183 protein-coding genes, 1 tRNA gene and 2 pseudogenes (1 of these 186 cut by a window edge) are annotated in these 230,686 nt (G+C 70.2%); 88 read left to right on the top strand and 98 right to left on the bottom strand.

What is annotated here, in order from left to right:
• From CLV67_RS28005 to CLV67_RS27995, 3 genes and pseudogenes are all read right to left on the bottom strand, one after another.
• Positions 1-2,968, bottom strand: a pseudogene (locus CLV67_RS28005) (DNA gyrase subunit A) (its annotated part extends 761 nt beyond the left edge of the window); the annotation flags it as partial.
• 92 nt (positions 2,969-3,060) lie between these two features.
• Positions 3,061-5,118 (bottom strand): DNA gyrase/topoisomerase IV subunit B, encoded by a 2,058-nt coding sequence (locus CLV67_RS28000; RefSeq protein ID WP_106323555.1) that lies wholly within the window; start codon positions 5,116-5,118, stop codon positions 3,061-3,063.
• Between the two features lie 138 nt (positions 5,119-5,256).
• On the bottom strand, positions 5,257-5,865 hold the full coding sequence (locus CLV67_RS27995) for an adenylate/guanylate cyclase domain-containing protein (protein WP_106323553.1): 609 nt from the start codon (positions 5,863-5,865) through the stop codon (positions 5,257-5,259).
• Between the two features lie 175 nt (positions 5,866-6,040).
• Here CLV67_RS27995 and CLV67_RS27990 point away from each other — a divergent pair, with 175 nt between their 5' ends.
• Entirely contained in the window at positions 6,041-8,851 is a 2,811-nt protein-coding gene (locus CLV67_RS27990) for an ATP-binding protein (RefSeq protein ID WP_106323551.1), read from the top strand.
• Positions 8,852-9,028: 177 nt separating this feature from the next.
• Positions 9,029-9,799, top strand: a complete 771-nt coding sequence (locus tag CLV67_RS27985; protein ID WP_106323549.1) for a DUF5995 family protein — start codon at positions 9,029-9,031, stop codon at positions 9,797-9,799.
• Between the two features lie 7 nt (positions 9,800-9,806).
• On the opposite strand, the gene CLV67_RS27980 is transcribed toward CLV67_RS27985, so the two are convergent.
• The 3 genes from CLV67_RS27980 to CLV67_RS27970 are packed head-to-tail and all read right to left on the bottom strand — an operon-like array spanning position 9,807 to position 12,347.
• Entirely contained in the window at positions 9,807-10,277 is a 471-nt protein-coding gene (locus CLV67_RS27980) for a hypothetical protein (protein ID WP_106323547.1), read from the bottom strand.
• A gap of 35 nt (positions 10,278-10,312) precedes the next feature.
• Positions 10,313-11,668 (bottom strand): sensor histidine kinase, encoded by a 1,356-nt coding sequence (locus CLV67_RS27975; RefSeq protein WP_106323545.1) that lies wholly within the window; start codon positions 11,666-11,668, stop codon positions 10,313-10,315.
• Positions 11,661-12,347, bottom strand: a complete 687-nt coding sequence (locus CLV67_RS27970) for a response regulator transcription factor (RefSeq protein WP_106323543.1) — start codon at positions 12,345-12,347, stop codon at positions 11,661-11,663. The genes CLV67_RS27975 and CLV67_RS27970 overlap by 8 nt, the downstream gene beginning before the upstream one ends.
• Before the next feature lie 499 nt (positions 12,348-12,846).
• On the opposite strand from CLV67_RS27970, the gene CLV67_RS27965 reads away from it, so the two are divergent.
• A complete protein-coding gene (locus CLV67_RS27965; RefSeq protein WP_146169313.1) occupies positions 12,847-13,560 on the top strand; it encodes an SMI1/KNR4 family protein in 714 nt (237 codons plus the stop codon).
• A gap of 575 nt (positions 13,561-14,135) precedes the next feature.
• A complete protein-coding gene (locus tag CLV67_RS27960; protein ID WP_106323540.1) occupies positions 14,136-15,149 on the top strand; it encodes a glutathione S-transferase family protein in 1,014 nt (337 codons plus the stop codon).
• Here the strand turns inward: CLV67_RS27960 and CLV67_RS27955 are convergent.
• The gene (locus tag CLV67_RS27955) at positions 15,146-15,631 is read right to left on the bottom strand and encodes a MarR family winged helix-turn-helix transcriptional regulator (RefSeq protein ID WP_106323538.1); all 486 of its coding nucleotides are present in this window, start codon (positions 15,629-15,631) and stop codon (positions 15,146-15,148) included. The genes CLV67_RS27960 and CLV67_RS27955 overlap by 4 nt on opposite strands.
• 8 nt (positions 15,632-15,639) lie before the next feature.
• Here CLV67_RS27955 and CLV67_RS27950 point away from each other — a divergent pair.
• A pseudogene (locus CLV67_RS27950) lies at positions 15,640-16,509 on the top strand (EamA family transporter); the annotation flags it as partial.
• 33 nt (positions 16,510-16,542) lie between these two features.
• Here the strand turns inward: CLV67_RS27950 and CLV67_RS54330 are convergent.
• Positions 16,543-17,187 carry an NAD-dependent epimerase/dehydratase family protein gene (locus CLV67_RS54330; RefSeq protein ID WP_282958715.1) on the bottom strand — a complete coding sequence of 215 codons (645 nt, stop codon included), beginning with the start codon at positions 17,185-17,187 and terminating at the stop codon, positions 16,543-16,545.
• A gap of 62 nt (positions 17,188-17,249) precedes the next feature.
• On the opposite strand from CLV67_RS54330, the gene CLV67_RS27945 reads away from it, so the two are divergent.
• Genes CLV67_RS27945 through CLV67_RS27925 form a run of 5 tightly spaced genes read left to right on the top strand, consistent with a single transcriptional unit; the run spans position 17,250 to position 25,518 of the window.
• Complete coding sequence (locus CLV67_RS27945; protein WP_106323534.1) at positions 17,250-20,120, top strand: SWIM zinc finger family protein; 2,871 nt, start codon at positions 17,250-17,252, stop codon at positions 20,118-20,120.
• On the top strand, positions 20,117-21,178 hold the full coding sequence (locus tag CLV67_RS27940) for an ATP-binding protein (RefSeq protein ID WP_106323532.1): 1,062 nt from the start codon (positions 20,117-20,119) through the stop codon (positions 21,176-21,178). Before CLV67_RS27945 ends, CLV67_RS27940 begins: the two co-directional genes overlap by 4 nt.
• Entirely contained in the window at positions 21,171-23,546 is a 2,376-nt protein-coding gene (locus CLV67_RS27935; protein ID WP_106323530.1) for a DUF5682 family protein, read from the top strand. Before CLV67_RS27940 ends, CLV67_RS27935 begins: the two co-directional genes overlap by 8 nt.
• The gene (locus tag CLV67_RS27930) at positions 23,543-24,724 is read left to right on the top strand and encodes a VWA domain-containing protein (RefSeq protein WP_106323528.1); all 1,182 of its coding nucleotides are present in this window, start codon (positions 23,543-23,545) and stop codon (positions 24,722-24,724) included. Before CLV67_RS27935 ends, CLV67_RS27930 begins: the two co-directional genes overlap by 4 nt.
• Before the next feature lie 32 nt (positions 24,725-24,756).
• Positions 24,757-25,518, top strand: coding sequence for a class I SAM-dependent methyltransferase (locus CLV67_RS27925; protein ID WP_106323526.1), 762 nt, complete (start codon positions 24,757-24,759; stop codon positions 25,516-25,518).
• A 23-nt stretch (positions 25,519-25,541) separates the two neighbouring features.
• Here the strand turns inward: CLV67_RS27925 and CLV67_RS27920 are convergent, their stop codons facing one another.
• Positions 25,542-25,772 (bottom strand): hypothetical protein, encoded by a 231-nt coding sequence (locus CLV67_RS27920; protein WP_106323524.1) that lies wholly within the window; start codon positions 25,770-25,772, stop codon positions 25,542-25,544.
• Positions 25,773-26,333: 561 nt separating this feature from the next.
• Here CLV67_RS27920 and CLV67_RS27915 point away from each other — a divergent pair.
• Complete coding sequence (locus tag CLV67_RS27915) at positions 26,334-27,089, top strand: hypothetical protein (protein WP_106323522.1); 756 nt, start codon at positions 26,334-26,336, stop codon at positions 27,087-27,089.
• A gap of 9 nt (positions 27,090-27,098) precedes the next feature.
• Here the strand turns inward: CLV67_RS27915 and CLV67_RS27910 are convergent, their stop codons facing one another.
• The 3 genes from CLV67_RS27910 to CLV67_RS27900 all read right to left on the bottom strand — a co-directional run bounded on the left by CLV67_RS27910 (position 27,099) and on the right by CLV67_RS27900 (position 32,307).
• A complete protein-coding gene (locus CLV67_RS27910) occupies positions 27,099-28,994 on the bottom strand; it encodes a S8 family peptidase (protein ID WP_106323520.1) in 1,896 nt (631 codons plus the stop codon).
• Between the two features lie 115 nt (positions 28,995-29,109).
• Positions 29,110-30,966 carry a S8 family peptidase gene (locus CLV67_RS27905; protein ID WP_106323518.1) on the bottom strand — a complete coding sequence of 619 codons (1,857 nt, stop codon included), beginning with the start codon at positions 30,964-30,966 and terminating at the stop codon, positions 29,110-29,112.
• A 111-nt stretch (positions 30,967-31,077) separates the two neighbouring features.
• A complete protein-coding gene (locus tag CLV67_RS27900; RefSeq protein ID WP_170154025.1) occupies positions 31,078-32,307 on the bottom strand; it encodes an IPT/TIG domain-containing protein in 1,230 nt (409 codons plus the stop codon).
• A gap of 271 nt (positions 32,308-32,578) precedes the next feature.
• Here CLV67_RS27900 and CLV67_RS27895 point away from each other — a divergent pair, with 271 nt between their 5' ends.
• Together CLV67_RS27895 and CLV67_RS27890 are read left to right on the top strand one after the other, a co-directional pair.
• Positions 32,579-33,304: a hypothetical protein gene (locus CLV67_RS27895; protein WP_106323514.1), complete on the top strand. Its 726-nt coding sequence runs from the start codon at positions 32,579-32,581 to the stop codon at positions 33,302-33,304.
• A gap of 155 nt (positions 33,305-33,459) precedes the next feature.
• Positions 33,460-34,035 carry a hypothetical protein gene (locus tag CLV67_RS27890; RefSeq protein WP_146169312.1) on the top strand — a complete coding sequence of 192 codons (576 nt, stop codon included), beginning with the start codon at positions 33,460-33,462 and terminating at the stop codon, positions 34,033-34,035.
• Positions 34,036-34,123: 88 nt separating this feature from the next.
• Here the strand turns inward: CLV67_RS27890 and CLV67_RS27885 are convergent, their stop codons facing one another.
• Both CLV67_RS27885 and CLV67_RS27880 read right to left on the bottom strand, forming a co-directional pair.
• On the bottom strand, positions 34,124-35,338 hold the full coding sequence (locus CLV67_RS27885) for a hypothetical protein (protein WP_146169311.1): 1,215 nt from the start codon (positions 35,336-35,338) through the stop codon (positions 34,124-34,126).
• Positions 35,339-35,593: 255 nt separating this feature from the next.
• Complete coding sequence (locus CLV67_RS27880; RefSeq protein ID WP_170154024.1) at positions 35,594-37,330, bottom strand: IPT/TIG domain-containing protein; 1,737 nt, start codon at positions 37,328-37,330, stop codon at positions 35,594-35,596.
• Positions 37,331-37,715: 385 nt separating this feature from the next.
• Between CLV67_RS27880 and CLV67_RS27875 the strand changes: the two genes are divergently transcribed.
• The 6 genes from CLV67_RS27875 (at position 37,716) to CLV67_RS27850 (ending at position 44,526) form a co-directional block, all read left to right on the top strand.
• Positions 37,716-38,006 (top strand): DUF1540 domain-containing protein, encoded by a 291-nt coding sequence (locus tag CLV67_RS27875; protein WP_106323506.1) that lies wholly within the window; start codon positions 37,716-37,718, stop codon positions 38,004-38,006.
• A gap of 145 nt (positions 38,007-38,151) precedes the next feature.
• Positions 38,152-38,901, top strand: a complete 750-nt coding sequence (locus CLV67_RS27870) for an NUDIX hydrolase (RefSeq protein ID WP_106323504.1) — start codon at positions 38,152-38,154, stop codon at positions 38,899-38,901.
• Positions 38,902-39,058: 157 nt separating this feature from the next.
• The gene (locus tag CLV67_RS27865; protein ID WP_203737394.1) at positions 39,059-40,636 is read left to right on the top strand and encodes a plasmid pRiA4b ORF-3 family protein; all 1,578 of its coding nucleotides are present in this window, start codon (positions 39,059-39,061) and stop codon (positions 40,634-40,636) included.
• Positions 40,637-41,422: 786 nt separating this feature from the next.
• On the top strand, positions 41,423-42,382 hold the full coding sequence (locus tag CLV67_RS27860; RefSeq protein WP_106323715.1) for a molecular chaperone DnaJ: 960 nt from the start codon (positions 41,423-41,425) through the stop codon (positions 42,380-42,382).
• A 9-nt stretch (positions 42,383-42,391) separates the two neighbouring features.
• The gene (locus tag CLV67_RS27855; protein ID WP_106323500.1) at positions 42,392-43,348 is read left to right on the top strand and encodes a hypothetical protein; all 957 of its coding nucleotides are present in this window, start codon (positions 42,392-42,394) and stop codon (positions 43,346-43,348) included.
• On the top strand, positions 43,345-44,526 hold the full coding sequence (locus CLV67_RS27850; RefSeq protein ID WP_106323498.1) for an adenylosuccinate synthetase: 1,182 nt from the start codon (positions 43,345-43,347) through the stop codon (positions 44,524-44,526). The genes CLV67_RS27855 and CLV67_RS27850 overlap by 4 nt, the downstream gene beginning before the upstream one ends.
• On the opposite strand, the gene CLV67_RS27845 is transcribed toward CLV67_RS27850, so the two are convergent.
• Entirely contained in the window at positions 44,523-44,957 is a 435-nt protein-coding gene (locus CLV67_RS27845) for a nitroreductase family deazaflavin-dependent oxidoreductase (protein WP_106323496.1), read from the bottom strand. The genes CLV67_RS27850 and CLV67_RS27845 overlap by 4 nt on opposite strands.
• Before the next feature lie 125 nt (positions 44,958-45,082).
• Between CLV67_RS27845 and CLV67_RS27840 the strand changes: the two genes are divergently transcribed.
• From CLV67_RS27840 to CLV67_RS27830, 3 genes are read left to right on the top strand one after another with little or no spacing between them, the layout of a single operon-like run.
• A complete protein-coding gene (locus CLV67_RS27840; protein ID WP_106323494.1) occupies positions 45,083-46,831 on the top strand; it encodes a S8 family serine peptidase in 1,749 nt (582 codons plus the stop codon).
• Between the two features lie 37 nt (positions 46,832-46,868).
• Positions 46,869-47,468 carry a sulfite oxidase-like oxidoreductase gene (locus CLV67_RS27835; protein ID WP_106323492.1) on the top strand — a complete coding sequence of 200 codons (600 nt, stop codon included), beginning with the start codon at positions 46,869-46,871 and terminating at the stop codon, positions 47,466-47,468.
• Positions 47,438-48,181 (top strand): ferredoxin reductase, encoded by a 744-nt coding sequence (locus CLV67_RS27830; protein ID WP_106323490.1) that lies wholly within the window; start codon positions 47,438-47,440, stop codon positions 48,179-48,181. Before CLV67_RS27835 ends, CLV67_RS27830 begins: the two co-directional genes overlap by 31 nt.
• Before the next feature lie 49 nt (positions 48,182-48,230).
• On the opposite strand, the gene CLV67_RS27825 is transcribed toward CLV67_RS27830, so the two are convergent.
• From CLV67_RS27825 to CLV67_RS27805, 5 genes are read right to left on the bottom strand one after another with little or no spacing between them, the layout of a single operon-like run.
• Entirely contained in the window at positions 48,231-50,294 is a 2,064-nt protein-coding gene (locus CLV67_RS27825; protein ID WP_106323488.1) for an alpha-galactosidase, read from the bottom strand.
• Positions 50,291-51,613, bottom strand: a complete 1,323-nt coding sequence (locus CLV67_RS27820; protein WP_106323486.1) for an ABC transporter substrate-binding protein — start codon at positions 51,611-51,613, stop codon at positions 50,291-50,293. The genes CLV67_RS27825 and CLV67_RS27820 overlap by 4 nt, the downstream gene beginning before the upstream one ends.
• Before the next feature lie 29 nt (positions 51,614-51,642).
• Positions 51,643-52,476, bottom strand: coding sequence for a carbohydrate ABC transporter permease (locus tag CLV67_RS27815; protein ID WP_307833884.1), 834 nt, complete (start codon positions 52,474-52,476; stop codon positions 51,643-51,645).
• Complete coding sequence (locus tag CLV67_RS27810; protein ID WP_106323484.1) at positions 52,473-53,336, bottom strand: carbohydrate ABC transporter permease; 864 nt, start codon at positions 53,334-53,336, stop codon at positions 52,473-52,475. Before CLV67_RS27810 ends, CLV67_RS27815 begins: the two co-directional genes overlap by 4 nt.
• Positions 53,333-55,303: a beta-galactosidase gene (locus tag CLV67_RS27805; RefSeq protein WP_170154023.1), complete on the bottom strand. Its 1,971-nt coding sequence runs from the start codon at positions 55,301-55,303 to the stop codon at positions 53,333-53,335. The genes CLV67_RS27810 and CLV67_RS27805 overlap by 4 nt, the downstream gene beginning before the upstream one ends.
• Positions 55,304-55,438: 135 nt before the next feature.
• Here CLV67_RS27805 and CLV67_RS27800 point away from each other — a divergent pair, with 135 nt between their 5' ends.
• Positions 55,439-56,458: a LacI family DNA-binding transcriptional regulator gene (locus tag CLV67_RS27800; RefSeq protein WP_106323479.1), complete on the top strand. Its 1,020-nt coding sequence runs from the start codon at positions 55,439-55,441 to the stop codon at positions 56,456-56,458.
• Positions 56,459-56,876: 418 nt separating this feature from the next.
• On the opposite strand, the gene CLV67_RS27795 is transcribed toward CLV67_RS27800, so the two are convergent.
• A complete protein-coding gene (locus CLV67_RS27795; protein WP_106323477.1) occupies positions 56,877-57,251 on the bottom strand; it encodes a hypothetical protein in 375 nt (124 codons plus the stop codon).
• 244 nt (positions 57,252-57,495) lie between these two features.
• Here CLV67_RS27795 and CLV67_RS27790 point away from each other — a divergent pair, with 244 nt between their 5' ends.
• Both CLV67_RS27790 and CLV67_RS27785 read left to right on the top strand, forming a co-directional pair.
• Positions 57,496-58,269, top strand: coding sequence for an SGNH/GDSL hydrolase family protein (locus CLV67_RS27790; protein ID WP_106323475.1), 774 nt, complete (start codon positions 57,496-57,498; stop codon positions 58,267-58,269).
• Positions 58,270-58,332: 63 nt separating this feature from the next.
• On the top strand, positions 58,333-58,614 hold the full coding sequence (locus CLV67_RS27785) for a PLD nuclease N-terminal domain-containing protein (protein ID WP_106323473.1): 282 nt from the start codon (positions 58,333-58,335) through the stop codon (positions 58,612-58,614).
• Positions 58,615-58,623: 9 nt separating this feature from the next.
• On the opposite strand, the gene CLV67_RS27780 is transcribed toward CLV67_RS27785, so the two are convergent.
• From CLV67_RS27780 to CLV67_RS27770, 3 genes are all read right to left on the bottom strand, one after another.
• Positions 58,624-60,291, bottom strand: coding sequence for a serine/threonine protein kinase (locus CLV67_RS27780; RefSeq protein WP_106323471.1), 1,668 nt, complete (start codon positions 60,289-60,291; stop codon positions 58,624-58,626).
• A gap of 136 nt (positions 60,292-60,427) precedes the next feature.
• Positions 60,428-62,449, bottom strand: a complete 2,022-nt coding sequence (locus CLV67_RS27775; protein ID WP_239166593.1) for a hybrid sensor histidine kinase/response regulator — start codon at positions 62,447-62,449, stop codon at positions 60,428-60,430.
• A 124-nt stretch (positions 62,450-62,573) separates the two neighbouring features.
• Positions 62,574-63,512: a ribose-phosphate diphosphokinase gene (locus CLV67_RS27770; protein ID WP_106323467.1), complete on the bottom strand. Its 939-nt coding sequence runs from the start codon at positions 63,510-63,512 to the stop codon at positions 62,574-62,576.
• Positions 63,513-63,577: 65 nt separating this feature from the next.
• Between CLV67_RS27770 and CLV67_RS27765 the strand changes: the two genes are divergently transcribed.
• Positions 63,578-64,420, top strand: coding sequence for an ABC transporter ATP-binding protein (locus CLV67_RS27765; protein ID WP_106323465.1), 843 nt, complete (start codon positions 63,578-63,580; stop codon positions 64,418-64,420).
• 4 nt (positions 64,421-64,424) lie between these two features.
• Here the strand turns inward: CLV67_RS27765 and CLV67_RS27760 are convergent, their stop codons facing one another.
• The 4 genes from CLV67_RS27760 to CLV67_RS27745 form a co-directional block, all read right to left on the bottom strand.
• Entirely contained in the window at positions 64,425-65,081 is a 657-nt protein-coding gene (locus CLV67_RS27760; protein ID WP_106323711.1) for an ABC transporter ATP-binding protein, read from the bottom strand.
• A 47-nt stretch (positions 65,082-65,128) separates the two neighbouring features.
• Positions 65,129-68,122, bottom strand: a complete 2,994-nt coding sequence (locus tag CLV67_RS27755; RefSeq protein ID WP_106323463.1) for an FtsX-like permease family protein — start codon at positions 68,120-68,122, stop codon at positions 65,129-65,131.
• Positions 68,119-71,211 (bottom strand): FtsX-like permease family protein, encoded by a 3,093-nt coding sequence (locus CLV67_RS27750; protein WP_203737389.1) that lies wholly within the window; start codon positions 71,209-71,211, stop codon positions 68,119-68,121. Before CLV67_RS27750 ends, CLV67_RS27755 begins: the two co-directional genes overlap by 4 nt.
• A gap of 71 nt (positions 71,212-71,282) precedes the next feature.
• Positions 71,283-72,164 carry a magnesium transporter CorA family protein gene (locus tag CLV67_RS27745; protein WP_106323461.1) on the bottom strand — a complete coding sequence of 294 codons (882 nt, stop codon included), beginning with the start codon at positions 72,162-72,164 and terminating at the stop codon, positions 71,283-71,285.
• Between the two features lie 15 nt (positions 72,165-72,179).
• Here CLV67_RS27745 and pnuC point away from each other — a divergent pair, with 15 nt between their 5' ends.
• Positions 72,180-72,875, top strand: coding sequence for a nicotinamide riboside transporter PnuC (gene pnuC, locus CLV67_RS27740; RefSeq protein ID WP_106323459.1), 696 nt, complete (start codon positions 72,180-72,182; stop codon positions 72,873-72,875).
• Here pnuC and CLV67_RS27735 read toward each other — a convergent pair.
• Positions 72,794-74,233: a DHA2 family efflux MFS transporter permease subunit gene (locus CLV67_RS27735; protein ID WP_106323457.1), complete on the bottom strand. Its 1,440-nt coding sequence runs from the start codon at positions 74,231-74,233 to the stop codon at positions 72,794-72,796. The genes pnuC and CLV67_RS27735 overlap by 82 nt on opposite strands.
• 79 nt (positions 74,234-74,312) lie before the next feature.
• Between CLV67_RS27735 and CLV67_RS27730 the strand changes: the two genes are divergently transcribed.
• A complete protein-coding gene (locus CLV67_RS27730) occupies positions 74,313-74,975 on the top strand; it encodes a TetR/AcrR family transcriptional regulator (protein WP_239166592.1) in 663 nt (220 codons plus the stop codon).
• Positions 74,976-75,203: 228 nt separating this feature from the next.
• Positions 75,204-78,152: a carbohydrate binding domain-containing protein gene (locus CLV67_RS54325; RefSeq protein ID WP_106323453.1), complete on the top strand. Its 2,949-nt coding sequence runs from the start codon at positions 75,204-75,206 to the stop codon at positions 78,150-78,152.
• Positions 78,153-78,407: 255 nt separating this feature from the next.
• Here CLV67_RS54325 and CLV67_RS27720 read toward each other — a convergent pair whose 3' ends face one another.
• The 7 genes from CLV67_RS27720 to CLV67_RS27690 form a co-directional block, all read right to left on the bottom strand.
• On the bottom strand, positions 78,408-81,218 hold the full coding sequence (locus tag CLV67_RS27720; RefSeq protein ID WP_106323451.1) for a DUF5682 family protein: 2,811 nt from the start codon (positions 81,216-81,218) through the stop codon (positions 78,408-78,410).
• Complete coding sequence (locus CLV67_RS27715) at positions 81,215-82,327, bottom strand: ATP-binding protein (RefSeq protein ID WP_106323449.1); 1,113 nt, start codon at positions 82,325-82,327, stop codon at positions 81,215-81,217. Before CLV67_RS27715 ends, CLV67_RS27720 begins: the two co-directional genes overlap by 4 nt.
• A gap of 23 nt (positions 82,328-82,350) precedes the next feature.
• Positions 82,351-83,664 (bottom strand): vWA domain-containing protein, encoded by a 1,314-nt coding sequence (locus CLV67_RS27710; RefSeq protein ID WP_106323447.1) that lies wholly within the window; start codon positions 83,662-83,664, stop codon positions 82,351-82,353.
• Positions 83,661-85,028: a hypothetical protein gene (locus tag CLV67_RS27705; RefSeq protein ID WP_106323709.1), complete on the bottom strand. Its 1,368-nt coding sequence runs from the start codon at positions 85,026-85,028 to the stop codon at positions 83,661-83,663. The genes CLV67_RS27710 and CLV67_RS27705 overlap by 4 nt, the downstream gene beginning before the upstream one ends.
• Positions 85,028-85,528, bottom strand: a complete 501-nt coding sequence (locus tag CLV67_RS27700; protein WP_106323445.1) for a hypothetical protein — start codon at positions 85,526-85,528, stop codon at positions 85,028-85,030. Before CLV67_RS27700 ends, CLV67_RS27705 begins: the two co-directional genes overlap by 1 nt.
• 101 nt (positions 85,529-85,629) lie before the next feature.
• Positions 85,630-86,310 (bottom strand): RDD family protein, encoded by a 681-nt coding sequence (locus CLV67_RS27695; protein WP_146169310.1) that lies wholly within the window; start codon positions 86,308-86,310, stop codon positions 85,630-85,632.
• Positions 86,303-88,621 carry an SDR family NAD(P)-dependent oxidoreductase gene (locus CLV67_RS27690; RefSeq protein ID WP_106323441.1) on the bottom strand — a complete coding sequence of 773 codons (2,319 nt, stop codon included), beginning with the start codon at positions 88,619-88,621 and terminating at the stop codon, positions 86,303-86,305. Before CLV67_RS27690 ends, CLV67_RS27695 begins: the two co-directional genes overlap by 8 nt.
• A 340-nt stretch (positions 88,622-88,961) precedes the next feature.
• Between CLV67_RS27690 and CLV67_RS27685 the strand changes: the two genes are divergently transcribed.
• The 5 genes from CLV67_RS27685 to CLV67_RS27665 all read left to right on the top strand — a co-directional run bounded on the left by CLV67_RS27685 (position 88,962) and on the right by CLV67_RS27665 (position 106,775).
• The gene (locus CLV67_RS27685) at positions 88,962-95,006 is read left to right on the top strand and encodes a LamG-like jellyroll fold domain-containing protein (protein WP_146169309.1); all 6,045 of its coding nucleotides are present in this window, start codon (positions 88,962-88,964) and stop codon (positions 95,004-95,006) included.
• Positions 95,007-95,314: 308 nt separating this feature from the next.
• On the top strand, positions 95,315-101,968 hold the full coding sequence (locus CLV67_RS27680; protein ID WP_170154022.1) for an RHS repeat-associated core domain-containing protein: 6,654 nt from the start codon (positions 95,315-95,317) through the stop codon (positions 101,966-101,968).
• Positions 101,969-101,996: 28 nt separating this feature from the next.
• The gene (locus CLV67_RS27675; RefSeq protein WP_106323434.1) at positions 101,997-102,764 is read left to right on the top strand and encodes a hypothetical protein; all 768 of its coding nucleotides are present in this window, start codon (positions 101,997-101,999) and stop codon (positions 102,762-102,764) included.
• 129 nt (positions 102,765-102,893) lie between these two features.
• Positions 102,894-106,238, top strand: a complete 3,345-nt coding sequence (locus CLV67_RS27670; protein WP_106323432.1) for a TIR domain-containing protein — start codon at positions 102,894-102,896, stop codon at positions 106,236-106,238.
• A 63-nt stretch (positions 106,239-106,301) separates the two neighbouring features.
• On the top strand, positions 106,302-106,775 hold the full coding sequence (locus tag CLV67_RS27665; RefSeq protein ID WP_106323430.1) for a hypothetical protein: 474 nt from the start codon (positions 106,302-106,304) through the stop codon (positions 106,773-106,775).
• Here CLV67_RS27665 and CLV67_RS27660 read toward each other — a convergent pair.
• The 5 genes from CLV67_RS27660 to CLV67_RS27640 all read right to left on the bottom strand — a co-directional run bounded on the left by CLV67_RS27660 (position 106,738) and on the right by CLV67_RS27640 (position 112,159).
• The gene (locus CLV67_RS27660) at positions 106,738-109,722 is read right to left on the bottom strand and encodes an AfsR/SARP family transcriptional regulator (protein ID WP_239166591.1); all 2,985 of its coding nucleotides are present in this window, start codon (positions 109,720-109,722) and stop codon (positions 106,738-106,740) included. The genes CLV67_RS27665 and CLV67_RS27660 overlap by 38 nt on opposite strands.
• A 225-nt stretch (positions 109,723-109,947) precedes the next feature.
• Entirely contained in the window at positions 109,948-110,910 is a 963-nt protein-coding gene (locus CLV67_RS27655; RefSeq protein WP_106323426.1) for a LacI family DNA-binding transcriptional regulator, read from the bottom strand.
• A gap of 31 nt (positions 110,911-110,941) precedes the next feature.
• The gene (locus CLV67_RS27650) at positions 110,942-111,121 is read right to left on the bottom strand and encodes a response regulator transcription factor (RefSeq protein ID WP_106323424.1); all 180 of its coding nucleotides are present in this window, start codon (positions 111,119-111,121) and stop codon (positions 110,942-110,944) included.
• Complete coding sequence (locus CLV67_RS27645) at positions 111,091-111,405, bottom strand: hypothetical protein (protein WP_106323422.1); 315 nt, start codon at positions 111,403-111,405, stop codon at positions 111,091-111,093. The genes CLV67_RS27650 and CLV67_RS27645 overlap by 31 nt, the downstream gene beginning before the upstream one ends.
• A 100-nt stretch (positions 111,406-111,505) precedes the next feature.
• Positions 111,506-112,159 (bottom strand): VanZ family protein, encoded by a 654-nt coding sequence (locus CLV67_RS27640; protein ID WP_170154021.1) that lies wholly within the window; start codon positions 112,157-112,159, stop codon positions 111,506-111,508.
• A gap of 188 nt (positions 112,160-112,347) precedes the next feature.
• On the opposite strand from CLV67_RS27640, the gene CLV67_RS27635 reads away from it, so the two are divergent.
• A complete protein-coding gene (locus tag CLV67_RS27635) occupies positions 112,348-113,517 on the top strand; it encodes a sensor histidine kinase (protein WP_146169307.1) in 1,170 nt (389 codons plus the stop codon).
• Positions 113,514-114,164, top strand: coding sequence for a response regulator (locus CLV67_RS27630; RefSeq protein ID WP_106323416.1), 651 nt, complete (start codon positions 113,514-113,516; stop codon positions 114,162-114,164). The genes CLV67_RS27635 and CLV67_RS27630 overlap by 4 nt, the downstream gene beginning before the upstream one ends.
• A gap of 71 nt (positions 114,165-114,235) precedes the next feature.
• Here the strand turns inward: CLV67_RS27630 and CLV67_RS27625 are convergent, their stop codons facing one another.
• Positions 114,236-114,931: a hypothetical protein gene (locus CLV67_RS27625; protein WP_106323414.1), complete on the bottom strand. Its 696-nt coding sequence runs from the start codon at positions 114,929-114,931 to the stop codon at positions 114,236-114,238.
• Between the two features lie 649 nt (positions 114,932-115,580).
• Between CLV67_RS27625 and CLV67_RS27620 the strand changes: the two genes are divergently transcribed.
• Positions 115,581-115,826 carry a transposase family protein gene (locus CLV67_RS27620; RefSeq protein ID WP_106323412.1) on the top strand — a complete coding sequence of 82 codons (246 nt, stop codon included), beginning with the start codon at positions 115,581-115,583 and terminating at the stop codon, positions 115,824-115,826.
• Positions 115,827-116,006: 180 nt separating this feature from the next.
• Here the strand turns inward: CLV67_RS27620 and CLV67_RS51215 are convergent, their stop codons facing one another.
• Both CLV67_RS51215 and CLV67_RS51210 read right to left on the bottom strand, forming a co-directional pair.
• Positions 116,007-116,360, bottom strand: a complete 354-nt coding sequence (locus CLV67_RS51215) for a hypothetical protein (protein WP_146169306.1) — start codon at positions 116,358-116,360, stop codon at positions 116,007-116,009.
• 128 nt (positions 116,361-116,488) lie between these two features.
• Positions 116,489-116,842, bottom strand: a complete 354-nt coding sequence (locus CLV67_RS51210; RefSeq protein ID WP_146169305.1) for a hypothetical protein — start codon at positions 116,840-116,842, stop codon at positions 116,489-116,491.
• Here CLV67_RS51210 and CLV67_RS27615 point away from each other — a divergent pair.
• Both CLV67_RS27615 and CLV67_RS27610 read left to right on the top strand, forming a co-directional pair.
• The gene (locus CLV67_RS27615) at positions 116,841-117,938 is read left to right on the top strand and encodes an integrase core domain-containing protein (RefSeq protein ID WP_106323410.1); all 1,098 of its coding nucleotides are present in this window, start codon (positions 116,841-116,843) and stop codon (positions 117,936-117,938) included. The genes CLV67_RS51210 and CLV67_RS27615 overlap by 2 nt on opposite strands.
• Positions 117,928-118,428 carry a tyrosine-type recombinase/integrase gene (locus tag CLV67_RS27610; RefSeq protein ID WP_239166590.1) on the top strand — a complete coding sequence of 167 codons (501 nt, stop codon included), beginning with the start codon at positions 117,928-117,930 and terminating at the stop codon, positions 118,426-118,428. Before CLV67_RS27615 ends, CLV67_RS27610 begins: the two co-directional genes overlap by 11 nt.
• A 165-nt stretch (positions 118,429-118,593) precedes the next feature.
• Here the strand turns inward: CLV67_RS27610 and CLV67_RS27605 are convergent.
• Both CLV67_RS27605 and CLV67_RS27600 read right to left on the bottom strand, forming a co-directional pair.
• Positions 118,594-118,665, bottom strand: a tRNA-Val gene (locus tag CLV67_RS27605).
• A gap of 51 nt (positions 118,666-118,716) precedes the next feature.
• The gene (locus CLV67_RS27600; protein ID WP_106323408.1) at positions 118,717-119,091 is read right to left on the bottom strand and encodes a TIGR02611 family protein; all 375 of its coding nucleotides are present in this window, start codon (positions 119,089-119,091) and stop codon (positions 118,717-118,719) included.
• A gap of 309 nt (positions 119,092-119,400) precedes the next feature.
• On the opposite strand from CLV67_RS27600, the gene CLV67_RS27595 reads away from it, so the two are divergent.
• The 4 genes from CLV67_RS27595 to CLV67_RS27580 all read left to right on the top strand — a co-directional run bounded on the left by CLV67_RS27595 (position 119,401) and on the right by CLV67_RS27580 (position 121,702).
• Positions 119,401-119,832: an SsgA family sporulation/cell division regulator gene (locus CLV67_RS27595; protein WP_014446635.1), complete on the top strand. Its 432-nt coding sequence runs from the start codon at positions 119,401-119,403 to the stop codon at positions 119,830-119,832.
• A gap of 204 nt (positions 119,833-120,036) precedes the next feature.
• A complete protein-coding gene (locus CLV67_RS27590) occupies positions 120,037-120,915 on the top strand; it encodes an AraC family transcriptional regulator (protein WP_106323406.1) in 879 nt (292 codons plus the stop codon).
• Positions 120,916-120,933: 18 nt separating this feature from the next.
• The gene (locus CLV67_RS27585; RefSeq protein WP_307833883.1) at positions 120,934-121,458 is read left to right on the top strand and encodes an RrF2 family transcriptional regulator; all 525 of its coding nucleotides are present in this window, start codon (positions 120,934-120,936) and stop codon (positions 121,456-121,458) included.
• A gap of 64 nt (positions 121,459-121,522) precedes the next feature.
• The gene (locus CLV67_RS27580; RefSeq protein ID WP_106323402.1) at positions 121,523-121,702 is read left to right on the top strand and encodes a DUF4236 domain-containing protein; all 180 of its coding nucleotides are present in this window, start codon (positions 121,523-121,525) and stop codon (positions 121,700-121,702) included.
• On the opposite strand, the gene CLV67_RS27575 is transcribed toward CLV67_RS27580, so the two are convergent.
• Positions 121,697-122,578 (bottom strand): hypothetical protein, encoded by an 882-nt coding sequence (locus CLV67_RS27575; protein WP_239166588.1) that lies wholly within the window; start codon positions 122,576-122,578, stop codon positions 121,697-121,699. The two genes, CLV67_RS27580 and CLV67_RS27575, sit on opposite strands and share 6 nt — an antisense overlap.
• 94 nt (positions 122,579-122,672) lie before the next feature.
• Here CLV67_RS27575 and CLV67_RS27570 point away from each other — a divergent pair, with 94 nt between their 5' ends.
• Positions 122,673-124,250 carry a fibronectin type III domain-containing protein gene (locus CLV67_RS27570; protein ID WP_239166587.1) on the top strand — a complete coding sequence of 526 codons (1,578 nt, stop codon included), beginning with the start codon at positions 122,673-122,675 and terminating at the stop codon, positions 124,248-124,250.
• Positions 124,251-124,377: 127 nt separating this feature from the next.
• On the top strand, positions 124,378-125,952 hold the full coding sequence (locus CLV67_RS27565; protein WP_249037970.1) for a GGDEF domain-containing protein: 1,575 nt from the start codon (positions 124,378-124,380) through the stop codon (positions 125,950-125,952).
• A gap of 58 nt (positions 125,953-126,010) precedes the next feature.
• Here CLV67_RS27565 and CLV67_RS27560 read toward each other — a convergent pair whose 3' ends face one another.
• From CLV67_RS27560 to CLV67_RS27540, 5 genes are all read right to left on the bottom strand, one after another.
• Entirely contained in the window at positions 126,011-126,520 is a 510-nt protein-coding gene (locus tag CLV67_RS27560) for a mycothiol transferase (RefSeq protein WP_106323394.1), read from the bottom strand.
• A gap of 77 nt (positions 126,521-126,597) precedes the next feature.
• Positions 126,598-127,374, bottom strand: coding sequence for an endonuclease/exonuclease/phosphatase family protein (locus CLV67_RS27555; RefSeq protein ID WP_106323392.1), 777 nt, complete (start codon positions 127,372-127,374; stop codon positions 126,598-126,600).
• Positions 127,371-128,831, bottom strand: a complete 1,461-nt coding sequence (locus tag CLV67_RS27550) for a phosphatase PAP2 family protein (RefSeq protein ID WP_106323390.1) — start codon at positions 128,829-128,831, stop codon at positions 127,371-127,373. The genes CLV67_RS27555 and CLV67_RS27550 overlap by 4 nt, the downstream gene beginning before the upstream one ends.
• 35 nt (positions 128,832-128,866) lie before the next feature.
• On the bottom strand, positions 128,867-129,868 hold the full coding sequence (locus CLV67_RS27545) for a YihY/virulence factor BrkB family protein (RefSeq protein WP_106323388.1): 1,002 nt from the start codon (positions 129,866-129,868) through the stop codon (positions 128,867-128,869).
• Positions 129,865-130,836, bottom strand: coding sequence for a diacylglycerol/lipid kinase family protein (locus tag CLV67_RS27540; RefSeq protein ID WP_106323386.1), 972 nt, complete (start codon positions 130,834-130,836; stop codon positions 129,865-129,867). The genes CLV67_RS27545 and CLV67_RS27540 overlap by 4 nt, the downstream gene beginning before the upstream one ends.
• A gap of 79 nt (positions 130,837-130,915) precedes the next feature.
• Between CLV67_RS27540 and CLV67_RS27535 the strand changes: the two genes are divergently transcribed.
• The 5 genes from CLV67_RS27535 to CLV67_RS27515 are packed head-to-tail and all read left to right on the top strand — an operon-like array spanning position 130,916 to position 135,309.
• Positions 130,916-131,416 (top strand): DUF1990 domain-containing protein, encoded by a 501-nt coding sequence (locus CLV67_RS27535; protein ID WP_106323384.1) that lies wholly within the window; start codon positions 130,916-130,918, stop codon positions 131,414-131,416.
• Entirely contained in the window at positions 131,413-132,186 is a 774-nt protein-coding gene (locus CLV67_RS27530; RefSeq protein ID WP_106323382.1) for an MBL fold metallo-hydrolase, read from the top strand. Before CLV67_RS27535 ends, CLV67_RS27530 begins: the two co-directional genes overlap by 4 nt.
• On the top strand, positions 132,183-132,755 hold the full coding sequence (locus CLV67_RS27525; RefSeq protein ID WP_239166585.1) for a DedA family protein: 573 nt from the start codon (positions 132,183-132,185) through the stop codon (positions 132,753-132,755). Before CLV67_RS27530 ends, CLV67_RS27525 begins: the two co-directional genes overlap by 4 nt.
• 57 nt (positions 132,756-132,812) lie before the next feature.
• Positions 132,813-134,063 (top strand): DUF1800 domain-containing protein, encoded by a 1,251-nt coding sequence (locus tag CLV67_RS27520; RefSeq protein WP_106323380.1) that lies wholly within the window; start codon positions 132,813-132,815, stop codon positions 134,061-134,063.
• Positions 134,064-134,076: 13 nt separating this feature from the next.
• Positions 134,077-135,309: a DUF1501 domain-containing protein gene (locus tag CLV67_RS27515; RefSeq protein WP_106323378.1), complete on the top strand. Its 1,233-nt coding sequence runs from the start codon at positions 134,077-134,079 to the stop codon at positions 135,307-135,309.
• On the opposite strand, the gene CLV67_RS27510 is transcribed toward CLV67_RS27515, so the two are convergent.
• On the bottom strand, positions 135,299-136,219 hold the full coding sequence (locus tag CLV67_RS27510) for a serine hydrolase (protein WP_239166584.1): 921 nt from the start codon (positions 136,217-136,219) through the stop codon (positions 135,299-135,301). The two genes, CLV67_RS27515 and CLV67_RS27510, sit on opposite strands and share 11 nt — an antisense overlap.
• A 134-nt stretch (positions 136,220-136,353) precedes the next feature.
• Here CLV67_RS27510 and CLV67_RS27505 point away from each other — a divergent pair, with 134 nt between their 5' ends.
• On the top strand, positions 136,354-137,070 hold the full coding sequence (locus CLV67_RS27505) for a hypothetical protein (RefSeq protein ID WP_106323376.1): 717 nt from the start codon (positions 136,354-136,356) through the stop codon (positions 137,068-137,070).
• 14 nt (positions 137,071-137,084) lie between these two features.
• Here the strand turns inward: CLV67_RS27505 and CLV67_RS27500 are convergent, their stop codons facing one another.
• The 3 genes from CLV67_RS27500 to CLV67_RS27490 all read right to left on the bottom strand — a co-directional run bounded on the left by CLV67_RS27500 (position 137,085) and on the right by CLV67_RS27490 (position 140,198).
• Positions 137,085-138,233: a cytochrome P450 gene (locus CLV67_RS27500; protein ID WP_106323702.1), complete on the bottom strand. Its 1,149-nt coding sequence runs from the start codon at positions 138,231-138,233 to the stop codon at positions 137,085-137,087.
• A gap of 118 nt (positions 138,234-138,351) precedes the next feature.
• Positions 138,352-139,383, bottom strand: a complete 1,032-nt coding sequence (locus tag CLV67_RS27495; RefSeq protein WP_106323374.1) for a S1 family peptidase — start codon at positions 139,381-139,383, stop codon at positions 138,352-138,354.
• 266 nt (positions 139,384-139,649) lie between these two features.
• A complete protein-coding gene (locus CLV67_RS27490; RefSeq protein ID WP_106323372.1) occupies positions 139,650-140,198 on the bottom strand; it encodes a winged helix-turn-helix domain-containing protein in 549 nt (182 codons plus the stop codon).
• A 119-nt stretch (positions 140,199-140,317) separates the two neighbouring features.
• Here CLV67_RS27490 and CLV67_RS52065 point away from each other — a divergent pair, with 119 nt between their 5' ends.
• Positions 140,318-140,467, top strand: coding sequence for a hypothetical protein (locus tag CLV67_RS52065; protein ID WP_170154020.1), 150 nt, complete (start codon positions 140,318-140,320; stop codon positions 140,465-140,467).
• An 85-nt stretch (positions 140,468-140,552) separates the two neighbouring features.
• The gene (locus CLV67_RS27485) at positions 140,553-141,035 is read left to right on the top strand and encodes an NADPH-dependent FMN reductase (protein WP_106323370.1); all 483 of its coding nucleotides are present in this window, start codon (positions 140,553-140,555) and stop codon (positions 141,033-141,035) included.
• A gap of 6 nt (positions 141,036-141,041) precedes the next feature.
• Here the strand turns inward: CLV67_RS27485 and CLV67_RS27480 are convergent, their stop codons facing one another.
• The 5 genes from CLV67_RS27480 to CLV67_RS27460 are packed head-to-tail and all read right to left on the bottom strand — an operon-like array spanning position 141,042 to position 145,822.
• Entirely contained in the window at positions 141,042-142,664 is a 1,623-nt protein-coding gene (locus tag CLV67_RS27480) for a S8 family peptidase (protein WP_106323368.1), read from the bottom strand.
• Between the two features lie 38 nt (positions 142,665-142,702).
• A complete protein-coding gene (locus tag CLV67_RS27475; protein WP_106323366.1) occupies positions 142,703-143,329 on the bottom strand; it encodes a response regulator transcription factor in 627 nt (208 codons plus the stop codon).
• On the bottom strand, positions 143,326-144,474 hold the full coding sequence (locus CLV67_RS27470; RefSeq protein WP_106323364.1) for a sensor histidine kinase: 1,149 nt from the start codon (positions 144,472-144,474) through the stop codon (positions 143,326-143,328). The genes CLV67_RS27475 and CLV67_RS27470 overlap by 4 nt, the downstream gene beginning before the upstream one ends.
• A gap of 5 nt (positions 144,475-144,479) precedes the next feature.
• Positions 144,480-144,905, bottom strand: coding sequence for an ABA4-like family protein (locus tag CLV67_RS27465; RefSeq protein WP_106323362.1), 426 nt, complete (start codon positions 144,903-144,905; stop codon positions 144,480-144,482).
• A complete protein-coding gene (locus CLV67_RS27460) occupies positions 144,902-145,822 on the bottom strand; it encodes a hypothetical protein (protein ID WP_239166583.1) in 921 nt (306 codons plus the stop codon). Before CLV67_RS27460 ends, CLV67_RS27465 begins: the two co-directional genes overlap by 4 nt.
• A 202-nt stretch (positions 145,823-146,024) precedes the next feature.
• Here CLV67_RS27460 and CLV67_RS27455 point away from each other — a divergent pair, with 202 nt between their 5' ends.
• The 3 genes from CLV67_RS27455 to CLV67_RS27440 all read left to right on the top strand — a co-directional run bounded on the left by CLV67_RS27455 (position 146,025) and on the right by CLV67_RS27440 (position 149,289).
• Positions 146,025-147,758: a hypothetical protein gene (locus tag CLV67_RS27455; RefSeq protein ID WP_249037969.1), complete on the top strand. Its 1,734-nt coding sequence runs from the start codon at positions 146,025-146,027 to the stop codon at positions 147,756-147,758.
• Positions 147,755-148,306, top strand: a complete 552-nt coding sequence (locus tag CLV67_RS27445) for a nucleotidyltransferase family protein (protein WP_373873173.1) — start codon at positions 147,755-147,757, stop codon at positions 148,304-148,306. Before CLV67_RS27455 ends, CLV67_RS27445 begins: the two co-directional genes overlap by 4 nt.
• 218 nt (positions 148,307-148,524) lie before the next feature.
• Positions 148,525-149,289, top strand: a complete 765-nt coding sequence (locus tag CLV67_RS27440; protein ID WP_239166581.1) for a pectate lyase — start codon at positions 148,525-148,527, stop codon at positions 149,287-149,289.
• A gap of 578 nt (positions 149,290-149,867) precedes the next feature.
• On the opposite strand, the gene CLV67_RS27435 is transcribed toward CLV67_RS27440, so the two are convergent.
• From CLV67_RS27435 to CLV67_RS27425, 3 genes are all read right to left on the bottom strand, one after another.
• A complete protein-coding gene (locus CLV67_RS27435; RefSeq protein ID WP_106323358.1) occupies positions 149,868-150,746 on the bottom strand; it encodes a GlxA family transcriptional regulator in 879 nt (292 codons plus the stop codon).
• Positions 150,747-150,820: 74 nt separating this feature from the next.
• Positions 150,821-151,402 (bottom strand): isochorismatase family protein, encoded by a 582-nt coding sequence (locus CLV67_RS27430; RefSeq protein ID WP_106323356.1) that lies wholly within the window; start codon positions 151,400-151,402, stop codon positions 150,821-150,823.
• Positions 151,403-151,470: 68 nt separating this feature from the next.
• Complete coding sequence (locus tag CLV67_RS27425) at positions 151,471-153,102, bottom strand: DUF6194 family protein (RefSeq protein WP_106323354.1); 1,632 nt, start codon at positions 153,100-153,102, stop codon at positions 151,471-151,473.
• Positions 153,103-153,167: 65 nt separating this feature from the next.
• On the opposite strand from CLV67_RS27425, the gene CLV67_RS27420 reads away from it, so the two are divergent.
• Positions 153,168-153,962 carry a TioE family transcriptional regulator gene (locus CLV67_RS27420; protein WP_239166580.1) on the top strand — a complete coding sequence of 265 codons (795 nt, stop codon included), beginning with the start codon at positions 153,168-153,170 and terminating at the stop codon, positions 153,960-153,962.
• Here the strand turns inward: CLV67_RS27420 and CLV67_RS27415 are convergent.
• The 4 genes from CLV67_RS27415 to CLV67_RS27400 form a co-directional block, all read right to left on the bottom strand.
• Complete coding sequence (locus tag CLV67_RS27415; RefSeq protein ID WP_106323349.1) at positions 153,941-154,351, bottom strand: PRC-barrel domain-containing protein; 411 nt, start codon at positions 154,349-154,351, stop codon at positions 153,941-153,943. The two genes, CLV67_RS27420 and CLV67_RS27415, sit on opposite strands and share 22 nt — an antisense overlap.
• Before the next feature lie 74 nt (positions 154,352-154,425).
• Positions 154,426-155,352, bottom strand: a complete 927-nt coding sequence (locus CLV67_RS27410; RefSeq protein WP_239166579.1) for a sugar kinase — start codon at positions 155,350-155,352, stop codon at positions 154,426-154,428.
• Between the two features lie 52 nt (positions 155,353-155,404).
• Positions 155,405-156,043 carry a bifunctional 4-hydroxy-2-oxoglutarate aldolase/2-dehydro-3-deoxy-phosphogluconate aldolase gene (locus CLV67_RS27405; protein WP_106323348.1) on the bottom strand — a complete coding sequence of 213 codons (639 nt, stop codon included), beginning with the start codon at positions 156,041-156,043 and terminating at the stop codon, positions 155,405-155,407.
• A gap of 40 nt (positions 156,044-156,083) precedes the next feature.
• Positions 156,084-156,947 (bottom strand): hypothetical protein, encoded by an 864-nt coding sequence (locus CLV67_RS27400; protein WP_106323346.1) that lies wholly within the window; start codon positions 156,945-156,947, stop codon positions 156,084-156,086.
• 51 nt (positions 156,948-156,998) lie between these two features.
• Between CLV67_RS27400 and CLV67_RS27395 the strand changes: the two genes are divergently transcribed.
• Complete coding sequence (locus CLV67_RS27395) at positions 156,999-157,295, top strand: DUF1707 SHOCT-like domain-containing protein (protein ID WP_249037968.1); 297 nt, start codon at positions 156,999-157,001, stop codon at positions 157,293-157,295.
• On the opposite strand, the gene CLV67_RS27390 is transcribed toward CLV67_RS27395, so the two are convergent.
• Positions 157,251-157,838 (bottom strand): hypothetical protein, encoded by a 588-nt coding sequence (locus CLV67_RS27390; RefSeq protein WP_239166578.1) that lies wholly within the window; start codon positions 157,836-157,838, stop codon positions 157,251-157,253. The two genes, CLV67_RS27395 and CLV67_RS27390, sit on opposite strands and share 45 nt — an antisense overlap.
• A gap of 254 nt (positions 157,839-158,092) precedes the next feature.
• Here CLV67_RS27390 and CLV67_RS27385 point away from each other — a divergent pair, with 254 nt between their 5' ends.
• Positions 158,093-158,995: an NADP-dependent oxidoreductase gene (locus CLV67_RS27385; RefSeq protein ID WP_106323342.1), complete on the top strand. Its 903-nt coding sequence runs from the start codon at positions 158,093-158,095 to the stop codon at positions 158,993-158,995.
• Here CLV67_RS27385 and CLV67_RS27380 read toward each other — a convergent pair.
• From CLV67_RS27380 to CLV67_RS27365, 4 genes are all read right to left on the bottom strand, one after another.
• Entirely contained in the window at positions 158,988-161,072 is a 2,085-nt protein-coding gene (locus CLV67_RS27380; protein WP_106323340.1) for a peptidoglycan recognition protein family protein, read from the bottom strand. The genes CLV67_RS27385 and CLV67_RS27380 overlap by 8 nt on opposite strands.
• Before the next feature lie 107 nt (positions 161,073-161,179).
• On the bottom strand, positions 161,180-161,674 hold the full coding sequence (locus tag CLV67_RS27375) for a TspO/MBR family protein (protein ID WP_106323338.1): 495 nt from the start codon (positions 161,672-161,674) through the stop codon (positions 161,180-161,182).
• 83 nt (positions 161,675-161,757) lie between these two features.
• A complete protein-coding gene (locus CLV67_RS27370; protein WP_170154019.1) occupies positions 161,758-162,165 on the bottom strand; it encodes a DUF4345 family protein in 408 nt (135 codons plus the stop codon).
• Complete coding sequence (locus CLV67_RS27365) at positions 162,162-162,968, bottom strand: NmrA family NAD(P)-binding protein (RefSeq protein ID WP_203737387.1); 807 nt, start codon at positions 162,966-162,968, stop codon at positions 162,162-162,164. Before CLV67_RS27365 ends, CLV67_RS27370 begins: the two co-directional genes overlap by 4 nt.
• Before the next feature lie 113 nt (positions 162,969-163,081).
• Here CLV67_RS27365 and CLV67_RS27360 point away from each other — a divergent pair, with 113 nt between their 5' ends.
• A complete protein-coding gene (locus CLV67_RS27360) occupies positions 163,082-164,002 on the top strand; it encodes an AraC family transcriptional regulator (RefSeq protein WP_106323334.1) in 921 nt (306 codons plus the stop codon).
• Positions 164,003-164,098: 96 nt separating this feature from the next.
• Here the strand turns inward: CLV67_RS27360 and CLV67_RS27355 are convergent, their stop codons facing one another.
• The gene (locus CLV67_RS27355; protein WP_239166577.1) at positions 164,099-164,686 is read right to left on the bottom strand and encodes a TetR family transcriptional regulator; all 588 of its coding nucleotides are present in this window, start codon (positions 164,684-164,686) and stop codon (positions 164,099-164,101) included.
• Positions 164,687-164,750: 64 nt separating this feature from the next.
• On the opposite strand from CLV67_RS27355, the gene CLV67_RS27350 reads away from it, so the two are divergent.
• A complete protein-coding gene (locus CLV67_RS27350; RefSeq protein ID WP_106323330.1) occupies positions 164,751-165,542 on the top strand; it encodes an SDR family NAD(P)-dependent oxidoreductase in 792 nt (263 codons plus the stop codon).
• Here CLV67_RS27350 and CLV67_RS27345 read toward each other — a convergent pair.
• Positions 165,524-167,206 (bottom strand): alpha-glucosidase, encoded by a 1,683-nt coding sequence (locus CLV67_RS27345; RefSeq protein ID WP_106323328.1) that lies wholly within the window; start codon positions 167,204-167,206, stop codon positions 165,524-165,526. The genes CLV67_RS27350 and CLV67_RS27345 overlap by 19 nt on opposite strands.
• Positions 167,207-167,288: 82 nt before the next feature.
• Between CLV67_RS27345 and CLV67_RS27340 the strand changes: the two genes are divergently transcribed.
• From CLV67_RS27340 to CLV67_RS27325, 4 genes are all read left to right on the top strand, one after another.
• Positions 167,289-168,290: a glycosyltransferase family 4 protein gene (locus CLV67_RS27340; protein WP_106323326.1), complete on the top strand. Its 1,002-nt coding sequence runs from the start codon at positions 167,289-167,291 to the stop codon at positions 168,288-168,290.
• Between the two features lie 161 nt (positions 168,291-168,451).
• On the top strand, positions 168,452-169,606 hold the full coding sequence (locus CLV67_RS27335) for a glycosyltransferase (protein WP_106323324.1): 1,155 nt from the start codon (positions 168,452-168,454) through the stop codon (positions 169,604-169,606).
• A 2-nt stretch (positions 169,607-169,608) separates the two neighbouring features.
• A complete protein-coding gene (locus CLV67_RS27330) occupies positions 169,609-170,700 on the top strand; it encodes a glycosyltransferase (protein WP_106323322.1) in 1,092 nt (363 codons plus the stop codon).
• Positions 170,697-172,181 carry a glycoside hydrolase family 130 protein gene (locus CLV67_RS27325; protein WP_106323320.1) on the top strand — a complete coding sequence of 495 codons (1,485 nt, stop codon included), beginning with the start codon at positions 170,697-170,699 and terminating at the stop codon, positions 172,179-172,181. Before CLV67_RS27330 ends, CLV67_RS27325 begins: the two co-directional genes overlap by 4 nt.
• A 15-nt stretch (positions 172,182-172,196) precedes the next feature.
• On the opposite strand, the gene CLV67_RS27320 is transcribed toward CLV67_RS27325, so the two are convergent.
• On the bottom strand, positions 172,197-173,021 hold the full coding sequence (locus tag CLV67_RS27320; protein ID WP_106323317.1) for a methyltransferase domain-containing protein: 825 nt from the start codon (positions 173,019-173,021) through the stop codon (positions 172,197-172,199).
• 220 nt (positions 173,022-173,241) lie between these two features.
• On the opposite strand from CLV67_RS27320, the gene CLV67_RS27315 reads away from it, so the two are divergent.
• Positions 173,242-174,267 (top strand): Gfo/Idh/MocA family protein, encoded by a 1,026-nt coding sequence (locus tag CLV67_RS27315; RefSeq protein ID WP_106323315.1) that lies wholly within the window; start codon positions 173,242-173,244, stop codon positions 174,265-174,267.
• 6 nt (positions 174,268-174,273) lie between these two features.
• Here the strand turns inward: CLV67_RS27315 and CLV67_RS27310 are convergent, their stop codons facing one another.
• From CLV67_RS27310 to CLV67_RS54320, 8 genes are all read right to left on the bottom strand, one after another.
• Positions 174,274-174,918, bottom strand: a complete 645-nt coding sequence (locus CLV67_RS27310; protein WP_170154018.1) for a MarR family winged helix-turn-helix transcriptional regulator — start codon at positions 174,916-174,918, stop codon at positions 174,274-174,276.
• 592 nt (positions 174,919-175,510) lie between these two features.
• Positions 175,511-176,512, bottom strand: a complete 1,002-nt coding sequence (locus tag CLV67_RS27305; protein ID WP_203737382.1) for a hypothetical protein — start codon at positions 176,510-176,512, stop codon at positions 175,511-175,513.
• 53 nt (positions 176,513-176,565) lie between these two features.
• Entirely contained in the window at positions 176,566-177,114 is a 549-nt protein-coding gene (locus CLV67_RS27300; RefSeq protein WP_106323311.1) for a carboxymuconolactone decarboxylase family protein, read from the bottom strand.
• 488 nt (positions 177,115-177,602) lie between these two features.
• Positions 177,603-179,198: an amidohydrolase family protein gene (locus tag CLV67_RS53590; RefSeq protein ID WP_249037967.1), complete on the bottom strand. Its 1,596-nt coding sequence runs from the start codon at positions 179,196-179,198 to the stop codon at positions 177,603-177,605.
• Positions 179,195-180,427, bottom strand: coding sequence for a kynureninase (kynU, locus tag CLV67_RS27290; protein WP_307833881.1), 1,233 nt, complete (start codon positions 180,425-180,427; stop codon positions 179,195-179,197). The genes CLV67_RS53590 and kynU overlap by 4 nt, the downstream gene beginning before the upstream one ends.
• Positions 180,424-181,275, bottom strand: a complete 852-nt coding sequence (locus CLV67_RS27285; RefSeq protein ID WP_106323309.1) for a tryptophan 2,3-dioxygenase — start codon at positions 181,273-181,275, stop codon at positions 180,424-180,426. Before CLV67_RS27285 ends, kynU begins: the two co-directional genes overlap by 4 nt.
• A 27-nt stretch (positions 181,276-181,302) precedes the next feature.
• Entirely contained in the window at positions 181,303-181,617 is a 315-nt protein-coding gene (locus tag CLV67_RS27280; protein WP_428839490.1) for a YchJ family protein, read from the bottom strand.
• A gap of 204 nt (positions 181,618-181,821) precedes the next feature.
• A complete protein-coding gene (locus tag CLV67_RS54320; protein ID WP_106323304.1) occupies positions 181,822-182,352 on the bottom strand; it encodes a methyl-accepting chemotaxis protein in 531 nt (176 codons plus the stop codon).
• A gap of 750 nt (positions 182,353-183,102) precedes the next feature.
• Between CLV67_RS54320 and CLV67_RS27270 the strand changes: the two genes are divergently transcribed.
• Both CLV67_RS27270 and CLV67_RS27265 read left to right on the top strand, forming a co-directional pair.
• On the top strand, positions 183,103-184,344 hold the full coding sequence (locus CLV67_RS27270; RefSeq protein ID WP_239166575.1) for an RNA polymerase sigma factor: 1,242 nt from the start codon (positions 183,103-183,105) through the stop codon (positions 184,342-184,344).
• 298 nt (positions 184,345-184,642) lie between these two features.
• Positions 184,643-186,118, top strand: coding sequence for a phospholipid carrier-dependent glycosyltransferase (locus tag CLV67_RS27265; protein WP_106323300.1), 1,476 nt, complete (start codon positions 184,643-184,645; stop codon positions 186,116-186,118).
• A 9-nt stretch (positions 186,119-186,127) separates the two neighbouring features.
• Here the strand turns inward: CLV67_RS27265 and CLV67_RS27260 are convergent, their stop codons facing one another.
• Positions 186,128-186,481 (bottom strand): YciI family protein, encoded by a 354-nt coding sequence (locus CLV67_RS27260; protein WP_106323298.1) that lies wholly within the window; start codon positions 186,479-186,481, stop codon positions 186,128-186,130.
• 278 nt (positions 186,482-186,759) lie between these two features.
• On the opposite strand from CLV67_RS27260, the gene CLV67_RS27255 reads away from it, so the two are divergent.
• From CLV67_RS27255 to CLV67_RS27215, 9 genes are all read left to right on the top strand, one after another.
• Positions 186,760-187,761 carry a LacI family DNA-binding transcriptional regulator gene (locus CLV67_RS27255; protein ID WP_106323688.1) on the top strand — a complete coding sequence of 334 codons (1,002 nt, stop codon included), beginning with the start codon at positions 186,760-186,762 and terminating at the stop codon, positions 187,759-187,761.
• Between the two features lie 268 nt (positions 187,762-188,029).
• On the top strand, positions 188,030-189,409 hold the full coding sequence (locus tag CLV67_RS27250) for an ABC transporter substrate-binding protein (RefSeq protein ID WP_106323296.1): 1,380 nt from the start codon (positions 188,030-188,032) through the stop codon (positions 189,407-189,409).
• A gap of 2 nt (positions 189,410-189,411) precedes the next feature.
• Positions 189,412-190,356, top strand: a complete 945-nt coding sequence (locus CLV67_RS27245; RefSeq protein ID WP_106323294.1) for a carbohydrate ABC transporter permease — start codon at positions 189,412-189,414, stop codon at positions 190,354-190,356.
• A gap of 5 nt (positions 190,357-190,361) precedes the next feature.
• Positions 190,362-191,234 (top strand): carbohydrate ABC transporter permease, encoded by an 873-nt coding sequence (locus CLV67_RS27240; RefSeq protein WP_106323292.1) that lies wholly within the window; start codon positions 190,362-190,364, stop codon positions 191,232-191,234.
• Positions 191,235-191,238: 4 nt separating this feature from the next.
• On the top strand, positions 191,239-192,774 hold the full coding sequence (locus tag CLV67_RS27235; protein WP_106323290.1) for a glycoside hydrolase family 13 protein: 1,536 nt from the start codon (positions 191,239-191,241) through the stop codon (positions 192,772-192,774).
• 76 nt (positions 192,775-192,850) lie between these two features.
• A complete protein-coding gene (locus CLV67_RS27230) occupies positions 192,851-195,574 on the top strand; it encodes a galactose-binding domain-containing protein (protein WP_106323288.1) in 2,724 nt (907 codons plus the stop codon).
• A gap of 81 nt (positions 195,575-195,655) precedes the next feature.
• Positions 195,656-199,480, top strand: coding sequence for a discoidin domain-containing protein (locus tag CLV67_RS27225; RefSeq protein ID WP_170154017.1), 3,825 nt, complete (start codon positions 195,656-195,658; stop codon positions 199,478-199,480).
• Positions 199,481-199,557: 77 nt separating this feature from the next.
• Positions 199,558-200,025 carry a YcxB family protein gene (locus CLV67_RS27220; protein ID WP_106323286.1) on the top strand — a complete coding sequence of 156 codons (468 nt, stop codon included), beginning with the start codon at positions 199,558-199,560 and terminating at the stop codon, positions 200,023-200,025.
• Between the two features lie 22 nt (positions 200,026-200,047).
• Complete coding sequence (locus CLV67_RS27215) at positions 200,048-200,797, top strand: ComEA family DNA-binding protein (RefSeq protein ID WP_106323284.1); 750 nt, start codon at positions 200,048-200,050, stop codon at positions 200,795-200,797.
• An 8-nt stretch (positions 200,798-200,805) separates the two neighbouring features.
• On the opposite strand, the gene CLV67_RS27210 is transcribed toward CLV67_RS27215, so the two are convergent.
• From CLV67_RS27210 to CLV67_RS27195, 4 genes are all read right to left on the bottom strand, one after another.
• Positions 200,806-201,078, bottom strand: coding sequence for a helix-turn-helix domain-containing protein (locus CLV67_RS27210; protein ID WP_106323282.1), 273 nt, complete (start codon positions 201,076-201,078; stop codon positions 200,806-200,808).
• A 238-nt stretch (positions 201,079-201,316) separates the two neighbouring features.
• Positions 201,317-203,443, bottom strand: coding sequence for a SulP family inorganic anion transporter (locus CLV67_RS27205; RefSeq protein WP_106323280.1), 2,127 nt, complete (start codon positions 203,441-203,443; stop codon positions 201,317-201,319).
• Between the two features lie 88 nt (positions 203,444-203,531).
• Positions 203,532-203,732, bottom strand: a complete 201-nt coding sequence (locus CLV67_RS27200) for a hypothetical protein (RefSeq protein ID WP_106323278.1) — start codon at positions 203,730-203,732, stop codon at positions 203,532-203,534.
• A 52-nt stretch (positions 203,733-203,784) separates the two neighbouring features.
• Positions 203,785-204,855, bottom strand: a complete 1,071-nt coding sequence (locus tag CLV67_RS27195; RefSeq protein WP_106323276.1) for an NAD-dependent epimerase/dehydratase family protein — start codon at positions 204,853-204,855, stop codon at positions 203,785-203,787.
• A 191-nt stretch (positions 204,856-205,046) separates the two neighbouring features.
• Between CLV67_RS27195 and CLV67_RS27190 the strand changes: the two genes are divergently transcribed.
• Genes CLV67_RS27190 through CLV67_RS27180 form a run of 3 tightly spaced genes read left to right on the top strand, consistent with a single transcriptional unit; the run spans position 205,047 to position 211,467 of the window.
• Positions 205,047-207,623, top strand: a complete 2,577-nt coding sequence (locus CLV67_RS27190) for a carboxylate--amine ligase/circularly permuted type 2 ATP-grasp protein (protein WP_106323274.1) — start codon at positions 205,047-205,049, stop codon at positions 207,621-207,623.
• Positions 207,624-207,639: 16 nt separating this feature from the next.
• Positions 207,640-209,406: an N-acetylglutaminylglutamine amidotransferase gene (locus CLV67_RS27185; protein WP_106323272.1), complete on the top strand. Its 1,767-nt coding sequence runs from the start codon at positions 207,640-207,642 to the stop codon at positions 209,404-209,406.
• 15 nt (positions 209,407-209,421) lie between these two features.
• Positions 209,422-211,467 (top strand): prolyl oligopeptidase family serine peptidase, encoded by a 2,046-nt coding sequence (locus CLV67_RS27180; protein ID WP_170154016.1) that lies wholly within the window; start codon positions 209,422-209,424, stop codon positions 211,465-211,467.
• Between the two features lie 542 nt (positions 211,468-212,009).
• On the opposite strand, the gene CLV67_RS27175 is transcribed toward CLV67_RS27180, so the two are convergent.
• Positions 212,010-212,954 (bottom strand): PDDEXK family nuclease, encoded by a 945-nt coding sequence (locus CLV67_RS27175; protein ID WP_106323270.1) that lies wholly within the window; start codon positions 212,952-212,954, stop codon positions 212,010-212,012.
• Positions 212,955-213,263: 309 nt separating this feature from the next.
• Between CLV67_RS27175 and CLV67_RS27170 the strand changes: the two genes are divergently transcribed.
• From CLV67_RS27170 to CLV67_RS27160, 3 genes are read left to right on the top strand one after another with little or no spacing between them, the layout of a single operon-like run.
• Positions 213,264-214,544, top strand: coding sequence for an MFS transporter (locus CLV67_RS27170; protein ID WP_106323268.1), 1,281 nt, complete (start codon positions 213,264-213,266; stop codon positions 214,542-214,544).
• Positions 214,545-214,578: 34 nt separating this feature from the next.
• Complete coding sequence (locus tag CLV67_RS51205; RefSeq protein WP_146169303.1) at positions 214,579-215,292, top strand: hypothetical protein; 714 nt, start codon at positions 214,579-214,581, stop codon at positions 215,290-215,292.
• Positions 215,293-215,294: 2 nt separating this feature from the next.
• Positions 215,295-215,801: a mycothiol transferase gene (locus tag CLV67_RS27160; RefSeq protein ID WP_106323266.1), complete on the top strand. Its 507-nt coding sequence runs from the start codon at positions 215,295-215,297 to the stop codon at positions 215,799-215,801.
• Here CLV67_RS27160 and CLV67_RS27155 read toward each other — a convergent pair.
• From CLV67_RS27155 to CLV67_RS27140, 4 genes are all read right to left on the bottom strand, one after another.
• Positions 215,793-217,259: an ATP-binding protein gene (locus CLV67_RS27155; protein WP_106323264.1), complete on the bottom strand. Its 1,467-nt coding sequence runs from the start codon at positions 217,257-217,259 to the stop codon at positions 215,793-215,795. The two genes, CLV67_RS27160 and CLV67_RS27155, sit on opposite strands and share 9 nt — an antisense overlap.
• Positions 217,259-218,917, bottom strand: a complete 1,659-nt coding sequence (locus tag CLV67_RS27150) for an NAD(P)/FAD-dependent oxidoreductase (RefSeq protein WP_106323262.1) — start codon at positions 218,915-218,917, stop codon at positions 217,259-217,261. The genes CLV67_RS27155 and CLV67_RS27150 overlap by 1 nt, the downstream gene beginning before the upstream one ends.
• Before the next feature lie 13 nt (positions 218,918-218,930).
• Positions 218,931-220,070 (bottom strand): NAD(+)/NADH kinase, encoded by a 1,140-nt coding sequence (locus CLV67_RS27145; RefSeq protein WP_106323260.1) that lies wholly within the window; start codon positions 220,068-220,070, stop codon positions 218,931-218,933.
• A gap of 85 nt (positions 220,071-220,155) precedes the next feature.
• Positions 220,156-221,133, bottom strand: coding sequence for a class I SAM-dependent methyltransferase (locus CLV67_RS27140; RefSeq protein ID WP_106323259.1), 978 nt, complete (start codon positions 221,131-221,133; stop codon positions 220,156-220,158).
• A gap of 243 nt (positions 221,134-221,376) precedes the next feature.
• On the opposite strand from CLV67_RS27140, the gene CLV67_RS27135 reads away from it, so the two are divergent.
• The gene (locus CLV67_RS27135) at positions 221,377-221,916 is read left to right on the top strand and encodes a substrate-binding domain-containing protein (RefSeq protein ID WP_106323257.1); all 540 of its coding nucleotides are present in this window, start codon (positions 221,377-221,379) and stop codon (positions 221,914-221,916) included.
• Between the two features lie 34 nt (positions 221,917-221,950).
• Here the strand turns inward: CLV67_RS27135 and CLV67_RS27130 are convergent, their stop codons facing one another.
• Positions 221,951-222,667, bottom strand: coding sequence for an adenosylcobinamide amidohydrolase (locus tag CLV67_RS27130; RefSeq protein WP_106323255.1), 717 nt, complete (start codon positions 222,665-222,667; stop codon positions 221,951-221,953).
• A gap of 11 nt (positions 222,668-222,678) precedes the next feature.
• Positions 222,679-223,218 (bottom strand): GNAT family N-acetyltransferase, encoded by a 540-nt coding sequence (locus CLV67_RS27125; RefSeq protein WP_106323253.1) that lies wholly within the window; start codon positions 223,216-223,218, stop codon positions 222,679-222,681.
• Positions 223,219-223,292: 74 nt separating this feature from the next.
• On the opposite strand from CLV67_RS27125, the gene CLV67_RS27120 reads away from it, so the two are divergent.
• A complete protein-coding gene (locus CLV67_RS27120; RefSeq protein ID WP_106323251.1) occupies positions 223,293-224,264 on the top strand; it encodes an Acg family FMN-binding oxidoreductase in 972 nt (323 codons plus the stop codon).
• A 16-nt stretch (positions 224,265-224,280) separates the two neighbouring features.
• Here CLV67_RS27120 and CLV67_RS27115 read toward each other — a convergent pair whose 3' ends face one another.
• On the bottom strand, positions 224,281-225,951 hold the full coding sequence (locus CLV67_RS27115) for an alkaline phosphatase family protein (RefSeq protein ID WP_106323249.1): 1,671 nt from the start codon (positions 225,949-225,951) through the stop codon (positions 224,281-224,283).
• Positions 225,952-226,039: 88 nt separating this feature from the next.
• On the opposite strand from CLV67_RS27115, the gene CLV67_RS27110 reads away from it, so the two are divergent.
• Genes CLV67_RS27110 through CLV67_RS27100 form a run of 3 tightly spaced genes read left to right on the top strand, consistent with a single transcriptional unit; the run spans position 226,040 to position 230,345 of the window.
• Positions 226,040-226,648, top strand: coding sequence for a TetR/AcrR family transcriptional regulator (locus tag CLV67_RS27110; protein WP_170154015.1), 609 nt, complete (start codon positions 226,040-226,042; stop codon positions 226,646-226,648).
• Positions 226,642-228,381 (top strand): ABC transporter ATP-binding protein, encoded by a 1,740-nt coding sequence (locus CLV67_RS27105; protein ID WP_106323245.1) that lies wholly within the window; start codon positions 226,642-226,644, stop codon positions 228,379-228,381. The genes CLV67_RS27110 and CLV67_RS27105 overlap by 7 nt, the downstream gene beginning before the upstream one ends.
• The gene (locus tag CLV67_RS27100; RefSeq protein ID WP_106323243.1) at positions 228,378-230,345 is read left to right on the top strand and encodes an ABC transporter ATP-binding protein; all 1,968 of its coding nucleotides are present in this window, start codon (positions 228,378-228,380) and stop codon (positions 230,343-230,345) included. The genes CLV67_RS27105 and CLV67_RS27100 overlap by 4 nt, the downstream gene beginning before the upstream one ends.
• A 118-nt stretch (positions 230,346-230,463) precedes the next feature.
• On the opposite strand, the gene CLV67_RS52750 is transcribed toward CLV67_RS27100, so the two are convergent.
• The coding region (locus tag CLV67_RS52750) for a hypothetical protein (protein ID WP_211304162.1) at positions 230,464-230,686 on the bottom strand (223 nt) is incomplete at its 5' end.

Raw genomic sequence — 230,686 nt, 5'->3', positions numbered from 1 at the left:
GACCACGGGCCGTGGAGTGGATGATCGCGCGGACCGCGTCGTGCTTGACGCGTCCGCTGCGGCTGCGGGCCTCGGTGGACTCCTCGCTCTCGGCCGCGGTCCGGGCGATCAGCCCGGTGGCGGAGAGGATCACCTGGCACGGGTCGTCGGCGACCTCGAGCGGGCCGGCCGGGACGGAGGCGGCGAGCACCTCTTTCAGGTCACCGTCGATCAGGGTGGTACGCCGGGCCGCGCCGAACTCCTTGGCGACGGCGGCGAGCTCGTCGGCGACGACCTTCTTGAGCACCGCCTCGTCGTCGAGGATGAGGCTGAGCTCGGCGATCTCGTTGCGCAGCCGCTCCTGTTCGGCTTCCAGCTCGATCCGGTCGAACCGGGTGAGCCGCCGCAGCGGTGTGTCGAGGATGTACGTGGCCTGGATGTCGGAGAGCCCGAACTCGCTCATCAGGCCGGTCTTGGCCGCGGCCGCGTCGTCGCTGGCGCGGATCAGCGCGACCACCCGGTCGATGTCGATCAGCGCGATGAGCAGGCCGTCGACGAGGTGCAGCCGGTCCTCGCGCTTGGTGCGGCGATAAAGGGTCCGCCGGGTGACCACGTCGTAGCGGTGCTGGACGAACACCTCGAGCAGAGCCTTGAGCCCGAGCGTGCGCGGCTGCCCGTCGACGAGCACCAGGTTGTTGATGCCGAACGAGCTCTCCAGCGGGGTGAGCCGGTACAGGTCGGCGAGCAGGGCCTGCGGGTTGACGCCGATCTTGCACTCGATGACGAGGCGGGTGCCGTGCTCGCGGTCGGTGAGGTCCTTGACGTCGGCGATGCCGGTGAGGCGGGCCGCCTGTCGCTGGCCACGCCGCGGGCCGGAGGTGATGACCTTGCCCTTCACCTCGTCGGTGATCGCCTCGATGATCTTCTCGGACCCGACACCGTAGGGCAGCTCGGTGATCGTGATGGCCTGCCGCCCGCGACCGCCCTCGAGCAGGCCGGTCTCGGCACGGGCGCGGATGCGCACGACGCCACGGCCGGTCTCGTACGCCCGGCGCACCTCGTCGAGGCCGAGAAGCTGGCCACCGGTCGGCAGGTCGGGACCGGGGACGTACCGCATCAGCTCGTCGAGGCTCGCGCCGGGCTTGCGGATCAGCAGCCGCGCGGCCGCCACCACCTCGCCGAGGTTGTGCGGGATCATGTTGGTCGCCATACCGACGGCGATGCCCGACGTGCCGTTGACCAGCAGGTTCGGGAAGGCGGCGGGCAGCACCTTGGGCTCCTGCTCGGAGCCGTCGTAGGTGGGCTTGAAGTCGACCGTGCCCTCGCCGAGCTCACCGACGAGCAGCATGGCCTCGCGCGACATGCGGGCCTCGGTGTTGTGGTTGACAAAGCCGCCCGCAAGGAAGGAGTGGTCCTCGGAAACCATGCGAACCGAGTAGACCTCTGCCGGCTCAGCGAACTCAACAGCTGTGACCGCTTCGAATCGGTATCCCGAGTCCATGATCGGAAGGATCGTCGCCAGGATCTCGGTGTCCTTGATCCGGTCGATGATCCGGAGCCGCTCGGTCTCCCAGCGCTCGACTCGGTCGAAATCGTGCTGGGTCAGCCATTTACGCCCACTGCCACGCTTGTCGAAGGCGAGTGCTGATCGCACATAGTCGGCCACGAACGGCACATGATCCTGGCTCAGGCGATGGTTGTACAGCGGAGAGTGGCTGAGCAACTCGGCCAACCGGCGCTGCTTCGTCCGTAGGAACCCCACTCTTTCCGCGAAGGACCGAACATTGCGCCGACCGGAGACCACGAGACGGTGTTCAATCGATCCGTTGGGCCGTGTGTAATGACGATGCACCGCGATGACGCCGAACTCCGCGAGCAGTTCCTGCAGGCCACGGGCGAGTTCGGGGCTGCACGTCGAATACTGGACGGTGAATCCGTCCTTCGCCTCACGGCAACCCCCGTCACCTTCGAAGGCGGCCATCAGGAAGGCGCGCTTGATTCCCGCTCCGCCTTTCCAGACGAACTCGGGAACCACCTTCTCGGCAGCTTTCTGCCCGATGAACTCGCCGAGCGGTGAGACGCGGAAGGAGTCCATACCTCCGCGGTACTCCTGAACGTCGATCTCCCGAATGAGCTTGCGGTCAACCCTCGTCGTACGTTCCGCCACGTAGCGCACACCACCGACAACCTGGTCGTAGGCGTGCAGCACCTCGTTGAAGAAATGCTCGTCCGTGTTGTTGAAACCGGCTCGGGTGCTGCTTGCCCAGCCCTCGGACACCCAGGCGCCGCCAAGCACACCCAGCATGTATTCGCGAGCGGTCGGGACGACGTGGGTCCAGGCGTTCCGGGCGATGCAAACGACTGTTCCCGGTTCGATCTCATCCAACTGCCGCCACTGGAACAACGGAACGCCCAGCGGCGCCTCCAGGCAAAGGACGGGATGATTCTCTGTTCCGCGAAGCGTGAACCCGGACTTCGTCGTGATGCGGCGAGTCGGGTGGACACCCGAGTTGAAGACTTTGTCGGCCCGAACTGCCTTGCCGTCCTTGTCGAGCACCTCGAGGTCGACATCCGCCTCGCTGTCCGGAGCCAGCGGTACGAGATCGGCGATACGCGGACTCGTGCCGTCGGCAAGGCGGATCCGCGAATCACCGGTGATGCAATAGCGCGCGGCAGCCGGTCCATCGTCCGGGGACCCGAAGTTTCCATGCCCGTCGATCAGCGGAGTATTGAGAGAGAAGTCCTGGGCCAGTCGCACCAGAGCGTCGTAAATTGCGACATCTCCATGCGGATGATACTTACCCATAACGTCGCCGACAACTCGGGCGGATTTGACATATGGGCGATCTGGGCGCTGGCCCTGTTCGGACATCGACCAGAGGATGCGCCGGTGCACCGGCTTGAGACCGTCACGCGCGTCGGGAAGGGCGCGCGAGTGGATGACCGAGTAGGCGTACTCCAGATAGGAGTCCTCGACCTCGGTGGTGAGCGGGTTGTCGATGACCCGGGCGCCGGCCTGGTCGAACGCGGAAAGGTCGACGCGCTTGTCGGATTTACGGCGTGCCATTGGTAGCGGACCTCTCAGGCGTCGATCGTCTCTTGGTCGATGCGGCCGGCGGCCTCGATCAACCAGTTCTTCCGGGGCTCGACCCGTTCACCCATCAGCAGCTCGAGGGTGGCTTCGGCCTTGTCGGCGTCCTCGATGGTGATCCGCCGGACGGTCCGCTCGGACGGGTTCATCGTGGTGTCCCACAGCTCGTCGGCGTCCATCTCACCGAGGCCCTTGAACCGGGGCACCGGTTTCTGCACCTGCCGGCCGGAGCGCTCGATGCGGGAGACGGTGCTCTCCATCTCCTGCTGGGTGTAGGTGTAGAGGGTCTCCGAGTTGCGGCCCTTGGTGACCACCTTGTGCAGGGGTGGCATCGCGGCGAAGAGCCGGCCGTTCTCGATGACCGGCCGCATGTACTTCGCGAAGAGCGTGATCAGCAGGGTCCGGATGTGCGAGCCGTCGACGTCGGCGTCCGCCATGATCATGACGCGGCCGTACCGCATCGAGCCGATGTCGAACGTCCGGCCCGAGCCGGCGCCGAGCACCTGGACGATCGCCGAGCACTCGGCGTTGTCGAGGACCTGCTGCAGGCTCGCCTTCTGCACGTTGAGGATCTTGCCGCGGATCGGCAGCAACGCCTGATACTCGGAGCTGCGGGCCATCCGGGCGGTGCCGAGCGCCGAGTCACCCTCGACGATGAACAGCTCGGAGCGGTCGATGCCGATGGCGCGGCAGTCGACCAGCTTGGCCGGCATCGACGCGCCCTCGAGGGCCGTCTTGCGGCGGGCCGCGTCCTTCTGCTGTTTCTGGGTCAGGCGCACGCGCGCCGCGTCCACGACCTTCTGCAGGACGGTCCGGGCCTCGGTCTTGGTGCGGCGGCCGTCGATCCATTCCTTCAGATAGGTCTCGACGAGCCCCTGCATCACCCGGGCGACACCGGCCGTGGACAGCTCGTCCTTGGTCTGCGAGGTGAACTGCGGCTCCGGCACGCGGACGTGGATGACCGCGGTCATGCCCTCCAGGAAGTCGTCCAGGACGGGCGGCTCCTCCTTGGGCTTGAGCAGTCCGCGGGCGTTGCGGATGGCCTCGGTCAACGCGCGGACGAGAGCTCGCTCGTAGCCCTTGCGGTGGGTGCCGCCGTGCACGTTGCGGATGGTGTTGGTGAAGCACTCGACGGTGCGCTCGTAACCGGTGCCCCAGCGGAACGCGACCTCGATCTGCGCGGTCCGGACGACGTTGGACTGCATGACACCGTTGGCGTCGGCCGCGTTCTCCTTGTAGGTGCCCTCGCCGGTGACCATCAGGATGCCGGAGACCGGCTTGTCCGAGGCCGGGGTGAGGAACTCGACCATGTCGGTGAGGCCGTTGGGGTAATGGAACGACTCGGTGGCCGGCTCCTCGGCCGTCGCGTCGAAGAGCGAATACTGCACACCGGGGACCAGGAACGCGGTGTTGCGCAGCTTGGTGCGGACCGAGTCGACGTCGAGCCGGGCGCCGGTCTCGAAGTAGCGGGCGTCGTACCAGTACCGGATCGAGGTACCGGTCGGCTCGCCGCGCTTCATCCGCCGGGCCACCCGCAGGCCGGGCGCGGCGGTGAACGGCGCGTCCGGCCCGGGACCGTCGAAGACGCCGGGGACGCCGCGCTGGAACGAGATCTCGTGCACCTTGCCGTCACGCTTGACGGTGACGTCGAAGCGCAGCGACAGGGCGTTGACGGCGGACGCGCCCACACCGTGCAGACCGCCGGAGGTCTTGTAGCCGGAACCGCCGAACTTGCCGCCCGCGTGCAGGCGGGTCAGCACCAGCTCGACGCCGCTGATGCCGGACTTGGCGTGCACGTCGGTCGGGATGCCCCGGCCGTCGTCGTCGACCTGGACCGAGCCGTCGCTGTGCAACGTGATGGCGATCCGGGTGGCGTGGCCGCCGACGCCCTCGTCGGTGCAGTTGTCGATGATCTCGTTGGCGAGGTGGTTGATCCCTCGGCTGTCCGTGGACCCGATGTACATGCCCGGGCGTTTCCGGACAGCATCCAGCCCTTCCAGGTGCGTGAGGTCGTCAGCCCCGTACAAGGTCTCTGGTTGCGCGGTCACGAGGCGGCACTCCCGGTCGGGCCATGGTGGTCAAGGACGGCGCGAGCCTACCCGGCGCCTACGACACTTCTGCCCCAGGCGAGGCAGGTCTAGACCAGTCCGTGGCCAAAACCGGGATGATCCACCCCAAGAAGTGCGCTACGCCACACTAGCCAACGGCACGGTCTGCCTCTGCAGGGCCCGGAAGAGGTCCAGCGGGTACGACTTGCCCGGAACCGACACCGGCGGCAGCTCCTGGTAGGCGATGAGCGCGTCGGTCACGTCCCGGGTCGCCGAGCAGACCACCACGGTGTCGTGCGGCGCGTACGCCTGCAGCCGGGCCGCCGTGCTCACCACGCTGCCGCTGATCATCCCGTGCCCGCCGTCGAAGGCGGCCATCGGGTCGACGATCACCTCGCCGGTTGCCAGCCCCACCCGGGTCCGGACGGGGAACCTGCCGGCCAGGAGTCGCCCCCTCAACGCCTCCTGAACCGACAGGCCCGCCTGTACCGCGGAGGCGGCAGCCTCCGGGCCGAATCCACCCTCCGCGGCGCCGAACACCGCCATCACCGCGTCGCCCACGTACTTCTCGACGATCCCGCCGCGGTCGCGGACCACGGCGGACACCGCCGAGAAGTAGTCGCGCTGCAGCGCCCGAACCTCCGCGCAGTCCAGCCGGTCCACCAGTGAGGTGAAGCCGACTATGTCGATGAACAGCACGGTCACGATCTGCCGCCGCTCCAGAACGGCGCTGGTGATGGTGGTCATGTCTTCGCTCCCCCAGGATCACTGCGTTGACCGGGAGTACGGTGCCAGTCCTGAACAAGACGCGGATCCGCAGAACTACGTATCTCTGCTCGCATCGAATTCCGTCGTTTTTGTGACGCAGAACAGTCCGAACCGACGACATAGTGATAGGCGGATACGGATTAGGCTGCCGTGCATGGCCAGACAGGGGGACGACGGGCCGCTTGTCGGGCGCACCGGCACGCTGACCGATATCCAGTCAAACCTGCGCAACGTCGGCACGGGCGGAACCGCCGCCGTGTTCGTGACCGGGGAGAGCGGCGTCGGCAAGAGCCGGCTGCTGCGGGAGACCGCCGACGCCCTGCGCGGGTCGGGCTTCTCCGTGCTGTTCGGCACGTGTCTCGACATCGGTGACGCCTCGCCGCTGCACCCGGTGCTGCAGGCGCTGCGCCGCCACGACGGCGCCGGATCGACGAGTGCGGCCGACGACGCCGGGGCGCTGCTCGAGCGGGTCTCGCGCGATCTGCGGACGATCGCGGGCGACCAGCAGCTCCTGCTCGTGCTCGACGACCTGCAGTGGGCCGACCGCAGCACCCGGCAGCTGCTGCTCTACCTGCTCGCCGGCCTGGGCGACGTCCGGGTCTCGGTGCTCGCCGCGATCCGGGCCGAGGCGCTGCACGGCACCCACCCGCTGCGCCGGGTGCTGGCCGAGCTGCGGCGCCTGCGCACGGTCCGGGTGGTCGACCTGGCTCCGCTGAGCCAGGATCAGACCCGCGAGCTGGTGACCGCGATCGTCGGCGGGACGGTGGCCCTGGAGGACGCCGACCGGGTCTTCAAGCGCAGCGGCGGCAACCCGTTCGTCGTCGAGGAGCTCTCCCGCGACCTGCGCGACGGCCGGGTCGAGCTCTCCGACACGCTGCGCGAGATCTTCCTGTCCAGGGTGGACGAACTCCCGCCGAACGCACACACCGTGGTGCATGCCATCGCCGCGGGTGTCGAGCCGATCGACCACGCCGTGCTGGCCGGAGTGGTGCCACTGCCCGAGGACCAGCTGATCGAGGCGGTCCGGGCGGCCGTCACGCATCGCTTCGTGGCCAGTGACCGGGACGGTTACAAGCTGCGCCACCGCCTGGTCGCCGAGGTGCTGGAGCAGGAGGTGCTACCGGCCGAGGCGGCGTCCCTGCACCGCCGGTACGCCGAGACCCTCGAGTCGCTGGACGGCGAGCCGGACAACGCTCGCCTGGCCTTCCACTGGCAGCGTGCCGGCGAGCCGGACCGGGCCCTGCCGCCCGTGGTGTCCGCGGCCCGCGCCGCCGAGCGGCTGTACGGCTTCGCCGAGGCCCACCGCTACTGGACCATCGCGCTGCAGCTGTCCACCGAATCCGACCACCGCCGCACCGAGCTGCTCGGGCACGCCGCCGAGTCGGCCCACCAGTGCGGCGAGCACCTGCTCGCGCTGGCCCGGCTGGAGGAGCTGGCCGGTCGCCCGGACGCGCCCGGCCAGTCCGAGCTGCACCTTCGGCGTGCCCGCTACCTGGCCGCGGCCGGCCGGTCGGCGACCGCCGAGGTGGAGTACCAGCGTGCTCTGGAGGCACCGGACTGCACCCCGCGCCGGCGGGCGTCCGCCGCGGCGTACCTGGCTGAACTGCTGTTGCATCTCGGTCGTTATGCCGACGCCAATCAGCACGCCCGCGAGGCCCTGGAACTGGCGGCGGTCAACGGCGCCACCACCGATCTGGTACGCGCGAGCGCCGCGCTGGGCTTCAGTGCCGCGTTCCGTGAGGACCCCGACGCCGGCCTGGCCGTCATCCGGCACGCCGTGGAGATCGCCGAGCGGTCCGGCCACCCGGACGACCTGGGCGTGGCCTACCTTCACCTGGCCGAGCTGCTGGCCGGCCCGCTGAACAGCATCGAGGAGGGCGTGCTGGTGGCACGCCGCGGCGCCGATCTGCTGGCCGCCCGCGGGGTGGGCCGCACGTATCAGACCCGGCTGCTGGCGATCGCCGCGAAGGGGCTGTTCCGCAACGGCCAATGGTCCGAGGCGTACGCGGTGCTGGAGACCGCGATGCGCAATCACCCGTCCGGCGCCGACGCGGTGGAGCTGCTGCTCGCCCGCTCACAGCTCTGGGTCGGTTTCGGTGAGGTGGACAACGCCCGCCGCGACCTGGACGCGGTGGCGACGCTGCTGGCCGGTGGCGGTGCCCGGCACGTGCTGCCGATGCTGACGCTGCGGGCCGGTCTGGCCATGTGGCAGGGCGAGCACGCCGAGGCCCGCACGGCGGTGCAGCGCGGGCTCACCGAGACCCGCTCCGACGACCTGGTCCTGCTCGGTGTGCTGGCCTGGCACGGCCTGCGCGCCGAGGCCGAGGCGTACGTGGCCGGCCAGCCGAACGACCACGGCGCGATCCGCCGGCTGCGGACCGTCATGGATCGCCTGGTCAAGGGGGTCGGTGACGCGCCGCCCGCGGTGCGCGCGGTGGTCGACGGCTACCTCGACCTGTGCACGGCCGAGCTGAGCCGGATCGAGGACCGGCCGGATCCCGAGCCGTGGGCGCGGGCGGCCGCCACCTGGGACCGGCGCCAGCAGCCGTACCCGGCGGCGTATTCGCGTCTGCGCCATGCCGAGGCCTCCCTGCAGCGCCGGATCCGCCGGCCCGCGGCGATCACGGGGCTACGCCAGGCGTACGCGGCGGCGACCGCGATGGGCGCCCGCCCGTTCGCCAACGAGATCGTCGGGGTGGCCCAGCGCTTCAAGGTCACCCTCGGCGAAGACGTGCAGGTCCTGGCGCCGGCCGGTCCGGAGCGGGCCGCTGACGAGCTGTCCGCCCTGACCGGACGGGAGCGGGAGGTCCTGGCCGCGGTGGCCGAGGGCTTGACCAATCGCGAGATCGGTGAGTTGCTGTTCATCAGCGAACGCACCGTCGGCGTGCATCTGGGGCACATCTTCGACAAACTGCAGGTGCGCACTCGTGTACAGGCCAGTCGCGTCTACCTGACAGCAGCGTGACCAGGTAAACGTTATCTCGCCGTGACATACGTACACGGAATACGTAGATCTACCGATCCGATGACGGACCCCCGGTGGAAGGGTGGGTGCCACGGGGGAGCACCGCCCGGCGGCTGAAGCTTCGCCGGGCGGTGCTGGGGGCCCTCCGTTGCCTTTGCATCACCCACGGAGGAACCCATGACCCAGCCCATCTGGGGCCCCGTTCAGCAGGAGATGTCCGAACTCCTGCAACGGCACCCCGACGACGTGCCCGGAGTTGTCGACCTACTAGCACAGATCCAGGTCGTTCTGTGCCGAGTGCCACCGTTGCTCGATAGCAACCCGCTGGCCGACTTCAACAAGCTCTACCTCACGATCACCGAGAACGTGCTCGAGCGTCTCTACGCCGGCAAGTTCAAGGACCCCGCCTTCCTCGCCCGGCTCGATGTCGAATTCGCCGCTCGTTACTTCGACGCGCTGCGGTATTGGACCGAGGGCAGCCCGGCGTGCCCCGGCGTGTGGGCCGGCCTGTTCTGCCGGATCCCCGGCCCGGACGCGCGCGCGCTTCCGTCGGCCGTCGCCGGCGTCAACGCGCACATCAACTTCGACCTGCCGTTCGCGCTCGTCACCACGTTCGACCACCTGGGCAGCGACCCGGTCGACGGCAGCGACCAGCACCACGACTACCTGCAGGTCAACGACATCTTCGCCGAGGAGATCCCGGGCCTGCGCCGCGGCTACCTGGACCGCTGGCAACTGCTCATCGACACGATGAACGGCGATCTGGACGACTGGTGGCAGGGCGAGATGGTGGAATACACCCGCAATGTCGCCTGGCGCAACGCCCAGAAGATCTGGGCGATACGGCATGATCTGGGCGCGCTCGACAAGGAACGCCGCCGCCTCGACAACACCGCTACCGGCCTCGGCAAACTGCTGCTGTCGCCGTTCGGCGGCTTCCTGCAGTAACGGCGCGTCAACCGACGATGATCAGGCGGGCCGTGGTGGCCGAGCCGTCACGGACCCCGCCGACGCCGATCTTCACACCGGTGCGCACCGCGTCGCGCCCGGCCTTCTCCCGATTGTCGACGACACGCGCCTTCTCACCGTAGGTCCAGGTCAGCTCGAAACCGTCGGCCGACCTGACGGTGAAACCCTTGTCGTCGGCGGCGGTCACATCACCGCGCTGCACCACGATCGTGCTGTCCTGGCCCTCGCGGTTGCGCACCACCACCTCGCCGTGCAGCGTGTTCTTCCGCAACAACTTGCGCACGGCACGGGGCCGCGTGCCCGGCGAGTCCCCGCCCGCGTCGGCGGTGTACCCGACCTCCTGCAACGCCACCATCTCGGCCGCGGCGCCGGCGACATCGGCGGCCGGAGCCCCACATCCGGTCAGGGCAAGGGCAACGGCAACGGCAAAACCTGCGATCTTTGCTGTACGGGTCATACGAGCGATTCTCGAGCCGTGCCGAACGGCCCCGATCAGGGAAGTGTTCGAGTTCGGTAAGGAAGCTCGACGGTGAACATCGCCCCGCCCTCCGGCGCGTGACCCGCGGCGATCCGCCCGCCGAGACGGCTCACCAGGCGGGCGGCCAGGGCCAGCCCGAGCCCGCTGCCCACCTTGCGCACGCCACGGTACCGCCGGTTCAGCTCGCCCCGGTCGAAGGCGACCGCGAGATCGTCGTCGGTGAAACCGGGACCCGCGTCGCGTACCTCCAGAATCCCCGCATGTTCGCCCGCCCGGACCGCCAGGACCAGCGGTGCCCCGGCCGGCACCACCCGCAGAGCGTTCTCGCAGAGACCGTCGAGCACCTGACGGATCCGCCCCGGATCGGTGTCGACGAGGACCGGCCCGGCCGGTGCGTCCACGGTGAGGTCCGGCCCGCCGTCGGCGCAGCGGGCCGCCCACGCACGGCCCGCCTCCCGTACGAGCTCCGCCAGATCGACCTCGACCACGTCGAGCGGCAGGTCGGCGGCCTCCAGCCGGGCCAGCACCAGCAGGTCGGAGATCAACCGGTCCAGGCGCTGAGCCTCGGCCAGCATCGTCGAGGCGGCCGGAGCCGTGCCGTCCCCGCTGATCACACCGTCGGCGAGGGCCTCGGCATAACCCCGGATCGTCGCCAGTGGCGTACGCAACTCGTGCGACACCGACAGCAGGAAGTCCCGCTCCCGGCCCTCGCTGGTCTGCAACGCGGACGCGAGCTGGTTGAACGCGTCAGCGAGCCGGATCGCCTCGGCCGGCCCCTGACGGGCGATCCGCACCGAACGGTCCCCCGCGGACAGGCGCCCCGCAGCCGCGGCGGCCAACCCGATCGGCCGGGCCACGAACCGGGCCAGCAGCGCACCGGCCAGCACCCCGCCGAGCAGGCCGGCGAGCAGCGCGACCCAGACGCCCCGCACCACGCGCCAGGCGATGCCGGAGGCCACCCGGCGGGTGAGAACCACACCGCTGGAGACGCCGGGCAACGGCCGGCCGGCGATGAACGACGGCCGTCCCCCGACCAGCGCGCGAACGGTGACGGTCTCCCCCGCGATGACCCGGCGGACCACCTTCGGCGGCAGCCCTTCACGATCGACTCGACCGTTTCTGATCAGATAGATCTCGACGTCCTCGGCGCGCAGCCGGTCGGCGATCCGCTTCCTGGCCGCCGGACGCTCGTCGGTGAGCAGTTCCACCGCGAGAACCGTCTTGTCCATCAGCTCGGTCCGGATCTGGGTGTTCACCGACCGGACCGCGATCGGCACGGCCACCATGGCGGTGACGATCACCGCGACCACCGCGGTCGCCGCGGTCACCAGGACGGCGCGGCCGGTCAGCGTACGGAAGAAGTCACGCATCAGCGGTGTACCCGACCCCACGCACGGTACGGATGAGGCCGGCGGCCGGGCCGAGCTTGGCGCGCACCTGCGCCACGTGGACGTCGACGGTGCGGGTGCCGGCGTGTGAGGCGTACCCCCAGACGGCCGCGAGCAACTCCTCCCGCGTGAAGACCCGGCCCGGGCGGCCCAGAAGGTGCGCGAGCAGGTCGAACTCGGTAGCCGTCAGAGTCAGCGCCCGGCCGTCGGCGGTGACGGTCCGGCGGCCCGGGTCGAGAACCAGGGTGCCCAGGGTGCGTACCCGATCGGTCTCGGAGACGACGGCCGCCCGGCGCAGCAGGGCTTTGACACGCGTCACCAGTTCGCGCGGGCTGAACGGCTTGGTCACGTAGTCGTCGCCACCCAGCTCCAGCCCGACGATCCGGTCGACCTCGTCGTCCCGCGCGGTCAGGAAGATCACCGGCGTCCAGTCACCGTCGGCCCGCAGCCGCCGGCAGATCTCGGTGCCGTCCATACCCGGCAGGGCGATGTCCAGGATGCACGCGACCGGATGAAGGCGGCGGGCCGCGGCCAGACCGGCCGTGCCGTCGTGTTCGACCTGGACCCCGTACCCCTCACGGCTCAGATAGAGCCGGACCAGGTCAGCGATCGGCCGTTCGTCCTCGACCACGAGAACGAGCCCTTTGCCCGTGTCCGTCACCGCGTCATCCTGCCGTCGCCGCTTTCCTCTCACCGCGCCCCGCCACGCCGATCGTGGGCCGTGTCGCGTCCGCACTCATCATGCCGCCGACCGGCCGCCCGGATTGTTCGAGGAAGGTAAGGTTCGCCGCCCGCCGATTCGCCCCTTTCCGTTCACCGGGGCCACCCGACCGGGTGATGTGTCCGCGTCGCAATCGACCTGGACGACATCGACGTCCTCGGTGGTGACCAGCGATCGATCCAAGGTGGGCACGCTCCCATAATCGGTCGGGAAGCGCTTTCCCTCCGTGCTATAAAAGCGACAGCCAGGGCGACCGGGCCGTACGAGCCCTCCGGGCCGAACCATGCCCGCATGGCCGCCCCCTTGAGCGGGGCGAGGCGTCGCACACGGGGGGATGCCTCGCCCCATCCTTCCGCACCCGCCGGCCACCGCATCCCGGCGGCCGTCCCTGCTCCCGCCGCCGCGTCCGGTGGCCGGCGCACACGTCTACAGTGCGCTGATGAATCTTCACGAGGCGCTGGCCGGGGCGATGCGGGACGCCGCGGGAGCCCGCCGGTTCGTCGAGGAGTTCGCCGCCCACCACTCCGGGCCGATCACACCCGGCGACGGGTACGACGAGGCGGAGGTCTCCGCCACCGAGGACCGTCTCGGATTCGCCCTGCCGGCGGCACTACGCGAGGCCTACATTCACTACGGCCGCCGGGACGACCTGGTCGCGTGCCAGGACTACCTGCTGGCACCGGGCGAGCTGAAGCCCGACCGCACCGGCACCGTTCTGGTGTTCCGCTCGGAGAACCAGAGCGTCACCCACTGGGGCGTCCCTCTGGCTCGCATCGGTGAGCCGGACCCACCGGTCGTCTACCACGACGACACCGTGGGCTGGCGCCCGTGGATGGACCGGTTGTCGTCGGCCTGCATGGAGATGGTGCTGTCCGAGTGGATCCTCGGCGGCGACCGCGACGCTCCCGGCCGGGCCGACAACCGGACACTCACCGAAGAGGCGGTCGCCGTCCTGGAGGCTCGGGCCCAGCGCCTGCCGCTCCCCGGATATCCGCAGTGGGCCGCACCGGACGACCCACCGGTCCGGTGGTTCACGATGCCCGGCACGGTACTGCGCGACGACGGCACGACCTGGCTGTGGGCCCGCACCGAGACGAAGAAGCAGCTCCGGCAGCTCCGCCGCCTCCTGCCGGGCGACTGGCTCCTGAGCTGAGCCCGCCCCTCCCGGCTGCGTGACGATCTGCGGTCCACCTACGGGCACAGATCACCACGCCGGCACGGGCAACGGCATGCGTGACGATCTGCGGTCCGTAGGTGGGCACAGATCACCACGCCACCCACGGCAACGGCATGCGTGACGATCTGCGGTCCGTAGATGGGCACAGATCACCACGCCACCCACGGCAACAACTTGCGTGGTGACCAGCGGTCCGCAGACGGGCACAGATCACCACGCCACCCAGGGCAACGACATGCGTGACGATCTGCGGTCCGTAGATGGGCACAGATCACCACGCCACCCACGGCAACGACATGCGTGGTGACCAGCGGTCCACATACGGGCACAGATCACCACGCCACCCACGGCAACGACATGCGTGACGATCTGCGGTCCGTAGGTGGACACAGATCACCACGCTGCGGGTGTGGTGGTGGCTCCGGGGAGCGCGACAGCCGAAGCCGGCAGGCGGGCGGTCGGAGGCGCCGCGTCTTCTCCCGTATCCGGATCAACCGGGTACCTGGTCGATTCCGGGGTGAGGCCACGCCAAAGCTGGGAAGGATGAGGGTATGGCCTATGTGAATCCGGCGGGTGAGTTCACCCGCGACCAGCGGTACATCGCCACCCGGATCACCGCCGACGGGCGGGACGGATTCCCGGTGGAGACGGGGCGCTACCGCCTGGTGGCGGCGCGGGCTTGCCCGTGGGCGAACCGCGCGATCATCGTGCGGCGGCTGCTCGGCCTGGAGGACGCTCTGTCGATGGGTGTCGCCGGGCCGACCCATGACGAGCGGAGCTGGACGTTCGACCTGGATCCGGGCGGCCGCGACCCGGTGCTGGGCATCGAGCGGCTGCGGGACGCGTTCCTGGCACGGTATCCCGACTACGACAAGGGGATCACCGTCCCGGCGATCGTGGACGTGCCCACCGGCAAGGTGGTGACCAACGACTTCGCGCAGATCACGATCGACCTGTCCACCGAGTGGCGCGAGTTCCACCGCCCCGGCGCGCCCGAACTGTACCCGGAGAAGCTGCGCGAGCAGATCGACGAGGTGAACGAGGGCGTCTTCAGGGACGTGAACAACGGCGTCTACCGGGCCGGGTTCGCGGGCACGCAGGAGGCCTACGAGCAGGCGTATCAGCGGTTGTTCGCCCGGCTGGACGAGCTGTCGGAGCGGCTGGAGGGCCGGCGTTACCTGGTCGGTGACACGATCACCGAGGCGGACGTGCGGTTGTTCACGACGCTGGTCCGGTTCGACGCCGTCTACCACGGTCACTTCAAGTGCAACCGGAACAAGCTGACCGAGATGCCGGTGCTGTGGGCGTACGCACGGGACCTGTTCCAGACGCCGGGATTCGGCGACACGATCGACTTCGTGCACATCAAACGGCACTACTACGAGGTGCACCGGGACATCAACCCGCGCGGGATCGTTCCGGCCGGGCCGGATCTCGCCGGCTGGCTGAGCCCGCACGGGCGTGACCGGCTCGGGGGACGACCTTTCGGGGACGGCACTCCGCCGCCCCCGCCGCGCCCGGCCGAGCGGGTCCCGGCCGCGCACTCCGCCGAGCCGTCGCGTTAGGAGAGCAGTTCTCTCAGCAGACCGGTCAGCTGGGTGGCCTTCTCCGGGGAGAGGCGGGAGAGCAGGCGCTGCTGTTCGGCCAGACCGGCGGTCACGGCCTCGTCGGCGAGGGAGTGACCCTTCGGGGTGAGGCGGACCAGGATCCCGCGGCGGTCGTCGGGGTCCGGTGAGCGGGCGACGAGTCCCGCCTTCTCCAGGCGGTCCAGCCGCGCCGTCGTGCCGCCGGTGCTGAGCATCATCGAGGCGGCCAGCGCTCCGGGTGACAGCTGGAACGGGGGGCCGGAGCGCCGGAGGGTCGCTATGACGTCGAAGTCGGCGCGGGCGATGCCGAACGTGGCGTAGGCACGCTCGGTGGCGTCGCCGGCGAGCTTGGAGAGCCGGAAGATCCGGCCGAAAACGCCCATGGCCTCGGTGTCGAGGTCGGGACGTTCGTGCGCCCACTGGGCGAGGATCCGGTCGATGTCGTCGGTCACGCTCGCCATTTTTCTTGATGACAAGCTTCTCGACAAGGATTATCTTGATGTCGAGATACTTTCCGTCGAGGGAGTTGGTTCCGATGCGGGTTCTACTGGTCACGGCGATCACGCCGGTGCTGTGGGGAACGACCTATGCGGTGACGACCGAGTTCCTTCCGCCGGAGCGGCCGCTGCTCAGCGGTCTGCTGCGGGCTCTGCCGGCCGGGCTGGCACTCCTCGCGATCACCCGGCAACTGCCGCGCGGCGCCTGGTGGTGGCGGTCCGCGGTGCTCGGGGCACTCAACATCGGCATCTTCTTCGCGCTGCTGTTCGTCGCGGCCTACCGGCTTCCGGGCGGCATGGCGGCGGTCCTCGGCGCGGTGCAACCGCTGCTGGTGGCCGGGCTGAGTGTGCTGCTGCTGAGTGAGCGCGTGTCCTTGCGTACGCTCATCGCGGGTTTGATGGGTGTCGCGGGCGTCTCCCTCGCCGTGCTGACCGCCGCCGCGGACCTCGACCCCGTCGGGGTTCTCGCCGGTCTTGCCGGCGCCGGATCGATGGCGTTCGGACTCGTCCTCACCAAGCGCTGGGGGCGGCCCGCGGTCTCGCTGCTCACCATGACCGGCTGGCAGCTCACCATGGGAGGCCTGCTGCTGGTCCCGGTCACCCTCCTGGCGGAGGGACTCCCGCCGGCCCTGTCACTGACCAACATCTCCGGGTACGCCTATCTGTCCCTGATCGGGACGGCGCTCGCGTACACGCTCTGGTTCCGCGGACTGGAACTCCTGCCGGCCGCCCGGGTCTCGCTGCTCAGCCTGCTCGCCCCGCTCACCGCGACGGTGGTCGGCTGGGCCGCGCTCGGCCAGTCGCTGACCCCGGTGCAGCTGGCCGGGATGACGCTCGCGTTCGGCGCGGTCGTCTGGGGACAGACCGCCCGCCGGTCAGTGCATGTCAGCCGTGCTTACCACTCGGTCCGGATAACCGCCGCGAGCGGCCCGGAGCATGGCCCGGCCGACCTCGTCGGTCGTGGTGATGTAACGGGGAGCGATCCGGCGGATCGCCGGGACGAGCGGCGCGATGACCGTGTACGCGGTGTTGTACCAGCCGGTCTTTGACCGGACGCCGTGCGTGGGCTGGATGAAGCCGGGGCGGAACGCGTAGCCGTTGCGGAACATCTCCATGATCTCCCGCTCGGTGCGCGCCTTGACCCGTGACCACATCAGACGGCTGTTCGCGTCGGTGCCCTCACCGGAGACGTAGACGAAGGTCAGCTCCGGGTTGAGCGGGGCGAGGGCCCGCGCGGCGGCCATCGGGAGGTCATAGGACACCCGGGTGTACGCGGCCTCGTCCATCCCCACCGACGACACGCCCAGACAGTAGAAACAGGCGTCGTGACCGGCGAGGTCGTCGGCGATCGGGGTGAGGTCGGCGAGGTCGGCGAGCAGCACCTCGCGGAGCTTCGGATGCTCGACGCCCGTCGGTGTGCGGGTCACCACCAGCACATCCGTCACATCCGGAGCGAGCAGACACTCGCGCAACACACCCTGACCGACCATCCCGGTCGCCCCGAACACGATCACCCGCATGTCCCCCAGTGTGCCGCCTGCGGGAACGGGAAAACGTCGTACCCGGGGCCTAGGGTCGTTCCGTGCCCGTTGAACGATGGTCCGCCGCTCAGGTCGAGGCGCTCGCGCCCGACCCCGCCTCGCTGCGCAACGCGCGCGGTGTCGCCGGCCAGTTCGCCGCCACCGGCCTGACCGGCGAGGTCCTCTGGGGACTCTGCCGGAGCTACCAGGTCGCCGCCGACCTGGCCGGGCCCGCGTTCAAATGCTCCTGCCCAAGCCGCAAGATCCCCTGCAAGCACGTGCTCGGCCTGCTGCTGCACTGGTCCGATTCCGGTGCCGGCTCTTCTCCCCCACCCGAGTGGGCCACGGCGTGGCAGTCCGCCCGCGTGGCGCGCGCGAAGCCCACGACCCCCGACCCGGTGGCGGCCGCCAAACGGGCCCAGGGCCGCGCCGACCGGGTCGCCGGTGGCATGGCCGAGCTGCGGCGCTGGCTCGACGACCAGGTCGAGCAGGGTCTGGCGGCGGCCGCACGGTCCGGGCCGCAGCCGTTCGAGGCGATGGCGGCCCGGCTAGTCGACGCACAGGCGCCCGGTGCCGCGAACGCGGTCCGGCGGCTCGGCGGGTTCGCAGGTGTCGGACCGCAGTGGGCCGACCGGCTCCTCGGCGAGCTGGCCCTTCTGCGCCTGCTCGTCGCCGGCCACTCGCGTCTCGACACGCTCGACCCGGCGCTGGCGGCGACCGTCCGTTCCCGCATCGGCTTCCCGACCTCGGCCGAGGATGTGCTGGCCGGGCCGCGAGTCGCCGACCGGTGGCAGGTCCTCGGGCAGGTGGAGACCGACGAGGGGACGCTGACCAGCCGCCGCACGTGGCTGCACGGTTCCGGGACGGGCCGGTTCGCGCTGGTCCTGTCGTTCGCGGCACCCGGCCAGCCACTCGCCGCCGACCTGGTGCCGGGCACGGAGTTCCGCGGCGACCTCTGCTTCTATCCGGGCGCGGCACCGCTGCGGGCCCTCGTCGCCGAGCGTGTCTCGGCCACCGAGCCGTTCGGCTCGCCGGACGGCGCCGGGCCGATCACGGCGAGTCTGTCCCGGTGGGCGTCACTTCTGGCCGGAGAGCCTTGGCGGTACGACTCTCCGATGCTCCTTTCCGATGTCCGGCCGACGTCCGGTGGTCACCTGGTCGATCGCGAGGGTTCCGCCCTGCCGCTCGCGCCCGGGCACCGGGAGCCGTGGTGGCTGCTCGCGGCGGCGGGGGCGGCGCCCGCGACCGTCGCGGCGGAGTGGTCGCCGCGCGGGCTGAGGCCACTCGCGGCCTGGGTGGACGGCACGTTCGTGCCGACCGCGCCACCGGTGCCTGATCCCTCGGGCCGCCGGGTGGCCGAGCTGCCGCCCGAGTTGCTGACGGCCGCCCTGGTCGGCACCGGCCGACGGCCGTGGTCGGGCCACACCGTGCGGGTGGGATCGCTGGCCGTCGACCTCGGCGGCACCCGATCCACCGCCGCCGAGCCCTCCGCGACCGCCGAGTCCTCCGCAACCGCCGACCAGGGCAAACCGGCGGCTCCACCCGCCGGAAGTGACGAACCTGCGGCTGTTCTGCTCGAGGCTGCGGCGGTCGCTCTCATCTGCCGGCGGGCCGGGGTGGAGCCGGAGATCGGACACGTTCCGATGGCTCCCGCGCCCGCGGAGACCGACGCTCCCCTACCGGCGGCCGCTTCGGTGCGGCTGGCACGGATTCTCGGGGGCGGAGCGCCCGGCGGCGGTCACCACGAGCAGGAACTACTCGCACAGTGGCTGACCGCGGCGGCGTCGCGGGGCGGGATCGTGCCGCCGGCGATACTGCCCGATCTGCTGGAGGCGGGTCGCCGCAACACGTCGATCCGGGCCGGGATGGCCCGCGTCTCCGGGCGGCGGGGCGCCTGGCTGGCCGGGCAGCGGGCCGACTGGCGCTGGCTGCTCGAGGAGGCGGCGCCGGTGCTCGCCGGCGACTGGACGACCGCGAGCACGACCGAGCGCCTGGGCCATCTGTCGGCGCTGCGCGGCGTCGACCCCGATCGGGCCCGTGAGCTGCTGGAAAGCACATGGACAGAGGAGTCCTCGGAGAATCGTGCCCGGTTCCTGGCCACGTTCGGGCCGGGTCTGTCGCTGCGCGACGAACCGCTGCTGGAGCGAGCTCTCGACGACCGCCGCAAGGAGGTCCGTGAGGCCGCCCTCGACCTGCTGCGCCATCTGCCCGGGGCGGCGCTGGGGCGTCGGATGGCCGCCCGGGCCCGGGCCGCGGTGCGCCTCGACGACGACCGGCTGACCGTCGAGCCGCCCGCCGAACTCGACCGTGACCTGCGACGTGACGGTGTCGGGGCGACGCCGGTGCGCGGGATCGGCGCCGGTGCGTGGCTGCTGGAGGAGGTGGTCGCCGGCACTCCACTCGACACGTGGGCCGGCCTCGACCCGGCCGGTTGGCTCGCCGTGGCCCGCGGGCACGACTGGGCCAACCCGCTGCTGCACGGCTGGGCCAAGGCCGCGGTGGCGCAGCGCGACGCCGGGTGGGCGACTGCGCTGCTGGCCGGGAGCTCCGGGACGCTGCGTGAGGCGGTCCGGTGGGACCTGCACCTGGTGCTGCCACCGGACCGGCTGGCCCGGCTCGCCGCCGAGGCACTGCGCTCCGAGGACGGGTCGGCGCAGCGGTTGTTGTCGCTGCATCCGGGCCCGTGGCCGGACGAGCTGTCGGTGGCGGTCCTGGAGACGGTGGAACACCGCGCCCGTACCGATCGGCACACCTGGCAGCTCGGCGAGCTGTGCCGGGCGGCCGGGCTGGCCATGCCACCGGAGTATGCCGACCTGGCCGGGCGCCTCGCCGCCCGGCTGGACCAGATCGTCGATCCGTCGCGGGTGCGGCCGGTGGCCGAGCTGGCCCGCACTCTCACCTTCCGCCTAGAGATGCTTCAGGAGCTTCAGTGACCACACTGCGCCCGCACGCCGAGGACCAGTACGCCGAGGAGCTGGCCCTGCTCGCCGCCGCCGACGATCGTCCGCGGCCGCCGGGCTGGCGGCTGTCGCCACAGGCCGTGGTCACCTATCTGCTCGGGGACGGCGCGAAGATCACCCCGAAGTACGTGGGGCCGCGCCGCCTCATGGAGGTGGCCGTCTCCACGCTGGCCACCGACCGAGCGCTGCTGCTGCTCGGCGTCCCCGGCACCGCCAAGACGTGGGTGTCGGAGCATCTCGCGGCCGCGATCTCGGGTGACTCGACCCTGCTGATCCAGGGCACAGCCGGCACCGCCGAGGAGGCCATCCGCTACGGGTGGAACTACGCCCGTCTGCTCGCCGAGGGCCCGACCGACGCGGCTCTGGTGCCGAGCCCGGTGATGCGTGCCATGCGGACCGGGGCGATCGCCCGCCTCGAGGAGCTGACCCGCGTGCCGTCCGACGTGCAGGACGCGCTGATCACCATCCTGTCCGAGAAGACGCTGCCGGTTCCCGAGCTGAACACCGAGGTTCAGGCGCAGCGCGGGTTCAATTTGATCGCCACCGCCAACGACCGTGACCGCGGGGTCAACGAGCTGTCCAGCGCGCTGCGCCGCCGGTTCAACACCGTCGTGCTGCCGATGCCGGCCAGCGCCGACGACGAGGTGGAGATCGTCGCGCGGCGGGTGGCTCAGCTCGGCAAGGCGCTGGAGCTACCGGAGGTGCCGGCCGCGCTGGAGGAGATCCGCCGCGTGGTGACGGTCTTCCGGGAGCTGCGGTCGGGGATGACCGAGGACGGGCGTACCAAACTGAAATCGCCGACCGGGACCCTGTCGACCGCCGAGGCGATCTCGGTGGTCACGAACGGGATGGCGCTCGCCGCCCACTTCGGCGACGGCACCCTGCACCCCGGTGACGTGGCGGCCGGCATCACCGGTGCGGTGATCAAGGATCCGGTGTCCGACGGCGTCGTCTGGCGGGAGTACCTCGAGACGGTCGTGCGGGAGCGGTCCGGGTGGCTCGACTTCTACCGGGCCGCCCGCGATGCCTGAACGGATCTACGGCATCCGGCACCACGGGCCGGGCTCGGCCCGTGCGGTGGTGCGCGAGCTGACGGCGAATCCGCCGGAGGTCCTGCTGATCGAGGGGCCGCCGGAGGCCGACGACCTGGTCAGGTGGGTGGCCGACGGGGGTCTCGAGCCGCCGGTCGCACTGCTCGGCTACGCCGTCGACGATCCGGGAAGGGCCGCCTTCTGGCCGTTCGCGGTCTTCTCACCGGAATGGCAGGCGATCAGGTGGGCGGTCCGGCACGGCGTCCGTGTGCGTTTCTTCGATCTTCCGTACGCCTACCGTGTCGCGCCGGGTGCCGGGACCGGTCCGGTCGCCCCCTCACCCACCGCCGGTGACCTGGGCGGGGCCGCGCTGAACAGGACCGTACTCGGCAGGAGCGCACTGAGCGGGTCCGCGCTGAACAGAGCCGCACTGAACAAAGCCGCCCTGAGCGGGGCCACACCGGCCGCCATGATTGAGCCGGACCCGGACGAGCAGGTGGAGCCCGCGCTGGACGAGCCACCGCTGCGGCCCGTCGACCCGATCGGGGAACTGGCCGCGGCGGCCGGCTACGACGATCCGGAGCGCTGGTGGGAGGACGTGGTCGAGCACCGTGGCGTGCCGGTGTTCGAGGCGATCGCGGAGGCGATGACGGCGATCCGGGAGACGTCGCCGGAGGATCCGGACGATCTGCTGCGTGAGGCGTACATGCGGTCGGTGCTGCGCGAGGAGCGGCGGCGGCACGAGGAGATCGCAGTGGTCTGCGGGGCCTGGCACGTGCCGGCGCTGACCCGGAAGGTGGCGGTCAAGGACGACACCGCGCTGCTCAAGGGACGTCCGAAGGGCAAGGTGGCGTTCACCTGGGTGCCGTGGACGTACGGGAGGCTGGCGTCCTGGTCCGGGTACGGCGCCGGGGTCCGGTCGCCGGGCTGGTACCACCATCTGTTCACGACGGGCGACGACGTCGTGGTCCGCTGGCTGGTGGACGCGGCGGGGGTGCTGCGCGCGGAGGGCGTACCCACGTCGTCGGCGCATGTGATCGAGGCCGCGCGCCTCGCCGAGGCCCTGGCGACGCTGCGCGGACGTCCGCTCGCCGGGCTGGCCGAGGTGACCGAGGCCGCCGAGGCGGTGATGTGCGACGGTGAGCCGCTACGGGCGGAGCTGATCGCCCGCCGTCTGGTCGTCGGCGAGCGTCTCGGTTCCGTTCCGGACGACATGCCGGCCATGCCGCTGGTCCGTGATCTGACCGCTCAGCAGCGGTCGCTGCGCCTCAAGCCCGCCGCCACGGAACGCGATCTCGACCTGGACCTGCGTCAGGACAACGATCTGCGGCGCAGCCGGCTGCTGCACCGTCTCGGTGTCCTGGCCGTGCCGTGGGGTCAGCGGGCCGCGACCCGTCGCGGGGCCGGGACGTTCCGGGAGGAGTGGCGGCTGCTGTGGCAGCCGGAGTTCGCGGTCCGGCTGGTCGAGGGCAGCATGTGGGGCACGACCGTCGCGTCGGCCGCGACCGCCCGGGTCGCCCGCCGCGCCCGGGACGCGACGACGCTGGCCGAGGTCACCGAGCTGGTGGAGCTGTGCCTGCTCGCCGATCTGGCGGACGCGTACCCACCGGTGCTGGCCGCGCTCGACACCCGCGCCGCGCTCGACGCCGACGTGCATCATCTGATGGCGGCGATCCCGGCGCTGGCGCGCACGCTGCGGTACGGCGATGTGCGCAGGACCGACGTGGCCGGCCTGGCGACGGTGACCGCCAGCCTGCTCGGCCGGGTGTGTGCGGCGCTGCCGTCGGCGGCCGGTTCGCTCTCCGACGAGGCCGCCCGGCAGCTGCGGGACGGCATGGACGGGGTGCACCGGGCGGTCGGCCTGCTCGCCGACGATTCGCTGCGGGAACGCTGGCTCGGCACGATCGCGTCGCTGGCCGCCCGGCCCGGGCTGCACGGTCTGCCGGCCGGGCGGCTGACCCGGCTGCTGCTGGACGCCGGACGGCTGGACGGCGCCGAGGTCCGCCGCCGGCTCCGGCTGCCGCTGACCGTTGGCACCCCGCCGGCGCACGCGGCGGCCTGGGTGGAGGGCTTCCTTTCCGGTGGCGGGCTGCTGCTGGTCCACGACGAGGCGCTGCTGTCGCTGGTCGACGACTGGCTGGCGGACATTCCGGCGGACGCGTTCGACAGCGTGCTGCCGCTGTTGCGGCGCACGTTCGGCGGGTTCGACTCCGGGGAGCGGCGGGCCGTCGGCGAACGGGTGGCCGGCGGCCGGGCCGCATCCGCGGACACCGCCGCGGCGATCGACGCGGAACGGGCCGCCGCACCTCTGACCACGCTCGGCGCCCTGCTCGGCCGCCGCCTGACAGGCACGAAGGGGACAGCATGAGCGACGGGGACGAGGCGGCCCGGGAGCGGCTCCGGCGGTGGCGGCTGGTACTCGGCGGGGCCGCGGACGAGTCCCTCGGCAAGGCCGAGGGGCGTGACGGGGCGATGGACGCCGCGATGGCCGCGCTCTACGACGCCGGACCGGCCGAGGAACGGCCGGCGAAACGGTCGGCCGGGCTCGGCGGCTCGGCGCCGAAGGTGGCGCGTTGGCTCGGCGACATCCGCGAGTACTTCCCCAGCACGGTGGTCCAGGTGATGCAGGCCGACGCGATCGAGCGCCTCGATCTGACCCGCCTTCTGCTCGAACCCGAGATGCTCGCCGCCGTGGAGCCCGACGTCCACCTGGTCGGCACGCTGCTCTCGCTGAACCGGGTCATGCCGGACGCCACCCGTGAGGCGGCGCGGCAGGTGGTCCGTACCGTCGTGGAGGAGCTGGAGCGACGCATCACGCAACAGACCCGCGCCGCGGTGACCGGCGCGTTGAACCGGGCCGCCCGGATCAGCCGGCCACGGCACGCCGACATCGACTGGGATCGCACCATCCGGGCCAACCTCAAGCACTACCTGGCCGAACACCGCACGGTGATCCCGGAACGCCTGATCGGGTACGGCCGGCGCAGCTCCGCGGTGCAGCGGGACGTGGTGCTCTGCGTCGACCAGTCCGGTTCGATGGCCGCCTCGGTGGTGTTCTCCGGGGTGTTCGCGGCGGTGCTGGCGTCGATGCGGTCGCTGCGCACGTCGCTGGTGGTCTTCGACACCGCGGTGGTGGATCTGACCGATGAGCTGGCCGACCCGGTCGAGGTGCTGTTCGGTACCCAGCTCGGCGGCGGCACCGACATCAACCGGGCGATCGCCTACTCCCAGCAGCTGATCACCCGGCCACGGGACAGCATCTTCGTGCTCATCAGCGATCTTTACGAGGGCGGCGTACGGGAGGAGATGCTGCGCCGGGTGGCCGAGATGACGGCCGCCGGTGTGCAGGTGGTGGTGCTGCTGGCGCTCTCCGACGAGGGTGCGCCGGCCTACGACCACGAGAACGCGGCGGCGCTCGCGGCACTCGGTGTCCCGGCTTTCGCCTGCACTCCGGACGCGTTCCCGGACCTGATGGCCGCGGCGATCGAACGGCGTGATCTGCGAGCGTTCGCCGAGCGCCTGACCGAGAAGAGCACGACGGCTTGAGCGAGCCGTGAAATGTAAGTAGCGTAAGGAATATGAGTGCTTACCTGAAGAACCATCAGGCATGGCAGGAAAGCTGGGATCGCCAGCAGGAGGCGTTCATGCCGGACCGCGAGCACCGGTTCGCGGCGATGCTCGACGCCGTCGCCGCGGTCACCGGGGGCGAGCCACCACGGCTGCTCGACCTGGCCGGCGGTACGGGCACGATCTCGCTGCGGACACTGGCCCGGTTCCCCGGCGCGCGGCTCACGGTGCTCGATCAGGACCCGGTGCTGCTCACGATCGCCGAGTCGTCACTGCGGGACCGGGCGACGATCGTCGACGCGGACCTGGGCGATCCGGGCTGGCGGGCCAAGCTGCCGGACGAGCCGTTCGACGCGGTGCTGACCGCGACGGCACTGCACTGGCTGCCCGCCGAGCGGGTGAGCGCGCTCTATGCCGAGATCCTCCAGGTGCTGCGCCCGGGCGGGATCTTCGCGAACGCCGACCACATGGAGGAGGAGGGCCTGCCGGAACTCTCCCGCAAGCTGCTCGATCACGGGCGGGTCCGGCGGGAGGCGGCGTACACGTCCGGCGCCGCCACCTCCTGGCCACATTGGTGGGCGCTCGCCGCCGCCGACGGGCAGCTCGCACCGAAGGCCGCCGAGCGGGAGCGGATCTATCCGTCCGAACGGCACGGTCAGGAATGGCTGCCACCCGCGTCGTGGCACGTCGAGGCACTGCGGGCGGCCGGATTCCGCGAGGCGGGGATCATCTGGCGCGGTGGCACCGACGCTGCGGTCGCGGGCCTCCACTGACCCACCGAAGGGAAGGCAGCCGGTCAGTCGGTCCAGCGGAGGAAGCGGTCGAAGAGCTCGGAGGCGGGCGCCTGGGGCATGTCCCGGGCGGCCTCCTCGAGGTAGTCCCACATGCGCACGGCCAGGTCCACCCGGCCGTTGCCGCGGGCCAGTTCCTCGCGGGCCGGGTCGCAGGGCCACGGCCGGCCGCATGACAGGCAGTCCCAGGACGGCCGGGCCGGGCTGTGTTCCGTCTGATCACCGATCCCGGTCATCGCACGTGGCCGCTCTCTTCCTGGCGCGGGCACGATGAACGGCTGCATACGGGTCCGCCCGCCATCGCACCCGCGTTTCACCACACCTTGCGCGCGCATCGTGCGGCGGTCAACCACTCGGCGGCCTCGCTCGCTTGTCCGGGTGACGCCCGTCCGAGCCATCGGCACCGGTCGTTCCGGGCCGGTCACGCAGGGTCTCCGGCGGCGGCTCGGGCGACCGGGCTCCGGCGCGACCTGCGGCAGTACGCGGCTCAAGGTCGACCCCGGGAAGAGGCGGCGGTACGACGCAAGCGGCGTTCCTGTCGCCCCGACGGCCCCCGCGATGACGGCATGCCGACACCACCGCTCCGGCCGAGAAAGGGATTCCCGCCCGATATGTACCGTTCTTTGGGACCATGGGACGGGCAGACCAGCGGAAGCAGGGCCGGGCGGACCGGCGGGGCGCAGCCCGGGAGCGCCGAGCCACGCCGGCCGAGGGAACAGGCGGCGAAGAGCCCGGGTGGCGCAGCCCGGGGAGCGCCGAAGCACGCCGGCCGAGGGAACAGGCGGCGAAGAGCCCGGGTGGGCGAGGACGGTGAGATGGCCTACGACGAGCACGAACAGCAGGAACCGCAGGAAACCGAGGGCGGCCTGTACGCGTCCACGGCCGCGGCCACCCCGCAGCGATCGGCACTGCGACGTAAGCAGGTCGCGGTCGGGATCGCCGGCGCCGCCGCGGTGCTGGCCGGCGCCGGGTTCCTGGCGACGCAGCTGATGGACGAGGGGCAGCCGAGTCTCCCCGAGCCGGCCGCGCTGGCCCCGCAGTCCCCGGCCTCGGACGAGATCGCCTCGGAGGAGCCGGAGCCGTCGGTCACCCGTACACCGAGATTGACCAAGAATGCCGCACCCGTTGAACGCAGCCCGATGGTCTCGCCCGAGGCTAGCCGTCAGGCGAGCCCGGATCCGCATGACGAGTCCCGCGCCGCGGACGCTGTCGAGGACCTGCGCGAACGACTCGGGATCAGCCAGCGCACCTACGTCGCGGACCGGGCGTTCGGCGACGGCACCATCCGGGTGGTGACCGCCCGCCGCGACCTGTCCGGCGAGCGTGAGATGCAGCTCGCCGGGGATGCGGGCGAACCGGCCGGGGACGGGACGCGGTGCACCTCCGACATCACCTCGCAGCCGGAGGTGCCGCTGGGCGGGCCGGCCACCATGCTGTGCTGGCGGATGTCGGCGACCCGCAGCGTGATCACCATGACTTCGGCGGCGAGGGACGAGTCCCTCGCCGCCGAGTGCGCCGATGTGATCAGCCAGGAGTGGGCCCGGCTGGAGTGAGCGGGATCGTCAGGCGACGATCGACGCGCTGGTGACACCCATGATCGTGGTGTTTTCCGGAACGACGACGCGGTAGGTCTGGCCGGGCCGCAGGCCGGTCAGCGTGACCTTCATCGGCGAGACCGGCGCGGTGTAGGCACCGACGGTCCGCCACTCGCCGTTGACCGACTGCTGAATCTGGGTGGCCCGGCCGATCGCACCGACCAGGGTCGCCTGCACCTGACCGAAAGCGTTCTTGGCCAGCGTCGCCGTGGCCCAGACCCGGTAGCCGACCGCCGTCGAGGTGACGGCCTCGCTCTCCGTGGTGGCCGCGGCGGTCACGACGACCCGGAAGTACGCCTTGGCCGTCCGGTTCACCTGCACGGTGCCCAGGTCGGTGGTCGTGGTGATGGTGCAGGAGTGCGCGGTGCCGCCCTCGGTGACACAGACCTGCACCGGCTTGCGCGCCCACGCCTGTCCGCCGGCCGTGATCGTGAAGGTGGTGCCGACGTTCGTCCCGTAGGTCACCTCACCGCCGGCGGTGTTCGCGGTGATCACCGGCTTGACCTTGGTCCCGGGCACGGTCGGGGCCGTGGTCGGCGGGGTCGTCACGGGAGCGCTGGTGATCGGCGCCTTCGTCGGAGGCGTGGTCGGAGCCTTGGTGGGAGGCGTCGTCGGCGCGCTGGTCGGGGCCTTCGTGGGCGGGGTCGTCGGCGCGGTGGTGGCCGGGGCGACCGCGTTCAGGGCGGCCACCGCGTCGATGCGGCCGTTGCCGAAGTCGTTGTCGAAACCGGGCTGACCCAGGTCGACCGCCGACTTCTCGAGGGCGGCCTCGATCTGGTCCGGTGTCAGCGACGGCTGGTAGCTCTTGAGCAGCGCGGCCACCGCGGCGACGTGCGGTGTCGCCATCGAGGTGCCCATCATCGACTTGTACTGGCCACCCGGGTAGGTGCTCAGGATGTTGGTGCCGGGCGCGGCGACGTCGACGTAGTTGCCGGCCGTCGAGTAGTGGCCGATCCGGTCGCCGGAGTCGGTCGCGGCGACACCGATGACACCGGCGTCCGCGCCCGGGTACGACGTCGGGCTGCCCTTCTCACGGTCGTTGCCGACGGCGGCGATGACCGTGACACCCTTGCTGCGGGCGTACGAGATCGCGTTGGTCACCGCGGCGACCTTGGAGGTCGAGCCGAGCGACATGTTGAGGATCTGCGCGCCGTTGTCGGCCGCCCAGATGATGCCCTCGGCGGTGTCGGACATGTTGCCGGAGCCGCTGTCGGACAGCACCTTCACCGGGATGATCTTGACGTCCGGCGCGACCGCCGCGACACCGATGTCATTGCCGGTCACGGCCGCGATGGTGCCGGCCACGTGGGTGCCGTGCCCGTGCCGGTCGGTGGTGCTGCCGGCCCGGTCGGTGATCGCGTCGAAACCGCTGAGCACGTTGCCCTGCAGGTCCGGGTGCGTGGCGTCGACGCCGCTGTCGATGACGGCGACCTTCACGCCGGCACCGGTCGAGCGCTGCCAGGCCTCGTTCGTACGGATCTTGTCGAGCCCCCACTGCTGGGAGCGGCTCGGGTCCGAACCGGTGGGCACGCCGAGCGCGTACACCTTGGCGTCCATCTCGACGCCGATCGCGTTCTCCGCCTTCTGGGCGTCCTCGACCAGCTTGATCGCGGACGCCTTGTCGGTGGCCTCCTTGACGGTGACGACCGGCCGGCCGTCGGAGTCGATCGTCGTCGACACGACCCGTGCCGGCGCGGCCTCGGAGACCGTCGCGGGAACCATACGCTCCGGCGACGTGGTCAGCCCGTAGCTCACCGGCGCCCAGTCCGCGCTGCCCGACGGGAGAGCGAACACACCGACGGCGGCGAGCGCCCCCGCGGCAACGGCACCGAACGCGAACTTGCGGATCTGGACCTTCTTCAAAACTGTTTCCTCCCCCTCGAACGACCTGCAATCAGATTCGAGGGGGAGGGTTGTACGAGCCGGTGTCAGACCGTTGCCGATCCGGAGCAGCGGATCCCGACTTCTCAAGCGGCTTTCAAGCGGTTATCGGCGTGCTCGCCACCCCCAGGATCGCGATGGTGTCCGGCACGACCACGCGGTACTGCTTGCCGGGAATCAGCCCGCTCACCGTGGTCATCGCGGCCGCGGGGAACTCGCCGACGTTCGACCAGACGCGGTTCACGTACTGCTGGACCTGCACGGTCTGCCCGTCGACGCCGAGCATCGCCACCGACATCACCCCCTTGGCGGTGCGCTTGGCGACGACCTTGGCCCGGACCGTGAACGTCGCGGCCGGCGACGTCGCGGCCGCGGTCGTCGCGGTCTCGGGGACCTCGATGTGGACCTTGAACCCGGCCGTGGCGGTGCGTGTCACCGCGACGGTGCCGGAGGTGGTGGTCGTCGTGTCGGTGCAGACGGGCTCGCCGCCGCTTTCGGCGACGCTTTCGGAGACGCACAGCCGTACCGGCATACGGGTGATGGTCTTGCCCGCGACCCGGATGGTGAACGTGACCGACGCCTTCGACCCGTGCACCACCTCACGGGTGGTGACGTTCGTGGTGATGAGCGGGGTGCTCTTCGGCGCGGCCGGGGTGCTGGCGCTCGGCGTCGGAGTCGGACCGGACGTCGGCGCGGACGTCGGGGTGGTGGTCGGGGCCGTCGTGGGCGCGGTGGTCGGCGGCTTCGTCGGCGTGACCGCGTTCAGTGCCGCGACGGCGTCGACGCGCCCGTTCCCGTAGTCCCTGTCGAAGCCCCTCGTGCCCAGGTCCACGGCGGACTTCTCCAGCGCCGACTCGATCTGGTCCGGCGTCAGCTGCGGCTGGTGGGCCTTGAGCAGCGCGGCCACCGCCGCGACGTGCGGCGAGGCCATCGAGGTTCCGTTCAGCGAGGCATAGGCTTGGCCGAGCTTCTGGGGGTACGTGCTGATGATGGCGCTGCCCGGCGCCGCGACGTCGACGTAGCTCCCGGCGTTCGAGTAGGGCGCGAAGGTGTCGGCCGAGGTCGTCGCCGCGACCGCGATCACGCCCTCGTCGGCACCCGGGTATGAGGTCGGGCTGCCGTCCTGACGCTCGTTGCCGGCCGCCGCCACCACGGTGACACCCTTGCTGCGCGCATAGGCGACCGCGTTGGTCACCGCCGGACTCCGCGACGGCCCGCCCAGCGACATGTTGATCACCTTGGCGCCGTTGTCGGCGGCCCAGACGATGCCCTCCGCGGTGTCCGACGAGTAGCCGCTGCCGTCGTCGGCGAGCACCTTGACCGGCAGGATCTTCGCGTGCGGCGCGACCGCCGAGATGCCGAGCCCGTTGCCGGTCACCGCCGCGATGGTGCCCGCCACGTGGGTGCCGTGCCCGTTGCCGTCGGTGACGGTTCCGGCCCTGTTCGTGACCGCGTCGTAGCCGCGGAGCACGTTCGCCCCCAGATCCGGGTGCGTCGAGTCCACCCCCGTGTCGATGACGGCGACGACGACGCCACTTCCGGTCGACTTCTGCCAGGCCTCCGCCACGCGCATCTTGGCGAAGTCCCACTGCTGAGACCGATAAGGATCCGATCCGGTGGGTACGCCCAGCGCGTGCACGGGGGTGTCGATCTCGACACTCACCACACCGTCCGCCAGCTGCCGGTCCTTGATCAGCTTGACGGCACCCGCCCGGTCGGTGGCCTGCCCGACCTTGACCACCGGCTTCCCGTCCACGCCGACGGTGGTGCTGACCACCCGGGCGGGCTTCGCCACCGAGACGATCGCCGGAACCAGCTCGTCCGCGCTCTGCGTCAGCCCGTAGGTGACCGGCTGCCACCTGACCGTGCCGGTCGGCAGCGCGTAGACCCCCACCGCGGCGAACGCCCCCGCCGCAACGGCACCGGCGGCATACCTGAGCAGCTGAACCCTCATCCTTGAAGCCCCTCCCGTTGCGGTCGGGAAGGAGCATCGGCTCGCCGGATTCAGCGGTGATTCTTTTGTCGGTTGCGGCTCGGTTGCAGGCCCAGCGGCAGGAGGTCCCCGTCAGTAGGGCGAGACGGCGAAGACGGCCCCGCTGCTGACGATCGTGGGCTTCGCGACGGAGTCACTGACCGCCAGGTCGCCGTTCGCGACGACGGTCAGGACGTAGGCGCCTTCGGCGATCGGCGTGTTCGGCACCGTCAAGCTGGTGACAGGGCTCAACTGGTCGGCACCCAGGTCCAGAGTGCAGACCAGCTCGGTGTCGTTCACGATCACCACGTCGGTGCATTCCGCCACGCCCCGGTTGCTACCCGGCACGTAGACGTCCTTGACCAGGAACACATGCGCATTGCTGTCCGTCGGCGAGCCACCTTCGACGAAGGTCAGGTCGGAGAAGCCGGCGCCGATGACATCCACATCGACCTTCGCGCCTACGGGAGCGGTGTTCGGCAGTATCCGGATGCCGTTGCTGTAGGTGAAGGGGATCGGCGCATCGATGGTGGCGGGGTCGCCGTCCTCCGGCTGCCCGTTGTTGTCCGGGTCGAGGCTGCTCACGGTGCCGCCGGGAGTGTTCACCGTCAAAGCGAGTCCACTGTCCGCGGCCCGAGGCCCGGTCATCGCGGTGAAACTGTTTCCGTTCGGCGCCACGGTGATGCTCGTCAGGTCCGCACCACCGATCGAGCCGGACACCCCGGACCCGGTCGAGCTGAACCCGGTGCCGGTGACAGTGATCAACTGACCACCCACCGCGGAACCGCTCGCCGGGACGACACCGGTGATCGATGGCCGCGGCACCACCGTGTAGGTGCTCATGGCCAGTAGATTCCCGCTGTCCAGGGAGTCACTGTCGTAGACGCAGACGTTCCACCTCGCTGAGGTCTGCGTGCCCGCCAGGACCAGACCGGTGGGATTGATCTGGCTGGGGTTCCCGTCACCGTCCAGATCCGGGTAGGCGCTGGACGGAACCTCGAAAGCGATCTTCGTGGTGGAGAGGCGTTTCACCGCCTCGGGCCGGACCGTCAGCACACCGGCCGTCGCGGTCGTGTCGGTGACGGCGATCTGGGCTATCTCCTTGGGCCTCGCGGCGCATGTCGAGGAGCCGGTCCCGATGTATTGGAACTGGACCGTCGGCATACTGCCGGGCACGAAGGGACCACCCGCGGAGACCGTGCCGGTGATGGTGGCGCCGCCTCCGCTGGGACCGGTCGTGCTGCTCAGCGTCATACCTGACGCTGCCATGGCCGGTGCGCTGGTACCGGACAGCACGACGACGGCCGCAGCGGCGGTCACCATTCCGATCCGGCCGCATCCTCGAACCATTGCGCGGTACCTCCCACGGGCGTGGCGGCCGGCTCACGGCCACTTCCCAGGCAGCGTAACGACCGATTACACCGTATTCGCGTAGAACGCGAGATGATCTCGACAGCTCAGGGGCACGCCCGAAACCGGCTTGCCACAATCAACGTTTCTGGCACGAATTGTCCGCTGTATTGGAAACATGGGAGTGCGGGGTCCGCCGTCAGGCGGCGGTGGGCCGACAGCCGAACCCGAAAGGCAACACATCATGACCAGCGAAGACGACCATCCCGGCGACGACGGTCACCGTGCGGCGCCGGCGCGGCTCGGAAAGTCCGGCCGTACCCGATCCCGCGCCGTCGCCGGTGCGGCCGGTCTAGCCGCGGTCCTCGGCATCGGCGCCTATCTGACAACCTCAGCGATCATCAGCGACGACGTACCGATGGCCGAGGATGTCCGGCCGATCGCGCCCGTCTCCACACCCTCGACCGCAGTCCTCTCACCCACGCCGTCGGCAGCCGTATCCCCTTCCGATCAGCAGACGAGCGGGGCGGGCGCCCAAGCGGCCCAGCAGGAGAGAGATCCCGGGGAGGTACGCAAGGAGGTGACGACCGCGCGCCAGAAGGCAGCGGAACACGGCTTCCCGCTCCAGCGGCCGCTGGAGCCCGACGCAGATTCGGCACCCGGAACGGAGACCACCCGGAATCTGCCGGGCGGGGGCACCATGCGGATCACCACGGCCGAAGGAGACCTCACCGGGCAGCGCCCGCTCCTGTGGGCCGGCGATGAGGGCAGGACTGTCGGCCCCAACAGGTGCACCCAGAGCTTCCGCTTCAGCCAGGGCGATCTCGGTGTCGAACGCCCCACCATGCTGCTCTGCTGGCGTACCTCGGCCAGCCGCAGCGTGGCCGTGTTGTCCGTGGATCCGGACGGAACTCCCTCCGTCGAGGAAAGCGCCAAGGTCATCGATCGCGAATGGGAAAAGCTGAGTTGACTCCGCCCTCCCGTCACGGCGAAATCCTGAAGAGGACAGATCAGATGAGAAACATCGACCATGAACGAGCGAGAGTACGGCGTGGGCGGACACTCCTGGGAGCCGCCGGACTGGCGTCCATAATCGGCACCGGCGCATTCCTGGCGTCCGGTCCGATGGCGCCGGAACGCGACTCCGAAAGCGCACCGCCCGCATCACGATCGGTGGCGCAGCAGGCGATGTCGGGCGCCGAGGTGGCTGCCGGCGCCGCGGCGAGGGCTCAGCCGATGGGGCCGGTGGCCCCCGATGCGGCCGCCACGGACAAACCCAAGAGCACGGCGGAGAGACTCGACGACGCCCGGAACGCGAACAAGCGCATGGGTACGGAAGTGCGCCGGCAACGGCTTCGGGAGCCCTCCAAAGCCGACCCCGGCAAGGTGCGAACCGTGGAGAACGGCACTCTCAAGGACAACCGGCGGATGATGCGGATCGTCTCCAGCCGCCAGGACCTCACCAATTTCCGGGAACTGGCCTGGATAGCCGATGAGGGGAAGCCGTTCCGCAACGCCCGGTGTTCCCGCACGGTCCAGGTGAGCGAGAACGTGGAGCCCAAGGAGAAGCCGACCATGTTGATGTGCTGGCGACTGACTCCGAAGAAGAGCGTCTACACGATCACCGTGGACCTCAAGAAGAACCCCACTCCCCAGGAAGGCGTCGCCGCCCTGGAAAGGGAATGGAAGCGGATGGGCTGATCAGCGATTCCGTCCTGAGGATGAATGCCCGGCCCCTGAGGGACCGGGCATTCTGGGATCTAGCTGTAGCTCAGACGAGAGTGCCAGCTCAGACGAGAGTGCTGTAGAGCACGATCCCGCCGGCCGTAGGAACCAGGGCCGCCGCGGCGCTGGAGCCAACCGCGGTCGGTGTGAAGGTCACCGGGGCAACCCCGGAAGGCGGCGGTGTCGTCACCGAGATGTGGCAGTAGACCGTCGTGTCGGACGCGACCAGGCAGGTTTCCGTCACTGTGCCGCCGGTGCCATCGAAGCTCCACGTACCCGCAGAACTGGTCAGCCCTTTACCTGTGATCTTGAAGGCTGCGGCGCCCGATGTCGGCGCGTTCGCCGTTCCGGTACAGGTGGGGAAGGTGGTAGTAGGTGCTCCGATCCAGGTGCTCGTCGCAGCCGCATCGGCACAACTTTGAATACCGGTGATGACAGACGGGAACTTGAGATCATCACTGTCGGCAGTCCCGGCGACCCCGTCATGGACCAGCATGACACTGACGTAGTCGCCGGTGGCACTCTGCGGAGGCAGCGCGACATTGACCTCGTCGGCATCCTTCCAGGTGACGTTTGCCGGTGCCACCGTCGGCGACCCTCCGACCGTGCTCGACAGATAGGCGGTGATCTTCTCCGCGGTGAACAACGCCGACGTCGTCATGGGAGCGACACCCGCGGTGATCTGGACGGGAAGCGTTCCACCTCCGAGCGGATTCGCGTTCACATCGGTACCCCCGAGCGATGCGGTGAGCGGGGCACGGTAGAAGATCTCGCTCTGGCTGGAGACACTCACACCGCTTGAAGTGCCGGTAGCCGTGGTGTTCACCACCTGCACACGAATTGAGCCCGTTCCCGCAGCCGGTGAGCCCGCGGTCGTACCGTCGACCGGCGTAATCGTGGGCACCGTGGCGTACATCTGAGTGTCGGAAATGACGTTGTACCTGGTCGCCAAGGTATAGCCGGTGGTGGCGTTCGCGGACACACCAACGAATCGGACCTGGGAGCAGCCCGAGTTCGCGGTCGGCCAGGCGATCGGAGCGATGCTGCACCCGCCGGCAGCAGCGTTGTCCGTCATACCGCTGAAACCGGTGCCCGTGATCAGAACCGTGGTTCCACTGGTGACCACCTTGTTGGTGGTGCCCGCCACGACGACGCTGCTGACCGTCGGCACCGCCGCATACGCCGGAGCGGCAACCGCAGCAAGCCCGCCGGCGGCCACGGTGGCCACCACCAGCGCCCGGGTGCCGCAGCGCGCGACGACCCTACGTCCTTTTCCCATTGAGTCCTCCAAATTACGCAGGGTTCACGACCCCGACTTGTGAACGATTTCGCACGCGCGGATCCGGACATACGCGACCGCGCGTCGATCCAGGAATTGGAGCGCAACCAGAAGGCGCTCATTCAGAATTCTTTCAGAGAAAGCATGATCATCAGCGGTTTCGCCGGCATGCCGGGAATCTCCGAAAGAATTGCGCCGGAAATGCCGGTGGACCCGGAACGCTGCTCCGGGTCCACCGATCAGGTTTCCTCAGAATCAGTAGTCCGCGACGGTGAAGGTCGAACCACTGGAGATGATCGACTGCGAGTAGGTGGCTGAAAGCTGTGCACCGACGGCGCCGTCGTTCACGACCGTGATCGTGTAGGTGCCGTTGGCGACCGGGACGGACTGCTGGACGCTGATGTCAGCGGCCAGCGGGCTGCCGGGAAGCGTGCCGGTGATCGGGGCACTCAGTGTCGCGGTGGTGCCACCGGTGCCGATCGCGATGATGGTGGTGTTGTCCGCAAGCTTCGGGTCTGTGGTGAGAGCCGAAGCGGAGACGACCGTGCGCCCGATGTCAGCCTGGGTGAAGCTACCGCTCGCGGCGGTCAGCGTGGTCGAGTTGGTGACCGTGACGTTGGCGATCGGCCGGGCGTTGGTGAGACCAGCGCCCGTTCCGGCAACCAGGTTACCCTTCGCGTTGTTCGACACGGTCGCGCTGGTCGGGCTGGCAACGGCGGTGATCAGCGTGCCCGCGTCGAAGGTCGTCGTGCCGTCACCCGCGTCGAGCACCATGCCGACGTCGGCCTGAGTGAAGCCCATGGCGGTGCCACCCGACGCCGGCGAGGTGATCTGGTTCGATCCGCTCGTCGCCGTGATGACCTTCCCCGTCTTCGCGGTCGCGGCGGTCAGGACGCCCGTTGTGCCGCTCGTCGGGTTGGTGAACGTGTGGTTGAGCGGGAGGCTGCACAGCAGCTCCTCGTCAGTGATCACCAGAACGTTGATGCACTCGGTCAGTTCCGGGTTGGTCTTCGCCCCACTGTTGCTAAGCGGGTTGTAACCGCCTGCCGTGAGGTAGACGTGACCGTTCGCCGAGCGGGTCGTGCCGCCCTTCGTGGCCTCGAAGGAGTAGTTCGAGAAGCCGACACCGAGGACGTCAAGGTCCACCGATCCGTTGTGGTTCGGCGCGGTGTTCGGCGAAACCACGATGCCGTTCGAGTAGTTGAACAGGCTCGCCTTCCCCGTGGTGTCACCCAAGGTGTTCACTGAACCGCCAGGCGTGGTGACCGCCAGCAGGAAGGGACCACCAGCCGCGTGCGGCGGCGTCTTGGCCGTGAAGCTGTTGCCGTTGCCGGCCACCACGATGTCCGTCAGCGGCTCACCGTCGATGGTCGCGGTCGTGTTGGTGGGCTGGGCCGTGGTGTTGGCCACGAATCCGGTGCCCTTGACCGTGATGGTGGTGCCACCGAGTGCCGGCCCGCTCATCGGCGACACGGCGCCGACAGCATCGATCTTGGGCTTGGTTCCGACGGTGTACTGCCCGCTCGCGATCAGCGCCGCACCTGATGTGTTGGCGGAGTAGGTGCAGAGGCCGTAGCGGTTGATGCTGTTGTTCACTGCCACGCCGGCCGGGACCACCACGGCGATCTTGTTGGGCGCCAGGACCTTCAGCGCCGGCGAACCGGTCGCCACCAGGTTCGTGGCCGGCGCCGAGCTCGGGTACGTGGTGGGGCAGGTCACGGAGGTGGCTGTCGCGGTGGTGGCAGCGACGAAGTATGCGGCTGTCGTCGACCCGAACGACGTCGGGTTGGGTGACGTCGGGTTGGTCGCGAAGGTAGCCACGATCGTGTTGCCACCGCCGGTCGGGCCACCGGTCGAGCTGAGAGTAAGCGTGCCGGCTGCCGCGAAGGCCGGAGCAGCGCTCAACGCGGTCAGGAGCGTCGTGGCGGCTCCTGTCGCAAGCCCGGCGCGGCCGAGACGACGCCGGGTGATGCTGGACTTGGACTTGCTCATGCGAGGTCCTCCTACGGGTCCTGAGGGACCGCGTCGCTGGATTTGTCGGGCCCATGCGCTCGGTGAACCGTCGCGGGCCATCTCGCCGGAAGCGTAACTATTGGATGCGGTTCGGCATGGGAAAGTCGGAAACATACTCATATGTCAGACGAAGGTCACGGTACGGGCTAGGCTGCCACCTCCGGCCAACAAGTCGACGATGACCGATAAGACCCCGGGCGGCCATAGGAATTGCGTCAGGTTTGCCTTGCCTAAATCGAGGAAAGTAAGCCTCTCCTAACCATTCTTGATTTTCGAGAATGTAACCGCGGAAAGGTGTCATTCCACTGAAGAATGGATACCTTGATAGCGAGTCGCATCGAACTGCCGGCAAAGGAGAAGCGTCGTGACCCAGATGATGAACATGCCCCGCGTCCAGACGTGCACCGTCACGGACTGTGGCTACAACCACGACGGCTGCACCGCGTTCGCCATCACGATCGGTGAGGTGAACTCGGAGTGCGGCACGTTCGTGGGGTCGGGGCTCTCGGGCGGGATGGGCATCGCCACCGCTCAGGTGGGCGCCTGCAAGCGGGCCGACTGCAAGTACAACAAGGACCTCGAGTGTCAGGCTCCGGCCATTACCGTGGGGGCCTCCGCGGACAAGGCGGACTGCCTCACCTACGAGCACAGCTGACCGATTCCGTCCAATAGCCCGTCGCCTCGCCAGCCGCGAGACGACGGGTTTTTCGCGCCCGGGGACGGTCGGCGCCAAGTAAGACTCGTGCTAAGAATAACTCCGGCCGAGGCGGACGACGGACGACGAGCGCGAGGACGAAGCGATGGATGAGACCAGCTTCCTGGCGGGATACGACCCCCGGAAATACGCGGCGGTGGCGGTGACCGTCGACGTGGTGGCGCTGACCATCCGCGACGGGCGGCTCTGCGTGCTCCTCGTCGAGCGCGGCGCTCAGCCCTTCGCCGGGCGGCGGGCCCTACCCGGCGGATTCGTCAAAGACGAGCCCCTGGGGGCGGCAGCGCTGCGGGAACTGGCCGAGGAGACCGGACTGACCCCCGGCGCGGGGGAACTGGACCGGGTTCATCTGGAACAACTCGGGTCGTACGGGGATCCCGGCCGTGATCCCCGGATGCGCGTCGTCTCGGTGGCCTACCTGGCGTTCGCGCCGAGTCTGCCCGAACCGACCGCGGGCAGCGACGCCGCCCGTGCCTACTGGGTTCCGGTCGACGAGGCGAAGGATCTGGCATTCGACCACGACACGATCCTCGCCGACGCGCTGGAGCGGGCCCGGGGCAAGCTCGAGTACACGCCTCTGGCGACCGCGTTCACCGGGCCCGAGTTCACGATCGGCGAGCTGCGGCAGGTCTACGCCGCCGTGTGGGGCGAAGACCTGCACGCCGGCAACTTCCACCGGAAGGTGTTGTCGGTGCCCGGGTTCGTGGAGAGCACCGGCACGACGACGGCGCGCGGCGGGGATCGGGGCGGGCCGAAGGCCAAGCTCTACCGGGCCGGCGACGCCCGGCTGCTACACCCGGCACTGCTCCGCCCGGTCAGGGATGACCGGGTGGGATGAACCGGCGAGGGAGGACCGGGTGGGATGAACCGCCCAGGGAGAACCGGGTGCGATGGGCCGGCCAGGGAGAACCGGGTGCGATGAACCGCCCTGGAAGGACCGGGTCAGATGAGGGGGGCGGTCATCTGATCGACACCGCCTTCGGCAGACTGGCGCGATGAGTCCTCGAAGCCGACGCCCCGCCAAGCGTCGCGACAGCCGCTCCCGCCGCCCGGATCTCACCGTCGTGCCCGGCCCGGAGCAGGCCTGCGGCTGTCCCGAGTGCGCGGGCGGCGGCGTGGATCCCGAACAGATGCTGGCCGACCTGGTCGATGACGCATCAGCCCTTGCCGAGATCGACGATCCGCTCGATGCGGAGCTGGCCGGTGCGATGTTCGTGGCGATGAGCCGGGCCGACGGCGACGAGTGGATGGCGGGGTTCGCCGGTGCTTTCCTCCCCGCGGTCGAGGCGCGCGGCAGCCAGGCCGCGTTGACGCTGCTCACCGCGATCGGTGCGATGGGCGGTGACGCGGCGAACCCGGTGACCGAGACTGCTCGGGCGGCCGCCGCCCGCCTGCGCGCCGCTGGTGTCGCGGAGCCGGTCTGGGCCGGCGACCTGGCACAGCCGCTGACCGCGGGACCGTTCACCCGGATGCATGACGACCAGGACAACCTGTCGGTGCTGATCGGTGTCTTTCAGCGGGCCGGCCGTGACCACGCGCTGATGATCACGGTCGATCACCTGCACTGCGGTGCCGCGGAGGACATCTACCTGCTCGACACGGAGGGGCTGTCGGCCGCGATCGCCGCCATCCACCGGGGCGCCCGGCAGGACAGGGTGACGATACGAACCAAGAAGCTCGGCGCACCGGAGTTCCGCTGGTATGTCGAGCAGGCCTTGGAGGTACGCGACGTCCACGACGAGGAGGAGGGGATGGTCGACGACGGCGTCCCGGAAGGTCCGGAGCCGATCGACGACGGACCGGGATTCGCACCGCTCGCCGTGCTCACCCGTAGTCGCCTGGAGACCCTGCCGCCCGCTCGCCGACCGCGCGGCGCGTCCGCGTCCGCCCACACCGCCGACCGGACCACGCTGGACGTGCTCCAGCAGTTCGCCGCCCTGGTCGGCGACTCCGGCGGCCCGGCGTTCGGCCTGCCCGCCGCTCGTCGACCGCTGCCGCAGAAACTGCCGGCCAAGCGCAAGAAGTCCGACGGGCCGGCGCCGACCTACCAGATCAAGGTCGGTCTGCGCGGCGCGAAGCCACCGATCTGGCGTCGCCTGCTGGTGCCCGGCGACATCACTCTCCACCGGCTTCACCAGGCGATCCTCGGCGCGTTCGGCTGGGACGGCGATCACCTGCACGTTTTCGACACCGCCTACGGTCAGTTCGGTCAGGCCGATCGCGACCTCGGGCACCGGTCCGACAACGCCGTCACCCTCGAACAGGTCACCCCCGCGGTCAAGGACAAGATCCGATACACGTACGACTTCGGCGACGACTGGGAACACGACATCCTGGTCGAGAAGACCACACCCGCCGACCCGGCCGTCAAACTTCCGGTCTGCGTCGGCGGGCGGCGCGCGGCACCACCCGACGACTGCGGCGGTGTCTGGGGATACCAGGAGCTGATCGAGGTTCTCGCCGATCCCGGCCATCCCGAGCATCAGGAACGGCTGGAATGGCTCGGCCTCGATGACGCCGGCCAGTTCAATCCGGACGAGTTCGATCGCGACAGGATCAACCAACGGCTCTAGAGAGCTTTCGTAGTCGGGGTGTGAATCGGCGAGCCGTACCGGGGTTTCGGGTACGGCTCGCCGGCTTCCCGGGACGGTTGTCCGGCTGGGGCGTCGGCGGTGCTCGGCCGACGGCCGGCTCGGTGATACCGGCCGCTTCGCCACCCACCCGCCGCCCCGCAGGCCCCGCACATCCCGGGCCGCCCAACGACCGCAACGGACGGTTCCCGCGTACCGCCGCCACCCGCCGACAAACCGCAGAACACACGCACGGGCTTCGCGTGTGTTCCTGGCGTCGCCGGCAACGACGGCCCGGTCCCACACAGCCAAGCCGTGGACGCCCACCGTCGCCACCGCGACGTCAAGGTCACCCGCTACAGCTATGTGTGACCTCACTGCCGCCACACCGGCCCACCACAACACCGCTCTCCCGAGCACAACCCCGCCAGGGCGGGCCGGCGCGCATCGCTCTCTCCTGTCTGGATTTCTGATCTGCGCCCGCGGCGCTGTCGGTGGGCTGACCGTCCTGCCTGACGACAACGACTTCGTCACTGCCGCCCGCCACCTTCCCGACCTGTCCGAGCGCCGCGTTCTCGACCGTCATTGAGATGTGGGCCTGAGAAGCCGACGACGAAGGGCGTTGACGAGGGCTCACGACTGCGCTAGGTTGTTCTCAAGTCGAGTAATACTCAGTTGGAGAAACACTCCATACGAGAAGAACTAGGGAGGGCCGGCGACATGAGCGGATTCCGCGAGGCGACGGCCAGGACCGAAAACCACAGATCCCCCGGCGGTACGGCCGGAGTGATGACGTTCGAGCAGGCGGTGGCCCGGATCCGCGCGGCGCGGAGTTTCGCGGACCTGACCGGCGGCGGGGCGGCCGGAGGCTCCTCGTACCGCAGATGGGCGAAGCTGGTCCACCCCGACGCCGTGAGCCCTTCGCAGCACGGGGCCGCGACGGACGCCTTCGCGAAGCTCTCGGCACTGTACAAAGCCCGAGCCGCGGAGAAGACCGACCCGGTGATCCAGGGGCGCCGCAGGGCGTACCGCATGGGAAAGGTCTTCAAGAAAGGCGACATCGCCGAGCTGTACGTCGACGGTGACGCGGTGATCAAGGTGCCGCGGAGCCCCGGCGACAGCGACCTCATGGAGACCGAGGCGAACGCGCTGCGGAAGCTGTGGGCGAACGGCGACCCGAAGTTCCGCCCCTATGTGCCCCGCCTCATCGAGTCCTTCGTCCACGAGGACGACCAGCGACGCCGGCGCCGGGTCAACGTCGTGGAACACCAGCGCGGCATGATCAGCCTGGCCGAGATCGACCGCGAGATAGACCCGCGGGACGCGGCCTGGATGTGGCGGCGGCTGCTGACCGCGATCGGCTGGGCGCACCGGGCCGGAGTGATCCACGGGGCGATCCTGCCCGAGCACGTATTGATCCATCCGGAGCAGCACGGCCTGGTTCTCGTCGATTGGTGCTATTCAGGGCATCGACCGGAGGCGATAGTGAAGGCGAGGCTCGCCTGCTATCCGCCGGAGGTGCTCCACGATCACACTGCCGGACCCGCCACTGACATCTACATGGCAACGGTGCTGATGACGCGGCTGATCGGGTCGCGTATCCCCGCCTCGCTGCGGCGGTTCGCCGCGGGTTGCACGTATGACGCGCCGCGGATGCGGCCGCAGGACGCCTGGGTTCTGCTCGGCGAGTTCGACGACCTCATCCACCAGCTTTACGGCCCCCGCAAATTCCGGCCGTTCGTTCCTTAGGAGGACAAAATGGGAAGCGGACACTGGTCCACCGACGTCTACTCGGCGGCCGCCAACTACCGCGCGGCGAGCGGGAAGAGCGCCTTCGCGTACAGCGACTCCGGCGCCCGTACGGTTCACCCGGATCTGGACCCGGACGGCGTGTTCATGCGGGAGAGCCGGGACAGCGACGAGCACCCGTTCACCACGCCGATCGCGGTGCTGTTCGACGTGACCGGGTCGATGGGGAACGTGCCGCGGGTGCTGCAGACCAAGCTGCCGCAACTGCTGGGCCTGCTGACCCGGAAGAACTACGCGGTCGACCCGCAGATCATGTTCGGGGCGATCGGCGACGCCACCTGTGACCGGGCGCCGCTGCAGATCGGGCAGTTCGAGTCGGACAACCGGATGGACGACGACCTCGCCAAGATCGTCCTGGAGGGCGGCGGCGGAGGGCAGAAGCACGAGTCGTACGAGCTGGCGCTGTACTTCATGGCCCGGCACACGATCCTCGACTCGATGGTGAACCGGGGCCGGCGCGGTTACCTGTTCATCATCGGTGACGAGATGCCCTACCCGCGGGTGAAGCCGCGCGAGGTCAAGGCCGTGATCGGTGACGACCTGAGCGAGCCGATCAGCACCGAGGCGATCCTTGCCGAGCTCAAGCGCAAGTACGAGGTCTACTACATCCTGCCGACGGCGGCGCACCACAGCGGCGACAAGGAGGTGCTGTCCCGCTGGCGCAAGCTGCTCGGTCAGAACGTCCTGGAGCTCGACGATCTGGACGCGGTCTGCGAGACGATCGCGCTGACGGTCGGCCTCGGCGAGGACGCGATCGACCTGGAGGAGGGCATCGCGGACCTGACCGACGTGGGCTCGCGGGCCGGCGGGTCGGTCGGCCGGGCGCTGGCCCCGCTGCAGCGGCCCTCAGTGGTGCGGTCGGCTCTGGAGATCGCGGGCGGACCGAGCGGGAACCAGCGGCTGTGAACGGGCACGTGGGGGTCGTCGACCTCGGTTACGGCGACGCGGGCAAGGGCACCGTGGTCGACTTCCTCTGCGCGTCCGGGCAGGTCGACGCGGTGCTGCGCTTCAACGGGGGGGCGCAGGCGGCACACAACGTGATCACCGAGGACGGGCGGCACCACACGTTCGCGCAGTTCGGGTCGGGCACGCTGCGGGGCGTCCCGACACACCTGACCCGGTTCATGGTGGTCGACCCGCTGGCCCTGGCGGGCGAGGCGAAGGCCTTGGGTAACCCGTTTCACCTGCTCACGGTGGATGGCGACGCACTGCTCGCCACTCCGTGGCATCGCGCCGCGAACCGGCGGCGAGAGACGGGACGTGGTGCGGAACGGCACGGTTCGTGCGGCATGGGCGTCGGAGAGACGATGTCGTACGCGGAGACGCACCCCGATGCTCCCCGAGTGAGGGACGTGCTCTCACCGTCGCGGCTGCGGCAACGGCTCGCGGCGGTGAGGGACGCGCTCGGCGACTGCGGTGTTCCGGTCCAGGACGTGGTGGACGCGTTCACGGCGTTCGGCGAGACGGTCCGGATCGTGGGCGACTCCTACACGGACTCCCTGCTGGCGAAAGGACCCTGCGTCTTCGAGGGCGCGCAGGGCGTCCTGCTCGACGAGTGGCGCGGCTGGCACCCGCACACGACGTGGTCGACGACGACGTTCGACAACGCGCTCGCGCTCTGTCCCTCCCTGCAGCGGCTCGGTGTCGTCCGGACCTACACCACCCGGCACGGGGCGGGGCCGTTCGTCACCGAGGACCCGGCGCTGGACCTGCCCGAGGCGCACAACGGCCGGGACCCCTGGCAGGGCGCTTTCCGGACCGGCCACTTCGACGCGGTGGCCCACCGTTACGCCGTGGAGGTGGCCGGCGGCGTCGACGCCCTGGCGATCACCCACCTGGACGTCCCCGAACGCTGCCCGGACCTGCGGATCTGCACCTCGTACGAGGGCGGCTGGGACCGGATCGAACCGGGTCCGCCGCAGGATCTCGGCTACCAGGAGCACCTGGGAGCGAGGCTGCGGGAGACCCGGCCCGAACGGATGTACCGGCCGGACGACTGGGCCGAGGCGATCTCCACACACCTGGACGCGCCGGTGCTGCTGGAGTCGTACGGCCCTCAATCCTCGGACAAGAAGCTCCGCTAGGCCGGGCTCAGGAGGAAGACCGGGATGACGCGGTCGGTCTTCTTCGTGTACTCGATGTACTGCGGGAAGGCGGCCGCGGACCGCTCCCACCACACCTCCCGCTCCTCGCCCTCGAGCTCCCGGGCGACGTAGTCCTGCTTGAGCGGACCGTCCTGGAGCTCGACGCGTGGGTTCTTGCGCAGGTTGTGCACCCACACCGGGTGCTTCGGTGCGCCGCCGAGCGAACCGACGACCGCGTACTCACCCTCGTGCTCGACCCGCATCAACGCGGTCTTGCGCAACAGACCGGTCTTCGCACCGACACTCGTCAGCACGATGATCGGCTTGCCCATGATGTCGTTGGCCTCGGCACCGCCGGTGGCCTCATACTTCTCCGCCTGCTTGCGCGCCCAGTCCGAAGTGCTGGGAGCGTACTCACCCGTCAACGGCATAATCCCGACCCTACTCGCCGCACCCGGCTTGCACCCGCCCCGAGCCCGGTTCGCACTTCAGCGGCCCCACCTTTATCGCAACAGGGCCGCCACGGACGGCGGTCCACTACGAAGGGCGGGACCACATGCGGATGCCGGTGCGGCGGAACTTCCTCGTCGGTGGGATCGCGGCGATCACCGCCGCTGCTCTGGGCGCGTTCGCGCTGCCCGCGGGGAGCCAGGCGTTCAGCCCGGTGTCGTACAACCTGGCGCTGCCGGCCACCGTCTCCGCGACCGCCCCGGTCCGGATCGTGACGACCACCCTGGACGCGAGCGGCCGCCCGGTCTTCTCGGTGCAGGAGGCCACCGGCAACGCGCAGGCCAGCCGGATCGCGCAGGCCGCCCGCGCCAAGAAGAACACCCTCGCCGTCGAGGTCGACGTCCCGGTTCGGGCGCTCGGCGTCTCCGCTGACGACGAGTACCGCGACCTGCAGTGGGACCTCGACAAGATCAACACACCGGCCGCCTGGGAGACCAGCACCGGCGCCGACGTGGTGGTCGCCGTCATCGACACCGGTGTGGAGGGTGACCACCCCGACCTGGACGGCCAGATCCTCAAGGGCTACAACGCCATCGAGAACGGCGGAGGCGGTGACTTCGACGACAACGGGCACGGCACCCATGTGGCCGGCACCGTGGCCGCGCTCACCGGCAACGGCGTGGGCGTGGCAGGTTTCGCCCCCGACGCGAAGGTCCTGCCGATCAAGGTGCTCGACGCCGACGGCAGCGGGTACGTGTCGGACACCGCCGAGGGCATCGTGTGGGCCACCGACAACGGCGCCCAGATCATCAACATGTCGCTCGGCTCGGACACCCCCACGCAGGCCGAGAAGTCCGCCGTCGCCTACGCGCTGAAGAACGGTGTCACGGTCGTCGCGGCGGCCGGCAACGAGCGCGAGGAAGGCAGCCCGACCAGTTACCCGGCCGCGTACGACGGTGTCATCGCGGTCGCCGCCACCGATGACCAGGACGAGATCGCCGAGTACTCCAACCGTGGTGAGTACGTGGACGTGGCCGCACCCGGCAGCGGCATTCTCAGCACCTACCCACTCGCGCTGTCCGAGGACGGCAGCGGGTTCGCCGAGCTCAACGGCACGTCGATGGCCGCGCCGCACGTCGCGGCGGTGGCCGCGCTGATCAAGGGCGTCCAGCCGGACATCACGCCGGACGGCATCCAGAAGGCTCTCGAGAGCTCGGCCGTCGACCTCGGTGATGACGGCTTCGATGAGGACTTCGGGTACGGGCGGATCGACGCCGCGGCCGCGATCGAGGCCGCCGGCGGTGGTGGTGACGGCGGTGACGGTGACGGCGAGCGGATCACGCCGGAGCTCTTCGCCGGTGAGGGCGGACTCGTCGGCTACGGCAGCGAGACCAGCACCGAGTTCCAGGTCATGGCCGACGGCGAGGGTCTCGCGGAGCTGCCCGCCGAGGCCTGCGTCTCGGTCGGCGGCGCCAAGTGGGACTGCGAGGACGTCGAGAGCGACGAGGACGGCGTCTACGTCGTCGAGCACGTCGCGAAGGGCGCCTTCGAGGTCCGGCTGACCGTCTCCGAGACCGAGACCGTCGAGTCCGCGTCCGAGACCGTCGGCTACACCGTACGGGCGCAGGTCTCGGCCAAGAAGTCGGCCAAGGGCACGATCACGGTGAAGGCCGCCGGCGCCGCGGGGCAGAAGATGACGCTCCAGCGGAAGGCCGGCAGCGGCTGGAAGACCGTCAAGACCCTCCCGGTCAAGGCCAGCACCAAGATTACCGGCCTGGCGGCGGGCAGTTACCGGGTGGTCGTGGCCGGCACCAAGACGGTTCAGGGCGTGACCAGCGGCACGGTCAAGCTCTGACAGCTTTTCCGGCGGCCGTGAGGTTTACTCCTATCTCATGAGCATCATCTCCCGGGGTTTCGGCGGGCGGCGGCGAGAGCCGTCGCCCGACCTGCCACCCGGTCAGTACCTGGCCCACGACTTCCCGGTCCTCTCCGCCGGTCCGACCCCGCGGATCCCGCTGGACCGGTGGAAGTTCACCATCGTCACCGAGGTCGGTGAGAAGCACACGTGGGACTGGGCGGAGTTCACCGCCCTGCCGGCCGAAGAGGTCACGGTCGACATCCACTGCGTCACCAAGTGGTCGAAGCTCGGCACCTCCTGGAAGGGCGTCTCGCTCGACACGCTCTTCGAGGACGTGGAGACCGCCGGCGACTTCGTGATGGCGCACAGCTACGGCGGCTACACGACGAACGTGCCGCTGGAGGACCTGCTCGACGGCAAAGCGTGGATCGCCTACGAGTACGACGGCGAGCCCCTGCATCCCGAGCACGGCGGCCCGGCCCGGCTGCTGATCCCGCACCTGTACTTCTGGAAGTCGGCGAAGTGGGTCGACGGGCTGCGGATGATGCACGAGGACGAACCGGGGTTCTGGGAGGACGCCGGCTACCACATGTACGGAGACCCGTGGCGCGAGCAGCGGTATCACGGCGACTGAACTGGCAGGTGGCCACGGTCCTCGCCGTGCGGCAGGAGACGGGCTCGGCCCGCACCCTCGTGCTGGACGTCCCCGGGTGGGTGGGTCACCTTCCAGGTCAGCATCTCGACGTCCGGCTCACCGCCGAGGACGGCTATCAGGCTCAGCGCAGCTACTCCATCGCGTCGGCCGGGCCGGGCCCGGTCGAGATCTCGGTGCAGCGTCTCTCCGACGGTGAGGTCTCGCCGTACCTCACCGACGTCGTGGAGGCCGGCGACCAGATCGAGGTCCGCGGGCCGATCGGTGGCTGGTTCGTGTGGCGTTCCGCGTCGACGGCTCCCGTGGTGCTGGTGGCGGGCGGCTCCGGGATAGTGCCGCTGATGGCGATGATCCGGGCTCGCGGTCAGGCGGCGGGTCGTCAGCCGTTCCGGTTGATCTATTCGGTACGGACACCCGCGGACGCCCTCTACGCCGACGAACTTCGCCGCCGTGCCGTGTCCGACCCGGGGCTCGACGTGCACTTCGTCTACACGCGCAGCGCTCCGGACGGGTGGCCGCACCCGGTGAAGCGTCTGGACGTGGCGGTGGTGAACACCCACGGCTGGCCGCCCGACTTCCAGCCGGACTGTTTCGTCTGCGGCCCGAACACGTTCGTCGAAGTGGTCGCCGACATCCTGGTGGCCCTCGGCCACGACCCGAAGCGCATCCGCACCGAACGCTTCGGCGGCGCTTGATCCTGGCTGTGTCATACCGCTGTCTCGGCGGTATGACACCGCCAGGGATTCAGGACAGTTCCAGCAGGAGGGCCTGTTCGGGGGTCAGGAGCGGGGACGGCAGGCCGGCCTCGGTGAGGAAGCGGCCGGGGAGCGTTACCGAACCGGCGGTCGTCCACGGGGGCGGGGCGTCCTGCATGTAGCGGGGTGGGGTGCCGATCGGGCGGACCGTGTAGTGGCGGTCGGGGTCGAGCCCGGGGAAACGAATCGGCGGGGGCAGAGCGGCGGCCGGGGTGCCGACCGTGACCAGGGCGAACACCGCGTGCGAGCGGTCCTGGGCGATGACACCGTGCAGCAGCTGGGCCGGATCCGGGGTGTCGGCGCGGACCACCCGGCCGGAGTGCAGCAGTGGGCGCAGGCGCTTGTGCTCGGCGATCCACGCGGCGATGCCGGCACGCTCGGCCGGTGATGCCGTGGTCAGGTTCCATTCGATTCCGGCGCTGCCGAACAGGGCCGTGGCCAGGCGGAACCCGAGCGCGGACGTGCGGCCGGTGACGTGGGCCGTGCCGGCGCCCAGGTGGCCGCCGAGGTATTCCGGTGGGATCAGGATGCCGGTCCAGCGCTGGATCGACTGGCGGTCCAGCGGGTCGTTGGTGTCGGAGGTCCAGAACCGGTCGACCAGCGGCAGGATGCCCAGGTCGATGCGGGCGCCGCCGGAGGCGCAGCTCTCGATCTCGACGTGCGGGAACGACTCCTTCAGCGTGGCGAGCAGCCGGTAGAGGGCCCGGGTCTGCCGGTGCGCGGCACCCGGAGTGAGCAGGTCGCGGTTGTGGTCCCACTTGAGGAATGCGATCGGATACTCGGTGAGCAGCGCGGTCAGGCGCTCCAGCAGGTAGTCGTAGGCCTTGGTGAGGTCGAGGACCCGCTGCCAGCGCCAGGTCGGCTCCACGTCGGCAGCGGCGGCGACGCCGGGGACCGGGCGGGCGCCGAGAATCCAGTCGGGATGGGCGGCGGCCAGGGCCGAGTCGGGGCTGATCATCTCGGGTTCGACCCACAGGCCGAACTCCATGCCGCGCTCGTGCACGTGGGAGATCAGCGGGTGCAGGCCGTCCGGCCAGACGGCCGGGTCGACATACCAGTCGCCCAGGGCCCGCTTGTCGTCGCGGCGGCCGGTGAACCAGCCGTCATCGAGAACGAAACGTTCGACACCGGCCTCGGCGGCCGCGTCGGCCAGGCGTTGCAGCGTCGGGAGGTCGTGGTTGAAGTAGACGGCCTCCCAGGTGTTCAGGACGACCGGGCGCGGCAGCCGCAACGAAGCCGCCGATCGGATCCACGGGTGCAGCCGGTCCGACAGGCCGTCGAGACCCGCGTCGGAGAAGGCGGCGATCAACCAGGGTGTCTCGTACGACTCTCCGGGCGCGAGGCGGATCTCGCCGGGTGCCAGGAGTTCACCGGCACCGAGGACGTTGCAGCCGAGGGCGCTGCGTTCGGCCCAGATCCGCTTGTCGCCGCTCCAGGCCAGGTGGGTGGCCCACACCCGGCCCCGGCGGAAGCCGAACCCGGGCTCACCGGCGATCATCAGGAAGGCGTCGTCGTGGCCGGGGCGGCCGTGCCGGCTCTCGCGGCTCCAGACGCCGTGGCGCAGTGGGGCCCGCTGCGGCTGCCGCTCGTGTGACCACAGTCCGGTGAAGTCGAGCAGTTCGGACGCCTCGGCCGGGATCGGGAGCAGGGCGTCGAGTCCGGGAATGATCAGCTCGGCGTCGCCACGGTTCACCAGGCGGTGCCTCAGTCGCAGGACGCCCTGCACGGACATCCCCAGCTCCGTGAAGACCTCCTGCAGACCATCGATGCTCGTAGACCGTACAAAAATAGTTTGATCTTGAAGTTTTGCCTCGGTCAGCCGGAATCCGGCACCGTCCATGGCCGGTCGTCCGGTCCATCCCTCCAGAACCGAGGGCAACAGCGACAACCGCAGCGGTACGTCGATCGAGCTCGGCGGCACAGCCGGGATGAAGAGATCGGCGGCGATGTCGCAATCGCCGAGGTCGGGACCCCAGTGGACGATGAACGCGGCAGCGCCGCGGGCGTCCAGCACAAGGCTGGTGCCCGCGGCGCGCAGGTGGAACACGGTCACTCGGCGACCGGGATGGACTGGGACTTCAGGTTCTCGATGGTCTTGGTCTGGGTGGTCTTGAGCGCGTCGAGCAGGGTGCCGTTACCGGAGACGGCGCCCTTGAAGCCGTCCGAGGCGGTGGCGTACGTGCTGGTCATCGTCGGTCCCCAGACGAAGTCGGCGGCGACCTGGGTGGAAGCGGTCGCGAAGACATCGTAGATCTTCTGGCCGCCGTAGAACTCGACTCCCTCGGACAACGCCGGGAGCGACGCTCCGGCCTTGGTCGCCGGGTAGAGCTGCGCCTCCTTGTTGAGCAGGGTCAGCGCCTCCTCGGAAGTGTTCAGCCACAGGGCGAACTTCGCGGCCTCGTACGGGTGCTTCGAGCCCTTGAACACGGCGGTCGACGAGCCGCCCCAGTTACCGGCGACGGTGCCACCGGCGGTCCACTGCGGCATCGGGGCGACCGCCCACTTGCCCTTGGTGGCCGGCGCGCCCGACATGATCGAGTTGGCGCCCCACACCGCGGAGGTCCAGGTCCACGCCTGGCCGGTGTTGTAGGCGTTGTCCCACTCGGTGGTCCACGGCGGAACGGCCGAGACGAGCTTCTTGTCGATCAGGCCCTGCCAGTAGTTGGCGACCTTGGTGGTGTTCTCGTCCTGCAGGTTCACGGTCCACTTGCTGCCGTCGTTGGCGAACCAGCGGCCGCCCGCCTGCCAGGCCAGACCGGCGAACTGGTTGATGTCGCTCTGCGAGAAGTTGGTGATGTAACCACCGGCGGCCTTCACCTTCTCGGCGGCCGCGGCGTACTCGTCCCAGGTGGCCGGGACCGGGATGTTGTTCTTCTCGAACAGGTCCTTGCGGTAGAACAGCGCCATGGGGCCGGCGTCCTGCGGGATGCCGTAGACGGAGTTCTGCTCACCGAACGTGACCTGACCCCAGGTCCAGTCGACGAACTGGTCCTTGGCGGCGGTCACCTCGGCGCAGTCGGCCAGGTTGGTGAGGCCGTCCTGGACGCGGAAGCTGGGCAGCGCGTCGTACTCGATGTGGCCCAGGTCGGGGGCGTTGCCGGCCTTGAGCTGGTTGAAGAAGTTGGCGTAGGTGCCGCCGTTGCCGTTCGGGCCGGTCTGCACCTTGACCTGGATGTTCGGGTTCTTCTCGTTCCAGACCTTCACCACGTTCTCGATCCCGGGGATCCAGGTGGTGTAGGTCAGGGTGACGTTGCCTTCCGAAGGAGCGCAGCTTGCCTTGGTGTCGCCGCCTTCGGCGGAGGTGTCGCCGCCCGAGGAACAGGCGCCGAGCGCGAGGGCGGAAACCAAGACGAGGCCGAGTGCTGCTCGCATGATGATCCTTTTCTTCTGGGAGGGAGGGATTACTTGATGGCGCCGGAGCCGAGGCCGTTGCGCCAGAAGCGCTGCAGAAGCAGGAAGGCGATCACCAGCGGGACGATCGAGACGAGAGCGCCGGTGAGCACGAGCATCCGCAGCTCAGGAATCTGGTTCACCTGGGTGTTCCAGGAGTAGAGACCGAGCGTGACCGGGAACAGCTTCTCCTCGCCGAGCATGATCAGCGGGAGCAGGAAGTTGTTCCAGACGGCCACGAAGTGGAACAGGAAGATCGTCACCAGGGCCGGGAACATCAGCTTGGTGGAGATCGTGAAGAACGTGCGGACCTCGCCCGAGCCGTCGAGGCGGGCGGCTTCGAGAAGCTCGTCCGGGACGCTCGCGCTGGCGTAGATCCGGGCCAGGTAGACGCCGAACGGGTTCACCAGGCTGGGCAGGAAGACCGACCAGAAGGTGTTCGTCGCCTCGAACTGGCTGAAGATCAGAAACAACGGCAGGGCGAGTGCCGTGGCCGGCACAAGGACCCCGCTCAGGACGATGTTGAAGATCGCCTCGCGGCCCGGGAAACGGTACTTGGCCAGGGCGTATCCGCACATGGCGGCCAGCAGGGTGCCGAGCAGGGCGGCACCGCCGGTGTAGACGACGCTGTTCAGCATCCAGCGCAGGAACACGCCGTCGCCGTAGGCGAACAGCTCCTTCAGGTTGTCGGCGAGCGAGAAGTCGGCGAACCAGAGCGGGGTGGTGGAGGTGAACTGGTCACGGCTCTTGGAGGCCGCGACCAGCAGCCACCAGATCGGGACCAGGAAGTAGAGCGTCGCGGCGCCCATGACGAGCATGGGGGCCAGGCGGTTGACGTTCTTCACTTGTCGCCTCCCCGCTGGGTGACCTTCAGGAAGGCGAAGGAAAGGACGCACGTCGCCAGGGCCAGGACCACCGAGAACGCCGCGGCCAGGTTGAAGTTCGGGATCGACGAGGTGGAGTACACGGTCAGGTTCGGCGTGTACGTGCTGGTCACCGCGGAGCTGAAGGTACGGAACACGGCCGGCTCGGCGAGCAGCTGCAACGTGCCGATGATCGAGAACACCGTGGTCAGCACGATCGCGGGCATGACCAGAGGGATCTTGATGGACCAGGCGGTACGCAACGCGCCCGCGCCGTCGATCTTGGCGGCCTCGTACACCTCCTGCGGGATGGCCAGCAGCGAGGAGTAGATGATCAGCATGTTGTAGCCGACGTAGACCCAGGTCACGACGTTCGCCATGGACCAGAGCACGAAGTCGGCCGACAGCAGGTCGACGTTGCTGGTGACCGCGGTGAACGGGGACAGGTTCGGGGAGTAGAGGAAGCCCCACATGATCGCGGCGACGACACCGGGCACGGCGTACGGCACGAAGAACGCCAGCCGGAAGAAGCGCCGCCCCTTGACCAGGCCCGAGTCGAGCAGCAGGGCGAAGATCAGGGCCAGGCCCAGCATCACCGGCACCTGCACGATCCCGAACAGCAGCACCCGGCCGATCGACTCCCAGAACGGGCCGTCGGAGAAGACCCGTTCGTACTGGGCCAGACCGCCGAACACCTCGGTGGCCTTGCCGAACGTGCCCTGGCGCTCGACCTTGTAGAGGGACTGCTTGATCGCGTACCCGATCGGGGCCAGGTAGAACGCGGCGAACAGCAGGGCGAACGGGAGGATGAAGAAGGTTACGGCCTTCCACTTGCCCTTCATGACACCTCCTCCCGGACGACCGCTACGCCGCCGGCCTCGACTGTCAGCACGCCGTCGACCCTCTTTCCGGAGACGAGGTCCTCTCCCCGCGCCGGGTGGTCGACGGGTGTCGTGCCGTGGTTGATGACGAAGAGATAGCTGCGGTCGGTGCCACGTCGGCGTACGACCTCTTTGTCAGATTTTGTGTTTTCCAGACCCGCCGCCTCGGCCAAGATTCCCGACATGTCGGTTTTAGTGGCGATGTACCAGGCGATGCCTTCGCCGTGTTCGTTGCGGGTGATCGCCGGAATACCGGCCATCGGGCCGTCCTCGAACGTCGCTACGACTGATGCCGTCGTGGTGCGCAGCCGCTCCGTCCACAGCGTCGCTTTTTGATCACTGCTCAGGGTGACGGCGTCGCCGGGCTTCAACGGCGCGAACTCCTCGGACAGCACCCCGAGCACATCCCGGAACGCGCCCGGATAGCCGCCGAGCCGGATCCGGTCCCGCTCGTCGACGATGCCGCTGAAGTAGGTGACCACCAGACGGCCACCAGCGGCCACGTAGTCGGCGATCCCCTGCGCGTCGGTGTCACTGATCATGTAGAGACCCGGCACCACGACGAGCTTGTAGCGGCTCAGGTCGGCGTCCGGAGGGACCACGTCGGTGGTCACACCGAGCTCCCGGAGCGCCGCGTGCGCCGAGTGCACCTGGTCGAGATAGGTGACCGCCTGCGATGGGCGGGCCTCCCCCTCGGCCGACCACCACGACTCCCAGCTGAACAGCAGGGCGACGTCGGCCTCGACCTCGGTGCCGGCCACCTCGCCGATCCGGTCCAGGGTCTCGGACAGTTTGAGCACCTCACGCCAGGCGACCGTGTCGGTGCCGGCATGCGGCAGGAGCGCCGAGTGGAACTTCTCCGCACCCTGGGCCGAGGCCCGCCACTGAAAGAAGCAGATCGAGTCGGCGCCGCGGGCCACGTGGGTCAGCGAGTTGCGGATCATCTCGCCCGGCGCCTTGGTGAGGTTGTGCGGCTGCCAGTTGACCGCGCCGGCCGACTGCTCCATCAGCATCCAGGGCCGCCCGCCGGCCAGACCGCGGGTCAGGTCGGCGGCGAAGGACAGCTCGGCCACCGGGTCGCCGAGGCGGTGGTCCAGGTAGTGGTCGTTGGCGACGATGTCCATCTCCGGCGCCCACGACCAGTAGTCGAGGTTGCGGATGTGCGCGGTGACCATGAAGTTCGTGGTCACCGGGATCTCCGAGTGCTTGCGCAGCAGCGCCGCCTCGGCCCGGTAGTAGCCGAGCAGCTCGTCGGAGCTGAACCGCTGGAAGTCGACCAGCTGGGCCGGGTTGCGCAGGGACAGCGCGAGCCGCGGAACCTGGATCTCGCTCCAGTCGCCGTAGCGCTGACTCCAGAAGGAGGTGCCCCACGCTTCGTTCAGCGTCTCGATCTTGCGGTAGCGGCCCTGCAGCCAGCTCCGGAACGCCGCGGCGCTGGTCTCGCAGTAGCAGAGCGCGTTGTGGCAGCCCAGCTCGTTGGAGACGTGCCAGAGAGCGACGGCCGGGTGGTTGCCGTACCGCCGGGCTACCCGTCCGACCAGGTCGAGCGCGCGGTCCCGGAAGACCGGCGAACTCGGGCACCAGGCCTGCCGGCCGCCCGGGAAGCGGGTCGTGCCGTCGTCGGCGACCGGCAGCACCTCCGGGTAGAGGGTGGTCAGCCACGGTGGCGGCGACGAGGTGCCGGTACCCAGGTTGATCCGGATGCCGTGCGCGTGCATCAGCTCGATGACCTCGTCGAGGTCGTCGAACCGGTACTCGCCCGGGCTCGGCTCGAGGTTGGACCAGCCGAAGATGTTGACGGCGACCAGGTCGACCCCGGCCCGCCGCATCAGGGCGGCGTCCTCGCGCCAGACGTCCGGCGACCACTGTTCGGGGTTGTAGTCGCAGCCCAGGCTGACGCCCGGAACCGGCATGCGCACGCTTTTCATAGAACTCCTGGTCAAGGAATGTGTGCACGTGCACACATTTCCGTGAGCCTAAACGGCGGTTACGGATGTGTGAACGTGCACACAGTAGGACTGGCCTGCGAAGAGGTCAAGAGCCCGGCGGTTACTGTTGAGCGCATGTCCCGGCCTCAGCCCCAGAAACGCGCCACGGTGCACGACATCGCGGCCGCGGCCGGCGTGTCCCGGGGCACCGTGAGCCGCGTCCTGAACGGCGGGTACGTCTCCGCCGAGGCACGAGCCGCCATCGAGGCGGCGATGAGCGATCTTGGCTACGTACCGAACAACGCGGCACGAGCCCTGAAGATGCGCAGGTCACAGGCGGTCGCGTTCGTCGCCCTCGAGCCGCACTCGCTCTTCCTCGACGACCCGAACATCGGCTCGATCATGCTGGGCGCCAACGCCGCCCTGTCACTCGCCGACCACCAGATGGTCAGCCTCGTCGTCGAGTCGGCCCGCGACACCGAGCGCGTCTCCCGCTACCTGAGCGGCGGTTTCGTCGACGGCGCCATCGTCGTCTCGGCCCGCGCCCACGACCCGATCATCAAGGTGATCCGCGATCTGGCCCTGCCCGCCGCGTTCGTCGGCCACCCACCCGACCTCGACCAGCACATCCCCTTCGTCGGGATAGACAACGTCGGTTCGGCCCGGGCGATCACCGAACACCTGGTCACGAGCGGCCGCCGCCGCATCGGCATGATCGCCGCCGCCCTCGACCGCGACTCCGGCATCGACCGGCTGGCCGGCTTCCGCGCCGCCCTGGGCCCGCTGTTCGACTCCGACCTGGTCGCCGACGTTCCGCACTACGACTACGGCTCCGGCGTCAAGGGCATGCGTGACCTGCTCGAACGCGACCCGTCCATCGACGGCGTCTTCGCCGCGTCGGACGCCATCGCGGCCGGCGCCCTCGAGGCCCTCCGCGAGGCGGGCCGCAGCGTCCCCGGCAACGTCGGCGTGGTCGGTTTCGACGACAGCACGTGGGCGGTCCGCTGCCAGCCGCAGCTCACGACGGTCCACCAGCCGGCCAAGGAGATCGGCTCGTGCGCGGCTCAGCTCGTCCTGCGCCAGCTGCGCGGCGAGCATCCCGATGCGGGGGGCCAGCTTCTGCCCACGCCCCTGATCCTGCGGGATTCGGCCTGACCTTTGGGGTACGCGCTCCGCAGCCGCCCACCATCCCGCCTTGCGTGGTGACCTGCGCCCACCCGCGAGCCGCACGTCACCACACGACGTGCCCCACCCCGCAACGTGGCCACCTGCGCCCACCCGCGAGCCGCAAGTCACCACGCGAACCGCTGCCGGCCGCAACGTGGTGACCTGCGCCCACCCGCGAGCCACAAGTCACCACGCGAACAGCTGCCGGCCGCAACGCGGTGACCCGCGCCCACCCGCAAGCCGCACGTCACCACACGACGTGCCCCACCCCGCAACGTGGCCACCTGCGCCCACCCGCGAGCCACACATCACCACGCGAACCGCTGCCGGCCGCAACGTGGTTACCTGCGCCCACTCATGAGCCGCGAGTCACCACCGGAAGTGTCGACGGCGGCGCGTGGCCGGGTCAGCCCCGGCGGCCGCGAAAGCGCTGCGTGATGCTCGGCGGCGGAGGTGGTGGGACGTGGCGGCGCACAGCCGGCGGCGTCGAGCGGCCGACGGGCCGGTCGTAGTCGGCCGCGGCGATGGCCTCGACGGCCTGGTCCTCGGTGAAGTCCTCGGAGCCCGGGATGGAGTCGACGAAGCCGACCAGAACGCCGTCGCGCATGACCTGGGCCTTGAGCGCGGCACTGCCGTCATCACCCCAGAGCGCCTCGCGGCCGTCGGGCAGCACGATGCGGACGGCGTAGCCGGAGCGGCCCGCGCTCGGCAGTTTCAGATGGGCGAACACGTCACGTGCCCGCAGTCTGTCCACCAGTCGGCGTGCCCGGCTCTCCTGCATGATCCGACGCTAGCTCGCGCGTCTGGACGCACGCTGAAGATCCGCTTGACACGCCTGGAGAGCCCTGGCGCACCCAGCGCACACGAAATATGACCTTGTGCGATAACCCCTGGTCACATCGATGCATGTTACTACTTCGTAACAGGAATTTCACCGGATTCCTTTTCCCGGATGTCCGGCTTACTGTGCGGTAACCGAAGCGCTTCGGTCCCCGGATCCCCACGTGGAGCATCGGAGGCCATCGATGAGAATCGTCAGCGTTCTCGTCACCTCGTCCGTCCTGAGCCTCGCCCTCGCCGCACCCGCCCAGGCGGCGAGCACCATCGACTACGTCGCCCTCGGCGACTCGTACTCCTCCGGCGTCGGCGCACCCGGCCAGTCCGGCACGTGCCTGCGCAGCAACAACAGCTACGGACCCCGATGGGCCGCGGCCAACAGTCCCGCCTCCTTCCAGTTCCTGGCGTGCGGCGGCGCCGTCACCGACGACGTCCGCAACAGCCAGGTGCCGGCCATGCGCGCCGGCGCCGACCTGGTGAGCATCACCATCGGCGGCAACGACGCCGGCTTCGCGCCGACTGTCCTGACCTGCCTCACCTCGAGCGACTCGGCATGCGCCGCCAAGGTCGATCAGGGCAAGACGTACGTGGCGAACACGCTCCCCGGCAAACTGGACGCCACCTACGCCGCCATCCGGGCGAAGGCGCCGGACGCCCGGGTCGTGGTCCTCGGGTACCCGCTGATCTTCGACACCTCGTCGCCGATCTGTGAGATGAGCACGGCCAAACGGCGATCCCTCAACGACGGCGCCCGCGTCCTCGACGAGATGATCAAGCAGCGTGCCGAGGCGGCCGGATTCGTCTTCTCCGACGTGCGCGACGAGTTCACCGGCCACGGGGTCTGCTCGTCCCGGCCGTGGATCAACGGGCTGACCATCATCCCGCCGCAGAACTCCTATCACCCCAACAACAGCGGGTACGCCAGCGGCTATCTGCCGGCGCTGAGCGGCTCCGCGTCCTGAAGCAACCGACCGGCACCGTGGGCGGACCGGTACCGCCGCCCACGGACGCCAGGATTCCTCACCATGGCCCGACTGAACACGCTGCTCTTCCTGATCGTCGTCGCGCTCAGCGTGGTGGCCGTGATCGACTGCTTGCGCACCGAGCGGTCCCGGCTGCAGTCGTTCCCGCGCGGGGCATGGGTCGTGCTCATCCTGCTCTGCCCGGTCTTCGGGGCGTTCGCATGGTTCCGCGCCGGGCGCATCGCACCGGGCCGCCCGGCTTCCCCGCTCGCGGCGGGCCCGATCGGCCCCGAGGACGACCCCGAGTTCGTACGGCAGCTCGCCGAGTCCCTTCGCAGGCGGTGAGGGCTGTGTTCACCAGGTGAAGGCTGAGCCCTTCGTGGTGCTGGTGGTCGTGCGGCCGTCGCGGACGTAGCGGTAGGACATCACCACCGTGTAGCTACGGCCGCGACGCGGGACGGCATCGGACGGACCGCACGCACGGGTGTAGGTCTGCTTCGAGAACGTCAGATCGCAGCGCTTGGGGCCGGCCACCGTGCGACCGGTGGCGGCGTCCTGCAGGGTCACCTCGACGCGGGCGCTGCCACCCGCGGCGGCGGTCAGGTACCCCTGGAAGCGGACGTCACGGCCGATCGAGTGGCACGGCTTCGGTCCCAGCGCGGTACGACTGGGCAGGTCGAAGACGAGCCGCTGGGAACACTGCCACGGGCCGCGGGGCTTCGCCTCCGGCAGGGGCGACCGGGCGGGGGTCCGGTGAGAGGCGGCTCGCGTCGTCCGTACGCCCGCGGGTTTGGGCTTTGGCGCGGGGAGCGCGACATTCCGGACCGGCTTGCGTTGCCGGAGCTGCTGGTTCGACGGCTGGCGCGAAGCGCCGCCCGGAGCCGAGGCCGCCGTGGTGAGCCGCGGGACGCTCGGAGCCACCACGATCGTCGAGAAGTCGCCGGGGTCGCTGCCCGCGCGGCCCAGATGCCAGGCGGTGGTGGCGATGCCGGAGGCGATCATGGCGCCCACGGTGAGCGCGGCGATACCGCCGAGCCGGGACCAGCGACCGGCCGGGGCGTCGTTGCGGGGACGTCGGCGGCGGGGCGGCGGGATCGAGGGGACACGCTCGGGTTTCGGCGGCGCCGAGGAGCGCAGCGGTTCGGAGTCGGCGTCCGGCGGCGAAGAGGCCGGGGGTGGCAGCGCCGGCATCGAGGCGAGGTTGGTGGCCAGCGCGGTGAGATCGGTGACCAGGTCGGCGGCGGTGGGACGCTGCGGCGGCTTGGTGGACAGGCACTGCTTGACGACACGCCAGAGCTGGTCGGGGACGCCGCCGGGGCGGTCCGGGTCACCTTCCGCGTGCAGGCGCATGAGTTCGGGGATGCTGTCCGAGCGGTACGGCGGACGCCCGCACACCAGCTCGTAGAGCAGAACCCCGAGCGCGTAGACGTCGGTGGCCGCGCTCGGTGTGGTCCCGTGGAAGGCCTCCGGCGCCATGTAGTGCGGGGTGCCGACGACCGCGTTCGGCGTGGTCATGCTCGGCAACGTGAGGATGCGGGCGATGCCGAAGTCGGTGAGCCGGGTCTGACCGTCGGAGTCGAGCAGGACGTTGTCGGGTTTCAGGTCGCGGTGGATGATGCCGAGCTCGTGCGCCTCGGCCAGAGCGGCGGCTATCTGCGCGGCGAGGCGGGCTGCCTCGCCGGGTGCGACCGTACGGCTGCGGTGCAGATGATCGCGCAGGTTGCCGCCGTCGACGAGGTCCATGACCAGGCCGAGGGTCTCGCCGACGCTGAAGAGATCACGGACCCGGACCACGTTGGGGTGCCGCAGCATCAGCAGGATGGTCCGCTCCTGGACGAACCGGGTCACCAGCCGAGGCTGCCGCAGCAGGCTGTCGTGCAGGAGCTTGACCGCGACGGGCTCACCACTGGCGGCGTCCTCGCCGCGCCACACGGTCCCGGTCGCGCCCTGGCCGATCGGGCGGATCAGGCGGTAGGAGTTCCCGACGCAGCGCCCGGCAAAGCCCGTGGGATCCTGAGTCACTCCGGGGTCCTTCCGCCGACGGCAATGCCCCGGAATACTGCTTTTTATCCAGTTATTCGGCAAGTCGGCGGGCCCAGATTCGCACCCTTTGAGTGGAGTCTGTGGCCCGCCGTCACTTCACCGCCGCAGCGGTCGTTCAGCCCTGTGAAACCGGTGGCTGCGGACCGCAGAGGGACCGGATCGCGCCCAGCAGGGTCGACCGGGTGAACGGTTTCTCCAGCAGCATGCTGTTGTCGTCCAGGTGCAGCTGCGGGCCCAGGGAGGCCGCCGTGTAGCCGGACATGTACAGCACCGGCAGGTCCGGCTGATGGGTACGCAACGCCCCGGCCAGCTCCGGCCCGGTCATCGTCGGCATCACCACGTCGGTGATCAGCAGGTCCGGCCGGGCACCCGAGGCGACCTGGGTGACCGCCATCAGCGCGTCGGTGGCCACCGCGATCTCGTACCCTGCCGGTTCGATCAGCCGCCGCACCAGCTGCGCCACGTCGGGCTGGTCCTCGACGATCAGCACCCGGCCGATCACCGCGGTCTTCTGCTGCCGCTCCCCCGACGTGCCGGCCTTCTGCTCCGCGGCCGGCAGGTAGATGTGCACGGTCGTGCCCATCCGCGGCTGCGACTCCAGCTCGATGTGGCCGCCCAGGTTGTGCACGATGCCGGCGGTGGTGGCCAGGCCCAGACCGGCCGCGGTCGGACGGGTGGTGAAGAACGGCTCCAGCGCGCGGCGGCGTACCTCGTCCTCCATCCCGACGCCGGTGTCGGTGACCACCAGGTGCACCAGCTTGCCGGTCGGCGCGCCCTCGGCCAGTTGCCCCGGCTCGATCGTCTCGTTCGTGGCGGTGACCCGGACCATGCCGCCGTGCAGCATCGCGTCCCGGGCGTTCGCCGCCAGGTTGACCAGCGCCTGCTCCAGCGGACCGCGCTCGGCCTTCACCGGCCACACGTCCGGGCCGAACGCCAGGTCCAGGCCGATGCGCTCGCCCAGCGTCCTGCTGAACAGCGCCTGCACGTCGGTGAGCAGGTCCGGGATCGGGATCACCTCGGGCCGGTGGCCCTCGCTGCGCCCGAACGCCAGCAGCTGGTGGGTCAGTGTGCGCCCGGTGCCGACCGCGTCCAGGATGTCCTTGGCCAGCTGGGCGTGCGGCGAGCCCTCCTCGCTGCTGCCCATGATCATGTCGGCCGAGCCGGCAACCACGGTCATCAGGTTGTTGAAGTCGTGCGACAGTCCGCCGATCAGGTGGCCCAGGCTGTCCAGCCGGCGCAGGTGGTCGAGCTGCCGCTTCAGACCACGCGCGTCGATGTGGTCGGTGGTGTCGGTGATCATGCACAGAACGCCGGTGAACTCGTGGTTCTCGTCCTGGACCGGCATCATGCTCACCCGTACGCTGCGCCGCGAACCGTCCGCCCGCATGAGCCGGGTCGCGCCGACCGTGGACTTGCCGCCACGGCAGTCGTTGATCCGCCGGTCCAGGTCCTTCTGTCCCACGTTGTCGAGGAAGCCGCGCAGCGACACCCCGATCAGCTCGGCCCGCGGCATGCCCAGGACCACGCCGATCGGTTCGTTCGCGTAGGTGGCCACGCCGTTCGGGTCGAGCTGAAGGACGCCTTCCGGGATCGTCTCCAGCACCCGCCGGTAACGCTCCTCGGAGGCTCGCAGCCGTTCCTGCGCCCGCGCCGACGAGACGGCCAGGGAGAGTTCACCGGCGATGTCCCGGGCCAGTTCCACCTCCGGGGTGGAGTAGAAGGCGTCCGGGGTGTGCCGGGTCAGAATCAGATAGCCGGCGTACGTGTTGTCGACGATCACCGGGCTCATCACGGCAGCCGTGATCCCCAGCTCGGGGGCGGCGAGGCCGGCAGCCGCATCGCCGGCCAGCACGATCGGACGCCGGCTCGCCGCCAGGGTGGTCGAGTATTCGTCGTCCGGGGCGTGACCGAACCGGGACAGGTCCCGGGACAGTGGCGCCGAACGTTCGTTGTCGAGGTGGTGGTACGAGATCTCCTCGTACCGGCCGTCGTCGCGAAGCAGTTGCACGCCCGCGCCGTCACCGATCATGTCGGCGGCGGCGCGGGCGGCCGTGTTGCGAACCTCGGCCGGATCCGCCGCCGCTCGACTGAGTGCGAGGGCGAGGTCGGCCAGCGCGTACCGGAGGGGGTAAGCCATGACACCCATGCGGCAATGATTCGCGTTTGGTGAGGCCCGTGAGGCCGATTTGCCAGAATTAGGTCTGTTTCGAAGTGGGGTCGGAGCGAGGCGAGGTCAGCCCGTCTCCCACTTCGATGCAGACCTAACTGAACAGGGCGCTCACTGACTCCCCGTTGTGTATCCGCCGCATCGCCTCCGCCAGCGCCGGGGCCACCGAGATGACGGTCAGCTTGTCGGTGGCCTTCTGCTCCGGGATCGGCACCGTGTTGGTGCAGACGATCTCCTCGATCTCCTTCTCCGCGGAAAGCCGCCGCACCGCGTCGTTGGTGAACAGGCCGTGCGTGCAGGCCACCCGGACGCTGCGGACGTTGCGCTCGCGCAGCCGGGCCAGCAGCTCGAAGACCGTGCTGCCCTTGGCGATCTCGTCGTCCAGCACGATCACGTCCCGGTCGGCGACCTCACCGATCACCGAGCTGATCACCACCTTGTCATCGGCGAACCGCTGCTTGGCGCCGGCCGCCACCTCGATGCCGAGCATCCGGGCGAACGCGGCGGCCTCCTTGGCGTTACCCAGGTCGGGTGACACCACCACGGTGTTGCTCAGGTCGTACCCCCGGAAGTGGCGGGCCAGCTCCCGCAGTGCGTGCAGGTGGTCCACCGGGATGCTGAAGAAGCCGTGCACCTGCGGCGAGTGCAGGGTCATCGCCAGCACCCGGTCGGCGCCGGCCGTGCTCAGCAGATCGGCGACCAGACGTCCCCCTATCGAGATCCGCGGAGCGTCCTTCTTGTCGCTGCGGGCGTAGGCGTAGTGCGGCAGCACCACGGTGATCCGGGCGGCCGAGGCGCCCCGGGCCGCGTCGAGCATGAACAGCAGTTCGGCGAGATGTTCCTGGGTCGGCGGAACCAGCGGCTGGATCAGGAAGACGTCCCGTTCCCGGCAGTTTCCCTGCAGCTGCACCTCGATGCAGTCGTTGGCGAATCGGGAGATCCGGGTGGGCAGCAGTGGCACACCGAGGTGCTCGCAGATCTCCTTCGCAAGATCAGGATGGGCAGATCCGGTGAAAACGGCGATGTCGCGCACGGCCCGAGGATAAGAGCCACCCGACGGGGTCGAAACACCGGTCCGGCTCGGCTAGCTTGACCGTTGTGAATGGTCTCGCCGTTGCCTGCCGCCGCGTGGTCCATATCTACCGCGCCGAGGCCGGGGACGTGGTCGCCCTGGCCGGTGTCGACCTGTCGATCGCGCCCGGCGAGACCCTCGCGCTGGTCGGCCCGTCCGGCTCCGGCAAGTCCACCCTCATCGCGCTGCTCGCCGGCCTGATGCGGCCGTCCGCCGGACGGATCAACATCGGCACGTACGACATGGGCAAGCTCTCCGACGGTGAAATCTCCCGGCTGCGTGGCACCGAGATCGGCGTGGTCCTGCAGGGCGCCTCCCGCAACCTGCTGCCGTACGCCACGCTGCACCGCAACATCTGGCTCGCCCAGCGCCGGGCCGCACACACCCGCGGCATCGAGCTCGACGACCCGGACCGCATCCTCGACCTGGTCGGGCTGCCCGGGCAGGGACGCCGCAAGCTGGACGACCTCACCCCCGGCGGCCGGCAGCGCGCCGCCCTGGCCGTCGGCATCGCCACCGGCCCCGGCCTGCTCCTCGTCGACGAGCCGACCAGCCGCCTCGACACGGCCGGCCGGGACGAGGTCCTCGACGCCCTGGAGACGGTCAACACCGAGCGCCAGACCACGATCGTGGTGGTCACCCACGACAACGAGGTCGGCGCCCGCCTCGGCCGTGCCGTCACCATCCGCGACGGCCGCGTCGGCGCCGAGGGACGCGACGGCCAGGACTTCGCGGTGGTCGCGGGCGACGGCACGGTTCAGCTGCCGCCGGAGGTGCTGGGCTCCTATCCGCCGGGCACGCTGTTCACCGTGCAGCATGTCGAGGGGGAGGTCACGCTGCTTCCCTCCGGACACGAGAACCCCATCTGAGGGCTCAGGGACGGGCCCAGGTGGCGGCTCCGTCCGCCAGGTGCAGTTCGCGGTCGCAGGCCGCGGCGGCCTCCGGGTCGTGGGTGGCGAAGACGACCGCCGCACCCCGGGCCGCCTCGGCCCGGAGCAGGTCGAGCACGCGCTGCCGGTTGGCCGCGTCCAGTTCGCTGGTCACCTCGTCGGCGAGGACGACGTCGCCGTGCAGGGCGAGACCGCGGGCCAGGGCGGTGCGCTGCTGCTGGCCGCCGGAGAGCTCGTCGATCAACTGGTTCGCCTGGCCGGACAGCCCCAGCGCCTCCAGCGACTCAGCCGTCCGGCGGCGGGCGTCCGCGGGGGTGCCACCGGTCGCGAGGACGGCCACCGAGATGTTCTCGGCCGCGGTCAGGATCGCCGCGAGGCCGTTCTCCTGCGGGATCAGCACCACCTTGAGTGACACGGCGTGGTCCCGCCCGGTCAGCGGCGTCCCGTCGACCGCCACCGAACCGGCGCGCGGCTGCAGCACGCCGGCCATGGCGTTGAGCAGCGTCGTTTTGCCGGCGCCCGAGGTTCCGGTGACGGCGAGCACCTCGCCGGGGCGCGCTGTCACGGTGACCCCGCTGAGCACCGGGTCGCCGTCGCCGTACCGGAGCTCGGCGTCCTCGACCGTCAGCGTCCCCTTCATCGTCTCCCCCTCGGCTTCTGTGCTGTTCACCGGCGGCGCGGCGCCGCTCATCGTGACTCGATCCGGCGGCGCAGGTTGCGGCCGCTCAGTATCGCGACCAGGAACTGGACCGCGAGCACCGCACCGGCCGCGGCCAGCAGGGCGGACGGTCGCGGCCAGCCCGGCAGCGGCAGGTCGGGCGGATCCACGCCGGCCAGCGGCAGCCCCCACCCGGTCAGCCGCCACGCCGCGACCGCGACCAGCAGCCCCACAGCCGTCGCGATCACGACCAGCACCGGGTACGTCCAGAGGGTCGCCAGCCCGGCCGGCCGTGGCCGGAGCCCCTGCACGCGCAGGGCGGCCAGGTCCTCGGTGCGGCGGGTCCGGTCGACCGCGACGGTCAGGCCCAGCGCACCGGCGCCGAGCAGGCCGGCCAGGATCGCGGCGATCACGTGGAACCAGAGAGCGACTGCCGGGCCCTGCCGGTCGAGGCCTGCCTTCACCTGGCCGGCAGCGGTCTCGGAGACGACGGTCAGCCCCTGCTCGGAGAGCCGGTCGACGATGTCGGCGGGAGCCTCGGCGCTCAACCACACCTGGGGTTCGGGGGCCAGTTTCGGTTCGATGGATACCGCGTCGGCGTACTCCAGGTCGACCAGTACCGCGTTCCTGCCGAGCCCGGGCACGACCGGCAGGCCGGCGACCGGGGTGACCGGGATGGCGGCGGGACCGGAGTCGGCGATCGTGCCGGAGGCGGGAGGCGCTCCGGCGTACCCGATGGGTAGTGGCAGTGGGGTGCCGGCGGGCTGGACCCAGGCGGTGTCGGCGACCGCGCCGGAGACGGCGACCTCGGCCCGGAGACCGTCGCCGGTGGCCGAGAGGCTGGCGTGCGGGTTGCCACGCCATCGGCGCGGGTCGGTGAGCGGGGCCGGCGTGGCGGTGTTGAGGGCGCGGATCATCACCTCGCCGGTGACATCGGTGCTGGTGCCGACACCGGCGATCTTGATGCCCTGGAGACGGCAGCCGCCGTCGCAGACCGGCGTGCTCGCGCGGTACGTATGGGTGCCCGGCCGCAGATCGCCGAGATCCACCACCTCCCCGGCGGGGCCGGTCGGCGCCGCCACCGAGACGGCCAGCCGCAGCAGTCCCTTGCTGGTGGTCGCGACTTCCAGGACGATCTCCGGTCCGGTGAAGGTGAGCGGCTCGGGAGGGACCGGGTGCAGCAGCTCCCGCAGTCCGTCCCGGCCGCCGGTGCCCTCCGGCCAGGCGGCGACCGCGGGCAGTGCCCGGCTGTCGACAGCGATGCCGGGGGGCGCGCCGGCACCCGCCGGAATGCGTACGGCGGCCATCGCGAAGTCACCGTCCGGGTCGACGGCGCGGACCGCGGCGAGCAGCTGCTGGCGGCTGACGGCCTGGACGGTGAGGACCTGGTCGGCGCCGGTGCCGACCCGGGCCTCGACGTCGCGCCCGCGGGCCGCGGTGTCGACCGTGCAGGCCGCGTAGCCGGCGACCGCGACCGACGCCACCAACAGGGCGAACAGCCGGCCGCCGCCGGGGCGGCGGGACAGCTGGAGACCGGCCAGGGCGATGCCGAGGCGGCCACGGCCCAGGGCGCGGACCGCGTACCGGTTGACCAGCGGCAGCAGCAGCCGGGCCGACAGCAGGGCCAGGGCCAGCACGATCAGTGCCGGAGCGAACAGGCCGACGCCGGTGAGCGCCTGGTCGGACAGGTAGTACTGGACGCCGGCGGCCACGGCCAGCGCCGCCAGGACGGCCTCGGTCACGGTCAGCCACCGCCGGTCCGCGGCCGGGGTGCGCCGGAGCAGCTTCGCGACCGGGCTGACCAGTTGCCGTCGCTGGGCCGCAACCGCCGCGAGCAGGGCCGCCGCCGCGGCGAGGGGCGCGTACCGCAGCGAGGAGAGGGCGGGTGCCGACCCGACACCGGGGTAGAGCAGCGCCGCCGCGGCGTTGACCAGCAGCTGCCCGGCCAGGCACCCCGCGACGGCTCCGGCCAGCACCGCGACGAGGCTCTCCCCGGTCGCCAGCCACCATCGCGTCCACCAGCGGGATCCGCGCAGTGCCACCACGGCCAGCTCGCTCTGCCGGCCCTCGGCGCCGTAGCCGACGACCAGGTAGATGGTGAAGCAGGCGAGCAGCACGAGCGGCACCGACAGCACCGGCACCAGCAGCCGGGCACCGGACTGTCCCTCGTCGATCCGGTCGAGCAGGCGCGGGATGCCGCTGTCGAACTGGAGCGACTCCTCGAGTTCTTCGGAGGTGGCTCTGAGCCGGTCCATGTCGGCCCGCAGGACGTCGAGCCGGTCGGCGTCGAGGGTGCCGGGCTGGGCGATGCCGTCGATCGCCATCGCGGTGATGGTCCGGTTCATCGCGTCGAGCGTGCCGGCGTTGGTGAAGACCGGCTCGCCCGGACCGACCTCGAAGCCGGGCACCGAGACGAAGTACCCGTGCAGTCCCCAGTACGCCTCGCCCGTGTCGATCGCCCGGTAGGTCCCGGCGACGGTCAGTCTCTTGGGTGCGCCGTCCGGTTCGTAGGTCGGTGGCCGCGCCAGCCCGTTCATCCGCGCCGCGGTCAGCGTGATGGTGTCGCCGGCCCGCAGTTCGAGCCGCTCGGCGGTGCGTTCGCCGAGCAGCACATCGCCCTCGCCGGCCAGGCAGCGACCGGTGAGGATGCGCACGTGGGCGCAGATCTCCTGGCGGAAGACGAGCCGGGTCGGGAAGAAGTCGACCTTCTCGAGGCCGACCGTCGGCACCTCGGCGGAGTGATAGAACGTGAAGCCGTTGAGGCCGAGCAGCAACACCCGTCCGACGTCCGGGAACTTGATCCCGGCGGACGGGTCCTCCTGGACGTCGGTGGTGCGACGGGCCGCCAGGCTCAGCTCGCTCGGTGTCGCGGTGGCTATCTGTCCCTCGGCGACCGCGCGTTCGGCCGCGATGAGATAGGCCGGTGCGGCGACCGCCGAGGCGACCGCGAGCATGGCCAGCAGCGCCAGCGTCACGGCCTGGCCGCGCCGGTTCCAGACCATCGCCAGGACCAGGGAGATCATCGGCCGGCCTCCCGGTCGCGCGGATTTCTCGCCGACGGTTGCTGGGCGGTCCGGTCGCGCAGGCTTCTCATCAGGGGTTGCTGGGCGGTCCGGTCGCGCAGGCTTCTCATCAGGGGTTGCAGGGCGATCCGGCCGGTCAGACCGAGCACCGCCAGGGCCGTGGCGACGGCCAGGGCGGTAGCCACCGGATTCAGCGGGCCGGGTGGCGGCAGGACCGCCCAGCCGTCGGTGAACGGCGGGACGGTCCGGCCGGTCACCTCCACGGCGAGCAGCGCGGCCAGCACACCGCCGGACAGGCCCGCCAGGATCAGCGTGGCGGTGCCGGCCCGGCCGGTGCCGATCGCGGCTCGGCGGGACAGGCCCTGCAGGCGCAGGGCGGCGGACTGCTCGGCGAGCGATCGCCGGTCCACGGTGGCCGCGACCGCGACCGCGGCGGCCGCGAGCAGCAGCGCGGCGACTCCGGCCAGCAGCTCGAACCGGACCAGGACGGCCGGGCCCTGGGTGCCGAGGCGGGTGGCCTGAGCGTCCAGGTCGGCGTCGGCGCTCACCGACAGTCCGGCAGCGGTCAGGTCGGCGACGATGCCGGGACGGGCGTCCGGGCTCAGCCACACCTGGAACTGCCCGCCGGGGTCGGAGTCGGCGGCCAGCCGCCGGGTGGTGTCGAGATCGACGATCACGCCGGCGCCGCCGATACCGGGCAGCGCCGTCACCGTGCCCGCCACCTGCACCGGCACGGGTTCCCCGTACGCCGGAAGAAGTGCCTCGTCGCCGCGCCACCGGTCCGGGACCGGCCCGGCGAGCAGGGCCGGCAGCGGCAGCAGGCGGTCGGAGGCCCACGCCTCGATGCCCAGCCGGTCCTCCTTGGTGGCGTTGTCGTCGATGCTCAGCCGGAGGCCGCCGTCGGCCGCGACCAGGTCGAGCGCGGCGCCGACGGTGCCGACCCGCCAGCGGGTGATGTCGCCGAGCGTGACGGCGTCCAGGATGGTGCGCGCAGGGCCGCTCTGCGCGAGGCCGGTCACGACGACGGCGGCCCCGGCCTCCGCCGGTTTCGGCCGTCCGGCGCCCGTCTGCGGCGCGGTCAGCTCCCAGCGCGCGAGCCGGCAGCCGGGGGCGGTGGCGCAGCCGGTCACCGGCGCGGAGAGGGTCTGCTCCCCGGGCCGGAGGGAGCCGAAGCCGACGGTCACCGGCGCTCCGGTCGCCTCGTGTTGCAGGTGCAGAGTGAGCGCCGAGGCGGGGGCCCCGTCGCGCCGGGCGGTCACGGTCAGCCGGTCGCCGGTGACCAGCGGCAGCGGTGTGAGCGAGGCGGCGGCCACGGCGTCGGGCAGGGTGGCGGCCGGGCCGTACTCGGGCCGCCAGACGGCGACGGTCCGGAGTCGCGCGGTGTCGACCTCGAGGACCTGCACGGTGTCGGTCCTGTTGCGTACGACGGCCATCGCCTCCCGGCCGTCCGGGTCGACGCCGCGGACCGCGCTCAGCAGGACGGTCCGGTTGGGTGCCGACACCGTCAGCACCCGGCTCGCGCCCAGGTCGGTGCCGCTGCGGACGGTCCGCGCCTCGCTCTCCGCGGCCCAGCCGCCGGCCGCCGAGACGAACAGCGCCACGGCCACGACGACCAGCACGAACAGCCGGTCGGTGCCGGGTGAGCGGGAGATCCGCAGGGCGGTCAGCCCGGCCCGTAGCCGCCCGGACCGCAGCGCCGCAGCGCCGCCGCGGTCGGCGGCGGCACTCAGCATGCGAGCGGCGATCAGGCCGACCGCGAGCGCGACCAGGGCGAGCGCGGCACGGGCCAGACCGTCGGCCGGTCCGTCGGCCCGGACCTGGTAGAGCGCCGCGGCGGCGAGGGCGAGCAGGACCACGTCGACGAGGGCGGGCCGCAGGCCACCGCGCCCGGGCGCGGCGCGCTGGAGCAGGGCGGCGACCGGACGGCCGAGCACGGTCGCCTCGACGGCGGCCAGCACCGCGAGGCCAACGAGCAGGACGGCGCCGATCGCGGCGGCGCTGTAGGTGAGGGCGGCCTGCCGGTCCACCGCGACCGGGACCGGCCCGGCCAGGGCCCACGCGAGCAGGTATCCGAGCGGTGCGCCGATCAGGGCGCCGCCGAGCAGCGGGACAAGGTGCTGGCCCAGGGCCAGGCGCAGCCGTCCGGAGCGGCTCACCCCGCGCAGTTTGAGCAGGGCCGCGTCGGCGCGCCGGTCACGCAACGTGTACCAACCGGCGAGTCCGAGGGCGAACCAGGTGAGGATCAGCAGCTGTGCGCCGGACGCGGAGATCCCGTCCAGGATGGTGCCGCGGTCCCGGACGATCGCGTCGTGCAGCGGGGCCGCCTGGCTGATCAGCCGCAGCTGGGACTGGCCGAGCGCGCGGTCCGACGTGAGGATGGCGGCGGCCAGGTCGAAGCCGCCGTCACCGCGTAGCAGCGAGTTCGGCAGGACCGCGTCGAACCCCAGGGTCGGGCTGTCCAGGTGGGCGTGGGTGAAGGTGTCCACCACGGTGAACATCGGGTCCAGGCCGGACTCCGACCGGTACAGCCGGTTCGCCCAATACGTCCCGGTGGGCTCGGCGAGCGCGTAGAGCCCGACCACCTCGAGGTCCAGCGGCACGCCGGACGTCGTGGTGATGACCGGGACGCGCTCACCGGCCTGGACGCCGAGCAGCCGGGCCGCGTCATGGCTGAGGGCGACCTCGCCACGGTTCGCCGGGCAGGCCCCGTCCAGCCGGACGTGTTCGCAGAACGCCTCCCGATAATCCAGGTCGACCGGGGCGCTGTTGCCGGCCGCCGACACGTTGATCGAGGCGGACAGACCGACGACCCCGGCCGGGACGCCGCGCGGCAGCCCGGCCCGGACCTGCTCGGTGAACTCTGCCAGAGCGCTCTCCGGCTCGCCGCCGGTGTCGACCCGGGTGCTCACCGCGATGATCCGCTGACTCGCCGGCGCCGCATCCAGATAGGCGTCGGCGGCCTTGCCGACAGCGGCGAATCCATACCACGGCCCGGCCGCGGCGACGGCCGCCGCGAGCGCGGTCAGCACGAGAATCGTCAGCACCTGCGCGGCACGGGTCCGCACAGCGCCGAAGACGAGCGCGAACATCCACCCTCCCCCGGTTTGGGGCGACGTTACGCGATCAGAGGGTCACGCGTGGACCCCTGTGGACAACGGGTTCACAGCCACCCACGGCGCTTGAGGTAGAGGTAGAGACCGGAGGCCGAGAACACGATCAGAACCGTGCTGACGACGTAGCCCCACCACTGGTCGTAACCCGGATAGGGCACGTTCTGCCCGAAGTATCCGGTCAGCGCGGTGGGGATCGCGATGATCGCGGCCCAGGCGGCCAGCTTCCGGGTGACCACGTTGAGTTCGTTGCTCTGCTCGGCCAGGTCGTCGTCGAGCAGTTCGGTGATCCGGATCCGGGAGTGCTCGATCAGGTCCAGAGCATGTCTCGCGTGGTCCTCGACGTCCCGGTAGTAAGGCTCGAGATGGGCGTCACCGGAGAACGATCGGGTCACCTCGGGCATCGGCGCCACGGCCCGGCGCAGCGCGGCCAGGTGCCGGCGCAGGGTGAAACCGTGGCGCCGTACGTCGCGTGGTGCCGGCCCGTCGCCGAGCATCCGGTCCTCGACGGAGTCCATCGCCTCGTCGATCCGCTGGGCGATGCGGTACTGGGTGTCGACCACCAGGTCGAGGAGCGCGTACACCAGGAAGTCGACACCGCCGGGCGGCCGGCCGGCGTCGGACCATCGATCCAGTACGGGCCGCATGTCGAACGGTGTGCGGTGCACGGTGATCAGCGCCTGCGGGGTGATGAACGCGCTGATCTCGGTCTTGCGCGGCCCGTCGTCGAACTCGACGGCGTAGACGTTGAGGAACAGGTGTTTCTCGTAACGGTCCAGTTTGGGCCGCTCGTGCTCCTGGAGGGCGTCCTCGACCGCCAGCGGGTGCAGGCCGAACCGGTCGGCGAGAGTCCGCAACTCGTCTTCGGAGGGATCGTCGAGGTCGTACCAGAGCACCGTGCCCGGCTCGTCGACGTAAAGGCGGGTGGTCACGGCCTAGGATAAGCCGTGACCTGGATCGATCAGTTGCTGACAGCCTTCTACGACGCCAGATGGCAGGTGACGGACAGCCAGGCCATCTACTGGCGGGAGATCGTCGGCAACGCGTTCGGGCTGGGCTCGGCGCTGTTCGGGCTGCGTCGCAACGCGTGGGCGTGGCCGGTCGGCATCGTCGGCAACGTCCTTCTCTTCACGGTCTTCCTGGGTCAGGCTCTCGGCAACGACCAGGGCACCCCGCTGTACGGCCAGGCCGCTCGGCAGGTGTTCTTCCTGGTCACCAGCATCTACGGCTGGTGGGCCTGGCAGCGCAACCGGCGGCGGGACCACGGCACCGCCGTGGTCCCGCACTGGGCGAGCCCACGGCAGCGCATGATCTTCATCCCGCTCGCACTGGCCGCGGTGGGCGTCTGCTTCGTGGTGTTCCGCGAGATCGGCGCGGGGTTCCCGGTGCCGTGGTGGTATTACCTGGCCGACTCGTGGATCTTCGTGGGCTCGATGCTGGCCACCTATGCGATGGCCCGCGGCTGGGTCGAGTTCTGGCTGTGCTGGATCGCCGTGGATCTGGTGGGCGTGCCGGAGCTGCTCCACTTCGGCTACTACCCGTCGGCGATCCTCTACGCCGTCTACGCCGTCTTCGTCATCTGGGGATTCGTGGTCTGGCTGCGGATCTCCCGGTCGTCCGAGGCGTCGCTGGTCCGGGCCTGAGGGCGGCGCAGCATCCACAGACTCACCGGGACACCGGCTCCCACCAGGACCGCGGCGACCACCAGCGAGTCCTGGTAGCCGCTCAGGAAGCCGGCCGTCTCCGACCGGTTGGTCAGGATCGCGCCGAGCACGGTCACGCCGAGCAGCCCGAAGACCTCGCGGGACACGTTGAGCATGCCGGAGGCGATGCCGGCCCGCTGCGGCGGGAGCGCGTCGACCACCACGGTGTTCAGCGGGATGAGCAGGCCGCCGCCGACGCCGTAGAGCGCGAACCAGGGCAGCAGGTCGACATAGGTGGTGTCGGCGCCGTACTGCGCGATGCCACCGATGGCGGCGGCCATGACGGCCAGGCCGAAAGCGGTCACCCGGGCGACTCCGAAGCGGATCTCGAACCGGGGCGCCAGAACCGCGCCGACCGCCGTGATGATCGCCATCGGGATGAACGCGGCACCGGCCTCGGTGGGGGTGAAGCCGAGCACGTTCTGCAGGTAGATGGCCATGTAGAAGTAGATGCCGAAGACCCCGAAGGCCCACAGGCCCATCGCGAGCAGGCCGCCGGTGAACATCCGGGACCGGAAGAAGCGCAGGTCGACCATGGCGTCGGCGTTGCGGTTCTGCAGGATCACGAAGGCCACGCCCGCCACGGCGGCGATGCCGAAGGACGCCAGGATGAGCGGCGAGGTCCAGCCCTCCGCATCCCCTTCGATCAGGGCGTACGTCAGCGCGAACAGCGAGAGCGACGACGCCACGAGCCCGGCCGGGTCGAGGCGGCGCAGACTCCACTCCGCGGCGACCCGGCGGGCCGGCACACTGACCAGGGTCAGCGCCAGGGTGGCGATGCCGATCGGCAGGTTGATCAGGAAGATCCAGCCCCACGAGACGTGCTCGCTGAGCACACCGCCGGTGAACGGGCCGACCGCGAGGGCGAGCGCGCCGACCCCGCCCCAGACGCCGATGGCGGTGGCGCGTTCCCTCGGGTCTGGGAACAGCTGCTGCAGCAGGGCCAGTGACGCCGGGGCCAGCAGCGCCGCACCGATGCCCTGGACCGCCCGCGCCCCGATCAGCAGTTCCTGACTGTCGGCCAAACCGGCCGCGACCGAGGCGGCGGTGAACACGACGAGCCCGGACAGGAACGCGAGGCGGGTGCCGACGACGTCCGAGATGCGGCCGCCGGCCAGCAGCAGACCGGCGAAGACCAGGATGTACGCGCTGGTGATCCACTCGAGTCCGGCGATGCTCAGACCCAGATCCCGCTGAATGCTCGGCAGAGCGACGTTGACGACGTTGTTGTCGAGGTAGGTCATGAAGGTGCCGAGCGCTACCGCGACCAGCGCCCACCACCGTCGGTTCTTCTCCATCAGCTCTCCCCCTGTACGGCGTACTTGTACGTTGTACATGTACCTCGTACATGAGACCCGTACGTTGTACAGTTGTCAAGTGACGCAAGAACGACTCACCAAGGCGACCGTGGCCGAGTGCGCGCTGCGGCTGGCCGACGCCGAAGGCCTCGATGCGGTGACGATCCGTCGCGTCGCCAAGGAGAACGGCGTCACGCCGATGGCGCTCTACTGGCACTTCAAGAACAAGGACGAGCTGCTGCTCGGCATGATCGACTACGCCCTCTCCGGGGTCCGCGCGGATCCGGAGGCCGGCGATCCCTGGCAGAAACGGCTACGGAAAGTCATCGAGACCGTGGTCGGCGTGATGCGGGCGCACCCCTCGCTGACCGGCCTGTTCCACGCCGTCGACAAGATGCAGACCGAGAGTTTCACGCGCGCGACGAACGACACGCTGGCCCTTCTGACCGACGCCGGGTTCACCGTCGAGGAGGGCTACTGGGTCGCGACGTACCTGCTGAACGGATGCATCGGTGTGGTGAGCGGCCAGCCGGGATGCCCGCCGGGCGTGGCGGCCGAGCAGGAGCCGGAGTGGCGGCGGCAGAAGCGGGTGAACCTGGAGGCCCTGCCTGCCGACCGGTTCCCGATGATGATCGAGCTCGCGGCGACCTATCGCGACGAGCCCGACATGGACCGCTACTACGCCTTCTCCGTTGATCTGCTGGTCTCCGGCGTGGAGTCGATGGCCGCCGCCAAGCGATAGATCCACCCCCTCCGGGACGTGCCGCCACTGCGCGCCACGTCCCTTCGTCGTGCTCCGACCCGTACAAATCGAAAGATCTCAGTGCATCTTTTTGCAAGCGGACAGCAGGCACTTCCAGAAATTGAAAGAAGTTGCTAGCTTCCACCTCATGTGAACGCCGGATTACCGGCTCACTACACCCGCATCTCCCCCGCAACACCGCCCGTCCCCGAGGTGGTTGGAGGCCCCATGTCCCGAACACTCCGCAGGGTGCTGGCCGCACTCTGCGCCATACCGCTGCTTCTCATGTCCGATCTGCCGGCCGCGCACGCGGCGACCACGGTGACCGTCTACTACCAGGCACCCACCTCCTGGTCGGCCGTGAACATCCACTACGCGCCGACCGGCGGCTCCTGGACGACCGCCCCCGGCGTCGCGATGAGCGCCTACACCGGCTGCGCCGGCTGGTACTCCAAGGAGCTCGACCTCGGCAGCGCCCCCGGCATGCAGGTCGTCTTCAACAACGGCTCCGGGACCTGGGACAACAACTCAGGGGCCAACTACGGCGTCGGTACGGGCACCGTCACGATCTCCGGTGGCGCGGTCAGCTCGTCCGTCCCGTGCAGCACGGCGAGCAACTCGGCCACCGTCTACTACAAGACGCCCTGGACGACGACGTACCTGCACTACGCGCCGACCGGCGGCTCCTGGACCACGACGCCCGGCGTCGTCATGAACGAGGAGGCGTGCACCGGCTGGGTCCGCAAGACCGTCAGCCTCGGCACCGCCACCACCTGGGCCGCCACGTTCAACAACGGTTCCGGGACCTGGGACAACAACTCCAGCCGCAACTACACCCTGGGCATCGGGACCATCACCGTCAGCGGCGGCGTGGTCACCGCCAACGCGACGAGCCCGTGCGTGGCCGCCCCGGTCGACACGACGGCCCCGTCCGCGCCGACCGGCCTGACCGCCACGGCGGCGGGCACCACCGTGACGCTCGGCTGGACCGCCTCGACCGACAACGTGGGCGTGATCGGTTACCGGATCACCCGCGGCAGCACCGTGCTGAGCAGCGACACCACCGGATACACCGACCGCGGCCTGGCCGCGAACACCCGCTACACCTACCAGGTGCAGGCGCTCGACGCGGCCGGCAATCTCTCCACCGCCGCCGCGGCGTCCGTCACCACCGGCGCGGCAGCCCCCGCCCCGGCCGGCGGCGAGATGCTCGGCGGCGACCCGCGCAAGGACAGCATCTACTTCATCCTCACGGCGCGCTTCAACGACGGCGACGCGAGCAACAACCGCGGCGGCAGCCAGCACACCAAGTCCGGCAACGCCGCCAACGACGACCCGATGTTCCGCGGCGACTTCAAGGGCCTGGTCGACAAGCTCGACTACATCAAGGGCCTCGGCTTCTCCGCCATCTGGATCACGCCGGTCGTGCTGAACCGCTCCGACTACGACTTCCACGGCTACCACGGATACGACTTCTACGAGGTCGACCCGCGCCTGGAGTCGAACGGCGCCTCGTACCAGAACTTGATCGACGCGGCCCACGCCAAGGGCCTCAAGATCTACCAGGACATCGTGCTCAACCACACGTCGCGGTGGGGCGCCAACGGCCTCTACACCACAACGACCTATGGCGTACGGGACGACGAGTGGAAGTGGTATTACCAGCAGAAGGTCGTCGGCAAGACCTACAACCCGCTCGATGAGCACGCCGGCAACGACCCGGCGCTGACCACCGCGCAGAACGCGCTCGCCAAGGGCCGTCCCTACAACGGCGACCTGTGGAGCAGCACCGCACCGGCCGGCAACACGTGCCCCAACTTCGGCACCGCGACCGGCGGCCGGAGCGCCGAAGGCTACAAGCTCTACAACTGCCAGTGGCCGTCGGCGACCGCCAAGATGTTCCCGTCCAACCTGTTCCACCAGTGCTGGATCGGCAACTGGGAGGGTGAGGACGCCCGCTCCTGCTGGCTGCACGAGGACCTGGCCGACCTCAACACCGAGAACGCCGTCGTCCAGGACTACCTGATCGGCGCGTACAAGAAGTACATCGACATGGGCGTGGACGGGTTCCGCATCGACACCGCCGTGCACATCCCGCGCGTCACCTGGAACCGGCGCTTCCTGCCGGCCTTCCAGGAGATCCTCACAAGGAAGTACGGCGCCACGAAGGCCAAGGACTTCTACATCTTCGGTGAGGTCGCGGCGTTCGTGAACGACAAGTGGAACCGCGGCTCGGTCAACCACTCGGCCCAGTTCTTCACGTGGAAGGAGCGGGCGACCTACTCCTCCGACGACGTCGCCGCGGCTCTCGAACAGTTCAACTACGAGAACAACCTGGGTACGGGCAACCAGCCGACCAGCACCAACGCGTTCCTGCAGGGCAACAACTACCACGCGCCCGACTACTCGAAGTTCTCCGGCATGAACATCATCGACATGCGCATGCACATGAACTTCGGTGATGCGAACAACGCGTACCACAACGGCAAGGACTCGGACGACTCGGTGAACGACGCCACCTACAACGTCGTCTACGTCGACTCGCACGACTACGGGCCGAACAAGTCGTCGGTCCGCTACGCCGAGGGCACCGACGCGTGGGCCGAGAACATGACGCTCATGTGGACGTTCCGCGGCATCCCGACCCTGTACTACGGCTCGGAGATCGAGTTCAAGGCCGGCCAGCGAATCGACTGCGGCCCGACCTGCCCCCTCGAGACCACCGGCCGCGCCTACTACGGCAACCAGATAGCCGGCAGCGTCACCGCCAGCGATTTCGGCGTCGTGTCGTCGGCCAGCGGTCAGGTCGCCACCACCCTGTCCAAGCCGCTGGTCAAGCACCTGCAGCGGCTCAACCAGATCCGCCGGGCGGTCCCCGCCCTGCAGATGGGCCAGTACTCGACCGAGGGCGTCAGCGGCAACATGGCCTACAAACGCCGCTACACCGCCAACGGCGTCGACAGCTTCGCGCTGATCGCGGTCTCGAACGGTGCCACCTTCAGCGGCATCCCGAACGGCACCTACGTCGACGCGGTCACCGGCGACACCAAGACCGTCACCGGCGGTTCCCTGACCGTCAGCCTGAACGCCAAGGGCAACCTGCGCGTCTACGTCCTCTCGACGAGCGCCACCCCGGCGCCCGGCAAGATCGGATCCGCCACCACCTACCTCAAGTAATCGCCTCCTCCCGCACCGGTGTGGCGACGCCACACCGGAGTGACAATCGCACCCGCTACCGCCGTGCCGACCGGGCTCCCCGGTCGGCACGGCCGTTCCCCCGACAAGCCGCAACTCACCACACTCAGCGTCTGGGCACCGCCGCGTGGAGACCTGCGCCCGCCGGCAAGCCGCAACTCACCACACAACCCACCGCCCACCGCCGCGTGGAGACCTGCGCCCGCCGGCAAGCCGCAAGTCACCACGGGGTTCTGGTCAGGTGGTGATCAAGGTCGCTACCGCCTGCGCGGACTCGGGATGCGCCTTGAGCAGCGTCGCGGCAGCGACTTCGCCGCCGGGGCTGTCCGGCACCGGGGCCGCGTGCAGCGCCCACTCGCCCTCGCAGCCGAGCAGCGCCGCCACGGCGTCGGCCGCCGGACGGTGTGCCGCCAGCAACGCCGCGGCCGCGGCCGCCGGGCCGGACGGGCCCGCGGAACCGGCGCCGGACGGGCCGCCGGGCAGCCGCCGGGCACGGGCCGGCGCCTTCCACGGCGGGGTCCACGAGTCCAGGCCGGCCAGCGTTCCCGGGAACGTGCGACCGGCCTCCCTGGTCAGCACCGGCACCAGCTCGGCGGCGTGCTGCTTCAGCGTGGTGATCAGGTTCGGCAGCCAGGGCAGCAAGACCGGGTCGGGGAGCCGCCCGAACGCCTCGGACAGCGTCTCGACGACGAACGGCGCCAGCCTCGGCACGGGTTCGAGGGCCTGGACGAAGCCGCTCACGTACTGCGGGAACGACGGCACCACGAGCGGGTTGCCGAGCAGGTCACCGACGCGAACCCGCAGGTCGGCCAACGGGAGCGAACCGAGCTGGTGCAGCGCCGCCCAGAGCAGCGCGACCTTGGCCGGGCTCTCCGGATGTGACTGCCGGACGGCGATCTCCAGCTGAAGACGGTCACAGCCGAGCGACAGGGCCAGGCTCTCCATGCTGAACAGGAAGCCGAGCATCGCCCCGACCTGCCGGACTCCGGTCTCCTCCTCGACGAAGGCGGTCGGCAGCAGGGTGCAGTAGTGGGCGTATCCCTCGGTGACGAACCGCTCGCACCAGGACGGCAGCACCGGTGTGGTGGCACGGTAGTGGCCGAGCAACCGCCGGATCCGCCGCAGCACATCGGGTGCCTCGTCGACGGTGCGTTCGGCCGACAGCAGCTCGATCGCCCGGACGCCCAGCTCCTCGGTGAGCCGGGGACTCTCCAGGAACAGCAGCGAGTTCTCCACCGCCTTGAGCGCGCGGGCCGCGGTCGCTTTCGGGTCCCATGCGTCCCGGCGCAGCCGCTGTTCCAGGACCTGTTCGACGGTGACACCCTCGTAGCCCAGCTCGATGATCGCCCGCTGGTGCCGGCCCAGGTCGAGGTCCCAGCTCTCCTGGATGTGCTTCTCACCGAGGCGGCGACTGCCCATGATCGGGCGGACCGCCTGGTCGGGCAGCAGGTAGCGCAGCATCCAGAGCAACTGCGAGCAGGCGCCCAGCTCGGGTCGCGCGGCCAGGTCGAGCAGCGCCCGCTGGATGCTGCGCTGCTCGAGGTTGAGCCCGAGCGGGGCGAGCCGGTCGTAGACGTCGCGGGCCAGCGGCGGCAGGGCCTCGTAGCCGACCTGGCCGATCCGGTCCCCGCCGAGCAGGATCTCGCACAGGCGCCGCACGTCGCGGCGGCCGGGCACGGTGTCCTTCTCGATGCAGGTGACCGCAGCGTCCTGGAAGTCGTACGGCGTGGGCCGCACCCGCCCCCGCATCCCGGCCAGCAGGACCGACGTCTCGAAGACCGCGATCGCGTCGGCGGTGCTCGCGAGGTAACCGTTGCGGCGGGCGAGCCGGACGATGTCGACGCACCAGCCGCGCAGTTCCTCCTCGTCGAGCCCGTCGAGCGCGGGCGGCCCGGCGAGATAGCCGGTCAGGTGGTCGGTGACCGCGCCGCTCGCGGCGACCGGTGCCGGCAGCGCCTTCTTCGGCTTGCGACCGGCGCCTTTCTGCCCCTGGAGCCGGAACGGGGTGAGCCGTGACGCGGTCAGCTGTTTCTGCCAGGTGGCCGCGGCGATCGACACCGATCCCGGCGCCAGCCCGAACTGGGACTCGATCGCCGAGTGGCTGGACGGGATCAGGCCGTAGAGCCAGGTGGTCGCGGTGCGCGGGGTGATCACGAAGTCGGGGGTGGCCGGGTCGGAACCGGCCTCGGCCACCCGGCTCGCGGCGTGGAAGGCGCCGCAGATGTAGAGGCAGTCGGCCGGGTCGGCGCCGGTGGCCGCCTGGTGCTCGCGGATCCGGGTCCACATGTAGCGTTCCCGGTCCTCGTCGCTCGCGAACCGCCGGCTGTCGTGCGGGGCGAGCCTCCGGAACAGGCTGCCGATCAGCACCATGACCTGCCGGTACGTTTCGTGGTCGGCGCCGGCCAGGGGTTGTTCGACGTACTGGTCCCACCACTCGGACCAGTGCCGGACCCGCCCATGGTGCAGCAGGTGCTCCTCGAGCTCGGCGAACCGCGGACGCAGGTCGCCGATCTCGACACCGACGGCGTCGCCGTGGAGGTCCTCCTCCGGCTCGGGCGTGCCGGCCGGTGTCGACACGTCGGGCTGCCACTGGAAGACGTGGTCGGTGGATCGGTCGACCAGGACCAGCTCGACGCCGGGCGTGTCCAGGGCGTACGAGATGGCCTGATACTCCGCGGAGGCCTCGGTGATCGGCGCGATGACCGAGAGCGGCGCCGATTCCTTGGGAAATCCGTCCAGTTCGGAGGCGAAGGCCTGCAGCGCCACCGGAAGCCGGCAGTTGCGCAGCTCGGTCAGCAGCGGTTGCAGGTCCTCGCAGAGCTCCAGGTAGATCACCTTCGGCTGTCTCTCGCGCAGCCGGCGCAGCATCGCCACTGCCGAGGCCGGCGAATGGTGACAGACCGGGAAGATCTCCAGCGGTTCCCGCAACGCGTGGTCGACGTCGTCGACGATCCCGGCGAGGATCTCCGGCAACGCAGCCGGGCCGTCCGCCAGCGCCTCGGCGGCGCCCAGCAGCTGTGCGCGGAGCGGATCGAACGGACCGGTCACGACAGGGTCGCAATCGCCTCGCGGCCACCCTCCAGGAACCCGGTCCACTCGCCGCTCTGCTCCTGACTGCGCGGCTCGACCACCCCGTGCCAGTACTTGTTGAGGATCGCGAGGTCCTCGGGACTGCGCCGGGCGAGCGAGCCGACCAACGACGACGCCAGGGTCTGCGAGGTCAGAGCGCGGGCACCGAAGAAGTTGCTGTGCAGGATCGCGTCCTCCAGCACACCGATCTGCTCAGCGGTGGAGAGCGCCGACTCCAGCCGCTCGTCGTCGCTGCCGGCCGACGCCGCGGCGGCCCGCAGGTCGGCGAAGCTCTGCAGCAGCACGTCGAGCAGGGTGGGCGGCACCTCGAGCTCGATGTTGTGCCGGCGCAGCAGCTCCTCGGTGCGGAACCGGACGATCTCGGCCTCGCTCTTCTTGTTCGTCACGACCGGGATGCGGACGAAGTTGAACCGCCGCTTGAGCGCCGAGGACAGGTCGTTGACGCCACGGTCGCGGCTGTTGGCGGTGGCGATGATGCTGAAGCCGGGCTTGGCGAAGACGATGTTGTCGTCGTCGAGCTCGGGGATCGACACGTACTTCTCGGAGAGGATCGAGATCAGCGCGTCCTGGACGTCGCTGGTGGAACGGGTCAGCTCCTCGAAGCGGCCGATCACCCCGTTCTCCATCGCCGTCATGATCGGCGACGGGATCATCGAGGCCCGGGACTGGCCCTTGGCGATGACCATCGAGACGTTCCACGAATACTTGATGTGGTCCTCGGTGGTGCCGGCGGTGCCCTGCACGACCAGGGTGGAGTTGCGGCTGATCGCGGCGGAGAGCAGTTCGGCCAGCCAGCTCTTGCCGGTGCCCGGGTCGCCGATCAGGAGCAGGCCGCGGTCGGAGGCGAGGGTGACGATGGCCCGCTCGACGAAACTGCGGTCACCGAACCACTTCTGCGGGATCTCGCGGTCGAGGCCGTCGGCGCGCTCGGAGCCGAGGATGAACAGGCGGACCATCTTGGGGCTGAGCCGCCAGGAGAACGGCTTGGGGCCGTCGTCGACCGACTCCAGCCAGTCGAGCTCCTCGGCGTACTTGACCTCGGCGGGGGCGCGCAGCATGTCACTCATTGCGGACGGTCTCCTTGGGTGTCTCAGACGAGGAAGTTCTTGAGCTCGGTGACGAGCTTCTTGATGTGACCGGAGAGCACGGGGGTGCCCTGGTCCTTGAAGCGCTGGCGGAACCACGGGTTGACGCTCTGGTGGCCGCCGCTGCTGACCGACCCGACCGGGATGAACTTGACGCCGGACCGGTGCACGGCCTGCATGCCGTCCCAGACGGCCTGCTCACGCCACTCGTAGAAGTCGGAGATCCAGACGACCACGGTGTTCCGCGGATCAACGATCTTGGGCCGGGCCAGGTCGAGCGCGACCGTGCCGTCGGTGCCGCCGCCGAGGTGGGTGTGCAGCAGCACCTCGAACGGGTCGTGCACCCACGGGGTGAGGTCGAGAGCCCTGGTGTCGTAGGCCACGAGGTGCACGTCGACCTTGGGCAGGCCCGCGAAGATCGAGGCCAGGATGGTGCAGTTGACCATCGCGTCGACCATCGACCCGGACTGGTCGACCACCACGATGAGCCGGGCCGGCTCGATCCGTTTGGCGGTCTGCTTGAAGTAGAGCCGGTCGACGTAGAGGCGCTCGTCCTCGGGGCTCCAGTTGGGCAGGTTCTTCCAGATCGTGCGGTCGAGGTCGAGGTTGCGGTAGATGCGTTTCGGCGGGACCGACCGGTCGATCGTGCCGGTGCTGGCCTGGGCGACCTGGGTGCGCAGCACCTCGGCCACCTCGTCGACGAACCGCTTGATCAGCGCCTTGGCGTTGGCCAGAGCGACACCGTCCAGATTGTCCTTGTCGCGCAGCAGCTGCTCGATCAGCGACATGCTGGGGGTGAGCTGCCGGGCGAGCCGGTTGTCGGCGAGCACCTCCCGTAGCCGCATCCGGCTGACCAGGTCACCCTCGATACCGGCCAATGTCGTCCCCAGACCGGGGGTGTTGCCGGCCGCACGACCGCGCAGCTGGCCCGGCTGGCAGCCCATCGCGCGCTCGAACCAGCCCGCGTCGGCCTGCCAGCGCTGCAACTGCTCGGCGGTCACGTTGCCGGTGCCGGTGGCGAAGACGTTCAGCAGTAGTTTCGACACCAGCGCGGCCCGGCGCACCTCGCCGTCGCGGTCGTCGCCGGGATCGCTCATCAGACCGTCGAACTCGGTTTCCAGCTGGGGGAACCGCTGCACCACGGTGTCCACCGAGACGGACGGGTCGAGCAGCGCGGCGGGCAGGCCGAGGTCACCCACGACCGCCATGCTCGCCGACTCGAGGGCCGCCTGCTCCTCGGGGTCGAAGAGGCGGGCCAGCAGCCGCCAGTAGAGGACCTGCCGGCGAGTCTGGGCGGCGCTCGTCTCGTCGGCGCTCATTTGCGCAGCAGCCTTCCCGCGCGCTCGCGCAGCACGTCGACCGCCGTGCCCGCGGCCGCCTCGGCCTTCGCCGCCTTGGCGTCGGTGGGTCCGAGAGCCCAGTCACCGGTGTGCGCGACGACAGGCTTCTTACGCACCACCGACTGCACGGCGAGCGGCTGCACCGCCCAGCGACCGGCATCCCACCGGAGCAGGCCGATGCAGGCCGTCGCGGCGGCGACCAGGGCGGGGGTCAGCGGACCGGCCTCGGGCAGCCGGTCGGTGTCGACGGCGAGCGTCACGCCGCCCAGCTCGAACGACTCCGGCCCGGCCGTCCAGCCCTCCAGGAGCACCGGCTCGGCGATCACGGCGGGGTGCCGGTCCAGCGGGGCGGTGGACGCGGCGGTCACGCCGCCGAGCCGGACCCGGGCCACCGCGAACGGGTCGACCGGCTCGCCCGGCACTGCCCGGGTCTCATCCCAGAGCAGGTCGCCGGTGGAGGTCAGCGGCATGCCGGTGACCTCCACCGCCCGCTTCTCGGCCAGCGCGGCCCGGAACACCGGGAACGCCGCGAGCATCCGCCACGCGGACGGACCGCTGATCGTGTCGACCTTGGCGGCGGCCACCCCGGCACGGACCAGCCGTACCTGCCCGCCGGGTGTCTCCAGGAGCCCGTGCGCCTGTGCCCGGAAGACGGTCGGGTGCTCGTGCAGGTCGACCCCGAGCAGCAGGAGACGGCCGTCGGCCGGGGTGGTCTCCGGCGCGGGGAAGGTGTCCTGGGTGAGCAGGACGGCCCGCGACCAGAGGTCGGCCCAGCGCCGGACCGGGACGCGGTCGAGCGTGGCGACCGGGGCGGCGCTGCGCAGCTCGGCACCGAACCCGTCGAGCAGCACGGCCGCGCGGCGCCCGGCCGGGTCGGCGAGCAGCGCCTGAACCGCCTGGGCGCCGCCTCCGGCCAGCTCGTGGTCCACGCCGCGCCAGCCGGCGATCGCCAGCTCGCGCAACCAGGACCGGCCGCCGGCCAGCAACTGCCCGGCGGGCGGCGGCGCGGCCGGGGCGGCCCAGGGCTCGCGGACGCGGCCGAGGGCCTCGTCGAGGGGGGTGAGCAGCGCGTCGTGCAGGGCGCCGGTCAGCGCGGAGCGGGCGCCGGCCAGGACGGCCAGGTGCTCGTCGGTCACCGTCCCGGCGACGATCTTGCCGATCGAGTCGGCGACCCGGCCGGCGAGCGGTGAGCCGGTGAACGCGGCGGCGATCGACTCCAGAGCCGCGGCGCGCTCCTCGTCGATGCGGGCCAGGCCGTGGATCAGGGCGTCGTCGAGGCCGTCGATCAGGGCGAACGTCTCGTCGAAGCCGGACGGGCGGGCGCGCAGGGCATCGGCCAGCATCATCGCACCGCCCCGGCGGCGGGGAACCAGTGCAGCTCCGGCAGCGGGTCGGAGGTGGGCGGCACCTCCAGGTAGGCGAGGTGGCGCAGGAACCCGCTGAACACCTCGGCGGCCCGGTTGGGGGCGGTCGTGGTGTGCAGGCCGGCCCAGAGGTTGTCGGAGTCGTCGGGCAGGGTCGCCTTCAGATACCGGGAGACGCGGTCCAGGCCGTACTGCGCGACGGCGGCATCGGCCAGCGCGCGCAGGTGGTTGCAGGCGTAGGTGCCGCCGCCGAGCCCGCCGCACGGCCGGTTGTTGTTGGTGTTGCAACTCAGGCCGTGGTCGCCGGAGGTGATCGACGAGACGTAGACCCGCTCCACGTCGGAGCCGCTCGAGACCACCCCCTGCAACCGGCCCTCGGCAAGCTCCACGAACGGCACCTTGGCCAGCTTTCGCGGCCGCACCGGAGCGATGACGGGCGCTGCGCTGCGTCGCTCATAGGCGACGCCTTCGCTGGTCACAACCAGACCTCCTCACGAACAGGTGCGCATGTTCTATCCCACCGGTACGACAAAACCGCGTCGCCCGAGGTGAGGAGGTGTGTTCTGCGAGAACGGGGCCGCTACCCGGGACGCCGGTGCACGATGAGCGACGACGCCATCATGTCGTGCAGGGTCTGCCGCCGGTCGTTGAAGATCATCAGCGAGTCGACGAGGAAGTACACGTAGCAGGTGAACGTGGTGGCGAAGTAGCCGACGAGTCCCTTGAGCACCAGTTCGCGCAGCGCCGTACGCCCCCAGCTCAGCGGTTGCCCGGTCGTCGAGTCGACGGCGACGTGCCCGAGCAGCTGACGGGCCGGCGTCTGGCCACGGTCGTAGACGGCCAGCGACCAGATCAGCCAGCCGATACCGAGCGTCACGAGGAACAGCAGGTTGTCGAGCAGGGCCGCGCCCAGCCGCCCGCCCCGCGAGACCAGGTCGAACGCGACCGGCCCCGCCTGGGGAACCGGGCTGTACGCGGCGTAGGGCACCGGCAGAGGCTGATACGGATCGACCTTGAAGGGCTGCGGCGAGTAAGGCTGCGGTGAGTACTGCTCCGGTGAGTACTGCTCCGGCGAGTAGGGCTGCGGCGGGTACGGCTGCGGCGGGTACGGCTGCGGCGAGGCCGGCCGGGGCTGGTACGGCGGGTTCCCGTCCGGGGTGGGGTGGCTCATCTGGGCCCGTGCCTCCAGGGCGTGCAGGGGACGCGACCGGGGAACGGCCACGTCGGAGGAGGCACGGTAACCCACGTACCAGCTAGTCATCAGCCCCGCGGATCGGTTTGCCGGCCGCGTTGCGACGTAGCTCGGTGACGACGGTGATGTCACGTGGCCGCTCCGCCCGGGAGAGCTTCGGCTCCAGCCACTCCCGCAGCCGCTCGGCGGTGAGTTCCCCGCCGGGACGCACCTCCACGGTGGCCCGCAGCCGCTGCCCGAACTCGGTGTCGGGAACCGGCTCCAGCAGCACGTCGGCCACGTCGGGATGGCCGGTCAGGACGGCCGCGACCGGCCCCGGGTACACGTTCTCGCCACCCGAGACGATCATGTCGTCGAGCCGTCCGTCGACGAACAGCCGCCCTGCTGGATCGAGGTGCCCGAGGTCGCCGGTCGCGAACCAGCGCCCGTCCGGATGCCAGCCCCGGACCCGGATCTCCCCGATCCGTCCCGGTGGCAGCGTCGTGCCGCCCGGTCCGGTGATCCGGACGCGCACTCCGCGCGGGGGACGTCCGACAGTGCCGGGCGCCGCCCGCAGATCGGCCGGGCCGGCCATCGCCGCCCAGCCGGCCTCGGTGGTGGCGTACATGTTGAAGATCCGGTCACCGAACCGCTCCCGCAGCCGTTCGCACAGGTCGGCGGGGAGTGGGGCGGCCCCGCTGATCACGGCGCGCAGCGAGTCGAGAGCAGGCCACCGTTCGGGGAGCAGGTCACAGATCCGGCGCAGCTGGATCGGCAGTGCGAAAAGCAGACCGGCGCGATGCTCGGCGACCGCGTGGAGGATCCGCTCCGGGTCACCGCCGGACGTCAGGACCACCGGCGCGCCCAGGACCAGCCCGGCGGAGAGATAGGTCAGGCCGTATCCGTGGTGCGGCGGGGTCGCCACCACGATCGGCTCGCCGCGGCGCACCGGGGTCAGGCGCAGGTGGGTGGTGACCGGGCCGAGCAGCATGCGTGCGGTCAGCGGCCGGGAGACACTGCGCGGCACGCCGGTCGTGCCCGAGGTCATCACGAACGTGCGCCCGGGGCGCGGCGGGCGAGGGGGTGCGGGATGCGACGCGTTTACGGCGAGCAGCTCGGGCAGGGTCATCGACGGTACGTCGCCGCCCACCCCGGCGGGCTCGTGCACGAGTGCGGCGGCCCGCTCCCCCGACAGCACCTCGGCGGCCCGTCCGGCGGGCAGGTCCGGGGCCAGCAGGATCACGTCGGCGCCGAGCCGGGCCAGACCGGCCGCCGCCGCCACGAAGCCCCGGTGCCCGGCCGCCGCGAGCGCGACCCGGTCCCCGGCCCGCAGGCCGAGTCCGGCGGCCGCGTTCGCCGCGCAGGTTCCGGCCAGGGTGTCCAGCTCCCGGTAGGTGACCGGCCCGGAGCCGTCGATCAGCGCGATCCCGTCGGGCGGTCCCGCGGCGACGGCCGTGGCGAGGCTGCGCCCGTGCCGGTGGCTCGCGAGCATCAGCCGGGTCAGCCGTCCGGGCTGCCACAGGCCGGTCGGCGCGAGCGCCCGTACCGGCTCGATCGTCTCGAGCATCCGGGCGCCGAGCACGAGAACCCGTTCGACGGTGCGGGGCGCCGCCGCGGACACGACCGCGCCGATCCGAGCCCACCAGGGCCACCACGAGCGTCGGTACGCGACGGCGCGGCAGACGACACCCGCGGCCTCGTCCGCCGACATCGCCGGAGCCCGGCGGTACTGCCGGGTCGGCGCGATCATCCGGGTGCGGACCAGACCGAGGTACGTCGTACCGACCGTGATCCCGTCCCGCCGCAACTCCACGGCGGCGCCACGCAGCCAGGTGTCGAACGCCGCCTTGGAGGAGTGGTACGCCGACCAGTTCGGCGTGTGTGTCGCCAGCCCCGCCGTGGACACGTTGACGACGTGCCCGCCGCCCTCGGCACGCATCGCCGGCAGAAGGCCGAGCAGCAGGCGGACCGGGCCGAGGTGGTTGAGGTTCATGGTCCGCTCGATGTCGTGGAACCGGTCGAAGGTGTCGGCGACCGGCCGCCGGATGGACCGGCCGGCGTTGTTCACCACGACGTCGATCCGGCGGTGCTTCGCCAGCAGGCCGGCGGCGAGCGCGGCCGCCGCGTCCGGGGAGGACAGATCGGCCGGATGTACGAAGGCACGCCCGCCGGCGGCGACGATGTCGTCACGGACGCGCTCCAGCCGGTCGACGGTGCGCGCCACGAGCAGCACGGTGGCGCCGGCCGCCGCGAGCCGGCGCGCGGTGGCTTCCCCGATCCCCTCGGAGGCACCGGTGACCAGCACGTTCCGCCCGTCCACGGCGGCTCGCAGCCGCCGCTCGCGCGGTCCGCGACCGGTGATCCCCGCCACGATCCGCGCCCAGTGCCCGATGTGATCCACGGCGCCATTGTGCGGCTCGCGCTCCGTCGATCAGTGCCGGCCGAGCCGCATGGACAGAAGTTGATTTGTCGGTTTTAGATCACAGCGCCGAATCGCATGATCCACATCCGTGCTGCTCACCCGAGTGCGCAGGCCAACGGGACCGGGGCCATCGATCGATGTGACGGCGATCCGACTCCGGAACGGGGCAGCGCGATCTTCGCGAGGGCGGCAGAGTGTCCGGATCGGACCAACACATCGCTCGATCGGTCCGGCCTTACGATGTCCCCCGCGCGCTTCAAGATCGCGCTTCTCTCGTACTCCCCATTTCTCTTTTGACAGAAGGGTCTTCCGAGGCACCATGTCGTCTCGACTGACGCATCGGCGCCGCCTGCCTCTGGTCACGGCGGTCGCCACATTGCTCACAGCGGGAGCGGTCGCCGTGTCGCCACCGGCGCAGGCGCAAGCTCCCCACCAGCCCGCACTCACCCCACAGGCTCCGGCCGACCCGGTCGCCACGGCGATCGGCGAGGCCCGCTCCGGCGGCGAGCCGACCCCGGTCCCGTCGCTGACCGACGAGTACTCGACAACGTCGGCCAACCCGGACGGCTCGCTCACGGCGATCTTCTCCTCCACCCCGCAGCGGGTGAAGCAGAACGGCGCCTGGGTGCCCGTCGACACCACCCTCGTCAAGCAGAAGGACGGCAGCTTCGCCCCGAAGGCGGCGAACACCAGGCTGTCGATCTCGGCGGGTGGCAGCAAGAACCTGCTGTCCATGAACGAGAACGGCAAGACGCTCAAGTTCTCCTGGGACTCCGAGCTGCCGCCGGCGGTCGTCTCGGGTGACACGGCCACGTACCGGAACGTGCTGCCGGACGTCGATCTGCAGGTCATCGCGGACGCGACCGGTTACTCCTCGATGCTCGTGGTGAAGACGCCCGAGGCAGCGAGGAACCCCGAGCTCAAGACGATCGATTTCGGTCTGACCGGCACCGGCGTCAAGCTCGGCGAGACCAGCAACGGCGGCGCCGAGGCGGTCGACACCAAGTCCGGGGAGCGGATCTTCCACACCGACACCGCGCTGATGTGGGACAGCACCCCGGCGGACGGCAGCACCGAGCCGGCGCCCGGTCCGGACCTCACCCCCCAGGAAGCCCGGATCGCCGCCGGCGAGATGGGGCGCAACCGCGCCAAGGTCAAGGTCGACATCGAGGGCGGCAAGCAGATCCTGGTCCCGGACCAGCAGCTGCTGACCGCCAAGTCGACCAAGTACCCGGTCTACATCGACCCGTACTGGTCGGGCTCCCCCGGCAAGTCGCAGCTGAAGTGGGCCCGGATCTCCAGCAACGGCTGGAACGTCTACAACTCGACGTCGACGACCGGCTCGACCAGCGCCCGGATCGGCTACGACAACTGGCCGGGTGGCGACGCCGAGCGGGCCCGCACCTACTACCAGATGAACACCTCCGGCATCCGTGGCGCCGAGATCTTCGAAGCCAACATGTACGTGGTGCACCGCTGGTCGGCGTCCTGCTACAACACCGCGGCCGTGATCTACGGCATGGGCAGCATCGCCAGCTGGAACTCCTCCGGCCTGAACTGGGGCAAGCAGCCGGGCAAGCGCACCGGCGTGCTCTCCACGATCAACGGCCAGGAGCTCGACTGCGGCACCAAGAAGGTGCGGCCCAGCCCCGCCAGCTTCAAGTTCAACGTGCTGAGCCACATCAAGACCGTCGCCCAGACGGACAAGGCCAGCAACGCCACGTTCATGGTCGAGGCCAAGAACATGGACGACAAGTACAACTGGAAGCAGCTGGGTTACGGCGGCGGCGCGACGCTGTCGGTGCGCTACAGCTACAAGCCGAAGTTCACCAACGGCACCGGCAACCCGAAGATCGCCCCGTCGGTGCTGGACCAGGGCCGGATCCTGACCACGTCGAAGACGCCGACGATCACGGCGCACGGCTACAGCCCGAAGATGAACGGGCTGCAGGAGAACGTCCAGATCGCCTACCAGGTGTTCGACAAGGCCGGGACCAAGATCCGATCCGGGTACGGGCCGGCGTCCGGCTACAACCTCAACGGCAGCTCGTGGACGATCACCCCGGCGCTGGCGGACGGCACCTACACCTGGAAGGCCGCGATCAAGAACGCGTCCGGGGTGTGGGGCGGCGTCTGGTCGCAGACCCAGACGTTCACCGTCGACACCACGGCCCCGAAGGCCCCGACGGTCGTCTCGGCCCAGTTCCCGCCGGACGCGATGGGCGGCTCCTACACCGACAAGGGCCTGTTCCAGCTCGGCAACGACAAGACCAACAACGTCATCGGTTACCTGTTCTCGCTCGACGGTGACCTGGCCAACGTCACCTACGCGGCGAACAAGGGCACCGCGTGGACGTCGACGACCGTGCCCACGCCGGGCACGATCTACTTCGCCAAGGCCGACAACGGATGGGGCTACGGCACCACCGTCATCAACGGCACCGCCGGGCTCTCCTTCGCCCCGGGCACCGCGGGGGCGCACCGGGTATTCGCCAAGGCGGTCGACCAGGCCGGATCGACCTCCCCGCAGACCACGTACAGCTTCTACGCCGGCACGTCGACGCCGTTCTACGCGCCGGGCAACAACATGATCGACGGGTGGTCGGCCTGGAACACCGACGGCACCTACACCACGGTGCCGAAGGCGACCACGACCAGCACCGGCGGCCAGCTGGTCAGCCAGATCCACTTCACCGGCTGGTACTTCTACAGCGGCTACCAGGCCATGCTCGGCAACAAGAGCACGACCAGCAAGGTGGCCGTCGGTGACAGCGCGACGTTCTACTTCAACGTCCCCCAGCAGGGTTTGTGGGAGCTCGGCGCGAGCCTGATGACCGCGCCCGACTACGGCACCTACAACCTCACCCTGGACAAGGGGTGGGCGTCCGAGACGACGCTGGTGACCGGCTTCGACGCGTACAACGTCCGGGGTGCCACGAAGTTCAAGGGCTTCGGGGTCATCCGGGACGGCAACGGCACCGCCCGGGTGCTGGACAAGGGCGTGCACACCATCACCCTCACGGTGACCGGCAAGAACGCCTCGTCCACCGCCTACCAGGCCGGCATCGACGTACTGCGGCTCGCCCCGGTGCCGACGTGCCCGATCAACAACACCACGGGCTGCCTGAACAACGCCGCGATCAGCACGCTGACCGAGGGCACCACGCCGACCGTCACCGCGGCGAACGCCGACGGTGTCGGTTACAGCTTCGAGGCCGCGCACCTGAAGGCCGCGGGCTGGAACCCGGGTGGCACGGTCACCGTGAACGGCGCCCCGATCAAGCTGCCGGCCACGTTCGGCGACGGCAAGAACGACAACATGCTCTCCTCCGGGCAGGTCGTCACCGTGCCGAGCACCGGTGTGGTGAACCGGGGCAACGCCCTGGTACTGGTCGGCTTCACGACGAACGGCCCGGCCCGCAACGCCAGTGGCACGATCAACTACGCCACGACCAGCTGCGGGATGAAGAGCCAGTCGTACACCCTGCAGTCGCTCGCCGACTGGGCGGCGACACCGGCCAACGAGGCGGTGTTCACGGCGCCGACGTACAACAAGAGCAACGCGACGCGGGGCGCCCTGCCGATCAGCATGTTCGCGACAAGTGTGCCGCTGGCCTGCCCGGGCGCGCAGGTCTCCAGCATCACGCTGCCGGTGGTCACCAACGTGGCCCAGAGCGGCCGTCCGACGCTGCACTTCCTCGGCCTGGGCATCCGCCCGACGTCGGCCACCGGCAGCGGCACCTCCGCGCTGCGCTGGGTGGGCAGCTGGGCCGCGGCGCAGGACTCGGCCAACGTCCAGTCGTACCCGACCCCGGGCGCCGCGACCGTCAACGCGACGCTCAACAACCAGACCGTCCGCATCCCCGCGCACCTGAGCATCGGTACCCGCGGTGACGACCAGCGGGTCCGGGTGCGCCTGGCGAACAGCCTCGGCAAGACCCCGGTCACCCTGGACGCGGTGTCGATCGCGTTGCGGAACACCACCACGGGCGAGGCGAACGCCGCGGCCGCGCCGGTGTCGCTGACCTTCGGCGGATCGAAATCGGTCACAATCGCGGCCGGCGCCGATGTTCTCAGCGATCCGGTCGCGTTCAGTGCCCCGGACCGTGCCATGGTGCTGATCAGTGCCAAGGTCCGCGGCAACATCACCACGGTGCCAGGTCACCAGGACGGCAAGACGCCGATCTACGTGACCGCCGCGGACAACGTCGACCACACCGGTGAGCAGGCGGGCACCAGTTTCACCAAGTCGACGATCATCGGTGTCCCGTTCGTGGCGGGCATCGACGTCACCACCCCGGCGGCGAACCCGTCCGGTGCGCTGGTGCTGTTCGGTGACCAGACGATCAACGGTGACACCGCGGGCGGCAACGGCGAGAGCCAGCTCAACAGCCGGATCACCGAGCAACTGGTGAACGAGCCGAACGGCAGCGGAACCGTGCCGTTCGGTGTGCTCAACCTCGGCAGCGCCTCCTGGGGCAACCGGGGCGGCCTGCCGGTCGGTGGAGCCGTGACGCCGGAGAACGCCATCGCCGTCGTCGACCGGGCGATCCTCAGCCAGAGCAACGTCCGGACCGTGCTCGTCTCGGCGGGTTCCAGCGATCTGCTGGCCTGCACCGCCACCACCGCGGAGGCCTGTGCCGCGCCGGTCAGGAACAGGCTCATCGCGCTCACCTCGCAGTTGCGGAAGTTCAAGACCGACGACGCGTCGAACCCGGCCGTCACCCTGCAGAACAAGACCGGTGGGCTGCAGGTCTACGTGGCCACGCTGCCGCCGTTCGCCAAGACGCCGACGGCAGTACAGGAGGCGGCCCGGGAGATCGTCAACGAGTTCATCCTCGGCAGCGACCCCTCCTCGGATCAGCTGCAGGGTTACGCCGACGGCGTGATCAACTTCGCGGCGGCGGTGTCGGTCGACGGCGACCACCTGTCCGACAAGATCCACGACGACTACCTGTGGGTCGACGGCGCCAACACCTACCCGAGCGACTACTACTACGTGACGCTCGCCCAGCAGTACGTCATCGACGCGGATCCGTCGGACTGGATCGTCGACGACCCGACCCCGGTCCAGGAGGCCGTGGCCGAGTGGAAGTTCGACGACGGCACCGGCACCACGGCCCGCGACACCGGCTGGGGCGTCGGCTCGGACCGCACGCTCAACCCCGCGACGCTCACCGACGTTGCCTGGACGGACGGTCCACTGACCACCCGTAAGGCCGCGAAGTTCAACGGCGTGAGCAGCTACGCGAGTACGGACCTGATGCTCAACACCACACGCAGCTTCACGGTGAGCTCCTGGGTCCGGCTGACCGACAAGGGTGCCGACCGCACCATCTTCACTCGGGACGCCAGCGGGCACTCCTCGCTGTACTTCCAGTACCAGGCCTCCACCGACCGGTGGCTGGCGCAGATGCCGTCGGCCACCTCCGGCGACGACATCGTCTGGCACAACGCGGAGTCGTCCGAGCCCGCCAAGGCCGGGGTGTGGACCCACCTGGCCGCGGTCTTCGACGCGGAGCTCAAATCACTGACGCTGTACGTCAACGGCACGGCCGACACCTCGGTCGAGGAGGTCACCACGTTCAACGACCTGGGCGGTCCGACGTGGATCGGCCGCAGCGGCAGCACCTGGTTCGCCGGTGACATCGCCGACGTCCGGGTGTGGAACCGGGCCACCAACGAGGCGGAGATCGCCACGTACGCCGAGCCCGAGCTGATGGCCAACTGGCAGTTCGAGGACGACAGCGACACCACGATCGCCAAGGACTGGAGCTTCCACGAGAACGACGGCTCGCTCACCGGCGGCGCGGCGTACACGTACCCGGGTTACAACGACTTCGGGGACGTCGGCGCCGTGCGTCTCAACGGCACCACGGCACACGTCACCTCGCCGGCTCTGCTGCGCACCGATCAGTCGTTCTCGGTCTCGACCTGGGCACGGCTGACCGCCGGAACCTGGAACCACACGGCGCTGAGCCAGGATGGTCAGCACTCCGCACGGTTCATGCTCCAGCGCGGCAACGACTGCAAGTGCTGGCGGTTCATGATGATGGAGACCGATACCGCACTGCCCAGTGTGGCCATCGCCCAGGCCCCCGCCGAGGTCCAGCTGAACACCTGGACCCACCTGGCGGCGACCTTCGACGCCAACACCAACAAGATCCAGTTGTACGTCGGTGGCGAGCTCGCCGGCGAGGGTCAGCTGTCCGGCACGCCGTGGCACGCCGCGGGCGCCTTCACAGCAGGTCGCACCCGCTGGGACGACCACGTGAGCGACTTCTTCCCCGGTGACCTGGACGCCGTCCGGGCCTACCAGGGCGTGATCACGCCGGAGACGGTGAGGGAGCTGAGCACGCTGTAACACCGCATGGCAAAGGGGGCGTCCGGCATAGCCGGGCGCCCCCTTTGCATGCTTTTGGCAGGCAGGAAATTACGTTATGTAAATGTAACTATGGGCCCCCGAAGCATCGACGACAAACGGTTTCGGCCCCCGTACGCTGTCCGTATTTGATCGAAGATCATCGCATTCCACAAGCGACCCCAGAGCTTGCTGAATGGACGATGAACTCTTCAAACGGGGAAAGGCTTACATCAGTGTTGTCCAATTACGGGCAGATGCTGCCCGAAAAACGTAGAAATACGTCATTGATGCGGCGATGGCGGCGACCGGTGGCCGCCATTCTGCTGACACTCATCACACCGGCAATCTTCGGCTACACCGCCGCTCCCGCCTCGGCCTCGCCACGGAAGGAGCCGTTCCCGAAGCCCAGCGCTCAGGAGCGGGTCACCCTCGGCAAGGCGCGGGAGGCACGCAAGGTCACCACCGCCAAGCCGTACAAGAAATTCGACCCCTCCGCGAAGTCGAAGCTGCCGGCGGCGAAGTCGGCCACCGTCAAGCTGCCGGAGACCGCCGCGGCACGCGGCACCTCGGCCGCGAACAGCCGCTCCTGGGTCCGCGCCGGCGACACCCCCGTGTCACTGGCCCGCGCGTCCTCCGGGTCCGCGCCGTCCCAGGTCCGGGTGAGCACGGTCGATCCGTCGAAGGCGAAGGCCGCCGGCGTCACCGGCGTCCTGTTCACCGTGGAGAGCACGGCAGGGACGGGCGGTGTCGGCGTCGACGTCGACAGCTCGACGTTCCGCAACGCCTACGGCGGTGGATACGCCTCACGGCTGCGCCTCGTGCAGCTGCCCGCGTGCGCCCTGACCACGCCGGAACTGGACCGGTGCCGGACACAGACCCCGCTGACCACCAAGCCCGGGACGCCGCTCTCCGCCGACCTGTCGCTGACGAGCGCGAGCTCGGTGTCGGTGCTGGCGGCCACCTCGTCCAGCGACGGCTCCAGCGGTGACTTCTCGGCCACCAGCCTCTCGGCCGGCGGCTCGTGGTCCGGCGGCGGCAGCACCGGCGCGTTCACCTACAAGTACCCGATCAGCGCGCCGCCGCCGCTCGGTGGCGCCGCACCGGAGATCGAGCTGTCCTACAGCTCCAGCTCGGTGGACGCGCGGACGTCCGCGACGAACAACCAGTCGTCCTGGATCGGCGACGGCTGGAAGAGCAGCGAGCACTACATCGAGCGCACCTACAAGGGGTGCCGGGACGTCAAGGACTCCGGGGCGCCCACCGGCAGCGGTGACGTCTGCTGGGCCGGACAGCTGCTCACGCTGTCGCTGGACGGCTCGTCGACCCAGATCGTCTACGACGACGACACCAAGACGTTCCGCCCGGCCGAGGACGACTCCAAGACGAAGATCGAGCGGCTGAGCGGTGCCACCAACGGCACCAAGAACGGCGAGCACTTCCGGGTCACCATCGAGGGCGTCCAGTACTACTTCGGCCTCAACCGGCTGCCCGGCTGGGCGACCGGCGAGGAGGAGACCAGATCGGTCTGGACCATGCCGGTCTACAAGGCGAACGGCGGTGTGAGCGACTGCCCCACCGGCGACTTCGGCGACACCGCGTGCACCCTGGGATACCGGTTCAACCTCGACTACGTGGTCGACCCGTACACCAACGCCACGGCGTACTTCTACACGCCGGAGATGGGCCTGTACGGCGCGAACAAGAAGAAGGACAAGCCGGTCTCGTACGTCCGTGACGGTTTCCTCAAGCGCATCGACTACGGCATGCGCGCGTCGACGATCTTCTCGGCCGCCGTACCAGCGCAGATCGTCTTCAACACCGACGAGCGCTGCATCGTCGGCCGCCCGGCCGGCAACGAGTGCACCGACGAGCAGTTCACCAACTCCCACCCGGAGTACTGGCCGGACACCCCGGTCGACCTGAACTGTGTCAGCGGCAAGGACTGTGACAAGTTCGGCGCCAGCTTCTGGTCGCGCAAGCGGCTCACCTCGATCGTCACCCAGGCACGGGTCAACGGCGCGATGAAGCCGGTCAGCCGGTACGACCTCGTGCAGACCTTCCCGGACGGCGGCGACCACGCCCCGACCCTGTGGCTCGAGTCCATCAAGCACACCGGTCTCGACCGGCTCGGCGGCGGCGACAAGGACCTCTCGGCCGGCACGGTCAGCTTCAACCCGATCCAGCTGCCGAACCGGGTCGGCACCGTCCCGGGCCTGCCCCCGATGCAGTACAACCGGATCCTCAACGTCACGTCCGAGGCCGGTGCGGAGACCACCGTCGACTACGAACTGCCGAACTGCTCCAGCGTTCCGGCGAGCGACCTGAACGACGAGAAGGACACCAAGGCGCAGGAGTTCGCCTCCACGAACACCACCGCCTGCTTCCCGGTGTACTGGGCGCCCGAGGGCCAGCCACGGCCGCTGCTGGACTGGTTCTACACCCACCCGGTGAAGCGGGTCAGCACGATCGACAAGTACAACGCCTACCAGGACGGCACCCAGCCCAAGCTGGTCACCGAATACCTGTACAAGGGCGGTGCGGCCTGGCACTACGACGACAACGAGCTGGTCAAGAAGAAGAACCGGACCTGGGGCCAGTTCCGTGGCTACGGCGAGGTGGAGACGCGTACCGGTGACCCGTCCGTCTTCCACTACGTCAACGGCCAGCCCGTTCACGACCAGAAGACCTCGTCGACCACCTACTACTTCCGGGGCATGAACGGCGACACCCTGCCGGACGGCAAGACCCGCCCCGCGAAGAACCTGACCAGCACCGACGGCGCCATCTCGGTCCCGGACGACAACCGGTTCGCCGGTCAGACGTTCGAGGTGGTCAAGCTCGACAGGGTCGGCGGAGAGATCGACTCCGCGAAGGTGACGGTCCCCACCGCCATCGGCCCCACCGCGTCGCGTTCGCGTGACGGGCTGCCGGCGCTGACCGCCAACATGGTCCGGCCGTTCCGTGAGGTCGCCCGGGAGCGGGTGTCCTACGGCTGGCGCACCACCGAGAGCCGGACGTTCTACAACACCACGCTGGGCCAGAGCACCACGGGCATGGCGGTACAGAACGTGGACCGCGGTGAGGTCGGCGCGGCCGGCAACGTCGCCAAGTGCACCTTCACGAAGTATCTCGACGGCACCGCCGCCACCGTGGTGAAGCCGGCCGAGGTCATCGTGACGCAGCAGGACTGCGCCACCGCGGGGGCCACCGCGTCCGGCACGCTGATCTCGCACTCGCGGTCGTCGTTCGACGGCAACCCGTTCGCCGTCAACGGTGCCACGAACCCGGCGCGCCCGACCCGTGGCGACATCACGGCGGTGCAGGAGGCGTCCACCGCCACGGGCGCCACCGCCACGGCGTTCCTCACCACGTCGACGAGTACCTACGACGGGTACGGCCGCAAGACCTCCGAGACCCGCAATCCGAACTCGAAGGCCGCCGACGGCACGACGAGCCTGGCCCGGACGGTGTTCACCAGGCGCACTCCGGCCTCGGGTGCACTGCCGGTCACCGTCACCACGGTGACGCAGGTCCAGGCCGGCACCGACTGCTCGGCGGTCACCACGTCGAGCAAGGAGTGTCAGCTCTCCACCGAGGTGCTCAACCCGGTCCGCGGCGACGTGATGACCGAGACCGACGCCGCAGGCGGGGTCACCTCCATGAAGTACGACTCGCTCGGCCGCCTCACCGCGGTCTGGCTCGCCAACAAGAGCAAGGCGGACGGCGCGCCGCCCAACATGATCTACGAGTACAAGAACTCGGCCACCTCGCCCAGCGTCACCACCACGAAGACGCTCGTCGACGCCGCCGAGCTCGGGGACGCGCCCGCGTACCGGGTCAGCAAGGTTCTCCACGACGCGATGCTGCGGAAGCTGGAGACCCAGGAGACCGGCGAGAACGGCACGGTCGTCGTCTCCGACACCCAGTACGACTCGCTCGGCCAGATCGTGCTCACCAACAACGCCTACGCGGCGGTCGGGAACCCGTCCGACAGCCTGGTCTCGGACCGTCTCTCGCAGGTCTCGATCCCGGCCACGACGACCACCGACTACGACGCGCTGGGCCAGTCCACCCGGGTCACCGAGCACCACAAGGGTGTGGCCAAGTGGCAGACCCGCACGGCGTACACGGGTGACACCGAGACCGTGTTCACGCCGGCCGGTGGCGTCATCAACACCAAGGTCACCGACGCGCGGGACCGGTTGACGCAGTTCAAGCAGTACACCGTCACGCCGGCCATCGGCGGCAGCCACACGACGGGGTACACCGCCACCGGCGGCACGGCCAACGTCACGAAGTACGAGTACGACCACAGCGGCCGGCGTACCAAGGTCATCGGTGCCGACAACACGACCTGGTCCTGGACGTACGACCTGCGCGGTCGCGAGATCTCGCAGTCCGATCCGGACACCGGTCTCTTCTACACGAAGTACGACGACGCGGGTAACACCATCGCCACCAAGGACGCCCGCGGCATCGAACTGACCTACACCCACGACCTGGCCGGCCGGAAGCTGACCGGGGTCAACAAATCCAGGAACAACTTCAAATTCGTGTCGTACGAGTACGACACGCTCCGGATCGGCAAGGCGACCTCGACGACCCGGTACGTGTCCGGCGTGACCGGCGGCTACACCGTCGCGTACACCGGCTACAGCACGCTCGGCAAACCGCTGGGGCAGAAGATCACGCTGCCGTCGGTGGAGAGCCCGCTGCCGCTGGAGTTCACCAACAAGTTCCGCTACACGCAGGACACCGAGGCACTGGCCCAGCACGAGGCGCCCGCGGTCGGCGGTCTCCCCGGCGAAACCATCTCCTACGGACGCAACCTGCTCGGTGCTCCGACCCGGACCGCCGGCATCGAGACGTACATCGGCAGCACCCTGTACACCGACTTCGGTCAGCTGTCCCGGGTGACCATGGGCGCCTCATCGAACGAGGCCCAGGTGCTCTACTCCTACGACGAGTACACGCTGCGCCTGTCCGGCCGGACCGTGCACCGCAGCCAGGGCATCGGCCCGCTCGTCGACGAGATGAAGTACTCGTACGACGACTCGGGCAACCCGCTGTCGGTGGTCAACGAGCAGTCCGAGACCGGCAGCACGTTCACCGACACGCAGTGCTACCGCTACGACGCCCTGAACCGGCTGGTGCAGGCGTGGACCGCCAAGGACGCCTGCCCGGCCGCGGGCACCGCCGAACCGGCCGCCGGCACGCTGGCGACCGGGCCCGGCGCCTACTGGCAGTCGTTCGGCTACAACGCCATCGGCAACCGGACCGGCATGGTCGAGCACTCCACCAACGGTGGCGCGGACGTGACCACCGGTTACACCAACGGCTGCACGACCGGCTGCAACCGCACCGGCGCCCAGCCGCACACCCTCACGTCGACGACCGGCGTGGATCCGACCACGTTCGTCTACGACGTCTCGGGCAACCTGCTCACCAGGACCGCCGCCAGCGGTAACGGGCAGAACCTGAAGTGGGACGACGAGGGCATGCTCGCCGAGGTCACCACCACCGGCGCCAGCTCCACGGTGACCAAGTACCTGTACGACGCGGACGGCAACCAGCTGATCCGCCGCGACCCGGGCCGCACCACGCTGTTCGCCGGTGACACCCAGGTCGTCGTGGACACCTCGGTGACGCCCGCGGTGGTCCTCGGCGCGGTCCGCACCTACACGCACGGCGGCGACAGCGACGCCATCGCGGTGCGGTCCACCCTGCCGGGCGGGGGCGTCCAGTACCTGATCAACGACCGGCACGGCACCGGTGTGCTGGCCATGGACACCACCACCCAGCAGATCTCGCGTCAGCAGACGAAGCCGTACGGTGAGTCGCGTACCACCGCGAATCCATCGCCATGGCCGGATCAGACGCGCGGCTATCTCGGTAAACCGAAAAGCGTGGCCACCGGGTACTCCGATCTGGGCGCCCGCAAGTACGACCCGGCCCTCGGACGGTTCATCAGCGCGGACCCGGTCCTCGACCCGTCCGACCCGAACCAGCTGGGCGGCTACACCTACGCCGGCAGCAACCCGATCCTGTCCAGCGACCCGGGCGGCAAGATGCTTCCCCCGGAGGATCGGGCCCCGGGCCGCGACGCGACCGGCAAGAAGACCGGTGGCGGCAGCAGCGGCAGTGGCAACGGCAACGGTGGTGGCAGCAAGAGCAGCGGCTCGACGACCACCGGTGGATCGCGGACGCCCAGCACCGGCGGCGGCGCGCCGTCGTACAACGTCCCGATCCCGCGGCCGAAGCCTCCGGTCCTGCCCCCGCCCCCGCCGAAGCCGAAGTTCAAGGACCCGCTGGCCAGCGGGGTGAGCGGCGGTGTCGCCGGTCCGTGCACCTGGGTCACCGTCGCCACCTACTACCAGGCCGGATGCGGTGCCATCACCGACGGATGGACCGGTGGCGCGGAGGCCGGGAAGATGGCCGCCGAGGACGTGGCGAAGAACAAGTACGCCACGAACGTCTTCAAGAACCACTGGATGGCCGACGCCCTCTACGACTCGAACAAGGCGACCCAGGCGGACGCCTTCAAGATGAAGACGTGGTTCAACAAGAACGGCTTCGCCAAGGGCGTGGTCGGTTCGGCGGAGTTCCGCACCCCACGGATCCCGCTCGGAGCGAGCGCGTTCGGCAAACAGTCCATGAAGGGCATGAAGGTCGTGCCCGGCATCGGTCTGGCCCTCAACGTCGTGGGCGCCGTGGACGTCTACAACACCGAGATGGAACAGGGGAAGAGCCGAGGGCAGGCCATCGCGGCCGGTGGCGCCAACCTCGCCGGAGCACTCGCCGGAGCGGCGGCCGGAGCCAAGATGGGCGCACTCGCGGGTGCGGCGATCGGCGGCCCGGTCGGAGCCCTGGTGGGAGGTATCGTCGGCGGCGCCGTCGGCGGTGTGATCGGCGGCGGTCTGGCACACAAGGCCGTCGATAAGATCTGGTCCCTGTTCGATTAGCGTCTCGCAACCGGAAGAGTGCTGAACGATGGAAAGCAATGGCGATCCGGCGATCTGGTACGCCGACTTCGGATTCTGGTGCGTCGTCATCGGTCTCCTGGTCTGCGTGTTCTACCTGACGCGGACCACGGCATGGTGGCGCGGGACCTGGTCGGCCAGTGAGGTTCGCTGGCGCAACCGGGCCTGGCTGCCGATGATCCTGGCGTTGACCTCAGTCTTCGCCGGGGTGATCTACATCGACATCGCCGAGGTCGGCGGTGCGTCGGACGGATCGCTGTGGCTGGCCCGTTCACTGGTCCTGCTGGGTGGCGCGCTGGCCTGCTCGCTACCGCTGGTGGCCTGGCTGCCCCTGTTCGACTTCGCGGTGCCGCCGCACCTGCGTACCGGGGCGGCGGCGGTGCCGGTGGCACCCCCGGCGAGCCGTGCCGAACGCCGGGTCACCGCCCCGCGTCCGGCACGCTCGCCGCAGCCGAAGGGGTCGTACTCGGGGCCGGTGGCCATCCGGTTCTACCGGCCGGCGGTGAAGTTCCGGGACAGGTTCCGGGCGTACCGGGTGGAGATCGACGGCGAACAGGTCGGCGAGCTCCGCCACGGCGGCGAGTTCCTGGTCGAGGCCGCTCCGGGGAGCCGGACGGTCCGCGCCCTGATCGACTGGACCGGCAGCCCGGAACTCGTCCTCGACCTGGTCGAGGGCGAGGCCTTCTCGATCCGGGTCGAGCCGGCCGAGGGGTCCACGATGGAATCGCTGCAGGGTGACGACGGGTACCTCCGTCTCACCGTGGAGGACCGTCTCTAGCACGTGACGACGGGACGCCCGGATCCGCTGACCGCGGGTCCGGGCGTTCCTCTTTCCACCCGGCTTTACCCGTGGCCCACCTCCGTGGAGAATCGTCCCCCGTCGATCACACCGACCGCGGGGGCGGCAATGCCATTCGATGGGTTCATCTCGTACAGCCACGCCGCCGACGGGCGGCTCGCGCCCGCCGTACAGCGGGGTCTGCATCGATTGGCGAAGCCCTGGCACCGCCGTCGCGCCCTGTGGATCTTCCGGGATCAGACCGGGCTGGCGGTCACCCCGAAGCTCTGGACGTCGATCCAGGAGGCGTTGGACGGCTCGGGGCACTTCGTGCTGCTGGCGTCGCCCGAGGCGGCGAACTCGCCGTGGGTGAACCGGGAGATCGAGCACTGGCTCGCGACGAAGTCACCGGACCGCATCCTGCCGGTGGTGACCGACGGCGAGTGGAACTGGGACCCCGCCGCCCGGGACTTCACGGCGGAGTCGACCGCGGTGCCCACCTCGCTGCGGGGCGTCTTCGCCGAGGAGCCGCTCTTCCTGGACCTGCGATGGGCCCGCGACGACCTGCACCTCAACCTGCAGCACGTCCGGTTCCGCGACGCCATCGCGCAGCTCGCCGCACCGATGCACGGGGTGAGCAAGGACGAGCTGGAGGGCGAGGACGTCCGGCAGCACCGGCGGGCGCGGCGGCTGTCTGCGGTGGCCGTGACGACGCTGGTGCTGCTGACCCTGGTCGCCTCGCTGACCGGCGTCGTCGCGGTCCGGTACGCGGACCGGGCCAACGCCGCGGCCGAGGAGGCACGGCTGCAGCAGCGGGTGGCGTCGGAGCAGCGCAGCACCGCCGAACAGGCCACCGAGGAGTCGCACCGCCAGCAGGAGAACGCCAAGGTGCACGAGGACCGGGCGCGGGCGGCGCAGGCCGAGACCCGGCGCCAGGAACAGCTGGCCGTCGAGCACCAGACACTCGCCCGGGAGGCCTCCGCCGAGGCGAAGGTGCAGCAGTCGCTGGCCGAGGAGGCCACCGCCGAGGCGCGGCGGGAACAGGACGCGGCGCGGCGGTACCGGGCCGACGCGGACCAGCAGAAGGCCGACGCGGAACGCCAGAAGGAGAACGCCGAGCAGCAGAAGGCGATCGCCCGCTACCAGCAGGAACTTGCGAATCAGGCCACGGCCCGCGCCAAGGAGCAGGAGAGGCTCGCCAAGTACCACCAGGAGCAGGCCCGCAAGGCCGAGGAGGAGCGCAAGAAGCAGGAGCAGCTCGCCCGGGAGGCCGCCGAGGAGGCCCGTCGTCAGCGGGAGGCCGCGGAACTGCAGCAGCGCATCGTGATCAACCAGCGGCTCATGGCACGGGCCCGGGCGATGATCGCCGACGACCCGCGCAAGGCCCTCATGCTCGGCGCGGCCGCCCAGCGCCTGCACGACGACCCGGCGACCCGCGAGCAGCTCAGCCACCTGGCCATGTCGACCCCGTACACCGGTTCCCTCAGCGACGCGGTCGATGTCGAGGCGCTCGCCGGAGCGGTGATCGCCACCAGTGGCAGCGGCGGAGCGGTGACGCTGTGGAACACGACCGAACCGGCCAGACCGGTCCGGATCACCGTGCTGCCCGGCGGTGGGACCGCCGACCGGACGCTGGCGGCCAGCCGTGACGGGAAGACCCTCGTGGCCTTCGACGGCGGACCGGAGGCGGCACGGTGGGACGTCACGAACCCGGCCGCTCCGGCGGAACTGACCCCGCTGACCGACGCCGCGGGGATCACGGCGGTGAACTTCAGCCCGGACGGGCAGACCGTCGCGACCAGCAACCGGGACAAGAACACCGTCCTGTGGGACGTCACCGGCACGGCGCCGGCCGCCCTCTCGACACTGACCGGCGCGTACCCGCTGAAGTTCGGTCCGGATTCGAAGATCGCCGTCACCAGCGGCGAGAAGGTCCACGTCTGGGACCTGACCGACCGGAGCGCCCCGGTGCGGCGCTCCACGATCGCCTTCGACTTCGGCACCATGGTCGGCGAGAGCGACATCGAGTTCAACCCGAAGCTGCCGATCGTGGCCGTCGAGGGCCCCTACGACTACATCTACCTCTACGACCTGACCGACCCGGCCGAGCCGCGGCAGGGTGACTCCGAGCCCGGCGGGCCGGGCGACACCGACCACACGGCGCTCGCGTTCAACCCCGACGGCAACAGCCTGGCCATCGGCGACTCCGACGGCACCACGACGGTGCTGAGCGTCGAACCCAACGGCGGGTGGCCGTGGATGTCGGCACAGGTCGCCAAGATGCTCACGCGGGGCGGCCCGGTCCGGTCGATGACCTTCGGTCCGGACGGGCGCGTCCTGGCCACCGCCGGTTTCCGCCTGACCGCGACACTGTGGAACATCCGCGGGCGATACGCCCGGGAGCCGATCGCCACCGTTCCCAACCCATTCCCGGACCGGCTCATGGGGCTCGCCTTCGCGCCGGACAGCCGATCGCTGATCGGCGCGGGACGCGACGGTTCGGCCGTGTCGTGGAATCTGTCCGATCCCGCCAAGCCGGTCCCCGGTGCGCTCATGCCGCTGGGCAGCGGCGAGCTCGAAGGCATGATGACCAGCAGCGACGGCCGGACCATGGTCGTCCTCAACACCGTCGGCGTGCTCACCGTCCTGGACATCAGCCGGCCGGGCGAGCCCAGGGTCCTGTCCCGGATCGAGGAGGTGGGAGCCGCGGCGGTCTGGGTGGCGGCGCTCACCACGGACGGGAAGACCATGGCCGTCGGCCGTGGCGACGGCAAGACCGCCCTGTGGGACCTGACCGACCGGACGCGACCCGTCAAGCTCGTCGAACTCCCCCTCCGACGGTTGCTGATGTCCATCGCGTTCACCCCGGACGGCAAGACGATGGCGGTCGGCGAGGGTTTCAACGTCACCACGTTCGACATCACGAACAAATCCGCTCCGGTACGGCTGATCTCGGTTCCGCCCACCGAGAATCCCGGCTACAGCGCCTCCTCGCTCGAGTTCAGCCCGGACGGGCGCAGCCTGGCAGTCGGCACCAGCGACAGAGGGCTCACCATGCTCTGGGATGTCGCCGACCCGGCCCAGCCGCACCGGACCGGCGTCCTGCCCGGCCTCAGCAGCCAGGTTCTCTGGTCGTCGTTCAGCCCCGACGGGCGCACCATCGCGACCTCGGGCATGAACAACTCCGTGGTGCTGTGGGACATCGTCGATCCCGGCACCCCACTGCGGTACGCCGTCCTCAAGAACCCCGACCTGCAGAGCCTCTACATGGTCTTCAGCCCGGACGGGCGCACGCTGGCCACCGGCGGCGGCCTCAATGTCCCGACCAGGAACATCACGCACTGGGACGTCACGGTGCCGAAGGACCTGGCCGCCGATCCGGTCCGCAACGCCTGCACGGTCAGCGGCCGGGGACTCGACGCCGACGAATGGGCCCGTTACATCCCCGAACTCCCGCACCGCGCGACCTGCTGAGGACGGGACCACGGATCGGGCCCGGAAGTCGTATCTTCATAGTGCTTTCGTACGGAGGTCAATGTGCGGTTCGGTGTCACCGGTCACCGGGTGCTTCCACCGGGCATCGCCGAACACGCGATGGACCACTGGCGGCGGGTGCTGCCCACCGGCGCCGGACTGCTCGGGGTGTCGAGCCTCGCCGACGGTGCCGACCAGCTGTTCGCCGCCCACGTGCTCGCGTCCGGGGGCGCCCTCGAGGCGGTCCTGCCGTGGCCCGGCTACGCGGGCTCGCTGGCGGCCGGTGACAGCCGGGCCCGATTCGAGGACCTCGTGCGGGCGGCCACCACGGTGATCACCCTGCCCTGCGACGAACCCTCCGACCAGGGCTACCTCGCGGCCGGTCAGGCCCTCGTCGACCGTTGCGACCACCTCTTCGCGGTGTGGGACGGGCTGCCGGCCCGCGGCCTCGGCGGTACCGGTGACGTGGTCGCGTACGCCCGATCCCGCGGCTGCCCGGTCACGGTTCTGTGGGTCGACGGCGTGCGCCGGGACTGAGCGTCGGCGCGGCCGGCACCTCCAGGTCGGCGTAGATCTTCCGGGCGCGTTCCAGGTGCGGTCCGGCCCCGTCGGCGATGCCGTCGTGAGCGCGCGCCTGCTCGTACCGGTCGCCGATCTCCTCTGCCAGCTCCAGCGCCTGGCCGTGCTGTGCGCGCGCCTCCGACGGGTCACCCGCGGCCAGCAGCACCTGACCGAGATCGTTCAGGGCCTCGGCCTCACTGGCACGATCCCCGATCCGGCGGAGCAGCACGAGGGCGCGACGCAGGTGACCCGCGGCCTCGGCGAGGCGGTCCCGGCGTGCCTCGATCGCGGCGAGATCGGTCAGCGCGTACGCCTCCGCGGTGCGATCACCGTTGCGGCGTACCGTCGCGAGGCTCTCCTCCAGGAGCTCGGCGGCCCGGTCCAGTGAGGCCGGACGGTGCGGCAGGCGGGCCAGCAGCGACAGGACATACGCCTCGCTGAATCGGTCGCCGAGTTCGGCGTACAGCTCCAGGGCCGACGTGAACCTCCGGGCCGCCCGCGTCTCGTCGCCCAGGCGCGCGTCGACCAGCCCGAGACGGACCAGCGCGTCGGCACGCCCGGCGTCGTCCCCCAGCTCGCCGAAGAGCGTCCGGGCCCGCAGGTAGTGGTCGGCGGCCCGCCGGTAGTCGCCGAGCCGCCAGTCGACGCTGCCCAGGTTGCGCAGCACCAGCGCCTCGGCCGCCGGCTCGCCGAGGCGCGCGTACAGGACCAGCGCCTCGCGGTAGGTCTCGGCGGCCTCGTGCAGCCGGCCCTGCCGCCGGTGCAGCCGGCCCAGGTTGGCCAGTGCCCGCGCCTGCGAGGCGTGGTCACCGACGGCACGGGCCGCGGTCACCGCCGACGCCGTGACGGTCACCGCCTCGGTGACCGGACCGCCCGCGTCGAGGTAGCGGAACAGCGTGGCGGCCAGGTCGATGGTGTGCTGATACCAGCCGTGCGCCGCGCCGCTCGTGCAGACCGCGGCGAGGTTGGGCCGCTCCGCCTCGATCCACGACCGGGCCGTGTCCGGGTCGCCCGGCACCTCCTCGCCGGCCGGGTACAGCGTGGCCATCGCCGTGGTGGCGCCGGCCAGGTAGTGGTCGAACAGGCGGGTGAGAGCGGCCCGGCGCTCGGGCTCCGGATCGTGGCGGGCCGCGAGCTCGGCCGCGTACGCGCGCAGCAGATCGTGCATGGTGTACCGGCCGCCGCGCCCGGCCTGGACCAGGCTCGCCCGTGTGAGCACGTCGAGCAGCCGCCGCGTCTCACCGTCGCCGGCACCGATCAGCGCCGCCACCGCGTCGAAATGAGCGGTCTCGCCGGGATGCAGGCCGAGCAGCCGGAACGTGCGGGCCGCGCCGGACGGCAGGTTCTGGTACGACCAGGAGAACACCGCCCGCACCTCGGCGTGCGGGTCGCCGCCCGCGTCCAGCAGGTCCAGCCGCATCTGATGGTCGCCCAGCTCGGCGACGAGCTCGGACAGCGACACGTCCGTACGCTCGGCGGCCAGCTCGGCGGCGATCCGCAGCGCGAGCGGCAGCCGGGCACACGCGGCGGCCAGCTCCGCGGCGGCCTCGGGCTCGCGGTCCACCCGGACGCCGATCAGCTTGCGCAACAGCCCGGCCGCGTCCGCCGGCGGCAGCAGGTCCAGATTGACGCGTTCGGCGCCGTGCACCGCCACCATGCCGCGCAACGAGTCACGGCTGGTGATCAACACGAGGCACGACCCGGTGCCGGGCAGCAGCGGCCTGACCTGCTCCACCGAGGACGCGTTGTCCAGCAGGACCAGCATCCGCCGGCCGGTGAGCTCGGACCGGTACCGGGCGGCGCGCTCGTCAGTGCCCGGCGGAATCTCCGGGCCACGCACCCCGAGCGCCGTGAGGAACCCGGCCAGAGCGTCGGCGACCGCCACCGGCTGCTCGGCGTCGTAGCCGCGCAGATTGATGTAGAGCTGCCCGTCGGGGAACGATTCCCGGACCCGATGCGCCCACCGTACGGCCAGCGCCGACTTGCCGACCCCGGCCGTGCCGGACAGCAGCGCGACGGTCAGCGGCGGCTCGTCACCGTCCGGCGCCAGCAGCCGGTCCAGCGCGGTGAGCTCTCCGGTCCGTCCCGTGAACGCCCGCACGTCGGCGGGCAGCTGGGCGGGAACCGACGCCGTGGCGGCGACCGGCACGGCAGACGACGCACGGGCCTCGAGCGACGGCACGGCCAGAGCCGGGTCTGCGGCGAGGATCTGCTGGTGCAACCGGCGCAGTTCGGGACCCGGATCGCTGCCCAGCTCGTCGGCGAGGCTGCTCCGGATCCGCCGGTACCGCTCGTCCGCGTCGGCCTGCCGGCCGCACCGGTACAGCGCGAGCATCGCCTGGCCGGCCAGGCGCTCGTCCAGCGGGTGCTCGGCGACCGCGGCGGACAGCGCCGGCAACAGCTCGCCGTGCCGGCCCAGCCGCAGCAGCACGTCGTTGCCGTCCAGTTCGGCGGCGAACCGCTCGCTGAGCAGGGTGCGTCGCGTCGCGCTCAGCCAGCGGGTGTCCAGCCCGCCGAACGGATCGCCGCGCCACAGATCCAGCGCCTGCTCGATCAGCGCCGCGGCCGACCGGTCCGACTCGGCCGCCCGGGCCAGCGTCATCAGCCGCCGGAAACGGTGCAGATCCACCGCCTGCGGATCCACGGTGAGCAGATAGCCACCGGGATCACGGCGGATCTCCACACCGCCCGCACCGGCCACCGCACCGCGCAGCCGGGACAGGTAGCTGTAGAGGGCACCGGTGGCACGCTGCGGCGCGCGCTCACCCCAGACCCGCTCGATCAGCTGGTCCGCCGCGACCGGGCGGCCCGCCTCCACGAGCAGCACACCCAGCACACACCGCTGCCGGGCGTGCCCCAGGTCGACGGACCGGCCGTCGATCCGTGCCTCCACCGCGCCGAGCACACCGAACTCCGCCGTCAACTGACCTCCGTACGCCTGTCGTCCGACCAGCGGATTCAAGAAATCCACAAGGTCCCGGGCAAGTCTCCCACGCTTCGTACAAGGTCCATCGGCGAGCATTGTCGACGTTGCAGGGGGACAGGTCGCCCCCGCCCGGTTACGAAATCTGTACGGGGGAATCGGGACGCCACAGGAGGCCCGAAGGCGACGGGCGACCTGCCCTGCGACAAGGCCGGTCCGGTTGTCTCAGCTGGATCCGCGTACCGCCAGTCTGGTCGGCAGCCGGGCCGGTGCCGGCCGGGCCGGATCGAGCAGACAACGGATCGCGGACTCCGCCTCGTCCTCGACCGGCATGTAGACCGACGACAGATCCGCCGCCTCGGCCAGGGCACTGCCGTCGAAGCCGACGACCGCGACGTCGTCGGCCACCCGGCGGCCCGTCTCGCGCAGAGCCCGCAACACGCCCATGGCGGTGACGTCACAGGACGCGAACACCGCATCCAGGTCCGGCTCGCGCTCCAGCAGCTCCCGCGTCGCCATGTAGGCCCGGGCGCGCGTGAAGTCGCCGTCGGCAGAGGCCACCGCCCGGCCCGCACCGGACATCACCCGCAGGAACCCGGCCTTGCGCTCGTTCGCGCACGGCGTCGCCGGCCCGAACACGGCGCCGACACGACGACGGCCGGTGGCCACCAGATGCACGGCGGCCTGGCGCCCGCCGTCGTCGTTGTCGGGCGCGACGAAGGCGACACCCGGAGCGGACCGCCCGAGGGCGACGGTGCGGCCACGGCGGGCGTACGCCGCTCCGGCCGCACCGGGCACATTGATCAGCACCCGGCCGAACGGCGGATCGGTGTCGTCCACCGGCAGAGCGGACACCCGGCGTACCTCCAAGGCGATGTCCTGATCGCCCAGCGCGCGCATGGCGCCGTTCAGCACCCGCCCGTAGAACGGTTTGGCGCTCATCGCCTCCGGATCCGGATCGACGATCAGGATCTCGATGCGTTCCCGCCGGCCCGCACTGCCGCGCCCGGTCGCCAGCGCGCGGGCCACGGCATGCGGCTCGAACCCGAGCTCGGCGGCGACCTCACGGACACGACGCCGGACGGCCTCGGACGCGCCATAGGTCCCGTTGATCGCCCGTGAGGCCGCTGCCCGCGAGACCCCGGCCACCCGGGCCACATCGGCGAGTGTGGGTCGCTGCTCCGTCATGCAGCGACGATAGCTCCGCCCCCGCCGAGCGTCAGGCGCGTTTCCGGGGAAGCCCGGCGTGCTGGGCGAGGGCGGCCGCCTCCGTACGGTTCTTGACGTCGAGTTTGCGCAGGACGTTGGTGACGTGGACGCTTGCCGTCCTCCCGCTGATGAACAGCCGGGCGCCGATCTCGGCGTTGCTCAGGCCGTCGGCGAGCAGCCGCAGCACCATCGCCTCGCGGCCGGTGGCCGTTGTTCGGTGAACTCGGTCCAGGAGGCGGCTCGGTCGAACTGTAGGGCGGTGAGGTCGTCGACGCGGATCAGGAAACGGCCGAGGTAGAAACTGCCGACATGGAATTGCATCAAGGGGATCCACTCCCGCCGGACCCGCTGCAACTCCTCCTCCAACTGCCGGGTCAGTTGTTCCGGGCCGAGGCCCGTGACGACGTCCGGCTGCCGGGCTAAGAGGTTCTCCTCGTCGATCGCCGTGCGCTGGAAGCTCCCGTAGTAATCCACGACCGGCGACATGATCGGACGTGGATCTTGCGGTGACGAAACCGGCCAGGACTTCACCTCAACCCGGCCGGTGGAGCCCGAGAGCCGACCATCGACGTCTTCAAAGACCAGGAGCCGTCGCGGCGCCTGAACGGTGCCGATCCGGCACGATGGAGGACTCGGCGTCTCGTGACGTGGTCGTCCGGGACGGGGCCGGTGTCCCCGGCCGCCCTCCCGCGGCGAGGCAGGCGATCACGGGAACACGGGTCAGCGCGCGGTAGAGGAGGTAGCCCAGCACCGCGCCCAGCGTGTTCGCGGCCAGATCGTTCACGTCCGCCGTCCGCCCGCCGCTGATCAGGACGTCGGTGACGAACTGCATCGACTCGATCACGGCGCTCAGTGCCAGACCGGTCCGTGCGACCTGCCCTACGCCGCGCACTTCGACCAGCAGCGGCAGTAGCACGCCCGCCGGGACGGTCATCACGATGTTCAGCACGACCGTGGTGGTGTCGAGGCCGGCCAGGGGTACCAGATGCGCCCTCTCGTACCAGGGGATCAGGTTGCCGAAGTCGCCGGTGCGGACCTGCAGCGGCACGGTGACCATGGCGACCCCGGCCAGGTAGCAACTCGTCACACCGGCGAGCAGCAGCCGTCGCGCCGTGAGATCGCGACGCCGCCACAGCACCAGCACCCAGCCTGTCACCAGCACCGCCGCCACCACGACCCCCACGGTCGCCGCGGAGAACTCCAGAAAGATGCCACTCATGCCGTTCATGTCGGCCAGCATGGCGACGATCAGGCCGGTGGCGGATCCATCTCGAGTCGGAGCCGCCGGTACCCAGGTATCGGCGGCACGACACGATCGGTACCTGAGGGCGACGCGCCACCACGCCCGGCCCACGATCATCGATGGCGTGACCTTCGACGGGCCGACCGGCGAACGCGCGGCCTAGGGTGGGCGGCGTGAAAGATCGCAGTACGCTGTTGTGCGCCGCTGCGGCACTCGGCGTGCTGCTCTCCGGGGGCCTCGAGCTCGCACTGCAGTACAACATTCGCGAGTCCGACCGCGCCCTGCTGTTCACCCTGGTCGTGCTCGGCACCGCCCTGGCCGTCGGCCTGGTCCGGCGGGTCCCCCCGGTCTCGCTGGGGCTGGTCTGGATGACCGCGATCGGCCAGGCGGCCACGGCGACGCCGTTCCTGCTCACTCAGGCGGCGTGGGCGGTCATCGCGTTCGGGCTGGCCCGCTGGGGTGACCGGGCCGTCCTGTGGGCGAGCGCCTCCTCGTTCGTCGCCGGGCCGGTGGTCGCGGTCGTGCTGATCGGCAACGACCTGATCTGGATCGACCCGCCGTACGCCTCCCAGGACCTGTTCGTGGCCACCGTCGACCAGCTCGGGCTCGGCTGGCGGATCGGCGCCGGCGTGGTGTTCGGTGCGCTGCTCGCCATGCCCTGGCTGGGCGGGCTCACCCTGCGGATCTCCCGCCGGGCCCGTATCGACCTGGACCGGGCATCCCGGGAACGCTTGCGGGCCGAGGAGATCGCCCGGGTGCGGGAGGCCCAGACCCGCCTGGCCCGCGACGTGCACGACGTCGTCGGCCACTCCCTGGCCGTGATCCTGGCGCAGGCCGAGTCCGGACGATATCTGCCGGACGACGACCCCACCGCGCTCAAATCGGCGCTCGCTACGATCGCGATGTCGGCCCGGGCCTCGCTGCACGACGTGCGGGAGGTCCTGACCGCGACCGGCGACACCACCGACGACCTGGACAACCTGATCGACAACCTGCGCGCCGGCGGCCATGAGGTGGTGACCGGGCACGACGGCACGCCCCGGGCGCTGCCCGAGCCGCAGCGGGCCGCTGCCTACCGAGTGCTTCAGGAGATGCTGACCAACGCGATCCGGCACGGTCTGCGAGGAGGGGCTTTGACGGTACGCCGGACCTGGTCCTCCGACGCCCTGCAGATCGAGGTCCGCAACGGCATCGAGCCGGCCCCCGGTGACCGGCTGTCGTCACCCGGGTCGGGGTCGGGGCTGGACGGCATGCGCGAGAGGCTCGCCACCATCGGCGGCACCCTGTCCACCGGGGTGCGGGGCAAAGTTTTCGTCGCGACCGCGAGGATCCCGCTGTCATGAGCGACATCACCGTGCTGGTCGTCGACGACCAGGAGCTGTTCCGCGCCGGTGTCGCGGTCATCCTCGACGCCCAGCCGGGAATCACCGTGGTCGGCGAGGCGGGTAACGGCGCGGACGCGGTACGCCTGGTGAAGGAGTTACGGCCGGACGTCGTACTCATGGACCTGCGCATGCCGGTGATGGACGGCGTCGAAGCGACCCGGCAGATCTACGCCGCCGCGCCCTCCCCGCCGGTGCGGGTGCTCGTGCTCACCACGTTCAACCTCGACGACCGGGCAGCCACCGCGATCCGGCACGGCGCGAGTGGCTTCCTGCTGAAGGACACCACGCCGGCCCAGCTGACCGACGCGGTCCGCAGCGTCCACACGGGCAACGCAGTGCTCGCCCCCACCGACCTCACGACCCTGCTGACCAGACAGTTCCCGGCTCCGAGGCCGGTGCCGGACGCGTATCTCGCGCTGACCGACAAGGAACGGGTCGTCTTCCGGGCAGTGGCCCGCGGCCTGTCGAACGCAGAGATCGCCGCAGAGATCTTCGCGGGAGAGTCGACGGTGAAGACGCACGTCGGGGCGATCCTGCGCAAGCTGGTGCTGCGCGACCGGGTGCAGATCGCGGTGTTCGCCCACGAGCACGGCCTGCTGTCCTGAGCGTCGGCACCTGAGGCCATCGCCCCGGGACCCGGGAGTGATTAGTGCGTTGGCACCCCTGGGTGAGCTTCCTACCCGGGCCCCGTCGGGTGACTCCCGTACGGCGCGTCCCCGCCCCCGCGCACGCGTCCCGGTCGGGCCGTGGACAGGAGCCTCACGATGCCCGCGTGCGCCAGGACGACCAGGCCGATCGCAGCCGACAAGGATCCCCTGGCTGGCCGTCGAAGCGGAGACGGGCTCGGCGGTGACCCGGGTTCCGCCGTTACCCCGCGGTCGGTGCGGGCCGTCCGGTCAGCAACCGCCATGACTCGCCGAGGCAGCTTGCGCCGCCCAGGCCGAGCAGGGCTACCGCTGCTGGTGACCCTCTTGCTGACCGTCAGCGCCGGGGCGATCCGGTTGGCGGTCATGGCTGTCAGCCCGCTGCGGGCGCGGGTCGCTGTCGCGGCCGAGATCCAGTAGGCGGTGATCGCCGAGCTGTCCGCCGGGCCGTTCTCGCCCTGGTAGGTGATGGTCTCCAGCGTCCGGCCGGCGAGCTCGTCGTGGTCTTCGTGTTCGCCGTTGAGGGAGTCGGTCACCTGAACGACGGTGTCGTTGTTCTTCGACATGCCGCGGTGGAAGCTGGTGTCCGACTGGGTACGCGGGTCGTTGGCGCCGTCACCGGTGAAGGTCCGCACTGTCTTGTAGCCGCGGAACTGGCCATAGGTGCGGTGCTTGGCCTTGACCACCTCGTTGTCGTCGTAATGCCAGGCCGCACCACCCCGCCGCACGACGACATTGAGACTCCTGCAGCGCTGCCGAGCCCTGCTTGACATCCCGAACCAGCGCGCTTCTCGGAAGAGGCCTCCTCAGGAGTCGAGGCGCTGCTCCCGATCTGCTCCCACAAGCATGACAAAACGCCCGGCCTCGTGGGTCACAAGGCCGAGCGTCTTCGCAGCTAGCAATACTGGTGGGCGATACTGGGATCGAACCAGTGACCTCTCCGGTGTGAACGTAACCCGATCAAGCCACTGACCAGGCGATATGCAAATCGGCGCTGGTGAGACGCGGTTGACCGGCGCTGCTGGACGCTGTTCAGCACGGTTCGGTGCCGCCCGTGGCCACCCCGTTTGCTCCCTGCCGATCGTCGATTTCGGGGAGCAGCCCGGCGTGGCCCCTGCCGGGGACACCGATTTCATCGTCGTGGTGCTCCCCATAGCCGATGCGAATGGTCGTTGAGCTGCTCGAACGTACTCGTTGGCAGGAGCCGTGCTGCTCCCCTGGCACACGAGACCTGGAGCCCTATTCAGAACGCGGTGGCCGTTTCCTCGTGGTCCCGCGTCCGGGTGACGATGCGTAACGGCGGCCGTCCGGTGAGGGTTCGCCTGGGTTGTGTGGACTCAGGAGTACCTCGGTGGACGGCCGCCGCGTAGTGAGCGTATGACCGGGATGCGCCCGGACCAACTCGCGGCGCTGATTCTTACGGTGTCCACCCTTGTGGGTGACTGGCAGCCGAGGAACGGCCGTCGCAAGGTTCTGGATCTGCATCGGGCGGTGGTGCTGACCTTGTTCCTGCTGCGGCACGACAACGTGCAGGACGTTGCGGGTGAGTTGTTCGGGTGTTCACAGTCGACGGTCTCGCGGGGGTTCCGACGGGTTCGTCGCGCCGACCGGCGAACGCGCTGACCGTACGGACCTGTTCTCCGGCAAGCATCGCCTGACGACGTTCTGAATAGGGCTCCCGGGTAGCGTTTCCGGGAGGCGGGTTCAGACGGTGGGTCAGCTTCCCGTAGGAGGTCGGCATCCCTTCCGTTACCAATACAGATCCCGAATAATTTGGGTAAACGCAAAATATCAGCCGGCACACTATCCCGCACTGGGAGGCTTTAAAAAGGTACGACCAAAGTTGTATGCCTTGCTCAGCGTCCGGATCTTCTCCTGATCCGGCCCTTCCTCAAAAGCCCCTCCATTGTCTGCCAGGAAGTCCCCCCATGCGCTACGCTCACGCTCCATCAAGTCATCATTGTGCGAAGGGTTTTCAATCATGCTGCGGTACCCCCACAGTGCACTAATTCCAAATATTCCTTCGTCTCGATTAACAAAGCTCCAGCCAGAAGGGATTTTGGCATCGGTAAAATCGAACAGTTCAACGTGAGCCCAGATCGGCCGAACACCGTCGTTCAAGACAAGGAGCATGAGATTTCCTCGGCTGATCGCCATTGCGTAAACCACGTAGGCGCCGTCGACCGTTAACTGAAAATTAGTTGACTTGAAGTTCCCGCTTCGACTCAGGACTGATTCCGGCAAGTCACTGCCACGATTTCCAACACAGATTACACGCATAACCATCAGTCGGTCGCTCCCGGAACCCAGTCCTTCACCTTGAGGTCGTCAACTGCGCCTGTTGTCGTCTGGTATTGGTAATGGATTTCCACGTTATCAATCGTCTGAGCCATCTTTTGCCAACCTTTATCGGCCGGCCATCTCGGATCGGTTTGCGGAACTCTCACCAATCTTTCACCGACCTCCGGATTGTGTCTCACCTCCAGGAGCAGCTCCTCCTCCCAGTCGACGTTGTACCTGCCGAAAATACATCCGCGCTGGTCAGAGTGCGTTCTGGCAGGCGTGGTGATCATGGCTGTTCTGGTGTCGGTGTCCCCTGAATCCTCGTCGTTGGTGACTGCGCGAGGATGCTGACTCATGCTGCTGCGCTTGGCGTACCTGGGTATCACGAACGCGTTCGCGTTGCTGCGGCTGTTGCCGGGCAGTGACCGCGACAAGGACACCGAGATCCTCGTCTTGCGGCATCAGCTCGCGGTGGTGCAGCGCCAGCTCGGTGGGCAGCGGGTCCGGTTCGAGCCGGCCGACCGGGCGTGGCTGGCCGCGCTGCTCAGCCCGCTGTCCAGGCCGGCCTTGAAGAACCTGCGGCTGCTGGTGCGCCCAGACACGGTGTTGCGCTGGCATCGCGATCTGCAGGCCCGCCGCCACGCGGCCATGTCCCGGCCCCGACGGCGTGGACGCCCGCCCACTGTCCGGTCGATCCGTGCACTGGTGCTGCGCCTGGTGGCGGAGAACCCGTCTTGGGGATACCGGCGTGTGCACGGCGAACTGCTCACCCTCGGCGTGAAGGTCGCCGCATCCACGGTCTGGGAGATCATGCGAGCGGCGGGCATCGACCCGGCCCCGGACCGCACGACCACGACCTGGGCACAGTTCCTGCGGGCACAGGCCGGGGCGATCCTGGCCGTCGACTTCCTCGACACGATCACCCTGACCGGCACCCGCCTGTACATCCTCGCGGTCATCGACCATGCCAGCCGCCGCATCCGGATTCTCGGCGCGACCGCGCACCCGACCGCATCCTGGGTGACCCAAGCTGCTCGCAATCTGGTCATGGACGTCGAAGACGCCGGCTGCCAGGTCAAGTACCTGATCCGCGACCGGGACGGCAAGTACCCGGCCCTGTTCGACACGATCCTGGCCGACGCCGGCATCACCGTGGTGCACACCGGCGTCCGGATGCCCCGGATGAACGCGATCATGGAACGCTGGGTCCGGACCTGCCGCCGCGAACTCCTCGACCGGACACTGATCCTCAACCAGCGGCATCTGCTGCACGCGTTGCGCGAGTACGAGGCTTTCTACAACGGACATCGCCCGCATCAGGGTCTCGGCAACGCCCGGCCGCTGGCCCCACTACCCACCCCGATCACCGACCCCGACCGGCTCACCCGGCTCGACATCCGTCGACGCGACCGCCTCGGCGGCATCCTCCACGCATACGAGCATGCCGCCTGAGCTGCACGGACGCATTTTCGGCAGGTACAACGTCGGAGCCCTTCACGAGGTCAGCGGCAAACTCGAACTCGGGTCTCCGAAGACTCCAGCCGCTGTCCGGCCCATCCTGCTGCCGCCATTCCTGGTCGCTCGGCTCCGCGAACATCTGGAGAGCCATGACCACTCCCACGTCTTCGTAGGTGAAGACGGCGGACTGTACCGGCGCTCCAACTTCAGCCGCCGCTTCTGGCGACCCGCCACCGACGGATCACCCGATGGACTGGTCGCACCGGTCATCCCCGGCATGCACTTCCACGATCTCCGGCACACCCACAAGACTTGGATGATCGAGGACAGCGTTCCGGAAGCCGCTCAGGCGAAGCGGCTGGGTCATCGGCTACCGGGTGTTCGCGGGATCTACAGCCACGTCACCCCCATCGTCGAACAGCGCCTCGTCGATGGCCTGCAAAAACGTTGGGAGCGCACCGCCAAGCCCGAACTCGAACGGTGACCACATTTGCGACATAGTGGTGGTCAGCCGGGGAGCGAACAAATCAAACTCAGGAGTGGTCAGCCAAACATGACCGCCGCTGCTCCCCGTTTGCTCCCAGAACTATGACAAAACACCCGTTGCCGTGGATCATGGCAACGGGTGTTTTCGCAGCTAGATGCTATGTGGGCGATACTGGGATCGAACCAGTGACCTCTCCGGTGTGAACGGAGCGCTCTCCCGCTGAGCTAATCGCCCTCAACGAGATAGAACTCTACTAGACGACGGCCCGCTGCCGCGAACCAGGGGTCACCACTTGTCGACGATGTCGAGGCAGACCTGGAGCAGGTCGACGTCGAAGCTGAGCTTGACGGATGCCCAGACAAGGGCGGTCAGGAAGATCATGCTGAGTACGGCGATCACGCCACGGACCAGCAGGGTCTGCCGGCCGACCCAGTGGGTCCAGTTGGTGACGTGCCGCTTGGCATAGGTCAGCAGATGCTTGGCCCACGCGAACTCGATGGCCCAGATGGCGAGGCCGGCGAAGATGATCGGCCAGCCGGGACCGGGGAAGACAAGCAGCAGGAGCCCCACCGCGACGACGATGCCGCCGAGAATGCCGATGCCGATCTTGAGAGCGACCCTGCCGGTCGAGTTGGACCGGATACGGTCAAGCACACGCACGTCTGAGAACCCCGCCGTCCGGTTTTAAGCCCATTTCATCCCCCAGTGTCCGGGAGCCCCGTCACTACCCGGGAGGAATGGACGTTACCGGAGTAAGTCAACTGCTGGACCACTGACGCCGGGAACAACCGAGTACATGGGCAGAACAGGACAAGATATCGCTTCGTGTCCTGTGCGGAAGGGTTTTCCGAACCCCCTTCCCACTACTGGGTGAGATCAGCGTATGGCGGAGCGTAACTACAAGGATCACCTGAGTATGGGAACCGCGGGGTTCACCAGCCTCGCAGCGGTGCCGGGGGGAGTTCGTCCATGAGTACCATTCGTCCAACGACCGTCGAGGTCGAAACCTCGCTGCGGCTCGTAGCGCCTGACGCGACGGCACTGCCGGTACGCGCCAGTCTCCGCTACGACCCAGCCGACCCGTATGCGGTCCACGTGTTGTTCCACGCAGAATCAGCCGGTGGGGAAGCCGTGAGCTGGTCCTTTGCGCGGGAACTGCTCGTGACCGGGCTCGACGAGCCGGCCGGGATCGGCGACGTCCGGGTGTGGCCGTGGGCCACTCCGCGGGGCGATTTCGTCGCACTGGCACTGTCGTCACCCGACGGGAACGCGCTGTTCGAGGTGCCGCGCAGCGTCCTGGTCCGCTTCCTGCGGCGCACCTATGTGGTGGTGCCCCGCGGCCGGGAGTCCGACCACCTGGACGTCGACGCGGCGGTCAACCGGCTGCTGGCGGGCCGATAGCGCCGGAGCACATCAGCGAGTCAGGGCGACCCGCGCGGACACTGCCGGTCCGCGCGGGTCGCCCTTTATCCTGAAAAATAGTCGATCTCCGAAAAGAAATCGGAATCGGACGTATAGCGAATACCGAGCAGGAAATCGGACATTTACCTCAGTCGGTGCGCTAGTGGATGCGCTGAAGTCCATCGACGACTACCGTCAGGCGCGATGTCAGCACTCATTCAACACACCGAGCCGACACCGACCCGTCTTCCACCGGACTGGTCGGGGATCATCGGCTGCGTCCTGCCGGTGGCCGCCGGAGCCGCCACCGGTCTGCTGAGCGTTCACGCTCTCGTCCTCACCACCTCCGGACCGCTGTTCGCCGAGGTCGACTTCGACGAACACGTGTGCGGGCCGGGCACGCTGCTCTGGATCCGTCCGGGGCAGGCGGTGCGATTCGGCGAGCCACCGGGCGACACGATCGCGGTCGTCTTCCGCCCGGGGTTGTTCGGGCCGGAGGAACTGCCCGGCCTGGTTCCGGACGATCCCACCGGACCGGCCCGGACGCCACTCACCCCGTCCGATCCACAGGTCTTCCGGGACGCCCTCACCCATCTGGCCGCCGACTCCGAGGGCGAGCCGGGTGCGGTCACCGCTGCCCTGCTGCGGCATCAGCTGGCCGCGGTGCTGCTGCGGATCCGCACGACCGAGCCGCCGATCGACCCGGTCGGTCAGGTCGAGGGGCGGACCTTCGAGCGGTTCCAGCGCCGCCTGGAGGAGGGCTACCCGCAGACCCGGCGGGTCGAGGACTACGCGGCCGAGCTGGGCTGCTCCGTCCGCACCCTGACCAGGGCCAGCCTCGCCCTCACCGGCCGGACCGCCAAGCAGGTCGTCGACGATCGGGTGGCACTGCAGGCGCGGCGGCTGCTCGCCGCGACGCCGCTGTCGGTCGCCGAGGTGGGCCGGGTGCTGGGGTTCGGTGAGCCGACGAACTTCGGCCGGTTCTTCCATCGGGAGACGGGGCTGAGTCCGGGGCAGTTCCGGGCGAGGTTCACGGCCGGTGCTCCGAGCGGCATCCCGGGGCAACGCCACCCCTCGGAGTAGCCCCTCTCTCCCTCGCCAATGGGGCTAATCCCCACAACTCCCTGGGGTATGTGCATCCGGGATGCGCGGGCGGGGCATGATAGTCAGGTGCAGATCTCCGCGCGCGGTGACTACGCGGTCCGGGCAGCCCTCAGTTTGGCGCAGGCCTACCCCGCACTGATGTCCGCCCAGGCCATTGCCCAAGAACAAGACATGCCTCGGAAGTTCCTCGAGGCAGTGCTCGCCGACCTGCGCCGCGCCGGCGTGGTCCGGGCCCAACGCGGTGCCGAGGGCGGTTACACGCTGTCGCACCCACCACGGGACGTCACGATCGGCCAGATCATCCGGGCCGTCGACGGTCCGCTGGCCGGTGTGCGCGGCCTCCGTCCGGAGGAGACGCAGTACACGGGAGCGGCGGAGAACCTGCCGAACCTGTGGGTGGCCGTACGCGCCGCGGTCCGTGAGGTGCTCGACGAGGTGAGCCTCGCCGAGCTGATCTCCGGGCGGATGCCGGCGCACGTGCGCAAGCTGACCACCCGCCCGGACGCCTGGCAGCCACGCTGACGTTTGTGGATTGACGCCATCGGGAACTCTCCGGCCCATCAGAACTTAGATGGGAGAAGTTCCAATGGGCATCGTCTACCGCAGCCGGAAGAAGATCGGGCCGCTGGTCCTGAACTTCACCGAGAACGGCTACTCGTCCTGGAGCCTCAAGATCGGGCGTTGGTCCTGGAACTCGCGGACCCGCGCGCACCGCGTCGACCTGCCCGGCCCCCTGTCGTGGAAGCAGGACAAGTCGCGCTCATAGCGAGATGACGACGTCGCCGCCGAGCCTGCCGTGTGCGGGCTCCCGGCGGACGGCGCCGGTGTCGACCAGTGCGTGCAGCACCCGGGTGGCGTCGGCGGCCCGGTAGACGGTTTCGGTGAGCGCGAAGGTGCGCAACTCGGTCACCGTCGCCGAGCCGGTCCCGGCCAGGTGCGCGAGCAGTTCGCGCCGCAGCGGTCCGGGATGCGGGTTCAGTGAGATGTCGATCAGGTGTCGTTCCGGATCGGCGGGATCGCGGAGGCGTACCCCCGCGAATTCATCGACCGCCCAGAGCGCCTCCTTGAAGCTCTCCAGACTCTTCGCCGAGGTGGTGGCAAAGGCCACCACCTCGCCGGGCTCCGGCCCGATGGCCAATTCCGCGGCCGTGACCAGCGGGAATCCCAGACTCCGATAGGGGTCGACGGGGCTGCCGGGAGGCAGCGCCATAAGGACGTCGGCAGGCTTGCCGGCGGCGATCGCGGCGACGGTGGTCACCGCGGGCGGTTCCCCCGCGGTCGTCGCATCGAGAAAACCCATCAGCGGTACGCGTGACGCGCCGGCCGCCTTCAGCGCGACCGGAAGCCGCTCGTCCGTACCGCCGCCGACCGGAAGCACCGCGAGTCCGGCCCCCGCTCCGGCGTCCCGCTGTGCCGCGGTGAGCCGCCGCCCGACCTCGGTGACGTCGTCGCCGACCGCCACCATGGACAGTTCCCGCCCCCGGGTCAGGTCGGGCAGATCGGCCAGGACCCGCACCGCGGTCTCGGCAGCCTCCCCGCCGTCGCCGTCGGCGTAGCCGTGCACATAGGTGGCACGCCGGGCGCGGTGCAGCGCTGCGGCGGCCCAGGCCTGCAGGTGGCGGACGAGGAGCTCACGTTTCACGGTCGCGATCGGGGACACACCCGTGTTTCTACACCTGTCCACTTCGGTACCGGAAACTTGTACCCAGGGTGTTCAGTTGCGCACTATGGGATACATGGCCCCTCCGCTCGCCGAAGTGACCGCTCAGGCACAGACCCTGTCGTCGTCCGGTGATCTCGCGGGCGCCCGGGCCGTCCTCGACGACGTCCTGCGGACCGCCGACGCCGATCCTCGCCGCGCCACCCCCGACCTCGCGGTGGCCGCCGCTCTGCACGCCCGCGTCCTGATCGCCCTCGGCGACCCGGAGTCGGCCCGGCTCTGGGCCGCGTTCGCGCACTCGGCCGAGGAACGCCTGCACGGCCGGCGCGACGAGCGCACCATCGCGGCGGCCGCCATGCACGCGGCGGTTCTGCAGCGGATCGGCCAGCACGGCCGGGCCTCGTCGGTCTATCACGACCTGGTCGGCGAGCTGGCACTGCTGGACGGTCCGGACTCACCACGCGTCCTGGCCGCCGAGGCCGACCTCGCGACCGCCGAGCACGCGGCCGGTCACTGCTCGACCGCCCGGTCCCGGCTGGCCCGCGCCTGGCGGCGGCACAGCCGGGTGCACGGCGACGCGGCCCCGGCCGGGATCAAGATGCTGGCCAGGCTCGGTGCGATGGAACGCGACTGCGGCCGGGACGCGGAGGCACTGGAGCATCTGACCCTGGCGAGCGAGCTCAGCGCCCGCTACCTGTCGGCCGATCATCCGCTGGCCCGGCAGGCCGCCGCGCTGGTGTCCGGCCAGCCGTCCGGGCGGCACACCTGCGGAAACGGGCGGGACACCACCGGTGGCAAGCCGTTCCGCCCGTTCCCGCGCCGTCCCACCGTCACGGACACGACCGGCACCCGTCCGGCCGCGTTCCCGGCCGACGCGCCCGGCCAGCCACCGCCGGACGACCGGCCCACCGACCCCAGCGGCACCGTCTACCCGGTGCCGTCCGACGACTTCTACGACGATCTTCCGTCGCCGGACAACCGGTCCACCGATCCCAACGGGACCGTCTACCAGCAGCCGCTCTATCTCAGCGACGTGCACCGGCTGCCCGGCGACCCGACCGGCCGGCACGCCCGCGCCGACACGCCGCCACCGCTGCCCGGCAATCGGGCGCCGGACTACGGCGAGGACGGCCGGCCTCTGCCGATCGGCACGGCCCCGACCGGCACGCTCACCGATCCGCCGAACTCGCGGCGGCTGCCGGTGCGCACCGAGCGGCCCGAACGGTCCCGGGGCCTGCATCCGCTGCTGCTGGCCGCCGTGCTGGCCGGCGGGGTCGCGGCCGCCGCCGCGGTGGTGATCGTGACGCTGCCCGGCGCCGACGGCGCGACGACGGCACCGGTGCAGCCGTCGGCAGCGGGCGCCCAGCCGCTGACCGCCACCGCCGATCCGGGCGCCCCGTCGGACGTACGGCTACGCGACGACGGTCCGAGCGTGTCCCTGCAGTGGGTCTACCCGCGTGACGCACGCGGCGAGGTGGTGATCACCGTGGCCCGAACCGACCGGCCCCCGGTGACCGTGGCCGAACTTCCCGCCGGCGCCACCGACTACGTCGTCTACAGCCTCGGCGAACAGCACAACTACTGCATCACGGTCGCGGTACGCGCCAACGGGGGTGGGACCGCCGCGGCGGTCCCGGTCTGCACCCGCAGGTGACCGCGCTCACCGGTGCAACCGTTCCGCAACCGGGCGGGACCCGGGCGGCTACCGGGGCACCGGACCGTAGGTCGTCACGGCGGTTGCCGGTCGTGTCGCAGGCATGGCCTACAGGAAGGCAGGGACAGTGACGACGGAAACGGCGAGCCGTGTGCCCACCGAACCTCATCACGAGTTCGGCGTCCTCGAATCCGCTCTGACGGAACTCGAGGGACGGCCACCGTCGGAGTTCCGTACCCTCTGGGAGCCCGCCGGTGAGCTGCGCGCACGTGCCGCCGAGCTGGGCGCCGAGGAGATCGTCCAGCGGGCCATGCTGCTCCAGGCCGGTGTCCTGCTGCGCAAGGGCAGGACCGGCGAGGGCGGCCGACTGGCCCACCAGGTACGCGTCTGGGCCGAGGAGCACGAGAGCCGCTACCTGCTGGCTCGTGCCCACCGGGAGCTGTCGGTCTTCTGCCGGCACCTGGGCGACTTCTCCGACGCGCTGACCCACGCGGTGCAGAGCATCACGTTCCTCACCGACGACGTGCCGCCGAACCTGCGGGCCCGGCACCTGACCACGCTCGCGGTCGCGCTGGACGACACCGGGGCGTACGACGACGGCCGGCGCCGCTACCAGGAGGCGCTGGTCCTGACGGCCGAGGCCGGCGACCACGAGATGACCGCTTCGGTGCTCAACAACATGGCGTACTCCGCCGTGGAGATCGGTGACGAGCCCGAGGCCCGGATGCTGGTCGGGCAGATGCGCGACCTGCAGGCGCGGGTCGGCTACCGGTTCTCCGCCAACGAGCTGGACACGATGGCCCAGGTCGAGCTGATGGGCAGCCGCTACGACGCCGTCGAGGAACTGCTCTCCCCGGTGCTGGCCGATCTGGTCGAGGCCAACGAGGGTGACGCGGTGGCCGAGTGCCAGCTCACCCTGGCCCAGTCCCGGCGGGCGGCCGGACGGTACGACGCCGCCCAGGAGGCCCTCGACGCGACCCGCAAACTGTGCACCGAACGCAACCTGGGCCGGCTCAGCGCCCAGGTCCGGCAGGAGCAGGCCGCCCTGTACGCGGCGACCGGGCGGTTCGCGGAGGCGTACGAGGAGCATCGTGCCTTTCATGCCGAGGCCACCGCTCTGCACTCGGTCCAGCGCGAGACCCGGGCCAGTGCCCTGCAGGCGGTCCTGGAGGCGAACGAGGCGCGCCAGGCCAGCGAGCACTTCCGGGAGATGGCCCACCGGGACGCGCTGACCGGCCTATACAACCGGCGTTACGTCAACGAGCGGGTACCGGCCCTGCTGCTGGAGTCGGCCGCCCGCCGCCGCCCGGTGTCGCTGGCGATCGTCGACCTGGACCACTTCAAGCGGATCAACGACACACTGTCGCACGCCACCGGTGACACCGTGCTGCAGCACGTCGCCGAGCTGCTGGAGGAGGCCGCGCCCGGCTCGGCGATCGCGGCCCGGATGGGTGGCGAGGAGTTCCTGCTGGTCTATCCGGGTGTGGACGCGGAGGAGGCGACGGCCCGCTGCGAGCGGCTGCGGCTGCGGATCCGGGCACACGGCTGGGAGCCGATCACCGGGGCGCTGCAGGTGACCACGAGCATCGGGGTCGTCACGGCTCCGGAGGGCCAGAGCACCTTCACCGCGCTGTGGTCCGCGGCCGACCGCAACCTCTACGCCGCCAAGCGCTCCGGCCGCGACCGCGTCGTCACCGGCTGAAGACCACCGGCTGTGTCGTACCGCTGTCTCAGCGCGGCTGAGACAGCCGGTGGTCCATTCACTCGCCCGTGGCCACACCGGCCAGCTCGGCGACGATGTCGAGGTGGCCGGTGTGGCGGGCGTACTCCTGGACCAGGTGGAAGCAGACCCGCTCCAGGGTGGCCGGATCGCCGCCGCCCCAGCGCGGGCCGGGCTTGCCGACCGTGTCCAGGTCGTTGCCCGTGATCGCCGCGGTGGTGTATTCGCCCTGGGAGCGCAGCTCGGCGGTCAGCTGCTCCAGCGTCTCCGCGTCACCGACGTACCAGCGTTCGTCGCGCTGGTCGCCCCACGGCGCGTCGACGGCCCGGCCCTCGAAGCCCCACTCGATCCAGCGGCGTTCCACGTACCGCAGATGTTTGAGCAGTTCCAGGGGTGTCCAGCCGGACGGCAGGCGGCTCGTGCGCAAGTCGGACCCGGGCAGCGCGGCGGTCTTCGCGATCAGGGTCTCCCGGAAGTAGTCCAGGTAGCCGGTGAACACCTCGGCGCGGTTCGCGGCCGGGACGGTGGGCGACGGGAAATCGATCGTCATGTCACGAGCCTAGAGTCCGGCTGCGTCGTACCGCTGTCCCATCCCGCGCGAGACAGCGGTGCGGCACAGCCGGAGTTCTACAGGTCGGTGCCGACGAGCACCGGGTAGTGGTCGGAGGCGTGGTCGGTCACCTCGTCGCGGATCACCCGGGCGTGCTTCACACGGGCGGCCAGGGGTGGGCTGGCCAGCAGGTAGTCCAGGCGCATCGTGCCGAACTCGCGGCCGGCGAACCCGGTCGGGACGGTCCGGCCGTCGCCCTCCCCCACGGCCTGCCACAGGTCGGTGAACCCGGACTCCCGGAACGCGGCCACCGCGCGGGTGTCCGGCGAGCCGTCCGGCCCGAGGTGGCGCTGCCGGTACAGCGAGTGGACGGCGTCGAGCGTGGCGGAGTGGTCGCCGTCCGGGTCGAGGCCGTTCATGTCGCCGGCGATCAGGACCATGTGCCGGGCCGAGCCGTACCGCGCGGCCAGCCAGGTGGCCTCGCGGTAGCGGCGGTACGGCGAGAACGGGTTGAGGTGGGCGCTCACCACGGTCAGCGGACCGGCCGCGGTGTCGGCCACGACCACTGCCGCCGCGTGATGCAGCCGCCAGCTCACCGACGAGCGTCGCCGGATCCGCAGCGGGGGCCGCACCAGGACGGCGACCGGCTGGGCGAGCACCGAGCGGGCCAGATGGGCGGTCATCCCGGTCGCCTCGGACAACTCACGGAGCCGGCTTGCGCCGTACCGCTGGAAATGTTGTAGCTCTTGAAGGCAGAGGACGTCGGGCTGCTCACGGTTGATGACCCGGATGATCTCCGGCAGTCGGTCGCCGCCGCCGTTCTTGATGTTCCAGGTCATCAGCCGCAGCGTCATCCGACCACCGCCGGACTCCGGCCGTGGGTGGCCTCCTCGGCCTCCTCGGCCGCCTCGGACGCGGTCTCGGCGTGCGCGTTGGGCCGGACGGTGAACCAGAGGACCGTCAGCCAGGCGGCCGTCAGCAGGGTCGCGCCGAGGACGTCGGTCGGGTGGTGCATGCCGCGGTACATCCGGGACAGCGCCACGATGAACGGCATGATCACGGCGAGCGCCGGGAAGATCCAGCGCCACGGCTGCCGGACCCGGGCCATCACGATGATCGCGATGGCCGCCCAGAGGCACATGGTCGCGGCGATGTGCCCGGACGGGAACGACGAGGTCGGCATCTGACCGTCGAGCTGCTCGACCGACGGGCGCTCCCGGCCGACCGAGGCCGCCGCGCAGAGGAAGAGGGTCAGCTCGCCCACCATGGTGAGGGCCAGGAAGAGGACCGGCCGCCACTGCCGCCACAGGGCCAGCGCCAGCGGGCAGAAGATCAGCGAGATGATCAGGATGGCGTGCGTGTCACCGGCCTTGCTCGCCAGCCAGCTCAGGTGGTCGAGGCCGGGCGTGCGGAACGTCTGCAGCCAGCGCGGCACACCGTCGTCGAACGACGGCTCCCAGCGGTTGACCGAGTATCCGAGCAGGTAGAGCAGGCCGAACACGAAGACCCAGCCGACCAGGATCTCGGCGCCCTTGGCCCACGGGTGCGGCAGGACGGCGCCCTCGGCGGGGGCGGGGCGCAGGTCCGGTCCGGCCTCCGGCTCCAGGCCGTCGGTCAGCGACGGCACGGGGCGACCCGCTTCGCGGCGCCAGATCCGGAAGGCGTACGCCGTGACGCTGATCCAGGCCACGCCGAGCAGCCATCCGCCGATCACGTCGGAGAGGAAGTGCACACCGAGCGCGACCCGGGTGAACCCGACCGCCGCGACGATCAGCGCGGCCAGCCCGATGAACCACGGCCGCCACCTCCGGCGCATCGCCGGGAGGAACACCAGCACGATCATCCCGTAGACGACCATCGAGCCGAGGGAGTGCCCGCTCGGGAAGCTGTTGCCCGGAGCCGACGCGACCGGCACCTCCACCACCGGACGCAGCCGGCCGATCAGCGCCTTCAGCGACGGGTCCAGGATCAGCGCACCGAGGCCGGTCACCACCAGGTAGAGCGCCGGGCGGGGGCGGCGCCGGATCAGCAGCATCACGACGACCAGCGCCACGAGCGGGATCAGGGTGCCGCGCCCGCCGAACGAGGAGATCTGCTGCAGCACCGCCACGATCGTCTCCGAGCCGGACGCCCAGCGGTTCAGGCCGTCGGTGACCGACCGGTCCAGATCGAGCAGCGGCTGCCAGTGGAATCGCACGAGCAGCAGCAGAGTGCCGAAGGCGAGGCCGACCGCCGTCACGGCGGCCAGACCCAGCACGCTGCGTTCGGCGAAATGTCTGACCGGCGCCCAGCCGGTTCGGTTGTCGGTCACGGCGCACTCCTGAGGTTCTCGGGGGTGCGCCGTTCTTACCCGGACGGCTCCGCGGATACACCGGGTTCCCGTTGTGCCGGGATGTCCGGTTCCCAGACGTCCTCCAGCGCGGGCCTCTGCACGCCCACCCGGCGGGCCTCCAGCTGGGCGGCGAAGGCCAGGCCGAGGAAGATCGCGATCCCGGTGAGGTTGGCCCAGAGCAGCAGCGCCATCATCGCGGTGAGGGGGCCGTACGTGGCGCCGAAGCCCTCACTGAACCTGATGTAGCCGGCCAGCAGCAGGCTCGCCAGCCACCACAGCACGGTCGAGACCACCGCGCCGAACAGCAGCCAGGACAGGGCCGGCTGGTTGCGGCGCACCGAGTGCCGGAACAGCAGGCCCACCGCGAAGATGATCAGCACGAGGCTCAGCGGCCAGCGGACCACGTCCCAGGCCACTCGCAGGCCGTGACTGAGCGCCAGATGCTCCTGAGCGGAGTCACCGGCGGCCCGGCCGGCCACCAGCAGCAGGAACCCGAACAGCGCGGGCAGCCCGGCGATCAGTGCCAGCACGGTGGCCCGCGCGTACTTGCGCAGGGCAGGGCGGTCGCGCTCGACACCGTAGATGCGGTTGGCGCCCCGCTCGATCTGCGCCATCGCGCTGGTCAGCGCGAACAGGCCGGTGATCAGACCGAGGGCGAGGGCCAGCTCACCCGCCTCCTCGGTACGGTCGTCGTCGATCAGCAGCTCGGCGACCAGCGGCTCGCTCGCACCCGGGGTGAGCGCGATGACGGTGTCCGCGACGATCCGCCCGCCGTCCTCCACACCGAGGTCGGTGGCGAGGCCGGAGAGGGCGATCAGGAACGGCACGATCGCGAGGCACAGCTGGAACGCGAACGCCCTCGAGTGACTGAACCCGTCGCCGTAGCGGAACCTGACGAACGCGTCGTGCAGCAGGGGCCAGCGCCCGTAGTGCCAGAGCGCGTGGAAGGCATCGTCGGCCGACAGCTTGTCACCCGGCATCATCCGGGTCTCGGGAACCGGTTCGGTACTGCTCAAGCCTTCTCCTCAGCCGCTTCCCTGACCGGCTCGGCACGGCGGGCGGCCGCGCGGGCGTCGTACGCCAGGTCCGGGTCGGCGTCCGGCTGCGGCACGCAGAGCAGCAGCGCCTTCGGCCGGACGTGGATCTTCATGACCTTGCCCGGGGCGATGTTGTCACCGTCGAGCTGACGGGCCTGTGCCCGGTTGCTGTAGATCTCAACCCGCGATGCGGTATAGGTCTCCATCAGCGGAACCCGGTCGCGGCGACTCACCACGGCCCACATCAGGGCCGCCCAGTGGGCCAGGTTGGTGGGGCTGAGGATCGCGACGTTGAGCCGGCCGTCGTCGGGCTCGGCCCGCTTGAGAAGGCGTACCCCACCCTGCAGGCGGCCCACGTTGCCGACGATCACGGCAGCGGGCCGGCGCGGCATCGGCGGGCCGCCGTCCAGCCGGATCCGGACCCGCATCGGCCGGTCCAGCAGGTGTTTCGCGCCGCCGTGCAGGTAGGCCAGCCAGCCGATCCGCTTCTTCGCCTTCTCCGAGGTGTCCTCGAGCATCTGCGCGTCGAAGCCCATCCCGGCCATCACCACGAAGCACCGGTCGTCGATCACGCCGACGTCGATGCGCCGCCGGCCGCCCTCGAGCGCGACCTCAAGGCCGGTGGCCGGGTCGTTGCCGAGGCCCAGGTTGGCGGCGAGCAGGTTGCCGGTGCCGGCGGGCAGCACGGCGAGCGCGACGCCGGAACCGGCCAGGGCCGTGACGACAGCGGTCACGGTGCCGTCGCCGCCGCACGCGAAGACCAGCTCGGCGCCCTCGGCGACGGCTTGCTTGGCCTGGCCTCGGCCGGGGTCCTCCGGGGTGGTCTCGTACCACTTCGGCTCCGGCCACCCGGCCCGGCGCAGACCCTCGTGCACGGTACGGCGCAAGTGATCGAGATCAGCCACCTTGGTGGGGTTCACCACGACGGCGGAACGGGGTCCAGTCACGTCGCTCAGTGTGCCGGAGTCATGTCACGGCGGCGACTCGACCACCACGCACGGGTCGAAGAAGGGCACACTTGTCCGGGTGACCGAAGTTACCTATCCGCATGTCGGGTTCACCCGGACCGGTCGTCTTCCGGCCGGCTACCGGCACCTGCGTCACCGCACCCTGCTGGGCGCCGGTGAGGACGTGCTGGCCAGGGCCGGCGAGGCGGTTCTCAGTTTCCGGATGCACCGGGCCATCGGCGTCCGGATCACCGCGGACGCCGGCCGGGCCTCGCCCGGCGTGCTGCTGACCGTGGGGATCGGCCCGCTGCGCGCTCCGTGCGAGGTGATCTGGACCGTCGAGGACGGGGATCGGATCGGATTCGCGTACGGCACGCGCCCCGGCCATCCGGCGATCGGTGAGGAGGCGTTCCTGGTCGAACGCGACGAACACGACCGGGTGTGGTTCACGGTCACCGCGTTCAGCCGGCCGGCCGGGACGCTCATGCGGGTGGCCGGACCGTTCGGGGTCGCCTTCCAGCACGCGTTCGCCCGCGCGTGCGGCTTGGCCCTGCGGCGTCTGGGTACCGTGAAGAGGTGAGCACGACCGAGGTCACGTGGTGGGGGCACAGCACGGTGTGGCTCGCCGACTCCGGCGTGACCCTGCTGACCGACCCGGTGCTCACCGGACGGCTCGCCCACCTGCGGCGCATGGCCGGCCCGCCGCCCCGGCTGCCCGGCGCACCCGACGCCGTCCTTCTCTCGCATCTGCACGCCGACCACTTCCACGTGGCGTCGCTGCGGGCGGTGCCGGGCGAGCCGCTGCTGATCGTGCCGCGCGGTGCGGCGGCGTTCACCGCGCGGGCCATGCCGGAGGCCGCCGGACGCTGCGTCGAGCTGGGGCCGGGCGACTCGACCGACGTGGGCGGGGTCCGCGTGCACGCCGTGCCCGCCCGGCACGACGGCAGCCGCGGCCCGTGGTCCCGCGACCGGGCCGCGGCCGTCGGCTTCGTCACCGAGGGCGCCTCGCGGATCTGGTACGCCGGTGACACCGGCCTGTTCGACGCGATGTCCGACCTGGGTCCGCTGGATCTGGCGCTGATCCCGGTCGGCGGCTGGGGTCCGACGCTCGGCGCGCACGGCCACCTCGACGCCCGGGACGGCGCCGAGGCGCTGCGACGGGTGAAGGCGTCCTGGGCGGTGCCGGTGCACTACGGCACCCTGTGGCCGATCGGGATGGGCCGGGTGCGGCGGCACATGTTCGACGAGCCGGGCGCCCGGTTCGCCGAGTTCGCGGCCCGGACGGCCCCGGACAGCCGCGTCCGGGTCCTCGCGCACGGCGAGACCCTCGGCCTGGAGCAGGCTGCGTGATCGACACTCTCGGTGCCGCCGGCTGGCTGTTCCTGGTGGTGGCATTCGGCGCGGTCGTGCCGGTGGTGCCGACCGGAGCGGCGGTCAGCGCGGCCGCCGCGTACGCGTTCCACGCGCATCCGTACTCGATCGGGCTGGTCGTCGCGGCGGGTGCCGCCGGCGCCTATGTCGGCGATCTGGTGATGTACGCGATATGCCGGTTCGGTGGGGAGAAGATGGCCCGCCGGCTGCGCTGGCTGCGCGACGAGCACCACCTCACCGGCGTGAAGGAGCGGCTGCGGACGAACCGGGTGCAGGTTCTGCTGGTGTCCCGGCTGATACCCGGCGGCCGGGTTCCGGTGCTGCTGGCGGCCGCGTTCGCCGGGATCGGCTGGCGCACGTTCGTGGTGGCCAACCTGCCGGCCTGCGTCATGTGGTCGGTGGTGTACGCCACGATCGGCCTGGTGGGCGGGTCGTTCTTCGTCGAGCCGTGGCAGGGCGTGGCCGCCGCCGTGGTGCTGATCCTGGTCGTCAATCAGACGATCACCTGGTTCTCCAAGAGGCGGGCGGCCGGCGCGACCACGTCGTGAACCGCATCCGCATCCGGGCCTTACCTCTCCCTTACATCGACGCTCTACGTTTCCCGCATGACTGATCGCCGCCTGGTGTCGCACCTGCTCCGCCGGCTGACGTTCGGGCCCACCTCGGCCGAGGTCGATGCCGCGACCCGGACCGGGTACGACGCCATGCTCGCCTCGCTGCTGCGCCCGGCCGTCGCCGTACCACCACCCGCCCTGGGCCCGGACCCGGCCGCGAGCCTCGGCCCGGGGTCGACCCGCGAGCAACGGCAGGAGGCCCGCCGCCGGCAGGGTGAGCAGGTCACCGAGCTGACGCGCTGGTGGCTGGCGCGGATGGCGGACGGTGGCGCGGCCGAGAAGCTGACGTTCTTCTGGCACGGCCATTGGGCCACCAGCGCCCGCAAGGTGCGATCCGCCCAGCTGATGCTCGGGCAACAGCAGATCTTCCGGCGGTACGGCCACGGAGACACCGGACCACTGGTCCGGGCGATGCTGCGCGACCCGGCGCTGATCCTCTGGCTGGACGGGCAGAAGAACACTCGCAGAGCACCGAACGAGAACCTGGCCCGCGAGGTCATGGAACTGTTCACGCTGGGCGTCGGCGCCTACACCGAGGACGACGTGAAAGCGGCGGCGCGGGTGCTCACCGGCTGGCAGGTCGACCGGGCGGCAGGCACGGCCCGGCTCGCCCCGGGCCGCCACGACGACCGGCCGGTCACGCTTCTCGGCCGGACCGGGACGTTCGACGTCGACTCGTACGCCGACGCCCTGGTGCGGCACGAGGCGCACGTTCCCTTCCTGGCCCGCCGGTTGTGGGCCCGGTACGCCTCCTCGGACACCGCACCAGCGGCCGGGATCGCCGCCGCCGGCCGGGACGCCACGGCCCTGCTGACCGCGATCTGCCGGGACCCCGCGTTCGAGGCCACCAACGGAACCCTGGTCAAACAACCGGTCGAGTGGCTGGTCGGCGCGATACGGCAGCTCGGTGTGCCGACCGGCGAGCAACGGCGGCTGTCCGGCACGCTCCGGGCGCTGGGCCAGGTCCCGTTGCGGCCGCCCTCGGTCGGTGGCTGGCCGGCCGGCGCGGCCTGGCTGACGACGGCCTCGGCCCTGACCCGGCTCCGGGCCGGGCAGCAGATCGCGGGCCTGGCACCCGAGGCCGGCGAGAGGCTCACGGGCGGCGACCGTCTCGAAGCGCTGGCCGACATGCTCGTGATCGACGGCTGGACCGATCGGACGGCCGCCGCGCTGCGGACCGTCAAGAACCCCCGACGCCTGCTGGCGGCCGGGCTGGCCAGCCCCGAGTACGCGATTCACTGAGGAGGACGAACGAATGGACACCCTCACCCGTCGCCGTTTCCTCGTCGCCAGCGGCGTCACCGGTGGCGTGCTGGCGGCCGGCGCGACGGCATACGGCCTGCGGGACATCCTGGACACCGCGGGTGACCGTGACCCGGCGGCGAAGGTCCTCGTGCTGGTCACCCTCTACGGCGGCAACGACGGACTGAACACCGTGATCCCGTACGCGGATCCGGCGTACCGGTCGGCTCGGCCCGATCTGGCCTACCTACCGGGCGAGGTCCTCGACCTGGACGGCGGCGTAGGGCTGAACCCGGGCCTGGCCGGACTGCACCGGCTCTTCCAGAACCGGCGGCTGGCCGTCGTCCGCGGGGTCGGCTATCCGAAACCGAACCGCAGCCACTTCCAGTCGATGGACATCTGGCAGACCGCGCAGCCCGACCGGCCGGGCGTCACCGGCTGGCTCGGCCGCTGGCTCGACACGGTGGGCGGTGATCCGCGGCTGGCGGTCTCGTTCGAGCCGGTCCTGCCGCCGCTGCTGGCCGGTGCGACGAGCGCCGGGGCCACGGTTCCCGGCGGGGTGCTGTCGCTGCCCGGCGGCGTGTCCGGGGATCTGGTCAGCGGTCTCGGCAGGCCGTCGCCCGGCGAGTCGCCGGCGCTGGCCCGGGCAGCGGCCTGCTTCGCCGACCTGATGCGGGTCCAGGACCTGATGCGGCAGGTCACCGAGGGCGCCTCGGAGGGGGACGAGACCGACGACGGCGAGGAGCCGGCGGCCACCGCGACCGGTGGCGCAGCGCCGCCACTGGACCAGCAGCTGGCCCTGGTCGCCAGATGCATCGAAGCGGGCGCGGCGACCCGCGTCTACTCGGTGTCGCTGGGAGGGTTCGACCTGCACGCCGACGGCAAGGCCCAGCAGCGTTCGCTGCTCGCCCGGCTGGACGAGCCGCTGACCGCCTTCGCCGACCGGATGGCAGGCAAGGGCGTGGTGGTCGCGGTGTACTCGGAGTTCGGCCGCCGGGTGCGGGCCAACGCCTCGGACGGCACCGACCACGGCACCGCGTCGGACATGTTCCTGCTGGGTGACGGGGTGCGGGGTGGCCTGCACGGCGAGCCGCCCAGCCTCACCGATCTCGACGACGGCGACCTCAAGTTCACCGTCGACTTCCGGGACGTCTACGCGACGCTGCTGGACGGTGTGCTCGCGGCCGATCCGCAGCGGATCCTGGACGGCCGGCGCGGCCGGGTGAAGGACCTGCTCAGTACTTGAGGTGTGTCCGGGTCAGCTTGGCGGCCTTCTCCACGAGGGAGATCCCGTTGGGCATCGTCTTGTTGGTGTGCGACAGCACGGCGATGGAGACGTCGGTGTCGTCGTCGATGATCTGACCGACCGAGTTGATGATCCACAGGTTGCTCTCGGTGGACCGCTGGAGCCAGCCGTTCTTGACGGTGGCGTCCTCGCCGTCCTTGGCCGCGGCCGGGACACCCCAGTCCTGGTCGGGGGCGACCGTGCTCATCAGCTTGTGGGCGTACTCACGGGAGGTCTTGGTCAGTTCGCTCTCGTCGTCGACCAGTTGGGACAGCAGCTTCACCTGGTCCTTCACGGTCGTCCTGGTGAGACCCCAGGAGCTGCTGACCTTGGTCTGGGTCAGACCGAGCCGCTTGTTGCACGCCGTCAGCCCGTTGATCCGGCCCACCTTGCCGTAGAGCGACGTGGTGGCGGCGTTGTCGCTGAAACGGATCATCTTGTCGGCCAGCGACTTCTCGCTGCTCGTCAGCTTGCGGCCGTCGTCCTGGGCGGTGAGCAGCAGGCAGGCGAGCACCTGAACCTTGACCACACTGGCGGTCTCATACTTCTCGTCGCCACGGTAGGACCAGGTCTCGCCGGTGGTCCGGTCGAAGACGGCGACGGAGAACTCGGGTTTGCCGGACGCGTACTTCTTCATCGCCGCGTCCAGCGCCTTGACCCGTTTGGCCCGCTCGATGGCGGCGAGTTCCTCCGGAGTGGGGCCGGTCGGCGTTGGCGACGCCTTGGGGGTGTCCCGGAAGGCGCCGGCCAGGGCGCCGCCGCCGGTCCCGCCGGTGCCACTGTCGGCCAGAAGCCCCTTGGCCACCAGGACCGAGCCGCCCAGGATGCCGAGCGCGGCCGCCGTCACGATGAGGTTCCGGGTACGAAGCACCCATGCATACTGCCGTGTCCGACCACCGGATGGCTCATCCGGATCCTGTGTATTCCCGACTTTCGACGCTCGGCTCCAGCGTCGGCACGGTCTGTCACCAGGTGGCGGATGCGATGACGGCGCACAATGGGCACATGCTCACTTTTCTGTCCGGCGTCATCCAGTCGACCGCAGCGGCAGCCGGCAAGGTGATCGAGACGGCGGCCACCGCGGCGACGATCCCGGTCCGGGCCGTCGCCCTGATCGGCCAGACAGAGCTGCTGATCAACCGCATCACTCTGGCCGTCGCGCAGGTGGAGGACCTGATCAAGAGGGTTTCCGCGGTGGCCGCGGGCGCCGAGTCGGCGATCGCCGACACCCGTGCGACCGCGACGGCCGCGGCTCTCGCCGTGGACGAGGTGGCCACCATCGCGACGGCGGCCGGCGATCTGATCCGCCGGGCGTCGATCACGGCCGAGGCCGCCGGGGTGGTGGTCGGCGACGCGGCCACCGCGGTCGGCGATGTGACGGTCATCACTTCTCGCGCCGGCGCGGTCGCCGGGGAGGTCGAGGCAATGGTCGGCGACTATTCGCCCACCCTGCGTAGCGCCGCTCCGCTCGCCGCACGATTCGTTTCCGAGCTCACCCCGGACGAGGTGACCGCCGCGATCCGGATGATCGACGAGCTGCCCGCCCTGCAGCGCCACCTGGTGCACGACGTGATGCCGTTGCTCGGCAAGCTCGACCGGGTCGGCCCGGACCTGCACAAACTGCTCGAGGTGACCGAGGATCTGCACCTGGCGATCGCCGGGCTTCCCGGCCTGAAGATGCTGCGCCGCCGCGGCGAGGAACGCACGCACGACCAGTCGTGATCAGCCGATCGTGATCAGACGGCCAGGATCATGCCCTTCAGCTCGTAAGAGGCGATGTCCGGCCGGATCGTCACGGTCGGCTCCTGGATCATCCGCAGGCCCGGCATGGCGAACAGCCTGCTGAGGAAGATGTCGGTCTCCTGCATGGCGATGTGCGCGCCGGGACACTTGTGCGCGCCGTCGCCGAAGGACAGGCCGGGGCCGACCGCCCGTCCGGGGCACACCGCGCCCGGCTGGGCCCCGGCCTCGCTCGTGTCCAGATTGGCCGCCGCCACACCCACGTCCACCCGCGCGCCGGACGGGATGGTCACGTCACCGACCTCGACGTCGGCGGTGGTCCAGCGCAGCAAGTCCCCGACGACCGGTTCGAGTCGTAGGATCTCGTGCAGGATCGCCAACCGTTCCTGCCGGGCGCCGGAGGCGTACCGCTCCCGCAAGGTCTCGTCGGTGAGCAGGTGCCAGCCGGCGACCGTGATGAACTCCCGGGTGGTGACCATCCCGGCGGCCGCGAAGGTGACGCACTCGCCGAGGATCTCGGCGGTGTTGCAGCCCTCGTCGAGCAGGTGCGAGATCAGGTCGTCGCGCCGGTTCCGGCGGCGCGCGGCGACGGCCGGGCGGACGTCGCGCCAGAGGAACGACAGCAGGACGTAGTTGTTGAAGGCCTTCTGCCGGGCAGCGGAGAGACCGCGCGCGTGCGGGTCGGGGATGCGGAAGAACCGGTCGAGCCGCTGCGGCATCCCGGGTGCGCTCTCGGTCAGCCCGACGACCTCGGCGGCGACGGCGACCGCGAGCTGGAAGGAGAGCGCCGAGAGGTCGGCCGCGCCGCGCCGCCGGAGCACCTTGCACTGCTCGTCGGCGAGGCGGTGCATCAGGCCCTGATAGGCCGACTCGACCCGCTTCGGGGTGAAGTACCGGGCGGTCTGCCGCCGCTGCTCGCGGTGCTCGGGCCCGTCCCGGTAGAGCATCGGCAGCCGCATCCGGCCGGAGTGTCGCAGCGCGTTCTCGATACCGAGGCCGGCCTGACGGGTGTCGGTGTGCCGCAGGAACAGCCGGGCGGTGGCGTAGTCCTGGATGTGCCAGACGCCGTCGTCGCCGTGCCGGACCGGGCAGCCCGGCGTTCCGGCGCCGCGGTGCACCTTGCGGCCGTTGTTCACTGTGGTCATCCATGGATTGTGATACATGACATCAGCCCCCGATCAAGTGATCGGGGGCTGGTGTCCGTGCCGGCCCGGCCCTGTTCGGAGAGCGCACGTCAGTGGGCTTCGCGACCGGGCCGTTGGATCAGAAGACCGAGACGCCGTACGCGCTGAGGGCCTCGGTGACCGGCTGGAAGTAGGTCACGCCACCGCTGGTGCAGTTGCCGCTACCGCCCGAGGTCAGGCCGTGCGCGGTGCTGCCCGAGTAGAGCGAGCCGCCGCTGTCGCCCGGCTGGGCGCAGACGGTGGTGCGGATCAGGCCGGAGACCGAGCCCTCGGCGTAGTTCACCGTGCTGTTGAGCGCGGTGACCCGGCCGGAGCGGGTACCCGTGGTGGAGCCACGACGGTAGACGGTCGCGTTGACGGCCGGGGTCGAGGCGCCGGTGATGTCGATGTTGGTGCCGACGCCGCCGGTCTTGGTGATCGTCGTGTTGGTGTAGCGGACGATGCCGTAGTCGTTGCCCGGGAAGCTGCTGCCCGCGGTGGTGCCGAGCGTCACCGAGCCGTTGTTCCAGGACGAGGTGCCCCGGGTGCAGTGGCCGGCGGTCAGGAAGTAGTTGGTGCCGGCGCTGTTGCGGACGTTGAAGCCGAGCGAGCAGCGGCCGCCACCGGAGTAGATGGCGTCACCGCCGGAGATCCGCAGGCTGATCTTGCCGGGGATGCTCTCGACGCGAGCCGCGTCGCCGAGCTTGGCGACGGTCGCCTTGACCGCGGCGAGCTTGGCGCCGGTGATGCTCTCGTCGACGGAGACGACCACCTGGTTGGTGACCGGGTCGACGGCGAACGCGGTGCCGGGCGTCTTCAGGTTGACCTTCAGGCTCTCGTCGGCGGCGGCCAGCGTGGCTCCGCTGCGGGCCACGAAGCGCGGGGTGGCGCCGGCGGCCTTCACCTCGGCGGCGGTCGCGGCGTCGGTCACGTTGACGACGAGCTTGCCGGAGGAGTCGAGATAGGAGCCTGCGTCACGCGCGCCCAGCCGGGTATCGAGGCTGGAGGCGAAGGTGTTGATGTCGGCGGGGGCGATCGGGGCGGCCGTCGCGGGGGTGGCGGCGAGTCCGCTTCCGACGAGGATGCCCACGGCCAGGCCGACGATCGGTCGGCGAAGCTTCGGGTTGAGCACGTTTCCTCCCAGGGGGAACGGGTAGGGGGTGGTACGCCCGCTTCAGCGCACCGCGTGCTCGCAAGTATTTAAATTCCTCTATCTGATGGCAAGATGTGTGAACGATCACCGCAAACTGATCAACATAGGCCTGACCAGGCAAAACACCGTAGCCATACCGTGGACCTATTACCCGTTCGGGATGAGTCCATATAAAACGCGGCCGGCCGGTGACCTGGGGTCACCGGCCGGCGCGGCGGCTACATCGACACACGGGGACGGCTCACCTACCGCTCGTCGACGACGATCGCGGCGTCATCGGCGAGCCGGTAACCGAGGCCGTACACCGTGGTGATCAGCTCCGGATCGTCCAGCTTGGTCCGCAGGCGGCTCACGTGCACGTCGACCGTGCGGTTGGTGGTGTGCCGGTGACCCCAGACATGGGTGAGCAGCTGTGAGCGGCTGAACACCTGGCGCGGGTGACGGGCCAGGAAGAGCAGCAGGTCGTACTCCAGGCGGCTGAGTTCGAGCAGCCGGCCACCCCGGAACGCGGTGCGCGCCCGCGGGTCGAGGCGGATCTCGCCGGCGGTCTCCACGGCCACGGGCTCGGCGGCGCCGTCCAGCTCCACGGCCGCGGTCGCGCCGGCGGCGTCGACCAGTTCACGCAGTGCGGCGAGCACGCGCTCGCGGCCGCCGGCACCGCCCGCGATGCTGATCGTCACGGTAACCGGCTGGTCGTCCTCCACATGCTGCTCCGGCGGCGGGTCGGGCACGGGCCTTAGCAGGACCGGGCGGGGGTACGTGGAATGCGGGTGGGCGACGGCGAGAGCGGACATCTGCGACTCCTTCACGGTGAGTGAAGCAAGGATACTATTCCTATCTGCTAGATAGGCAGTGGCAGGCATCATATCCACCCTGGTGACAAATCCCTATCGGGTAACTAGGATTTCGGACCATGACCGTCAGCACTCTCCTGGACGCGGGCAGCTTCCGTGCGCCGCTGCGACCGGCCTCGCCCGAGACCGGCGCTCTCCACGACGACCGGGCGGCGACGCCGCCGGCCTGTCACGACGGCTCGTACAACCGGCTCCGCCGGGCCGCCTGAGAAACCCGGCTGGCCTTCACCGCTGTCCCAGCGGCGCCGGGACAGCGGTGAAAGCCAGCCGGGCCCTAGAGAAAGGTGCATCACAATGACGGGAATCGTGGTGATCTCCGGCAACCCGCGGGCCGGATCACGAACGTCGACACTGGCCGTGGCGGTCGGGGAGGCCATCGCCGGACAGCTCGGCTCGCCGCAACCACACGTCATCGAGGTCGGCTCGCTCGGGGCGGGTCTGCTCACGCCCGGCGACGAGGCGACGAAGGCCGCGCTCGCGGTCCTCAGCGAGGCGAACCTCCTGGTCGTAGCCACCCCGACCTACAAGGGCAGCTACACCGGTGTGCTCAAGGTGCTGCTCGACCAGCTGCCGGCCAACGCGCTGGCCGGCAAACTGGCCGTCCCGGTGGTGACCGCCGGGGTCGCACCGCAGGCCGCGGCCGCCGAGGCGCTGCTGCGTCAGCTCCTGGTCGAACTCGGCGCCATCGTGGTCCGGCCGGGCCTGCCGGTGCTGGAGTCCGACCTGCCGGAGTCGAGCGCGATCGCGCAGAAGTACGCGGCCGCGCTCGACTGGTGATCAGGGTCAGCCGACGGCGATCGTGAAGTTCCCCGTCGCCGACTGGTTCCAGGCGTCGGTGAACCGGACCGTGAAGGTGAACAGGCCGCTCGTGGCCGCGGTGCCGGAGATCAGGCCGGACTCGGAGAGATCCAGTCCGTCCGGAAGCGCTCCGGCACTCAGCGACCAGGTCCCGTCCCGCCCGTCGACGACCGTGAGCTGCTGCTCGTACGCCTCGTCGACGGCCGTGCCGGGCAGCGACCCGGTCTCGATCACCGGGGTGGACGCCACCACCGGGATCACCACCCGCTTGGTCACCACCTGCGGCACGTAGTCGGTGAAGCGGACCGTCACGGTGTAGCGGCCGGCCTTCGCCGGGGTGCCGGAGAGCACACCGGACGAGGACAGCGACAGCCCGGCCGGCAGGGTTCCGGCGTCGATCCGCCAGCTGCCGCGACGGCTCGCGGCGAGCGCCAGGCGGGTCGAATACGGCCGTCCCACCTCGGCGGTCGCCGTCTGCGAGGTCGCGATCACCGGGGCCTTCGGCGGCGCCGGGACGAACAGCAGCCGGTTCGGCGAACCCGCCCTGTCGGACACCTTGTTCTTGGTGGAGTCGGCGATCAGCTTCGCCTGCACCCTCGCCGGGGTCCAGCCGGGGTAGGCGTCAAGGATCAGCGCGGCCGCGCCCGCCACGTGCGGGGCCGCCATCGACGTGCCGCTGTACTTCGCGGTGGCCGTGTTGCTCGCCGCGGTGGCCGACTTGATGTCGACGCCCGGCGCGAACAGATCCACGCCCTTGCCGTAGTTGGAGAACGACGCCCGCCGGTCCCTGCTGTCGGTCGCCGCCACGGTGACCGCCTGCGCCACGTCGGCCGGGCTGCTCAGCGAGGCGTCCATGTCCTCGTTGCCGGCCGCCACCACGTAGGTGACGCCGCTCGCGATCGAGTCCCGCACGGCCAGGTCGAGCGCCGGGCTGTAACCGCCGCCCAGGCTCATGTTGGCCACCGCCGGGTGGACCGCGTTCTCGGTCACCCAGGCGATGCCGTCGATGATGTCCGACACCCAGCCCTCGCCCGCGCAGTCCAGCACCCGGATGCCGACCAGCTTGACCTTCTTGGCCACGCCATACGTCGACCCGCCGATCGTGCCGGCGACGTGCGTACCGTGACCGTTGCAGTCACTCGCGTCCGCGTCTTGGCCGACGAAGTCGTACCCGTGCGTGGCCCGCCCGCCGAACTGCTGATGGCCGATCCGGATCCCCGTGTCGATCACGTAGGCGTGCACCGAGTCGCCGTCGGCCGACGGCCGGTAGCTCTTGGAGAGCGACTTCCCGCGCTGGTCCACGCGGTCCAGGCCCCAGACCGGGTTCTTCTGCGTGCCGGTGAGGGCGACCTTGCGGTCCGGTTCGACGTGCCGGACGGACGGGTCGGCGGCGAGCCGGTGGGCCTGGGCCGCGGTCAGTTCCGCGACGAAACCGGGGAAACCGCGGAAGTCCCGCAGCAGACGGCCGGTGCCGAGACCGTGCGCCGAGAGGCCGGCGGCGCCGTCGGAGAGCGTGACGATGTAACGGCCCAGCGGCTCGGCGGCGTACGCCGGAACCGGGGTCGTGAGGGCGGAGGCGACCACGGCCGCGGCGATCCACTTGCGCATGCCCGGGGTGATCGGCCGTACGACATCCGGGTTGAGGTTTAGAGGCTGTGCGCCAGCAGGGCCAGGCGGACCCGGTTCGGGCTGCCGGTCTTGGTCATCAGCGCGGCGATGTGACTCTTCACCGTCGTCACGCCGATGTGCATCCGCTCGGCGATCTCGTTGTTGCTCAGACCCTCCCCCACCAGGTCGAGCACCTCCTGCTCGCGGACGGTCAGGCCGTCCACGCGCCCACGCTGCTCCGGGCGCGCGTCGACCGCCCGGCGGACCAGCCGCATCAGCACCTCCTGGCTGAACGGGCTCTCCCCGGACGCGGCCTGCCGGATGCCGCCGAGCAGTTCCTCCGGCGGCGCGTCCTTGAGCAGGAACCCGCAGGCGCCCGCCTGCAACGCGGGATAGAGGTGGTCGTCGTCGCCGAACGTGGTCAGCACCAGCACCCGGGCCGACGGGCGGGCCGAGACGATCCGGCTGGTCGCGGTGATCCCGTCGACGCCGGGCATCCGCAGATCCATCACGATCACGTCGGGCAGCAGGCGGGCGGCCGCCTCGATCGCGGCCCGCCCGTCCCCGGCCTCACCGACGACCTCCATGCCGGGCTCGGCGTCGCAGAGCATCCGCAACCCGGCCCGGATCAGCTGCTGGTCGTCCACGAGCAGAACCCGGATCACCCCGGCAGCACCGTGCTCACACGCCATCCCTTCCCCTCCGGCCCGGCGGTCAGCTCGCCGCCCAGCACCTCGACCCGCTCTCGCATGCCGGTCAATCCGTGTCCGCCACCGACCGGGACGTCGCGCGGGCCGGTCAGCAGGCGACCACCATCGTCCGACACATCCCAGGCGAGATCAGAACCGGTCATGGTCACCCGCAGCGAAGCCGTGGCGGCGGGGCCGGCGTGCTTGGCCACGTTCGTCAGCGCCTCCTGGGTGAGACGCAGCACCGCGAGGCCACGGACCGCGTCGAGACCGCCGATCGCCGGGTCGATCTCCGCCTCCACGATCACCCCGGCCAGGCGGGCCTTCTCCACCGCACCGGCCAGCGCCGCGGGCAGGGCCGACGGCTCGATCGCCGTGAGGGACGCGTCACCCCGTACGCCATCGGGGTCTCTCAACACCGCGACCAGCCGCCGCAGATCCGTCAACGCCTCCGTCCCGGTCCGGTGGACGTCGTCGAAGACGTCGGTCACCTTCGCATCGAGGCCCGGGAGCACGTGCCGGGCCACCCCGACCCGCAGCACCACCGAGGCGATGTGATGGGCGACCACGTCGTGCAGCTCACGGGCGATGGCCGCCCGCTCGTCGGCGCGGGCCGCACGCTGCTCCGACTCGGCCCGCCGGGCGGCCTGCACGCCCAGCTCATGGGTGGTCCGCCCGACCGTGCCGATCAGGATCGGCAGGCCCAGGCTGCTGGCGAGGCCGACGAGCTGTTCGGTGAGGCTCTCCTCCGAGCCGGGCATGCCGAGCAGGACGTAGACCGCGGCGACCATGCCGGTGGCGCCCCAGACCCAGGCCGCCCGCGGCGCCCAGAAGGCCACCTCACCGAGCGCCCACGCGGTGCCGACCTGGTTGATCGTCGAATCGTCGAGAACGGTCAGGGCCACCGCGAATAACACGGTCTGTACGAGCAGATTGATCTGCGGGCGCCGGTGCAACAGGAGCCCGGACGCGAACGCGGCGCCCGCGAGCAGCCACTGCAGCCCCGTCGGCGGCGTCTGCGTCCCGCAGATGACCAGCAGGTAGGCCACACCGCTGAGGATGACCAGCACCATCCGCGGAAGCGTCTCCCGCACGTCGAGGAGACGACCCACCCAGCTCATGCCGGTCAGCCTAGGCGCTCGGGCCAGAAGGGGCGCACGGCCAGGTAGGCGGCCAGCCCGAGCGGTCCCAGCATGATGGTGAGCAGCAGGATCGGGGCCATCAGCAGCACCGGCACACCCCGCTTGCGGCTGTCCAGGTAGGACCACCGGCCGACGAACAGGTCGAAGGCGATCATGTGGGCCCAGCCGGCCGCCGCCCCGGCCGGGGCGCCGAGCAGCTCGGCCACCCCGCCCAGGGTCGGGTTCGACACCGACGACCACACCTCGGCGAAGTCCGGGATGATCAGCGCCGCATAGATCGCCACGATCGGCAGGACGATCAGCGGGCTCTTCATGATCCGCTCGGTCCAGGACCACTTCGGCAGCAGGATCATCAGCGCCCAGAACGGCACGGCCAGCAGGAACGTCAGATCGAACAGGGTCTCGGTCACGGCCTGCTCCGGACCGCGGCGACGCTCGCGACGGCGGTCACGGCCGCCACGGCGGCGAACGCGGCGAGGGTAAGGGCATCCGGTTTCAGCAGCGGTTGCGCACGCAGCGCCTGCCAGGTCAGAAGAAGCACGATCACGGCGTACGCGCTTCCGCCGATCAGCACAAGACGTGCCCGCACCACTTCCGCCAGCCGGGTCCACCGGCCCAGCGCGAACGCGAGCAGCGGGATCGCCTGCAGGGCGTGCAGCCCGACGAAGTGGCCGATCCGCAGATCCCCGCCGGTGGTGCTCCACCCGGTGACCGGCATGCTCGGGCCGCCGTCGGCCACGCCGACCGAGTGCGCCCCGATCAGCCCGGTGTCGGTGACCTGTGCGGTCATCAGGAAGGCCAGACCCATGCCGAGCAGTGAGATCCCCAGCCCGAGCCGGATCGCGAAGGCGGCCGCCCGGTTCGGGATCCGCTGCCGCAGCGTCACCACACCGATCGCCACCTGGGCGAAGAACAGCACCATGATCGAGGTGCCCATGAGCGACCAGAGCAGCTCGTCGAACGGGGTGTCCACGTTGTAGTGACTGGCCTTCCCGCGGAGCACCTGCGTCACGATGATGGCCAGCTCACCGACGGCCACCCCGACGATGATGACGGCGGACCACTCGGCGGGGCGGCTGCGGCGCGGCAGGACCGCCAGCATCCAGGCGAGCGTCCACGCGTACAGGACGAAAGAAACCGCGAACTTGAAGGGCTTGAGCCAGATCGGTACGCCCGTGAGGATCCGGTCGTCGAAGAGGATGCCGCCCACGGAGACGACGGCCAGCACCGCCGCGGCGGCGGTCAGGAAGAGCAACGGCCGGTTCCAGCGGACCGGCTTGCGCGACGCGGCCATACTTCCCGCGGTCAGCGAATCGATGATGGTCATGAGGACACGTTCCCGTGCAGGCGGGCCCGGATCGCCCGCCCGGCGGCCGCATCCACGGCCGGTCGAAGGAGGGGGCTCTCCTCCCTTGGTAGGAGACGCCCATACTGGCGCGGTGGATCACACCGCCCCACGGCATGACCGACCGCATCGAGCGGCACTACCCGCACCGAACAACGACATCGAAGGTGAGGGCCGGGAGGGCATGCCCATCAGGCAAGGGGTCGACTTCCCCGCCGACGAGACCGGCCGGCGGTCCAGCACCGCTTTCGGACGGGCCGTCGTCGCCGACGCGCTGCGTCACGTCGACCCGTCCGCCGCCGCTGCCGCCGAGCGCGAGACCGACTGGCGGCGCGGCTACCCGCGTCACTTCAAGGCCCTGGTGGAGACCGGTCTGGCCGACGACGGTGCGGCCGGCTACGAGCTCGCCGAAGCCGGTCTGGCCTCGGTACAGGCCCGCATCCGGTACCGGCGTGACGACGGCGAGTTCACCCTGGCGCAGGCGATGATGGCGGCGCCCGGACGGTCGTTCGACACGATCGAGGTGAAGGGCTCGGAGCGGCCGGAGACCGAGGTCGTGCTGCCGTACCGGGGCGAACTGCTGCGCGGCGACGCCCTCCGGCGCCGGCTCGACGCATGGGTGACCGCCGGCGTCATCGAGGACTCGTGCGCCGAAGCGGTCCGCGAGGTCATCGCGTCACCGGACTGGCTCGACCTGAGCGACCAGACCCTGGTCGCGGCCGGAGCAGGCACCGAGATGGGCCCGGTCGGCGCGGTACTCGGCTGGGGCGGCACCGTGCTCGCCCTCGACCTGCCCCGCGAACGGGTGTGGCAGCGCGTCGAGTCGATCGCGGCGGGCGGGGCCGGGCGGCTGCTCGCCCCGGTCAGCGGTGACGTGCCCGGCGCCGACCTGCTCAGCGACCTGGGTGGGATCGCCCAGTGGGTGCTCGGGTTCGACGGGCGGCTGATCCTCGGCAACTACGTCTACGCACCCGGCGGCGCCTATCCGCTGCTCGCGGCGGCCGTCGACGCGCTCGGCACCCACCTGCGGCACCATCGGAACGACACGGCACTGGCCTTCCTCGCCACCCCGACCGACGTCTATGCCACCCCGGCCGCCGCCGTCGTTCATTCCCGGGAGCGGTACGCGTCCCGCGGCGTCCGGTCGAAGCTGACCGCCGCCGTCTCGGGTGGCCGGCTGATGCGGCCCAACTACCCGTGTGACGAGGTGCCGGGGCTCAACGACAGTCTCGTACCGCAGCAGGGACCCAACTACGCCCTTGCCAAGCGCGTGCACCGGTGGCGGGCCACCCTCACCCGGCGCGACGGGGTGGTCAGCTTCGCGGTGGCGCCGCCTACGCGTACCAAATCGGTCACCAGCAACCGCCTGCTCGCCGCCGCCTACGCCGGGGCGCACCTGTTCGACGTGGAGATCTTCGAGCCGGAGACCGCCAGCAAACTGATGGCGTTGCTGCTCGTGCACCAGCTCCGCAAGCCACGCCCGGCCACACGGGCCGCCTGGGCAGACGAGGCGGTCGCGGCCGCGCACGGTGGGCTCTGGCACACCGCTTACCACCCGCGGACGGCGTTGCCGCTGGCCGCGGTCCGGGGCCTGGTGCTGCCGGCCTCCCGCCCCGCCTCCCTCGCCTCTCCCAGCGCCTCCCCTTCCGGCTCGTCTTCCCCCAGCCCCGCCGCCCCTCCCGGGCCTTCTTCTCCCAGTCCCACTCCTCCCGGACCCACGCCTCCCGGCTCCTCTTCTCCCGGACCCACCCCTCCCGGCGCTTCCTCTCCCGGACCCACCCCTCCCGGCGGTTCTTCCCCCGGACCCACCCCTCCCGGCGGTTCTTCCCCCGGACCCACCCCTCCCGGCGGTTCTTCCCCCGGACCCACCCCTCCCGGCGGTTCCTCTCCCAGCCCCACCCCTCCCGGCTCGTTGTGATCACGGTTGCGGGGCTGGTGCTGGCGGCCGGGGCCGGTCGGCGCTATGGCATGCCGAAGGCGCTGGTTCCGTACGAGGGCCGGCTGCTCGTGCAGCGTGCGGCGACCACGCTGCGCGAAGCCGGATGCGAGCACGTCACGGTGGTGCTCGGCGCGGCGGCCGAGGAGGTCCGGGCTGCCGCTCCGGACCTGCCCTCGACCGTGGTCAACCCGGACTGGGCGACGGGAATGGGCTCGTCATTGCGTACCGGCCTGGCCGCCCTCGAATCGACCGGCGCAACCGCCGCGCTGGTCCTGCTGGTCGACATGCCGGGCGTCAGCGCCGAGGCGGTGCGCCGGATCCTCGCCCACGCCGATCTCGACGCCCTCGTCATGGGCGGTTACGGCGATCGGCGCGGGCACCCGGTTCTGCTCGGCCGCGACCACTGGGCCGGCGTGGCCTCGACCGCCGTCGGGGATCGGGGCGCACGTGACTATCTGCGTGCCAACACCGTCAGGGTGGTGCCCGTTGACGATGTCGCCGACGATACCGACATGGACGTTCCGTAACCTGGCGGTAACACAAAATTACAGGCAACCTTTCCGGGTCGCCCACACACTTAATCAGTGGAATGCATTTCTCTATTCAATTCCATTGGCCGGTTAATTTACTGATTAAGTGAGTTGACAGGGGTTCCCGAATGGGGCCAGCATTGGTCACGTTCCCATTCATCCCCGAAAGGCTTCACGTGTTCAACAATTTGCGGAAGCGGTGGCGCGCAGGCGTCGTGGCGATCGCCGCTCTCGGACTCGGACTCGGCGCGATCGTCTACACGCAGGGCGCCTCCGCCGCGACATGGCCCACCGCCACCGGCACCGTGAAGCTCACCGCCAGCAAGTCGGTCTCCGGCACCCTCGACGGCGGGTTGAAACGTTACGTCGGCAGCGGCGCCCTCGGCGGCTCCGGCCAGGAGGAGGGACAGGACCCGCTGTTCGTCCTCGCCGACGGCGCCACCCTGAAGAACGTCATCATCGGCTCCCCCGCCGCCGACGGCGTCCACTGCCTGGGCTCCTGCACCATCTCCAACGTGTGGTGGGAGAACGTCGGCGAGGACGCGGCCACCTTCAAGGGCGGTTCGAGCGCCAAGTACACGGTCACCGGCGGCGCGGCCAAGGGCGCCGACGACAAGGTGTTCCAGCACAACGGCGGCGGCACCCTGACCGTCAGCAACTTCGCCGTCAGTGACTTCGGCAAGCTCTACCGCTCCTGCGGCAACTGCTCCACCCAGCACAAGCGGGCCGTCGTCCTGAAGAACATCGCCGTCACCGCCCCCGGTTCGAGCCTGGTCGGCATCAACTCGAACTTCGGTGACACCGCGACATTCTCCGGCATCACCATCGCCGGTGACAGCAGCAAGAAGATCTCCATCTGCGTCACCTACAAGGGCAACAAGACCGGCGCGGAACCCACGAAAATCGCCACCTACAAGGCGAGCACCGGCGGCGACGGCACCTACTGCAAATTCACCAGTTCCAATGTGACCTACAAGTAATGGGCTTGCTGCTCCACTGAGCGTTCCCCCAACGCTTTCCCCCTGTGAGAGCGCGAGCCACCGGAGAAACGGCCGGGTCCGATGCCAGTCGGACCCGGCCGTTCCTTTTCCCACCGCCAGCACTCCCACACCCAGCACTCCCACACCCAGCACGACAGATCTTGTGAGGATGGGGCTGCGTAGGTGGCACAACCTCACAAGATCTGTCGCATTGATGGACCACGCGGCGCGGCAGAGCGGCGCGGCGCGGCAGAGCGGCGCGGCGCGGCGCGGCAGGCCGGCAGGCCACCCGCGCCGCAACCGCTAAACAGCGACCCTCACAGATCTTGTGAGGATGGGGCTCCGTAGGCGGCACAACCTCACAAGATCTGTCGCATTGATGGACCGCGCGACGGGGCGGGGTGGGGCGCGGCCGGGCGCGGCGGGGCGCGGCGCGGCGCTCGGCTACTCCGCGCCGCAACCGCTTGACAGCGGCCCTCACAGATCTTGTTAGGTTGCGCTGCCCGACCCGCCGCAAGGTCACAAGATCTGCCCAGGAGGCAGCGCGGCAGCGGCGGCGGCGGCGGGGAATCGAGCGGTCAGCGGGACCGGAGGCGGCGGAGCATGCGGGCATCGGTGAAGCCGACCGCTCGGGCCGCGGCCTCGGTTGTGGAGCCGTGGCCGATCAGGTACTCGGCTCGTTCGACGCGGAGCAACTGCTGGTAGCGCAGCGGAGTGCGGCCCGTTGCGGCCGTGAACAGGCGGGTCAGGGTTCGTTCGCTGACGCCTGCGGAGGCGGCCAGGTCGGGGAGCGGCAGCGGGGCGGCGAAGTCGGCGTCGATACGGTCCTGGACCCGGTGCACGACGTCGCTGAGGTGGGCCCGATGGCGCAGCATGGCGCTGTACTGCTGTTCGTCGCCGTTGCGGCGGGCGTAGACGACCATCTCGCGGGCCACCCGGGCCGCGGCGGCCGGGCCGTGGCGCTGGGCCACCAGGTGCAGCGCCAGGTCTATGCCGCTGGCGATGCCGGCCGAGGTGACCACGCGGTCGTCGCAGACGTAGAGGACGTCGCGAGTGACGGTGGCCTTCGGGTAGCGGCGGGCGAACGCGTCCTGCAGGTCGTGGTGGGTGGTGCAGCGGCGGCCGTCGAGCAGGCCGGCCCGGCCCAGGGCGTCGGCTCCGGCACAGACGCTGGCCACGGTGCCGCCGGTCTCGTGGTGGGCGGCGATCCGGCCCAGTGTGGCCTCGGTGAAATAGCCGTAACCGCTGCGCCACCCGGGCACCAGGAGCAGGTCGTCGGGGGTGAGTTCGGGCCAGTCGAGCGAGGCGCACAGCGGCACGCCCTGCCAGGTGGGCACCGGTGACGCCTCGGCCACGTACAGCAGCTCGTATCCTCGCGCGGTGGAGAACACCTGTGCCGGGCCGGCCAGGTCGAGCAGATGCACCTGTGGCGTCAGGACGAACAGCACGCGGCTCACGATCCGGTCACCCCTTCCAACAGGCGGTGGCAACGATACGACCCCCGGCGACGAGCCAACCGGTGGAGGGCCGGTCAGGCGAGGATCTCGGCGACCGTCTTCACGGTGGCGAAACGGCCCGACAGGGCGTAGACGGTGCGGGCGGCCACGTCCGCGGCGGGGAGGGTACGCGGGTCGGCCAGCAGTTCCTCGACGGTCTGGTCGGCCGGGGCCGCGGGGTGCGGGATCGGGTTGGTGGCGGTGGCGTCGATCGCGAACGTGACCTCGTAGCCGAGGTCGGACGCGACGCGGGCGGTGGTCTCCACGCACTGTTCGGTACGCAGGCCGCACACCGTGATCGAGCGGACCCCCGCCGTCGTGAGCAGGTGCTGGAGGTTCGTGGTGGTGAAGGCGTTGTGCACGGTCTTGGTCAGCAGCGGCTCGCCGGGAGCGGGCGACAGTTCGTCCATCACCCGCACGTGACCGCCGGCCGGGTCGAAGGTGTTGCCGGTTCCGGGTTCGGCGTGGAGCACCCAGATCACCCGGTCGCCGGCGGCGCGGGCGGCGTCGACGAGCTGCCCCACTTTTTTGGCCACGTCGGGGTTGTCGGTGGTGGCCCAGAGCGGCCGGGCGCGGAAGGACTCCTGGACGTCGATCACGATCAGTGCGTTCGTCATACCTGAATCCAACCGCTCCGGCGGCGGGGCCAGAAGGCATCATCAGGCCCCGCCCCGGAACGATCCGGTCAGGCTTCGGTGCGGCGGCGCTGCCGTGCGGCGGAGCGGATCCGGGCCCGGTCGAGCAGGCGGGCGACCTCGTCGGCGGTGGCCGGGCCGGGGTTGACGACGCTCGCCCAGCCCTGGACCGCGTAGGCGGGGTGCGGCATCAGCGTGTCCGCCTCGGCGAAGTCGATCTTCTCCTGGTGTGCCGCGAACTCCTCCGGGCCGTAGCCGAACAGTTCACGGAACACCTCCCGCCCGACCTCGATGTTGAGCCGGTGCCGCCCCTCCGGGGAGAGCTGTGAACGCTCGTCGAAGTCGGGCACGTCGTGGCCGACGATCGTGGCGAACGGGCGCATCCGGTCCTCGCCGGCGAAGAAGAAGCGATCGCCCCAGGTGTACGGCGGCATCTCGGAACCCGCCTCGATCCGTGTCTCGGTGACGCCGGGCATGCCGCTGATCCGTGCGGCGACGGCGGCGCCCGGCCCGTGACCGATGTGCAGGATCGCGTCGCACGACCCGACGATGCCGGTGGTCAGCGGGAAGTGGCCGAGCAGATCGGTCTGCCGCTCGCGCGGGTCGGCGTCGGCCGGGGATGGGAGGAGCCCGGCAGGAGCCGGGACACCCCCGGCCGGGGGTGGGAAGAGCCCGGTCGAGGGGCCGAGCAGCTCCTCGTAGGTGCCCGGCTCGGGCTCTCCGAGGCCGACCTGGGCGCTGGCGCCGAGACTGCCGGCGACGAACACGTAGCGGTCGCCCAGCAAGGCGGACACGATCGAACCGGCGCCGGACCACTCGGCCGCGTAGTCGACGCCCTGCCAGTGGGTCTCCCACCGGCTCGGGCCGCGCTGCAGGTGCGTGTTGTGGGCGGCGACCAGGACCGGGCCGCGGTCCCGCTCGTGGGCGAGGATGTCGAGCAGGTTCTGCGCCATGATCGAGTCGCGGGTGGCGAGCAGGCGCCCGATCCGCTCCGACTGGGTGCCCGGCGCCGCCAGCTCCGCGTGGTAACTGAGCAGGCCGATCGCCGTGTCGGCGAGCACCTTGGCCCGATACCAGGCGGCAGTGGAGGACTCGGCGACGAGGCGGGGCGCGGAGCCGTACAGCATATGTTTGAGATCTTCGGCAATGCCCCGAAGCGCGGCAGCCTCGGGTGACCGGCCGGGTGATCGCGTCGCGTCATACATGATCTCCGGCGCGCTCCACCGGGCGTCTTCTCCGATCAGAAGATCAAGATCCGGATTTTGTACGCCTACGTAAGAACACAATTCGCGAAGGTATCTACCGGGGCTGGGGGCGGCCTCGATCTCGGTGGCCGCGTCGAATCCGTGGAACGCGATGCGCTCGTGGGGCGGCAGGTCCGCGTTGTGGGCGCGCAGCCAGTCGACCAGTTCGCGGGTGGCCGGGTGCTCGCCCCAGCCGTGGCTGATGCCGGTGCTCAGATCGAGGTCGTCGGTGCGGCCGCGCACGTAGTCGTCGACCGCGAGCGCGGCGGCGCGGTCCGACTCGATGGCGACGGCGCGGAATCCGTGCCCGGCGAGCGTCTCGAGGATCCGGTTGCGGAGGCGCGGGAACGCCGGTTCGCCATGGTAGGGCTCGCCCAGCGCGAGCAGGTGCGGCCGGTGCTCGGAGATCAGGGACTGCAGCTCGGTGTCGAAAGCCATGACCTCAACCGTATCGTTGAACCAGCGGTTGAAACTTTTCTTCGGCTCTACCTGGAGTGGGCGCTGTGAAGTCTCAAATCGGGGTTCACCGGCCGGTGGACCTGGCGCGGGTGCACGGGCTGTCGGCGCAGGCGGTCCGCAACTACGAGCGGGCCGGGGTGATCCCGCCGGCCGGGCGTACCGCGAGCGGTTACCGGGTCTACACCGACGATCACGCGGGCGCGCTGGCCGCCTATCTCGCGTTGATCCCGGGGTACGGCTATCCCGCCGCCGGGGAGATCATGCGGGCCGTGCTCCGGGACGACCTGGAGGCCGCCCTGTCCGTTCTCGACGGCGCCCACGTGCAGCTGCGCCGCGACCGGGACACCGTGACGAGCGTCGCCGCCGCCCTGGTCGAGGTACCGTCCGGGCCGCCGTCCGACCGGCCCCTGCCCGTCGGCGTGCTCGCTCACCGGCTCGGCGTCACCCCGGCCACGCTGCGCAAATGGGAGCGGGCCGGGATTCTGGCCCCGGCCCGGTCGAAGGGCGCGCGGCTCTACTCCCCCGACGATGTCCGCGACGCCGAGCTGGCCCACCTGCTGCGCCGCGGCGGTTATCTGCTCGATCACATCTCGGCCGTGATCGAGCAGGTCCGCGCCGCCGGTGGGCCCGCGCCGCTCGCCGCGTCGATCGAGCAGTGGCGTGCCCGGCTCACCGCACGCGGGCGGGCCATGCTGACCGGATCGGCCCGGCTGTCGGACTATCTGGACAGCTGGCGGGCGGACTCTGCGGAAAGCGGGCAGACGTACGCCGCCCCGCCCGTGGGGGTGACGGGCGGGGCGGCGGGTTCTGGCGGATCTCAGCGGGGGAAGTCGCGGTAACTACCGGTGTAGTAGTCGCCGACCTGCTCCCGGTACTCCGTCGTCTCGAAGGTGTCCTTGTCGTACTCCGGAGACTCCTTGATCTGCTCCTTCGTACGGTCGACGTACACCTTCCGCTCGGTGTGGTCGAACGTCTGGACCGTGCCGGCGGGAAGGAGGACCTTCCGGCCGAAGATCCACGGTCCGGTGTCGACGACCAGGAACGAGCTGCCGACGTCGTGGCTCGCCTTGTCGACCGAGCCGATGTGGCCATCGGTGGCCTCGACCTTGTAGCCGACCAGGTCCACGCCGGTCGTACCGTACTCGTCGGCGCTCTCGGCGGTCACCGGGTCGTTGCCCTGTGCCGACGGCTCGCGCCATGCCCACGGAGTGAACGGCGTCGGTTGCATAACGGCCTCCTCGAATCGATGAATTCGCCGTTGTGAAAGCGGTACCCGCTCGCTCCGTGCCCTAATCCACCTTTTCAGCGGACGATGTCTCCACCACCGAGAGCGGCCAGCTCGGAACGGTCGGGCAGCCCTTCACAGTCACCCGGGACGGTGACCGCGAACGCACCCGCGGCGATGGCCGTCCGCAGCCGCTGCCCCGGGTCCTCCCCGGCGAGACGGTCGGCGAGGTAGCCCGCCACGAACGCGTCCCCCGCGCCGACCGTGTCCACGGCGCGCACCGGCAGAGCTGGGACCTCGTACCGTCTCCCGTGGATCAGGGCGGCGCAGCCGCGGGCCCCGTCCTTGACCACGACCTCGGCGGGGCCGAGCTTCGCCAGCCCGTCCACCGGGTCGTCGGTGTCGATGAACAGGGCAGCCTCCTCCGGGCCCGCGAACACCACGTCGGCGCGACTGACCAGGTCGCGCAGCACCGGGGCGGCGTCGAAACGGGACCACAGCTTGCCGCGGTAGTTGACGTCCACCGACACCGGAACCCCGGCCGCACGGGCCTCCTCGACCGCGTGGAACACCGCGGCCCGGCAGGTGTCGCTCAGCGCCGGGGTGATGCCGGTGACGTGCACGATCCCGGCCGCGGCGATCTCCGCGCGGGGCACGTCGGCGGGGACCAGGCGGGAGCCCGCGCTGCCCGCCCGGTGGTAGTCGGCCTGGATGAACTGACTGGACCGCTGGTAGCGGATCATCAGGCCGGTGTGCGCCTCGTCGGGGACGGCGAGGACCCGTACGCCCGAGGCCCGCAACCGCGCCGCGATGATCGCGCCCGTCGCGTCCGGGCCGACACGTCCCAGCCAGGTCGCGTCGCCCCCGAGCCGGGCCACACCGATCGCCACGTTGCTCTCCGCGCCGGCGACGCCGAGGGTGAAGCCTCGGGCGTTCCCCAGCGGGCCGATGCCGTCGGCCACGAAGATCCCCATCGACTCACCGAGGGTGAAGAGGCCGCTCACGACCGTGCCTCACCATGGAGTCGCGACCCGTCGAGGCGGATGAGGCCGCCGCTCATGAGCGCGCGTAGGTGACGGCGTCCACGGCGTGACGGGCGCGGGCGGCCAGGGCGGTGAGGCTTCCACCGGTCGCGGCGTCGCCGATCAGCGGTCCACCGAGGCCGACCGCGACCGCACCGGCGGCGAGCCACTTGGCGATGTCGTCGAGGCCGATGCCGCCGGTGGGCATGATCCGCACGCCGGGCAGCGGGCCGCGGAGGTCCTTGAGGTAGCCGGGGCCGAGCCCGCCGGCCGGGAACAGTTTGACGATGGGCGCGCCGGACTGTTGCGCCGTGTAGACCTCGGTGGGGGTGAACGCTCCCGGGTAGAGCGGTACGGACTGCGGGCCGAGGCCGCTGACCGGCGCGACGAGGAAGGCCGCACCGGCGTCGACGGCCGCCTTCGCGTCGTCCTCGGTCAGCACGGTGCCCGCGCCGATCATCACGGTGTCCGGCAGCTGGCGGCGCAGGCCGGCGATCGAGTCCAGAGCGCCCCGCGAGGTCAGCGTGACTTCGAGGGCGGTGACGCCGGCGGCGATGAGGACGTCGGCGACCGCGGCGAAACCGTCGGTGGTGGGGGCCCGGAGAACAGCGACGAGCCCGCAGTCGACGATGGCTGCGGAGACAGGATCGAGGGGTGCGTTTTCAACGGTCACGGCCTCGATCCTGCCCGATGCAAACGTTTGCAGAAAGTTGTCAGCCGACCAGGCGGCCGATGGTCTCGAACACGTCGGCGTAGAACGTGCCGCCGATGCTGCGGAACAACTGGAAGTCCTTGCCGGGGCTGCCGAAGAACGGCCGCAGGGTCCAGGCCAGCTGGGTGCCGACGAAACCGAACAGCAGGATCCAGATGTAGAGCAGGGTCATGCTGGCCGAGCCCTCCGGCCGGGGAGCGGGCGCCGGGCGCTGGTGCGGGTGCGCGACCGGCCACTGGTGGACGGCGGGCGGCGCGGCCACCGCAACGGCTCCATCCCCATTGGGGACGGCCTGAGCCGGAACCGGCGCGGGAGCGGGAGCCTCGACCGGCGCGGGGGCGGGCGCGGCGGCGAGCGCGGCCTTCTCCTGGTGCTCGTTGATGGCGCGCATGCCGGCGGTCAGGAAGCGGAGCCCCACCAGGGCGGTCAGCATCAGGATCGCCACGTTGAGCAGCTTGAAGAACGCGTAGCTCTGCGCCGTGATCAGGAAGAACAGGCTGATCGGGGCGAACGCCAGGGTCAGCACCGCGGTCACGGTGATGGTCACCATGATCAGTGTGAGCGCCTGGAGCACCGACAGTTTCGCGCCGAAGACCAGGTTGAACAGATAGAGCGTCGGCAGACAGATGGCCAGCGTGGCGAGGAACAGCAGTGGCAGCTTGACGAAGGAGGCCGCGGCCTGCAGGGCGCTGTTGGAGAAGCCGAGCACCGCGCCGTACAGCGCGAGGCTGAGCGCCGAGCTGATCAGCATCTGCCCGGTGAGCTGCTTGAGATCGCGTTCCTCGATTATCTGCCGCCAGATCCCGTCGCGGTCACGCAGTAACCGCTCGATCACGAGGAGGCTGTTCCCGGCAGAGCTGGCCATCTTGACTCCCGAGGGTGTGGGGGAACGGTCGCGGAGGCTTACCCTGACGCCGTGAACGAACCGACCACTAGGGCCTCCGACGCAGAACGGTACCGTGTCGTCGCAATGCTTGAGAAGCACGCGGCCGCAGGTAGATTGACCCTGGACGAATACACCGAGCGCGTCGATCGCGCCCTGGCCTGCCGGACGCACGGCGATCTGGCGGAGGTCACCGCGGACCTTCCGGAGCCGGAACCGGAGGAACCGCCCGCAGCCGCCGGCGACGACAACCGTCACCTGCTGTGGGCGTTCCTCGCGGCGGCGCTAGTTCTGGTTCTGCTCGGCGTGGTGCTCGGGCTGGCCCGCTGACAGCTGGGCACGACGCAGCCGGACCCGGCCGTTAAGCGAGGCCGGCGGCTTGGGCGGCGTCTCCACGATGCCCAGCTCGTCCCGGATCGCGACCTCGAGCTGCTGCATCACCAGCGGCACCTGGGCCAGCAGCTCACGGAAGTGGGTCTGCGGCTGCACCCCGACCACACCGGCCGGATTCATCTCACCGTGCAGGCGCTCCAGCTGCAGGTGTACGGCCAGCGCCGCGCTGCGGACCGGGCCGGACGCGAGCAGGCGGACCGGCATCAGCGCGGGGCCGACCTGGTCCACGTAGACGATCGGCGCCGGCGGCTTCTCGCCCGCGTCGAAACTGGTCCGGAGGCGGTGCGTCGCGTGCTCGAACGCGGCGAGCAGCCGGCAATAGGCTTCCTTGCGTTCCTCGTACCACTGCCGGTCCCGCCGGGCCCGGTCCAGCAGGTGGTTGTTGCGCGCGAGGACGAGCTGCGCCGCCACGGCACCGGCCAGCGCGAACACGACCGCCACCAGGGGCAGTCCCCACCACGGGATCTGAGACACCCGCATACCGTATCGAGCCCGGCGGGGAGCGGTCTGTCAACCACACCCCCGGGCGAGTGCCACGTCGATGGCCCGAGCCGCCTCCGCGATCACGCGGGACGGTCCCAGCAGCTCACCGCTGCGGCGCAGCGCGCGTGCGGAACGCTTGACATCAACCTTGCTTCAGCTTGCAGTCTGCTGAGCATGAGCGAGCTCGCTAGCGAATCATCCAGCACGGTTCTGAAATCATGGCGACGCCGGGGCGCAGCTGCGGGGGCGTCATGAGAGCCGCCGTGTTCGACCGTTTCGGTCCGCCCGAGGTTCTGCGCGTCGCCGAGTTGCCCGATCCGTCGCCGGGTGAGGGCGAGGTGCTGGTCCGGGTGCGAGCGGCCGGGTTCCAGCCGTTCGACGTGGCGGTCCGTCAGGGGCTGATGCCATGGGTGAAGGCCACGTTCCCGCAACAGATCGGCCAGGAGTACGCCGGTGTGGTCGAGCGGGTCGGCCCCGGGGTCGAAAACGTGCGGCCCGGTGACGCCGTCCTCGGCTCGACCATGCTCAACGGCGCCGCCGAGCTGCTGACCGTGCCGGCCGCCACCGTGGTCGCCAAACCGGACAACCTCGGCTTCGCGACCGCCGCGGGTCTGGTGGCGGCGTCCCAGACGGCCTCCGGCGCGCTGCTCGACCTGGCGGTGACGGGCGACGACGTGCTGCTGGTGCACGCCGGGGCGGGCAGTGTCGGCACGGTCGCCACCCAGCTGGCCCGGCTCGGCGGCACGACCGTGATCGGCACGGCGAGTCCCGGCAACCACGAGCGGTTGCGGGCCATGGGCGCGACGCCTGTGGCGTACGGCGAAGGTCTGATCGAAGCGGTCCGGGCCACCGGCCTGAAACCGACCGTGGCTCTGGACGCCGCCGGGGGTGAGGCGATCGCGCAGTCGATCGCCCTGGGGGTGGAGCCGGATCGGGTCGGCACGATCGTGGACGACAAGGCGGCCGCCGAGCTGGGCGCCAGGGTGGTCCGCGCCGGTCGTTCGCCGGAGCGGCTGGCCGGGGTGATCGCGCTGGCCGCCGAGGGCAGGGTGGTGATGCCGGTGCTGACGTTCCCGTTCGAGGCGGCCGCCGAGGCGCTCGCCGCGGTCGAGTCCCGGCACGCCCGCGGCAAGGTGGTCCTCACGTTCACCTGAGGTGAATCAGGCCGTCGAGCGTCACCGAGGGCCGGCCGGTGGTGCCTTCGGCCTGCACCCGGACGGTGTGGGTGCCGTTGCCGCGCCACGTCCGCGTCCACACCGCCTGCCGGTGCTTCGCGCTCGCCGACCGCAGGTCGACGATGCCCTCGAACGCGCCGTCGACGTAGATCCGGACCCGCCCGGAACCGGAGGCCCGGCCGGCCACCAGCGCGGCCGAGCTTCCGTTGAAGGTCCAGGTGAGCGCGGATCCGGCGGCCGAGGCGACGACGGCTTCGCCGCCGAGGTGCTCCTGGTCCCGCACCGCCCGCCAGGTCCCGGTCCGCGTCGCCTCGGCCTCGGTCAACAACACGGGAGTACGGGTGACCGAGTCGCTCGCCGAGTTCCCGGCGCGGTCGGTGGCCGTGACCGCCCAGGTGGCCGGGTCACCGAGGCGGGCCGTGGCGGTGAGCGCGCGGGTGCCGCCGGACAGGTTCACGGTGTCGGCGCCGCGCACGCGTACCGCCTTGAGCCCGGACGTGTCCGAGGCCGCCCAGCCGATGCGGACCGGGGTGTTCGTGCCGACCGTGCCCTCGGCCAGCGCGACCTGGGGGGTCTGACTGAAGTCGGGGGCGGTCGGGTCGACGATCACCTCGGTGGCGGTGGCGGCGGTCCGCCCGGACAGGTGGACGGCCTTCACGGTGACCTTGTGGGTGCCGGGTTCGAGCCGCAGCCCGGTCTGCCGGTGCCCGCTCGGTGCCGCCGCCGACAGCCGCCCGTCGACCCACACCTCGAAGCGGTCCATCATCCGGGTCGGGGTGGTGAGGTCCCACGCCGGTCCGGCCGGTCCGCGGGTGTAGTACTTCCCGTCGTACTCGGTGGCGCCGTTCACCCCGCGGTAGCGCAGTCCGGCGGGCGGCGCCCCGGCGATCCTGCGGATGGCGGGCAGCTGGGAGTAGAGCGCGTTGCCGGGGCATTCGGTGCGTCCGGTGTCGCGGTGCCCGGAGATCCGGTTGAGGACCGCGGTCCGCCCCGCCGGATACCGGTCGCTGCCACCGGAGACCAGGCCTGCCTTGCCGAGCGGCGGATTGTTCCAGGCCCCGAGCTTGTACGCGGCGAGCTGCGCCACCGAGGCGCGGGCCGCGGCCGGGATCGCGGCGGACCGGTAGTCACCGATCAGCGCGACGGCGCTCGCGTTCGCGTTGAAGCCGAGCGTGTGCGCGCCCAGGACGGACCGATGCACCCCGCCGGCGCGCCCTTCGAAGATCCGCCCGCATCGGTCGACCAGGAAGTTGTAGCCGATGTCGTTCCAGCCCTTGCTCTTGACGTGGAACCGTTCGATCCCGCGCACGATGCTCGCCGACTCGGCGCAGTCGTAGCCGTTGCCGCTGGCGGTGTGGTGCACGAAGACGACGTGGACGGCCCCGGTGTACTCGGGCGGCTCCTTCACGATCGACTCGTCGGCGCCCCACCCGCCCCTGGTGGTCAGCCGGGGCACCGGCCGGACCGGCAGCACGACCGGCGCGACCGGTTCGCCGCGCTGCGGCTGCTGCCGCTGGGCCGCGACCGTCCGGAGGGCGTGCCCGGACTCGGGCGCGTCGGGATTGATGAGGTCGACCCGGAGCCCGTGCGGCAGGTCGCCGCCGAGGGCCACGATCCGGGCCTGGACGCCGTCGGACGGCCCGGTCCAGAGCGGGTCGCTGGAACCACGCACGCCGGGACCGCCGGCCGAGGCGTCCGGGTTGTCGGTCTCCAGGAGCTGCCAGGGTGACCACGTTCCGGTGCCGCGCTGGCGGGTCCGTACCTCGATGGCGCCGGCCGGTGCGGTCCGAGGGTCGGTCCAGGTGACGCCGACCAGGCTGAACGGTTCGGTGGCGCGTTTGGCCAGTTCCGCGGTGCGGGGCCGGGCGACACGTCCGGCGGCGGCCAGGCGCATGCCCGGCCGCTCAGTGAGGTCGAAGGTCTGCAGGACCGGCTGTGTCCGCGCTGTCCCGCCCGGCGTGACGGAGGTGTGCACGGCGGCACCCGCCCCGGCAATCGCGACGGCGATCGCCGGTGCGGCGGCGGTGAGACGGGCGGCGATCCGGTTGCGGCGCATGTGAGACTCCCCCGGCCACCGGCATTTCGGGATGCGCCCGGTGACCAAGAGCCACCCTGCCGGTTACCGCCGAGACAGATGGGACTTTTGGTGAAAAAAGTTCAGACTTATCGGTTGGCCAGCCAGATCGAGGCGTTGAGCGCGGTGGCGAAGGTGACCCACGCCCAGTACGGCAGCAGCAGTCCCGCCGCGGCCCGGGAGACCGGCCGGAACTTCCACACCGTGACACCGATCATCACCCAGAGAACCACGATGTCGATCAGCGCGAGCCCGTATTGCCCGAACCCGAAGAAGATCGGCGTCCAGATGGCGTTCAGGACGAGCTGCACGGCGTAGAAGTTGAGCGCCGAGGACCACCCGGTACGCCGCCAGACGAGCCAGCCGCTCACCGCGATCATGGCGTAGAGCACCGTCCAGACCGGCCCGAACACCGAGGACGGTGGCGCCCAGTCCGGCTGCTTCAGGCTCTGGTACTCGTCAGCGGTGCCGGCCACCCCGAGTCCGCCGAGCAGGGCGGCCACCGCCACCGCCGCCCCGAATCCGGCCAGTGCCCACCAGGGCGACATCGACCCCTGCCTACCGCGCATCACATGACTCGTCATGCTCTGGCCCTTACCCAAAACCCCGGCTGTGTCGCACTGCTGTCTCAGCCGCTCCGAGACAGCGGTGCGACACAGCCAGGGGTTCAGCGGGGGCGCAGCAGGTGCAGGCAGGCCAGGCCGAGCGCGAGTTCCACGGCGGCGGCGAACAGCAGCGAACCGCCCGGTGACCCGTCGACCGCCAGGCCGACCAGCCGGGCCAGCACGGTCGCGAGATAACCGATCGCACCGGCGGCAGCGGCCGTCCGGGTCAGTCGGGGCACGAACGCGCCGAGCAGCACCACCACCCCGACGGCGAGCAGCAGCGCCCCGGCCGCGCGGGTCTCGCTCAGCAGGGCGGCGCCCGCCTCGATGCGGATGCCGTTGGCCTCGCGGAACCACACCGGCGCAATCAGGCTCGCACCGCCGATCAGCACGATGACCAGCCCGGACACCGTCAGGACGGCCCGCGCGGCAAGGTCCGTCCGCTGTCTCTCGGCCGCGAGCGCCGTCACCAGGACCACACCCCGGTCGCCGCGGCGTCACGGCAGAAGGCGGTGAAGTCGCGCGGCTCACGGCCCAGGGCCTCCCGGACACCCTCGCCGGCCTTCTCGTTGCGGCCGTCGAAGACCTCGGCGCAGAGCTGCACGTACATCTCCGCGCCGGCCGGGCCGACGTGCGGTGTGAGCAGCTCACGGAACGCGTCCGGCGAGATGGCGGCGTAGTGCACGGGCCGCCCGGCGGCGCGGCTGATCTCGTCGGCCATCTCGGCGAACGCGAGCAGCCGCGAGCCGGTGACGTCGTAGAGGCGGCCCTCGTGCCGGGGGTCGGTCAGCGCGGCGGTCACCACGTCGGCGATGTCCTCGGCGTCGACGACCGGCTCGCGGACCTCACCGGCCGGCAGTGCGAACACCCCACCGCCGGGCGCCGGGTGCAGCAGGCCCTCGGTGAAGTTCTGCGCGAACCAGCTGGCCCGCACCACGGTCCACGCCAGACCGGACTCCCGCACCGCTCGCTCGGACACCTCGGCGCCGCTCTCGCCACGGCCGGAGAGCAGCACGAGGCGCTCCACCCCGGCGGACCCGGCGACCGCGGCGAACTCCGCGATCACCTCGGCGGCCCCGGGCGCGGCGAGTTCGGGATGGACGATGTAGGCCACCCGCGCACCCTCGAGCACGGCCGGCCAGGTCTCCGGCCGCTCCCACTCGAACGGCGGCTCGCTGCTGCGCCCGACCGCCCGGAAGTCTCGGCCTTCGGCGGTCAGGCGGTCGATGACGCGACGGCCGGTCTTGCCGCTGGCTCCGGTCACCAGAATCATGTCGTCCTCCTCGGATCGTTGGTGACTCCAGTTTCCGGTCGATCATCCGGACCCTCAATCATTCACCGTCCGGGCTATGATGCAGATCGTCCAGAGATTCGGATGGTCTGCAGATGACGGACATGCTCGGCGAGGCGCTGCACCAGCTCCGGCTCAGCGGCACGCTCTACTGCCGCGCTGATCTCACGGCCCCGTGGGGCATCGCCGTGCCGCCGCTGCCGGGCTGCCTGGCCCTGGTCGTGGTCACGGCCGGTTCCGCCCGGCTGGAGATCGACGGCAGCGAGCCGCGCCATCTGGCCGCCGGCAGTCTCACGCTGCTACCTCACGGCACTCCGCACGTGTTCCGCAGCGGTCCGGACGTACCCACGGAACCGCTCTTCGACCTGCCGGTCGAGATGTTGAGTGACTGCTACGAGCTGCTCAGTCACGGCGGCGGCGGGGAGCGGACCCAGGTCACCTACGGCGTGCTGCGCTTCGACACCGCGACCGGCGACCGGCTCACCAGGCAGCTCCCGCCGGTGCTGCATCTGGACGGCTGGGACGCCGACGACTCCGGCTGGCTGAACAGCACGCTGCGGCTGATCGCGCGGGAGGCACAGGAGCTGCGGCCGGGCGGCGAGACGGTACTCACCCGGCTCGCCGACGTGCTGGTCATCCAGGCGATCCGGGCGTGGCTGGCCGACGCGCCGGAGGCCCGGCAGGGCTGGCTGGCGGCGCTGCGCGACGAGCAGGTGGGGCGGGCGCTCGCGGCGATCCACCGGGCGCCGGGCCGGGACTGGAGCCTGGTCTCACTGGCCCGGGAGGCGGGCATGTCCCGCTCGGCGTTCGCCGAACGGTTCACGGCGCTGGTCGGCGAGCCGGCCATGCGCTATCTCGGCGACTGGCGGATGCAGTCGGCGCGGACCCATCTGGGCGCCAGCGACGAGCCGTTGTCCGCGGTGGCGCACCGCTTCGGATACCGCTCGGAGGCCGCCTTCGGCCGCGCCTTCAAGCGGGCCTTCGGCGTCTCCCCGGGCAGCACGCGGGCCGGGTGAGAGGGTTTCCCTGAGCAGCGCGCGGGCAGGGCGAGAAGCGTCTCCCGGGCAGCGCGGGCCGGCTGAGAGCGTCTCCCCGGGCAGCACGCGGGCCGGTCAGGAAGAGCCGCCGTGGACCGCGGCGGCCGCGGCGTCGAACAGGTCCTCCAGCGGGACCTTGCCGTCCGCACGGCCCCAGGCCTCCCCCGCCACGTCGAGGCAGGTCAGGACCGAGGCGACGAGCGCCTCCGCGCGTACGTCCAGGGGGTCTGAAGGATCGGCACCCAGCCGCCGCCGGATCTCGGGCGTGAGCATCGCCTGCCATTGCAGATGTTTCTCGATGCTGCGGGCTCGCAGCGAGGGTGTCTGGTGGACCATCTTGAAGACCGCGAGCATCTCCTCGTCCGACCCGTAGGCCGCGTCCTTCACGCTGTGCAACGCCGCGCAGAGTGCGTCCCAGGGATCCTCGCCGTCGGGCCGCGCCTCGAGCGCCTGCCGGATCAGGTCGCCGCGGGTGGCGAGGTCGCCGAGGACGACGTCCTCCTTGGTGCCGAAGTAACGGAAGAACGAGCGCCGCGAGATGCCGGCCGCCGCCGCGATGTCGTCGATCGTCGTGGCGTCGAAACCGCGGGTCAGGAAGAGTTCCATCGAGGTCCGGGTGATCTCGCCGTAGACGGCATTGCGGGTCCGGGACCAGAGCGACATGCCGATCAGCCTACACGCCATGCCTCATTGACACCGAGTGCCAGATGGTCATAGCGTGCCACCCATGGCCGTCGACTTTCGCAACCAGACCACCCTGATCACCGGAGCGAGCTCCGGTCTCGGCGCACTCTTCGCCCGCCGCCTGGCCGCCCGCGGCTCCGGCCTGGTCCTCGTCGCCCGGCGTACCGGCCGCCTGGAGAGTCTGGCCGCAGAACTGCCCGGGGTGAACGTCACGACGATCGGCATGGACCTGGCCCAGCCGGGTGCGGGCGCGAAGCTCGCGGCCGCGATCGCCGAGCGCGGGATCGACGTGACCAGCCTGATCAACAACGCCGGGTTCGGCACGCACGGCGTCTTCCACGAAGCCGACCCGCAGCGGATCACCGACGAGATCACCCTGAACGTCACGAGCCTGACCGAGATCACCCGGGCCTTCATCGACCCGCTGCGCGCGCACGGCGGCGGTGTGCTGGTCAACGTGGCGAGCATCGCCGGTTTCGCTCCGAGCCCGACGCTCGCGGTCTACGCGGCGAGCAAGGCGTACGTGCTGAGCTTCACCGAGGCGCTGTGGGCCGAGTCCCGGGGCACCGGGCTGCGCGTGATGGCGCTGTGCCCGGGCGCCACCGAGACCGAGTTCTTCGACGTGGCCGGCCAGGGCGCCGACGGCGGCACCTCGCGGATGCGCGCCGACACCGTGGTCGACCTGACCATGAGGGCCCTGGACCGGCGCAACCCGCCGCCCAGCCTGATCACCGGCACCCGGAACCGGATCATGATGGGTGCCAGCCGGCTGGCCGGACGGCGGGTCACGCTCGCCGCGCTCGGCGTGATGATGCGTCAGACTGTCCGGCGATAGACCACGGCCTGCCAGGGGGCCAGATTCAGGCCCTCGGGTGGGCTGTCCAGGTTGTCGAGCACCAGCTCGGCGCCGTCCCACCCGTCGATGCCGGCGTGGGCCTCGACCCCGGAGAAGTTGCCGATCACCAGCAGCTCGGTGCCGCCCAGGCGGCGCGTGAAGGCGTACAGGCGCTCGTCGTTCGGCAGCAGCATGGTGAAGTCGCCCTCGGCCACCGCGGGTTCGGTCCTCCGCAGCTCGATGAGCCGGCGGTACCAGTGGAAGACCGAGTCCGGGTCGGCCCGCTGGGCCTTCGCATTGATCTCCACGTGATTCGGGTTCGCCGGAAGCCACGGTGTCCCGGTGGAGAAACCGGCGTTGGGCGAGTCGTCCCACTGCATCGGCGTGCGGGCGTTGTCCCGGCCTCTCGCCCGCAAGACCTTCAAGACCTCTTCGGGCGTACGCCCTTCGAGCTCCAGAGCCTGCTTGTACTGCCCGAGCGCCTCGATGTCACGGAACTCGTCGATGTCCGCGAACGGGTAGTTCGTCATGCCGAGTTCCTCGCCCTGATAGATGTAGGGCGTGCCGCGGTGCAGGTGCAGAACCGTGCCGAGCATCTTCGCCGAGGCGACCCGGTGGGCGGGGCTGTCGTCGCCGTACCGGGAGACGACCCGCGGCTGGTCGTGGTTGTTCCAGTAGAGGCTGTTCCACCCCGCCCCGGCGAGACCGGCCTGCCAGCGGCCGAGGATCGCCTTGAGCTGCGTGAGCTGCAGCGGGACGAGCAGCCACGGATCCGGCCCGCGGTCCACCCACACGTGGTCGAACTGGAACACCATGTCGACCTCGCGCCGGTCCGGGTCGGTGTGCAGGATCGCCTCCTCCACGGTGACACCGGGCATCTCACCCACGGTCAGCAGGCCCTCGCGGCCCTCGAAGACCTCGCGGTGCATCTCCTGAAGGAACTCGTGCAGCCGGGGACCGCCGATGAACGCCTCGGAACCGTCGGCGTAGGCGGATCCGGCGTTGAGCCGCCCGTCCGGAAGGGACACGTCCTTGGAGATCATGTTGATGACGTCCATCCGGAAGCCGTCCACGCCCCGGTCCAGCCACCAGCGCATCATCGCGTAGACGGCCTGCCGGACCTCCGGGTTCTCCCAGTTGAGGTCGGGCTGCTTCTTCGAGAACAGGTGCAGGTAGTACTCACCGGTCTTCTCGTCGTACTCCCAGGCCGGGCCGCCGAAGACGGACCCCCAGTTGGTCGGCTCGGCCCCCGGCGTGCCCGGTTCCATCCCGGGCCGGGCCGGCCGCCACCAGTACCAGTCCCGTTTCGGACTGTCCGTGCCCGACCGGCTCTCCAGGAACCACTCGTGCTCGTCGGAGCTGTGGTTCACCACCAGGTCCATGATGATCTTCATGTTCCGGGCGTGCGCGCCGGCCAGCAGCTCGTCGAAGGTCGCCAGATCACCGAAGAGCGGCTCGATGTCCTGGTAGTCACTGATGTCGTAGCCGTTGTCATCCTGCGGCGACGGATACACCGGGGACAGCCAGAGCACGTCGACACCCAGCTCGGCGAGGTGGTCGAGGTGGTCGATGATGCCGCGCAGGTCGCCCATGCCGTCGCCGTCGGAGTCCGCGAAGCTGCGCGGATAGATCTGGTAGACGACCGATTTCTTCCACCACGTCATTCGTCTTCTCTAACACGATTACCCGCCCGCTACCGGGGATGCATACTGACCGGGTGGTTATGGGCGAAAGTTCGGGTTTGTCATGAAGATCGCATTGCTGGGTCCGATCGCCTGGCGCACTCCGCCGTTGCACTACGGCCCCTGGGAGCTGATCACCAGCCTGCTCGCCGAGGGCCTGACCGCCCGCGGGGTCGACGTCACGCTGTTCGCGACCCTCGATTCGGTCACCAAGGCGACGCTCGACGGCGTGGTCCCGACCGGCTACGAGGAGAGCGACGAGATCGACGGGCGGGTCTGGGAGGCGATCCACGTCAGTCACGCGCTGGAGCGGTCCGCCGAGTTCGACCTGATCCACAATCATCTGGACTGGCTGCCGCTGGCCTTTTCGGGACACTGCCGAACCACGATGCTGACCACCGTGCACGGCTTCTCCGGGCGCAACATCCTGCCGGCGTACCGGCGGGCCCGGTCGCATTTCGTCTCGATCTCGGACAGTGACCGTTCCCCCGATCTCGACTACCTGGCCACCGTGTATCACGGCGTCGATCTGGCCGGTCTGCCGTTCCACGCCGCCGGGGGCGAGGATCTGATCCTGTTCGGGCGCATCCATCCGGACAAGGGCACCGACATCGCGATCGAGATCGCCCGGCGGGCCGGCCGGCGGCTGGTGATGTGCGGAATCGTGCAGGACCGGGACTATTTCGCCGAGCGCGTAGAGCCGTTGATCGACGGCGATCGCGTGGTCTATCTCGGCTCGATCGGGCCGGAGGAACGCGACACCATCCTCGGGTCGGGAGCGGCCCTGCTGCACCCGATCCGGTTCGCCGAGCCGTTCGGGCTCTCCGTGGTGGAGTCGATGGCGTGTGGGACACCCGTCGTCGCGTACCGGAGGGGATCCATGCCGGAGGTCGTCGACGAGGGGGTCACCGGCCGCCTGGTGGACACCGTCGACGAGGCGGTGGCCGCGGTGGAACGGATCGGCGAGATAGACCGGGCCGCCTGCTCGGCACGCGCCCGGGAACGCTTCTCGGCGGAACGGATGGTCGACGACTACCTGGCGATTTACCGAAAAATCATCAGTTGATTAGCTAGATCTTGTTAACGTCGCAATGTGAATTGCGCGTTAAACGAGGCCTTTTCCTGGACCACGTTTGCGCCGCTCACCCGCGGTGTACGGCACCGTGCCCGCGCGCGCTGAGTCCGTGCTGCGGGTATGCAGCCGGCCGAGGAGAGAAAGGCCCAGTCATGCCCGCGACATACGGGTTTTTGAGCACTTATCCCCCCACTCAATGCGGTTTGGCGACTTTCAATGCGGCACTCGCCACACATCTCACCGGAGGCAACGGCGGATCCGGAGTGGTACGGCTGCTCGCCGGCGACAACACCAGTGGGGGGATCGCGCTCGACCGGGCCGCGCCACGGGTCGTGCACACCTGGAACACCGACCGTCCCGGCGGCTGGGTCGCCGCAGCCACCGCACTGAACCGTTTCGACGTCGCGGTCCTGCAGCACGAGTACGGCATCTACCCGGGTGACGCCGGAGCCGAGGTGCTGCCCGTCCTGCGCGCGCTGCGGGTCCCCTCCATCGTGGTGCTGCACACCGTGCTCACCAATCCCGACCCGCTGCAGCGCAACGTCCTGGAACAGATCGCCGCGGCCGCCGACGCCGTGGTGACCATGACCGACACCGCCCGGCAGCGGCTCACCACGTACTACGACGTCAACCCGCGCAAGGTCACGGTGATCCCGCACGGCGCCGGCAGCCACACCGGCACACCCCGCGAGGACCACGACCGGCCGCACCTGCTGACCTGGGGCCTGCTCGGGCCGGGCAAGGGCATCGAATGGGCGCTGCGGGCCCTCGCCCTCCTCGACGACCTGTCGCCGCGGCCGCTCTACACCGTCGCCGGGCGCACCCACCCCAAGGTCCTCGAGCAGCAGGGCGACGTCTACCGCGACTCGCTCAAGGAACTCGCCGCCGACCTGGGCGTCGACGACTGCGTCGAGTGGGCCGACGTCTACCTCGAGCCGTCCGAGCTGTCCCGGCTGATCCGGTCGTCGGACGCGGTCGTGCTGCCGTACGACTCCACCGAGCAGGTCACCTCCGGGGTGCTGATCGAGGCGGTCGCCGCCGGGGTGCCGGTGGTCGCGACCGAGTTCCCGCACGCCGTGGAGCTGCTCGCCGACGGGCCGGGTCTGCTCGTACCGCATCAGGATCCCGAAGCCATGGCGATCGCCGTCCGGCACGTGCTCGCCGAGCCCGGACTGCCCGGACGCCTGGCCGGCCTGGCCGGCGGCCCCACCCTGCGCTGGCCCGCCGTGGCCGCGCGGTACCAGGCCCTCGCCGCCCGCCTCATCTCCGACCGCCGGCCGCTCGCGGCCGCGACGATCCCCGCCTAGGCATGGCGCTGTCACTGCGGCTGATCCCGCCGCCCATCCAGCTGCGCGACGTGCCGGAACCCCGCTGGGACCACGTCTTCCGGCTCTCCGACGACACCGGGCTGCTCGAGCACGCCCGCAACGCGATCGCCCGGCGCGAGCACGGATACTGCGTGGACGACGTGTCCCGCGGCCTGCTCGTCGCCGCCCGCGAACCCCACCCCTGGCCCGAACTGATCCGCAACGCCGAGCGCTACCTCGGCTTCCTCACCCACGCGCAGGGAGCGGACGGCGCCTTTCGCAACCGGATGGGGTACGACCGCCGCTGGTCCGACGAGCCGTCACTCGGCGACTGGTGGGGCCGGGCCATGTGGGGGCTCGGCACCGCCGCGGCCCGTGGACTCTCCCCGTGGATCCGCCGGGAGGCCATGGAGGCGTTCCGGCAGGGCCTGCAGTGCCGATCGACGTGGCCCCGGGCGATGGCGTTCGCCGGGCTCGGTGCCGCCGAGCTGCTGCGCACCGGGCCGTACGACCCGGCCGTCGCCGAACTGCTCGGCGACGCGGCCACCGTGATCGGCCTGCCCGGCTCCGACCCGGACTGGGTCTGGCCCGAACCCGAGCTCACCTACGCCAACCCGTCGCTCGCCGAGGTCGTCATCGCCGCGGGCGACCTCCTCGGCGACGAGGGTCTGCTCGTCGACGGGTTGCGGATGCTCAGCTGGCTCTGCGGCACGCAGGAGAACGACGGGCACCTGTCGACCGTCCCGGTCGGCGGCTGGCGGCCCGGAACCCCGGCCGGCGCCCGGCACCGCTTCGATCAGCAGCCGATCGAGGCGGCCGCCACGGCCGACGCCTGCGCCACGGCGGCGGCCGTCACCGGCGATGAGCATTGGGACGCTTCGCTCTTCCAGGCGATCGCCTGGTTCCTCGGGGACAACGACACCGGAACGGTGATGTACGACGCTGAGACTGGCGGATGTTATGACGGATTGACGGCCAATGGTCCTAATCTGAACCAAGGAGCCGAATCCACCCTCGCGCTCGTCTCCACGCTGCAGCATGCCCGTACGCTGGCGAGCCGGAGCGCGACCCGACCGTCAGGCGGCCTAGCGTGACAGCAACGGTGAACACCACCGACATCACCCGTCACAACATCACCATGGCGCCGGACGGCCGGCGCGTCGTGATCAAGCTGTTCGTCCCGGGTGAGGACGCCAACAGCGTCCACAACCGGACGTCGAGCCTCATCGAGCGGATCCTGCAACTCGACGAGAGCGACATCAACGCGCTCCTCGACGACGTGCTGAACCGCTTCTCCGGGCGGCACCACGACATCCTCGCCGTGTTCCAGCACCACTACCAGGTGGTCCAGCACCGCGTGCCCAACGAGATCGAGCTCTCGCCGGCCGCACGGACGCTGATCGGCGCGTATGTCAGTCACGAGTTCTCGGTCGAGGCCGCCGCCCTCTGCAACCCGTCGATGGTCCCGCACCCGGACCAGAGCGAACTGCTTCCCGGCGAACTGCGGGTGGCGATCAGCCTGCGCCAGATCGGCGAGGGCCACATCTCGTCGATCGGGTTCTGCAGCGCCATCCTCGGCCCGGGTGCCGCCATCCGGATCGAGGACCGGGACGGCCCCCTGATGATCGGGCAGCGGGTCGGCGCCAAACACATGCGGCACCAGCTGTGCGCGGCGCTGACCGAGGACGACATCGACAACGAGGCTTCGTCGTACGTGCTGTCGGCGCTGCCGGAACGCTACGACGACCACGAATTCGAGGAGATCCTCGGGCACCTGCCGAACGAGCTGCTGGCCCGGCCCACCACCCCGACGGCGCTCGAGGCCATCCGGCGTTCCGTGGGGGCCGACTACGCGGTCACGTTCCCGGCCACGATCCCGCTGCACCAGCGGGTCCTGTGGCCGTCCACACCGACCGAGGCCAAGGGCATGGAGGACGCGCGATTCGTGCAGGTCCTCGACCCGGACGGGCGGACCGCGTACCAGGCCACCTACACCGCGTACGACGGCTTCAACATCGCCGGGCGGGTGATCTTCACGCGCGATCTGCGGCACTTCGAGGTCACCACGCTGCACGGGCCGGCCGCCCGCAACAAGGGCATGGCCATGTTCCCGCGTTACATCAACGGCAAGAAGTACGCGCTGTGCCGCTCCGACGGCGAGACGCTGGGCCTCAGCGTCCGCGACGAGCAGCACCGCTGGCAGCACGTGGGGGCGATCCTCGTACCGCACCGTGGCTGGGACCTCATCCAGGTCGGCAACTGCGGCTCCCCGATCGAGACCGAGGCGGGGTGGCTGGTGCTCACCCACGGCGTCGGGCCGATGCGCCGGTACGCCATCGGCGCCATGCTGCTCGACCTGGAGGACCCCTCCCGGGTCATCGCCGACCTGCCGCAGGGACTCATCGACCCGGACGAGAAAGAGCGGGAGGGGTACGTGCCGAACGTCCTCTACTCGTGCGGCGGGCTCGTCCACGACGGGCGGTTCTGGCTGCCGTACGCCTCGAGCGACGTGCGGATCAGTTTCGCCAGCATGCCGCTGGACCGGCTGCTGCACCGCATGCAGCCGATCACCTGACCCGTCACCAACCCCTCATCCCTTGGTCCCCGCCACCACCCAGATGGTGAGGACCGCCAGGAAGGTGCCGCTCTGCCCGGCCGCGTCGACACAGGCGAGCCACTCGTCGCGCAGGCCGGGCGGGGTCGCCCAGGCCTCCACCGGGACCCGCGGGTTGACCATCGGCAGCACCACGGCGGCCGAGGCCGGGCTGGCGAACAGGCATGTCACCGGGGTCGCGGTCACGTCACGCAGACCGGCCGCGACCAGCCGGCGGCGCAGGGTACGGCCCATGTCGTGCTGCTTCGGGGTGAAGTGCCCGCTGACGTGGGCCATCACCACGGCACCGAGACCGGCCGGCATGCCGTCGAAGGCGAGCGAACCCCAGTCGGTGTCGATGAGGCAGATCCGCCCGCCGGAGCGGGTCACCCGGACCAGCTCACCGATCGTCCGGTCGGCGTCGTCGACATGCTGCAGGACCCGCTCGCACCACACCCCGTCGACGTGCTCGTCCGGCATGCCGAGGGCGGCGACGTCTCCGGTCGAGTAACGCACGTTGCTGCCGTCGTGCCGGCTGATCGCGGCCGCGGTCACCGCCGACGAGTGATCGACGGCCAGCACCTCACCGGTCCCGCCGACCCGGGCTGCCAGCATGCGGGCCACCTCTCCACTGCCGGAGCCGGCGTCGAGCAGCCGCTGCCCGGCGGCCGGGCGAAGCGTCTCGAAGGCCACCTGGCGTACCCGCTGGATCTCCGGATGCCGGCCCATCTCGGTCAGGGCGTCGAGCACGATTTCTGACATCTGGCCCGAGAGGGCGTCGATGTCGGAAAAGGGCGTCCGGTCCTTCTGCGCGGGTTCCATCCCGCAATTGTTCATCGCACAGCGTCCGATCGGCCGTCGCCGTCATCCATCCGACAGCAGCTCCACCTGCTCTTTCGCTAGATCAAGCGGCGAATGTGCGCGATCCGCACACGTTGCGGCCGCAAAATCAAGCCGTACGCTCCGTGATGTCTTGCGCATCACAGATCACCAGGGAAATCAGTGGCAACAGGCCGGCAACCGATGTGTAAAACTTCCGGACATGATCGAACGGGTTAAGTTCGGGCTGGTCGGCTTCGGCACCGGCGGCCGGGTGTTCCACGCGCCGCTGATCGCGTCAGCGGAGAACATCGAATTCGTCGGCGTGGTCACCACATCGCCGGAGCGCCGGGCGCAGGTCGCCGAGTCCCTGCCGGGTGTCGGCACGTATGACTCGATCGCCGCCCTGGCCGCCGACGGGGTGCGGGCGGTGGCCATCTCCACACCCGCCGCCACCCACGCCGCGCTCGCCGTCGAGGCCATCGAGGCCGGGCTCACCGTCGTCGTCGACAAGCCGTTCGCGCTCGACGCCGACACCGCCCGCAAGCTCGTCACCACCGCCGAGGAAGCGGGCGTGCCGCTCACCGTCTACCAGAACCGCCGGTGGGACTCCGACCTGCTCACCATCAAGAAGCTCATGGAGAACGGCTCGCTCGGCGCGATCCGGCGCTTCGAGTCGCGGATGGAGCGCTGGGCGCCCGAGCGGCTCCCCGGCGCCGCCGGTGGTGGCACCCTTCTCGACTTCGGGTCCCACCTGATCGACCAGGCACTGCAGCTGCACGGTCCTGCCGACCGGGTGTACGCCGAGGTCCACGGCCCCGACGGCGGACTCGACGACGACTTCTTCGTGGCCCTGCACCACACCGGCGGCGTCGAGTCGCACCTGTGGGGCTCGTGGCGGCAGGCCGGCCCCGGCCCGCGCTTCCGGGTCACCGGCACCGCCGGTACGTACATCTCCCCCGAGCTCGACTACCAGGAGACGCTGCTCAAGGCCGGCAAGTCGCCGGCCAAGCTCGGCGACCGCTGGGGCGTCGAACCCGAGCACCGCTGGGGTCACCTGTTCCGCGGCGCCACCGGCGCCCCGGTCGAGAGCTGCCGCGGCCGCTGGGACAGCTTCTACCCGGCGGTGGCCGCCGCGGTCCTCGGCGAGGGCCCGCTGCCGGTCGACCCGTGGGACTCGGTGAGGGCCATGGAGATCCTCGACGCGGCCCGCCACAGCGCCACGACCGGCACCACGGTCAGCCTCTGAGAGCCGTCAGGCCGCCTCGTGATCGGGGCAGGTGACACGTAGTTCCGCATCACCGAACGCAGCGTCCACAAAATTGCAGTGGTGTGGGCGCTGCGGGTCGGGATGGGCGCGCGGCACGAAGAACCGGCACGTCAGACACATCTGCGAGACCGGGATGGCCCGGCGGTCCTGCAGCTCGCGCATGAGCGTGGTCATGCCGCGCAGCATCGCGGCGAAGTCGTCGGGGGCGAGCGCCGACACGGCGTCGGTCAGTTTCTCCGACTGGACGTTCAGCCGGCCGGCCTCCTCACGGCCCGCGGCGGTGAGACCGAGCAACGTCACGCGGGCGTCACCGGGGTCGCGGGACGCGTCCACCAGCTCCTTCTTGCGCAGCACCCGCACCGCGTCGGAGACGGTCGGCGGGGTGGACGCGAGGGCCGCGACGATCTCCCCCTGCCGGAGAGGGCCACCCCTGCCGTCCAGCAGGACGATGATGTCGGCCTGCAGCGGGGAGAGGTTGTGCGGCCCGGCGTTGCGCCAGGCCTCCATCCGCACGGCTTGGCCGAGGCGGGCGAGGCCGACGAGGAGCTGACCGGTCGGCGGCATTCCCGGAACGTCCGCCATGCGAACCGTCCTCTCCTCCGCCGACTTCATGAACCAGAGCCCGTTCATCGTACGTTCATTGGCACTGGCAAGTAATTCGCGGTGCGCCCCGGCTCGTTGTCGGACCGTCGCCTTTCTGGCCCTGGGCCGGCGCTTGGCCATCGCCTTCACCTCAGGCCAACGCCTTCACCTCAGGCCATCGCCTTCACCTCGGGCCATCGCCCTCACCTCAGGCCAACGCCCTCACCTCAGGCCAACGCCCTCACCTCAGGCCAACGCCCTCACCTCAGGCCAACGCCCTCACCTCAGGCCAACGCCCTCACCTCAGGCCAACGCCCTCACCTCAGGCCAACGCCCTCACCTCAGGCCAACGCCCTCACCTCAGGCCAACGCCCTTGTCCCGAGCCATCGCCCCCGTCCCGCGGCCCATCGGCCCGTGGCCGCGCCCATCGCCCTACACCACGGCCCATCGCCTCGTCCCCCCGGGCGCCGACAGCGGGACGTCGCCTTCTGGCGGCGCCCCGGCACTCTGTCGGCGCCGGGGCCTTACCTCGAAACCCTGCTCCGCCCCCCGACCCAACCCCGGCTGCGACCCCGGCTCCCGGCTCAACCTCGCCCCGGTTCCACCCCGCCCCGGCACGCGGCGCACCACTCGGCGGGGTCAGCGCCGGAACGTTCCCGGCAGTGAAAGGTCGCCGGAGGCCACGTCGAAGACGTTCTCGACCCTCAGCAACGGGTCGTGCAGATCCGCGTTGACCTTCAGCGCGGAGGTGACACCGTCGTACTGGAAGGTCTTCGGGAACCCGAGGGCGGCCAGCGGCACCTCGATCCGCACGGTCTGCCCGGTCAGCTTCGTCGGGTACGACGGACTGTCCAGGTAGAGCGGCACCCCCGGCCAGGTCTTCGGCAGCTGGGGCCGCTCGCCCGGCAGGATGTCGCGAACCTTCAGAGCTCCGTCCGGCCGGGTGGTGTCGGGCACGAGCACCACCCAGTGTGAGTGCCACAGGCCACCGTCGTCGTCCTTACGGCCGTTGCGGTTCTCGTCGACGAGCGGCGTGTCGTCGAAGTCCGGGTGACTGGTGGCCGCCAGCGCGAGCACGCCGCTGCCCCGGCTGAAGCCGGCCGTGGACGTGTTCAGCGAGATCGGCCACACGTAGCTGAACACCGAGCTACCGGCGAACTGCCCGACCCGGCCGGGTTTCACCGAACCGGCCCGGCCACGAACCTGCTCGGTGAACACGATCCGGTCCCCCTGGCGCCGGACCGAGGTCCGCACCAGGTCGAACGCGGCCGGCTCGGCGTTCCCCCGCGGCGAACCGATCCCGCCGCCGTGATCGTGCCCGCCGCGGTCAGGGCTGCCGTGGTCATGGCTGCCGTGGTCATGGCTGCCGTGGTCATGGCCACCATGGTCGTGGCCACCGCGGTCAGGGCCGCTGTGGTCGTGCGCCGTGCTCGTCGCCGGTCTCGCGGCCGTCCCCCTCTGCGCCGTGCTCGCCGCCGGCGCGACGGCCGGCCCGGTCTGCACCGTGCTCGCCGCGGGTTGCGCGGCGGGCGCGGTGTGCGCGGCGAGCTCGGCGTCGGAACGGGCGGTCGCGAACACCGCGGTGGCGGTAGCCGTCACCGCCGTGAGCGCGACGACCGACGGAATGACGATGCGGGTCACTGCTGCCTCCATTTATTGGCACTGCCAAGTTTCTAGCTCATGAAAACGACGGGTCAGTCCCGCGTGGCGACGCCTTCGACGGCCGGGAAGTCAAGGGCGGTCTGCCCGACCGAGTTGAAGTAGTTGGTGAAGGTGTTGAGCGCGACCGCGGCAACGATCTCGCCGATCTCACCGTCGCCATAACCGGCCTCCCGCACGGCGGCGAGGTCCTCGTCAGCCACGAATCCCTTGCTGCCGATGACCTGGCGGGCGAATCGAAGCGCCGCCTCGACCTTGGGGTCGGAGGCCCGCGCGTCCCGGCCGGCGACCAGGTCGTCATCGGAGACGCCGGCCCTGGCACCGAGCACGGTGTGCGCCGCGAGGCAGTAGCCGCACTCGTTCTCCACTGCGGCGACCAGGGCGATCTGCTCCTGCACCCGGGCAGGCAGCAGACCCTTGGAGAGCGCACCGGAGAACTGGAGGTAGGCGTCGAGCACAGCGGGCGAATTCGCCATGGCCCGCATCATGTTGGGCGTGACGCCGAGGGCACGCTCGACCCGGCCGAGCAGGGTGCGGGCCTGACCTTCAGCGGCGGCGGGGTCGACGGTGGCGAGACGAGGCATCGGAACTTCCTAATCACTAGGCTTGTTTGGCAGTGCCAACTTTATGGAGTGGGCCGCCTGACGGCAATAGGTTCGAGTCTGTGTCCTAGGGCACAGCCCAACCCGGGCCATAATCTCTACACAGCCCGGCCGGCAACCTCGAGGATCGCGTCGGTGGCGACCTCGGCTCCCGGCCGCAGTCTCCACACAGCCCAACCCGGGCCATAATCTCTACACAGCCCGACCCGGCAACCTCGAGGATCGCGTCGGTGGCGACCTCGGCTCCCGGCCGTAGTCTCCACACAGCCCAACCCGGGCCATAATCTCTACACAGCCCGACCCGGCAACCTCGAGGATCGCGTCGGTGGCGACCTCGGCTCCCGGCCGTAGTCTCCACATAGCCCGACCCGGCAGGTCACTGCGCCGACTCCCCGCGGCTAGTTTCCCGCGGCCAAGTCGCCTGCGGTCAGCTTCTCCGCGACCACTTCTCGCGCTGCCCGGCCGGGAGGTCAGATCTGACGAGGTCGTACCGAGGCGTCCAGCACGCGGGCGGTCGCCAGCGCATCCGGGAAGCGCTCGACGTCGAGGTCCAGGCCTGCAGGCAACCAGGAGATCGTTGAGCTGTCACTTTCGGTCATGGCGGTGAGGACGGCGTCGGGCGTCAGACCGGCCGACTGCAACAGCCGGATCTCACGGGCGTTGACGCCGAGTGGCAGCGGTCCGTTACCCAGGTCTGTTCCGTAGCGGACCGTACCCCCGTGCCCGATGAACCGCCGCAGGTTCCCGACAGCTACCTCACGGGCCGGATCGGGGTCACCCCAGCCGTGGATGTCCAGCGTGCTGATCCAGCTCATGCGCTCCGCGCAGGCACGCAGCAGCGCATCGTCGACCGGCTCGGTCCAGGGCGTGTGAGCCAAGACGTCGGCCCCGGCGGCGTACGCCTCAGCCACCGTCCCCGGGCCCTCCGCATGCACCACGACGGGCAGGTCCGCCGCATGCGCCGCCTTGACCACGGCTTTCAGCACCGGCAGCGGCAGTCGCGGACCACCCGCGTGCGCGGTGACCTTGATCAGACGGGCCCCGGCAGCCCCGGCCTCGTCGACCGCGGCACGAGCGTCGGCCTCTCCGCCGATCTCCCGCCAGCTGCCGGCCGGCGCCCATGGGCGGTCACTCGGGTAGCCGCCAGGAGCGGTCAAAAACGGACCGGCATACCGAACACGTGGCAGACCCGAATCCGCCCGCACCGCCCGCCCGGCGAATTCGGCGACCGTCGACGGCACGCCGCCGAGGTCCCACACCTCAGCGATGCCACCGGCCCGAACCGTACCGAGGTCGACCAGCGCCGAATGCACATGTGCGTCGACCAGACCGGGCAGCAGCGTCCCCGGGAACCGCCGGGTGTCCTCGCCACCGGGTGCCAACTCGGCCGGCACAGGCTTGACCACACCGTCGGGCGCCACCCGGAGAGCCACGCCCTTCCGCAGCCGGCCACCCCACCAGACCGAATCCGCCAGCAGCCATTCGACCCGGCCGTTCCCGCCGGCCAGAGCAGCGACGGCGCCACGCGCCGCGGACCCAGCCGCCTTGCCGATCGCACCACCGGCTCCGCCGCCAGCCGTCGAGCCGACGACCCCCGCGCCAACAGCCGAGCCGACGGCGGGATCGCTCACGGCATCCGTGGTAGTGCCGACGGCAGTGCCGGTCACGGCACCCGCCGCCGAGCCGGCGGCAACCCCGGTCACGGCACCCGCCGCCGAGCCGGCGGCAACCCCGGTCACGGCACCCGCCGCCGAGCCGGCGGCAACCCCGGTCACGGCACCCGCCGCCGAGCCGGCGGCAACCCCGGTCACGGCGCCGGTCGTCGGGCTGTCTGCGGCCCCGCGCGCGGTCGGGGTCGGCGGGATCTCGGTCTCCTCGGCGACGGTGACGGTGGGGCGTGGGCCGGTGCTGTTGCGACGCAGCGCCGCCAGACCGCAAGCTCCGGCCGAACCGGAACCTCCACAGCACGCATCAGCCGCTCCGGCCCGCCCGCCGCCGGCAGCAGGGAACGGAGCGGTGGCGTTCTCGCAGACGTCCGGTGAGATGGATGACGACTCGGTACTCACCGGGGATTCTTCTCCAACAGCTCCCGCAGGAGCGCGAGCCCCTGACAGACCTCACCGAAGCTGGTGCTCAACGGTGCCGGACCGATCCGCAGTCCGTCCGGACGCCGGTAGTCGGGGATGACACCGCTGTCCCACAACGGCTGCAGGAAATCCTTGAACCCGTCGCGCCGCAGCGTCACGTGACCGCCACGCCGGGCGGGATCCCGCGGGCTGACCACGGTGACGCCGTGCGGGGCGAGCCACTCGTCCGCGAGATCGAGCACATAGCCGGTGAGCAGCAGCGACTTGGCGCGGACCGCTTCGATCCCGGCGGCGGCGAGCATGTCGAGGTTGGCGTGCAGCGGGACCATCGCCAGGATCGGCGGGGTCCCGCTGAGCAGGGCCCGGACACCGGCCGCAGCCTCGTAACCGTGACCCATCTCGAAGGACGCGCGGTGCCCCATCCAGCCCTGGATCGGCTGGCGCAACTCGTCCTGCAGCTCGCGCCGCAGGTAGGCGAAGGCCGGGGCGCCGGGACCGCCGTTGAGGTACTTGTAGGTGCACCCGACGGCGAGGTCGACACCCCACTCGTCGAGGGCGATCGGCACCGAGCCGGCCGAGTGGCACAGGTCCCACATGGTCAGAGCTCCGGCAGCGTGCGCCACCCGGTTGATCTCGGCGACGTCGGCGAGCCAGCCCGACCGGTAGGCGACATGGCTGAACAGCACCAGGGCGGTGTCCGCGTCGACCACGTCGGCGACCTGCTCGGCACGGATGCCGGTGGCCGGGTCGGTCTCGATCCACTCCAGGCGCAGGCCACACTCGGCGGCGATGCCCTCGATGACGTACCGGTCGGTGGGGAAGTTGTCGGTGTCCAGCACCACCGTGCGGCGACCGGGCCGGGCGGCGACCGCGGCACGTGCCAGCTTGTAGATGAGCACGGTGGTGGAGTCGGCGATCACCGTCTGCCCGGCGCCGGCACCGAGCGCGATGGAACCGAGCCGGTCGCCGAGGGTGAGCGGCCACTCCAGCCAGCCCTCGTCCCAGCCTCGGATCAACCGGCCGCCCCACTGCTCCCGGACGAACTCGTCGAGCAGCCGGGCGGTCGCCTCCAACGGGCGGCCCAGCGAGTTGCCGTCGAGGTAGGAGAGCAGCTCGGCGGGCGGCGGAGTGATGAACTGCTCCCGGAACGCCGCCAGCGGGTCGTCCGCGTCGAGGGTGGCGGCGCGGGCGGGCAGGTCATCGATCAACGGGGCACCCCGATCTCGGTCCGGACGGCGTAGAGCTCGGGGAAGAATGTCAGATCGAGCGCCGCCTTCAGGAAGCCCACCCCACTGGACCCGCCACTGCCCCGCTTGAACCCGATCGTCCGTTCCACCGTCTTGAGGTGCCGGAACCGCCACAGCTGGAAGTTCTCCTCCAGATCGACGAGCTCCTCACACGCCTCGTAGACGTCCCAGTTCTGCTCGGCGTTCTCGTAGATCTCCCGGAAGACCGGCACCAGCGCGGCGTGATAGTCGTACGGCTCGGTGACGTCACGCTGCAGGATCTCGGCCGGCACCTGATGCCCGCGCCGCGCCAGGAAGTGCAGAAACTCGTCATACACACTCGGGGTCAGCAGGGCGTCCTCGAGCAGGGCCCTGGCGCCGGGCTGGTCGTCGAAGATCCGCAGCATGTCCCTGTTCTTGTTGCCGAGCAGGAACTCGATCGCCCGGTACTGGAACGACTGGAAGCCCGATGACGTGCCGAGGAAACTGCGGAATTCCGCGTACTCCGACGGGGTCAGGGTGGCCAGCACCGACCACTGCTCGGTCAGTGTGCGCTGAATGTGCTTGACCCGGGCCAGGCCCTTCAGCGCGGGACGCAGCTCGTCCTTCGCCAGGTACTCCTGGACCGCCTTCAGCTCGTGGATGATCAGTTTCAGCCACAGCTCGGATGTCTGATGCTGCACGATGAACAGCAGCTCGTCGTGGTGTTCCGGCACACTGACCGGGTGCTGCGCTCCCAGCACGTCGTCGAGGCGCAAGTATGCCCCGTACGAGAGATTGACCTTGAAGTCTTTGACTATGCCGTCTTCAAGCGGCCGCTGTGCCGACATGGTGAACCCACCTCCTCGTCAAGAAGATCACAGCGGCCCCTGGTAGACCCAGCGGCCGTCGTGCCGGACGAACCGGCTCTTCTCGGCCATCACGCCCGGCTGACCGCCGTCGACGTAGTGCGCGCGGAACTCGACCGTCCCCTCGGCGTCGAAGACGCCACCGCCGTCGTGACCCAGCACGTGGAGGCGCGTCCAGCGCAGGCCCGGATCACCGTCCACGGCCGGCGGCCGCGTCGACGGGTGCCAGGTCCGCAGCACATAGTCGCTCTTGTCCAGCGCGTAGGCACTGAAACGCGAACGCATCAACGCTTCCGGATCGGCCGCCGGCTTTCCGTCGTGCAGGGGTCCGCAACATTCCGAGTACGCTCCGCGGCCGCACGGGCATTGCGAGGAGACACTCCGGGGCTTGGGGGATCTGCGAGCCATGCCGCCAAGTGTCCTCCACCCGCCGAACGCCCTCGAAGTTATCCACAATCCTCGGCTGTCCACAGGCCGGGTCGCGGCCGGAGTGCTCACCGCGATAGAGATCCGCGCATGCCGACGACGTCAGCCCGCCTGCTGATCCACCACGATGCCGCTGATCACCTTCTGACAGCGGTCCAGTTCCTCGATCAGTCCCTGCATCTCCTCGATCGCGGAGACCGCGTTCTGGGTGTCCGCCCGGATCCCGCCGACCTGCGTGCCGATCTCACTGGTCGCCGTCGCCGTCTCGTTGGCCAGGTCCTTGACCTCGCTCGCCACCACCGCGAAGCCACGCCCCGCCTCACCGGCCCGGGCGGCCTCGATCGTCGCGTTCAGCGCCAGCAGGTTCGTCTGCTTCGCGATCGTCGCGATCAGCTGTACGACCTTGCCGATCTCGGTGCTGCTCGCCTCCAGCCGCTGGATCACCTGCACCGCGGTCTCGGCCGCGCGCACCGCCGCGTCGGTGGCCGCCGCCATGTCGTTGCTGACGTTGGCGAGCCGGTGCACGGAGTCACGCTGCCGGTCCTGCGCCGACCAGTCGCTCTGGCCTTGGCCCGACGACCAGTCCTGCTGATCCGTCGACGACCAGCCGTCATTCTGATCCCAGTCGGACATGGTGGTAGCGACCCCTCTCTCCCGGTCCCCGCAAAACATCCCATCCCGCCCACCAATCGCGGGGGGTTTTGCCCGATCTAGACCTTCATTCGGCAACTGTCCGACCGCGCCGCGACAGCGGCGACGCACCGTCTCCTCGGCCCCCAGCCGGCGCCGGGACTCGACCATGCGCTCGAAGTTCGAGGCGGACGACAGCAACCGCAGCGTGGTGACCTCCGGCTCGCCCGTGGGCGCAGATCACCACGCAAGGAAGGACACGCCGCAGCGTGGTGACCCACGGCCCGCCCACGGGTCGCCCACCGGCGCAGATCACCACGCAAGGAAGGACACGCCGCAGCGTGGTGACCCACGGCTCGCCCGCGGGCGCAAGTCACCACGCAAAGGAGGCACCGCGGCGTGGTGACAGCCCGTGGGCGCAGATCACCACACAAAGAAGGACACACCGCAGCGTGGTGACCCACGGCCCGCCCACGGGCGCAGATCACCACGCAAAGAAGGACACGCCGCAGCGCGGTGACCCACGGCTCACCCGCGGGCGCAGATCACCACACAAAGAAGGACACGCCGCAGCGCGGTGACCCACGGCCCGCCCACGGGCGCAGGTCACCACGCAAAGGAGGCACCGCGGCGTGGTGACAGCCCGCGGGCGCAGGTCACCACGCAAGGAGGCACTGTCGGCGGCGTTCGGGCGCTATGAGCGCGAGCCGCACCAGCCGCATCGGCGGTATCCGGTCGGCGGAGAATGCAGGGGTGACCGGGGTCGGTGAGGTGGTCGATCGGGTGTGGCGGTCCGAATCCGCCGGGATGCTCGGCGTGCTCGGGCGGCGGCTCGGTGACCTCGATATGGCGGAGGAGGCGCTCCAGGACGCCGTCGCCGAGGCGTTGCGGCGGTGGGAGGCGGAGGGCGTACCCGCGAATCCGGCCGGATGGCTGGTGACGACCGCCTGGCGGAAAGCCATCGATCGGCTTCGGCGGGACGCCAACGGGCGGGACAAGGAAGCGCTCGCGGCGTTAGATCCGACTCTCGGGGGTGCGCCGCCGGAGAACGGTGTGCCCTCGTGGCCGCCGTCCGGGGACGACCGGCTGGCTCTGGTGCTGGCCTGCTGCCATCCGACGTTGCCGGAGGCCTCGCGGGTCACGCTCACCCTGCATGTGGCGGCCGGGTTGTCGGCGGAGACTGTCGCCGCGGCGTTTCTGCAGCCCAAGGCGACTGTTGCGCAACGGCTGGTGCGGGCCAAACGGCATCTGAAGGAGCATGGCGTACGGGTGGTGACGCCCCCGCCTCACGAATACGGCGAGCGCCTGCGGTCCGCGGCCAGTGTGATCTACCTGATCTACAACGAGGGGTACCTGACCTCGGCAAGCGACACCGCGGAGCGCCGGGAGCTGGCACGGGAAGGGCTGGAGCTGGCACGGCAGCTGGCCGCCCTGATGCCGTACGAACCGGAGGCCGCGGGGCTGGCCGCACTGCTGGAGTTGCACGAGTCGCGGGCCGCCGCGCGGTTCGGCGACGGGGGTCGGATGGTTCTGCTGGCGGATCAGGATCGGTCGGCGTGGGATCGGGTGCTGATCGCGTCGGCGTTGCGGCGCCTGGCCCGGGTCGCGTCACTGAACCGGCCGGGGCCGTTTCAGGTGGAGGCTGCGATCGCCGCCCAGCATGCCGTGGCGCCGTCGTGGGCCGGTTCCGACTGGGCTACGGTGCGCAAGCTCTACGACCTGCTGGCCCGGTTCCGGCCGACGCCGGTGGTGTTGCTGGGGCGTGCCGTGGCGACGAGTTACACGGCCGGGCCTGCGGAGGCACTGGCCGAGGTGGACGAGTTGAGCGGGCGGCTGGACGGTTACCGCCTGTGGCATGCGACCCGCGCCGATCTGCTGGGCAGGCTCGGGCGCCGGGCGGAGGCCGCCGAGGCGACCCGGCGGGCGCTGGCGCTGGTCACCAACCCCGCGGAACGCGATCTGCTGGCCCGCCGCCTCGACGATCTGACCAGCTGACCGCGGGCCGGAGACGAGCGGCCGCAACGGAACGCGCCAGAGGACGGCGACCGCAGAAAACGGCAGCAGCGGAACAGGCCGAGAAAAGGCGCCCGCATCGGAACGCGCCAACGAGAGGCGACCGCAGAGAGCGACCGCAGCAGAAAGCGGCCAGGGGGAGACGACCGCGGCAGGAAACAGGCGGCGGAGGGGCGGCGCGGTCGGTTCACGGGAAGTTAACCGGGTGCTCCCGTGTGGAGGGGCTGCGCGTTCGCCGGGTACCGGTTGGATTGCCCGGTCTCGATGAGGATCGAGAGTGATGCGACGGGGGACCTCAGCACATGACCACCGCCAGTTCGACCGGGCCGCGATGATCCGGCGGCATCTACCGCTTCTTCTGGTTCTGGGTGTCGCCGTCGGGGTGCGTGCCTGGTTCACGGCCTCGTATCAGTACGCCTTCTTCTTCCCCGACACGATGCTGTACGTGCGTGACGCGCTCTCGATGGTGCCGAACGACATCCGGCCGGCCGGCTACTCCTTTCTGATCAAACCGCTCGCCGGTGGCCCGTACCGGCTGATCGCGGTGTTCCAGCATCTGGTCGGGGCCGCACTGATCGTGGCCGGATACGCCTTCCTGCTGAAGCGGGGAGCGAAGCCGTGGGTCGCGGCGCTGGCCATGGTGCCGCTCGCGATCGACGCCCGGCAGCTCACGCTCGAGCACTACATCCTGGCCGAGACGGCCTACGTGGCCCTGACCGTGGCCGGGCTCGTCGTGCTGGCCTGGCGGGACCGCCTCGGGCCGGTGGCCGCCGCCGTGGGTGGGTCGCTGCTGGGTTTTGCCGCGCTCACCCGTTCGGTCGGGCTGCCGATCCTGGCGCTGGCCGGCGTCTATCTGCTGGTGCGCCGGGTGGGCTGGCGGCAGCTGGCGGCGTTCACGCTGCCGGTGGCGGCGCTGCTCGGTGGCTACCAGGTGTATTACGAGCGGCACCACGGGGTGTACGCCTTCACCCAGAACCAGGGCCGGTTCCTGTACGCCCGCGTCATGCCGGTGGCGGACTGCTCGAAGCTGGAGCTGACCGCGAAGCAGCGCACGCTCTGCGATCCGAACCCGCCGGCGAACTTCGAGCACCGCCCGGACCGCTACATCTGGAGCGACCACAGCCCGGCCTACCGGCTCTACCGCGGGGTCGGCAACGACGCGTTCCTGAACGAGTTCGCCACCACGGTGATCAAGCAGCGCCCGGGCGCGTACCTGGCCATGGTCGGCGAGGAGGCGAGCTGGCACTTCTGGTTCCGGCCGCCGCTGGTGAAGGACGCGGCCTGCCTTGCCAGGACATGGCTGCCGCCGGAGCGGCCCGGCTATCAGTGCCAGCCGTTCTACTACGTGCCGGTGAGCGAGATCGGCAAGCACCCGGCGGTCGGCCCGCTGCCCGCGACCGCGGCGACCGAGCGGGTGCACGCGTACGGCCGGGTCGTGACCACACCGGGTCCGCTGTACGCCGCCGGCGTGCTGACAGCGCTGGCGGCCGCCTTCTGGCGTCCTCGCGGGCGCTCGTGGCGCCCGGCCGCGGACGCCGTGCTCTTCGTCGCGGCAGGTATCGGCCTCATGCTCGTGAGCGTCGCCACCAGCATGTACGAGCAGCGGTACGCGGTGCCCGCGGTCGCGCTGATCCCGATCGGCATGGTCCTCGCGTGGATCCGCCTGAAACACGATCCGGCAAAACCAGCGGAAGAAGCGGCCGGGGAAGCCGAAACAGCGGCCGCCAAGGACGAAGCGGCCGCCGAACGGGTCTGACGGAGAAGATCAGCGGATCATCTCCGGGCGCAGTTCGACGCGGTCGCCGATGGCGGCGATGCCCGGCCAGCCCGACGCGACCGCGACGGCCTCGTCGAGGTCGTCGACGTCGAGCAGGATGAAGCCGCCGACCACCTCTTTGAGCTCGACGTACGGCCCGTCGGTGACCTGGGGTGTGCCGTCCGGGCCGGTGCCGATGGTCTTCGCCCCGCTGGACGGGCCGAGTTCGGCGCCGCCCTCAACGATCTTCCCGGCCTCGAACCACTTCTGCCACCAGGTGCCGACCTCCTCCATGAGGCCGGGGGCCAGGTCGGGGTCGAACCACTTGGACTCGTCGCCCAGCAGGATCATGACGTAGCGCATGGAGTGTGCTCCCTCGTCTCGGTTGTTCCACCCCACTGACGATCGGGGCGACCGCCGAATCGACATCGAGCATCCGAGAAATCGGGCCCGGTGGGAAGCGAAGCAAGCGAATGAAAGGATTGCGTCGCACAGAGCGACGCCTTAACCGATTCACAGCCGGTGGAGCGGACACTGGGTGTGAAGACGGGCGTCGAGGCGCATCGACGATCCGCAAGGGGACGCAAGACACAGTCCGATACTGGTTCTGTTCTTGCAATAAATTGACGTAGGATTCCGTGGTGACCAAACGACTTGCCGAGGTGGCGAAGAAGGCCGGGGTCAGCGAGGCGACCGTCAGCCGGGTGCTCAACGGGCGCAGCGGCGTCTCCGAGGCCACCCGCACGTCGGTGCTCACCGCGCTCGACGTCCTGGGCTACGAGCGGCCGACGAAATTGCGCGGCGAACGGGCCAGGCTCGTCGGCCTGGTGCTGCCCGAGCTGCAGAACCCGATCTTCCCGGCGCTCGCCGAGGTGGTGACCAGCTCGCTCGCGCAGCGCGGGTTCACCCCGGCGCTGTGCGCGCGGACCATAGGCGGTGTGCCCGAGTCCGACTACGTCGAGATGCTGCTCGACCATCAGGTGTCCGGCGTGATCTTCGCGGGCGGTTCCTATGCGCTGACCGACGCGTCGCACGAGCACTACCGGCGTCTCACCGAGCGCGGTCTGCCCGTGGTGCTGGTCAACGCCGGTGTCGACGAGCTGGGCTTCCCGCGGGTGTCGACCGACGACGCGGTGGCCGTCGAGCAGGCGTACGGCCATCTGCGCTCGCTGGGCCACGAGCGGATCGGCATGGTGCTCGGCCCCGAGGGACACGTCCCGTCGCGCCGCAAGCTGGACGCGTTGTTGCAGGTCACCAGCTCTACGGAGGCGGAGAACTGGGTGGAGCGGTCGAGCTTCTCGATGGAGGGCGCCCGGGTGGCGGCGACGAAACTGGTCGAGCGCGGGGTGACCGGCATCATCTGCGCCAGTGACGTGCTGGCGCTGGGCGCGATCCGGGCGGCGCGCCGGCTGGGCCGGTCGGTGCCCGACGACGTCTCCGTGGTGGGCTTCGACGACTCGGCGTTCATGACCTGCACCGATCCGCCGCTGACAACGGTACGCCAGCCGATCGAGACGATGGGGCAGGCAGCCGTGGACCTGCTGGTGAGCCAGATCGACGAGGCCCGCGAGTTCTCCGACGAGCTGCTGTTCGAGCCGGAGCTGGTGGTCCGCGGTTCGACAGGACCCGTGCGCCGGGAGTAAGAACCGGGAGTAGCGCCGGGAGTAGCGCCGGGAGTAGCGCCGGGAGTAATTGACTGACGGTCAACAGGCCGCCGACCACATGGTCGGCGGCCTTTTTGCGTACAAAATCGGGTGAAGTGACCCCAAGCCAAGGCCTGCCGCAAGAAAGTCGTGTTTTTTCAGTGCTCGATCGAAACCTTGCGGCAACATGCCCGCCTCGTTACAGTGACTCCACTCACTACGAGGACTCCTTACCAAGCGATAAAACCGTTCCCGAAGGGATGGACAGATGTCCGTACCGCAGTACCGGAAGGCTGCGGCGTTCGCGCTCGCGGCCGGCCTGGGACTCAGCCTGGCGGCGTGTTCCACCAAGAGCGACGACGGCGGCACCGACGCGGCCGGCAAGGTCACCATCACGGTCGACTGCCAGCCCGTCGCCGCCCAGAAGGAACTGCTCGACAACTGGAACGCGGATGTCGCCGAGTTCCAGAAGCAGAACCCGAACATCGTGATCAAGAGCATCAGCGTCGGCCAGCAGTGCAACAACCCGCCGGACTTCACGGCCCGCCTGGCCGGTGGCACCACGACCGACGTCTTCTACGGCTACATGACCGACCTGCAGCAGGTGCTGGACTCGGGTCAGGCGCTGGACATCACCCAGTACGTCAACAAGGACACCGTCTCCACCTGGGACAGCGTCGACCCGGCGCTCAAGGAGGTGTTCACCGACGGAGGCAAGCTCTACGGCGTCCCGGTGAAGAACTACTCGATGGGCCTGGTCTACAACAAGACCCTGTTCGCCAAGGCCGGGCTGGACGCGAACAACCCGCCGAAGACGTGGCCCGAGGTTCGCGAGGCGGCCAAGAAGATCACCGCCACCGACAAGAGCGTCGCGGGCTACGCGGAGTACAGCGCCGGCAACACCGGCGGCTGGCACTTCACCTCGCTGCTCTACTCGCAGGGTGGCCGGGTCCTCTCCGAGGACGGCAAGAAGGCCGCGTTCAACACCCCCGAGGGCAAGCAGGTCCTGCAGAACCTCAAGGACATGCGGTACGGCGACAACACCATGGGCAGCCGCCAGCTCCTGCAGTGGGGCGACCTGCTGACCAACGCCGCCGCCGGCAAGGTCGGCATGTTCATCGGCGCGCCGGACACCACCCAGGCGATCGTCAGCCAGTTCAAGGGCAAGTTCGAGGACTGGGCCGTCGCCCCGCTGCCGGGTCAGACCGACCTGGCGAAGGGCACGCTCGGCGGTGGTGAGGGTTACTTCTTCAAGAAGGACCTCAACAAGGAGCAGGTCGAGGCGGGCCTCAAGTGGATCGCCTACCAGAAGCTCACCCCGGGCAAGGGCCAGTTCGACTACGTACGGGCCAAGCCGCAGAACTACCCGGTCGGCCTGCCGCAGCCGCTGCTGTTCGCGAACGGCACCGAGGCGCAGAAGCAGGAGTTCGACCTCCGCAAGGCGAACGCGAACGTCCCGGTCGAGAACTTCGCGCTCTTCGAGGCCAAGCAGCTTCCGATCGTCGGCGAGCCGCGCGACGCCCAGGCGATCTACGCGATCCTCGACTCGGCGATGTCCGGTGTCCTGACCGACCCCAACGCGAACGTCGACACACTGCTGAAGACCGCTGAGGAGAAGGTCAACCAGCTGCTGGCAGCGGGTTCCTGACGATGCCTGCCGCGACCGCCACCGCTCCGGCTCCGGCCGGGGCGGTGGCCCCCGCCCCGCCGCGGATCACGAAGAACCGCCGCAAGCTGCAGGACAACCTGACCGGGCACGCGTTCCTGATCGGCGCGGTCCTCTGCTTCGGCCTCTTCATGTGGTTCCCGATGATCCGCGGCATCGTGATGAGCTTCCAGCGCACCCGCCGGGGGGTCACCACCTGGGTGGGCTGGGACAACTACATCCGGATCATCGAGGATCCGAGCTTCTGGACCGCCTGGAAGAACACCTTCTACTTCACCGCCCTGGCGCTGATCCTCGGTTTCGTGGCGCCGTTCTTCGTCGCGATCCTGCTCAACGAGTTCCGCCACGCCAAGGGCTACCTGCGCATCCTGGTCTACCTGCCGGTCATGCTGCCGCCGGCGTCGGCGCTGTACCTCTTCAAGTACTACGCCTACGACCCGAGCGAAGCGGGCCTCTTCAACGCGATCCTGGCGTTCTTCAATCTGCCCACGTCGGAGTGGATGCAGTCACCGACGATGACGATGCCGGCCATGGTGATCGCCTCGACCTGGATGAACATGGGTGGCGCGGTACTGATCTACCTGGCGGCACTCCAGAACATCCCCGGCGATCTGTACGAGGCGGCCGAGCTGGACGGGGCCGGCCTGTGGAAGCGGATCTGGCACGTCACGATCCCGCAGACCCGGCTGATCCTGGCGCTGCTCGCGATGATGCAGATCGTCGCGACCATGCAGCTGTTCATCGAGCCGCTGATCCTGGCCAACGGCGCGGGCACGCAGGACTCGGCCACCTCGGTCGCGTACCTGATCTACCAGCACGGGTTCTTCCAGAACGATCTCAACGGCGCCGCGGCGCTCGGCGTGATCATGTTGCTGGTGCTGGCCGCCTTCTCCGCCGTGTACCTCCGGCTGAGCACGAAACAGGACTAGAAACCATGTCTCGAACCCTCATCTCGCACGCTCAGCTCCAGCGTGGGCGCGGCCGGTTCCTCTACTGGGCGCTGCTCGGCATCATCGTCACGGCTTTCACGCTGATCTTCATCGGACCGCTGTACTGGATGGTCACGGGCGCTCTGAAGTCGGGCCAGGAGCTCGCGCAGACCCCGCCCACACTGTTCCCGCGGGATCCGGAGTTCACCAACTACATCGACGCGTGGAACAACCTGAACCTGGCGAAGCTGCTGTTCAACACCATCTACTACGCGGCCGGGGCGGTGCTCTTCCAGCTGATCCTGGACACCGCGGCGGCGTACGCCCTCTCCAAGCTCCGCCCGGTCTTCGGCAACGTGATCCTCGGCGCGATGCTGGCCACCCTGATGATCCCGGCCATGGTGCTGATCGTCCCGCAGTACCAGACGGTGATCAGCCTGCCGGTGCTGGACATCAGCCTGCTCGACTCGCCGTTCGCGATCTGGCTGCCGATGGTCGCCAACGCGTTCAACATCTTCCTGCTCAAGCGGTTCTTCGACTCGATCCCGGAAGAGATCATGTCGGCCGCCTTCATGGACGGCGCGTCCCCGCTGCGGACCCTCTGGTCGATCCTTCTGCCGATGTCGCGGCCGATCCTCGGCGTGGTGTCGATCTTCGCGGTGACCGCGGTCTGGAAGGACTTCCTCTGGCCGCTGCTGGTCATGCCGAGCCAGGAGACCCGCACGGTCAGCGTCGGAATCTACGCCTTCGCCGCCGGCACACCGCAGAACGTGGTGGTCGCGGCGTCGGTGATCGCCGCGGTGCCGACCGTGATCATCTTCCTGATCTTCCAGCGCAACATCATGTCCGGCCTGACCACAGGCAGCCTCAAGGGATAGCGGGATGACAATGCAGTGGTGGCGTGACGCGGTGATCTACCAGGTCTATCCGCGCAGTTTCGCCGATGGCGACGGTGACGGGGTCGGTGACATCGCCGGCATCCGCGCCCGGCTCGGCCACCTCAGAGACCTCGGCGTCGACGCGATCTGGATGAGCCCGTGGTACCCGTCGCCGATGGCGGACGCCGGTTACGACGTGTCCGACTTCCGCGACATCGACCCGGTGTTCGGCTCGTTGTCCGAGGCCGAGGCGCTGATCGCCGAGGCGCACGAGGCCGGCATCCGGATCATCATCGACATCGTCCCGAACCACATCTCCAGCGAGCACCCATGGTTCAAAGCGGCCCTCGCGGGTGGAAAAGAGCGGGATTACTTTTGGTTTCGTAAAAGCCAAAATATGCCCACAAACTGGACGGGCGAATTCGGCGGCACGACCTGGACACAGACACCGGACGGCGACTGGTACCTGCACCTGTTCACACCGGAGCAGCCGGACCTCAACTGGGAGCACCCGGACGTCAGGGCCGAGTTCGAGAGCATTCTGCGGTTCTGGTTCGACCGGGGCGCCGACGGCATCCGGATCGACTCGGCCGCGCTGCTGTTCAAGGACACCACGCTGCCCGAGGTGGTCGACGGCGAGCCGCACCCGTTCCACGACCTGGACGCGGTGCACGACGTCTACCGCTCCTGGCGGCGGATCGCCGAGGAGTACGAGGGCCGGGCGCTGATCGGCGAGGTCTGGATGCCCGACGTCGAGCGCTTCACCAACTACCTGCGCCCGGACGAGCTGCACGCGGCGTTCAACTTCGACTTCCTCGGGTGCGCCTGGGACCCGTACCTCATGCGCTCCTGCATCGATCGCACGCTGGACGCGCACGCCCGGGTCGGAGCTCCGCCCACCTGGGTCCTGTCGAACCACGACGTGACCCGGCACGTCACCCGGTACGGCCGGACGGACACCACGTTCAGTTTCGAGAACAACCTCGACGGCACCCCGGTCGACCTGGAACTCGGCACGCGCCGGGCCCGGGCCGCGGCGCTGCTCACCCTCTCGCTGCCCGGTTCGGCCTACATCTACCAGGGCGAGGAACTGGGTCTCTGGGAGAACGAGAACATCGATCCAGATCAAATGCAGGATCCGATGTACGCACGTCGCGGCCACACCCGCGACGGGTGCCGGGTCCCGCTGCCGTGGTCCGGCGACGAGCCGCCGTTCGATTTCACCACCGGCGTCCCGTGGCTGCCCCAGCCGGCCGAGTGGAAGGACCGGACCGTCCAGGCGCAGACCGGCGACCCGAACTCGATGCTCGAGCTGTACCGGTCCGCGATCGGCCTGCGCACCTTCACGGACACCGATTTCGCCTGGCTCGACCGTGGGGAGGGCGTCCTCGCCTGGACCCGCGGGACCGATTTCGCCTGTGTGCTCAACCTCTCCGACGCACCGGTTCCCCTGCCGGAGCACCGGGACATCCTGCTCGCCAGCAGCTCGCTCGACGGTGACCTCCTCCCCCGGGACACCGCGGTCTGGCTGCGCCTCTAGGGCGAACGAACGGGCGTTCCCGGTTCCACCGCCGGGGACGCCCATCTCGGGGGCTGGCCACACCAAGGAAGGAACCATGGCCAACCGCACCGTCCCACTCGCAGCACTCGCCGCCGTCCTCGCGGCAACGGTCACCACGGTGATCTGGCAACCCTCCCCGGCGCTGGCTGCCGGGCCGTCCCCGTTCGACTTCCCCGGGCGCGGCGCGACCGTGCCGTTCACCGAGTTCGAGGCCGAGAAGTCCGCGCACAACGGCACCTCCACCGGCACCGACCGCACGTACGGAACACTCTCGTCGGAGGCCTCCGGCCGGGAGGCGATCACCCTCGACGCCGCGGGTGAGTACGTCGAGTTCACCCTCACCAAGCCGGCCAACTCGATCAACTTCCGGTACAGCATCCCGGACGGCCGCAACGCCTCCCTGGACGTGCGCACCGGGTCGACGCTGATCAAGACGGTGCCGGTGACCTCGAAGTACGCCTGGTACTACGGCTACTACCCGTTCACCAACAACCCCGGCGACGGCCGGCCGCACCACTTCTACGACGAAGCGCGTGCGCTGTTCGGGACGACCTATCAGGCCGGTACGAGGATCCGGATCCAGGTGAGCTCGACCGCGCAGTCGCCGAGCTTCACCATCGACCTGGCCGACTTCGAGAACGTGCCGGGCCCGATCGGCAAACCGTCCGGCGCCATCGACGTGGTCGCCGACCACGGCGCCGACCCCACCGGCGCCACCGACTCGACCGCGAGGTTCCAGGCCGCCGTCAACGCGGGCGCCGCCTCCGGGCGGGTCGTCTACGTGCCGCCGGGCAACTTCACGCTGTACAGCCACGTGATCGTGGACCGGGTCACGCTGGCCGGGGCCGGTCCGTGGTACTCGGTGCTCGGCGGGCGGCACCCCACCCAGCGCGACCAGGCCGTGGGCATCTACGGCAAGTACAACGGCCAGGGCGGTCCCAGTCAGAACGTGACCGTCAAGGACCTGGCGATCATCGGTGACATCCAGGAGCGAGTCGACGAGCACCAGGTCAACGCGTTCGGCGGCGCCATGTCGAACTCGACGATCGACAACGTCTGGATGCAGCACACCAAGGTCGGCGCGTGGATGGACGGGCCGATGGACCGGTTCACGATCAAGAACAGCCGGATCCTCGATCAGACCGCCGACGGCGTGAACTTCCACATCGGCGTCACCAACTCGACGGTCACCAACACGTTCCTGCGCAACACCGGCGACGACGCGCTCGCCATGTGGGCGGAGAACGTGCCGAACGTCGGCAACTCGTTCACCCACAACACGATCGTCGCCCCGATCCTGGCGAACCACCTGGTCAGCTACGGCGGCCGGGACATCGTGATGACCGACAACGTGGTGAGCGAGTCGGTCTCCAACGGCGGCGGCATCCACGTCGGCAACCGGTACCCGGGCGTCACCGGGCCGACCGCGGTGGCCGGCACCTGGACGCTGGCCCGCAACACCCTGCTCCGGGCCGGTAACTCCGACTACAACTGGAACTTCGGCATCGGCGCGCTATGGTTCTGGGCCGACCAGGGCCCGATCACCGGCGCGACCATCAACGTCAGCGACACCGACATCCTGGACAGCTCGTACTCGGCGATCCAGTGGATCGGCGGACAGACGACCGGGCTGAACCTGACCAACGTCAACATCGTCGGGGCGGGCACCTTCGCGCTGCAGGCGCAGGCTCCGGCCACCGCCCGGTTCACCAACGTCAAGGCCAGCGGGATCGCGCAGAACCCGCCGACGTACAACTGCGCGGGTGCCGGGCTGGCGATCACCGACGGTGGCGGGAACTCGGGCTGGCAGACGTCCACCCCGTACTGCGGGCCGTGGCCGGCCCCGAAGTACGGCAACACGCCGACCACCCCGCCCACCTCACCGACGCCCTCCCCCAGCACCCCGCCCGCCACCGGCAACCTGGCGCAGGGCAAACCGGTGTCGGCGAGCTCCGCCAACGGTCAGTACACGGCCGCGAACGCGGTCGACGGCAACCCGGCCACCTACTGGGAGAGCAGTGGGGCGCTGCCCCAGACGTACACGGTCGACCTCGGCTCCGCGCAGAGCGTCGGCCGGGCCGTACTCAAACTCCCGGCCGGTTGGGAGAGGCGGACCGAGACCGTCGCGATCTCCGGATCCACCGACGGGTCGTCCTGGACGTCGCTGACCCCGGCCGCCGGGGTGACGCTCGACCCGGCCTCCGGCAACAGCGCGACCGTGGCGCTGCCCACCGGTAATCGCCGGTTCGTCCGGCTGACCATCAGCGCCAACACGGGCTGGCCGGCCGCCCAGCTGTCCGAGGTCGAGCTGTACGCGAGCGGCGGTACGACGGAGCCCACCACGCCTCCTACGACCACTCCGGCCGGAAATCTGGCGGCCAGGCGACCGGTGACCGTGACCAGCCAGGCCGAGGTCTACGGCCCGGCGAACGTGACCGACGGCAACGCCAACACCTACTGGGAGAGCGCGAGCAACGCCTTCCCGCAGTCGGTCACCGTCGACCTGGGACAGAACCGTGCCGTCGGGCGGATCGTCCTGAAGCTGCCGCCGGCCACGGCCTGGGCCACCCGTACCCAGACCCTGTCCGTCCTCGGCAGCACCGACGGATCGAGCTTCAGCACGGTCAAGGGCAGCGCCGGATACGCCTTCGACCCGGCGAGCGGCAACACGGTCACCGTTCCGGTCTCCACGACGGCGCGGTATCTGCGGCTCACCTTCACCGGCAACACCGGCTGGCCCGCGGGTCAGCTGTCCGAGTTCGAGGTCCACACCTCCTGATACGCCGGCGGGCGGCTCTCCACCGATGCCGCCCGCCGGTTCTCGAATATCACCTCTCAGGGAAGAAAGGTGCGCTCCCGCATGTCCAGATTGTCTCGAAGAATAGTCGCCACGGTGGCTTCCGCCGTCGTGGTGGCCGCCCTCGTGCACGCTCCGCCCGCCCTCGCCGCCGGACCCAACCTGGCCGCCGGCAAGACGTTCAGCGCGAGCAGCTTCACCGACGTCTATCCGGCCGGCAACGCCGGTGACGGCAACGCCAACACGTACTGGGAGAGCAACAACAACGCCTTCCCGCAGTGGCTGCAGGTCGACCTCGGCACCGCCACCCAGGTCAACCAGGCGATCCTCAAGCTGCCGCCGGCCACCGCGTGGAACACCCGCACGCAGACCCTGTCGATCCAGGGCAGCACCAACGGCACGTCGTTCAGTGATCTGAAGGCGAGCGCCGGCTACAGCTTCAACCCGTCGTCGGGCAACGCGGTGACCATCGACTTCACCGCCGCGAGCGCCAGGTTCGTGCGGCTGAACTTCACCGGCAACTCCGCGTGGCCAGCCGGTCAGCTGTCCGAGCTGGAGGTCTACGGCCCGGTCAGCGGTGACAGCCAGGCGCCCAGCGCGCCGGGCAGCCTGGCGTACACCCAGCCGGCCAGCGGCCAGGTGCGGCTCACCTGGAACGCGTCGACCGACAACGTGGGCGTGACCGGCTACGACGTGTACGCCAACGGCCAGCTGCGCAGCTCGGTGGCCGGCAACGTGCTGACCTTCACCGACAACCAGCCCGACTCGGCGACCGTCTCGTACTACGTGCGGGCCAAGGACGCGGCCGGGAACGTGTCGGCGAACAGCAACACGGTGACCCGCAACGGTGCGACCGGTGACACGAGCGCCCCGACCACGCCGGGCACCCTGTCCTACACCGTGCCGGCGAGCGGGCAGATCCGTCTCGCGTGGGGCGCGTCCACCGACAACGTGGGCGTGACCGGCTACAACGTGTACGCCAACGGCACCCTCAAGACGACGGTGACCGGTCTGACGTACACCGACTCGCAGCCTGACTCGGCGACCGTGTCGTACTACGTCAAGGCCCGTGACGCCGCCGGCAACGAGTCGGCCGCCTCCAACACGGTGACGCGGACCGGCACCCAGCAGCCGGGCAGCAACATCGCGGTCGGCAAGCCGATCGAGGCGTCGTCGGTGATCCACACCTTCGTGGCCGCGAACGCGAACGACAACGACACCGCCACCTACTGGGAGGGTTCGGCGTACCCGGCGAACCTGACCGTCAAGCTCGGCTCCAACGCGTCCGTCTCGTCGGTGGTGGTCAAGCTCAACCCGTCGACCGCGTGGGGTGCGCGTCAGCAGACGTTCGCCGTGCTCGGCCGGGAGCAGTCGGCCTCGGCCTACACGACCCTGGTCGGCTCCGCCACGTACAGCTTCAATCCGGCAAGCGGCAACACGGTGACCATCCCGGTCGCAGCGACCACCGCGGACGTCCGTCTGTCCTTCACCGCCAACACCGGCGCCCCCAGCGGGCAGGTCGCGGAGTTCCAGGTCATCGGTACTCCGGCGCCCAACCCGGACCTCACGGTCACCGGCCTCACGGCCTCCCCGGCTGCGCCGGTCGAGACCGACGCGATCACCCTTTCCGCCACCGTCCGCAACGCGGGCACGGCTTCCTCACCCGCTTCGAACGTCAACCTCTACCTGGGTACGACCAGAGTCGGCACCGCCACGGTCGGAGCCCTCGCGGCCGGCGCCTCGACCACGGTCAGCGCTTCGATCGGGGCGCGCGACGCGGGTTCCTACGCGCTCAGCGCCAAGGTCGACGAGGCGAACACGGTCATCGAGACCAACGACGCCAACAACTCCTACAACAGCCCGAACAACCTGGTCGTCGCATCGGTCAGCAGCTCCGACCTGGTCGCGTCGGCGGTCTCCTGGTCGCCCGGCAACCCGGCGGCCGGCAACACGGTCACGTTCTCGGCGATCCTGAAGAACCAGGGCACCGCGGCCAGCGGCAGCGGCGCGCACGGCGTGACCGTGACGATCCTGAACGGCTCGACCGTCGTGAGGACGTTCACCGGCTCGTGGACCGGAACCCTGGCGGCCGGCGCGTCGTCGCCGTCGATCAACCTGGGCACCTGGACCGCCGTCAACGGCAAGTACACGGTCCGCACGGTGGTCGCGAACGACACCAACGAGCTGCCGGTCAAGCAGGCCAACAACACGACGGAGAAGCCGTTCTTCGTGGGCCGCGGCGCGAACATGCCGTACGACATGCTGGAGGCCGAGGACGGTCAGACCGGTGGCGGCGCGCAGGTCGTCGGACCGAACCGGATCGTCGGCGACCTCGCCGGTGAGGCGTCCGGCCGCAAGGCCGTCACGCTGAACCAGACCGGCTCATACGTCCAGTGGACCACCCGGGCCGCCACCAACACGGTGGTCGCGCGGTTCTCCATCCCGGACGGCACGAACAGCTCGATCAACGTGTACGTCAACGGCTCGCTCAACAAGACGCTGCCGCTGACCTCGAAGTACGCGTGGCTGTACGGCAACGAGACCAACCCGCAGAACTCGGGCACCGGTCCGCGCCACATCTACGACGAGGCGAACATCCTGCTGACCGGTTCGTTCCCGGCGGGCAGCACGATCAAGCTCCAGAAGGACGCGGCCAACTCGGGCAACATCGCGATCGACTTCATCAACACCGAGCAGGTCGCTCCGGTGGCGAACCCGGACCCGGCCCGCTACGTCGTGCCGACCGGTTTCGATCACCAGTCGGTGCAGAGCGCGCTGGACGCCGCCCGCCAGGACAGCACCAAGATCGGTGTCTACCTCCCGGCCGGCGACTACCAGACCAGCAACAAGTTCCAGGTGTACGGCAAGGCGCTGCGCGTCGTCGGCGCGGGCCCGTGGTACACCCGCTTCCACACGCCGTCCACCCAGTCCGAGACGGACGCCGGCTTCCGGGCCGACGCCACCGCCAACGGCTCGACGTTCGCGAACTTCGCGTTCTTCGGCAACTACACGATCCGCATCGACGGTCCCGGCAAGGTGTTCGACCTGGCCAACGTCGCCGACATCACGATCGACAACATCTGGGCCGAGCACACGGTGTGCCTGTACTGGGGCGCCAACACCGACCGGATGAAGATCACCAACTCACGTATCCGGAACATGTTCGCCGACGGCGTGAACATGACCAACGGCAGCACCGACAACCTGGTCGACAACAACGACGCCCGGGCCACCGGTGACGACAGCTTCGCGCTGTTCTCCGCCATCGACGCGGGCGGCGCCGACGAGATCAACAACGTGTACTCGAACCTGTCCACCACGCTGACCTGGCGTGCCGCGGGCATCGCGGTCTACGGCGGGTACGCCAACACGTTCAAGAACATCTACATCGCGGACACCCTGGTCTACTCGGGCATCACCATCAGCTCGCTGGACTTCGGGTACCCGATGAACGGCTTCGGCGCGACCCCGCCGACCGTTTTCGAGAACATCTCGATCGTCCGGGCGGGCGGCCACTTCTGGGGCAGCCAGGTGTTCCCGGCGATCTGGGTCTTCTCGGCGTCCAAGGTGTTCCAGGGCATCCGGGTCAACAACGTCGACATCGTCGACCCCACGTACTCGGGCATCATGTTCCAGACCAACTACGTGGGCGGCCAGCCGCAGTTCCCGATCAAGGACACCGTCTTCACCAACGTGTCGATCACCGGCGCGCAGCGCAGCGGCGACCAGTTCGACGCCAAGTCGGGCTACGCGATCTGGGCCAACCCGATGCCGGAAGCCGGTCAGGGCCCCGCCGTCGGCGCGGTGACCTTCAACAACCTGCAACTCAGCAACAACTACCGGGACATCGAGAACCCGACCAGCACCTTCACCATCACCCGTAACTGACCTTCGCAGCACGGTTTCGTCTCTCCGGCAACGTGCCCGCGCCCTGACCGGCGCGGGCACGTTCGTAAGATCCATCGGTGCACATCGAGTTCACCCACGCCCGCACCCCGGATTACTTCAAGCGCCGGTTCGCCGCCGGCGCCCAGCGTGCGGCCGCCCCGTACTCCACGGCCGCCGCCGTCTTCGGGTTCGCCGGCCTGATCATCATCCTGGGCGGCGAGGCCGCGCCCACAAGCCTGCTGATCGGCGTCCCACTGCTCGTGGTGGCCGCCGTCTTCACCGCCGTCGCCGGCTGGCGCTGGAAGAAGGAGAGCACCGTGCGGGACGGCTGGCTGAGCCCCCGCACGTGGCGGCTCACCGACGAGAAGTTCCACTCCTCGACCGACGAGAGCTCCGCCGACATCGAGTGGTCGGAGTTCCGGTCGTTCCTCGTCCAGGACGACGCCTACATCCTGTTCCTGCCGGGCGGCAAGGTCTATGACATCCCGCGCGAGCCACTCACCCCTGAGCAGGACGCCGAGCTGGTCAAGTTTTTCCGGACTTGAGCCGCGGGCATACCGTCGGGGCATGCAGCCCGATCCGCGATACCCCGCCGGATGGCGGCACGAGCTTCCGCCCCAGACCGGGTGGTGGTTCCTGATCCCGATGTTCACCTGCGGCTACGGCACTCCGGTGATGGTCTTCATCGCGGGCGTCAAACTGCGGTCCCGGCTCCAGAAGTCCCTCGCGGCGCTGTACGCGGCCGCGGTCGTCGTCGCCGTCGCCTTCTCCGCGGTGAACGACGACGACGCCGACGCCCTCGCCACCGCCCTCTTCATCCTGTTGTGGCTCATCGGAACGGTCCACGTGGCCGTCCTGCAGAACCGGGTCCGCGAGCGCTGGTTCCGGGAGGCCGCGGCCCGCAACGGACACACCGGCCCGCGGCCCGGCCTGACCCACTACCCGCCGCCCGCCTGGCACCACGGCACCGGCGTCGACCCTGCGCTGGCCGCGGCCCAGTGGCGGGCCGCCCGCCGCCAGGAGGCCCGGCAGCTGCAGGCCACCCAGCCCGCGATGGCCTCCGAGCTGATGGTCGGCCGCCCCGACCTGCCCGGCCGGCAGTACGATGACGGCGGCCTGATCGACGTCAACCACGTCTCCGCCGAGTGGCTGCAGCGGTATCTCACCATCGAACGCCCACTCGCCGAGCGGATCGTCGAGGCCCGGGACCGCCACAACGGCTTCACCACCCCCGAGGAACTGGTCGTCTACTGCGACGGGCTGACCCCGGCCAAACTCGAACTGTTCCGCGACCGACTCATCTTCATCCCCCGCTGACCCACCAGTCAGGCAGCCTCGCCCCGCGCCTCGAACCCGACTCGGAGAGTAACGTCCAGCGCTGCCGCCAACCGTTCCAGCACAGGCAGGGTCGGAACGGTCCCACCGGCCTCGAACCGCGCAACGGCGGACTGGGTCATGCCCGATTCCCTCGCGAGTTGCGCCTGACTCCAGCCCCGGCGCTCACGGAGCTCGCGGACCGAGCGGCCCAACTCGAACGCCAGCCGGGCCGCGTCGTACGCCTCAACGGCGCCCGGCTCAGCCAGCCGGCGCTCCCGCATTGCGGCCCCCAGCTCATAGCATCAATGCTATACCTCTCAGTCTTCGTTGAACCGCGCCCGCAGCCGTCCCCGGAGCAGGACCACGTGTCGGATCAGGGGGCATGTCGCCGTCATCGCGGAGGACGGACTGCCAGGAGCGCCGGGCCGGGAACGCCCGCAACCTCACGAGCAGGCGCCCATGCTCCCGGAGGATCCCGGTGTGGCCGGCGCCCGAGAGTTCCGGGCGCCGGCCCCATGGTCAGGCGGCGGGCTGCACCGAGACCGGGTGGGCCTGGCCGACGATCGGGTCGACCTCGTACATCCTGGCCTCGGCCAGGTCGAAGTACATGCCCGTGACGCGCAGGCCGCCGGCGGCCTCGGCGGCACGGACCGCCGGGTAGGTGCGCAGGTTGGCGAGCTGCTGCACCACGTTGTCGGTGCAGCAGCGCTCCTCGTCGGAACGGTCGGTGAACCGTACGCCGGAAAGTGCCAGCCAATCGCCGAGCGCCGACCCGCGGCTCGCCGCGTCGGTCATCAGCGCTCGCACGGCTCCGCAGCCGGAGTGGCCGCAGACGGTGATCGTGGTGACGCCCAGGATGTCGACCGCGTACTCGACGGCCGCGCCCACCGACGTGTCGCCGGAGTCGTGGGGCGGGACGAGATTGCCGATGTTGCGGACGCAGAACAGGTCACCCGGGCCGCTCCCCGTGATCAGGTTGGGAACCACCCGGGAGTCGGCGCACGTGATGAAGAGCTGCTGCGGGCGCTGCCCGTCCCGGGCCAGGTCGGCCAGCTGGGGCCGGACCAGCGGGGCGACACTGCGCTCGAACTCGGCGATCCCGGCCGCCATCGCGTCCCGGCGCTGCTGGTCCATGTCCTGCCAGCGCGACCAGGAGCCGAGCAGCCGCGGGGTACGTTTGCCGCCGCCCAGCCGGCCCGAGGTGGCCTGGTGGAACCAGGAGTCGTGCACCTCGCGGATCCGAACCGTGCCACCGGCCCGTTCGTACCCGGATCGCCAGTCCCTGATCGTCTCGAACGCCCCGTGGTCCAGATAGTCGAGATGCAGTTCGACGTCGACGTCCGCGCCGGGCGGCAGAGCGCCGAGCTCACGGCTGAGCCGGGCCGACTCGACGAACGACAGGGTGCCGTTGATGGTGACCGACCACTCGCCGGGCGAGCGTTCGACGCGGCGGATCTCGGAGCGGGTGAGCCGCCACAGGATCAGCACGGCCGCGGTGATCATGCCGAGCGCCACACCGGTCAGCAGGTCGGTGAAGACCACACCGCACGCCGTCACCACGTAGGTGGGCAGTTCCCGGTGCCGGGCGTACGTGCGGATCTGGGCCAGGTCGACGAGCCGCAAACCCACCACGATGAGTACGGCCGCCAGCACCGCCATCGGGATGGTCTCCATCAGGTCGGCGAAGAGCAGCACGAACGCGGCGATCCAAAGACCATGCAAGATCGCAGAGGCTCGGGTACGGGCTCCGGCCGCGACATTGGTGGAACTGCGCACGATCACGCCGGTGACCGGCAGACCGCCGAGCAGCCCGGAGACGGTGTTCGCCGCGCCCTGGCCGACGAGTTCCCGGTTCAGGTTGGCGCGCGGCCCGTCGTGCAGGCGGTCCACCGCTACGGCGGACAGCAGCGACTCGACGCTGGCGACGATCGCGATGGTCAGCACCGCGACGACGATCTCCCGGGCCGGCGCGTCGGGCCAGGCCGGGCGGATCAGGCCGGTCAGCGGTTCGTCGGGCAGGCTGACCCGGTCCACGTCGGCGCCGGTGCCGGCGGCCAGCGCGGTCATCGACACGACCGCGACCAGGGCGGCCGGCAGCAGCGAGAACCGGACCAGCCGGGGCCAGAGCACCAGGATCGCCACGGTCAGGACTCCCAGCACCGCGGCTGCGCCGTGGTGGGTGGCGAGCTGGCCGGGCAGGTCGATCAGGTTGCGCCAGGCGGAACTCTGCGGGGCGCCGCCGAGCATAACGTGGACCTGGCTGAGCGCGATGACCAGGCCGATGCCGGCGAGCATGCCGTGCACGACGGCCGGGGACAGTGCCAGGGCGGCGCGGCCCAGGCGGGAGGCGCCGAGGACGATCTGGACCAGACCGGCGACGGCGACGATGGCGGCGGTGCCGGCGAAGCCGAAGTCGGCGACGGTTCCGGCAACGATCACGGTGAGGCCGGCGGCCGGGCCGCTGACCTGTAACGGGGCGCCGCCGAGGGCGCCCGCGACGACGCCGCCGACAACGGCGGCGACCAATCCTGCGAGTAAGGGTGCACCCGAGGCCGCGGCGATGCCGAGGGAGAGCGGGATGGCGATCAGGAACACGACGATGGACGCCGGCAAGTCCCGGCGCAAAAACTGCGTCAAGTCGGACATTTCGGCAATGTACCCAATTTTGGTTAACGGGTGATTACGTAACGACTCCTTACAGAAAAGACACAGCAACCCGAACCCCAGCCGTGTCTCACCGCCGCCTCGGTGGCGTGTCGATCGCGGCGATGCCGAAATCGGTCAGCACCACCCGCTCCTCCTCGAGGAGGACGTCGGCGGGTTCGACGTCACGGTGGGCGATGCCCTCCCGATGGGCGACCCGCAGCACCCGGCGGGTGCTGCGGGTCGGACGGCTGGGCGGGCTCGGAGGAGGCGGAGGCGGCGGGTCACCCATCCCGACGCGCTGCGCATGGCAGCGAATCCATCGGTCCGGGGGCCACAGCCGGTCAGGCCTTCCAGACCTCCTGGTTGGCCTCGTAGATCTCGCGCAGGATGGCCGGCACGTCGTAGGTCAGCTTCCAGTCCGGGTAGTGCTGCTCGAACCGGCCGGTGCCGCTGATCCACCACTGGTGGTCGCCCATCCGGTTCTGGTCGACGTACTCGGTCTGCGCCTCGAGCCCGGTGATCTCCGACGCGATCTTGAACGCCTCGATGTGCGAGCAGTTGGAGAACCGGCCGCCGCCCATGTTGTAGATCTCGGCGACGCGCGGGGCCTTGTGGAACGCCTCGAACGCGGTGATCAGGTCGTACGAGTGGATGGCGTCGCGGACCATCTTGCCCTTGTAGCCGAAGATCTTGTAGGTCCGCTGCTCCATGACACAGCGCATCACGTACGCCAGGAAGCCGTGCAGCTCCGCCGCCGAGTGACCGGGACCGGTCAGCGTGCCACCGCGGAACACCGCCGTGGGCATGTCGAAGTAGCGGCCGTACTCCTGCACCATGATGTCGGCGGCCACCTTGGAGGCGCCGAAGACCGAGTGCATGCTGTTGTCGATCGACATGGTCTCGTCGATGCCGCCGTACCACTGGTGGTCCTCGGGCAGCTCCCACCGCGTCTCCAGCTCGACCAGCGGCAGTGAGTTCGGCGTGTCGCCGTACACCTTGTTGGTCGAAGTGAAGATGAACGGCGCGTCCTTGGCGTGCCGTCGCGTGGCCTCGAGCATGTTGATCGTGCCGACCGCGTTGACGTCGAAGTCGGTGAAGGGCTCGCGGGCGGCCCAGTCGTGGCTCGGCTGCGCGGCAGCGTGGATCACCAGGCCGATGTTGGAGCCGAGTTCGGTGAAGAGCCGGTCGAGGCCGTCACGGTCCCGGATGTCGACGCTGTGGTGCATGTAGCGGTCACCGACCTCCTTGACGAGCCGCTGCAGGTTCCACTGGGTGGAACCGTCGGCGCCGAAGAAGTACCCGCGCATGTCGTTGTCGACCCCGACCACGTCCATGCCCAGGCCGGCGAAGTGCCGGACCGCCTCCGAGCCGATCAGACCGGCGGATCCGGTGATGACGACAACGCTGCTCATTTCCTGACCTCCGGGTGTCGGGCGTCACCGGGAGAGTACCGGTGAGCTGGAGCAGTCTGACCGGCCGGTCGCCTGTGTCGTGATCGTCATGCTTGACGGTGGCACGAAATGGGCACGTCACGGATTCGCCACATCCGGTGGGAAAGCTCCGACGGATACGGCAGAGAGATGACGAAGGCAAGGGGCGGTCCATGACGGATTCACTGCAGGCTGAACAGCACCGGACCTCCGGCCCGGCCGCCCTGACGCTCGGCGTGGAGGAAGAGCTGCACGTCGTCGATCTGGGTACGCGCGAGCTCGTACCGCGGGCTCCCGAGATCCTGGACCGGCTGGACGCCACGCACTTCTCCGCCGAGCTGCACCGATCGGTCGTGGAGACGAACACGCCGGTCAGCGCATCGCTGGACGACCTGCGGACCGGTGTCGCCGGGCGGCGCCGCGAGGCTGTCGGGGTGGCCGAGTCCCTCGGGCTGGGGCTGGTCGCGGCGGGAACCGTGCCGCTCGTCGACCTGGACGCGCTCCCGGTCACGCCGACCTCGCGCTACCAGCGGATGCTTCACGAATACCAGATGCTCGTACGGGAGCAGCTGATCTGCGGCACGCAGGTGCACGTCGGGGTGCCGGACCGTGACGAGGCGGTCTCGGTCGCCCAGCGGGTCAGCCCGGTGCTCCCGGTGTTGCTCGCCCTCTCGACCAGCTCGCCCTACTGGCTGGGTGAGGACTCCGGGTACGCGAGTGTCCGCTCGCTGGTGTGGATGCGCTGGCCGACCGCCGGCGACAGCGGCCGGCTGCACTCCGCACAGGAGCACGAGGACCTGGTCAGCGACCTGATCGCGTCCGGGACGATCAGCGACCCGAAGATGGTCTACTTCGACGTCCGGCCGTCGGCGCACGTCCCGACCGTGGAGCTGCGGGTCACCGACGCGAGTCCGGACATCGAGACGGTCGTCCTGCTGGCCGGGATCTTCCGTGCTCTCGTGCTGCGCGCACAGGGTGAGTACCGGGCCGGTCTGCCACTTCCCACGCCGCGGCCGCCGCTGCACCGCGCCGCCATGTGGCGGGCCGCCCGCTCGGGACTGGAGGGCGACCTGCTCGACCTGCCCCGTTCGCCGGTCCCGGTGCCGGCCGCCGTTGCGGTCGAGCGCCTGGTCGGCGAGCTGCGGCCGCAGCTGGAGGAGCTCGGTGACTGGGACCAGGTGTTCGACCTGACCCTGCGGGCGCTGAGCCGGGGCAGTTCGGCGGCGCGGCAGCGGCGGGCACTGGCCCGGCGCGGCCGGCTCTCCGACGTGGTGGACATGCTGGTGGCCGACACCCGCGGCGGTGTCACCGAGGCGGGTCCGGCCGGTTCTCCGGCGCCGGCGCTGATCGAGGCGTACGTGGCCGACGGTGACGAGGCCTTCCCGAGCGGGCGGGTCGCCCCGGCGTACGCGGGGATCCTGCCGGTCCTGACCTCGCTCGGCGCGACCGGCCTGCGGCAGCGTGAGGATCACCGCGACGACGAGCAGCGGGCCCGCGGCATCACGTTCAGCGTCGCCGGGGAGGCCGCGACCAGGTTGTTCCCGTTCGATCTGGTGCCGCGGATCGTCCCGGCCGACGACTGGGCCGGGATCCAGAAGGGCCTGATCCAGCGGGTGCGGGCGCTGAACGCGTTCCTGAACGACGTCTACGGCGAGCGGCAGGTGGTGGCCGACGGGATCGTCCCGGAATGGGTGATCAACGGCTCCCCGGAGCTGCGTGCCAGTGGTGCGCTGATCGGGCGGCCCGCTGTGCGTACCCAGGTGGCCGGTGTTGATCTGGTCCGGGACGACGCCGGCAAGTGGTGTGTGCTGGAGGACAACCTGCGGGTGCCGTCCGGGATCGCCTACGCCATGCAGAACCGCCGGCTCACCTGGAGCGTGCTGCCCGAGCTGCCGCGCCCCGCCGCGCTGATCTCCGTCGAGGAGACGCCGAAGCTGCTGAAGCGGGCGCTGCTGGAGGCGGCCGGTCCGGCGGCCGGGGACGACCCGGCGCTGGTCGTTCTCAGTCAGGGGCCGGACGACTCGGCCTGGTTCGAGCACAAGATGCTCGCCGAGGCGATGGACGTGCCGGTGGTGCGCAGCACCGAACTGTTCGTCGACGAGGGCCGGGTGTGGCGCCTGCGCAACGGTCACCGGCACCCGGTCGACGTCATCTACCTGCGGATGGGTGAGGACAGTCTGGTGCACTCCCCCGGCGCGGACGGCATGCCGCTCGGCCCGAGCCTGGTGTCGGCGCTGCACTCCGACAGCGTGGTGCTGGCCAACGCGCTCGGCAACGGCATCGCCGACGACAAGGCGGTGTACGCCTACGTGCCCGCGCTCATCGAGTACTACCTGAACGAGAAGCCGCTGATCGCCGACGTGCCCACCTATCTGTGCGGCATCGCGGAGCAGAGGACCGAGGTGCTGGGCCGCCTCGACGAGTTGGTCTGCAAGCCGGTCGACGGCTACGGCGGGGACCGGATCGTGATCGGCCCGCACGCGACCGCCGAGGACCTGGACGCGCTGCGCCGCCAGATCAAGGCCGCCCCGCACCGATGGGTGGCCCAGGAGGTGGTGAATCTGTCGACCCATCCGGTCTTCGACGGGCATCGGCTCGCCCCGCGGCACGTGGACCTGCGCGCGTTCGTGTTCACCGGCACCGAGTCGGTGGTCGCCCCGGCCGCGCTGACCCGGGTGGCACCCGCCGGAAGCATGATCGTCAACTCGTCACGGGGCGGCGGATCGAAGGACACCTGGTTGCTGGGCTGATTAGGGAGGATTTCTTATGTGCGGGATCGCCGGCGAGATCTGTTACGGCGACCGGAGGGCGGACACCGAGGCGGTCCGGCGGATGCTGCCCGGCATGGAGTCGCGCGGCCCGGACGGCGACGGTCTGTGGGACGGCGGCCGGATCGCTTTCGGCCACCGCCGGCTGAAGATCATCGACCTGTCGGAGGCCGGCGCGCAGCCGATGACCGATGAGAAGCTCGGACTCACCGTGGTTTTCAACGGCTGTGTCTACAACTACCGCGAGCTGCGCGAGGAGCTCACCGGGCACGGCTACACGTTCTTCTCGTCGTCGGACACCGAGGTGATCCTCAAGGCGTACCACCGGTGGGGCGCGGACTGCGTGACCCGGTTCCTCGGGATGTTCGCCTTCGCGATCGCCGAGCACGAGTTCGGAACCGTCACGCTGGCCCGGGACCGGCTCGGGATCAAGCCGATGTACCTGGCCGAGTCGCCGGGGCGCGTGCGGTTCGCCTCGACGCTGCCCGCCCTGCTCGCGGCCGGCGGTGTCGACACCAGCATCGACACGGTGGCGCTGCACCACTACATGACGTTCCACTCGGTGGTGCCGGCCCCGCGGACGATCCTGGCCGGGGTGCGGAAACTGCCGCCCGCGACCGTGCGGGTGATCCGCGCCGACGGGACGTCGAGCGAGCGGGTCTACTGGGAGGCGGCGTTCACCCGGCCGGTGGCGGCGACAGAACAGGAATGGACCGAGGCGGTACGCGACAAACTGCGCCAGGCGGTGGAACGGCGGATGGTCGCCGACGTGCCGGTCGGGGTGCTGCTCTCCGGCGGGCTGGACTCGAGTTTCATCGTGGCGCTGCTGGCCGAGCAGGGGCAGCGGGGTATCACCACGTTCAGCATCGGGTTCGAGTCGGGCGGTGGGGAGAGCGGGGACGAGTTCGCATACTCCGACATCGTCGCCAGGAAGTTCGGCACCGAGCACCACCAGATCAGGATCGGTCAGGACCGGTTCCTGCCGGCGGTGCAGCGCACCGTGGCGGCGATGAGCGAGCCGATGGTGAGTCACGACTGCATCGCGTTCAACCTGCTCAGCGAAGACGTCGCGAAGCATGTCAAGGTCGTACAGTCAGGGCAGGGCGCGGACGAGATCTTCGCGGGCTACAGCTGGTACCCACCCCTCGCCGGCGTTCCCCGCGAGCGGGCCGCCGAGGCGTACGCGAAGGAGTTCTTCGACCGGCCGCACGGTGACCTCGCCCGGCAGCTCAACCCGCAGTGGCTGGTCGACGCCGATGTCAGCCGCGAGTTCGTCGAGGCGAGCTTCGCCCGGCCCGGTGCGACCACCGCCGTCGACGCCGCGCTGCGTCTCGACTCGCAGGTGATGCTCGTCGACGACCCGGTCAAACGGGTCGACAACATGACTATGGCGTTCGGGCTGGAGGCGCGCGTACCGTTCCTGGATCACGAGCTGGTGGAGATCGCGGCGGCCTGCCCGCCCGAACTGAAGCTGGCCCGCGACGGCAAGGGGGTGCTCAAGGACGCGGCCCGCGGTCTCGTCCCCGACGAGATCATCGACCGGCCGAAGGGCTACTTCCCGGTGCCCGGCATCCGGCACCTGGAGGGACCGGTGCTCGACCTGGTCCGCGAAACTCTGCGGGCGCAGGCCGCCCGGGAGCGGGCCCTGTTCCGGCCGGAGTACGTCGACGCCCTCCTCGCCGACCCGAACACCCCGCGCACCACGCTCGGTGCGAACCAGTTGTGGCAGCTCGCGCTGCTGGAGATGTGGTTGCAGCAGTTGTAGACAGGAGGATCGCCGGTGGAAGGCCAGCTCCATCGCGTAGACGTGACCGTGCTGCCGGCCGGGTGGCACGCCCTCGAGTCGGAGATCGCCGGCAACTGGTCGCCGGCGCTCTCCCCCGACGGGCGGCACATGGCGTACGTCTCCGACCGCGGCGGCGTACCCGCCGTCTGGGTGCAACCGGTCGGCAGCGAGATGGCCTTCCGCGTCGGCACCGGGCCCGAACCGGTGTCGACGGTGCGGTGGTCCTCCGGCGGCGGGTGGCTGGCCTGCCAGATCACGCCCGGCGGAGCGCCCCGCAACGAGGTGTGGCTGGTCCGGCCGGACGGCTCCGACCTGCACCAGGTCGCCGGTTTCGGCACGGACACCGCCGACAACATCCGGTGGCTGCCCGGGCGGCCGATCCTGGCGGTCACCGAGAATCTGACGTCGGCCGTCCTGATCGACGTCGTCACCGGCGTCAGGACGGTGGTCACCGAGGGCGATCTGGTCTCGCTTCTCGACGTCGATCCGGCGGGGCGCTTCGCGCTTCTGCGGTACGGGCCACGCGGCGCCCGCCACATCGTGCTGCGTGATCTAGCCGGCGGCGTGGAGAAGCCGGTCACCCGGGGGGAGCGGGCCGTCTTCAGCCCCGGCGGGGGATGCGTGTACGCGCTCAGCCAGGACGGCGAGTTCCCGGCCCTGCTGCGCATCGCCGGGGACGCCGTCGAGATCCTGGCCCAATCCCCCGTCTCGGCCGGCTCACTCGTCTCGGTGCTGTCGGCCGGATCGCCCGCCTCGGTCGTCTCGGTGCCGTCGGCCGGCTCCTCCATCTCCGCCGGCTCGCCCGTCTCCCCCGTCTCGGCCGGCTCGCCCGTCTCCCCCGTCTCGGCCGGCTCGGCCGGCTCGCCCATCTCGGCCGTCTCAGCCGGCTCGCCCATCTCGGCCGTCTCCGCCGGCTCGCCCATCTCGGCCGTCTCCGCCGGCTCGCCCATCTCGGCCGGCTCGCCCGTCTCGGCCGCGGACGCCGCCGAGGTCGAGGACTTCGAGGTGGCGGCCGATGGGCGTACCGCCGCGGTGTTGTGGAACGTCCGGGGAGGCGAGTCGGAGGTCGCGCTGATCGACCTGGACCACGACGGCGATCGCGTCCCCCGCCGGATCCCGCTGCCCGGCCCCGTGGCCGGTGAACTGACCTGGAGCCACAACGGCAGGACGCTCGGGTTCACCGCCGAGGGGCCGGGACAGCCGAACGGCGTCTGGGTGTGGCAGCGCGACTCCGGAGAGGTCGAGGCGGTCTCCGCCGCACCCGCCGCGCCCACCGCGATCCGCCCCGAGCTGCGGGTCTTCCCGGCGCACGACGGGCTCACCCTCACCGGGTGGCTGTTCACGCCGCGCACGCCCGGCCCGCACCCGACCGTGATCTGGCTGCACGGCGGTCCCGAGGCGCAGGAACGCCCCGGACACGGGCCGCTCTTCCAGTCGCTCGCCGACCGTGGCATCGCCGTGTTCGCCGCCAACGTGCGGGGTTCGTCCGGTTTCGGGCGCTCGTTCGTCGACGCCGACAACATCGGTCTGCGGTACGGCGCGATCGAGGACGTCCGCAGCTGCGTGCACCACCTGCGGGACAGCGGGGTCGCCGGGCGCGTCGGCGTGATGGGCCGCTCCTACGGCGGCTATCTCACGCTGGCCGTGCTGACCAGGTTCCCCGAGCTGTTCGAGGTGGGCGTGGACATCTGCGGCATGTCGAACTTCGCCACCTTCTACGAGCACACCGAGCCGTGGATCGCCGCGGCCGCCGTCAGCAAGTACGGCCACCCGGTCCACGACGCCGACCTGCTGCGCGATCTGTCACCGATCCACCGGATCGACCGGCTGCGGGCGCCGCTGCTGATCGTGCACGGCGCCAACGACAGCAACGTACCGGTGATCGAGGCCACCCAGGTCGCCGACGCCCTGGCGGCCCGTGGCCATCCGCACCGCTACCTGTTGTTCCCCGGCGAAGGCCACGAGCTGCTGCACCGGGCCGCCCGGGCCGAGTTCCTGACCGAGACCCTGGCCTGGCTGCAGACCCACCTCCAGCCCTGACACCACCTTCGCGTGGCGACCTACGGTCAGCGGGCGGGCGCTGCTCACCACACAGCACCGCCCCACCCCTCGCGTGGTGACTCACGGCTCGCCAACGGGCACAGGTCACCACACACTGGCGGGTGCTTGCCTGCGTGGTGAGCTGCGGCTCGCGGGCGGGCGCTGCTCACCACACAGCACCGCCCCACCCCTCGCGTGGTGACTCACGGCTCGCCAACAGGCACAGGCCACCACACACTGACGGACGCTTGCCTACGTGGTGAGCTGCGGCTCGCGGGCGGGCGCTGCTCACCACACAGCACCGCCCCACCCCTCGCGTGGTGACTCACGGCTCGCCAACAGGCACAGGCCACCACACACTGACGGACGCTTGCCTACGTGGTGAGCTGCGGCTCGCGGGCGGGCGCTGCTCACCACACAGCACCGCCCCACCCCTCGCGTGGTGACTCACGGCTCGCCAACAGGCACAGGCCACCACACACTGACGGACGCTTGCCTACGTGGTGAGCTGCGGCTGGATCGAGTCTTGAGTCACCACATGATCAATCGCACCAGCCTGCGGCCCGGAGTGCGGCCCGCAACTGCCCGGCCACCACCTCCGGCCGTGAACGAAGCAGGCCCGCGGGGAAACGCAACACTCGATCGCCGGCGAGCCACACGTCGTTCTGCCGCAGCATGTCGGCTGCCCAGTGATCGACGTCCATGTGGTGAGCGCCGTCGATCTCCGCATGAAGACGCCACTTCTCCCAATAGGCGTCGAGGAACCGAATCCGCCCCGACGCGTCACGACGCCGTTCCTGGAAGTCCGGCATGGGTAGCTGTGAGTTCCGGCAGAGCCGCTTGAAGTTGATCTCGGAGAGTGCCTGGGTTCCACCGGCGATGTCGGTCAGCGTCTGTTCGATCAGTCGGGCCCGGGGCAGGCGCTGTCGTATCGCAAGCACCTCGAAGACCTGCCCGGGTGTGACCCGGCGTTGCTGACAGCTCACCGCGATGACGGTCCGTGCGGCATCCGCACTCCGCGCCCAGACTGCCGCGTCGACCACGGCCCGAGCGGTGATTGTTCGCGGTGGACTTCCCACCTGCCGGTGGTCGGAGGGCAGCACTCTCGTCCGCGTCACCCGGACCGGTGGCATCTCGGCCGGCATCGCGGGCAGGCGGGTGCTGACTTTGCGCTCGGCCGGAACGAGGATCCGCACCGTGCCCTCCTCGAGCCCACGCACGCCGGCTTCGGTGAGTGCGGTCACCCCGGCGAGCATCGCCTCCGGGCCGGCCACGAGCGTCGCGACCCAGAGATGCTGCGATCGGTTCATCGGCCCGTTCGAGGTCATGACGACGTCCCGGCAGATCTTGCGCCAGCGCCCGGTTCGCAGATGGCCTCGTACGACTCCCCGTCCTAACAGGTCCGCAGCCTGGGCCGCGGTGAGGATGCCGGATTGCTGGGAGTTGAGGCGGATGAACGTGTCATCCGGGCTGACGGATTCGGCCATGAGGGCCACGCTCGCAGAATGAACCACGGCGCGCCGAAGTGCCTGTGGATGACGACCGCCCCTGTGGACGAATCACACTCGCCGACCACGAATCACCACGCGAGACGGCGGACGACGCAACGTGGCGAACAGCGCCCACCGGCCAGCCACAGATCACCACACCAGACGGCGGGGCGCCGAGGGCACGAGCAGCGCGGGACACGAGCAGCGCGGGACGCGGGCGGGGGCACGTGAGAAGGCGCACGTTGCCGGGGGTGTGGGTAACGACGGAGGGTGGTAAGCGCACGTTACCCCGGTGAGAGGCGTCTGATGGCCCTGCGTCCCTGGGCGGTGTGGGCCGCCGGCCTGGCCGCGTACACGGTTGCCGTACTTCATCGCAGTTCGATCGGGGTGGCCGGGCTCGACGCGCAGGAGCGGTTCGGGGTCGGTGCGAGTGCGCTGGCCGTGTTCGCGGTGCTGCAGCTGCTCGTGTATGCGGCGCTGCAGATCCCGGTGGGCCTACTGCTCGACCGGTTCGGATCGTTGCGCCTTGTGCTGGCCGGTGCGGTCGTGATGGCGTCCGGGCAGGTGCTGCTCGCGTTCACCGACGGCATGGGCGGGGCGATCCTCGCCCGGGTGCTGGTCGGCGCGGGTGACGCCATGACGTTCATCAGCGTGCTGCGCCTGGTGCCGCGCTGGTTCCCGGCGTCGCGGGTGCCGGTCATCACCCAGCTCACCGGGATCATGGGCCAGTTCGGGCAGGTGCTCTCCGCCGTACCGCTGGCTGCCGTTCTCGCCGGATACGGCTGGAGCACCGCGTTCGTCGGCGCCGCCGGGGCCGGGCTGTTCGTGGCGATCGTGGTACTTGCCACACTGCGGGACACGCCGGAGCGGCGGATCAGCAGCGGCGGCTCGATCAGCTGGCAGCGACTCGGCACCGACCTGGGCAGCTCGTGGCGGCATCCGGGCACGCGGCTGGGTCTGTGGGCGCATTTCACCACCCAATTCACCGGTACGGTCTTCGCGCTCATGTGGGGTGTGCCGTTCCTGGTCGCGGGCGAGGGCCTGAGCCGGTCCACGGCCGGTGTGCTGCTGACCGTGTTCGTGGTGACCGGCATGCTGGCCGGCCCGGTGCTGGGGCTGCTGACGCAGCGGCACCCGCTGCGCCGCTCCTGGCTGGTGCTCGGCATCGTGGCGATCAACATGGTCGCCTGGGCCGTGGTGATCGCCTGGCCCGGCCGTGCGCCGCTGCCGCTGCTGGTGGCGCTGGTCATCGCGCTGGGCCTGGGCGGGCCGGGCTCGATGATCGGGTTCGACTTCGCCCGCAGCTTCAACCCGCCGAGCCGTCTGGGCACCGCGACCGGTGTGGTGAACGTGGGCGGGTTCGTGGCGTCGCTCGTGACGATCGAGCTGATCGGGCTGATCCTCGACGCCCGCACCGGCGGCAGTAACGACTATCACATCGACGACTTCCGCATCGCGATGTCGGTGCAGTTCCTGGTGGCCGCGGTCGGGGTGGTGGGCATCCTGCGGACCCGGCTGCTGACCCGGCGGCGGGTCGCGGCCGACTCGGCGGGTTTAGCGAACGGCGTGGAGGTAAAGGCCAACTGATCCGCGCAAATCCTCACGCAGGGATCAGGAGTTCATGTCCGTACAGGCTGAGGGCCGTTTCTGGTCCGGAATCGACATTCCGAAGACCATCGCCGGCACACTGGCGGCCGTCTCCGCGGCCGTGCTGGGTTCGTTCCTCGGGGTGGCAGGCACGATGATCGGGGCCGCGCTGGCCAGCGTGATCAGCTCGATCGGGACGGAGATCTATCACCGTTCCATCGATCGCAGCGCGAAACGGCTCCAGTCGGCGTTCACGGTCGCACCGGCGGCGGTGGGTACCCCCGCGGTCGAGGCGACCGATGCCGCTCCGTCGGAGGAGACGACGGTCACGGAGCCCCGGAGGATCCACTGGAAGCGGGTGGCCCTGGTGGCGGGCGCGTTCTTCGTCCTGGGGCTGGGGGTGCTGACCACGGCGGAGCTGTTCGCCGGCCGGTCGGCGGCGGATGTGACCAGCGGGCGCGACAACGGCGGCCCGACCATCCTGTTCGACCAGGCAGGCGACGATCACGACGAGAAGGAGCCGGCGGTGGTCACTTCGAAGCCCCCGGCCGTCCCGGCCACCGACACCACGGCGCCCTCCGAACCGACCCCCGGCGCCACCACCCCGGCCGAGCCGGCTCCCACGTCCGAGGGGCCGACGGCCACGACGTCGCCGGAGACCGGGACACCGGAGGACACTGAGACCGATACCGGTACGGAGTCGGACATCGGCGCCGCGCCGGAAGAGGGCGCCGAGACGGGAGAGTGAGCATGGACGTGCACGAGATCCTCGCGGACGGGTACGGCCGTCTACCGGAGACGATCGAGAACGCGGTCCGTGACCTGGCCCCGGAGCAGCTGCGCTGGGCGCCGAAGCCGGGCGCCAACTCGATCGGCTGGCTGATCTGGCACCTGACCCGTGTTCAGGACCACCACATCACCGGGATCGTCGGCGGCGAGCAGATCTATGTGACCGGTGACTGGGGACCGCGGTTCGGGCTCAAGACCGATCCGTCGGACACCGGTTACGGGCACACCGCGGCGCAGGCCGCGGCCGTCGCGCCGGAGAGCGATCAGGCTCTCATCGACTACTACGAGGCCGTGCATGATCGTACGGTCGAGGCGTTGGAAAGCCTGACGCCCGCCGATCTGGACCGGATCGTCGACCGTGACTGGGATCCGCCGGTGACCGTCGGGGTCCGCCTGGTCAGCATCCTGGACGATGACATCCAGCACGCCGGCCAGGCGGCATATCTCCGAGGGCTGATCTCAGGCTGACGCCGGTTCGGTGAACGGCAGCCGGACCAGGAAGCGGGTGTCGCCCGGCTGCGACTCGACCCGGATGTCCCCGCCGTGGCCGTTGACCACGATCCGGTAGGAGATGTCCAGGCCGAGGCCGGTGCCCTGGCCGACCGGCTTCGTGGTGAAGAACGGCTCGAAGATCCGCTTGCGGACCTCTGGCGTGATGCCGGGGCCGGTGTCACCGACCGACACCACAAGGCTCTCGTCCTCACGGTAGGTGCGGACGGTGAGGGTCCCGGCGCTGTCCATGGCCTGGACCGCGTTGTCGATCAGGTTGGTCCACACCTGGTTGAGCTCGGCCGGATGGGCCGGGATCTCGGGCAGGTCCCGGTCGTACTCCTTGACCACGCGTACGCCCTCGCCGATCTTGTGGCCGAGCATCACGAGCGTGCTGTCCAGTCCGACGTGCACGTCGATCCACTGGTGGGCGGCCCGGTCCACGTGGGAGTACTGCTTGGCGGCGTGCACCAGTGACGACACCCGGCCGGTGGCGTCCTCGATGTCGCTCATCAGCTGCTCGGTCTCCAGGGCGTACCCGATCCAGTGGATCGCCTGGTCGAGCAGCTCCGGGGAGCCCAGCCGCGTCTCCAGGTCGGTGAGGCATCCGGTGTCGATGCCGCCCTGCGCGAAGACCGGGGCGACGTCCCAGCCGCTGGTGATGTTCCGCTCGTCCATCCAGTCGCCGAGCTCGTCCTCCAGGTCGGCGGTCTGCATGGCGGTCAGCGCGGGAGCTTTCGCGGCCCGCTCGATGACCTCCTCCTGCAGCTCCAGCAGGGCGACGAGCCGGTCCGGGGCGACCTTGCCGGCGGCCAGCTTGCCGAGTTTCATCCGCATCGCGGCGACCCGCTGGCGCAGCGCGCTGGTGGCCCGGGCGGCAGCCGCGGCCGGGTTGTTCAGCTCGTGCATCAGACCGGCGGACAAGGCGCCGAGCGCGGCCAGGCGCTGCCGCTCGCCGATCGCCGCCTGCGAGTTCGCGATGCCCAGGGCCAGGCCCTCGAGCAGGTGGATCGACATCGGGAACCACTCGCGCATGACCCAGCCGAAGTCGTCGGCGGAGAGCACGAAGAACTCGCTGTCGGAGAGCGCCCGCATGGATGCCGCGTACTTGCGGGGCACCCCGTCGTCGCGGAGATAAGCCTGGGTGGCGCCCATGTAGACGCCGCGCTGCTCGGTGCGGGTGGTGACGACCTCGTCCTCGCCGACCCGGCGGCTCAGCGCGATCGTGCCGCTGAGCAGCACGAAGAATGACACGGCCGGGTCGCCCTCGCGCAGCACCAGGCCACCGGCGCCGACCCGCATGGTGCAGCCGTGCTCGGCGAGCCAGGTCAGCTGCTCGCCGGACAGTTTCTCGAACAGGAACAGGGTGCGCAGCTCATCGATGGTGAGCTGACCGGGCGCACACGGTTCGAGGCGGATCTCCTCGACATCGGTCATTATTGGGCCTCCAGGTAGCGATGGACCAGCGCGACGGCCATCGCACCCTCACCGACCGCCGAGGCCACCCGTTTCACCGAGCTGGCTCGGACGTCGCCGGCCGCGAAGATACCGGGGACACTGCTCTCCAAGTAGAACGGATCCCGGTCCCGATCCCATCCCCGCGGACGCTCCCCGTTCAGCAGCAGATCCGTACCGGTACGGATGAAGCCCTTCTCGTCACGCAGGAGGGTGTCGCCGAGCCAGTCGGTGCGCGGCTCGGCACCGATGAAGACGAACAGGTAACCGCACTCGACCGTCGTCTTGTTACCGGCCTTGTTGTCACAGATCGTGATCGTCTGCAGGTGGCCCTGGCCCTGCGCGCCGATCACCTCGCAGCGGGTCCGCACGCTGATGTTGGGCACCTGGGCGAGCTGCTGGATCAGGTAGTACGACATGGACGCCTCGAGCGAGTCGCCGCGGACCAGCAGGGTGACGTTGCGGGCGTACCGCGAGAAGAAGAGCGCCGCCTGCCCTGCCGAGTTGGCGCCGCCCACGATGTAGACGTCGGTGCCGGCGCAGGCGGGGCCCTCGGTCGCGGCCGAGCCGTAGAACACGCCGGAGCCCGTCAGCTCGGCGACGCCGTCGGCGACCAGCGGGCGGTACGAGACGCCGGTCGCCAGCAGCACGGCGTGCGCCGAGACCTCGCCGCCGTCGGCGAACGTCAGCGTGCGGGCCGAACCGTCCGCCCGGAGCCCGACCACCTCGCGGGTGCTGATCGTCTCGGCCGCGAACTTGTCGGCCTGCCGGCGGGCCCGGTCGGTGAGCTGCGCACCGGAGATGCCGTCCGGGAAGCCGAGGTAGTTCTCGATCCGGGAGCTCTGCCCGGCCTGGCCGCCCACCGCCTGGCGTTCGATCAGCAGCGTCTTGAGCCCCTCCGAGCCGCCGTAGACCGCGGCGCCCAGGCCGGCCGGGCCACCACCCACGATGATCAGGTCGTAGAAGTCGCGGCCGGGCGCCGTGGAGAGCCCGGCCACCTCGGCGACCTCCTGAACGGTCGGCCGCGACAGCGCCCGCCCGTCGGCGGTCACCACCAGGGGCACCGCCTCCGGACCGGCCCCGGCGGCCTCCAGCAGGCGGCGGCCCTCCGGCTCGTCGGCGCCGAAGTAGCGGTACGGCACCAGGTTGCGGGCCAGGAAGTCACGGATCTGGAAGGACGGCTCGCTCCACCGGTGCCCGACCACGCGGATGTCCGGCAGCTCCTTGTCACCGGTCGCCTGCCAGGCGTCGAGCAACGCGTCCAGCACCGGGTAGAGCTTCTCCTCCGGCGGGTCCCACGGTTTGAGCAGGTAGTGGTCGACGTCCACCACGTTGATCGCCTGGATCGCGGCGTCGGTGTCCGCGTACGCGGTGAGCAGCGCCCGCCGCGCGTGCGGGAACAGGTCCATCGCCTCTTCGAGGAACTCGATGCCGTTCATCTGCGGCATCCGGTAGTCGGCCAGGATGACCGCGACCCGGCCGCCGCGGAGCTTCAGCTCACGCAGCGCCTCCAGGGCCTCGGAGCCCGAGGAGGCCCGGAGGATCCGGTAGTCCTCGGCGTAGCGGCGGCGCAGGTCACGCGCGATGGCACGCGAGACGGACGGGTCGTCGTCGACAGTGAGGATGACGGCTTGGCCCATGGTGTCGCTGTCCTCAATTCTGGGGGTGACGTTCGAGATAACCGGCCACGTACGGGCAGGTCGCGATGACCGGGAGGCCGCGTGACCGGGCGTCGGACAAGGCGGCGGAGACCAGGCGGCCGGCCAGTCCCCGGCCGGAGAACGCCTGGTCGACCTCGGTGTTGAGCAGATCGATCCGGTCCTCCCCACGGCGGTAGTCCAGCGAACCGGCCGCTTCCCCGCCGAGCAGCACCTCGTAGCGCGACCGCTCGAAGTTGTCGACGACGACCGCGTCGGCCGGATCGTGCGCGACGGCCTGCGCGCTGCCCTCGACCCGCAGTTTGCGCCGGGCCCGCTCGTAGAAGCCGGTCTGTCCGAACCGGATCACCCGGGCCGCCTCCGGGACCGGCCGGATCTCCAGCGACGCCCCCGCCGAGGCGTGCCCCTCGATGATGCCGTCCACCTCGATCGCCAGCTCTCCGCTGGTCGGCAGCACGTCCAGGGCCAGCTGCTCGGACGTGTCCAGCACCAGCGACCGGTTGAAGGACGAGTGCGCGGCGGCCGCGGAGACGATCAGCGCCTGCACGTTCGGCGAGACGATCGGGCCACCCGCGGAGAAGCTGTACGCCGTCGATCCGGTCGGCGTCGACACGATCACCGCGTCGGCCGAGTAGTTGACGAAACCGCGGCCCTCCACCCGGATACCGACCGCGGCCATCCCGTGTCCCGGCACCCGCACCAGGGCGACGTCGTTGAACGCCGACACCTCACGCCCGTTCGGCAGGACGGTGCGCACCGCGGTCCGCGACTCGACCGTGTAGCGGTGCTCGTCGATCGCGGAGAGCGCCTCGCCTAGCATGGGCAGGTCGACCTCGGCCAGGAAGCCGAGCCGTCCCACGTTCACCCCGAGGACCGGCGTGTCCCGCCCCTCGGCCAGGCGCATCGTGCGCAGCATCGTGCCGTCGCCGCCAAGGCTCACCAGCAGCCCCGCCCGTTCGACCATCTCCTCGGCCTCGACCGCCTCGGCGGTGCAGCCGTTGATGCGGCTCACCTCGTCGGGCAGCCCGAGAACGGTGACGCCGCGCTCGGCCGCCCACCCCGTGATCGCGTCGATGGCGGCGCCGCAGTCCCGCCGCGGATGCAGCACCAGCCCGACGACTTTGACCATGCCCATGGCAGCCAGCCTTCCATGCCGAAGGTGCAATCGGCGACCGCCGAAACCGTGGCGACACACACGCCGCCATTTCCTCCCGATCTGGTCAGGTTCGTATGGCCTGGGCCAGGAATCGGGTGGGGACGTCCTCGTAGGCGGTCAGGTCCCAGCCGGCCGCGGCCAGGAGAGGGCCCAGACGCTCCTCGCCCAGGGGTTCGCCGGGGCGGAGGGTCCGGCCGTGGCGGGCTGCCAGTTCGGCGCGGCCGGTCGGGTGGAAGATCGCCAGGGTGCCACCGGGGCGGGTGACGCGGGCCAGTTCGGTCAGGCCCGCGATCGGATCGGGCAGGTGGTGGACCAGGCCGGCCGCGAAGATGACGTCGGCCGTGGCGTCGGCCACCGGGAGGCGGCGGGCGTCGGCGAGCAGCAGGGTGGCACAGTCGCCGCGGCCGGCCCGGCGGGCGGCCGCGAGCATGCCGGGCGTGAAGTCCAGGCCCAGGACCCGGCCGGTCGGGCCGACGGCCGCGGCCAGTGCGGGCAGGGCCCGGCCGGTGCCGCAGCCGACGTCGATGGCGACATGACCGGGGCGTACGCCGGCCAGCCGCACCGCCTCGGTGTAGCGGGGCATGTCGTCGCCGAACTTGCTGTCCCAGTCTGCGGCACGGGCGGCGAAGAAGGCGCGGCTCTCCGAGAGGTACCACCGGTCGACGTCGGCCAGGTCGGGATGCAGGTGGCGGATCACCGGCCAGTCGGGGTCGCGGTGGTCGATCACCACCTGGGCGCGGCGCTCGCCGTCGCCCTCGGCGAACCGGTGCCTCGGGCCGCCGCGCAGGTAGACGAGGATGCGGTCGGTGGCCGGTTCGAGGACGTTGAGGGCCGAGTCGAACATGCCGCCGCCGGGGCCGATCAGGCCGAGGACCGCGTCGACACTCCACGCCCGGGCGGCGGGCGGGAAGGCGGCGGCCAGACGCGAGGCGAACGCGGCGGCGGCGCCGGGGTCACCGCCGTCGACGATCACGGTGAGCGGGGCACGCGGCGCCAGGACCTCGGCGAGCAGGGCGGTGACTTCGGCGATGCGTTCCGGCACGCCCTCAGCATGACGGCGGGACTGTGACGCGCGCAACACCGCAAAGGTCGCACATTTCGACCTGATTTGTCAGCTCTCCACCGCGTCCGGGCGGCTTGGCAGCGGGCTTCCGCCGGCCGGTGGAACCCGGCACACGGCACGGAACGAGGGCGAAATGGCACGGGCCGGGAACCGTTCGCCTCGGCGGGACAGTCGAACCGGTGGCGGCAATGAAGGAGTGAAGGCGGCGAAGCGGAGGAACCGATGAGGGGACTGACAGCGGTGCTCATGGGGGCCGTTCTGGTTCTGGGCGGCTGTGCCGGGGACGGGGCGGTGAGAGACGACGGTTCGCCGAGGATCGTCGCGCCGACAGCGGGTTCCGGCGATGGGGGCACGAGTGCCGCGCCCGGCGGCGGGGTCGAGGTGGCGCCGGGGCTCGTCACGCTCCGGGTGCTGGCGGACGAGTCGCTCCGCGAGGTGCTCGGCACGGTCGAGCAGGGATTCGAGGCGCATCATCCGAACATCGAGGTGGCTCTGACGTACGCGGAAGGGGGGAATCTCGCCCGTCGCATCGCCGGCGGCGAATCGGGGGACGTCTTCGCCACCGATGATCTCTTCGCCATGCGGACGGTGACCGACGCGGTGCGGGGGACGGACCCGGCGGAGGAGTTCGGTGGCGGGCGGCTCACCGTGATCGTGCTACCCGCGGCGGCCGAGCCGGAAGCGGCGGCGGCGTTCGTCGACTTCCTGCGGGAGGGCGCGGGCCAGCGGATCCTGATCGATTCCGGCGTGGAGCGACCATGAGAACCCGGCTGCCACGTCCGGCGCGCGCCGGACCCTAGGGATGGCGGGTGACCCGGTCGGACCAGGAGCGGCCGGTGGCCAGGTTGGCCTCGCCGCCGATGAGAACCGCCCGGTGAACGGCCCGGGCGAGGGGCGCGCCCCAGCGGGAACGCGGTCCGCCGTAGGCGGCGGGCGGGCCGCCGAGCGGGCAGAGCACGCAGACGGCGTCGGTGGCCGTCCCGGTGGCTGCCAGCCCCAGTTCGGCCAAGGCCTGCGCCTTCGCCTCGGTGGCGGTGGCGACCGCGTTGACCAGCGCGCCGCCGGAGAGCCGCTCCGGCACCCAGACGACGATGTTGACCGTGCCGGGCCGATGATCGAAGCCGGACTCGGCGGAAACGCTTCCGGCGGGCCGGTGGTCGAAGCCGGAATCGGGGGACGCTGCCTGGATGGGGGCGCCCAGGCCGACGGTGGCGTGGACCTGAACGTTGTCGTCGCGGGTGGCGACCACGTCGGCGACGTCGACGCCGGTGAGCAGGCCGATGCCCGGACCGGTGAGGCCCAGGCCGGCGGCGAGGGACGCCAGGTGGGCGTCGGGGTCGGGGCGGGCGTACGACATCGCGACCGACGCGTTGATCAGCCACTCGCGCGGGCCGGTGCCGCCGCCGAGGACGGCGCTGGAGACGGCCAGCAGCGGCTCGGGGAAGCGCCAGAGCAGCAACGGGACGTCGAGCCCGTCCTCCCGGCGGTGGGTGAGCGACGGTTCCGCGAACATCTCCTGCGAATCTACTTCCACTCGGAGGCGAGGACCGCCCAGATCTCGGTGTCGTTACGGACACCCTGCCAGGGGTACGACGAGCGCAGCCGTCCCTCGCACGTCATGCCGAGCCGCCGGGCCACGTTGGAGCTGTCGAGGTTGTCCGGGTTGCAGTGCCATTCGGCGCGGTGCAGGCCGCGGACGGTGAACGCCCAGTCGATCAGCACCCGGGCAGCCCGGGTCACCAGGCCGCGGCCGGTGGCCGACGGCTCCAGCCAGACGCCGATCTCACAGTTGCCGTTCCTGGCGTCGAAGGCCACGAACATGGTGCCGCCGACCAGTCTGCCGTCGAGCCAGATGCCGTAGAGCCGCTGCGTGTCCTTGGCCGCGTTGTCGGCGTAGCGCTGCAGGGTGGCGGTGGCACTGGCCAGGTCGGTGCTGACGCTGGCCCAGGGGATCCACGGGTCGACGGTGGCGCGGGCCCGGTCCATGTGGGCCAGGAATTCCTCGGCCTGCCAGGGTTCGAGCGGGCGGAGCTGAGCGTCTTCGGTGAGGTCGATGGCGAACACCGGAGCAGCCTAACTACGAGGGGTAGGGCCCAAAGGCCGTACCCACCGCCGGGTGGAAGGGGCACGATAGGGACATGAACCACACCGACGAGGTCAAGCGCGCACTGGTCCAGGCGGCGGACGCGGCCCGGTTCGCCCCGTCGATCCACAACACGCAACCGTGGCGCTGGGTGGTCCGGGAGGGGCGGCTCGAGCTGTTCGGCGTGTCCGAGCGGCAGCTGCGCGAGCAGGACCCGGAAGGCCGGATGCTCCTGCTCAGCTGCGGGACCGCCCTGCATCACGCCCAGGTCGCCCTGGAGGCCGAGGGCTGGCGGCACGAGGTGGACCGGCCGGCTGGTGAGCCACTGGCCGTGATCCGGCCGGTCGAGCAGGAGCCGGTGAGCCCGGAGGCGACCCGGCACTTCCAGATGCTGCAGGTACGCCGTACCGACCGTCGGACGGTGACCGACGAGCGGGTGCCCGAGGACACGCTGCGGCACCTGGTGAAGGTGACCGAGGAGACCGGCGCCCGGATGCACGTGCTCGGCCGCGATCAGGTGATCGCGCTGGCCGTGGCGGTCGACCGGGCCCAGCACGCCGAGGACACCGACGACCGGATGAAGGCCGAGACGGCGACCTGGGTGGGTGGCGAGCGGCTCGACGGCACCGGCATCCCGGCCTCGGCACTGCCCGAGGAGGTGCCGCTCACCACGGTCGCCGAACGCGACTTCCAGGTGAAGGGCACGCTCGATGCCGGGGACGGGCATGACAGGGCCGCGGTGTACGCGGTGCTGTACGGCGAGGGTGACGGGGCCGAGGACTGGCTGCGTGCCGGTGAGGCACTGAGCCGGCTGTGGCTGGCCGCCACCGAGCAGGCGGTGAGCGTGCTGCCGCTGAGCAGCCCGGTGGAGATCCCGTTCACCCGGCAGACGCTGCGCCGGATGCTCGGGGACGTCGGCTTCCCCTACCTGGCGGTACGCCTGGGCACGCTCGACCCGGCACACTCGGCACCGCCGAAGACCCCCCGGCTCCCGGCCGGGCAGGTCATCGACGTCGTCCCGGGCTAGGGCCTGGGTCCGCTCGTCAGTGCGGGTCGCCTTCCGGGCCGTACGCCGCGAGGAAACGGTCCCGGAAGGTGTCCATCCGCCAGACCGGGGCTGCCGGGTCGGGCTTGAGGCCGTCGGTCCAGCCCCAGCCGGCGATCCGGTCGAGCACCTTCGGGTCCTTCGCGACGATGGTGATCGGCACGTCGCGGGTCGCGTCGTGCCCGACCACGGCGGAGGCCGGCTGGTGATCGCCGAGGAACACCATCACCAGGTCGTCGCGGCCGTACTCCGCCATGTGCCCGAGCAGGCTGTCCATCGAGTAGGCGACCGAGCGGGCGTACTCGGTGCGCATCCGCTTCTCGTCCTTCCACACGGTGGTCGGCGCCTCGGCTCCGGCGACCATCGGGCCGTACAGGCTGCCGTCGCCGATCGTGTTCCAGTCGACCATGCTGGGCACCGGGGCCCACGGGGTGTGGCTCGAGGTCAGGGTGATCTCGGTGAGCAGGCGGCCGCGGTCGGCGACGCCGTACTCCAGCTTCTGGAAGGCGGACATCACGTACTGGTCTGGCATCGGGGACCAGCTGAAACGGGGTCCGTTGTAGCCCAGCGTGTGCGAGTCGTAGATGTGGTCGTATCCGTAGAACTCCCCCTCGGGCCAGGCGAAGGTGATCCCGGGCTGCACGCCGACCGTACGATGACCGCTGTTCTTGAATGCCCTGGTGAGGGTCAGCCGGTCGGAGGAGACGACGCTGCGGTAACGCTGCTCGTTGTCGATCCAGAGCCCCGACAGGAACGTGGAGTGGGCCAGCCAGCTGCCGCCGCCCGCGGTGGAGGACGTCAGCCAGCCGCTGCGTGACGCGTACCCCTTGGCCGCGAGTTTCGCCTGGTTGGAGGTGATGCTGGCCAGGACCGGGGTGTTGAGGGCCGGGTCCTCGATCGCGTCGCGGCCGTAGCTCTCGATGAACGAGACGATCACGTCCTTGTCCCGCAGCGCGGTGAGCATCTGATCGGCCGGCCGGTCCCGGTAGGCGTCGACGCGCACCTCGGCGGCGAACCGCTTGCGGTCGGCCAGGTCGTTGGGCAGCGCCAGGGCGGTGTGGGCGGCCAGTTCGGCGGCGGTGTGCGAGGCGACCGGGATGCCGCCGATCAGCTGGAAGCTCATCGCGGTGAGAGCGATCCAGGCCGCACCGACGGCTCCGAGACCACGCCAGGCGCCGACGCGATGGTTGAGCATGATGCCGCTGAGCCGCTGGACCGCCCAGGTCATCAGGGCGACGAGGCCGGCCGCGCCGAGCACCAGAGCGGCCGCGACGCCGATGGTGGCGGGCTTCCCGATCGAGTCGACCATGAAGTTGAACGCGTCGTCGACCAGGATCCAGTCGAGCACCGGGTCGAAGCGGCGGGCCAGCACCGCGAAGAAGCCGATGTCGATCATCTTGATCACCGTGAGGAGCCCGAGGAGTACCCCGAGGCCGAGGGCGATCGGGCGGCGTGCCCGGCCGAGACGCCCCCGTCGGGGTAGCAGGAGCAGGAAGGCTCCGGCGACGAACGCCTCGACCGGAACTCGCAGGAGCGCGGTGAAGACCGAGTTGCCGGGCGGCAGCCGGAAGATCTGGTCCGGGACGATGAGGGCCAGGAACACCAGAACCGCGGCAAATCCCGTGGTCACGTGCCGGAGGACCCGGCGGTACGGCTTCTTTTCGCTCACGCTTCCTTCATACGCCAGGCGGCCGGATCCGGTTCGACCGAGGTAATCCGTTTGTCTGAGTGAGTACTCGCTCATTAGAGTGGCCGGCATGGAACAGCGACGCAGACGCGTCCCCGCGATGGCGCCCGAGGAGCGGCGGGCCGCCCTGATCGCGGCGACCATCCCACTGCTCAACGAACACGGTCTGGAGGTGAGCACCCGCCAGATCGCCAGCGCGGCCGGAGTGGCCGAGGGCACGATCTTCGGCGTCTTCGAGAGCAAGAGCCAGCTGGTCATCTGCTCCGTGGTGAAAGCCCTGGACCCGCAGCCGACCCTCGACGCTCTCGCCGCCATCGACCGGACGACCCCCCTGCACGACCGGGTGGCCGCCGCGGCCGAACTCATCCAGGGCCGGTTCACCGAGATGGCGCCACTCATGCACGCCGCCCGCAAGCTGATCTTCCTGGGCGAACAGGATCCGGAGTCCAAGGCCCGGATGATCGCCTCCCGCGCCGCGCTGGCAGCGGCCGTCACCGACGTCTTCGCCCCCGACAAGGGCAGCCTCCGGGTGACACCGGCTCGCGCCGCGCACCTTCTGCTGATGTTCTGCGGCGCCAACACCTTCGGGCCCTACGGGGAGCCCGATTCGTTCAGTGGTGCGGATCTGGCGGCCCTGCTGCTCGACGGCATCCACATCAAGGAGACACCGTCTTGCTGATCAAATTGTTGAAAGTGCATCTGCGGCCGTACCGGAAAGAGATCACCCTGGTGGTGCTCTTCCAGTTCCTGCAGACCATCGCGACGCTCTACCTGCCCGCGCTCAACGCGGACATCATCGACAACGGCGTGATCAAGGGCGACACCGGCTACGTGATGCAGGTGGGCGCCGGCATGCTCGGCATCACGGTGCTGCAGATCGCCGCGCAGATCGTGGCCGTCTACTACGGCGCCCGCACGGCCATGGCCGTCGGCCGTGACCTGCGTGCCTCGATCTTCGACCGGGTGCAGAGCTTCTCGGCCCGCGAGGTCGGCCAGTTCGGTGCACCGTCACTGATCACCCGGACCACCAACGACGTCCAGCAGATCCAGATGCTGGTACTTCTCACCTTCACGCTGATGGTGTCGGCGCCGATCATGCTGGTCGGCGGCATCGTGCTGGCCCTGCGCGAGGACGTGCCGCTGTCCGGCCTGCTCCTGATCATCGTGCCGGTCCTGGTCACCGTGATCGGCCTGATCATCACCCGGATGCGTCCGCTGTTCCGCACGATGCAGGAGCGCATCGACCGGATCAACCAGGTGATGCGCGAGCAGATCACCGGCATCCGGGTGATCCGGGCGTTCGTCCGCGACGATCACGAGCGTCAGCGGTACGGCGCCGCCAACGACGAGCTGACCGACGTGTCGCTGAAGGTCGGCCGGATCATGGCGCTGATGTTCCCGACCGTGCTGCTGGTCGTGAACATCTCCAGCGTCGCCGTGCTCTGGTTCGGCGGCATGCGGATCGACTCCGGCGGGATGCAGGTCGGCCAGCTCACCGCGTTCATCAGCTACCTGATGCAGATCCTCTTCTCGATCATGATGGCGACCTTCATGTTCATGATGGTGCCGCGCGCCGAGGTCTGTGCCGAGCGGATCGAGGAGGTGCTGGGCACCGAGTCCAGCGTGGTGCCGCCCGCAGCGCCGGTCACCGAGCTCTCCCGGCACGGCGAGCTGGAGCTGCGCGATGTGGGCTTCCGCTATCCGGGGGCCGAGGCGGGAGTCCTTTCCGGCGTACGCCTGAACGCGCGCCCCGGAGAGGTCACGGCGATCATCGGCAGCACCGGCAGCGGCAAGACCACCCTGCTCAACCTGGTCCCCCGGCTGTTCGACGCCACCGAGGGCCAGGTCCTGGTCGACGGCGTGGACGTACGCGAGATCGACCCGGCGCTGTTGTCGTCGGTGATCGGCCTGGTCCCGCAGCGGCCGTACCTGTTCACCGGCACGGTCGCGTCCAACCTGCGCTACGGCAATCCGGACGCCACCGACGAGCAGCTGTGGGAGGCCCTGGAGATCGCCCAGGCCAAGCCGTTCGTCGAGTCGATGGAGGGGCAGCTCGACGCCCCGATCGCGCAGGGCGGCACCAACGTCTCCGGCGGGCAGCGGCAGCGGCTCGCGATCGCCCGCACGCTCGTGCACCGCCCGGAGATCTACCTGTTCGACGACTCGTTCTCGGCACTGGACTACGCCACCGACGCGGCCCTGCGGGCGGCGCTCACCGAACACATCACGGAAGCCACCGTGATCATCGTGGCGCAGCGGGTCAGCACGATCCGCGACGCCGACCGGATCATCGTGCTCGACGACGGCAAGGTGGTCGGCACCGGAACACACGAGGAACTCATGGACACCAGTCCGACGTACCGCGAAATCGTCTTGTCGCAGTTGACCGTGGAGGAGGCGAGCACCCGATGAGCGAGCCTCAGCGTCGCGGTCCGATCCCGGGCGGTCCGCCGGCCGCCCGGATGATGATGGCGGGCGGGCCGCCGGAGAAGCTGGAGGACTTCAAGGGGTCCACCAAACGCCTGCTCGGCCTGCTCAAGCCACAACGCGTGTTCGTCGCCGGCGCGCTGGCGTTCGGCGCGGTCGGCGTCTTCCTGTCGGTGCTCGGGCCCTACCTGCTCGGGCACGCCACCGACGTCATCTTCGAGGGCGTCATCGGCAAGATGCTCGGCCAGAACCTGCCGCCCGGCGTCACCCGCGAGCAGGCCATCGAGCAGCTGCGCGCCACCGGGCAGAACGCGCAGGCCGACCTGCTCTCCGGCGTCGACGCGGTACCCGGCCGGGGCATCGACTTCGACCGGCTGGCCGAGGTCCTGATGTGGGTGGCGATCATCTACGTCTTCGCGTGGGTCTTCGGCGTGCTGCAGGGGCGGCTCACCACCCGTGCCGTGCAGGCCGCCGTCTACGACCTGCGCCAGCAGGTGGAGGAGAAACTGGCCCGGCTGCCGCTGTCCTACTTCGACAAACAGCCGCGCGGTGAGGTGCTCAGCCGCGCCACCAACGACACCGACAACATCGCGCAGACGCTCCAGCAGACGTTCGCACAGCTGGTCACCGCGTTGCTGACGATCGTGGGCGTACTCGGGATGATGTTCTGGATCTCGCCCCTGCTGGCCCTGATCGCCCTGGTCACCGTGCCGGTGTCGATCTGGCTGACGACCGTGATCGGCAAGCGGTCCCAGCCGCAGTTCGTGGCGCAGTGGAAGACGACCGGCCAGCTCAACGGACACATCGAGGAGATGTTCACCGGGCACACGCTGGTCAAGGTCTTCGGCAGGCAGGACGAGGCCGCTTCCGTCTTCGGCGGGCACAACGACAAGCTGTACGCCTCCAGCTTCCGGGCCCAGTTCATCTCCGGTCTGATCCAGCCCGCGATGATGTTCATCTCCAACTTCAACTACGTCCTGGTCGCCGTCATCGGTGGCCTGCGGGTGGCGTCCGGCACGCTGACGCTCGGCGAGGTGCAGGCGTTCATCCAGTACTCGCGCCAGTTCAGCCAGCCGCTCACCCAGGTGGCCAGCATGGCGAACCTCGTGCAGTCCGGAGTGGCGTCCGCCGAGCGGGTGTTCGCCCTGCTCGACGCCGACGAGCAGTCGCCGGAACCGGCTCCCGTCGCCCTGGACGGGGTGCGTGGGCGGATCGCGTTCGAGGACGTGTCGTTCCGGTACCTGCCCGACAAGCCGCTCATCGAGAACCTGTCGCTGACCGTCGAGCCCGGGCAGACCGTCGCCATCGTCGGGCCCACCGGCGCCGGCAAGACGACGCTGGTCAACCTGCTGATGCGGTTCTACGACGTGACCGGTGGACGGATCACCCTCGACGGGGTGGACATCGCCACCATGCCGCGGGAGCAGCTGCGCGAACAGATCGGCATGGTGCTGCAGGACACCTGGCTGTTCGGGGGCAGCATCGCCGAGAACATCGGGTACGGGGCCGCGTCTCCGTCCGCGGATCTTGTCCGGCTGGCCGCCGAGGCTGCCCACGTCGACGGGTTCGTTCGCATGCTTCCCGACGGGTACGACACGAAGATCGACGAAGAGGGGTCGAACGTCAGCGCCGGGCAGAAACAGCTGATCACCATCGCCCGGGCGTTCCTCGCCGAGCCGAGCATCCTGATCCTCGACGAGGCCACCAGTTCGGTCGACACACGTACCGAGGTGTTGATCCAGCGCGCGATGGCGACCCTGCGTACCGGGCGGACCAGCTTCGTCATCGCCCACCGCCTGTCCACCATCCGCGATGCCGACGTCATCCTGGTGATGGAGAACGGCTCGATCGTCGAGCAGGGGGATCACTCTTCGTTGCTCGCCTCGGGTGGGGCCTATGCGCGGTTGTACTCGGCGCAGTTCGCTCAGGCGGTCGTCGAGGTCGACTGACGCGTGCGAGGGCGGGTTCGGGCGTTTCGCGCCCGAACCCGTCCTCGTCTCGCCGGCCGCGGCACGGCTGCTCGGCTGTTCTTGTGCGGTTGCGGTTGCGGCTGTCCGCCGGACGTCGTCAGGCGGTCGGCGATCTTGCGCAGTTGGGGCTGGCTGCGGGGCGCAACCTCACTAGACACCTTTCGCGGTCAGGGTTTGTGCCAGGTCTGATGGCGACGCTTTTGGGGGATCGACTGATTTCGGTGGTTTCGGGTGTGCTGGATTTGTGCGGTACGGCGATGGTGGTGGCCTGAATCAGGCCCAGCGAGAACGGCGTGAGCAGGTGCGTTGGCAGGCGGCGG

It is taken from the genome of Actinoplanes italicus (assembly GCF_003001815.1).
Lineage (GTDB): Bacteria > Actinomycetota > Actinomycetes > Mycobacteriales > Micromonosporaceae > Actinoplanes > Actinoplanes italicus.
This window is presented reverse-complemented; position numbering and strand designations above follow the sequence as displayed.

Excerpts from the sequence above, each read along its gene's own strand:
- CLV67_RS27995 (WP_106323553.1), bottom strand. The coding sequence starts at position 5,865 with ATGACCACCATCACCAGCGCCGTTCTGGAGCGGCGGCAGATCGTGACC.
- CLV67_RS27990 (WP_106323551.1), top strand. The coding sequence starts at position 6,041 with ATGGCCAGACAGGGGGACGACGGGCCGCTTGTCGGGCGCACCGGCACG.
- CLV67_RS27985 (WP_106323549.1), top strand. The coding sequence starts at position 9,029 with ATGACCCAGCCCATCTGGGGCCCCGTTCAGCAGGAGATGTCCGAACTC.
- CLV67_RS27980 (WP_106323547.1), bottom strand. The coding sequence starts at position 10,277 with ATGACCCGTACAGCAAAGATCGCAGGTTTTGCCGTTGCCGTTGCCCTT.
- CLV67_RS27975 (WP_106323545.1), bottom strand. The coding sequence starts at position 11,668 with ATGCGTGACTTCTTCCGTACGCTGACCGGCCGCGCCGTCCTGGTGACC.
- CLV67_RS27965 (WP_146169313.1), top strand. The coding sequence starts at position 12,847 with ATGAATCTTCACGAGGCGCTGGCCGGGGCGATGCGGGACGCCGCGGGA.
- CLV67_RS27960 (WP_106323540.1), top strand. The coding sequence starts at position 14,136 with ATGGCCTATGTGAATCCGGCGGGTGAGTTCACCCGCGACCAGCGGTAC.
- CLV67_RS27955 (WP_106323538.1), bottom strand. The coding sequence starts at position 15,631 with ATGGCGAGCGTGACCGACGACATCGACCGGATCCTCGCCCAGTGGGCG.
- CLV67_RS54330 (WP_282958715.1), bottom strand. The coding sequence starts at position 17,187 with ATGCGGGTGATCGTGTTCGGGGCGACCGGGATGGTCGGTCAGGGTGTG.
- CLV67_RS27935 (WP_106323530.1), top strand. The coding sequence starts at position 21,171 with ATGCCTGAACGGATCTACGGCATCCGGCACCACGGGCCGGGCTCGGCC.
- CLV67_RS27930 (WP_106323528.1), top strand. The coding sequence starts at position 23,543 with ATGAGCGACGGGGACGAGGCGGCCCGGGAGCGGCTCCGGCGGTGGCGG.
- CLV67_RS27925 (WP_106323526.1), top strand. The coding sequence starts at position 24,757 with ATGAGTGCTTACCTGAAGAACCATCAGGCATGGCAGGAAAGCTGGGAT.
- CLV67_RS27920 (WP_106323524.1), bottom strand. The coding sequence starts at position 25,772 with ATGACCGGGATCGGTGATCAGACGGAACACAGCCCGGCCCGGCCGTCC.
- CLV67_RS27905 (WP_106323518.1), bottom strand. The coding sequence starts at position 30,966 with ATGAGGGTTCAGCTGCTCAGGTATGCCGCCGGTGCCGTTGCGGCGGGG.
- CLV67_RS27900 (WP_170154025.1), bottom strand. The coding sequence starts at position 32,307 with ATGGTGACCGCCGCTGCGGCCGTCGTCGTGCTGTCCGGTACCAGCGCA.
- CLV67_RS27895 (WP_106323514.1), top strand. The coding sequence starts at position 32,579 with ATGACCAGCGAAGACGACCATCCCGGCGACGACGGTCACCGTGCGGCG.
- CLV67_RS27890 (WP_146169312.1), top strand. The coding sequence starts at position 33,460 with ATGGCGCCGGAACGCGACTCCGAAAGCGCACCGCCCGCATCACGATCG.
- CLV67_RS27885 (WP_146169311.1), bottom strand. The coding sequence starts at position 35,338 with ATGGGAAAAGGACGTAGGGTCGTCGCGCGCTGCGGCACCCGGGCGCTG.
- CLV67_RS27880 (WP_170154024.1), bottom strand. The coding sequence starts at position 37,330 with ATGAGCAAGTCCAAGTCCAGCATCACCCGGCGTCGTCTCGGCCGCGCC.
- CLV67_RS27870 (WP_106323504.1), top strand. The coding sequence starts at position 38,152 with ATGGATGAGACCAGCTTCCTGGCGGGATACGACCCCCGGAAATACGCG.
- CLV67_RS27865 (WP_203737394.1), top strand. The coding sequence starts at position 39,059 with ATGAGTCCTCGAAGCCGACGCCCCGCCAAGCGTCGCGACAGCCGCTCC.
- CLV67_RS27860 (WP_106323715.1), top strand. The coding sequence starts at position 41,423 with ATGACGTTCGAGCAGGCGGTGGCCCGGATCCGCGCGGCGCGGAGTTTC.
- CLV67_RS27855 (WP_106323500.1), top strand. The coding sequence starts at position 42,392 with ATGGGAAGCGGACACTGGTCCACCGACGTCTACTCGGCGGCCGCCAAC.
- CLV67_RS27845 (WP_106323496.1), bottom strand. The coding sequence starts at position 44,957 with ATGCCGTTGACGGGTGAGTACGCTCCCAGCACTTCGGACTGGGCGCGC.
- CLV67_RS27840 (WP_106323494.1), top strand. The coding sequence starts at position 45,083 with ATGCGGATGCCGGTGCGGCGGAACTTCCTCGTCGGTGGGATCGCGGCG.
- CLV67_RS27835 (WP_106323492.1), top strand. The coding sequence starts at position 46,869 with ATGAGCATCATCTCCCGGGGTTTCGGCGGGCGGCGGCGAGAGCCGTCG.
- CLV67_RS27820 (WP_106323486.1), bottom strand. The coding sequence starts at position 51,613 with ATGCGAGCAGCACTCGGCCTCGTCTTGGTTTCCGCCCTCGCGCTCGGC.
- CLV67_RS27810 (WP_106323484.1), bottom strand. The coding sequence starts at position 53,336 with ATGAAGGGCAAGTGGAAGGCCGTAACCTTCTTCATCCTCCCGTTCGCC.
- CLV67_RS27805 (WP_170154023.1), bottom strand. The coding sequence starts at position 55,303 with ATGAAAAGCGTGCGCATGCCGGTTCCGGGCGTCAGCCTGGGCTGCGAC.
- CLV67_RS27800 (WP_106323479.1), top strand. The coding sequence starts at position 55,439 with ATGTCCCGGCCTCAGCCCCAGAAACGCGCCACGGTGCACGACATCGCG.
- CLV67_RS27795 (WP_106323477.1), bottom strand. The coding sequence starts at position 57,251 with ATGCAGGAGAGCCGGGCACGCCGACTGGTGGACAGACTGCGGGCACGT.
- CLV67_RS27790 (WP_106323475.1), top strand. The coding sequence starts at position 57,496 with ATGAGAATCGTCAGCGTTCTCGTCACCTCGTCCGTCCTGAGCCTCGCC.
- CLV67_RS27785 (WP_106323473.1), top strand. The coding sequence starts at position 58,333 with ATGGCCCGACTGAACACGCTGCTCTTCCTGATCGTCGTCGCGCTCAGC.
- CLV67_RS27775 (WP_239166593.1), bottom strand. The coding sequence starts at position 62,449 with ATGGCTTACCCCCTCCGGTACGCGCTGGCCGACCTCGCCCTCGCACTC.
- CLV67_RS27760 (WP_106323711.1), bottom strand. The coding sequence starts at position 65,081 with ATGAAGGGGACGCTGACGGTCGAGGACGCCGAGCTCCGGTACGGCGAC.
- CLV67_RS27755 (WP_106323463.1), bottom strand. The coding sequence starts at position 68,122 with ATGATCTCCCTGGTCCTGGCGATGGTCTGGAACCGGCGCGGCCAGGCC.
- CLV67_RS27750 (WP_203737389.1), bottom strand. The coding sequence starts at position 71,211 with ATGTTCGCGCTCGTCTTCGGCGCTGTGCGGACCCGTGCCGCGCAGGTG.
- CLV67_RS27735 (WP_106323457.1), bottom strand. The coding sequence starts at position 74,233 with ATGGAGAAGAACCGACGGTGGTGGGCGCTGGTCGCGGTAGCGCTCGGC.
- CLV67_RS54325 (WP_106323453.1), top strand. The coding sequence starts at position 75,204 with ATGTCCCGAACACTCCGCAGGGTGCTGGCCGCACTCTGCGCCATACCG.
- CLV67_RS27715 (WP_106323449.1), bottom strand. The coding sequence starts at position 82,327 with ATGAGTGACATGCTGCGCGCCCCCGCCGAGGTCAAGTACGCCGAGGAG.
- CLV67_RS27710 (WP_106323447.1), bottom strand. The coding sequence starts at position 83,664 with ATGAGCGCCGACGAGACGAGCGCCGCCCAGACTCGCCGGCAGGTCCTC.
- CLV67_RS27705 (WP_106323709.1), bottom strand. The coding sequence starts at position 85,028 with ATGCTGGCCGATGCCCTGCGCGCCCGCCCGTCCGGCTTCGACGAGACG.
- CLV67_RS27695 (WP_146169310.1), bottom strand. The coding sequence starts at position 86,310 with ATGACTAGCTGGTACGTGGGTTACCGTGCCTCCTCCGACGTGGCCGTT.
- CLV67_RS27685 (WP_146169309.1), top strand. The coding sequence starts at position 88,962 with ATGTCGTCTCGACTGACGCATCGGCGCCGCCTGCCTCTGGTCACGGCG.
- CLV67_RS27675 (WP_106323434.1), top strand. The coding sequence starts at position 101,997 with ATGGAAAGCAATGGCGATCCGGCGATCTGGTACGCCGACTTCGGATTC.
- CLV67_RS27670 (WP_106323432.1), top strand. The coding sequence starts at position 102,894 with ATGCCATTCGATGGGTTCATCTCGTACAGCCACGCCGCCGACGGGCGG.
- CLV67_RS27655 (WP_106323426.1), bottom strand. The coding sequence starts at position 110,910 with ATGACGGAGCAGCGACCCACACTCGCCGATGTGGCCCGGGTGGCCGGG.
- CLV67_RS27650 (WP_106323424.1), bottom strand. The coding sequence starts at position 111,121 with ATGGTGCTGCGGCTGCTCGCCGACGGCCTGAGCAACGCCGAGATCGGC.
- CLV67_RS27640 (WP_170154021.1), bottom strand. The coding sequence starts at position 112,159 with ATGAACGGCATGAGTGGCATCTTTCTGGAGTTCTCCGCGGCGACCGTG.
- CLV67_RS27630 (WP_106323416.1), top strand. The coding sequence starts at position 113,514 with ATGAGCGACATCACCGTGCTGGTCGTCGACGACCAGGAGCTGTTCCGC.
- CLV67_RS27620 (WP_106323412.1), top strand. The coding sequence starts at position 115,581 with ATGACCGGGATGCGCCCGGACCAACTCGCGGCGCTGATTCTTACGGTG.
- CLV67_RS51215 (WP_146169306.1), bottom strand. The coding sequence starts at position 116,360 with ATGGCGATCAGCCGAGGAAATCTCATGCTCCTTGTCTTGAACGACGGT.
- CLV67_RS27615 (WP_106323410.1), top strand. The coding sequence starts at position 116,841 with ATGCTGCTGCGCTTGGCGTACCTGGGTATCACGAACGCGTTCGCGTTG.
- CLV67_RS51210 (WP_146169305.1), bottom strand. The coding sequence starts at position 116,842 with ATGAGTCAGCATCCTCGCGCAGTCACCAACGACGAGGATTCAGGGGAC.
- CLV67_RS27610 (WP_239166590.1), top strand. The coding sequence starts at position 117,928 with ATGCCGCCTGAGCTGCACGGACGCATTTTCGGCAGGTACAACGTCGGA.
- CLV67_RS27595 (WP_014446635.1), top strand. The coding sequence starts at position 119,401 with ATGAGTACCATTCGTCCAACGACCGTCGAGGTCGAAACCTCGCTGCGG.
- CLV67_RS27590 (WP_106323406.1), top strand. The coding sequence starts at position 120,037 with ATGTCAGCACTCATTCAACACACCGAGCCGACACCGACCCGTCTTCCA.
- CLV67_RS27585 (WP_307833883.1), top strand. The coding sequence starts at position 120,934 with ATGGGGCTAATCCCCACAACTCCCTGGGGTATGTGCATCCGGGATGCG.
- CLV67_RS27580 (WP_106323402.1), top strand. The coding sequence starts at position 121,523 with ATGGGCATCGTCTACCGCAGCCGGAAGAAGATCGGGCCGCTGGTCCTG.
- CLV67_RS27570 (WP_239166587.1), top strand. The coding sequence starts at position 122,673 with ATGGCCCCTCCGCTCGCCGAAGTGACCGCTCAGGCACAGACCCTGTCG.
- CLV67_RS27560 (WP_106323394.1), bottom strand. The coding sequence starts at position 126,520 with ATGACGATCGATTTCCCGTCGCCCACCGTCCCGGCCGCGAACCGCGCC.
- CLV67_RS27555 (WP_106323392.1), bottom strand. The coding sequence starts at position 127,374 with ATGACGCTGCGGCTGATGACCTGGAACATCAAGAACGGCGGCGGCGAC.
- CLV67_RS27520 (WP_106323380.1), top strand. The coding sequence starts at position 132,813 with ATGACTGATCGCCGCCTGGTGTCGCACCTGCTCCGCCGGCTGACGTTC.
- CLV67_RS27515 (WP_106323378.1), top strand. The coding sequence starts at position 134,077 with ATGGACACCCTCACCCGTCGCCGTTTCCTCGTCGCCAGCGGCGTCACC.
- CLV67_RS27505 (WP_106323376.1), top strand. The coding sequence starts at position 136,354 with ATGCTCACTTTTCTGTCCGGCGTCATCCAGTCGACCGCAGCGGCAGCC.
- CLV67_RS27500 (WP_106323702.1), bottom strand. The coding sequence starts at position 138,233 with ATGACCACAGTGAACAACGGCCGCAAGGTGCACCGCGGCGCCGGAACG.
- CLV67_RS27490 (WP_106323372.1), bottom strand. The coding sequence starts at position 140,198 with ATGTCCGCTCTCGCCGTCGCCCACCCGCATTCCACGTACCCCCGCCCG.
- CLV67_RS52065 (WP_170154020.1), top strand. The coding sequence starts at position 140,318 with ATGACCGTCAGCACTCTCCTGGACGCGGGCAGCTTCCGTGCGCCGCTG.
- CLV67_RS27485 (WP_106323370.1), top strand. The coding sequence starts at position 140,553 with ATGACGGGAATCGTGGTGATCTCCGGCAACCCGCGGGCCGGATCACGA.
- CLV67_RS27480 (WP_106323368.1), bottom strand. The coding sequence starts at position 142,664 with ATGCGCAAGTGGATCGCCGCGGCCGTGGTCGCCTCCGCCCTCACGACC.
- CLV67_RS27470 (WP_106323364.1), bottom strand. The coding sequence starts at position 144,474 with ATGAGCTGGGTGGGTCGTCTCCTCGACGTGCGGGAGACGCTTCCGCGG.
- CLV67_RS27460 (WP_239166583.1), bottom strand. The coding sequence starts at position 145,822 with ATGACCATCATCGATTCGCTGACCGCGGGAAGTATGGCCGCGTCGCGC.
- CLV67_RS27455 (WP_249037969.1), top strand. The coding sequence starts at position 146,025 with ATGCCCATCAGGCAAGGGGTCGACTTCCCCGCCGACGAGACCGGCCGG.
- CLV67_RS27430 (WP_106323356.1), bottom strand. The coding sequence starts at position 151,402 with ATGACGAACGCACTGATCGTGATCGACGTCCAGGAGTCCTTCCGCGCC.
- CLV67_RS27425 (WP_106323354.1), bottom strand. The coding sequence starts at position 153,102 with ATGGCTTTCGACACCGAGCTGCAGTCCCTGATCTCCGAGCACCGGCCG.
- CLV67_RS27415 (WP_106323349.1), bottom strand. The coding sequence starts at position 154,351 with ATGCAACCGACGCCGTTCACTCCGTGGGCATGGCGCGAGCCGTCGGCA.
- CLV67_RS27400 (WP_106323346.1), bottom strand. The coding sequence starts at position 156,947 with ATGGCCAGCTCTGCCGGGAACAGCCTCCTCGTGATCGAGCGGTTACTG.
- CLV67_RS27390 (WP_239166578.1), bottom strand. The coding sequence starts at position 157,838 with ATGCGGGTGTCTCAGATCCCGTGGTGGGGACTGCCCCTGGTGGCGGTC.
- CLV67_RS27385 (WP_106323342.1), top strand. The coding sequence starts at position 158,093 with ATGAGAGCCGCCGTGTTCGACCGTTTCGGTCCGCCCGAGGTTCTGCGC.
- CLV67_RS27380 (WP_106323340.1), bottom strand. The coding sequence starts at position 161,072 with ATGCGCCGCAACCGGATCGCCGCCCGTCTCACCGCCGCCGCACCGGCG.
- CLV67_RS27375 (WP_106323338.1), bottom strand. The coding sequence starts at position 161,674 with ATGACGAGTCATGTGATGCGCGGTAGGCAGGGGTCGATGTCGCCCTGG.
- CLV67_RS27365 (WP_203737387.1), bottom strand. The coding sequence starts at position 162,968 with ATGATTCTGGTGACCGGAGCCAGCGGCAAGACCGGCCGTCGCGTCATC.
- CLV67_RS27360 (WP_106323334.1), top strand. The coding sequence starts at position 163,082 with ATGACGGACATGCTCGGCGAGGCGCTGCACCAGCTCCGGCTCAGCGGC.
- CLV67_RS27355 (WP_239166577.1), bottom strand. The coding sequence starts at position 164,686 with ATGTCGCTCTGGTCCCGGACCCGCAATGCCGTCTACGGCGAGATCACC.
- CLV67_RS27350 (WP_106323330.1), top strand. The coding sequence starts at position 164,751 with ATGGCCGTCGACTTTCGCAACCAGACCACCCTGATCACCGGAGCGAGC.
- CLV67_RS27345 (WP_106323328.1), bottom strand. The coding sequence starts at position 167,206 with ATGACGTGGTGGAAGAAATCGGTCGTCTACCAGATCTATCCGCGCAGC.
- CLV67_RS27340 (WP_106323326.1), top strand. The coding sequence starts at position 167,289 with ATGAAGATCGCATTGCTGGGTCCGATCGCCTGGCGCACTCCGCCGTTG.
- CLV67_RS27335 (WP_106323324.1), top strand. The coding sequence starts at position 168,452 with ATGCCCGCGACATACGGGTTTTTGAGCACTTATCCCCCCACTCAATGC.
- CLV67_RS27330 (WP_106323322.1), top strand. The coding sequence starts at position 169,609 with ATGGCGCTGTCACTGCGGCTGATCCCGCCGCCCATCCAGCTGCGCGAC.
- CLV67_RS27320 (WP_106323317.1), bottom strand. The coding sequence starts at position 173,021 with ATGGAACCCGCGCAGAAGGACCGGACGCCCTTTTCCGACATCGACGCC.
- CLV67_RS27315 (WP_106323315.1), top strand. The coding sequence starts at position 173,242 with ATGATCGAACGGGTTAAGTTCGGGCTGGTCGGCTTCGGCACCGGCGGC.
- CLV67_RS27310 (WP_170154018.1), bottom strand. The coding sequence starts at position 174,918 with ATGAACGGGCTCTGGTTCATGAAGTCGGCGGAGGAGAGGACGGTTCGC.
- CLV67_RS27300 (WP_106323311.1), bottom strand. The coding sequence starts at position 177,114 with ATGCCTCGTCTCGCCACCGTCGACCCCGCCGCCGCTGAAGGTCAGGCC.
- CLV67_RS27285 (WP_106323309.1), bottom strand. The coding sequence starts at position 181,275 with ATGTCGGCACAGCGGCCGCTTGAAGACGGCATAGTCAAAGACTTCAAG.
- CLV67_RS54320 (WP_106323304.1), bottom strand. The coding sequence starts at position 182,352 with ATGTCCGACTGGGATCAGAATGACGGCTGGTCGTCGACGGATCAGCAG.
- CLV67_RS27265 (WP_106323300.1), top strand. The coding sequence starts at position 184,643 with ATGCGACGGGGGACCTCAGCACATGACCACCGCCAGTTCGACCGGGCC.
- CLV67_RS27260 (WP_106323298.1), bottom strand. The coding sequence starts at position 186,481 with ATGCGCTACGTCATGATCCTGCTGGGCGACGAGTCCAAGTGGTTCGAC.
- CLV67_RS27250 (WP_106323296.1), top strand. The coding sequence starts at position 188,030 with ATGTCCGTACCGCAGTACCGGAAGGCTGCGGCGTTCGCGCTCGCGGCC.
- CLV67_RS27245 (WP_106323294.1), top strand. The coding sequence starts at position 189,412 with ATGCCTGCCGCGACCGCCACCGCTCCGGCTCCGGCCGGGGCGGTGGCC.
- CLV67_RS27240 (WP_106323292.1), top strand. The coding sequence starts at position 190,362 with ATGTCTCGAACCCTCATCTCGCACGCTCAGCTCCAGCGTGGGCGCGGC.
- CLV67_RS27235 (WP_106323290.1), top strand. The coding sequence starts at position 191,239 with ATGACAATGCAGTGGTGGCGTGACGCGGTGATCTACCAGGTCTATCCG.
- CLV67_RS27230 (WP_106323288.1), top strand. The coding sequence starts at position 192,851 with ATGGCCAACCGCACCGTCCCACTCGCAGCACTCGCCGCCGTCCTCGCG.
- CLV67_RS27225 (WP_170154017.1), top strand. The coding sequence starts at position 195,656 with ATGTCCAGATTGTCTCGAAGAATAGTCGCCACGGTGGCTTCCGCCGTC.
- CLV67_RS27215 (WP_106323284.1), top strand. The coding sequence starts at position 200,048 with ATGCAGCCCGATCCGCGATACCCCGCCGGATGGCGGCACGAGCTTCCG.
- CLV67_RS27210 (WP_106323282.1), bottom strand. The coding sequence starts at position 201,078 with ATGCGGGAGCGCCGGCTGGCTGAGCCGGGCGCCGTTGAGGCGTACGAC.
- CLV67_RS27205 (WP_106323280.1), bottom strand. The coding sequence starts at position 203,443 with ATGTCCGACTTGACGCAGTTTTTGCGCCGGGACTTGCCGGCGTCCATC.
- CLV67_RS27200 (WP_106323278.1), bottom strand. The coding sequence starts at position 203,732 with ATGGGTGACCCGCCGCCTCCGCCTCCTCCGAGCCCGCCCAGCCGTCCG.
- CLV67_RS27195 (WP_106323276.1), bottom strand. The coding sequence starts at position 204,855 with ATGAGCAGCGTTGTCGTCATCACCGGATCCGCCGGTCTGATCGGCTCG.
- CLV67_RS27190 (WP_106323274.1), top strand. The coding sequence starts at position 205,047 with ATGACGGATTCACTGCAGGCTGAACAGCACCGGACCTCCGGCCCGGCC.
- CLV67_RS27185 (WP_106323272.1), top strand. The coding sequence starts at position 207,640 with ATGTGCGGGATCGCCGGCGAGATCTGTTACGGCGACCGGAGGGCGGAC.
- CLV67_RS27175 (WP_106323270.1), bottom strand. The coding sequence starts at position 212,954 with ATGGCCGAATCCGTCAGCCCGGATGACACGTTCATCCGCCTCAACTCC.
- CLV67_RS27170 (WP_106323268.1), top strand. The coding sequence starts at position 213,264 with ATGGCCCTGCGTCCCTGGGCGGTGTGGGCCGCCGGCCTGGCCGCGTAC.
- CLV67_RS51205 (WP_146169303.1), top strand. The coding sequence starts at position 214,579 with ATGTCCGTACAGGCTGAGGGCCGTTTCTGGTCCGGAATCGACATTCCG.
- CLV67_RS27160 (WP_106323266.1), top strand. The coding sequence starts at position 215,295 with ATGGACGTGCACGAGATCCTCGCGGACGGGTACGGCCGTCTACCGGAG.
- CLV67_RS27155 (WP_106323264.1), bottom strand. The coding sequence starts at position 217,259 with ATGACCGATGTCGAGGAGATCCGCCTCGAACCGTGTGCGCCCGGTCAG.
- CLV67_RS27150 (WP_106323262.1), bottom strand. The coding sequence starts at position 218,917 with ATGGGCCAAGCCGTCATCCTCACTGTCGACGACGACCCGTCCGTCTCG.
- CLV67_RS27145 (WP_106323260.1), bottom strand. The coding sequence starts at position 220,070 with ATGGGCATGGTCAAAGTCGTCGGGCTGGTGCTGCATCCGCGGCGGGAC.
- CLV67_RS27135 (WP_106323257.1), top strand. The coding sequence starts at position 221,377 with ATGAGGGGACTGACAGCGGTGCTCATGGGGGCCGTTCTGGTTCTGGGC.
- CLV67_RS27130 (WP_106323255.1), bottom strand. The coding sequence starts at position 222,667 with ATGTTCGCGGAACCGTCGCTCACCCACCGCCGGGAGGACGGGCTCGAC.
- CLV67_RS27120 (WP_106323251.1), top strand. The coding sequence starts at position 223,293 with ATGAACCACACCGACGAGGTCAAGCGCGCACTGGTCCAGGCGGCGGAC.
- CLV67_RS27110 (WP_170154015.1), top strand. The coding sequence starts at position 226,040 with ATGGAACAGCGACGCAGACGCGTCCCCGCGATGGCGCCCGAGGAGCGG.
- CLV67_RS27100 (WP_106323243.1), top strand. The coding sequence starts at position 228,378 with ATGAGCGAGCCTCAGCGTCGCGGTCCGATCCCGGGCGGTCCGCCGGCC.